This is a genomic window from Salmonella sp. 32100201201700099SM (genome assembly GCF_017572645.1).
GTDB lineage: Bacteria > Pseudomonadota > Gammaproteobacteria > Enterobacterales > Enterobacteriaceae > Salmonella > Salmonella enterica.
Map to the genome: position 1 here is coordinate 1 of NZ_JAGERQ010000006.1, position 230,686 is coordinate 230,686.

Genomic DNA, 230,686 nt, shown 5'->3' on the forward strand with positions numbered 1-230,686 from the left:
GGTGCTGATGGCGAAGCTGCTGAACCTGTGCAGTAAGAACAAAATCAACCCGCTGATAGGTTCAGCCGGGGTGTCGGCAGTGCCGATGGCGGCACGCGTATCGAACAAAGTGGGGCTGGAGTCGGACGCGCAGAACTTCCTGCTGATGCACGCGATGGGGCCGAACGTGGCGGGGGTGATTGGCTCGGCCATTGCGGCGGGCGTGATGCTGAAGTACGTGCTGGCGATGTAATCCAATCTAATCGGGAGCAGTGATTCTGCTCCCGCAAAATGAGGACACAGTAATGAGTGAAATGGTTGCGTTTCGGCAAGGTACATCCATGCCATCCAGAGAAACCATCTTGCATTATGTTGTTGAGACGGTGAGTCAGATAACTGAGCTTGAGCCAGCGCTGCATTTGCTGCCGTGGTCTGGCGTCAACTCAGCAATATATGAGCAACGTTTTGCACAGTGTTACGACGAGGGGCTTTGTGCCGCACAGACGTCGGCACCGAATATTCCGCAGGGGATTCTGCCATCGACCGATTGGGCTCAGGGTATCGGGTTACTCTGTTTTGCCGCAGGGTATATGAGCGCAGGCGAGCGGCCATTAACACACAATCAGTTATGCGATTTCGTCAAACAGGCGGCTGTTGGTTTATCGCCGATTGAGGGGGAGGCGGCGAGCGGTTTCTCGACGGTACGTAGTATTGCATTACCCGTATTCAGGCGATTGCAACGCGATGGTCACGCGTCTCGGGTCCTGCTGTTACAAACGTTGCTGCATCTGGTCGCCTGGAAAAGCGCATCGCAGTATGCGCGTCAACAGGCGCAACGACTGCTCTGGATGGGCGGCATTCTGGGGGAAGGGGGCGAGTCTGGCTTATTGGCACTCGATAAGGCGCTGCGTGAAGAGGCCGTCGGGGAGAAAAGTCTCCCCGCTCTGCTGATCTTCACGAGTTTCCTGGCGCATTTTCCGGCAGGGCCAGTCTTTATTGACTAGCCGTCGAACGACGCAGGCAAAAGCTGCGTCGTTTTAGTTCGACGCCGGGTATTCCTGCACCGTCACCTGGAACGTGAGCTGCTTATCATCCCGCATTACCACGACCGGAATGACGGAGCCCGGGCGGATTTCCGCCACCTGATCCATCGTCTCCAGCGCGGACACGGCGGGTTTATTATTGACCGAAATAATCAAATCATTAACCTGAATACCGGCAAGCGCGGCGGGGCCGTTTGGCGTTACTTCATTAACGACAATGCCCTGAATCGGGTCCATGCCGCTACCCTGCTGCGCGTGCAGCGGCGCGATTTCTCGTCCGCCAATACCGATATAGCCGCGAATCACGCGACCGTCGCGGATAAGCTTATCCATAATTTTCGTGGCTAGCTGGAAGGGAATCGCAAAACCAAGGCCTTCCGGCGTTTCGCCATCGTTACTCTTATCAAAAGAGAGGGTGTTGATCCCCATCAGTTCGCCTAACGAGTTGACCAGCGCGCCGCCGGAATTACCGTGGTTAATCGAGGCGTCGGTCTGGAGAAAATTCTGTCGCCCCGTCGGGTTCAGGCCGATACGACCCGTTGCGCTGATGATCCCCTGGGTGATGGTCTGTCCCAGATTATATGGGTTGCCGATAGCCAGTACGACGTCGCCAATATGCGGTGTACGCTTTGTATTAATCGGGATGGTAGGCAGCCCGCCAGTGGCGTTGATCTTCAGCACCGCCAGGTCGGTAAGCGAATCGGAGCCAACCAGTAGCGCTTCAAAGACGCGGCCATCCTGTAGCGCGACGATAATCTGATCGGCATCGTTAATCACGTGCTTGTTGGTAATAATATAACCGCGTTGATCCATGATCACGCCGGAACCCAGCGTGCGGATCTCCAGTTGATTATGCGCGGTACTGTTCATACTGCGGTTATAGACATTGACGACGGCAGGCGCGGCGCGGCGAACCGCAAAATTATAACTGGCTGGCGTCTCATCGGTACTGTCGAATTGCGGGACGGCGATAGGATTAATTTTGCGCAAAGAAGGCATGACGGCCAACAGAATAGCGCCGACAATTAAACCTATTGCGACCGAACGTAAGAGCTTCACAAACATGATGGAGGCGTCGTTAAAAAAGGGAACGGCAGCAGCATACCATGAGTTAACCGGACATCACATCGCAGGCTGATGCCCGGTTTAAGACAGGATTAGCGCAGCAATAGATAAATGTTCTCGTTGCCGCGTACTACCTGAAGAGCAATGATGGACGGTTTTGCCGCCATCACTTTGCGCATTTCGGCGATAGAACTGATGCGATCGCGATTAACGCCGATGATAACATCATCTTTTTGCAAACCGGCCTGCGCGGCAGGACTGCTTTTTTCGACGCTATCAACCTTAACGCCTTTCGTCCCGTCTTTCAGCTGGCCGTCGCTCAACGTCGCGCCTTGCAACGCCGGGGCGATCATTTCGGCGCTGGCGGAAGAAGAGGTATTGGAATCCAGCGTGACTTCCACCTCCAGCGGCTTACCATCGCGCAGCAGGCCCAGCTTCACTTTCGTGCCCGGTTCGGTGGTGGCGATACGTGAACGCAGTTCGGCAAAGCTATTCAGCGGCTTACCGTTAAGACTGATAATCACGTCTCCGGATTTCACCCCGGCCTTCGCCGAACCTGAATTGGGTAAAACCTCGCTGACAAAAGCGCCACGCTGAACGTTCAGTTTGAATGCCTTAGCGATATCAGCGGTCATTTCAGTGCCTTTAATTCCCAGCAATCCGCGTTTGATTTCGCCGAACTGAATCAACTGCTGCGCCAGCGTCTGCGCCATATTGGAAGGAATAGCAAAGCCAATGCCGATGCTCCCGCCCCCTGGCGCGAGGATTGCGGTATTAATCCCGATCAGCTCGCCGTTCAGGTTAAGCAGCGCGCCGCCGGAGTTGCCGCGGTTAATAGAGGCATCGGTTTGAATAAAGTTCTCAAGCCCTTCCAGATTAAGCCCGCTGCGTCCCAGCGCTGAAATAATCCCGGAGGTGGCGGTTTGTCCAAGGCCAAACGGATTACCAACCGCCACGGCGAAATCGCCGACGCGGAGTTTGTCGGAATCGGCGATGGCAATTTGCGTTAACTTGCTGGGATTCTGAATTTGTAACAGAGCGATATCGCTCTGGTCGTCGCCGCCGATCAGCTTCGCGTCGAATTCGCGTCCGTCATTCAGTTGAATGCTGATCTTCTGTGCCTGATTAATCACATGATTATTGGTTAATACATAGCCTTTCGCGGCATCGATAATCACCCCCGAACCGAGTCCTTCAAACGGCTGGGACGGCTGGTCTGGCAGATCCTCGCCAAAGAATTTTTTAAACTCCTCCGGCACTTTTTGGCTCTGGGTGGCGGTTCCCTCGACTTTTACGCTGACGACAGCAGGCAGCACTTTCTCCAGCATAGGGGCAAGGCTTGGCAGCGTCGCCTGGCCTGGCACCTGGCCTGGTATCGATGCAAGGGCTGGAAACGGTGCCGAAAGAGTTAATCCGACACTTAACGCTAATGCACTTAACAGCTGGGTGTGTTTTTTCATGGATGCTGCTCTCGTACCTTGAATGAACGGATAGACAATTCAAAACAGATTGATGTTATTGAATTTTCAGCCTGGTAACAATGATAATAGCTGGGACAGGAAAGATAGAGAGAGGGCGCAAGCGATGCGCCCGATAAATTTCTTAACGGCGTGCGATTAATCGCGCTTTGCGCCGCTACGTAACAGGCCAGACGCGCCTTCAGAATAATCACGTGGCATTTGTACTGGCGCCTGATCGTTGCTCGCCTCAGACTCCGCCAGACGGCTACGGAACGGATTCGACTCCGCAGACATTTCCGGCAGCAGGCTGCTGGAGCTTTTCGCCATATGCTGATACAGCTGGCGGTAATCATGCGCCATGGTATCCAGCAGTTCCGCGCTGCGGGCAAAGTGGCTAACCAGCTCTTCACGGTACTCTTCCAGCTCAGCTTTGTTTTTTTCCAGTTCGTACTGCAATGCCTGCTGTTGACGTAACTTACGATTACCAAAACGCATGGCCACGGCACCAATGATGATACCGACGACTAATCCAATTAGCGCATATTCCCAGGTCATGAACATCTCCCGTTGTCTTATGTTTCCGTAGGGTGTTGGCTCCAGGCTCCATGCCCGCGCCTGATTATGCCACTATAACCGCTAATTTCGTAGAAGTGGAATCCCGACAGCATATCGCGTAGTGTAGAACGGCCTTTTTTTCGTCAACCGTGAACGACGGCACATCGATTTTCAAGGAATAACAATAACATTATGCAAAGTCTTTCCCCTACATCGCGTTATCTCCAGGCACTCAACGAAGGCACCCATCAGCCTGACGACGTACAGAAAGAGGCGGTCGACCGTCTGGAAACCCTTTATCAGGCGCTCACCGCGAAAAAATCGTCGGCTACGCCACCCGGCGGTCTGATAGCGCGACTGGGGAAATTATTAGGCAAAAACGAACCGGACGCGCAAATACCGGTTCGCGGGCTGTATATGTGGGGGGGCGTGGGGCGCGGCAAAACCTGGCTCATGGATCTCTTCTACCACAGCCTGCCGGGTGAGCGAAAATTGCGCCTGCATTTTCATCGGTTTATGCTGCGCGTGCATGAAGAGCTTACCGCGCTACAGGGACAGATCGATCCGTTAGACATTATTGCCGATCGGTTTAAAACCGAGACGGACGTACTGTGTTTCGATGAGTTTTTCGTCACCGATATTACCGACGCCATGCTGCTGGGCGGTTTAATGAAAGCGCTGTTTGCACGCGGCATTACGCTGGTCGCGACCTCCAATATTCCGCCGGAGGAACTCTACCGCAACGGTTTGCAACGCGCCCGCTTCCTGCCGGCTATCGATGCCATTAAACAGCACTGCGACATTATGAATGTGGACGCCGGCGTCGATTACCGGCTGCGGACGCTGACGCAGGCCCATTTATGGCTAACGCCGCTTAATGATGAAACCCGGCGGCAAATGGATAAACTGTGGCTGGCGTTAGCGGGGGCCGCGCGCGAGCACGCTCCGACGCTGGAAATCAATCATCGTCCTTTATCCACCCTGGGCGTTGAAAACCAAACGCTAGCGGTCTCTTTCGCTACGCTGTGCGTCGAGGCCCGCAGCCAGCATGATTACATTGCGCTCTCAAGGTTATTTCACACGGTTCTGCTGTTTGACGTGCCGGTCATGACGCCGCTGATGGAGAACGAAGCGCGCCGCTTTATTGCGCTGGTGGATGAGTTTTACGAGCGCCACGTTAAGCTGGTGGTCAGCGCCGCCGCGCCGTTATATGAGATTTATCAGGGGGAGCGACTCAAGTTTGAATTTCAGCGCTGTCTGTCGCGCCTGCAAGAGATGCAGAGTGCGGAGTACCTCAAGCGGGAGCATATGCCGTAAGCCGGACAAGCGCAGCGTCCCGGCATTGTGCGGTATTATATCTGTGCAACCTCCCCGACCGAGGGTGAACCAGGCCTGAACAAAACCCGCGGCAAATCGCAAAAAGGGGTCGATCTTTGACCTGGACTTCTCTATAATCCTGCGACCCCACGTTACAAGAGAGTTTTTTCCCAAACTTTCTCTGTGCCGGCCAAACATATCCGAGGGGGTAGGTTTACCGGACTTTGTCGTGTGAACCTCAACTATTTAAACGTTTGGGTGTTCACCAACGTGTAACTTATTTATTTGGGTAAGCTTTTAATGAAAACTTTTACAGCTAAACCAGAAACCGTAAAACGCGACTGGTATGTTGTTGACGCGACCGGTAAAACTCTGGGCCGTCTGGCTACTGAACTGGCTCGTCGCCTGCGCGGTAAGCACAAAGCGGAATACACTCCGCACGTAGATACCGGTGATTACATCATCGTTCTGAACGCTGACAAAGTTGCTGTAACCGGCAACAAGCGTACTGACAAAGTGTACTATCACCACACCGGCCACATCGGTGGTATCAAACAAGCGACCTTTGAAGAGATGATTGCCCGCCGTCCTGAGCGTGTGATTGAAATCGCGGTTAAAGGCATGCTGCCAAAAGGCCCGCTGGGTCGTGCTATGTTCCGTAAACTGAAAGTTTACGCGGGCAACGAGCACAACCACGCGGCACAGCAACCGCAAGTTCTTGACATCTAATCGGGATTATAGGCAATGGCTGAAAATCAATACTACGGCACTGGTCGCCGCAAAAGTTCCGCAGCTCGCGTGTTCATCAAACCGGGCAACGGTAAAATCGTTATCAACCAACGTTCTCTGGAACAGTACTTCGGTCGTGAAACTGCCCGCATGGTAGTTCGTCAGCCGCTGGAACTGGTCGACATGGTTGAGAAACTGGATCTGTACATCACTGTTAAAGGTGGTGGTATCTCTGGTCAGGCTGGTGCGATCCGTCACGGTATCACCCGCGCTCTGATGGAGTACGACGAGTCCCTGCGTGGCGAACTGCGTAAAGCTGGCTTCGTTACTCGTGACGCTCGTCAGGTTGAACGTAAGAAAGTCGGCCTGCGTAAAGCACGTCGTCGTCCACAGTTCTCCAAACGTTAATGGGTTTCTGCTTCGGCAGACAACTGTTAGCGAAAAAACCCGCTTCGGCGGGTTTTTTTATGGGCAATGCATTTCTGTCACGATGAAATGCGGATTGTTGTCTCTTTTTCCCCATTTCCAGAATCGACTCACCACAAAGGTCACAAAATCTGGTAAACTATCATCCAATTTTCTGCCCAAATAGCGGGGAATGTTCATTTTTTGTCTCGTTTCTGAGCAATGATGGCTTTTTTCGCCCTGGGTGACATAACATCTGGCTGGTCACATTGTGGCTGGTAGCAGTAAAAATTCTGAATATACCTGGAGGTTTTCATGGCTGTCGCTGCCAACAAACGTTCGGTAATGACGCTGTTTTCTGGTCCTACTGACATCTATAGCCATCAGGTCCGCATTGTGTTGGCTGAAAAGGGTGTTAGTTTTGAGATCGAACATGTGGAAAAGGACAATCCACCTCAGGATCTGATTGACCTCAACCCGAATCAAAGCGTTCCGACACTGGTGGATCGTGAGCTGACCCTGTGGGAATCTCGCATCATTATGGAATATCTGGATGAGCGTTTCCCTCATCCGCCGCTGATGCCGGTTTATCCGGTCGCGCGCGGTGAAAGCCGTCTGTACATGCACCGTATTGAAAAAGACTGGTATACGCTGATGAACGTCATCGTAAACGGGTCTGCTTCCGAGGCCGACTCTGCGCGTAAACAACTGCGTGAAGAGCTGCTGGCGATTGCGCCGGTATTTGGTCAGAAACCGTATTTCCTGAGCGACGAATTCAGCCTGGTTGATTGCTACCTGGCGCCTCTCCTGTGGCGTTTACCGCAGTTGGGTATCGAATTCAGCGGCGCAGGGGCGAAAGAGCTGAAAGGCTATATGACCCGCGTCTTTGAACGTGATTCTTTCCTGGCTTCTTTAACCGAAGCTGAACGTGAAATGCGCCTCGGTCGGGGTTAACCTGTATGGATTTGTCACAGTTGACGCCGCGTCGTCCCTATCTGTTGCGTGCTTTCTACGAGTGGTTGCTGGATAACCAGTTGACCCCGCATCTGGTGGTGGATGTGATGCTGCCTGGCGTGCATGTCCCTATGGAATATGCGCGTGATGGGCAAATCGTCCTCAATATTGCGCCGCGGGCGGTAGGTAATCTGGAGCTGTCTAATGATGAAGTGCGTTTTAATGCGCGCTTCGGCGGCGTTCCCCGTCAGGTTTCTGTGCCTTTGGCTGCGGTGCTGGCGATTTACGCCCGTGAAAACGGCGCAGGCACCATGTTTGAGCCTGAAGCCGCCTATGATGAAGACGTTGTCAGCTTAAATGATGATGACAATACCGCAGGCGCGGAAAGCGAGACCGTGATGTCCGTCATTGATGGCGATAAGCCCGACCACGATGACGACAGTAGTCCTGATGACGAGCCGCCTCCGCCGCGTGGCGGACGTCCGGCGCTACGCGTAGTAAAATAATCAACAGGCCCTGAAGGGCCTGTTTTGTTTGGTCTCCTCGCGGGTTCTCCCTGCTTTTGAAGCTGTGTTACGATAAGCTTGCTATTATTTGCCACCGACCACTCATGAATGGACGTTATGAACGCATTTGATTCGCAAGCAGAAGATTCACCGACATCCCTCGGGCGTAGTTTGCGCCGCCGCCCGCTGGCGCGTAAAAAACTGTCTGAAATGGTTGAGGAAGAGCTGGAGCAGATGATCCGCCGTCATGAGTTTGGCGAGGGAGAACAGCTACCGTCTGAACGTGAATTAATGGCCTTCTTCAATGTGGGACGTCCCTCCGTGCGTGAAGCGTTAGCTGCGCTGAAGCGTAAAGGTCTGGTGCAAATCAATAACGGCGAACGCGCCCGCGTCTCGCGCCCCTCTGCTGATACCATCATCAGCGAACTGTCGGGTATGGCGAAAGATTTTCTTACTCATCCTGGCGGCATCGCTCACTTTGAACAGCTACGGCTTTTCTTTGAATCCAGCCTGGTACGCTATGCGGCGGAACATGCCACCGACGAGCAGATCGCGTTGTTAACGAAAGCGCTGGAAATTAATAGCCAGTCGCTGGATGACAACGCGCTGTTTATTCGTTCGGATGTCGAGTTTCACCGGGTGCTGGCTGAAATTCCCGGCAATCCGATCTTTATGGCTATTCATGTTGCTCTGCTGGACTGGCTAATCGCTGCTCGCCCAAGCGTTCCCGATCGTGAGCTGCATGAACATAATAACGTGAGTTATCAACAGCATATTGTGATTGTTGATGCCATTCGCCAGCGAGATCCCGATAAAGCGGATCGCGCTCTGCAAACCCACCTCAATAGCGTTTCCGCTACCTGGCACGCGCTCGGTAAAAAAAGTCAAAAAATGCGGTAGCGATCGCACCTCCGATCCCGGTTTAGTGAAGCAGATCGCACTATAAGCGTTCTGTATTATTTGCTGCTTATTTGATCTGGTATAACAGGTATAAAGGTAGGTAGTTAATATATTCATCATCCGTAGAGGTAGGTATGGCAAAAGCATTGCAAGGCGTAATGGCGGCGTTGTTGACCCCATTTGATCATCAGCAGCAACTGGATAGCGAAAGCCTGCGCCGTCTGGTGCGTTTTAACATCGGGCAGGGTATCGACGGGCTGTACGTTGGCGGTTCCACCGGGGAAGCATTCGTACAGAGCCTTGCTGAAAGAGAGCAGGTACTGGAGATTGTCGCCGAAGAGGCGAAGGGAAAAATCACGTTGATCGCCCATGTCGGGACAGTAAGCACCGCAGAAAGCCAGCAGCTTGCCAGCGCCGCAAAGCGTTACGGTTTTGATGCGGTCTCTGCGGTGACGCCTTTTTATTACCCTTTCAGTTTTGAAGAGCACTGTGACCATTATCGGGCAATCATTGATTCCGCAGATGGATTGCCGATGGTGGTATACAACATTCCGGCGTTAAGCGGCGTAAAACTTACCCTCGATCAGATCAATACGCTGGTGACATTACCGGGCGTGAACGCGCTGAAGCAAACCTCCGGCGATCTCTTCCAGATGGAGCAGATCCGCCGCGCGCATCCGGATCTGGTGCTGTACAACGGTTATGACGAAATCTTCGCTTCCGGTCTGCTGGCGGGCGCGGACGGCGGTATCGGCAGCACATACAACATTATGGGTTGGCGTTATCAGGGGATTGTTCAGGCATTGCGTGAGGGCGATGTGGCGAAAGCGCAGCGTCTGCAAACCGAGTGCAATAAGGTTATTGATTTACTGATTAAAACCGGCGTATTCCGCGGCCTGAAAACGGTCCTGCATTATATGGACGTGGTATCGGTGCCGCTATGTCGTAAACCGTTTGCGCCTGTTGATGAAAAATATCTGCCGGCGCTCAAGGCGCTGGCTCAACAACTGATGGAAGAAAAGGCGTAACAGCATAATGCCGGGGGCGCTACGCTTGCCCGGCCTACAACAGTGCGAACAGTAGGCCGGATAAGGCGGAGCCGCCATTCGGCATAACGACAACAAAAATCGTCGGGAGAGTAAAATGAGTACTTCTACCCAGAACATCCCGTGGTATCGCCATCTCAACCGGGCGCAGTGGCGGGCATTTTCCGCTGCCTGGCTGGGATATCTGCTTGATGGTTTTGATTTTGTGTTGATTGCTCTTGTACTGACTGAGGTACAAAGCGAATTTGGGCTGACGACGGTACAGGCGGCAAGCCTGATTTCTGCGGCTTTTATCTCTCGCTGGTTCGGCGGGTTATTACTGGGCGCGATGGGCGATCGCTATGGGCGTCGTCTGGCGATGGTCAGCAGCATCATTCTGTTTTCGGTGGGAACCCTGGCCTGCGGGTTTGCGCCCGGTTACACCACCATGTTCATCGCCCGACTGGTGATTGGTATGGGCATGGCGGGTGAATATGGTTCCAGCGCGACCTATGTGATTGAAAGCTGGCCAAAACATTTACGCAATAAGGCCAGTGGTTTTCTGATTTCCGGCTTCTCCGTCGGCGCGGTCGTTGCCGCGCAGGTGTACAGCCTGGTGGTGCCTGTCTGGGGCTGGCGCGCGCTGTTTTTCATTGGCATTTTGCCAATTATCTTCGCCCTCTGGCTGCGGAAAAACATTCCGGAAGCGGAAGACTGGAAAGAAAAACACGCGGGTAAAGCGCCGGTACGCACGATGGTCGACATTCTTTATCGGGGCGAACATCGCATCATCAACATGTTAATGACTTTCGCCGCCGCCGCTGCGCTGTGGTTCTGTTTTGCCGGTAACCTACAAAATGCTGCGATTGTGGCGGGGCTGGGACTACTGTGCGCGGTTATCTTTATCAGCTTTATGGTGCAGAGCAGCGGTAAACGCTGGCCCACTGGCGTCATGCTGATGCTGGTGGTACTGTTTGCTTTCCTCTATTCCTGGCCGATTCAGGCGCTATTACCCACTTATCTGAAAACCGAGCTGGCCTACGATCCGCATACGGTGGCGAATGTCCTGTTCTTTAGCGGATTTGGCGCGGCGGTTGGTTGCTGCGTAGGCGGTTTTCTTGGCGACTGGCTGGGAACGCGTAAAGCATATGTCTGTAGCCTGCTGGCCTCGCAAATCCTCATTATTCCGGTCTTTGCGATTGGCGGCACAAACGTCTGGGTTCTGGGTCTGCTACTGTTTTTCCAACAGATGTTGGGGCAGGGGATTGCCGGGATTCTACCGAAACTGATCGGCGGTTACTTCGATACCGATCAGCGCGCGGCGGGGCTGGGCTTTACTTATAACGTCGGCGCGCTCGGCGGCGCGCTGGCGCCGATCCTGGGAGCGCTGATCGCTCAACGTCTGGATCTGGGCACTGCGCTGGCATCGCTCTCTTTCAGCCTGACGTTTGTCGTGATCCTGCTTATTGGGCTTGATATGCCGTCTCGCGTACAGCGTTGGCTACGTCCGGAAGCGTTACGCACCCACGATGCTATTGACGACAAACCGTTCAGCGGAGCCGTACCGCTTGGCAGTGGTAAAGGTGCCTTTGTAAAAACGAAAAGTTAATCCGCTTGCCCGGTTTTCAACCGGGCAATATTTGTAAGGGAGTAGTATGTCGTTACTTGAACAACTGGATAAAAATATTGCCGCTTCTGGCGGCCTGATTGTCTCCTGCCAGCCCGTTCCGGGCAGTCCGCTGGATAAGCCGGAGATTGTAGCGGCAATGGCGTTGGCAGCGGAACAGGCGGGCGCGGTTGCGGTGCGTATTGAAGGCATAGACAACCTGCGCGTGGCTCGCTCGCTCGTTTCGGTACCCATTATCGGCATTATCAAACGCGATCTGGACGACTCTCCAGTGCGCATTACCCCTTTTCTCGACGATGTAGATGCGCTGGCGCAGGCTGGCGCAGCTATTATCGCCGTTGATGGAACCGCTCGGCAACGGCCGGTAGCCGTTGAGGCGTTGTTGGCGCGCATTCATCACCACCATCTACTGGCGATGGCCGACTGCTCATCCGTGGACGATGGTCTCGCCTGCCAACGGTTGGGCGCGGACATTATCGGCACGACAATGTCCGGCTACACCACCCCCGATACGCCGGAGGAACCCGATCTGCCCTTAGTCAAAGCGTTGCATGACGCCGGATGCCGGGTAATAGCCGAAGGGCGCTATAACTCGCCAACACTGGCGGCGGAGGCGATCCGCTATGGCGCATGGGCGGTGACGGTAGGGTCCGCCATTACCCGTCTGGAACATATCTGTGGATGGTATAACGACGCATTAAAAAAGGCGGCGTCATGACTACGTTAGCAATCGATATTGGCGGTACTAAACTTGCCGCCGCGCTCATCGACAACAACTTGCGCATTAGCCAGCGTCGCGAGCTACCGACCCCCGCGAGCAAAACGCCGGATGCGTTACGTGAAGCATTAAAGGCGCTGGTTGAACCACTACGAGCAGAGGCGCGTCAGGTAGCGATAGCTTCTACCGGGATCATTCAGGAAGGGATGCTGCTGGCGCTAAACCCCCATAATCTGGGCGGCTTGCTACACTTTCCGTTAGTACAAACACTGGAAGCGATCGCTGGCCTGCCGACGCTGGCGGTGAACGACGCGCAGGCGGCGGCCTGGGCGGAGTATCACGCGCTCCCTGATGATATCCGCGATATGGTATTTATCACCGTTTCAACCGGCGTTGGCGGCGGCGTTGTCTGCGACGGCAAGCTCCTTACCGGAAAAGGCGGTCTGGCCGGGCACCTGGGACACACCCTGGCGGACCCACACGGGCCCGTATGCGGCTGTGGACGCGTTGGTTGTGTAGAGGCCATCGCCTCCGGACGAGGGATGGCCGCGGCGGCGCGGGACGATCTGGCGGGATGCGACGCCAAAACCCTATTTATTCGCGCTGGCGAAGGTCATCAGCAGGCGCGACATCTGGTAAGCCAATCCGCGCAGGTAATAGCGCGGATGATCGCCGATGTGAAAGCGACTACCGACTGCCAGTGTGTGGTCATTGGCGGCAGCGTAGGGTTAGCTGAGGGATACCTGGAGCAGGTTCGCGCGTTTTTGATGCAAGAGCCTGCGCCTTATCACGTGGCGCTGAGCGCCGCTCGCTATCGGCATGACGCAGGATTATTAGGCGCTGCGTTGTTAGCTCAAGGAGACACATTATGATGATGGGGGAAGTACAGTCGTTGCCTTCTTGCGGGTTGCATCCGCGACTGCTGGATGCCTTGACTCTCGCGCTGGCGGCAAGGCCGCAGGAGAAAGCGCCGGGGCGCTATGAATTGCAGGGCGACAATGTCTTTATGAATGTAATGCAGTTAACGACGCAAATGCCGGCCGAGAAGAAAGCGGAATTGCATGAACAATACATTGATATTCAGCTACTACTAACCGGCGTCGAGCGTATTGCGTTTGGGATGTCCGGTGCCGCTCGCCAGTGCGAGGGGATGCACGTTGAAGAGGATTACCAGCTTTGTAGTCAAATTGCCGACGAGCAGACTATTACGCTGCAAGCGGGGATGTTTGCTGTGTTTATGCCAGGAGAACCGCATAAACCGGGATGTGCAGTGGGTGAGCCGGATGACATCAAGAAAGTGGTAGTGAAAGTACGCGCCAGTCTGCTGGCGGCCTGAATCTCTTGCCGGAGCAGTCTTCCGAACGCAGCCCCTTACGGGCTGCGTGGTGAATGTGCCGGAGAGCGCGGGTATGACGGGTTAACGCTTAAACGTCACGGCTTCCGGCTGGGTCAGGTGCAGCGTCGTCTGGCTCGGCACCGTCTCGGCAATCACTCGCCCGTGGCGAATCGAGTAACGCGCAGGCGTCTGGCGACGTACCGCATCGAATCCATTCTCAGCGGGTAAGATAACCAGATTCGCGGCATTGCCGACGCTCAGACCGTAGTCCTGCAGGTGCAAAGTTTTTGCGCTGTGGGTAGTGATCAGATTTAACCCGTCGTTGATTTGCCCATACCCCATCAACTGGCAAACGTGTAACCCCATATGCAGCACCTGCAGCATATTGGCGGTGCCTAATGGATACCACGGGTCGAAGACGTTATCATGGCCAAAGCAGACGTTGATCCCCGCTTCCAGCATCTCTTTCACTCGCGTGACGCCACGACGTTTCGGGTAAGTGTCAAACCGCCCTTGCAGATGAATATTTACCAGCGGGTTGGCGACGAAGTTAATCCCCGACATTTTCAACAGACGGAACAGGCGTGACGCATACGCGCCGTTGTACGAGTGCATAGCCGTGGTGTGGCTGGCGGTCACGCGCGCCCCCATGCCATCACGATGCGCCAGCGCCGCGACCGTTTCGACAAAGCGAGACTGCTCGTCATCAATTTCGTCGCAGTGCACATCGATCAAGCGATCGTATTTTTGCGCCAGGGCGAAGGTTTTGTGCAGCGATTCAACGCCATATTCCCGCGTGAACTCAAAGTGCGGAATGGCGCCAATAACGTCAGCGCCCAAACGCACGGCTTCCTCTAACAGCGCTTCACCGTTGGGATAAGACAGAATACCTTCTTGCGGAAAGGCGACGATTTGTAGGTCTACCCACGGCGCAACCTCTTGCTTCACTTCCAGCATGGCTTTCAGCGCGGTGAGCGTAGGATCTGAAACGTCAACGTGAGTACGAACGTACTGGATGCCGTTAGCCATCTGCCATTTCAGGGTCTGCATCGCGCGCGCTTTCACATCTTCATGCGTGAGCATTGCTTTACGTTCTGCCCAGCGCTCAATCCCTTCAAACAGTGTGCCGGACTGGTTCCAGCTCGGTTCACCCGCCGTTTGCGTGGTATCCAGGTGGATATGTGGCTCAACAAACGGTGGAATAGCCAGACCGCCTTCGGCATCAAGCACTTCGCCCTGCGGTAACGATGTGGCTTCCTGAGGCTCAATCCGGCTAAAGCGCCCGTTTTCAATCGTAATCTGCCATAATCCTTCGTGTCCCTGCAGACGCGTCTGACGAATAGTGATGTTATTGTTCTGCATGGCTGACCTCTGGTGATTTAGCAAGGCTGCGGTTGAAAAGTGGATTCAGCAGGATATAGCTGAAGACGCCGCCGAGTACGGCGTTGACGGGCACAATACCAGGAACATAATGTCCGGCGGCGATGCCCAGCGCGACGGAAAGAATAGCAATCCAGTTAACGGGAATAAAGCGCACGGTGTTGAAGTCGGCATAGCGGCGGCGGTTCACCAGATAGTCGGCAATAATCACTCCACCAATCGGTGGGATGGCAGATGACAGGAACGTCAGCCAGCCGACAAAATTATTGTAAAGCCACAGCGCGCACACGGTACCGATAATCCCGTTCACCACCGACAGCGTGCGGCTGGAAAGACCGGTAATATTGGCGAAGCCCAGACCCGATGCGTACAGCGCGTTATCGTTGGTGGTCCAGATATTCAGGCCAAGCACCACAATCGCGGGCAGCAGCAGCCCCTGCGCTATCATCACGTCAGAGATATCCGCCTGACCGACGGCGGCAGCGCCTGCCGCGCCGAAGATAAACATCAGCGAGTTACCGAGGAAAAAAGCGACCATCGCAATCAGTACGGCGCTTTTGGCATGACGTCCGAAGCGGACGAAGTCGGCGGTCAATGTACCGGCGCTGACAAACGAGCCCACCACCAGCGCCAGCGCGCTGGAAAAATCCAGCGGCGTCTGCGGCACTATCGTTTTTAAATGCTCCAGCCCACCCACGCCGCTGACCGCCAGCCAGACGGAGTAGCTGCCCAGAATAACGATCGCGGGTACGGCAACGATAGACAAAATGGTCAACGCCGAGATGCCGAAAAAAATGGTCAGGGTCATCAGCAGACCCGAAACGGCAATCAGGATATTGGCATCAATGCCCGTCGCTTTACTGACCGGAATAGCGAACATCGCTACGCCAACGCCAAACCAGCCCACTTGAGTACTGCCTAACAGCAGCGAGGGAAGCCATGAGCCTTTAACGCCAAAGGAGTAACGTGCAAGGAGGTGGGTGGAGAGTCCGGTTTTTGCGCCGATGTAGCCAAGAAATGCAGTGTAGATACCGAGGAGGAGATTACCGAAGAAAACTGCGAGGAAGAAATCATGATAGGTAAGACCGGTGCCGAGTGTCCCTCCGGTCCACATACTGGCGGAAAAAAACGTTAAACCCAACATGACAAACGTCAGTGGAATCACGCCCTTCCGCGCCGCCTGGGGAACTGGCCCCTGGCTATAATTGTTGTCCTGCGACACAACGCCTCCATGAATTTTGCCCAAAAAATCCGCCGCATGATATACAGTTCTCAGAATAAAGCAAACGTTTTCGTGTGATATTTTTTTTGATAATTATTCATGGCATTAATGGTTCGCTAGTTTTTCTCCGTTGTCAGTGAACCACCGCGTGTGAGTTGAGTTTCCAGCATGGTTTGCGAACGAATAAGTTCGTCTGTGAGTAATTTTTCGTCGGGCAACTGCACTTTGTACTCGCTCGCCATGATGGTGTTTGGCAGGCCAGTCAGCGCGTAATGCGCTTCCCCCGCGCCTTTCCCTGCGCACAAAACCAGGCCGACTGGCGGGTTTTCTCCGGGCATTGTCCAGTGCTCTTTGGCATAGTTCAGGTACATATTCATCTGCCCGGCATCCGCATAACCGAATTTGCCTACCTTCAGGTCAACGAGCAACAGGCAGCGCAAGCGACGATGGAAGAACAGCAGATCGACGCGGAACCAGCTATCGTCTATGCGTAGTCGGCGTTGGCGGCCAACAAAAGCAAAATCGTCACCGAGCTCCAGCATAAAGTCCATCAGGTGGCTGAGCAGCGCGTCTTCGAGATCTGATTCGGAATACTCGTCCTTCAGGTTAAGAAATTCCAGAATGAACGGGTCGCGTATGGCTTGCTCCGGCAAAACGTTTGGCTCGGCGGGTGCAGGCTGCTGCAACATGGCGGATTTGTCGTGGGACAGTAGCGTTCGTTCGTAAAATTGAGTGGCGATTTGCCGATCGAGTTGCCGTACGGACCAGCCGTTACGTAGCGTCTCTTTCTCGTAAAAAGTGCGGGCATCGTTATCTTTCACCGACAGCAGACGCACATAAGCTGACCAGGGAAGAGGGAATGTTTTGGCGAGCGGTATGAGATTTGAAGATTCCGCAGACAGTGTCTGCGGAATTTCAATGTGTTGAAAACAAAGATAAAATGTACGAATTTGCCATAGGTTTCTGGTGGAAAAACCGCGCTTATAGCGCTGACTTAAATCTACCGATAATCGTTCGATAAGCTGGGTGCCATAGGCCGCTCGCGCTTCTCCTCCCTGTTCAAATTCGACAATACGTCGGCCAATTTCCCAGTAGGTGGCAGTCATAATGGCATTGATGCTGCGCACGGTCTCGGTACGTGCCGTATCGACCAGACGAATAATACCGTCATGAATTTGCTGATATTCATCAGACTGTGGCGCTAAAGTTGGATTCGTCATGTCATCCCTTACGTGATAGTTTCATTGTGAAATTAGAACGCTATCAATACGCTTCAGGCGTAAACGAATCAATCCATGAACGGATTTTACATGGCATTACATCTCGATTTACGAGCGGGTTTCCAGAATCGGCAGGAGAGATATTGAGGAGAGGAATATCGGCTCCCCAGCCATCAGCACAAGGCATCAACCGGGGAGCCGAAAGGGTTACACTTCGAGGTAGTTCATAATCCCGTCAGCCGCTTTACGGCCTTCGGCAATCGCCGTCACCACCAGATCGGAACCGCGCACGATGTCGCCACCGGCGAAGATTTTCGGGTTGCTGGTCTGGAAAGCATTATCGCTGCGTTCCGGCGCGATAATTCGTCCCTGCGAGTCCAGTTCCACGCTGTGTTTCGCCAGCCATTCCATGCTGTGTGGACGAAAACCAAACGCCATCACCACCGCATCAGCCGGAACCACATGCTCGGAACCGGCGACGATCTCCGCCCGCCGACGGCCTTTGGCATCCGGTTCGCCCATTTCAGTGCGCACCATTTTTACGCCGCTCACTTTGCCGTTGGCATTGACTTCAATGCCCAGCGGTTGAACGTTAAACTGAAACTCGACACCTTCCTCGCGCGCGTTTTTCACTTCGCGTCTGGAACCCGGCATGTTCTCTTCATCACGACGATAAGCACAGGTTACGTGCGTTGCGCCCTGGCGTATGGAAGTGCGTACGCAGTCCATTGCGGTATCGCCGCCGCCCAGCACCACCACGCGTTTGCCTTCCATGCTGACATATGGTTCGTCGCTGGTTTCGCCAAACCCCATGATCTGCTTCGTATTGGCGATCAGGAACGGTAGAGCGTCGAAAACCCCGTCCGCATCTTCATTTTCCAGCCCGCCGCGCATCGACTGATAGGTGCCGACGCCAAGGAATACCGCATCGTAATCTTTCAGCAGATCTTCAAGCTGTACATCACGACCCACTTCGGTATTAAGTTTGAACTCAATACCCATGCCGGTGAAGATCTCGCGACGACGGGTCATCACCTCTTTTTCCAGTTTGAAAGCTGGAATACCGAAGGTCAGCAGACCACCGATTTCCGGATGGCGATCAAAGACCACCGCCTTCACGCCGTTGCGGGTCAGCACGTCGGCGCACGCCAGCCCTGCCGGACCAGCGCCGATAATCGCTACCCGTTTGTCCGTCTGGCGCACGCCGGTCATATCCGGGCGCCAGCCCATTTCGAACGCTTTATCGTTGATATAGCGCTCAATGTTACCGATGGTCACTGCGCCGAACTCATCGTGCAGCGTACAGGAGCCTTCGCACAGGCGGTCCTGCGGGCAGACGCGGCCACACACTTCCGGCAGGGTGTTGGTCTGGTGCGATAGCTCAGCCGCCTCAAAAATACGCCCTTCGTTAGCCAGTTTCAGCCAGTTCGGGATGTAGTTATGTACCGGACATTTCCACTCGCAGTAGGGGTTCCCGCAGGACAAACAGCGATCCGCCTGGGCTTTCGCCTGACCTTCAGAAAACGGTTCGTAGATTTCAACAAACTCGATCTTACGGAGCTTCAGCGGTTTCTTCGGCGGATCAACGCGTTGCAGGTCGATAAATTGATAAACATTCTGGCTCATTTCAATTCCTTACTGCGCCTGCACGCGCAATTCTGCCGCACTACGACTACGGTGGCCCAACAGGGCTTTGACATCGCTGGACTTGGGCTTAACTAACGCGAATTGGGTTGAGAAGCTTGACCACTTGGACAGGATCTCTTCGCCGCGTTGCGAACCAGTATGTTGCATGTGCTCGGTGATCAGGCCGCGCAGATGCTCTTCGTGGATAGCCAGCGAATCAACGTCCAGTACTTCTACCAGTTCCGGGTTCACGCGTTTACGGAATTCGCCATCTTCGTCCAGCACATAGGCGAAGCCGCCGGTCATCCCCGCGCCGAAGTTAACGCCGGTTTTACCCAGCACGCAGACGATGCCGCCGGTCATGTATTCACAGCCGTTGTCGCCGATGCCCTCTACTACGGTAATCGCCCCGGAGTTACGCACGCCGAAACGTTCGCCCGCGCGCCCCGCCGCGTACAGACGGCCACCGGTCGCTCCATACAGGCAGGTGTTGCCGATGATGCTGGCTTTATGGCTGAGGAAGGCGGAACCTACCGGTGGTCTGATGGCGATCAAACCGCCTGCCATACCTTTACCGACATAGTCGTTGGCATCGCCAGTCAGATATAACTCCACGCCGCCCGCGTTCCACACGCCAAAGCTCTGGCCTGCGGTACCGCTGAAGTGCGCTTTAATCGGATCGGAAGCCAGCCCCTGATCGCCGTGGGTCTGTGCGATGTAACCGGAAAGCGACGCACCCACGGAACGATCGGTGTTGCGGATGTCGAACCAGAAGGTTTTGCTCTGGCGCGCATCGACAAACGGCTTCGCCTGCTGCAACAGTTGCGCATTCAGCACACCGTTATCAAACGGCGGGTTATTCTCGGTGCAGTACAGCGCTTTACCCGGATGAGGTTCAGCGGTTTCCAGTAGACGAGACAGCGCCAGCTTCTGCTGTTTAGCGGTGAAGCCCTCCAGCTCTTTCAGCAGGTCGGTGCGGCCAATCAAATCCACCAGGCGGGTCACGCCAAGCGAAGCCATCAGCTCGCGCACTTCGCGGGCGATAAATTCAAAGTAGTTGGTCACTTTGAACGGCAGGCCGTGATAGTGGTTCTTACGCAGTTTTTCATCCTGCGTCGCCACGCCGGTTGCGCAGTTGTTCAGATGGCAAATGCGCAGGTATTTACAGCCCAGCGCCACCATCGGGCCGGTGCCGAAGCCGAAACTTTCTGCACCGAGAATCGCCGCTTTGATGATATCGACGCCGGTTTTCAGACCGCCGTCCACCTGCAGACGAATCTTGTGACGCAGACCGTTGGCGACCAGCGCCTGCTGGGTTTCAACAAGTCCTAGTTCCCACGGGCAGCCAGCGTATTTCACCGAAGAGAGCGGGCTTGCGCCGGTACCGCCGTCGTAGCCAGCGATGGTGATGAGGTCTGCATAGGCTTTCGCCACGCCGGTCGCGATGGTGCCGACGCCCGGTTCGGACACCAGCTTCACGGAGATCATCGCCTTCGGGTTGACCTGTTTGAGGTCGAAAATGAGCTGCGCTAAGTCCTCGATAGAGTAAATATCGTGGTGCGGCGGCGGGGAGATCAGCGTCACGCCCGGCACTGAATAGCGCAGTTTAGCGATATACGGAGTGACTTTATCCCCCGGCAACTGACCGCCTTCGCCCGGTTTCGCGCCCTGCGCGACTTTAATCTGAATCACATCGGCATTGACCAGGTACGCTGGCGTCACGCCAAAACGGCCGGAAGCCACCTGCTTGATACGCGACACTTTATTGGTGCCGTAGCGCGCCGGGTCTTCGCCGCCTTCGCCGGAGTTGGAGTTGCCGCCGAGGCTGTTCATCGCTTCCGCCAGCGCTTCGTGCGCTTCCGGACTTAATGCGCCGATAGACATGGCTGCGGTATCAAAGCGTTTAAACAGCTCACTGGCGGGCTCAACCTCGTCGATAGTCACCGCCTCGCCGTCTGGATGTATCGCCAGCAGATCGCGCAGCGTTGCCGCCGGACGCTCATTGACCAGTTTGGCGTATTCCTGATAATCGCTGTACTCGCCGCTCTGTACCGCCTGTTGCAGGGTACGCACGACATCCGGGTTATAGGCGTGATATTCGCCGCCGTGGACGTACTTCAGCAGGCCGCCCGGGCTAATGGGTTTGCGCGCCAGCCAGGCGCGTTTGGAGAGATTCAGCAGATCCTGCTGGAAGTCATCAAAGCTCGCGCCGCCGATACGGCTGACCACGCCCTGGAAGCACAGGTTTATCACATCATCGTGCAGCCCGACCGCTTCAAACAGTTTGGAGCAGCGGTAAGAGGCAATGGTCGAAATGCCCATTTTGGACATAATCTTGTACAGCCCCTTGTTGATGCCGTTACGGTAGTTCTGCATCACGGTACGGTAGTTTTTAGCGATGGCCTGGGTATCAATCAGACGCCCCAGCGTTTCGTAGGCCAGGTACGGATAGATGGCCGTTGCGCCAAAGCCGAGCAGTACCGCAAAGTGATGCGGATCGCGGGCGCTTCCGGTTTCTACGATGATGTTGGCGTCGCAGCGCAGGCTTTGATCGACCAGACGAGTCTGCACCGCGCCCACCGCCATCGGCGCGGGGACCGGCAGGCGATTCTTACCGATATTGCGATCCGAGAGGACCAGCAGCACGGTGCCGTTGCGCACCATCTGTTCCGCTTTATCGCACAGCGCCTTAACCGTCGCGTCCAGTGTGGTTTCGGTGACATCAAAGGTAATGTCAAGCCAGTCGGCGCGGTAGTGATGCTCGCTCATGGTGGTGAGCTGTTTGAAATCGGAGTACAGCAGAATTGGCGATTTAAAACTCAGGCGATGGGCCTGACCTTCCGCTTCGCAGAAGACGTTCATTTCGCGACCGATGCTGGTGGCGAGCGACATGACGTGCGCTTCCCGCAGCGGGTCGATAGGCGGGTTAGTAACCTGCGCGAACTGCTGGCGGAAGTAGTCGTAAATAATACGCGGCTGGCTGGAGAGCACGGCAAAGGGGGTATCGTCGCCCATTGAACCGACGGCTTCCTGGCCGTTTTCGCCCAACACGCGGATAACGGAGTCCAGCTCTTCGGCGCTGTAGTTAAACTGTTTCTGATAGCTGGCGAGCAGGTCATCGTCCAGTTCGCGGCTACCGACTTCTTCATCTGGCAATTCTTCAAACGGCACCAGACGGCGAACATTCTTTTCCATCCACGCTTTATACGGATGGCGGCTTTTCAGATCGTCATCGGTTTCCGCGGAATGCAGAATACGTCCGCCGCGGGTGTCGATCACCATCAGCTCGCCTGGGCCGACGCGGCCTTTCTCGACCACTTCATCCGGCTGATAGTCCCAGATACCGACTTCGGAGGCGCAGGTGATCAGCTTATCTTTGGTAATGACATAGCGTGCCGGGCGCAGGCCGTTACGGTCAAGGTTACAGGCGGCGAAGCGCCCGTCGGACATCACGATGCCTGCCGGACCGTCCCACGGCTCCATATGCATGGAGTTAAAGTCAAAGAAGGCGCGCAGATCCTGGTCCATATCGGGGTTGTTCTGCCAGGCGGGCGGCACCAACAGGCGCATGGCGCGGATAATGTCCATCCCGCCTGCCAGCAGCAGTTCCAGCATGTTGTCCAGCGAGCTGGAATCCGAACCGGTTTCGTTAACAAACGGCGCAGCGGATTGTAAATCCGGGATCAGCGGCGTCTGGAATTTATAGGTACGGGCGCGCGCCCACTGGCGGTTGCCGGTGATGGTGTTAATCTCGCCGTTATGCGCCAGGTAGCGGAACGGCTGCGCCAGCGGCCAACGCGGCACGGTGTTAGTGGAAAAGCGCTGGTGGAACAGGCAGATGGCCGATTCCAGACGCAGATCCGCAAGATCCAGGTAGAAGCGCGGCAGATCCGCCGGCATACACAGACCTTTATAAATGTTGACCAGGTTCGACAGGCTGCATATGTAGAAATCTTTGTCGTCCTGCAGACGTTTTTCAATGCGTCGGCGGGCGATAAACAGACGGCGCTCCATATCGCGCGGACGCCAGCCCGCCGGAGCGTTGACAAAAATCTGCTCAATACGCGGCAGGGAGGAGAGGGCGATTTCACCGAGCACGCCTTCATTGGTTGGCACATCGCGCCAGCCGACAATCGACAGGGTTTCCTGCTGTAATTCTTCTTCGACAATATGGCGTGACGCGGCGGCCAGTTCAGGATCTTTATTCAAAAAGATCATCCCGACGGCGTAGTTTTTGGCTAAGCGCCAGCCGCGCTCTTCGGCCACGATGCGAAAGAAACGGTCAGGTTTTTGTAACAGCAAGCCGCAACCGTCGCCGGTTTTACCGTCGGCAAGGATCGCGCCACGGTGCTGCATCCGGGCCAGCGCGTGTATGGCGGTACGCACTACCTTGTGGCTAGGTTCGCCTTCTATGTGGGCGATCAGGCCGAAACCACAGTTATCCTTCTCAAGGGATTTATCGTACAACATATCAGTGAACCTCCCCAGGCTCTACGGGACGCTCTCCCAACCGACGGCGCGCGGGCACAGCAAGAGCATGGCGACGGGGCTGGCGCATCATACGCTTACCTCGCATTCGCCCTCTTTGTGTCCTTTGCGCATTGGTAAATACGGTTAAGAGGGAATCTCAATTACTGCATAAATATGATGAGCAGACGGCTCATCCAGAAAGCTTCCAGCGGATCCCCAACTTATCGGGAATCCACACCCAGGTCAAATGGCAAACTGATTTATGCAAAAGTGTGCTGTAGCACAGATAACTTTTTTAATATATTGAAATTAAAAGGTTTTTATAGAGTGGCTGCTAATACGGAGCGGCAGAAAGCCTGTGATCTGTCTCACTATAAGAGCCGCTCGCCAGGAGCTATCTGACCTTGCTTTTTCAAAAATCTTGGCATTTTATGCTGTTTTAAGCGTGAACAGCATTGAATGCTACTGTTTTTATCGATGACCCAGCAGACGCTGAAAAAAGAGGGGAATATCAGGAAAAATCATCAGCGGGATTATGAATGAAATATCGTTTATTTTGCTTGATTATGCAATGGATAAAAGCCTTCCGGGACGATTGATCCAGGTCATCGCCAAAGGAGACTAAAAATGGCAGGCTTTGGCCTCTTTTTAAGAGGCGGTCTATCAGATTATGCAGTTACAGAAATTAGTCAATATGTTTGGTGGGGATCTTTTACGTCGGTATGGGCAAAAGGTTCATAAGCTGACGCTTCATGGCGGTTTTAGCTGCCCTAATCGCGACGGCACCATCGGGCGTGGCGGTTGCACCTTCTGTAATGTCGCCTCTTTTGCCGATGAGGCGCAGCAGCATCATTCGATTGCCGAGCAGCTTGCGCATCAGGCGCATCTGGTGAACCGCGCTAAACGCTATCTGGCCTATTTCCAGGCCTACACCAGCACCTTTGCAGAAGTGCAGGTGCTGCGTTCCATGTATCAACAGGCGGTCAGCCAGGCCAGTATCGTCGGGTTATGCGTCGGTACGCGTCCGGATTGCGTCCCGCAGGCAGTAGTAGATTTACTGTGTGAATATAAAGATCAAGGCTACGAGGTGTGGCTGGAACTGGGATTGCAAACCGCGCACGATAAAACCCTGCGCCGAATTAACCGCGGGCATGACTTCGCCTGCTATCAGCGTACCACCCGGATTGCCCGGGAGCGCGGGCTGAAAGTGTGCGCGCATCTGATTGTGGGGCTGCCGGGAGAAGGGCAGGCAGAATGCCTGCAAACCATGGAGCGTGTGGTGGAGACGGGCGTTGACGGTATTAAACTGCATCCGCTGCATATTGTGAAAGGCAGTACGATGGCCAAAGCCTGGGAAGCGGGGCGGCTGAACGGCATCGAACTGGACGACTACACGCTAACGGCAGGTGAGATGATTCGTCATACGCCGCCGGAGGTAATTTATCACCGAATTTCAGCCAGCGCTCGCCGTCCGACGCTGCTTGCCCCGCTGTGGTGCGAGAATCGCTGGACGGGGATGGTTGAGCTGGACAAATACCTGAATGAGCATGGCGTGCAGGGCTCTGCGCTGGCCCGTCCCTGGATACCACATGTAGCGTAGCGTGATGAGGGGCGCTACGCATATTTCGCACAATATTCAACGCGGTTCCCATAATTGGGTATTATGTGCGAAGTTGTGGTGAAGGAATCCTCTATGAAGCAAATTCGTATGCTGGCGCAATACTATGTCGACCTGATGATGACATTGGGTCTGGTGCGCTTTTCCATGCTCCTGGCGTTGGCATTGGTGGTGCTGGCGATTGTCGTGCAGATGGCGGTGACCATGGTGCTGCATGGTCAGGTTGAAAGTATCGACGTTATTCGTTCTATCTTTTTTGGCCTGTTAATTACGCCCTGGGCGGTCTATTTCTTATCCGTTGTTGTTGAACAACTGGAAGAGTCAAGGCAGCGACTGTCGCGTCTGGTGCAAAAGCTGGAGGAGATGCGCGAGCGCGATCTCAAGCTTAACGTACAGTTGAAGGACAATATTGCCCAGCTTAATCAGGAAATTGCCGATCGCGAAAAAGCGGAAGCGGAGCTGCAAGAGACATTTGAACAGCTAAAAGTAGAAATTAAAGAGCGTGAAGAGGCGCAAATCCAGCTAGAACAGCAATCCTCTTTTCTGCGCTCCTTTCTGGACGCCTCGCCGGATTTGGTTTTTTATCGTAATGAGGATAAAGAGTTTTCCGGCTGTAACCGCGCAATGGAATTGCTAACCGGCAAGAGCGAAAAACAGCTGGTGCATTTGAAGCCGGAAGATGTGTACTCTCCCGAAGCGGCGGAGAAAGTCATTGAAACCGATGAAAAAGTATTCCGCCATAACGTCTCCCTGACCTACGAACAGTGGCTGGATTATCCGGACGGACGAAAGGCCTGCTTTGAAATTCGTAAAGTGCCTTATTACGACCGTGTCGGTAAACGTCATGGCCTGATGGGATTTGGTCGTGATATTACCGAACGTAAGCGTTATCAGGACGCGCTGGAGCGCGCCAGTCGCGACAAGACCACATTTATCTCTACCATCAGTCATGAGCTGCGCACCCCGCTTAACGGTATCGTCGGTTTAAGCCGCATCCTGCTGGATACCGATCTTACCGCCGAACAGGAAAAATACCTTAAGACAATCCATGTCTCCGCCGTGACGTTAGGCAATATTTTCAATGATATCATTGATATGGATAAGATGGAGCGGCGTAAGGTTCAGCTTGATAACCAACCGGTTGATTTCACCAGCTTTATGGCCGATCTGGAAAACCTTTCCGGTTTGCAGGCGCAGCAAAAAGGGCTACGTTTTGTGCTTGAGCCGACGCTGCCGCTGCCGCACAAAGTCATTACCGACGGAACGCGTCTGCGCCAGATTTTATGGAATTTGATCAGCAATGCGGTGAAGTTTACTCAGCAGGGCCAGGTGACGGTGCGGGCGCGCTATGATGAAGGCGACATGCTGCACTTTGAAGTGGAAGATTCCGGGATCGGCATTCCGCAGGATGAGCAGGATAAAATTTTCGCCATGTATTATCAGGTAAAAGACAGTCATGGCGGTAAGCCGGCGACGGGGACCGGTATCGGGCTGGCGGTCTCCCGTCGGCTGGCGAAAAATATGGGCGGCGATATTACCGTTTCCAGTCTGCCGGGCAAAGGATCGACCTTTACGCTAACGGTTCATGCGCCAGCGGTGGCGGAAGAGGTGGAGGACGCCTTTGATGAAGACGACGTGCCGCTGCCCGCGCTGCATGTTCTGCTGGTCGAAGATATTGAACTGAACGTGATTGTGGCGCGTTCAGTACTGGAAAAACTGGGGAACAGCGTGGATGTCGCGATGACCGGCAAGGCGGCGCTGGAGATGTTCGCGCCAGGCGAATATGACCTGGTCTTACTGGATATTCAGCTACCGGATATGACGGGTCTGGATATTGCCAGAGAACTGACCCGTCGCCACACGCGGGAAGATTTACCGCCGCTGGTAGCGCTTACGGCTAACGTTCTGAAAGATAAAAAAGAGTATCTGGACGCTGGTATGGACGATGTGCTGAGTAAGCCGCTGTCGGTGCCAGCCTTAACCGCGATGATTAAAAAATTCTGGGATGCCACCGATAAAGAGGAGAGTACCGTGACGCCTGAAGAGAACGATAAAGCGCAAGCGCTGCTGGATATCCCGATGCTGGAACAATACATCGAGTTGGTTGGGCCTAAATTGATCACCGACGGCCTCGCGGTGTTTGAAAAAATGATGCCTGGCTATTTAAGCGTGCTGGAGTCCAATCTGACGGCGCGTGACAAAAAAGGCGTCGTTGAGGAAGGGCATAAGATTAAAGGCGCCGCCGGTTCGGTAGGGCTGCGTCATCTGCAACAACTTGGCCAGCAAATCCAGTCGCCGGATCTTCCCGCCTGGGAAGATAATGTCGCGGAATGGATTGAAGAGATGAAGCAGGAGTGGCAGCACGATGTCGCGGTGCTGAAAGCCTGGGTGGAAAACGCGGAAAAAAAATGACCCCGGTTTGACCGGGGTGCGCGAATACTGCGCCAACACCAGGGAAATCGTGGCTGCGCCGTGCTTATTATGATGATGTCAAAGGCGCAGTCCTGTTTTCAGGCCGCACGCAGTTAAGATAGCAAATCCTAAATGATTTGTTACATGAATCATTTAAATGTGTGAAGCGTAGCATTTTAATCAAAATTATTAATGGGCTTGAGTCGGTTGCAGGAGGATGTTCACCATGAAAAAAATTGGCGTAGTGCTCAGCGGATGCGGCGTCTATGACGGCACCGAAATTCATGAGGCCGTTCTGACGCTGTTGGCCATTGCCCGCAGCGGCGCGCAGGCTATCTGCTTCGCGCCGGATAAACCACAAGCGGATGTTATTAATCACCTGACCGGCGAAGCTATGGCGGAAACGCGTAACGTCCTGATTGAGGCGGCGCGTATTACGCGGGGCGATATTCGTCCTCTGTCCCAGGCTCAGCCAGAGGAACTGGATGCGCTCATTGTGCCTGGTGGTTTCGGCGCGGCGAAGAACCTGAGTAATTTCGCCAGCAAGGGGAGCGAATGCCGGGTGGATAGCGATGTCGTCGCGCTGGCGAAGGCCATGCACCAGTCCGGCAAGCCGCTGGGATTCATCTGTATCGCGCCCGCAATGTTGCCGAAAATCTTTGACTTCCCGCTACGTCTGACAATAGGGACGGATATTGATACCGCTGAAGTACTTGAAGAGATGGGGGCCGAACACGTACCTTGCCCGGTTGATGATATCGTTGTGGACGAGGATAACAAGGTCGTGACCACCCCTGCCTATATGCTGGCGCAGGATATCGCCCAGGCGGCAAGCGGCATTGATAAATTAGTGTCGCGCGTGCTGGTTCTGGCGGAATGAGCAAACGACGCATCGCGCCGTTAACGTTTTTGCGCCGTCTACTTTTACGTATCCTTGCTGCGCTCGCCGTCTTTTGGGGCGGCGGCATTGCGCTGTTTAGCGTGGTTCCGGTGCCTTTTTCGGCGGTGATGGCGGAACGGCAGATTAGCGCCTGGCTCGGCGGAGAGTTCGGTTATGTGGCGCATTCTGACTGGGTCAGTATGGCGGATATCTCGCCGTGGATGGGGCTGGCGGTAATTACGGCGGAAGACCAGAAGTTCCCTGAGCACTGGGGCTTTGATGTTCCGGCGATTGAAAAAGCGCTGGCGCATAATGAGCGGAATGAGAGCCGTATTCGCGGCGCCTCTACGCTTTCGCAGCAAACGGCGAAAAATCTCTTTTTATGGGATGGACGCAGTTGGGTGCGCAAAGGTCTGGAGGCCGGGCTAACGCTGGGCATTGAAACTGTCTGGAGCAAAAAGCGCATCCTCACGGTTTATCTGAATATCGCGGAGTTTGGCGATGGTATTTTTGGCGTGGAGGCTGCGGCACAACGGTATTTTCATAAACCTGCCAGTCGCTTGAGTGTGTCTGAAGCCGCGTTGCTGGCGGCGGTATTGCCAAATCCGTTACGCTATAAGGCGAATGCGCCTTCTGGCTATGTGCGTAGCCGGCAGGCGTGGATTATGCGCCAGATGCGCCAACTGGGCGGGGAATCTTTTATGACGCGCAACCAGCTTAATTAATTTTGCCGATTGGCGGCGCGAACGCCTTATCCGGCCTGCGATCTGTGTCGTCCAGGCCTGATAAGCACAGGCCATTAAGCTTCGTGAGAAGTAAGCGCCAGCCGTTTCTTGTCTTTTGGCTGCGCGTCCCTCTCCAGGGCAACGGCCAGCGCAGGCTGGGCGATAAACCGCTGCCACACTCTCTCCAGTTTGCGTTCACAGCACCATGTTGACCAGGTCGCCAGCGGGATAAAGGTACTTTCCCCCAGATTGTCGCAAACCACCGGAACCACTTCTGACTCGCTGATACGCTGGCACAGGATATTTTGCGGCTTCAGCGACATCGTCACAATATGGTTATCCAGCAGGTAACGTTTCAGTTTTTTCAGTAGCCGCCGCAGGACAGCGACATCCTCTTCATAACGACATTGCGCGGCGAACTCGGTCAGGGTAATAGAGGGCGCGCCGTTGAAATCGGTAATCATGTCGTAGACATAGCCGGTGCCGCAATCGGTTTCTACCGTGCCGTAATAACGGGGGATAGCGCTCCAGTCCGTCAGGTAGCGGGACAGATGTGCATAGTAGCTCAGTTCACGCCGAATCTCTTTATCACCGCCGTGGTCACGGTTGTAAATAACTTTTATGCAACGCCGGGCATTATCCGGATGCGTATAGCATTTACGATGTCGACCAGCGCCCAGCGGAGTCTGTTTGGATAAAAGGATCATGGCAAGTCCTGGAAAAATTTATTCACATAAATTTAGTATGGACAAAGAACTTAAATAAAACCTAAACGAAATTTTTTAAGGTTTTCTTAATGTTTTTATGCATAGTTAAAGCGCACGAAATGTACAAACCTTACGAAAGGGTGGGGCTGCGGGACAAGAGGCAGGCGTAACACGCCCGGTTTTGGGGGGACTGCCATCAAATACCGGGACGGCGTTGGGGTAAATAGGGTATAGAGGGGGAGGTTTAGTCTTCGTCAAAGCCGGAATTGAACAGCGCGATAACCGCCGCCAGCGCTTCAACTTCTTGCGGGCCGGTGGCTTCAATTTCGATCTGACGCCCTTTGGCGGAGTCGAGCATTAACAGAGCGATGACGCTGTTTGCTTCCGCTTCGGTGCCTTCGTCATTGCGTAATAGCACCTCGGCGTCAAAACCCTGCATCAGTTCGAAAAGCTTCATGGCAGGCCGGGCATGCATGCCCAGCTTATTGGTGACTTCAACAGTTTGCTTTACGGTCATGTTTTGCGTTTTTCCAGCGTGCGATGGCGAGACTGGACATTTTTACCGCGCGAGCGGAAGTAGTCTGCCAGCTGTTCTGCAATATACACCGAACGGTGTTTCCCGCCGGTACAACCGATAGCGACGGTAAGGTAGCTGCGGTTGTTGGTCTCCAGCATCGGTAACCATAGCTCAAGATAGCTGCGAGTCTGATAGATAAAATTGTGAACTTCTGTGTGTCGGTCAAGAAACGCGGCTACCGGCTTATCAAGCCCGGTCATGGGGCGCAGTTTTGGGTCCCAGTGTGGGTTGGGCAGAAAGCGGACATCAAACACATAGTCCGCATCAATCGGGATACCATGTTTAAAGCCGAAGGACTCAAATACCATCGTCAGTTCGCGCTCGCGTTTGCCCAATAGCCGGGTACGCAGCATCTCCGCCAGCTCATGGACGGACATTTCTGAAGTGTCGACGATCAGATCCGCACGTGAGCGTAACGGCTCCAGCAAGTCACTCTCTTTATCGATCGCACTCTCCAAAGAAAGATTTTTGCTGGAAAGCGGATGCAAACGGCGCGTGTCGCTGTAGCGGCGAATCAAGGTATTGCGGTCGGCATCAAGAAACAGCAATTGCGGCGAGAAAGCGCCAGGCAGATTATTCATCGCCTGTTCAAAAATCTCAGGTGATTCAGGCATATTGCGCACATCAATGCTGACGGCGGCGGAAATCTGGCGATCGGCCAGCGTTCGCGCCAGATCGGGCAACAGCACGACGGGGAGGTTATCCACGCAGTAAAATCCCATATCTTCCAGCGCGCGCAGAGCGACAGATTTACCTGATCCGGAACGCCCGCTGACGATCATCAGTACCATGTACCGTTTCTCCTCACAACGACAGAAATAAATGCCATTGAGTTGTTATGCCTCATTCTGCTCACCTTCGGTGTCAGTAATGATTTGATACAGCTCTTCATCATTCAGCGCCGCGCGCAGGCGGCGGCAGATCGTTTTATCCGCCAGACGTTTCGCCACCAGCGACAGCGTGTGCAGATGCGTTTTAGTTTGATCGGCGGGCACCAGCAGAGCGAAGAGGAGATCGACCGGCTGGTTATCGATGGCGTCGAACGCGATCGGCGTTTCGAGCTGAACGAACACGCCGACGGCGCGTAAGGTATCTTCTTCCAGTTTCCCGTGCGGGATGGCGATACCATTACCAATACCGGTACTGCCCATTTTTTCGCGTGTCAGAATGGCTTCAAACACGACCTGAGGAGGTAAACTGAGCTGTTTTGCCGCCAGTTCGCTGATGATTTCCAGCGCGCGTTTCTTACTCTGACAATGAACGCCGCTACGCGTACACTCCTGGTTAAGTACACTGCTCAGTTGTAGAGTCGTATCGTTATTTATCATAATTTCACCTAAGAACCTGTCCTGTCAGGTTGATGGCCAAGTTCGGAGCGCTAACTGTACAAATGGCCCGTTGTGTCACACAACAGGCCGTCCTGCACTGGCTAACTGCCCAGACAATTAGTGTTGTTTCAGTTTATCTTTATGCCTGGTTAACTGCCTTGCCAGTTTATCAATCAAGCCGTCAATGGCGGCATACATATCCTGGCCTTCCGCGCTGGCGTGAATTTCGCCGCCGTTAACGTGTAGCGTCGCATCCGAGATATGCGTGACCTTCTCCACTTTCAACACCACGTATACCTGATTAATCCGCTCAAAATACTGTTCAAGTTTGGCGAATTTTGTCGTCACAAATTCACGCAGGGCTTCAGTAATTTCGACATTATGTCCGGTGATATTGAGCTGCATAGTGTCTTCCTTATCGGTTGGGTCAAACCAGCTGTTTGCGTTGGTTTGACGGCGGAATGGATAAAGACTCTCGGTACTTCGCAACAGTGCGGCGCGCCACCATGATACCCTGTTCTGACAGCAGAGAGGTTAACTTGCTGTCGCTCAGCGGTTTCGCGGGGTTTTCCGCCGCAATTAACTTCTTCACCAGCGCGCGAATCGCGGTGGAAGAGGCTTCGCCTCCGCCTTCGGTATTGACGTGGCTGGAAAAGAAATATTTGAGTTCAAAAATACCGCGCGGGCTGTGCAAATACTTCTGCGTGGTCACGCGGGATATAGTGGATTCGTGCATCTCGACGGCCTGGGCGATATCCGCCAGTACCATCGGTTTCATATATTCTTCGCCCTGTTCAAAAAAGGCTTGCTGTTGCTCGACGATGCAGCGACTGACGCGCAGCAGCGTGTCGTTGCGGCTTTCAAGGCTTTTTATCAGCCACTTCGCATCCTGTAAATTACTGCGGATGAACTGGCTGTCGGCATCGTTGCGCGCGCTATTGCACATGGCGGCATAGTGCTGGTTAATCTGTAAACGGGGAATACTGTCGCTATTAAGCTCCACCGTCCAGCGACCATTATGCTTGCGTACCAGCACATCCGGGATAACGTACTCCGGCTCGCCGGTCTGGATCGATTGACCGGGTCTGGGATCGAGCGACTGAATCAGGTTTACCGCCTCTTTCAGCACCTCTTCTTTCAGTCGGGTAACGCGCATCAACGTGCGGAAATCGTGGTTGGCCAGCAGATCAAGGTGATCGCAGATAATAAGCCGCGCCTCTTCCAGCCACGGCGTGGATTTGTCGAATTGTGAAAGCTGGATCAGCAGACAGTCGCGAAGATCTTTTGCCGCGACGCCTACCGGATCAAAACGCTGAATACGCTTCAGGACGGCTTCGACCTCATCGAGATCCACCTCTACATCGCCCATGCTTTCGCGAATTTCGTCCAGGGATACGGTGAGATAACCGGTATCATCTACCGCATCGACAATGGATGTCGCAATAGCGCGATCGGTATCCGAGAAGGGCGTTAGCTCAACCTGCCACATCAGATAATCCTGCAACGACTGCGTCGTTTCGCCCTGATAGACGGGCAGCTCATCGTCGATATAATCGCCGCTGGGGCCGGACGGCGTCCCGGCGGTGTAAATTTCATCCCAACTGGCGTCAAGCGGCAGCTCTTCCGGCATCTCTTTTTGTTCGAGCGCGTCGGCGGTATCGAGAGGATCGTTATCCTGAGGTTGCTGAGTGTCGATTTCGTCATGAAGATCGGTTTGCTCAAGCAGCGGGTTATTTTCCAGCGCTTGCTGGAGTTCCTGCTGAAGTTCCAGCGTAGACAACTGCAACAGACGGATGGCCTGTTGTAGCTGAGGCGTCATCGCCAGTTGTTGGCTAAGCCTGAGTTGCAAACCTTGCTTCATATTCAGAGTCGTTTTCTCCCGCTAGAGCAGCATAGCCCTCTACCCTATCAGAGTCTGAAGTCTTCCCCAAGATATACACGCTTAACGTGTTCGTCTTGCAGGATTTCTGTCGGCGTACCGTGGGCAATAAGGTGGCCCTGGCTCACGATATAGGCGCGTTCACAGACTGCCAGCGTCTCACGGACGTTATGGTCGGTGATCAGCACGCCGAGCCCGCTATCGCGCAGATGCTCGATAATGCGTTTGATGTCGATAACGGAAATCGGGTCAACGCCGGCAAAGGGTTCATCCAGCAGGATAAATTTGGGATTAGCGGCCAACGCGCGGGCTATTTCTACACGACGGCGTTCACCACCGGACAGCGCCTGTCCCATGCTGTCGCGCAGATGCTCGATATGAAACTCTTCCATCAGCTCGTTGGCGCGGTCTTCTCGCTGTTCTGCGGTCAAATCGTCACGAATTTGCAGTACCGCCATCAGGTTATCAAATACGCTGAGACGACGGAAAATAGAGGCTTCCTGCGGTAAATAGCCGATACCGCGGCGCGCGCGCGCGTGCAGCGGCAGCAGACTGATATCTTCATCATCAATGATGATATTGCCCGCGTCACGCGGCACGATACCGACGACCATATAAAAGGTGGTGGTTTTACCCGCGCCGTTTGGACCGAGCAGCCCGACAATCTCCCCGGAGTTAACGGTCAGACTGACATCTTCCACTACGCGACGGCCTTTATAGGCCTTCGCCAGATTCTTTGCAGTTAATGTTGCCATAACGAATTAGTTACTCTTCTTTTGCGCCGGAGTCTGGCCTTTGTTTTTGTCTTGCAACTGCGATGGCACCAGAACGGTGGTGACGCGTTTGCCTTTCTCGCTGAAGGCCTGCATTTTCTGCTCTTTCACCAGGTAGGTGATTTTGTCGCCGGTAATGTTGCTGTCAAGCTGCTCCAGATAAGCGTTGCCGGTCAGCACCACAAAATCTTTCGCCAGCTCGTAATGCATATGGGAAGCGTGGCCTTTCACCGGCTTACCGTTGTCCTGCATCTGGTAGAAGGTGGCCGGATTGCCGTAACCGTCGATCACCTCTTTCCCCTGTTCGCCGCCAGGGCGGGTAACCACGACTTTATCGGCGTTGATCTTAATCGTGCCCTGGGTCATCACCACGTTGCCCGTAAAGGTCACGACGTTGCCTTGCATATCCAGCGACTGTTGATCCGAGTCAATATGAATAGGCTGTTCGGTATCGCCCGTGACGGCGAAGGCCGGAATGCTGGCGGCCAGCAGCGAGCCGGCAAGCATAAGATTAAGGCTGAGTTTGTTTGTTTTGAATTTCATAAGAGGTTCTAACCTTTTCAATCAGCTCGGCGTTCTTGCTGCGTAAGTTACCGCGCATTTTCAGTCCGCTGGAGTTAAATGTTGTGCCGTATAACGTCACCAGATCGTTCGAGGTAACATCCTGCGTCACCAGATTAATCTGCGCGTTATCGGTGGTAATTCTGCGTAATTGAGCGTCAGGCACCAGGGCGTTGACTTCAACATGGCCATACAGATAGAGCATCCGATCGTTAGTCAATTTGGCTTTATCGGCCTTGATCGACCATGTCGGCACCTTATCCTTATCAAAGGTGGTTAATACCGGTTGCGTAAACCATGAGACCGCCTGATCGGAAAAATATTCAACGTGCTGCGCGATCAGACGATAGCTCAACGCGCCTTCCGGACTGTACACGACGGTATCCGTATGCTCGCTTTTATACGTGGGATCGTTGCTGTTGACCATCACGGCAGCAGGATCGTCTTTATCCGCCAGATTGATACCAATCAGTACCAGAATGGCCAGCGACAGTAGAATGATAACCCAACGTCTGGTTTTACTCATATCGATTGCCCTTTGGCCTCATCCAGCTTGCCCTGCGCCAGCAGCAGCAAATCACATACTTCACGTACCGCGCCGCGCCCGCCGGCAATGTGCGTCACATAGTCAGCGCGGGGGATCAGCAGCGGATGCGCATCCGCAACGGCAACGCTTAACCCCACTTTTTCCATCACCGGCCAGTCAATCAGATCATCACCGACATAGGCAACGTTTTCCGGCGCAATGGCCAGTTTTTCCAGCAGATCGCTAAAGGCGATCAGCTTATTCGACTGTCCCTGATAAAGATGGACAATCCCCAGCGTGGCGCAGCGATCTTCTACAAGTTTAGCCTTTCGTCCGGTAATAATGGCAACCTCGATATTGGAGGTCAAAGCACAGCGAATACCATAGCCGTCACGAACGTTGAAAGCCTTCAGCTCTTCGCCGTTATTGCCCATATAAATCAGGCCGTCAGACAATACGCCATCCACGTCCAGGATGAGCAGGCGGATATTCTCCGCTTTGGTCATGACATGGGTGCTGACGGGGCCATAACAGGTCGCAAGCGACGCACCTGCTTTACTCATCGTTAATTATCCTTGAGTTTCTACACGACGCCTGCACGCAGGAGATCATGCATATGTAACACACCGAGTAACTGGTCGCCATCAGCAACCAGTACGGAGGTGATATGGCGGGACTGCATTAAATTCAGCGCATCGACAGCGAGAATACCGGGACGCACGCGAATGCCCCCTGGCGTCATCACCTCGGCGATCCCCAACTGGCGCATATCGCCGCCCATATCGAACACGCGACGTAAATCGCCGTCGGTGAAGATACCGTCGATCTTCATGGATTCATCGCAAATGACGGTCATACCGAGATTTTTACGCGTAATTTCTAACAGCGCATCACGCAGGGTGGCATGTTTATTAACATGCGGGATCTCATCGCCAGTATGCATAATATCGCTTACGCGCAGCAGTAGCTTACGTCCCAGCGCGCCGCCAGGATGCGACAGAGCGAAATCCTCGGCGGTAAAGCCGCGCGCTTTTAACAACGCCACGGCGAGCGCGTCGCCCATCACCAGCGTTGCGGTGGTACTACTGGTAGGCGCCAGGCCTAACGGACACGCTTCTTTGGGCACTTTAACACACAGATGCACATCTGCCGCACGCGCCATGCTGCTTTCCGGTCGCCCGGTAATGCAAATTAACGGTACGTGCAGCCGTTTAAGCACCGGTATTAGCGCCGCGATCTCGCTGGATTCGCCGGAGTTGGAGATAGCGATAACCACATCCTGCGGCGTAACCATCCCCAAATCGCCGTGCGCGGCTTCGCCTGGATGTACAAAAAAGGAAGAGGTGCCGGTACTGGCGAACGTGGCGGCCATTTTCCGTCCGATATGGCCGGATTTCCCCATCCCCATGACCACCACTTTTCCGGTGCAGTTGAACATTTTTTCACAGGCCAGCGTGAAATGCTGGTTGATATATTGATCAAGCTCCGCCAGGCCTTCACGTTCAATTTCCAGGACCTCTTTGCCTGCCTGCTGAAAGTCAAACCCCGGTTGCAACGCTAAATGCGACATAATCCGTTTCCAGTTATCCAACAAGAAGTGGCGATAGCCAATAGAGCATCGCCAGCCATACGATAAACCCGCCGGTCAGCAGTATACCTGCGCCCCGACCAATCTGGCGCGGATGCCGCCAGCAAAGTAAAGCGAAAACCACGCTAACCAGCAACATCACGCTATAATCTCGCCCAAACGCCAGCGGATTGATCTCCCCCGGCGCGATCAGCGCAGGCAGTCCCAGCACGATGGCGAGATTAAAAATATTGGCGCCAATGAGATTACCAACGGCAATATCATTTTCGCCTTTTCGCACGCCGGCAATCGCCGTCGCCAGCTCTGGCAGACTGGTGCCGACGGCGATGACTGTCAGACCGAGCGTTAATTCACTCATGGCGAAATAGTTCGCCAGCACCGTAGCGTTATCGATTACCATGCGCGTCGCCATCGGCATGATGACCAGCGCAATGCCCAGCCATAAGAACGCGACGGGGAGCCCGCCTTCGCGCGGCAGCTCCGCCAGTTGTTCGCGGGTGAGGCTGTCATTCCCCTGGCGTTCGGCCAGACGCGCGATTTTAACAATGAATAACAGCCATAGCACAGCCAGAAGCAGGAGAAAGATACCATCACTGCGACTTAACTGTCCGTCATGCAGTACGGAACCGGCTACCACGCTAACAAATAACATTAATGGCAATTCGCGACGTAGAACATCGGAATGCACGGTAAATGGACGAACCAGCGCCGCCAGCCCTAAGATCAGCAAAATATTGGTGATGTTAGAACCGAGCGCCGCGCCGACGGCCAAATCGAGCTGACCGTGTAGCGATGCGGCGGCCGACACAATAATTTCCGGCAGCGAGGTGCCGATACTCACGACCGTCATCCCGATGATCAGCGGGGGAATACCGAATGTACGGCATAAAATAGAGGCCGCAAACACCAGACGATCGGCGCCGTAGGCCACCAGAAGCAAACCAATTATGAGTAGCGCCATCGCTAAAAGCATCTAAAGTCCTTTCTTCAGGTATACTCGCCGGTCCCCTGGAAGGGATATCTGGAAGCCGTAACGAAGTCCTAATTTTGACTTTATGCGGCTAAAAAGTAAAACGAATGCCAGCTTTCGCTAACCCTGTCAGTTAATATTCTGTAATTATGTCGAACCCATGGTTAAATTCAGCGCCATGGTTACCTCAACAAGGCAATACGAAGGATGAATCAATGGGTCAGTCTGCGGCCAATTTAGTCGATATGCGCGACGTCAGCTTTTGCCGTGGCGAACGCTGCATTTTCGATAATATTTCCCTGACGGTGCCGCGCGGGAAGATCACGGCGATCATGGGGCCGTCGGGCATCGGTAAAACCACGCTGTTGCGCCTGATTGGCGGACAGATCCCGCCGGATAAGGGCGAGATCTTATTTGATGGCGAGAATGTGCCGGCCATGTCCCGTTCGCGGCTCTACACCGTCCGCAAACGTATGAGTATGCTGTTTCAGTCGGGAGCGCTGTTTACCGACATGAACGTGTTTGACAATGTGGCCTATCCGCTACGGGAGCACACCAATTTACCCGCGCCGCTGCTAAAAAGCGTCGTGATGATGAAACTGGAAGCTGTCGGGCTGCGCGGCGCGGCAAAACTGATGCCTTCCGAGCTCTCCGGTGGGATGGCGCGCCGCGCCGCGTTGGCGCGCGCCATCGCTCTGGAACCGGATCTCATCATGTTCGATGAGCCGTTTGTCGGCCAGGACCCGATTACCATGGGCGTTCTGGTGAAGCTGATTTCAGAATTGAACAGCGCGCTGGGCGTGACCTGCGTGGTGGTCTCGCATGATGTGCCAGAGGTGCTCAGTATTGCGGATCACGCCTGGATCATGGCGGACAAAAAAATCGTCGCTCACGGTAGCGCTCAGGCGTTGCAGGAGAATACGGACCCGCGCGTGCGTCAGTTCCTTGACGGTATTGCCGACGGGCCGGTTCCGTTCCGCTATCCGGCGGGCGACTATCACCTTGATTTACTCGAAACAGGGAGTTAAGCCACTCATGCTGTTAAATGCGCTGGCAGCACTCGGACACAGCGGGATCAAAACCGTCAGGACGTTCGGGCGCGCCGGGTTAATGTTATTCAATGCGATTATCGGTAAGCCGGAGTTTCGCAAACATGCGCCGCTGCTGGTGCGCCAGCTTTATAATGTGGGCGTCTTGTCGATGCTTATCATTATTGTCTCCGGCGTATTCATCGGTATGGTGCTGGGGCTGCAAGGCTATCTGGTTCTGACCACTTACAGCGCGGAGACCAGTCTTGGCATGTTAGTGGCGCTTTCGCTGCTGCGCGAGCTGGGGCCGGTGGTCGCGGCGTTGCTGTTTGCCGGGCGGGCCGGGTCGGCGTTGACGGCGGAAATCGGCCTGATGCGGGCGACGGAGCAGCTCTCCAGTATGGAGATGATGGCGGTCGATCCATTGCGCCGGGTGATTTCGCCGCGCTTTTGGGCGGGCGTGATTTCATTGCCGCTACTGACCATTATCTTTGTGGCGGTCGGTATCTGGGGCGGCTCGCTGGTCGGCGTAAGCTGGAAGGGAATCGACGCCGGGTTCTTCTGGTCCGCGATGCAGAATGCCGTCGACTGGCGTATGGACCTGGTGAACTGTCTGATAAAGAGCGTGGTGTTCGCCATTACGGTAACATGGATTGCGTTATTCAACGGTTATGACGCAATACCGACTTCTGCCGGGATTAGCCGGGCAACGACGCGTACCGTGGTTCACGCATCGTTGGCCGTTCTGGGGCTGGATTTTGTGCTGACCGCACTGATGTTTGGGAATTGAGTTCATGCAAACGAAAAAAAATGAAATTTGGGTAGGCGTTTTTTTGCTGGTAGCGTTGCTGGCGGCGCTGTTTGTTTGCCTGAAGGCGGCAAATGTGACCTCTATGCGCACGGAGCCGACCTATAAGGTTTATGCGACCTTCGATAACATCGGCGGTCTGAAAGTGCGTTCCCCGGTACGCATCGGCGGGGTGGTTGTCGGGCGGGTTGAAGATATCTCGCTTGATCCGAAAACATACCTGCCGCGCGTAACGCTCGACATCGAAGAGCGTTATAACCATATTCCCGATACCAGTTCGTTGAGTATTCGTACTTCCGGGCTGCTGGGGGAGCAATATCTGGCATTAAACGTCGGTTTTGAAGATCCTGAGCTGGGAACGTCTATCCTCAAAGATGGGAGTACGATTCAGGACACCAAGTCTGCAATGGTGCTGGAAGATATGATTGGTCAGTTCCTCTATAACAGCAAAGGCGACGACAATAAGAATTCTGGCGATGCGCCAGCCACAACGGAAGGTCATACTGAAGCCACAACGCCCGCGGGCGAAACGAAATAATCTCAGGAGAATTGAGGCATGTTTAAACGACTGATGATGGTGGCCCTGCTGGTCATTGCGCCATTAAGCGCAGCAACGGCAGCGGATCAGAGCAATCCTTATAAACTGATGAACGAGGCGGCGCAGAAAACTTTTGATCGCCTGAAAAACGAACAGCCGAAAATTCGTGCCAATCCGGATTACCTGCGCGACGTTGTTGATCAGGAACTTCTGCCGTACGTGCAGGTAAAATATGCCGGCGCGCTGGTGTTGGGCCGCTATTACAAAGAGGCGACTCCGGCGCAGCGTGAAGCCTATTTTGCCGCGTTTCGCGAATACCTGAAACAGGCATACGGTCAGGCGCTGGCGATGTACCACGGCCAGACTTACCAGATAGCGCCTGAGCAACCGCTGGGCGATGCGACCATTGTGCCTATCCGTGTAACGATTATCGATCCCAACGGTCGTCCGCCGGTACGCCTGGATTTCCAGTGGCGCAAAAACACCCAGACCGGCAACTGGCAGGCGTATGACATGATTGCGGAAGGCGTCAGCATGATCACCACCAAGCAAAATGAGTGGAGCGATCTGCTGCGTACTAAAGGCATCGACGGCCTGACCGCACAACTGAAATCTATCTCTCAACAGAAAATTACTTTGGACGAGAAACAGTAATGACGCCGCAACTCACCTGGACGCGTGAGGCGGACACTCTGATGCTGGCGGGAGAGCTGGATCAGGACGTGTTGGCGCCGCTATGGGACGCGCGCGTAGAAGCGATGACTGGCGTTACCCGTATCGACCTGAGCCAGATCTCCAGGGTGGATACGGGGGGACTGGCGCTGCTGGCGCACCTTGTGAACCAGGCAAAAAAGCAGGGCAATGCCGTGTCGCTGTCTGGCGTTAACGACAAGGTTTACGCGCTGGCGCAATTATATAACTTGCCCGAAGACGTACTTCCCCGTATGTAATGAATGCCGGATGGTTTATCCGGCCTACACTTCGCATGATCCCCGTAGGCCGGATAAGTGGCGTTAGCAGCACCATCCGGCACTTTTACCGCGCTGATTTATCAGCGTAATCTTTTGCTTATTTAAGACGGCGCGACTTTGCTCTAAGATGTTGGGCTGTTTTCACTATTTGACGAATAAAGAACCCATGGAAAATCATGAAATTCAGAGTGTGCTGATGAACGCTCTCTCCCTCCAGGAAGTCCACGTCTCCGGCGATGGCAGTCACTTTCAGGTTATTGCCGTGGGCGAGATGTTTGACGGCATGAGCCGGGTCAAGAAACAGCAAACGGTCTATGGGCCGCTAATGGAGTACATTGCGGACAACCGTATCCATGCCGTATCGATCAAAGCATATACCCCGGCGGAATGGGCGCGCGATCGTAAACTTAACGGATTTTAAGCTACGGGTAACCTGCCGGTAGCGGAGATGAATGCTTAACTGAGAATACAATAATGGATAAATTTCGTGTACAGGGGCCAACGACGCTCCAGGGCGAAGTCACAATTTCCGGCGCCAAAAACGCCGCGCTGCCGATCCTGTTCGCCGCTCTGCTGGCAGAAGAACCGGTAGAGATCCAAAACGTTCCAAAACTGAAAGACGTGGATACGTCGATGAAGCTCCTGAGCCAATTAGGCGCGAAAGTGGAACGCAATGGATCGGTACACATTGACGCCAGCCAGGTGAACGTGTTCTGCGCGCCTTATGATCTGGTTAAGACCATGCGCGCCTCGATATGGGCGCTGGGGCCGCTGGTTGCCCGTTTTGGTCAGGGACAAGTCTCTCTGCCGGGGGGCTGTACTATTGGCGCGCGTCCGGTTGATCTGCATATTACCGGTCTGGAACAACTGGGTGCGACCATCAAGCTGGAAGAGGGCTACGTAAAGGCCTCCGTCGAAGGGCGTCTTAAAGGGGCGCATATCGTGATGGATAAGGTCAGCGTCGGCGCGACCGTCACCATTATGTGCGCCGCTACGCTGGCGGAAGGGACGACCATCATTGAAAACGCCGCGCGCGAGCCGGAAATTGTCGACACCGCTAACTTCCTGGTTACGCTGGGGGCGAAGATCGCCGGGCAGGGCACCGATCGTATTACGATCGAGGGCGTAGAGCGTCTGGGCGGCGGCGTTTATCGTGTGCTGCCGGATCGTATCGAAACGGGGACTTTCCTGGTGGCGGCAGCGATCTCTCGCGGCAAAATCCTCTGCCGTAACGCGCAACCGGACACTCTGGACGCGGTACTGGCGAAACTGCGCGATGCTGGCGCGGATATCGAAGTGGGCGAGGACTGGATTAGTCTGGACATGCACGGCAAACGACCGAAGGCGGTCAATGTCCGTACCGCGCCGCACCCGGCATTCCCGACCGATATGCAGGCGCAGTTCACGTTGCTGAACCTGGTGGCGGAAGGGACGGGCTTTATCACTGAAACTGTCTTTGAAAACCGTTTTATGCACGTGCCTGAACTCAGCCGCATGGGCGCGCGTGCGGAAATTGAAAGCAATACCGTCATATGCCATGGCGTAGAAACGCTCTCTGGCGCCCAGGTCATGGCGACAGATCTGCGGGCATCTGCGAGCCTGGTGCTGGCGGGCTGTATTGCGGAAGGCACGACGATTGTGGATCGCATTTATCACATCGATCGCGGTTATGAGCGCATCGAAGACAAACTGCGCGCGCTAGGCGCGAATATTGAACGCGTGAAAGGCGAATAACCTTCTGTACGCTGAATAACCCCCGCGAACGCGATGCGGGGGTTGTTTTACAGGCACTTACTCTACATTCTGTTTGTTTTTATTACGCGCTCTCATAAGCCGCGTTCTGTCGATAAACTCATGCGTGCGCGGATCGTGATAACGCGATGGCCAAATAACCCAGGGTTCCGTTCCCAATGCTTTCGCGATAATCAACTCTCCTTTCGGCCATGGGCGCGTTAATGCATTGGCCAGCGTGGATGAACTCAATCCATTCCGACGTGACTCAGCGGCCATTGAAGTCCCTTTTTTACGTAGTCCGGCAATGATATCGGCCGGATGCCAGTCAATAAGCTTGCTTTCCATACATCCATCACTCCTTAGATTAATCACTTACGGTTTTAACAACCCGACGACGTTCGATACTATAACGCTTCGTGAAGGGATGTTCTAAAAAGTTCATGTAAGTGGCGGCAATATTCAGAATATGCCAGGGGAAATCCTGGATGAGTATGTGAAAAACAGGCGATAGGGTATCTGGAGTTTATTAGAACTTAATGGGATATCCCGCGCAGTACGCGGGATAAGAGAACGGCATTAACGATCGCGCTGCACCGCGATGTGTGCGAGACCGATTAGCGCCTCACGCCATGGGGTATCCGGCAATATCTGCAACGCGGATATCGCTTTGTCGGCTTCTTCTTCCGCTCGCTGACGCGTCCATTCCAGCGAGCCGCAGGTGGTCATCGCTTCCAGAACCGGTTCCAGAAGATGACGGCCATTACCTTGTTCAATAGCGGTACGGATCATCGCTGACTGTTCTGGCGTACCGTGGCGCATGGCGTGAAGCAACGGTAAGGTAGGTTTGCCCTCATTGAGGTCATCACCCACATTTTTACCGAGATGCTCGCCGTCGGCACTGTAATCCAGCAGATCGTCAATGAGCTGGAAAGCCGTACCAAGGTAGCGGCCATAGTCCTGCAACCCTTTCTCTTGCTCAGGCGTACAACCGGCGAGAATACCGGAGCACTGGGCGGCAGCTTCGAACAGACGGGCCGTTTTACTGTAAATCACCCGCATGTAATTTTCTTCGGTAATGTCCGGGTCATTCACGTTCATCAATTGCAGCACTTCGCCTTCTGCAATCACGTTGACCGCTTCCGACATCACTTCCAGCACTTTTAAGGAGCCGAGGCTGGTCATCATCTGGAAGGCGCGGGTATAGATAAAGTCGCCGACCAACACGCTGGCGGCATTACCGAAAGCGGCATTTGCCGTCGCTTTGCCGCGACGCATATCGGATTCATCCACCACATCATCATGTAGCAGCGTCGCCGTGTGGATAAACTCGATCAGAGCGGCGATAGTCACGTGCGCGTTACCCTGATAACCCACCGCGCGCGCGGCAAGAACGGCAATCATCGGACGAATGCGTTTTCCGCCGCCGCTAATAATGTAATATCCTAGCTGATTAATCAGTTGAACGTCGGAATTAAGCTGTTCAAGGATTGTCGCATTGACACCCGCCATATCTTGCGCGGTTAACTCGTTGATTTTTTCTAAATTCATCGCAAAAGCCGGGCTTATCGCCCCGATTATCCCATGTCTGAATGAGGTAACGTAGGGTTTATGGTTAGAAATATACCCTGATTGTACTGAAAAAACGCCGCAGATAAACGTTACCGTATGCGTTGTGTTTTTTTTCTTCATGTATTGATGGTAGCACTTGTCAAAGCCGTGCAATTTGCGTAATATTCGCGCCCTATTGTGAATATTTATAGCGCGCTCTGAATCATTGAAAGGTGTGCGCGGAAGCGGAGTTTTTTATGTACGCGGTTTTCCAAAGTGGTGGTAAACAACACCGAGTAAGCGAAGGTCAGACCGTTCGCCTGGAAAAGCTGGACATCGCAACTGGCGAAACTATCGAGTTCGCTGAAGTTCTGATGATCGCAAACGGTGAAGAAGTCAAAATCGGCATTCCTTTCGTTGATGGCGGCGTAATCAAAGCTGAAGTTGTTGCCCACGGTCGTGGCGAGAAAGTTAAAATCGTTAAGTTTCGTCGCCGTAAACACTACCGTAAGCAGCAGGGCCATCGTCAGTGGTTCACTGATGTGAAAATTACCGGCATCAGCGCTTAAGATTAGGGGAGCAGATTAAATGGCACATAAAAAGGCTGGCGGCTCGACTCGTAACGGTCGCGATTCTGAAGCTAAACGTCTGGGCGTAAAACGCTTTGGCGGTGAAGCAGTTCTGGCAGGCAGCATCATCGTTCGTCAACGTGGTACTAAATTCCACGCTGGTACCAACGTTGGTTGCGGTCGTGACCACACTCTGTTTGCTAAAGCAGACGGTAAAGTGAAATTCGAAGTTAAAGGCCCGAAAAACCGTAAATACATCAGCATCGTTGCTGAGTAAGTTTTTTGTGGTCCGGTAACGGATGAAAGCCCCGCACCTGTTGCGGGGCTTTTTACATTCGATGGCCGACTAAAATATACCCGTGTGGCTGTGCGAATGCCGTTAACGGGTCTTTGCAGGGAACACGGCATGAAGCAGCAGGCAGGCATTGGCATTCTTTTAGCGCTCACTACCGCGATGTGCTGGGGAGCGTTGCCAATAGCAATGAAGCAAGTGCTGGAGGTGATGGAGCCTTCAACCATTGTCTTCTACCGCTTCTTAATGGCCAGTATTGGCCTCGGGGCGATACTGGCAGTAAAAAGAAAGCTGCCGCCGCTGCGTATTTTTCGTAAGCCGCGCTGGTTGGTGTTATTGGCGATAGCGACCTGCGGACTGTTCGGTAATTTCATTTTGTTCAGTTCTTCCCTGCAATATTTAAGCCCAACCGCGTCGCAGGTTATCGGCCAGCTCTCGTCGGTTGGCATGATGGTCGCCAGCGTCTTTATTCTGAAAGAAAAGATGCGCGGTACGCAGGTGATTGGCGCGCTGATGTTATTGAGCGGGCTGGTAATGTTTTTTAACACCAGTCTGATCGAGATTTTTACCCGACTGACCGACTACACCTGGGGCGTTATTTTTGGCGTAGGCGCGGCGATGGTGTGGGTGAGCTATGGCGTGGCGCAAAAAGTATTATTGCGACGTCTGGCCTCGCAGCAGATCCTGTTTTTACTGTACACTTTATGTACGATAGCGCTCTTGCCGCTGGCAAAACCGATGGTGATAGCGCAACTGAGCGACTGGCAGCTCGCCTGTTTGATTTTCTGCGGGCTAAATACGCTGGTAGGATATGGCGCCCTGGCGGAAGCGATGGCGCGTTGGCAGGCGGCGCAGGTGAGCGCGATAATCACGCTTACACCGCTATTTACCCTGCTGTTTTCAGATCTTTTATCTATGGCCTGGCCCGATTTCTTCGCCAGACCGATGTTAAACCTTTTAGGTTATCTCGGTGCGTTTGTCGTGGTTGCGGGCGCGATGTATTCCGCCATTGGTCATCGTATTTGGGGCGGTTTACGCAAGCATGAAACGGTGGTTTCGCAACCCCGCTCAGGCGAATGATTTACGGAGAATAAAATGAAGTTTGTTGATGAAGCATCGATTCTGGTCGTTGCAGGCGATGGCGGTAATGGTTGTGTGAGCTTCCGCCGCGAAAAATATATCCCGAAAGGCGGCCCGGACGGCGGTGATGGCGGCGACGGCGGCGACGTCTGGATGGAAGCCGATGAAAACCTGAATACGCTGATCGATTACCGCTTTGAAAAATCGTTCCGCGCTGAACGTGGTCAGAATGGCGCGAGCCGCGACTGTACCGGTAAACGCGGTAAAGACGTGACCATTAAAGTGCCGGTCGGTACGCGCGTTATCGACCAGGGAACCGGTGAAACGATGGGCGACATGACCAAACACGGTCAGCGTCTGTTGGTCGCGAAGGGCGGCTGGCATGGGTTAGGCAATACCCGTTTCAAATCTTCGGTTAACCGTACGCCGCGCCAGAAAACCAATGGTACGCCGGGCGATAAGCGCGACCTGCTGCTGGAACTGATGCTGCTGGCGGATGTCGGGATGCTGGGGATGCCAAATGCCGGTAAATCAACGTTCATTCGCGCGGTATCGGCAGCAAAACCGAAAGTCGCGGACTATCCGTTTACCACGCTGGTGCCGAGCCTGGGCGTGGTACGTATGGACAGCGAAAAGAGTTTTGTGGTGGCCGACATTCCGGGGTTGATCGAAGGCGCGGCGGAAGGCGCGGGCCTGGGGATTCGCTTCCTGAAGCACCTCGAACGTTGCCGCGTACTGCTGCACCTCATTGATATCGATCCGATCGACGGTTCCGATCCGGTGGAAAACGCCCGTATCATTATTGGCGAACTGGAAAAATACAGCCAGGATCTGGCGGCTAAACCGCGCTGGTTAGTGTTCAACAAGATCGATCTGATGGATAAAACCGAAGCGGAAGAGAAAGCGAAAGCGATCGCCGAAGCGTTGGGCTGGGAAGGGAAATACTATCTGATTTCCGCCGCCAGTCAGCTAGGGGTGAAAGATCTCTGCTGGGATGTGATGACCTTTATCATCGAGAATCCGATCGCGCAGGCTGAAGAAGCAAAACAGCCGGAAAAAGTCGAGTTCATGTGGGACGATTATCATCGCCAGCAGTTGGCTGAAGTGGAAGAAGACGCAGACGATGACTGGGATGACGACTGGGATGAAGACGACGAAGAAGGCGTCGAGTTCATCTACAAACGTTAATCTCGTAGCCGGATGGCGCTTACGCTTATCCGGCCTACAAAAGCCAACGGGCCGCATTTGCGGCCCGTTTTATTATGTTCTTTGTAGGCCGGATAAGACGCGTTAGCGCCGCCATCCGGCAATAATGCACTTAGTTATTCTGATAAATATCCTTGTACAATCGACTCTCGAAGCGTACCAGCGGAATACGTCGATTACGCTGATCGGCAGGTGGAACCGCGTAGCCGGACAAATACTGTACAAATGCCATCCGTTGCCCGCTTGCGGTGGTAATAAAGCCCGCCAGATTATACACGCCCTGCAGTGACCCGGTTTTCGCTGAAACCTTACCGTCTACGCCCGCCTGATGCAGCCCGGCGCGGTATTGTAATGAACCATCATAGCCCGCCAGCGGCAGCATAGAGATAAAGTTCAGCTCGTTATCGTGTTGGGCGATATATTGCAGCACCTGCATCATCGTGGCGGGAGCGATCAGATTATGGCGAGAAAGACCGGAACCGTCGGCAATAATGGTATTGCCGATATCAATTCCCGCCTGTTGGCGCAGGATCTGGCGAACGGCATCCGATCCCGCCCGCCAGGTGCCAGGCACGTTAAACCTGACATGACCAATCATCCGAAAAACAGTATCGGCGATTATGTTGTCTGACTTTTTCAGCATAATCTTAAGCAGATCGTGCAGTGGCGCCGACTGTTTACTGGCGACGATCGTTCCGGGCTCGTTAACCTGCGTCTGGCGCAGCAGCGTGCCGCGGTAAGTTATCTCGGCCTCTTTCAGTTCCTGCTTGAGGATCGCGCCCGCGTAGCTGGCGCCGTCCTGAATAGCAAAGGCCAGCGGCAGCGGGTCGGCGCGCTGTGGTAAACAGCCGGTAAGCGTATAACGGTTCAAATCGCCAGGCACAACATCCAGCTCGCAATACTGCGCGTCTGCCGAACCGCGCGGTAGAGTCCGTACCTGGCTGAACATCGTTACCGGATAATAAGAGGCCACGCGAATAAAGGCTAAATCGTTTGGTTTTTGCGCGCTATAAAGCGACACAGAAAAACAGTTGCGGTCAACAATGGCGGCGGCGGGAGGCGCGCTGAAACACTGCGTCAGGTCGTTCCACGGCCAGCCTGGCGCTTTATCGTGGCTGGCGAAAATCGACGTGTCGATAAGCACATTGCCGTCGATTTGCGTGACGCCGGACTTTTTCAGCGTCGCGACCATATTGCGAATATCCTGACGTTTTAGCGTTGGATCGCCACCGAAGCGCGCAATTACGTCACCTTTCAGGATGCCGTTATCGACGTTGCCTTTAGTCTCCAGCGTGGTCGTAAAACGGAAATCCGGGCCGAGTTGAATCAGCGCCGCCAGCGCGGTAATCACCTTTTGGGTACTGGCGGGAAGCGCCATCTGCTGACTATGATAATCAATAGCCGGCGCGGGCGCGCCAATCTTTTGCACCATCAGCGCGAGGTTGGCGCCGGCCGGAAGCTGTTTGATGTATTCGTCAATATTCGCGGCCTGAACGCTGAACGCTATACTGGTGGTCAATCCGATGATAAATCTGGAAAATCGCATAATCTCGCGCTAACACCCTGGAAGCAAGCCGTCATACTACGGCGCAACGCCCTAAAAAGTAAACGATGACCCATAGGGAACTCCAGGGTAAAATGGTTATCAAAGAGGAAATTGTAGCTGACCTGGGACTGCGCGCCCGGGTTGGTGTTTTTTTGCTTCTGACCCTGGTATGGCATATGCCGGGGCTGGCTTAGCAGCCGGGGTAGAGTTCATTGCCCCCTACAGGAATGTTCAAGAGGTATAACAAATGCAAGCTATTCCGATGACCTTACGCGGAGCCGAAAAACTGCGCGAAGAGCTGGATTTTCTGAAATCTGTGCGCCGTCCTGAAATCATCGCCGCTATCGCCGAAGCGCGCGAACATGGCGATTTAAAAGAAAACGCGGAGTATCATGCTGCACGCGAACAGCAGGGTTTCTGCGAAGGGCGCATTAAAGATATCGAAGCAAAACTGTCGAATGCGCAGGTGATTGATGTCACTAAAATGCCGAACAATGGTCGCGTGATTTTCGGCGCTACCGTCACGGTGCTGAACCTGGACACCGACGAAGAGCAGACCTATCGTATTGTTGGCGATGATGAGGCGGATTTTAAGCAAAATCTCATTTCGGTAAACTCGCCAATCGCTCGCGGCCTGATCGGCAAAGAGCAGGATGACGTCGTGGTGATTAAAACGCCTGGCGGCGATGTGGAATACGAAGTGCTTAAAGTGGAATACCTTTAAGTAGTACTCAATACGCAAATTGTTGGTGTATTGTAAAGAAAGGAAAAAGGCCGCATAGCGGCCTTTTATCAACGGAGAGAGCGTGGCATTTTGCTCTCCTGCTCGTGGAAAACCCCTCGTTTTACACAGATTTTGTGTTCGACTTTAGGATATCCTTAACGCGGCAGCGAGATTTTACGCTCTTTAGTTGGGCGATACAGCACCAGCGTTTTACCGATGACCTGTACGTTACAGGCGCCGGTTTCGCGCACGATAGCGTCCACGATCAAGGTTTTTGTTTCGCGATCTTCCGAGGCGATTTTCACCTTGATAAGTTCATGGTGCTCTAACGCTTGTTCAATCTCGGCCAGTACCCCTTCGGTCAAACCATTATTGCCAAGCATAACAACAGGCTTGAGCGGATGTGCCAGACCTTTTAGGTGCTGTTTTTGTTTAGTACTCAGATTCATCGTATATTTTTGCTTACGTTGGGATTGAAAACGGGTCATTCTACCGCCATCTCCCTTATATCGCCAAATAGGCGTGTAGAAATTTACGCCATTGGCTACGATGAACTGCCCCGACGGGAAAGTTAAATGACAGGTAAAAAGCGTTCTGCCAGCTCAAGCCGCTGGCTTCAGGAACACTTTAGCGATAAATATGTTCAACAGGCGCAGAAAAAGGGGCTACGCTCCCGTGCCTGGTTTAAACTTGATGAAATACAGCAAAGTGACAAACTTTTTAAGCCGGGAATGACGGTAGTCGATCTCGGCGCTGCGCCAGGAGGGTGGTCACAGTATGTGGTCACGCAGATTGGCGGCAAAGGCCGCATCATCGCTTGTGATCTTTTACCTATGGATCCTATCGTTGGTGTGGACTTTCTTCAGGGCGATTTTCGTGATGAACTTGTCATGAAAGCGTTACTGGAACGCGTGGGTGACAGTAAAGTACAAGTTGTCATGTCGGATATGGCACCAAACATGAGCGGAACACCGGCGGTGGATATCCCCCGCGCCATGTATCTGGTGGAGCTGGCGTTAGAGATGTGCCGCGATGTGCTGGCGCCAGGCGGAAGTTTTGTAGTGAAGGTGTTCCAGGGCGAAGGTTTCGATGAGTATCTAAGGGAAATTCGCTCCCTGTTTACGAAGGTTAAAATTCGTAAGCCGGACTCTTCGCGTGCGCGTTCGCGTGAAGTGTACATTGTAGCGACCGGGCGAAAGTGATAACCGGCAGATTTCAGACGTAAGGTTTGAAAGAAACTGGATATAGAGTATCCTGACGCTGTTTTTAACACAGTTGTAATAAGAGGTTAATCCCTTGAGTGACATGGCGAAAAACCTAATACTCTGGCTGGTCATTGCCGTTGTGCTGATGTCAGTATTCCAGAGCTTTGGGCCCAGCGAGTCTAATGGCCGTAAGGTGGATTACTCTACCTTCCTGCAAGAGGTCAATCAGGACCAGGTTCGCGAAGCGCGTATCAACGGACGTGAGATCAACGTTACCAAGAAAGATAGTAACCGTTACACGACTTACATTCCGATTAATGATCCGAAGCTGCTTGATAACCTGCTGACTAAAAACGTCAAGGTTGTTGGCGAACCACCTGAAGAGCCAAGCCTGCTGGCTTCTATCTTCATTTCCTGGTTCCCGATGCTGTTGCTGATCGGCGTCTGGATCTTCTTCATGCGTCAGATGCAGGGCGGCGGTGGCAAAGGCGCCATGTCGTTCGGTAAGAGCAAGGCGCGTATGCTGACGGAAGATCAGATCAAAACCACGTTTGCTGACGTCGCGGGTTGTGACGAAGCGAAAGAAGAAGTGGCGGAACTGGTCGAATACCTGCGTGAACCGAGCCGTTTCCAGAAGCTGGGCGGTAAAATTCCGAAAGGCGTCCTGATGGTCGGCCCGCCGGGTACCGGTAAAACCCTGCTGGCAAAAGCCATTGCGGGTGAAGCGAAGGTGCCGTTCTTTACGATTTCCGGTTCTGACTTTGTGGAAATGTTCGTCGGTGTCGGCGCGTCTCGTGTGCGTGACATGTTCGAACAGGCCAAGAAAGCGGCGCCGTGCATTATCTTCATCGATGAAATCGACGCCGTAGGCCGCCAGCGTGGCGCAGGTCTGGGCGGCGGTCACGATGAACGTGAGCAGACGTTGAACCAGATGCTGGTTGAGATGGACGGCTTCGAAGGTAACGAAGGTATCATCGTCATCGCTGCAACTAACCGTCCGGACGTTCTGGACCCGGCGCTGCTGCGTCCTGGCCGTTTTGACCGTCAGGTGGTGGTAGGCCTGCCGGATGTGCGCGGTCGTGAACAGATTCTGAAGGTGCATATGCGTCGCGTACCGTTAGCGACGGATATTGATGCGGCGATCATTGCGCGCGGTACGCCGGGCTTCTCCGGTGCTGACCTGGCGAACCTGGTCAACGAAGCGGCGCTGTTTGCAGCTCGTGGTAACAAGCGCGTTGTGTCGATGGTTGAGTTCGAGAAAGCGAAAGACAAAATCATGATGGGCGCCGAACGTCGCTCCATGGTGATGACGGAAGCGCAGAAAGAGTCGACCGCGTACCACGAAGCGGGCCACGCGATTATCGGTCGCCTGGTGCCGGAACACGATCCGGTGCACAAAGTGACGATTATCCCGCGCGGTCGTGCGCTGGGCGTGACCTTCTTCCTGCCTGAAGGCGACGCGATCAGCGCCAGCCGTCAGAAGCTGGAAAGCCAAATCAGCACGCTGTACGGCGGCCGTCTGGCGGAAGAGATTATCTACGGCGTTGAGCATGTTTCCACCGGCGCGTCGAACGACATTAAAGTCGCGACTAACCTAGCGCGTAACATGGTCACCCAGTGGGGCTTCTCGGAGAAACTCGGTCCGTTGCTGTATGCGGAAGAAGAGGGCGAAGTATTCCTCGGCCGTAGCGTCGCAAAAGCGAAACATATGTCTGATGAAACTGCGCGTATCATCGACCAGGAAGTGAAAGCGCTGATTGAACGTAACTACAATCGCGCTCGTCAGATCCTGACTGACAATATGGATATTCTGCACGCGATGAAAGATGCGCTGATGAAATATGAAACCATCGATGCGCCGCAGATTGATGACCTGATGGCGCGTCGTGAAGTGCGTCCGCCTGCGGGCTGGGAAGATCCAAACGGCACCAATAACTCTGACAGCAATGGTACGCCTCAGGCGCCGCGTCCGGTTGATGAACCACGCACGCCGAACCCGGGCAACACGATGTCAGAGCAGCTGGGCGACAAATAAGCGTTTGTTGTACAACATTATGTTTAGCGCTCACCGAAACCCTGGGGCTTGCCCCGGGGTTTTTCTTTTTTTAACTCACCACAAATAAAACAGGGATTTTGACCATGAAACTCTTCGCTCAGGGCGCCACGCTCGATCTCACTCATCCGCATGTTATGGGGATCCTGAACGTAACGCCGGATTCTTTCTCCGACGGCGGCGCGCATAACACGCTGATTGAGGCGGTGAAACATGCGAATTTAATGGTGAATGCCGGGGCGACAATTATTGATGTGGGGGGGGAATCAACGCGACCAGGCGCGGCAGAAGTGAGCGTGGAAGAAGAGCTGGATCGCGTTATTCCGGTACTGGAAGCAATCGCGCAACGTTTTGAAGTGTGGATTTCTGTGGATACCTCTAAACCCGAGGTGATCCGTGAAGCGGCAAGGGCGGGCGCGCATATTATCAATGATGTCCGTTCACTCTCCGAACCCGGCGCGTTGGAAGCGGCAGCGGAAACCGGCTTGCCGGTCAGTCTTATGCACATGCAGGGCAACCCCAAAACCATGCAGGAGGCGCCGAAATATGACGATGTCTTTGCCGAGGTGAATCGCTACTTTATTGAGCAAATAGCACGTTGTGAGAAGGCCGGCATCGCAAAAGAGAAATTGTTGCTCGACCCAGGATTCGGTTTCGGTAAAAATCTCTCTCACAATTATACCTTACTGGCGCGACTGGGTGAGTTTCATCATTTTAACCTGCCGCTGCTGGTGGGCATGTCACGTAAAACGATGGTTGGTCAGTTACTTAACGTGGGACCATCAGACCGTCTGAACGGTAGCCTTGCGTGCGCGGTAATTGCCGCGATGCAGGGCGCGCAGATCATTCGCGTCCATGACGTCAAAGAAACCGTAGAGGCAATGCGGGTGGTGGAAGCCACTCTGTCTGCAAAGGGAAACAAACGCTATGAGTAATCGTAAATATTTCGGTACCGATGGGATTCGCGGACGTGTAGGCAATGCCCCCATTACACCTGATTTCGTGCTTAAACTGGGTTGGGCTGCCGGAAAAGTGCTGGCGCGTCATGGCTCGCGTAAAATCATTATCGGTAAAGATACGCGTATTTCCGGCTATATGCTGGAGTCCGCGCTGGAGGCGGGCCTTGCCGCTGCGGGACTGTCGGCCTCGTTTACCGGACCTATGCCAACGCCAGCCGTCGCCTATCTGACGCGGACTTTCCGCGCGGAGGCGGGTATCGTTATCTCGGCTTCGCATAACCCGTTCTATGATAACGGCATTAAATTCTTCTCTATCGACGGTACGAAACTGCCTGACGATGTGGAAGAAGCCATCGAAGCCGAAATGGAAAAAGAGATCACCTGCGTAGACTCCGCCGAGCTGGGTAAAGCCAGCCGCATCGTCGACGCCGCCGGACGCTATATCGAGTTCTGTAAAGGCACCTTCCCGAACGAACTGAGCCTCAATGGCCTGAAAGTGGTTGTAGATTGCGCCAACGGCGCTACCTACCATATCGCGCCGAATGTGCTGCGCGAGCTGGGCGCGACCGTTATCGCTATTGGCTGTGAGCCAAACGGCGTCAACATTAACGAAGAAGTGGGCGCGACCGACGTGCGCGCGTTGCAGGCGCGCGTGTTGGTGGAGAAGGCGGACCTCGGCATCGCGCTTGACGGCGACGGCGACCGGGTCATCATGGTTGACCATGAAGGCAATAAAGTCGATGGCGATCAGATCATGTATATCATCGCGCGCGAAGGGCTGCGCCAGGGGCAACTGCGCGGCGGCGCGGTGGGGACGCTGATGAGCAATATGGGGCTGGAGCTGGCGCTCAAGCAGCTTGGCATTCCGTTTGCCCGGGCGAAAGTGGGCGACCGCTACGTGCTGGAAAAATTGCAGGAAAAAGGCTGGCGCATCGGCGCGGAAAACTCTGGTCACGTTATTCTGTTGGATAAAACGACCACTGGCGACGGTATTGTGGCGGGGCTACAAGTTCTGGCGGCGATGGTGCGTAATCATATGAGTCTGCACGATCTGTGCAGCGGAATGAAAATGTTCCCGCAGATTCTGGTTAACGTGCGTTACACCGCTGGTAGCGGCGATCCGCTGGAAAATGATGCGGTGAAAGCGGTAACGGCGGACGTAGAAGCCACGCTCGGCAATCGTGGGCGGGTACTGCTACGTAAATCCGGTACCGAACCGCTGATTCGCGTGATGGTTGAAGGCGAGGATGAAGCGCAGGTTACGGCTTTCGCCCATCGTATCGCGGATGCGGTAAAAGCCGTTTAAGCGTTTAAGTGACTAAAAAGGCGGCGGTTGCCGCCTTACTGCCCGCAAAAAACAACGCTTTTGCTGTTTTTTTCCGCAGTTGATACAATGCGCTTAAATTGCCCTTGCGAAGGTCATTCGCTTTGGTTAGTATTCACACCCGCTTCAGTGGGAAACAGTAAAAATCCCGCTTTATTGGTAGAAGCATTGGTACGCGGCAACTCCGCAAGGAACAGGTTGATTATGTACGAAGCTCTTTTAGTTGTTTTCCTTATTGTGGCAATTGGCCTTGTAGGTCTGATCATGCTGCAGCAAGGTAAAGGCGCTGATATGGGAGCTTCCTTCGGAGCAGGCGCTTCCGCTACGCTATTTGGTTCAAGTGGTTCTGGTAACTTCATGACTCGAATGACGGCGGTATTGGCGACGCTGTTCTTCATCATCAGTCTGGTGTTGGGTAATATCAATAGCAACAAAACCAATAAAGGAAGCGAGTGGGAAAATCTGAGCGCGCCGGCGAAGACCGAGCAGACTCAACCTGCTGCACCGGCCCAGCCGACCAGCGATATCCCGCGCTAATAGCAGTATCCGTGCCGAGGTGGTGGAATTGGTAGACACGCTACCTTGAGGTGGTAGTGCCCAATAGGGCTTACGGGTTCAAGTCCCGTTCTCGGTACCAATATTCCGAAAGAAAGACGCTGAAAAGCGTCTTTTTTTTCGTCTGTTATTTGTGATTTTCTGTAGGTCGGATAAGGCGTTTACGCCGCCATCCGACATTATTACAACGCCTGATGGCGCTACGTTTATCAGGCCTATAGACACCTTATATTCCGCGCATAAAAAAGGCCGCTTTCGCGGCCTTAGAATGATAAATGTTTACTTCGCTTTGTTTTCCAGATTCTCAACCTGCGGCAGACCGGTCGCGGAAGAGGCGGTTAACAGACCCGCTTTCGCGTAGCCGAACAGTTTCTCGCGGGTATCAGTAATGTCCAGATTACGCATGGTCAACTGACCGATACGATCGTCTGGCGAGAACACGGACTCGCCTTTCTCCATGGTCAGACGCTCAGCCTTATAGGTCAGGTTGTCTGACACGGTGTTCAGGATGGAGTAGTCGTTGCCGCGACGCAGCTCCAACGTCACTTCACCGGTAATCTGGCTGGCGACCCAACGTTGCAGGCCGTCACGCAGCATCAGCGCCTGAGAGTCGAACCAGCGACCCTGATACAGCAGTTTACCCAACTGACGACCATGAGAATGATACTGTTCAATGGTGTCTTCGTTGTGAATACCGGTCAACAGACGCTCGTAAGCGATGTGCAGCAGTGCCATTCCGGGGGCTTCATAAATACCGCGGCTTTTCGCTTCAATGATACGGTTTTCGATCTGGTCGCTCATGCCCAGGCCGTGACGTCCGCCGATGCGGTTCGCTTCCAGCATCATCTCAACATCATCGCTGAAGGTTTTACCGTTCAGCGCCACTGGATGTCCCTGTTCGAAACGGACGGTCACCTCTTCTGCCGGGATCTTCACGCTTTCGTCCCAGAACTTCACGCCCATAATCGGGTTGACGATCTTGACGCTGGAGTTAAGAAACTCCAGATCTTTCGCTTCGTGCGTCGCGCCGAGCATGTTGGAGTCGGTGGAGTAGGCTTTTTCGACTGACATCTTATAGTCGAAACCGCAGGCAATCATAAATTCAGACATCTCATGACGGCCGCCCAGCTCATCGATAAAGTCGGTATCCAGCCACGGTTTGTAAATCTGCAGCTCGGCGTTGGTCAGCAGGCCGTAACGATAGAAACGTTCAATATCGTTGCCTTTATAGGTGCTGCCGTCGCCCCAGATATTCACGCCGTCTTCTTTCATTGCGGCGACCAGCATCGTGCCGGTCACGGCACGGCCCAGCGGCGTGGTATTGAAATAGGTCAGTCCGCCAGTCGTATTATGGAAAGCGCCGCACTGAATCGCTGCGATCCCTTCTGCAACCAACTGCTTGCGGCAATCAATCAGGCGGGCATTCTCTGCGCCATACTCCATTGCGCGACGAGGAATGGCGTCATAGTCATCCTCATCCGGTTGTCCCAGATTCGCAGTATAGGCATATGGGACAGCTCCTTTTTGTCGCATCCACAGCAGCGCGGCGCTAGTGTCCAGACCGCCGGAAAAAGCGATACCAATACGTTGACCTGCTGGAAGATGCTTAAGAATCGTCGTCATAGAATAGAACCCTGCTTGATTGACTGATAATGAGATCGGTTTCTGCTTTAGTGCATTTTTATGCAAAATAAATGAGTTTTCATTTAATCATCTTTTAGCAGAGACAGGAAGCATTTAGTGAAGGTTTACTGAAATAACGTTGTGAAATGCGTGTATAAGCAGGAGAGGTGGGATGAGTATAACGAAGAGTGATATTCATTCATCTGCATATTGGGAATAGGGTTGACATAACTCATGCCTGGTCACTATACTGTGCGCAGATTTTACGTCCCGTCCTCGGTACCAAATCCCAGCAGTATTTGCAAATTTTGCCCAAAACGAGTAGAATTTGCCACGTTTCAGGCGCGGGGTGGAGCAGCCTGGTAGCTCGTCGGGCTCATAACCCGAAGGTCGTCGGTTCAAATCCGGCCCCCGCAACCACTTTCCCTTAGAGTTCTTTTTCAAATATACTGTGAAGATTATGTCCTTCGTAGCTGGATTTGAAAAAAATTCTTTCGGAAGGTACACCAGACCGCCGTTGCGGTTATAGGGTTCAGTTATCTAAAGCCCCGATTTATCGGGGTTTTTTGTTATCTGACTACAGAATAACTGGGCTTTAGGCCCTTTTTTTATGTCTTGGGGGTGGGCTTGTCCACATTAGAGCAAAAATTAACAGAGATGATTACAGCGCCAGTTGAAGCCTTAGGCTACGAGCTGGTCGGCATCGAATTTATTCGCGGTCGCACATCCACACTGCGCATCTATATTGATAGTGAAGATGGCATCAATGTTGATGATTGTGCTGATGTGAGCCACCAGGTAAGCGCGGTGCTGGACGTTGAAGATCCTATCTCCGTGGCTTACAACCTTGAAGTCTCGTCACCGGGTCTCGACCGTCCTATGTTCACTGCCGATCATTATGCGCGTTTCCAGGGTGAAGAGGTCGCGCTGGTTCTTCGCATGGCGGTACAGAACCGTCGCAAGTGGCAGGGCATTATCAAAGCGGTGGACGGTGAAATGATTACCGTCACAGTCGAAGGCAAAGATGAAGTGTTCGCGCTGAGTAATATCCAGAAGGCGAACCTGGTTCCCCACTTTTAACAGTCTGGATGAGGTGAAAAGCCCGCGATGAACAAAGAAATTTTGGCTGTTGTTGAAGCCGTCTCCAACGAAAAAGCGCTGCCACGCGAAAAAATTTTTGAAGCGCTGGAAAGTGCGCTGGCGACAGCAACAAAGAAAAAATATGAGCAGGAGATCGATGTTCGTGTAGAAATCGATCGTAAAAGCGGTGATTTTGATACTTTCCGCCGTTGGTTGATCGTTGAAGAAGTGACCATGCCGACGAAGGAAATTACGCTGGAAGCGGCGCGCTTTGAAGACGAAAGCCTGAATGTCGGCGACTATGTTGAAGATCAGATTGAATCTGTCACCTTTGACCGTATCACCACGCAGACTGCGAAACAGGTTATCGTGCAGAAAGTCCGTGAAGCTGAACGCGCGATGGTTGTCGATCAGTTCCGCGACCAGGAAGGCGAAATCGTCACTGGCGTGGTGAAGAAAGTGAACCGCGACAATATCTCTTTGGAAATTAAATCCGAAGGGATGGCCGGTAATGCTGAAGCGGTGATTCTGCGTGAAGATATGCTGCCGCGCGAAAACTTCCGCCCTGGCGACCGTATTCGCGGCGTGCTGTATGCTGTTCGCCCGGAAGCGCGTGGCGCGCAACTGTTCGTCACCCGTTCCAAGCCGGAAATGCTGATCGAGCTGTTCCGCATCGAAGTGCCGGAAATCGGCGAAGAAGTGATTGAAATTAAAGCGGCGGCTCGCGATCCGGGTTCTCGTGCGAAAATCGCAGTGAAAACCAACGATAAGCGTATCGATCCGGTCGGCGCTTGCGTGGGGATGCGCGGCGCGCGCGTTCAGGCGGTCTCTACCGAACTGGGCGGTGAGCGTATCGATATCGTGCTGTGGGATGATAACCCGGCGCAGTTCGTCATTAATGCGATGGCGCCGGCAGATGTCGCGTCTATCGTGGTGGACGAAGATAAACATACCATGGATATCGCCGTTGAAGCCGGTAATCTGGCGCAGGCGATCGGACGTAATGGTCAGAACGTCCGCCTGGCTTCGCAATTGAGCGGCTGGGAACTCAACGTAATGACCGTTGATGACTTGCAGGCTAAACATCAGGCTGAAGCACATGCCGCTATCGAGATCTTTACTAAATATCTTGATATTGATGAAGAGTTCGCGACCGTTCTGGTAGAAGAAGGTTTCTCCACGCTCGAAGAACTGGCCTATGTGCCAATGAAAGAACTGCTGGAAATTGACGGCCTTGATGAGCCGACCGTTGAAGCACTGCGCGAGCGTGCTAAAAACGCACTGGCCACTCTGGCGCAGGACCAGGAAGCAAGCCTAGGTGATAACAAACCGGCTGACGATCTGCTGAATCTGGAAGGATTAGATCGCGATATGGCTTTCAAACTGGCGGCTCGTGGTGTTTGTACGCTGGAAGATCTCGCCGACCAGGGCATTGATGATCTGGCTGATATCGAAGGGTTGACCGACGAAAAAGCCGGTGAGCTGATTATGGCTGCCCGTAATATTTGCTGGTTCGGCGACGAAGCGTAATAAACTGTAGCAGGAAGGAACAGCATGACAGATTTAACCCTAAAAGCGCTGGCCGCAGAGAGACAGGTTTCCGTGGATCGCCTGGTACAGCAGTTTGCTGATGCAGGTATCCGGAAATCTGCTGACGACTCTGTGTCCGCACAAGAAAAACAGACTTTACTGGCGCACCTGAACCGCGAAGCGGTTTCTGGCCCCGATAAATTGACGCTGCAGCGTAAAACGCGCAGCACCCTGAATATTCCTGGTACCGGTGGAAAAAGTAAATCGGTACAAATCGAAGTCCGCAAGAAGCGCACCTTTGTGAAACGCGATCCGCAAGAGGCTGAACGCCTGGCCGCGGAAGAGCAGGCGCAGCGTGAAGCGGAAGAGCAAGCCCGTCGTGAGGCAGAAGAACAGGCCAAACGCGAGGCGCAACAAAAAGCTGAACGCGAGGCCGCAGAACAAGCTAAGCGTGAAGCCGCTGAAAAAGCGAAACGTGAAGCTGCGGAAAAAGACAAAGTGAGCAATCAACAGACTGACGATATGACCAAAACCGCCCAGGCCGAAAAAGCCCGCCGTGAGAATGAAGCTGCAGAGCTGAAGCGTAAAGCGGAAGAAGAAGCACGTCGCAAACTCGAAGAAGAAGCGCGTCGTGTAGCAGAAGAAGCTCGCCGCATGGCGGAAGAAAACAAATGGACCGCAACGCCTGAGCCAGTAGAAGACACCAGTGACTATCATGTCACCACTTCTCAGCACGCGCGCCAGGCCGAAGACGAAAACGATCGTGAAGTAGAAGGTGGTCGTGGTCGTGGCCGTAATGCAAAAGCGGCGCGTCCGGCGAAAAAAGGCAAACATGCCGAATCCAAAGCCGATCGCGAAGAAGCGCGTGCTGCGGTTCGCGGCGGTAAAGGCGGCAAGCGTAAAGGGTCTTCTTTACAGCAAGGCTTCCAGAAGCCCGCTCAGGCCGTTAACCGTGACGTGGTGATCGGTGAAACCATCACCGTCGGCGAACTGGCGAACAAGATGGCGGTGAAAGGTTCTCAGGTCATCAAAGCGATGATGAAGCTGGGCGCCATGGTCACCATCAACCAGGTCATCGACCAGGAAACCGCACAGCTGGTTGCCGAAGAGATGGGCCACAAAGTTATCCTGCGTCGTGAAAACGAACTGGAAGAAGCGGTAATGAGCGACCGTGATACCGGCGCTGCGGCTGAACCGCGCGCACCGGTTGTGACCATCATGGGCCACGTTGACCACGGTAAAACCTCTCTGCTGGACTACATTCGTTCCACGAAAGTGGCCTCTGGCGAAGCGGGTGGCATTACCCAGCACATCGGTGCTTACCACGTTGAAACTGACAACGGGATGATCACCTTCCTGGACACCCCGGGCCACGCCGCGTTTACCTCCATGCGTGCTCGTGGTGCTCAGGCAACGGATATCGTGGTTCTGGTTGTTGCAGCAGACGACGGCGTGATGCCGCAGACTATCGAAGCTATCCAGCACGCGAAAGCGGCAGGTGTGCCGGTCGTGGTTGCGGTGAACAAAATCGATAAGCCGGAAGCGGATCCGGATCGTGTGAAGAACGAACTGTCCCAGTACGGCATTCTGCCGGAAGAGTGGGGCGGCGAGAGCCAGTTCGTTCACGTGTCTGCGAAAGCGGGCACCGGTATCGACGAACTGCTTGACGCTATCCTGCTGCAGGCCGAAGTTCTGGAACTGAAAGCGGTTCGTAAAGGTATGGCGAGCGGCGCGGTGATCGAATCCTTCCTGGATAAAGGTCGTGGTCCGGTGGCTACCGTTCTGGTACGCGAAGGTACGCTGCATAAGGGCGATATCGTGCTGTGTGGCTTCGAATACGGCCGCGTGCGTGCGATGCGTAACGAACTGGGTCAGGAAGTGCTGGAAGCGGGTCCGTCCATTCCGGTGGAAATCCTCGGCCTGTCCGGCGTTCCGGCTGCCGGTGACGAAGTGACCGTGGTTCGCGACGAGAAGAAAGCGCGTGAAGTTGCTCTGTATCGTCAGGGTAAATTCCGTGAAGTTAAACTGGCTCGTCAGCAGAAATCTAAACTCGAGAACATGTTCGCCAACATGACCGAAGGCGAAGTTCACGAAGTGAACATCGTGCTGAAGGCTGACGTACAGGGTTCCGTGGAAGCGATCTCCGACTCCTTGCTGAAACTGTCTACCGACGAAGTGAAAGTGAAGATCATCGGTTCTGGCGTAGGTGGTATCACCGAAACCGACGCGACCCTGGCTGCGGCGTCCAACGCGATTCTGGTGGGCTTCAACGTTCGTGCTGATGCTTCTGCGCGTAAAGTGATTGAATTCGAAAGTCTGGATCTGCGTTACTACTCCGTCATCTATAACTTGATCGACGAAGTGAAAGCGGCGATGAGCGGCATGCTGTCTCCGGAACTGAAACAGCAGATCATCGGTCTGGCTGAAGTGCGCGATGTGTTCAAATCGCCGAAATTCGGCGCGATCGCGGGCTGTATGGTTACCGAAGGTACAATTAAACGCCATAACCCAATCCGCGTACTGCGCGACAACGTGGTTATCTATGAAGGCGAGCTGGAATCCCTGCGCCGCTTCAAAGATGACGTTAACGAAGTCCGTAACGGCATGGAATGTGGTATCGGCGTGAAGAACTACAACGACGTTCGCGTTGGCGATATGATTGAAGTGTTCGAGATTATCGAGATCCAACGTACCATCGCTTAATCTTCGTCGTCTTTTGGGCCGCAACGGCGTTGGCTGCGCTCGCTCACCCCGGTCACATAGTTATCTATGCTCCCGGGGATTTACGAGTTTGCCGCCTTGTTGCAATCCAAAATCCTTAGAAGATGATTAGGCGTAGGCCGGGTAAGCGAAGCGCCACCCGGCAAGAAATTTAAAAAGGGGCTTATGGCCCCTTTTTTGTCTTTATTCTGGAGAATTTATTATGGCGAAAGAATTTGGTCGCCCGCAGCGCGTAGCGCAAGAGATGCAGAAAGAGATCGCGCTCATCCTGCAACGCGAAATCAAAGATCCACGTGTAGGTATGATGACCACCGTATCGGGTGTTGAAATGTCCCGCGATCTGGCATACGCCAAAGTATTCGTGACGTTCCTCAACGATCAGGACGAAGCGGCTGTGAAAAACGGCATTAAGGCCCTGCAGGAAGCGTCTGGTTTCATCCGCAGCTTGCTGGGTAAAGCGATGCGTCTGCGCATCGTGCCGGAACTAACCTTCTTCTACGATAACTCGCTGGTGGAAGGGATGCGTATGTCCAACCTGGTGACTAACGTGGTGAAACATGACGAAGAACGTCGTGTGAACCCGGACGACAGCAAGGAGGACTGATGAGTCGTCCTCGTCGTCGTGGCCGCGACATTCACGGCGTTCTGCTGCTGGATAAGCCGCAGGGTATGTCCAGCAATGACGTGCTGCAGAAAGTTAAGCGCATCTACAATGCCAACCGCGCCGGGCATACCGGCGCGCTGGACCCGCTGGCGACCGGCATGTTGCCGATTTGCCTCGGCGAAGCGACAAAATTTTCGCAGTACTTGCTGGATTCTGACAAACGCTATCGTGTTATCGCCCGTCTGGGGCAGCGCACGGATACCTCTGACGCCGATGGTCAAATCGTGCAGGAGCGTCCGGTGACTTTCAGCGCTGAGCAGCTTGCGAGCGCGCTGGAGACCTTTCGTGGGGATATCGAACAGATTCCCTCGATGTATTCGGCGCTGAAGTATCAGGGCAAGAAGCTGTACGAATATGCCCGCCAGGGTATCGAAGTGCCGCGCGAAGCCCGCCCGATTACCGTCTATGAGCTGCTGTTTATTCGCCATGAAGGTAATGAGCTGGAGCTGGAAGTTCACTGCTCCAAAGGCACCTATATTCGTACCATTATTGATGATTTAGGTGAGAAGCTGGGCTGTGGCGCGCACGTAACGTACCTGCGTCGTCTGACGGTCAGCAAGTATCCGGTGGATCGTATGGTGACGCTGGAGCATTTGCAGACGCTGGTAGCACAGGCGGAACAGCAGGGCGTTCCGGCGGCGCAGTGGCTCGATCCATTATTGATGCCAATGGATAGTCCGGCTTCGGACTATCCTGTTGTTAATCTGCCGTTAACATCTTCGGTATACTTCAAAAATGGCAACCCGGTTCGTACCACGGGCGCGCCGTTGAAGGGACTGGTTCGTGTGACGGAAGGTGAAGACGATAAATTTATCGGTATGGGCGAAATTGACGATGAAGGCCGTGTCGCGCCTCGTCGGCTGGTAGTAGAGTACCCGGCGTAATGTCGCTTCGTCTTGCGATAAGAGAGCGCTGCGAGTAGAATACCGCCGCTTAACGTCGCGTAAATTATTTAACAGTTTACGCGGCGTACACTGGGATCGCTGAATTAGAGATCGGCGTCCTCTCATTCTTAAATACTTTGGAGTTTTAAAATGTCTCTAAGTACTGAAGCTACAGCTAAAATCGTTTCTGAGTTCGGTCGTGACGCAAACGACACCGGTTCTACCGATGTTCAGGTTGCTCTGTTGACTGCACAGATTAACCACCTGCAGGGTCACTTTGCAGAGCATAAAAAAGATCACCACAGCCGTCGTGGTCTGCTGCGTATGGTTTCTCAGCGTCGTAAACTGCTCGACTACCTGAAACGTAAAGATGTTGCACGCTACACCGCGCTGATTGAGCGTCTGGGTCTGCGTCGCTAATTCTTTCGAGTTTCAGAAAGAGGGGGCCTTCATGGCCCCTTTTTTCCAGCAGATGGCAGCAATTCGCTGGAAACTAATGTATTGTTGCTATGAATGATCTTCCGTTGCAGAGGTTCGCGCGGCTAATGAGAGGCTTTACCCATATCAGGGTTAGGGTTGTCATTAGTCGCGAGGATGCGCAGAAGATCGGGTATTAACGACGGCGCGTATTGTGCCGTCAAAAATTGGAAAGGATATTATTTTGCTTAATCCGATCGTTCGTAAATTCCAGTACGGCCAGCATACCGTTACGCTGGAAACTGGCATGATGGCGCGTCAGGCCACTGCCGCTGTTATGGTAAGCATGGATGACACCGCCGTATTCGTTACCGTTGTCGGCCAGAAAAAAGCCAAGCCAGGCCAGGACTTCTTCCCACTGACCGTTAACTATCAGGAGCGTACCTACGCTGCTGGTCGTATCCCGGGCAGCTTCTTCCGTCGTGAAGGCCGTCCAAGCGAAGGCGAAACCCTGATCGCGCGTCTGATTGACCGCCCGGTTCGTCCGCTGTTCCCGGAAGGTTTCGTTAACGAAGTGCAGGTTATTGCGACCGTCGTTTCCGTTAACCCGCAGGTTAACCCGGATATCGTGGCGATGATCGGCGCATCCGCTGCGCTGTCGCTGTCCGGCATTCCGTTCAACGGCCCAATCGGCGCGGCGCGCGTAGGTTACATCAATGACCAGTACGTACTGAACCCGACCCAGGACGAGCTGAAAGAAAGCAAGCTGGACCTGGTGGTTGCCGGTACCGAAGCGGCTGTGCTGATGGTGGAATCCGAAGCTGAACTGCTGAGCGAAGACACTATGCTGGGCGCGGTGGTATTCGGTCACGAGCAGCAGCAGGTTGTTATCCAGGCGATCAACGATCTGGTGAAAGAAGCCGGTAAACCGCGTTGGGACTGGCAGCCGGAAGCCGTCAACGACGCGTTGAACGCGCGTGTTGCTGCGCTGGCTGAATCTCGTCTGAGCGACGCGTACCGCATCACCGATAAACAAGAGCGCTATGCTCAGGTTGACGTAATCAAATCCGAAACCATCGAGCAGCTTATTGCAGAAGATGAAACTCTGGATGCTAACGAGCTGGGTGAAATCCTGCACGCCATCGAGAAAAACGTGGTACGTAGCCGCGTACTGGCAGGCGAGCCGCGTATTGATGGCCGTGAAAAAGACATGATCCGTGGTCTGGACGTGCGCACTGGCGTACTGCCGCGAACTCACGGTTCCGCTCTGTTTACCCGTGGTGAAACGCAGGCGCTGGTTACCGCGACTCTGGGTACTGCCCGTGACGCGCAGGTGCTTGATGAACTGATGGGCGAGCGCACTGACAGCTTCCTGTTCCACTACAACTTCCCTCCGTACTCCGTAGGCGAAACCGGCATGGTCGGTTCTCCGAAGCGTCGTGAAATTGGTCACGGTCGTCTGGCGAAGCGCGGCGTGCTGGCAGTGATGCCGGACATGGATAAATTCCCGTACACCGTTCGCGTGGTGTCTGAAATCACCGAATCCAACGGTTCTTCTTCTATGGCTTCCGTGTGCGGCGCTTCTCTGGCGCTGATGGACGCTGGCGTGCCAATTAAAGCCGCCGTAGCAGGTATCGCTATGGGTCTGGTGAAAGAAGGCGACAACTACGTTGTACTGTCTGACATTCTGGGCGACGAAGATCACCTGGGCGATATGGACTTCAAAGTGGCGGGTTCCCGCGACGGTATCTCTGCGCTGCAGATGGATATCAAAATTGAAGGTATCACCAAAGAGATCATGCAGGTTGCGTTGAACCAGGCTAAAGGTGCGCGTCTGCACATCCTGGGCGTGATGGAACAGGCGATCAACGCGCCGCGCGGCGATATCTCTGAATTTGCGCCGCGTATCCATACCATCAAGATCAGCACGGACAAGATCAAAGACGTGATCGGTAAAGGCGGTTCTGTGATCCGCGCGCTGACTGAAGAGACCGGCACCACCATCGAAATTGAAGATGACGGTACTGTGAAGATCGCGGCGACCGACGGTGAAAAAGCGAAATACGCTATCCGTCGTATCGAAGAGATCACCGCAGAGATCGAAGTCGGCCGTATCTACAATGGTAAAGTGACCCGTATCGTTGACTTTGGCGCGTTTGTTGCCATCGGCGGCGGTAAAGAAGGTCTGGTTCACATCTCTCAAATCGCGGATAAGCGTGTAGAGAAAGTGACCGATTATCTGCAGATGGGTCAGGAAGTCCCGGTTAAGGTTCTGGAAGTTGACCGCCAGGGCCGTGTACGTCTGAGCATTAAAGAAGCAACCGAGCAGTCTCAACCTGCGGCTGCGCCGGAAGCTCCGGCGAGCGAACAGGCCGAGTAAGGTAGCCTTTTGCCCTCCGCAGTGCGGGGGGCTTTAGACCTGGCTGGACGCCTTGTTGAGCCACCGGGGAACAGGACGTTCATTCAATCGTTGTCTTCGGGAGTGGGAAATGAAGCCTTTTTTGCGCTGGTGTTTCGTTGCGACAGCACTTACGCTTGCAGGATGCAGTAATTCCGCCTGGCGTAAAAGTGAAGTCCTCGCAGTACCATTGCAACCGACTTTACAGCAGGAAGTGATTCTGGCGCGTATGGAACAGATTCTTGCCAGTCGGGCTTTAACCGATGACGAACGCGCACAGCTTTTATATGAGCGCGGAGTGTTGTATGATAGTCTTGGTTTGAGGGCATTAGCGCGAAATGATTTTTCACAAGCGCTGGCAATCAGACCGGATATGCCTGAAGTATTCAATTACTTAGGCATTTATTTAACGCAGGCAGGCAATTTTGATGCTGCCTATGAAGCGTTTGATTCTGTACTAGAGCTTGATCCAACTTACAACTACGCGCACTTAAACCGCGGTATCGCATTGTATTACGGCGGCCGTGATAAGTTAGCGCAAGATGATCTGCTGGCGTTTTATCAAGACGATCCCAATGATCCTTACCGCAGCCTGTGGCTGTATCTTGTTGAGCAGAAGCTTAATGAGAAGCAGGCGAAAGAAGCGTTAAAAGCACGCTTCGAAAAATCGGATAAAGAGCAATGGGGATGGAACATTGTCGAGTTCTACCTGGGCGACATTAGCGAAGCAACGCTGATGGAAAGGCTCAAGGCGGACGCAACGGATAACACCTCGCTCGCTGAGCATCTCAGTGAAACCAACTTCTATTTAGGTAAGTATTACCTAAGTCTGGGGGATTTGGACAGCGCCACGGCTCTGTTCAAACTGGCGGTGGCCAACAACGTTCATAACTTTGTTGAGCACCGATACGCATTGTTGGAATTATCGCTCCTGGGCCAGGACCAAGATGACCTGGCAGAATCGGACCAGCAATAGCTGACGAACATATCAGCCCGTAATCTTTTTGATTGCCATCACCTTCGCGGGTGAGGGCGTTGTTGTTCGTTAATACACCTACTTTGAGCCGGTTCACACTTTTCAATGAAAATTGCAGATCAATTTCATGATGAGTTATGTAGACTGGCCGCCATTAATTTTGAGGCACACGTACTACATGGCTGAATTCGAAACCACTTTTGCAGATCTGGGGCTGAAGGCTCCTATCCTTGAAGCCCTTACCGATCTGGGTTACGAAAAACCATCTCCAATCCAGGCAGAGTGCATTCCGCATCTGCTGGGCGGTCGCGACGTGCTGGGCATGGCCCAGACCGGTAGCGGCAAAACCGCAGCGTTCTCTTTACCGCTGCTCAACAATCTTGATCCTGAGCTGAAGGCACCTCAGATTCTGGTGCTGGCGCCAACCCGCGAACTGGCGGTACAGGTTGCCGAAGCCATGACGGATTTCTCTAAACACATGCGCGGCGTAAACGTGGTTGCCCTGTACGGCGGTCAGCGTTATGACGTGCAGTTACGCGCCCTGCGTCAGGGGCCGCAGATCGTTGTCGGTACGCCGGGACGTCTGCTTGATCACTTAAAACGCGGCACCCTCGACCTCTCTAAACTGAGTGGTCTGGTGCTGGATGAAGCCGACGAAATGCTGCGTATGGGCTTCATCGAAGACGTTGAAACTATTATGGCGCAGATCCCGGAAGGTCATCAGACCGCTCTGTTCTCCGCCACCATGCCGGAAGCGATTCGTCGCATTACCCGCCGCTTTATGAAAGAGCCGCAGGAAGTGCGCATTCAGTCCAGCGTGACTACCCGTCCTGACATCAGCCAGAGCTACTGGACTGTCTGGGGTATGCGTAAAAACGAAGCGCTGGTGCGTTTCCTGGAAGCGGAAGACTTTGATGCGGCGATTATCTTCGTACGTACCAAAAACGCGACCCTGGAAGTAGCAGAAGCGCTGGAACGTAGCGGCTACAACAGCGCCGCGTTGAATGGCGATATGAACCAGGCGCTGCGTGAGCAGACTCTGGAACGCCTGAAAGATGGTCGTCTGGACATCCTGATCGCCACCGATGTTGCGGCACGTGGTCTGGACGTTGAACGTATCAGCCTGGTGGTGAACTACGATATTCCGATGGACTCCGAGTCCTACGTTCACCGTATCGGTCGTACCGGTCGTGCGGGTCGCGCCGGTCGCGCGCTGCTGTTCGTTGAGAACCGCGAGCGTCGTCTGCTGCGCAACATCGAACGCACCATGAAGCTGACCATTCCAGAAGTGGAACTGCCGAACGCAGAACTGCTGGGTAAACGCCGTCTGGAAAAATTCGCCGCGAAAGTTCAGCAGCAACTGGAAAGCAGCGATCTGGATCAGTACCGTGCGCTGCTGGCGAAAATCCAGCCGTCTGCCGAAGGTGAAGAGCTGGATCTCGAAACGCTGGCCGCCGCACTGCTGAAAATGGCGCAGGGCGAGCGTCCGCTGATTCTGCCGCCGGATGCGCCGATGCGTCCTAAGCGTGAATTCCGTGACCGTGACGACCGTGGTCCGCGCGATCGTAATGACCGTGGCCCGCGTGGCGATCGTGAAGAACGTCCGCGTCGTGAACGTCGTGACGTTGGCGATATGCAGTTATACCGCATTGAAGTGGGCCGTGATGACGGCGTTGAAGTTCGTCATATCGTGGGCGCTATCGCTAACGAAGGCGACATTAGCAGCCGTTACATTGGTAACATTAAGCTGTTCGCGTCTCACTCCACCATCGAGCTGCCGAAAGGTATGCCGGGCGAAGTGCTCCAGCACTTCACGCGTACTCGCATTCTGAACAAGCCGATGAATATGCAGCTGTTGGGTGATGCGGTTCCGCACGCGGGCGGCGAACGTCGCGGCGGTGGTCGTAGCTTCAGTGGCGAACGTCGTGAAGGCGGTCGTAATTTCAGCGGCGAACGTCGTGAAGGTGGTCGTGGTGATGGTCGTCGCTTCAGCGGCGAACGTCGTGAAAGCCGTGGTCCGCGTCGTGATGACTCTACCGGTCGCCGTCGTTTCGGCGGTGATGCGTAACTCACGCTGACCTGCGCATTCACAGCGTAAAGTAAAATATACAGCCCCGATCGTCACAATCGGGGCTTTTTTTATTTCTTTTGTACTCGTGTACTGGTACAGTGCAACGTATTGAGAGATAGTCACACTATAAATGACTGGAGAGAGAGCTGAATGGCAACACTTACCACCACCCAAACGTCACCTTCGCTGCTTGGCGGCGTGGTGATTATCGGCGGCACCATCATTGGCGCGGGGATGTTCTCCCTGCCGGTGGTCATGTCCGGGGCGTGGTTCTTCTGGTCGATGGCGGCGCTGGTCTTTACCTGGTTTTGTATGCTGCACTCCGGGCTGATGATCCTCGAAGCTAACCTTAACTACCGCATTGGTTCGAGTTTCGACACCATCACCAAAGATCTGTTGGGGAAAGGCTGGAACGTGGTAAATGGCATCTCTATTGCCTTTGTGCTCTACATCCTGACTTACGCCTATATCTCGGCGAGCGGCTCAATTCTGCATCATACCTTTGCTGAGATGTCGCTGAACGTTCCGGCGCGAGCGGCAGGTTTTGCCTTTGCGCTGCTGGTGGCGTTTGTCGTGTGGCTGAGTACGAAGGCGGTCAGCCGGATGACGGCGATTGTGCTGGGCGCGAAAGTGATTACTTTCTTCCTGACCTTCGGCAGCCTGTTAGGGCACGTTCAGCCGACCACGTTGTTTAACGTGGCTGAAAGCCACGCGTCATATACGCCGTACCTGCTGATGACGCTGCCATTTTGTCTGGCCTCTTTTGGTTATCACGGTAACGTACCGAGCCTGATGAAATATTACGGCAAAGATCCGCGCACCATCGTGAAATGCCTGATTTATGGGACGTTACTGGCGCTGGCGCTCTATTCCGTCTGGCTGCTGGGGACGATGGGCAACATCCCACGTCCGGAATTTATCGGCATTGCGCAGAAAGGCGGCAATATTGATGTGCTGGTACAGGCGTTGAGCGGCGTGCTGAACAGCCGCAGCCTGGATCTGCTGCTGGTGGTGTTCTCTAACTTTGCGGTCGCCAGTTCCTTCCTTGGCGTGACGCTGGGGCTGTTTGACTATCTGGCGGATCTGTTTGGTTTTGATGACTCGGCAATGGGACGTTTTAAAACGGCGCTGCTGACTTTCCTGCCGCCGATGATTGGTGGCCTGCTGTACCCGAACGGTTTTCTGTACGCCATTGGCTATGCAGGTTTAGCTGCAACTATCTGGGCGGCCATTGTGCCTGCGCTGTTGGCGCGCAAATCTCGCGAACGTTTCGGCAGCCCAAAATTTCGCGTCTGGGGCGGTAAACCGATGATTGCCCTGATTCTGGTCTTCGGTGTCGGCAACGCGGTTATCCATATTCTGTCGAGCTTTAATTTGCTGCCGGTGTACCAGTAACGTTATTGTGCCGGATGGCGGTTGCACCTTATCCGGCCTACTTGATGCTGTAGGCCCGGTAAGCGAAGCGCCACCGGGCAAAACAATGCGCTACCCCAACAATTCCTGCTTCACATCCATCGCTAAATCAAACGAATGCAGGCGTGCCTGGTGGTCGAAAATCTGCCCGTTTACCATAATTTCATCCGCCTGGGTTTCCCGCAGAATGGACACCAGCCCGTGCGGACTTTCGCTTTATCGCCGACCAGCGACATACTCAGCGCCTGTTGCACGCCATACTGCTCGGATGGCGACCAGAAGGTCTCCATATTCTCAATCGGCGGCGGCAGTTGGCCGGTTTCCCCACGGCGTAGCTTCACAAAAGCCTGCTGCATAGAGGTAAACAGGAATTCGGCGTCGCGGTTGCTGTCGGCGGCGATAATATTGATACACACCATCGCGTACGGTTTTTCCAGCCGCGCTGAAGGTTTGAACTGGGTACGGTACAGATGCAGCGCCTGGAACAACATATCCGGCGCGAAATGCGAAGCAAAGGCGAACGGTAGGCCAAGCTGGGCCGCCAACTGTGCGCTATACAGGCTGGAGCCCAACAGCCAGACCGGGATCTGCTCGCCGTAGCCGGGCACCGGGCGCACATGCGGATTAGGGTCGCGAGCGTCGAACCAGTCCACCAGCTCTGCGACATCGCGTGGAAAGTTATCGATATCGCCGCTCATATGGCGACGCAGCGCGCGCATCGTCGGCTGATCGCTACCCGGCGCGCGTCCCAACCCTAAGTCGATACGTCCCGGGTAGAGCGTATTCAGCGTGCCGAACTGCTCGGCAATCACCAGCGGTGAATGGTTAGGCAGCATCACGCCGCCGGAGCCAAGATGTAATGTTGTGGTATTGGCCGCCAGATAACCAATCAATACCGAGGTCGCCGCGCTGGCGATACCGGTCATGTTGTGATGTTCCGCCAGCCAGTAGCGGTGATAACCGCGCTTTTCAGCCAGCCGTGCGAGAGCCAGCGAGTGCGTGAAGGCTTCTTTTGCCGAAGATCCTTCAGGGATCGGCGCCAGATCCAGCACCGAGAACGGAATAGTTTTGTCAGTCATAACGGCTCACTTTGTTACCGGTTAATCTTTTAATACTGCATTAAAGATTAGCGAATGTTGTTAACAAAGTGAGCTTTATGAGACTGACGACAAAAACAATGCCCGATGGCGCTGCGCTTATCGGGTCTACGGGATCGCTATTTGTAGGCCGGACAAGGTATTTATGCCGCCATCCGGCTAGGCCTGTAGCTCCAGCCCGGCCAGCCGCTTCCAGTAGCCGTTACAGTCGCTATGGGCGGCAAGCGGTAATGGCGCGCCGCCGTTTTCGTTAGCGCGAAAGGCATCAAGCATGGCAAATGTCTCCGTACCCAACGGCGACAGCCGCACCATATCGACCAATCCCTGCATCGACGTCAGTTCGTTGCCAAGGTTATAGACATAGCCGCTCATGGTCTGAATACCGTTAAGCACAAACACCTGCTGATTCTCTTGCGAGAGCACGTCACGACCGTTTGGATACTTGATACAGCAGGTTTCGCACTCATCTTTCGGGCGGTCTTCCGAACGGGCGGTAAAGCAGCGAGCGGAGTAGGCCAGCGGCAGATGCCCGTAGCTCAACACTTCCACTTCAAACTGATTGCGGATGCCCAGTTCATCGCACTGATTAAGCAAATTCACCAGCCAGTCGCGGGACAGCTCCACCGGCATACACCAGCGTACCATGCCTTCTTTCAGCAACCGGCGCAGCGTGACCGCGTTGTAGCAATTCAGCGCATGGCCGGCGACAAACGGCAGTTTGCGCTCGGCGCACAGATTCACCACGCCAAGATCGCTGGCTTCCAGCAGAAAATCGCCGTTGTCCACATAGCGTTTCAGCTCGCTTAATTCAGATGACGCCTGTACCAGCGCCAGGGTGGAGAGCGCCACCTGCTTACCGCTGGCGGCGAGGGATTTCGCCATTTCCAGCCAGTCGCCGACTTTGGTCGCGCGACGCTTGCTGCACACCGCTTCGCCCAGATAAATGACGTCAGCGCTGCTTTTTGCGGCCTGCTGATAAAAATCTTCCAGCGTCTCTTTCGGCCAGTAATAAAGCACCGGTCCTAAGGAATATTTCATAGCTCCTCTCACTGCCATTTACGGTGATATGCGCCAAGCGTGGTTTGAGTGCCTTCGGACATCGCGCCGAGCGTCTCCATCCAGTCGCGCTGTGGAACGAAGTTTTGCGGGGCGGCTTTGCAGCGATCGATCGCCTGGCGCCACACTTTCGCCACCTGGCTAACGTAGGCCGGGCTGCGCTGGCGGCCTTCGATCTTCACCGAAGCGATGTTCGCCGCCATGAGCTCCGGCAGCAGTTCCAGCGTGTTCAGGCTGGTTGGCTCCTCCAGCGCGTGATAGCGCTCGCCGTCCACTAAATAGCGGCCTTTGCACAGCGTTGGGTAGCCCGCGTTTTCGCCATCCTGGTAACGGTCAATCAGGACATCATTCAGGCGCGATTCCAGCCCCTGCGGCGTTTGCTGCCAACGGACAAAGCGGGCGGGAGAGCAGGCGCCGACGGTATTGGGCGACTCCCCCGTCAGGTAGGAAGAAAGATAGCAGCGACCTTCCGCCATAATGCACAGGCTGCCAAACGCGAATACCTCCAGCGGCACCGGCGTGACGCGGGCCAGTTGTTTTACCTGGTGAATCGACAGTACACGCGGCAGTACTACGCGGTGGACATCAAAGTTGCGGTGATAAAAGCGAATCGCCTCTTCGTTGGTTGCCGAGGCCTGAACGGAAACATGGCGCTCAATATGTGGGTAACGCTCTGCGGCATATTCCAGCATAGCGAGGTCGGCGAGAATCAGCGCGTCGGCGCCAAGCTGCGCCGCCATATCCACGGCGCGCTGCCAGCGGGCATAGCCGTCCGGATGCGCAAAAGTATTAATGGCGATGTGTAATTTGCGGCGATGCTGGTGAACAAAACTCACCGCTTCCTGCAATTTTTTTTCGGTAAAGTTAAGGCCGGCAAAATGACGGGCATTGGTATCGTCTTTTAACCCGATATAAACGGCGTCAGCGCCGTTTTCGATGGCCGCCTTCAGCGCCGGGAGATTTCCGGCAGGGCAGAGCAGCTCCATAATTTATCCTGAGGGTTACGTCTGAGACGCAAAATTGTTAACGAACAGGGATTTTAGTTAACCTTGCTGCGACAATTTTTGATTTAAGGCAGTTAAAGGCGTATTGGTAACACCAATAATGGGGTAGAAAATCAGACCCAATTGTTGATTTACGCCGCCATGTGATTTATTGGATATGGCAAAATAACAGGACTATTGAAACAGGGAGTAAAGCTCGTGTTAGATAAACTGCGTTCACGCTTAGTCCATGCTGGCCCGTCTCTGATGAGTGTACCGGTTAAACTGACGCCCTTTGCGCTAAAGCGCCAGGTTCTGGAACAGGTTCTGAGCTGGCAGTTTCGTCAGGCGCTGGCCGATGGAGAGCTGGAATTCCTCGAAGGTCGTTGGTTAAGCATTCATGTTCGTGACATCGACTTAAAATGGTATACCACGGTTGAAAATGAAAAGCTGATCGTTAGCCAGCAGGCAGATGCCGACGTCAGTTTTAGCGCCGACGCCAGCGATCTGCTAATGATAGCTGCCCGTAAACAGGACCCGGATACGCTCTTTTTCCAGCGTCGACTGGTCATTGAAGGCGATACTGAGTTAGGGTTGTATGTGAAGAATCTGATGGACGCCATCGAACTGGAGCAGATGCCGAAAGCGTTACGCGTTATGCTGCTGCAACTGGCGGATTTTGTTGAGGCGGGAATGAAAAACTCGCCGGAAACCAAACAGACCTCGGTAGGTGAACCATGCTAATTCGAGTAGAAATTCCTATTGATGCGCCTGGTATTGATGCGCTGTTACGCCGTTCATTCGAAAGCGATGCGGAAGCGAAGCTGGTTCACGATTTGCGTGAAGATGGTTTTCTGACGCTCGGACTGGTGGCCACGGATGATGAAGGTCAGGTGGTGGGCTATGTCGCCTTTAGCCCGGTTGATGTGCAGGGCGAAGATTTACAGTGGGTCGGCATGGCGCCGCTGGCGGTCGATGAAAAGTATCGCGGGCAAGGGCTGGCGCGCCAGTTAGTGTATGAAGGGCTGGATTCGCTCAACGAGTTCGGCTACGCGGCGGTCGTGACGCTGGGCGATCCGGCGTTATATAGCCGCTTCGGTTTTGAACTGGCCGCACATTACGATCTTCACTGCCGTTGGCCCGGTACGGAAAGCGCTTTCCAGGTACACCGTTTGGCTGAGGATGCGCTGGAGGGCGTGACGGGGCTGGTGGAGTATCACGACCACTTCAATCGTTTTTAAGCACCGGCGTTTGCAGGCTGGACAGCAGCGCCTCAAACGCTTCGCGTTCCGTCACAAGGCGCTCTTTCTGGCGCTTTGTGAGCTGTTTGATGCGATACTCTATGCGCAGGGCCAGCGAGCGATCGCCAACCTGCGCCGCAAACGCCAGCGTTAACTCGCCTTTTCCCCGTAATGCTTTTGCGCCTTTTCCCGTTTGATGCTGCCTGTAACGACGCGCCACATCGGTGGTTATTCCGGTGTAAAGCGCATTGTCTGCAGTACGAATCAGATACAGATACCAGGGTGTCATTGTCGCCATCAGCATGATAATTTTCAGGTTCCCAGTATAAGCGAGAATAAAGATGGACACACTTACCGCTATTGGCCGTTGGCTGGCGAAACAACACGTGGTGACCTGGTGCGTACACCATGAGGGAGAGCTGTGGTGCGCCAATGCGTTTTATTTGTTTGATGCGCAAAACGTCGCGCTGTATCTGTTAACGGATGATAAAACCCGCCATGCGCAAATGTCTGGCGCGTGCGCGTCAGTTGCGGGAACGGTCAATGGTCAGCCGAAAACGGTGGCGCGCATTCGCGGCGTACAGTTTAAAGGGGAAATTCGCCGTCTGGAGGGGCAGGAGAGCGACGCCGCGCGTAAAGCTTACCTTCGTCGCTTCCCGGTCGCCAGGGTGCTGCCAGCGCCGGTATGGGAAATCCGGCTGGATGAAATTAAATTCACCGACAACACGCTGGGGTTTGGTAAAAAACTGCACTGGTTACGCGACTCACGCGCCCAGCAGGCGTAGCGCCTCGCGGTTAAATGCCGGCAGGTCGTCAGGCGTGCGGCTGGTCACCAGCTGATCTTTATCGACGACGACTTCCTGATCGTAAAATTCCGCGCCCGCATTCTTCACATCGATAATAATCGGTTTCACCGCCGTGAGTTTGCGGCCACGAATGACATCGGCGCTGATCAACAACTGTGGGCCGTGGCAAATGGCAAAAACCGGTTTACCGCTGTTAACGAAATCGCGGGTAAAATCCACGAAACGGCTGTCGCCGCGCAGGTAGTCCGGCGAATGACCTCCCGGCAATAGCAAGGCGTCGAACTCGTCGGGACGAACGTCATCAATAGCCTTATCAATGGTGACGCTGGCCTCGCCTTTTTTTCCTTTCACCGTTTTACCCGCCTCTTTTTCGATGGTGATGACCTCATGGCCGGCCTGACGGAATTCTGCAGCCGGCGAGGTAAATTCTGAATCTTCAAATTCATCGGTAATCAAAACGGCAATTTTCTTACTCATGCGTTTCCTCCGCAGTGGTGGCGTCGGGTAAGGCAAATTTTCCACAATGATGGATACTTACCTCGTAGACTATTAAGCCTGGTCGATAGGGCCGAGAGTGCAAGGTGGACAAATCTGTAAAGGAGCGAGGATGAGTCAGGTACTGATTACCGGCGCGACCGGACTGGTCGGCGGACATCTGCTGAGAATGTTAATCAACACGCCGCAGGTGAGCGCTATCGCCGCGCCGACGCGTCGCCCGCTGACGGATATTGTCGGCGTTTATAACCCTCACGATCCGCAGCTTACCGATGCGTTAGCTCAGGTGACCGACCCGGTAGATATTGTTTTTTGCTGCCTGGGCACGACCCGGCGTGAAGCGGGAAGTAAAGCGGCGTTTATTTATGCGGATTATACGCTGGTGGTTGATACTGCGCTGACCGGACGTCGACTGGGTGCGCAGCACATGGTGGTGGTCAGCGCAATGGGAGCAAACGCGCACTCTCCGTTTTTCTACAATCGGGTGAAAGGAGAAATGGAGGAGGCGTTAATCGCGCAAAATTGGCCTCGTTTGACGATTGCCCGACCTTCTATGCTGCTCGGCGACAGAACAACGCGGCGGGTGAATGAAACGCTTTTCGCTCCGCTATTCCGGCTGTTGCCAGGAAACTGGAAATCGATCGATGCGCGGGATGTGGCGCGGGCCATGCTGGCGGAAGCGCTGGCGCCAGCACAAGAAGGCGTGACGATTCTGACCTCATCGCAACTGCGGGAAAAAGCGGAGTAGCGAAGCCGGATGATTTACCGGATGGCGACGCGGTTTACACATTCTTATCGCCACCCGGCACACCGGTTACTTAATATACGTAAAGGCGGTGGTCACGCGTTTCACGCCGCTCACCCGGCTGGCGATGTCTGCTGCCGCTTTACCTTCACGTTCAGTCACCAGGCCCAGCAGGAACACTTCGCCATTCTCGGTGGTGACTTTCACATTTGACGATTTTACCTGATCGCTGGTCAGTAGCTGTGAGCGAACTTTCGTGGTGATCCAGGTATCGTTAGAGGCGGTTCCCAGGCCGATAGGCTGACCCTGGCGAATCTCGTTATAGACCTCGGTGGTGCCTTCAACGCCCATCGCTATCTGTTTAGCGCGTGCGGAGAGTTCGCTGTTTGGCGACTGGCCCACTAACAAAACTTTGCCCTGATAAGCCGTGACATTGATGCGCGTCTCTTTTTTGATTTGCTCATCTTTCGACAGCGCGCTGCTGACACGCAGTTCCAGCGTTCCGTCATCCACCTGGGTGCCCACGCTACGCGGGTCGGTTGCGGCTTTGGTGCCGACGGCTGCCGTACCCACTACCGCGGCGGCGACGCAACCTTGCAATAGCAACGCAGAAATAAGGACTGCGAGCGGCGAAAATGCCTTCATGTGTACTCCTTAATCATCCTGGTGAAGAAAAAGCGTGTTATCGATCAAATCGCACAGGCAGTTTACCGTCAGCATATGCATTTCCTGAATGCGCGCGCTGTGGTGTGAAGGGATACGAATTTCAACATCCTGCGGCCCTAATAGTCCGGCCAGTTCACCCCCGTCATACCCGGTTAGCGCCACAATGGTCATGTCACGTGTGACGGCTGCTTCAACGGCTTTTACGATATCGCGACTATTACCACGCGTAGAGATCGCCAATAAAACATCGCCTGCATGTCCCAGCGCCCGGACTTGTTTTGCATAAACTTCATCGTGCAGGCGATCGTTAGCGATCGCAGTTAAGACCACATTATCGGTATTTAGTGCAATGGCGGGTAAACTGGGTCGCTCCGTTTCAAAGCGGTTAATCATGCTGGCAGCAAAATGCTGTGCGTTGGCCGCGGACGTCCCGTTTCCACAACAGAGGATTTTGTTGCCGTTAAGCAGGGAATGAACCAGCGTCATGGCGGCGCGGGAAATGGCATCCGGAAGCGCTTCCGCCGCAGCAATTTGAGTTTGAATGCTTTCTGTAAAGCAAACTTTGATTCTTTCGAGCACGCTAATCCTTAAAATCTTCAATTATGAGTGGTCGTTAAACGCATCCCGAAACCACTCAATCTCATTTCCGGTGAAGGCTAACACATCGAACCGACAATCCACAGTATCAAAACTCCCATTCTGGCGGGCGAGCCACAAGCGGGCAGTATGTAATAATTTGTGTTGCTTGCTGCGGGTCACACTGGCCGCCGCGCCGCCATAAAGCCCGGAGCGCCGATAGCGGACCTCAACAAAAACCGTCGTTTTTCCGTCGCGCATGATCAGATCGATTTCGCCGCCGCGCTCGCGCACGTTGGCGGCGATAAACCGCAGTCCTTTGCTTTCCAGCCAGCGACGCGCGGCAGCTTCCCACGCGTCGCCAGCCTGTTTACGCGTTAGCTGGCGGGAACAATCTCCCCTTGCTGGTATTTGAGCCATGATAACTTCCTGTTAATCACACAATCCGGGCTGGCGGTTAATGCGCCGGTATTACCATTGATCTCAAACCCCTGCACCTGACGCATCTGTGAAAAGTGGTTCGCCAGCGTCCAGGCATCCACGCCCATGGCGTACATCCGCGCCAGAGAATAGTCGTTATGTACAGCGCTCAGTGCCTGCTGCATCAACGGCATATTGCCGCCTGCCAGCATGGGAATTTCACTGTATTGCAAACCTTCCATCTCCAGACGGAAGTCAGGGCCGGAGGTGCCTTGCGCGCTGCGAGAGCTGGCATACAGCGTCGCGCCGCTCTGGGTGCCGTTACGCATGGCGATCATCGGTTTGATAAAGCCAATCTCTTCCGGCGTAGCCAGAATATAGACCGCGTCTACGCGTCCGCCGCCGGTGATTTGCGCGTCGGTCGGCGGCGCAGGGATAGTCAGACCGCCAATGGTGACGCCAGGCTGGGCAGGCACGCTGGCGGCGACCGGACTGCCCGTCAACGCGATACCCGCGCCGCCGTTCACGCCCATTTTCAGCTCGGCTACGGAGCCGAATTTTTGCTGTAACACGATGCCGCCGCCCAGTTTTTGCCACTCCTGGGTGAAGGCGTTCGCCACGCGATCGCCAAGCGTGCTGCGTGGGATCAACAGCAGCGGCGACTGCTTGCCCTGGTTATAAATATGATGCGCCGCGTCACGGGCTTCATCTTCTGGAGAGAGCGCGAAATAGCAGATATTAGGGAAGCTACGTACCGTTTCCGGCTGGTTGAGCGCCAGCACGTTGAGCGGCGTGTTGCTTTTCATCAGCGCTTCCACATTGTTTTTCAACAGCGGCCCGACCACGATACTGGCGCCGTCTTGCTGAACCTGAGCAAGCACCTGATCCAACGGCTGGGAAGAGGTATCGTAGATTTTTAATTCAGCGGAGGGATCCGCCGGCGCGCTTGCTGTAGCAGGCTGCGCAGGGGGAGTTTGTGGCGCGCTGACTGGCGTAGCAGACTGGGATGGAGCGTCATCAGTCAGATCGCTCACCGAGGCCTGCGACGGACTGGCGACGCCGTTGGTCATTTGTGGTTGCGTCTCCTCCACGCTTGGTTCGACCGGCGCGTCAGGCGCGGCGACAGGCTGCATTTCCACCGCCTGGGTGCCGAGGTTTTTCGCGGCTTCGAAACCTTGCTGGATGGTACGGCCAAACACGGCAGCCTGACCGTTCAGCGGCAGCAGCAGAGCGATTTTGCTGGTGGAAGCTGGTTTAAAACGTTGTACATTGACGAGCTGCGTCGGCAGCATTTTCGCCCCCGGATTTTGCGGGTAGCGTTTTTGCCAGTCGGCGATCCCAGCTTTCAGCATGTCCGGATCGTTGCGGTTGTCAAACCAGACGCGTTGCAGATCCAGCCAGCCCTGAAGCACATTTTCATCGGCGTTGATAACCAGCGTCCTGGCCTGATCCGGCGTCATGGCGGAGAGCGCCTGCCAGGTGGCGTCGATATTTTTTTGTTTATCTTTCGCCGCCAGTAGCGATTCCTGGGCGATTAACGCCCGCAACAGGGTAAGCGACGGGCGTCCCTGGCTGGCAACGATCTGCGCCTGCCAGTAACGCGCTTGCTGATGTGGCGCAAAGTCGGCGGGTTTTAGTTTATCCAGCAAGGCTTGCGCGCCTGCGACATCTTTTTGCGCCAGTTTGATTTCTACCGCTAATAAAGACTGTTCGCGACGCTGGGTATCGTTCAGATTTTGCGGGAGTTGGTTGAACAACTCGACGGCCTGCTGGCTTTTTCCTTCTTTCAGCAGTGCATGAATGGCGAGTAATTGCCAGTTGGTCTTGCTATCATCTGCGCTTTGCTGCATCTGATGCAGGTAAAAGGCGGAGTCAGCTTGCGCTGAACCCTGCATATAGGCTGCGCTTTGATCTGGCGCCTGGGTGCCGCACCCGGCGAAAAGTAGCGCAGCCAGGACGACAGGCAGCGCGCGTGCGGCGTTCAAACGAGAAAATGTTGAGGGTACCATACTGTATCCAGTGATATTTTTTTACGCAATGCTCAATATTAAATCGGCAATACGGACGACACAATGAAACAAAACGAATCGGCGGATAATTCTCAGGGCCAACTCTTTATTGTACCTACTCCTATCGGTAATCTGGCGGATATCACCCAGCGTGCGTTGGAGGTGTTACAGGCTGTAGATCTGATTGCCGCCGAGGATACTCGTCACACCGGTTTATTGCTGCAACATTTTGGGATTAATGCCCGATTGTTCGCGCTGCACGACCATAACGAACAACAAAAAGCGGAAACGCTGGTCGCGAAGCTAAAAGAAGGGCAGAACATTGCGCTGGTTTCCGACGCCGGTACGCCACTAATTAATGACCCCGGCTATCACCTGGTGCGTACCTGCCGTGAAGCGGGGATTCGCGTGGTGCCGCTACCAGGGCCATGTGCGGCGATTGCCGCCCTGAGCGCCGCTGGCCTGCCATCTGACCGTTTCTGCTATGAAGGCTTTTTACCGGCGAAATCCAAAGGCCGCCGTGATGCGCTAAAAGCCATTGAAACGGAACCGCGAACGCTGATTTTTTATGAGTCAACCCACCGCCTGTTCGATAGCCTGGAAGATATCGTCGCGGTATTGGGAGAATCCCGTTATGTGGTGCTGGCGCGTGAGCTGACCAAAACCTGGGAAACCATTCACGGCGCGCCCGTTGGCGAGCTGCTGGCGTGGGTCAAAGAAGATGAAAACCGTCGCAAAGGCGAAATGGTGCTGATTGTCGAAGGCCATAAAGCGCAAGAAGACGACCTGCCCGCCGACGCGCTGCGCACGCTGGCGCTGCTACAGGCAGAACTGCCGCTGAAAAAAGCGGCGGCGCTGGCAGCAGAAATTCACGGCGTGAAGAAAAATGCGCTGTATAAGTATGCGCTGGAGCAGCAGGAAGAATAAAAGCGAGCGCCCGGGAACCGCCTTTTATCGCCATCGCGTTAATACTCAATCAGGTGATTGATGTGGGTAAAGTGATGGGGGCATTGGGCGGTGATAGCGGACCGGACCTTTCCTTCGGGCTTACTCTCGCGATCAGCAACGCATAACCGACTCCTTTTTAGACGATCATTAGTTCCACGCCTGTTTTCGCTAATGCCGCTTTATCCTGTTTGCTGATGGTGTCATCGGTTATCACACAGTCGATCTTGTCCATCGGCAATACCTGGTTAAAGCCGCGACGGTTAAATTTGGTCGCGTCCAGTACCGCGATAACTTTGTGTGCCGCCGCCGCCATGACGCCGCTAATGGAATAACCTTCGTTAAACGTGGTAATACCGTTTGTCGCATCAATGCCATCCGCCCCGACAAACATGACATCGGCGCTGATGCCGTGTAGCGATCGTTCCGCAATCGTGCCGTGCATTGAGTGGGTTTTATGCCGTACCGTACCGCCGCAGACCACCAGCGTGAGATCTTTATTTTCTGATAGCGTAAAAGCGGCAGGCAAGCTGTTAGTGATCACCGTAATATTGCTTTTTCGCGCGAGCGCTTCCGCAATCAGTAATGTTGTGCTCCCGCTATCCAGAATGATGGTCATTCCTTCTTCAACCATTGCCGCAGCCGCCTGGGCAATCCGCTTTTTCGGATCGCTGGCGAGTTGATACCGATCTTCCAGAATGACTTCCTGATTGTCGCCTTCCGCCAGATGACTTCCCGGTTTTGCCGCGCCGCCATGAAAACGGGTGACAAGGCCTTTCTCTTCCAGCAGACGCAGGTCAGCACGGATAGTCACTTCAGAAATACCAAAGGTATTTGAAAGATCCATCACCAGCACGCTGCCTTGCGTATTAATCAGGTCGACAATTTTATTTCTTCGCTCAAATGAGTTCATATTGATTTGCCTGATAATTAACTGTAACTAGTTTAAACGAAGGATTGCGAAAGGTGAACGCTAAATTTCGAAAGGAAATGTGAGCCAGCGCAGGTTGCTGGCTCGTACCATCAGGAAAGTTGAAGTAAGATTTTGCCCTGCATGGGCGCGCCATTAAGCGCTTTGACTGCTTCTGCAAAGCTTTCCGCATCGCCGCGATGGGCAATGAGAGGGGTCAGTTGAAGACGTTTTTCAGCCAACAGGCGCGCTGCGGTTTCCCATTCTTCTCCTGGCCATGGCGCGGAGTAGTTCATCCAACTGCCGAGGAGCGTGAGCTCTTTACGCAAAATTAACCCGAATGTGCGCGTTGTCAGGGTGAGATCGTGATGTAACGTCCCCACCAGCGCCAGTTGCGCGCGCGGCCCGGCGATATCGATAGCCAGCGAGACGGTCTGGGGAGTTCCTGCCGTTTCGAGAACCAGTTGATCAAACTGAATGTCGGACAACGCTGTCTGGATGTCGTCGGCGGTCATTTCCCGGCTATTACAGGTATGCGTTGCGCCGAGCGCTTTCGCCAGTTCCAGTTTCTGCGGATTGATATCAATCGCCGTTACGCTTCGCGCGCCCAGTTCCCGCGCGCACTGTAAGGCCAGCAGGCCAATTGTCCCGGCCCCGACGATAATTACGTTTTTCCCCTCGCAGCCCTGCGCCAGATGAAAGGCGTGCAAGCCCACGGTAATCGGTTCGATAAACGCGCCATCTTCAATCGGCATATCAGACGGCAAGCGGAAAAGATTGGCCCGTTTGACCACCACATATTCCGCATTACCACCTTCGCTGCGCGATCCTACAAACTGATACTGTTTGCATAAAGAAAAGTAACCGCGTTCGCATTGCGGACAGTGAAAGCAGGGAAGAAGCGGGACACAAGCGACGGCATCGCCGGGCTGCATATCCGTTACGCCTGTGCCGTAGGATTCAACGTAGCCGCTGAATTCATGGCCTAACGTAATAGGATAATAATGGGCGCCCTGCGCGAAAATACGCGGGATATCTGACCCGCAAAGCCCTGAGCTAACGACCTTGACCAACACATCGTCCTCGGCTTGCAGTTGTGGTAAGGGACGTTCTTCAACGCGCACGTCTCCCTCAGCGTGAATAACCACTGATTTCATAACATTCTCCAGGAAGGTGAGGGGAGCGATTGCTCCCCTAAAATTAAGAGGCGATTTGACTTTGCTGTAGCGCCGTGGCTTTCTCAGCCGCGACAAATTGTCGGGCGCGACGCCAGGTCAGCAGTACGCCGGCCAGATAGATAATGGCAATGACGGCGAAGCCGACGATATTCTGCCAGGTAAAAAGTTGAATCAGCAGCCAGGTGATGGGAGAACCGCCCTGATCCAGCGAGGCGACTTGTCCGCCAGCTTTTAGCGCTCCGGCATTGGCAGCCAGTTGGGTATGCAGGCCAATCGTCTGGGTGGCTATCCACAGGGTGATACCCATAATAATGACACCTGAAATCAGCGTGCGGAACAGGTTGCCCTGGTGTACCGCAACCGCCATCGCAATAAAGAAACCGATGGTGGCGAGGTCGCCGAACGGCAGCACCTGGTTCCCCGGTACTAAGACGGCAATCAGGATGGTCAGCGGAATGAATATCAGGCTCGCGGAGACAACAGAGGTATGACCGAGCAGTAGCGCTGGATCAAGGCCTATCAGGAACTCCTGCCCGCCAAATTTGGCCTGTAGACGTTTACGCGCATGTTTGGCGATAGGCGTTAGGCCATCCATAATAGGTTTAATGACGCGTGGCATAAGCAGCATCACCGCTGCGGTTTTGACCGCCAGTTGCAGAACGGCTTTGGCGTCGTAGCCTGCCAGTACACCAATCACCAGCCCCATCACGAAGCCGACAGTCACCGGCTCGCCAAACGGTCCGAAGCGTTTCTGGACATCGTCTGCGCTAAAGTGAATACGATTGAGACCCGGAATTTTTTCGATAATGGTATCAACGAGCACCGCCACGGGGCCCAGGTACGCGGATGAGCCGTGTGGGATTGCAATCCCCTCGAGGCCAAAATAGTCGCGGGTATCTTTGGCAAACCAGTCCCCCAGTTTGTAGACAAAGGCGGCATGAACCACAACGCCCAGAATCCCCAGCCAGTATGAACCGGTCGCCAGATGCAGCATGGCGCCCGTGAAGGTCATGTGCCAGATATTCCAGATATCGACATTCACCACGCGGGTCATGCGGGTCACCAGCATCAGGACGTTAACCCCGATGGCGACAGGGATCGCGACCAGCGCGATTTGTGACGCCCAGGTCATGGGCGATGAACCTGGCCAGCCGACGTCAATAACGTGGAGATTGATTTGGAAATGTTCCGCTATGGCTTTCGCCGCGGGGCCGATAGAATCCAGCATCAGGCCGATGACCAGACCAATACCCACGAAGCCGATACCAATATGCAAACCCGATTTAAAACAATCCCCAAGCTTCATTCCCAGCAGTTTAGAGAACACGATGATCACCAGAGGCAACATCACCGTTGGGCCTAAGTCGAGGATATAACGCATTATTTCGCTAAACATACGTTACCCCATGAGAATGGACAGAATTTTTTGCTGTAATGCTTCAATACCCACGCCGGAAACAAAAGGCATACCGTGAACGACGGGAATATCGCCAAAGGCGCGATCGACCCTGGCAGTGGTACAGATAAGATCGGCGCCGTCCATATAGGTTTCGATTTCGGTGACCCGGCATTGCACTAAGTCGAGCTCAATATGGTTGGCATCACATAGCTCTTTAATTTCTTCCGCAGCCATCGTTGAGGTTGCAACCGCACCGCCACAGGCCACAATTACTTTACGTTTCATAGGGTATTCCTCATTATTATCAATTTATTATCAAACCTGGACGCACTGCTCAGGCTCAAGGATGGTTTCCTGAAAGCGTATCGCCAGTTCGGCATCCGGCGCGCTTAACAGGGCATCGAGGGTGCTCGGGTTCTGTAGCTCACTAAACAGGCGGCGCAGAAGTTTTAGCTGTGCCGCCGGGTTTTCAACGATTAAGGCGATGATTAACGAAACGGCAATCTCTTCGTCATCATCCGCCTGTTGAAACATGACCGGCTTATCTGGACGAATCAGATAGATAGCGGGTGATTTCGCATGAACCGCCTCGCAATGAGGGATAGCGACGGCGTGACGCTCCAGCGCAATGCCGGTAGGAAAAGACGCTTCACGTTCCACCAGCGCCTGCGGATAACTATCATGTACCACGCCTTTCGCCAGCATCTCTTTGCCAATGTGCGCCAGCGCCTGTTGGCTCGAGTCGAATGTGATTCCGGTTCGGACAAATAGTTGGCTCATAAATTCTCCATTATTCAGGCGACATCCGGCGTGCAACCGAAGCGATAAGCGCGCAGAACATCCTGAATTTTGTCAATAATCAGGTTATGCGGCGTGGGGGTGAGCACGCCCTCAGACAGGCGTTCAAACTGTACGGGCATAAACTGGCTAATTAATCCCAGCGGCAATGTGACGTTGTTCAGATTGGCGATTAACTTTTCTACGCTTTGACGAATACGCGGGTGCGGCCAGTAATAGCGAATACGGTCAGACAAACTAAAGTGGATGTCGACCATCGCCTGACTCCAGGTTGGACGGTAGTATTTTTTCCAGTAGCCCGGTTCGTTTAGCATAACTTCATCAATGACCTCCAGTACCCGACTACGTTGTTCCGGGGAGATCAGCTCGTTTTCCATTTGCGCAAGTGCGAAAATGGCTTCGCGCAGGGCGAAAGTGAGTGCAGGGCCGACCTTCAGAATGGCGTAATGATCGCGAACGAGGGCGCGGTAGGCCTGGCGAGTTTGGTAATCGGTGGAGTGCGCTTCATAGACCATCGGCGTCTCTTTGATCCATGCGGAGAGCGCCTGTGCCGCCTGCGGCTGATAATGAATAATCTGGGTATGATCAAATTCAACGCCCGGTTGCACCACAATGGCGATCACGCGTGACAGTGCTTCTTCCAGACCTGATTCACGAAACGCGATTTGGTGAGTTTCCAGCGTACGGGCAGCATCGACTTCGCGGGTGACATGAACGCTGCCGATGGTACTGGCTTCACCGCCAGGAACGGGCACTTCCGTGCCGATGACATAAGTCAGATGGCATTTTTGTTCTTCGTTTGCGGTCTCTTCTGCTGCTTTACAAAGCACGGCGGCACGGCGTGCAACGACCATCGGATCCAACGGTGTCGGGTCGTCAGCGCAGGACATCGACGCGTCCAGGTGAATTTTGCTAAAACCAGCGGCGACATACGCTTTTATTAACTCAACCGACTTTTCCATTGCCGCCGCTGCCGGTTCGTTCTGCCAGCAGTTAGGCCCTAAATGATCGCCACCAAGAATCAACCGCTCACGTGGAAATCCCACTTCCTGAGCAATGCCATAAACAAAATCACGAAAATCAGCCGGTTTCATTCCGGTATAACCGCCAAACTGATTCACCTGATTGGATGTGGCTTCAATCAATACCTTGTTGTCAGTATTGAGATCGAAAAGCAGAGCTGATTCGATAACCAGGGGATGAGCAGAACAAACTGAACAGATGCCCAGATGTTCTCCTGCTTTATGACGAGCAATTATTTCTTTCACTTTTATCTCCGAGTTCTTTCGTTTTTCTTCTTCGAAAGAATTTATAGGGTTTCGTAATGTTGTTTTGTGATTTTGATCTGATAAATGAAAGTTGCGAAAGGAAATGTAAGGTAACGAAATGGTGTGTAATGTCTGTAACTTCACTTTGTCATGAAAAACCGTACCCGCCGGAGCGGGCACGGAGGAACAAATGAAGGCTAATTAAACAATCGAGATAGCCAACTGCGCTTTGGCTGCATGACTTCTGGTGGTGGGGTAACGGGAACGGTGATCATCTCGCCTGCACCAGAGGCGATAAGCTCCCCGATTTCACGTAGTGCCTGCTGTGCATCTTCGCCCTGCGCCCGGAACAACAAGCGATGCCCCTTTTTCGCGCCGAGCGACACCACTCGCATCAGGTTTTTCCCGTCCACCGGGCCGGAGGCGTTATCCAGATTTTCTACCGTAATGTGGCTTTGAAACTGTTTGATAAACTTCACCAGTACCGCACTGGGTCTGGCATGTAAACCATGCGGATTATGGATGACAAACGTTGCCTGCTCACCCTCGTGCAACTCCACGGCTGCTGGCGTATTGGTCGTCGATCCAGTCAGTAGCGCTAAAACCTGACTGGGGGATTCGGCTTTAGCCAGTGCTTGCAGAATAGCGTCATCGCTGAGCACGCGAGTCAGTTGGCGCAAAATCTCAAGATGTTCATTGGAGCGCGCGGCAATTCCGGTGACCAGATATGCGGTATTGCCGTCACCCCAGTCAACGCCGTGGCGAAAAACGATTACCTTTACACCGGTTTGTAATACCGCATCGCGAGACTCTGGCGTACCGTGTGGGATCGCGATTCCATTTCCCAGATAAGTGGAAATCTGTGCTTCGCGATCCAACATGCCGCGTAAATAGTCAGTCGTGGTATTGCCAGCCGCAGATAACTTTTCCACCACGCGGTGCAGAGCGGTGGCTTTATCGAGGCGCTCATCGCTGATAAAAATATCGTGTTCACAGAGCTGCATTCTGACCTCCAGCCTTTGCTACAGGAGTTGTGTTGACTGAATTTTTGCGCACAGCCCACAATCTCCATAGGCCAAGCATCACCGCACCACATGCAGAGCCTGCAAGGATATATAACACCCAGGCCAGCGGCTGACTCACCAAAGGTAAAATTAAGAAGCCGCCGTGAGGAGCCGGAACCTGAATACGCAAGCTGTAGCTAAGTACTGCGGAAATGCTGGAAGCAATCATCATCATCGGGATGACACGCAAAGGATCTTTCGCTGCGAAAGGAATCGCGCCTTCAGTGATGTGGGTACAACCGAGGATATAGTTAACCATGCCTGCGGCACGTTCTTCCTCGCTAAAACCTTTTGGAAAGAAGGTGGTCGCCAGAGCAATTACCAGTGGTGGAGTAATACATGCGGCAGACACACCAGCCATAAAGTAGAAGTTGCCCTGGCCCAGTAAAAGCGTGCCGGTGACATAAGCGGCTTTGTTTACCGGGCCGCCAAAGTCAAAGGAGCACATTGCACCCACCACAATACCCAGCAATATTGGATTCGCTTCCTGTAGCGATGCCAGCCAGTTCATCATGCTATTATTGATAGCTGCGACAGGTTGCCCAAGCAGCGACATCAACACGCCAATAACCAGTACGCCAATGAGCGGCATAATAAAAATCGATTTCAGGCCTTCATACTGACGCGGTAAGCCTTCGAGTCGATTCTTTACCCATAACATCAGGTAACCGGCGGCGAATCCGGCAATTATCCCACCGAGAAATCCTGCTCCGGTAGCATTTGCCAGTAAGCCGCCGACAAACCCAGCCACCATCCCTGGTCTGCCAGAAATAGAGAATGCAATATAAGCGGTAAAGACCGGAACCATAATCGAAAAGGCTTGCTGACCGATTTTCATTAGCATAGCGGCGGTTGCATTGTATTCAGCTGAATTAGGATCAGCGGAATAAATCCCCCATAAAAACGACACCGCAATTAATATGCCTCCGGCAACTACAAAAGGTAGCATATTTGAAACACCACTCATCAGGTGCTTATAAATTTGTCGCCCCAGTGATTCTTTTTCGATAATTTCCGTGCTGGTGGTTGATTCGCCTTTACGTATTGGGGCTTCACCATTAATAACTTTGTTAATCAGCTCCGCAGGATGATGGATTGCTTCTTTTACCGGTACTTCAACAACCGGTAAACCATTAAAGCGATCAGGTAAGACATCTTTATCCGCCGCAATAATGACTCCGGCAATATCTACCAGATCAGCAGGTTGAATAGCATTTTCAACGCCACTGGCACCATTGGTTTCAACTTTTATTTCAACAGATAATTTTTTCGCGGCATTTTTTAAGGCTTCTTCAGCCATAAATGTATGCGCAATACCGGTAGGGCAGCCGGTCACTGCAATGATCTTTTTCATAAGCAGACCTTATATTGTAATTTAACCTACAGCTTTCTGACGTGGATTTGCGAAAGTAAGGTTTCTATTGCCGCAAGTTGGCCTAGTCCGGCAGAACTTGCGACATCAGCTCCTGTTGCACTGGCAAGAGATAAGGCATATTCCACTTCTCCTGTAGATAACCACTGGCTGAGAAAGGCGGCCAGTGCAGCATCGCCTGCACAGGCGGAGCTCACCAAATCAACCGTTGGCGCGCTACAAAACCAGTAATCAATCCCATTGGAGAAATACATTCCTTTAGCGCCAAGGGTTAGCAGAACATTTTGTGCACCAAGTGCATGTAAAGTGGTTAGAGCATTTTTCGCATCATTGTCGTCAGAGACAGTTAAACCGAATATTGCTTTAACCTCTTCATCATTTGGTTTAATTAATAACGGTTTGAACTCCAGTAACTGACGTAATGACGGATGACTAATATCTAAAATTACGCCGATATTTTTTTGCTGACAAATATGCATAATTTCTGCGTAAAAGCGGCTTTCAATACCTTGTGGCAGGCTGCCGCTTATCACCAGATATTCTGCATCGGGCAGTTGCGATATAATCGTGATGATTTGTTGTTTACATTCATCTGGAATATATGAGCCAGGGTTGACCAGTTTATATTCCTGCTGCCCGTCATGAATGAAAATATTAATCCGCGTGGGTTCTTCTACCCATGCTGGTGTGACTGGCATTTTTTTGGTACGCAGGCTTTCTACAATATAATGCCCGGTGAAACCACCAAAAATGCCTAATATATGCGCAGGTATTTGAAAGTGATCCAGAACCAGCGCAACATTTACTCCTTTACCATTTGGGCAAAACTCGGTGTGGTGAGTGCGATTGACAATATTTGGCTGTAAAGGATCGCTAAATATATTCATATCAATCGCGCTATTAAGTGTTAGCGTGTAGATCACAGGCGATTCCTCACAGTTGCCCTTCACAGCCGCAAACATGGATTACTTTGCGTACCACCTCTTTCATCGCCTGTTTTGCTGGTTGCATATAGTGGCGGGGATCATTGGCTTTCGGGTTTTGTAGGAAATACTCTTTTAAGGCGTCGGAGAAGGCGATTTTCAGTTCGGTGGCGACATTGACTTTGCATACCCCAAGGCTGATGGCCTGGCGAATATCGCTTTCCGGCAAACCAGATGCCCCATGCAATACCAGAGGGATATCCACCAGAGCGCGTATTTCTGCCAGTCGCTCAAAATCAAGTTTAGGTTCAGCAGCATACATGCAGTGTGCCGTGCCGATAGCAACCGCCAGCGAATCAATGCCGGTGCGCGCCACAAACTCACGTGCTTGCTGTGGATTGGTGTAAAGGGCATCTTTGCTGTCTACCACTAAATCATCTTCGATCCCACCAAGGCGGCCCAGTTCTGCCTCCACGCTGGTGTCGTAGCGATGGCAAAAATCGACCACGCTTTTCACCAGCGCCACATTCTCTTCAAAGGGAAAGTGGGAACCATCGATCATGACTGAACGGATCCCTGCCATAACTTTGCTTTCAATATCGGCTAACGATTCATGATGATCCAGATGAATGGCCAGTGGCAGATTGTATTCACGAGCCAGATCGCCCGCGATCGCCACAATGTTACCCATTCCGGCATAGCTAAACGTGCCTGGTGTTCCGGCAACGATCAGCGGTGAGCGCATTTCTGCGGCGGTTTCTACCACCACCTGCAAGGTTTCCAGGTTATGGATGTTAAAGGCTGGCACGGCATAGCCTGCATGCTGGGCCTTCTGGAGCATATTTTTACTGGAAATAATGAACATAGTGGTCTCCGTTTATAACTTTCGAAATTAAAGTACAAAATAAAAATAACCTTCGTTTTGAAAGTAATGTAACGATCATTGCCACACATGATTGTGATCATCAACACAAAATCAGGATAATTTTTCTTAAATGAAAGCAAATATGTGGATTTAAATTTTGTTTTGTAAGTAAATAGGGGATGTGAAAATTCTATAATTGATTGATTTTATTGTGATGTTTCCCATTGAGCATTCGGTGACGTGGTGCAAAATTGACATCCCCTGTCAGAAGTTTAAAAATGAAAGTTAAAGCACGGGATAACTTCCCGACGAAGCGGAAAAAAAGGGTATGTTGTGGCAAAACCATCTACCAGCCTGTTGAAAAGGCGTCTGGACATTGCCGAAATCGTCCGTAAAAACGGCGAAATAAAAGTAGACGATTTGGCTGAAATGTTATCGGTTTCAGGGGTAACGATCCGTAATGATCTCAATTACCTGGAGCAGCAAGGCTATCTGAAACGCTCCTTTGGCGGAGCGATTTACACGGCCCAACCCGTCAGAGCAGCGGTAAGCCATGAAGTGGTGCAGTCGCAGGCGTTAGAGCATAGCGTCGAGCTTGAACTGGCTAAGCAAGTTGCCCGTCTGGTCTGCGACGACGATACCGTGTTTCTGGGGGCCGGAGAGGTGTTGCGTAAAGCGCTTCCTTTCCTGGGCGATTATCGGGATCTGTGCCTTATCATCAACGATCTTAGCCATGTTGCACCGGCCCGTGATTATATCGATGGTGAAATTGTGTTGTTGGGCGGTGTACTGGGGCGCAGTGGTCAGGCGCTGGGGGGCGAAATCGCCATCCAATCTTTGCAACAATTTCAACCGTCATGTTGTCTGGTGATGGTGGACCATATCAGCGAGGATGGCACGCTCAACGTGAAAAACGAAAGTGCAGCTGCTTTGCTAAGTGAATGCCTGCGCCTTAGTGGACAGAGTATTGCCGTGGTGGCGCAGCGTCCGATTCATGATATAGCGCGTTATCCGGTAGGAAAACTGAATACGCTGAGCGCGATTATTACGCCACAGATTGTCGCCGCTGAGTACCACTCACGGTTTCTGGCCGACGGCTTAACCAACAGCTATACCAATAACGAATGTCTGACCTGGATAAAACCGACCCTGCATCAGGCAAGATGAAGGACAACGCATGAACATAACAATCGCAACATTGGGTGAATTGCTCGTCGAGTTTCTGGCAAAAAAAGAGAACCAGGGATTTTCCTCACCGGGGGAATTTTGGGGGCCGTATCCCAGTGGGGCGCCTGCCATATTTGCCGATCAGGTTGCTAAACTTGGTTTTCGTTCATTGTTGTTTAGCTGTGTTGGCAACGATGCCTTTGGCGTTATGAATATTACCCGATTGTCGCGCGATGGCGTAAATGTACAGGGAATTTCCGTACTGCCGAACGCCACAACAGGTAGTGCTTTTGTCAGCTACCGAAGCCAGGCCCAGCGAGATTTTATTTTCAACATGCCGGACAGTGCGTGCGGTTTGCTGAGTGCCGACCACCTTGATGAAACATTACTCAGGCAATATCGCCACTTTCATATTATGGGATCGTCATTATTTTCCTTTCGTTTGATCGATGCCGTACGCAAGGCGATTAGCATTGTAAAAGAAAATGGTGGCACAATTTCTTTCGATCCTAATATCCGTAAAGAGATGCTAAAGATCCGCGAAATGTCGCAGGCCTTTGAATATATTCTTGATTACACGGATTTCTTCCTGCCAAGCGATGGCGAACTGGATTATTTCGGCCTGAGCAAATCCCGCGATGAAGAGAAAATTGTCGCAAGGCTTCACAAGCGTGGAATTGCCCATGTCATCATTAAACGTGGCGCCCGTGGAGCCAGTTACTATTCAAAAGACGAACAACATCATGTGGCTGGGTATCCGGTGAAGGTGGTTGATCCTACAGGCGCTGGCGATTGCTTTGGCGCAACCTTTGTCAGCCTGTTTCTTGCGGGATATTCCGTACCCGATGCTTTAGCCCATGCTAATGCCGCAGGATCGCTGGCTATCTCTGCGCGTGGGCCGATGGAAGGCACGTCCACGCTGGCACAAATTAAAGAATTGATGAGGCAGCAGAATTAAGTAAAGGTGATTAATAGGCTGTCGTTATATTCGACATACCTCAAATTGCATGTGCTGCGACTCAAATTAGTGAGAAACGTAAGGTTGCGCCTGGCATAGAATTTCAATTTATTGAATTTGAATGGTTTTATGGTGGGTTAGGTGTTTTTGCCATATCCGGTATGAACATGGCGCAGTTTATCAAACATATGAAAACATGGCCCTTAAGCCATGTTTTGCGAGGCGCTTTCCAGAATAGATCAGGTCACAGGTGCGGGGTTAAACACTGCCAGCTGGTTATGCAATCCCCATTGATCTGAGAAAGTCTTTTTCCGGCCGCTGGCGACATCGAGAATAAAGTGAAATAGCTTCCAGCCCACATCTTCGATTGTCTCTTCACCCGTGGCGATGGTGCCTGCATTGATATCCATTAAGTCATACCAGCGGTTCGCCAGCTCGGTACGCGTCGCCATTTTAATGACCGGCACCGCCATCAGCCCGTACGGCGTGCCGCGTCCGGTGGTAAAGACCTGTACGGTAATGCCGGAAGCGACCTGCTGCGTGCCGCAGACGAAATCGCTGGCGGGCGTCGCGGCGTAAATCAGGCCGCGTTTGGTGGGGCGCTGGCCCGGCGACAATACTTCGACAATGGCGCTCTTACCCGATTTAGCGATAGAGCCCAGCGCTTTTTCCACGACGTTCGCCAGGCCGCCTTTTTTGTTGCCGGGGGACGGGTTAGCGCTGCGATCGGTTTTCCCCATATCAAGGTAGTTATCGTACCAGGCCATTTCATCCAGTAGGCGTTTACCCACGGCTTCGTTGATGGCGCGCGGCGTCAGAAGATGAATGGCATCGCGCACTTCGGTGACCTCCGAGAACATGACGGTCGCGCCGCAGCGTACCAGCAGATCGGAAGCATAACCCACCGCCGGGTTTGCCGTGACGCCAGAAAACGCATCGCTGCCGCCGCATTGCATCCCGACGACCAGCTCGGAGGCCGGGCAGGTTTCGCGCTGGCGCTGGTTCAGTTTCGTCAGATGGCGTTCGGCGACCCGCAAAATATCGTCGACCATTGATTTAAAGCCGACATGCTGCTCGTCCTGTAAACGCACAATACTGGCGCTTTCAACGGCGATGGCGGGGACATCCTCGGTGCCTTCCAGCAGTCGTTCCGGCTGCAGTTTTTCGCAACCGAGGCCAATCACCATCACTTCGCCGCCAAAATTGGGGTTGAGCGCGATATTATGAATTGTGCGAATCGGCACGACCGCCGCCGGCGCGTTGATTGCCACGCCGCAGCCGTACAGATGGTTTAGCCCTACAACGCCATCGACATTCGGGTATTTGGGCAGGAGATCGCGCTCAATCACTTTCACCACATAATCGACCACGCCCGCCACACAGTGCACGCTGGTGGTAATGCCAAGCAGATTTTTCCGACGCTGCCATCGGCGTTACGATAGCCCTCAAACGTGTAGCCTTCCAGCGGCGGCAGCGGTTCCGGTACTTTGGTCGCCAGCGGTAGCGTATTCAGCGGCGGCGCTTTTGGCAGTTCAACCAGCGACTCGTCGATCCAGCTTCCGCGCGGGATGTTGCGTACCGCATAACCGATGACTTCGCCATAACGGATGATTTCGCCGTCAGCGGGGATATCCGTCAGAGCGACTTTATGGCCTTGCGGAATATGTTCAGTCAGTTCCAGGCCATCCGGAAAACGTGTTCCGGCTTTAAGGCCGTGGTCATTAACAATAATTGCGACATTATCGGTTTCATGTACTTTTATATAAAACGCCGATGGCGATTCCTGGCGAATTTCGATATTGGCCATTGTTCAACATTCTCCAGCCTGGATGATAGAAATAGGATTATCTATTTTGGTTATGGTTAAATCGTTAAATCTCAATATAAGAAATAAAGTTCATGCATAATGAAATAAGAATGACAGGAGTATAGATATAAGAACGTGATCCAGATCACCGCAAATTATGAAATTTTTTATGTAGGGCAGGCAAAGCGTAAATGTGTGCATTAGCGCCCAGTATCATGGGCGTATGCTCAAAAATAAGCGTTAAATAAACCCTTTTTAATGAGCGTTTGCACAATGATTATCCGACATAGGCTGTTTATACTGAATGGCGAATTCAGTGTATCTGACGAGTTATTTGAAAATATCATGATAATAATAAAAGACGATAAAGATATCAGAACGGTATATTGTGCTACAGGATGTGTACCACATTAGAAATAGAATGCGGAGACCCATTCTGATTTCAAATAAGCATTTTTATTGTCGTTGCTATAAGTCATGGTGGCGGCATCACATGTAGAGAATTAAAGAAATAAGCGAAGGTATAAGCGATGAATAACGCTATTTTCCCGAATAAGTTTAAAGCGGCGCTGGCGGCGCAACAGGTGCAGATTGGCTGCTGGTCTGCACTGGCAAGCCCAATCACCACCGAAGTTCTTGGTCTGGCGGGATTTGACTGGCTGGTGCTGGATGGCGAACACGCGCCGAATGACGTGAGCACCTTGATCCCGCAATTGATGGCCTTAAAAGGCAGCGCCAGCGCGCCTGTGGTACGTGTGCCAACCAATGAACCGGTCATTATCAAACGGATGCTGGATATTGGGTTTTATAACTTCCTGATCCCCTTTGTTGAAACGCAAGAGGAAGCGGCTCGCGCCGTCGCCTCGACGCGCTACCCGCCGGAAGGCATTCGCGGCGTCTCCGTTTCTCACCGCGCGAATATGTTCGGTACGGTGCCTGATTACTTTGCGCAGTCGAACAAAAACATCACCATTATTGTTCAAATCGAAAGCCAGTTGGGTGTCGACAATGTTGATGCCATCGCCGCAACGGAAGGCGTTGATGGCATTTTTGTCGGCCCCAGCGATCTGGCCGCCGCGCTGGGTCATCTCGGCAATGCTTCTCACCCTGACGTGCAGCAGACGATTCAACATATTTTCGCCCGCGCTAAAGCGCACGGTAAACCGTGCGGCATTCTGGCGCCGGTAGAGGCGGATGCCCGCCGTTATCTGGAATGGGGCGCGACCTTTGTCGCCGTTGGCAGCGATTTAGGCGCATTCCGTGCCAGCACGCAGAAGCTTGCCGACACCTTTAAAAAATAATCCTGGTATGGAAAGAGAGAACGCTATGACGATGAAAGTTGGCTTTATTGGCTTAGGCATCATGGGTAAGCCCATGAGCAAAAACTTACTGAAAGCAGGGTATTCGCTGGTGGTGTCCGATCGTAATCCTGAAGCGATTGCCGACGTCATTGCCGCAGGCGCGGAAACGGCCTCTACGGCGAAGGCGATCGCTGAACAGTGTGACGTTATCATCACGATGCTGCCTAACTCTCCGCATGTGAAAGAGGTTGCGCTGGGCGAGAACGGTATCATCGAAGGCGCGAAGCCGGGAACCGTATTGATTGATATGAGTTCTATCGCGCCGCTGGCAAGCCGTGAAATCAGCGATGCGCTGAAGGCGAAGGGCGTTGAGATGTTGGATGCGCCGGTCAGCGGCGGCGAGCCGAAGGCGATTGATGGCACGCTGTCGGTGATGGTGGGGGGCGATAAAGCCATTTTCGACAAGTACTACGACCTGATGAAAGCGATGGCGGGTTCAGTGGTGCATACCGGCGATATCGGCGCAGGCAACGTCACAAAACTGGCTAACCAGGTGATCGTGGCGTTGAATATCGCCGCCATGTCTGAAGCGCTGACGCTGGCGACTAAAGCGGGCGTCAACCCGGATCTGGTCTATCAGGCGATTCGCGGCGGTCTGGCTGGCAGCACGGTACTGGATGCGAAAGCGCCGATGGTCATGGACAGAAACTTTAAGCCAGGTTTCCGTATCGATCTGCACATTAAAGATCTGGCGAATGCGCTGGATACCTCCCACGGCGTTGGCGCGCAGCTCCCGCTGACCGCCGCCGTTATGGAAATGATGCAGGCGTTACGCGCGGATGGACACGGTAATGACGACCATAGCGCGCTGGCGTGCTACTACGAAAAACTGGCGAAAGTGGAAGTCACTCGCTAACGACGTTGTGCCCGGATGGCGTGTAGCGATCCGGGCCTGAATTTCAGGCTGGATAAGTGAAACGCCATCCGGCGTTGTGCAGTAACAGGCTACCACTATGAAAATCGTAATTGCCCCCGACTCCTATAAAGAAAGCCTTTCTGCCGCCGAGGTAGCGCAGGCGATAGAAAAAGGATTTCGGGAAATTTTCCCCGATGCGCAATATGTCTCTGTTCCGGTTGCCGATGGCGGCGAAGGAACGGTCGAAGCCATGATTGCCGCGACGCAGGGCGTTGAATGCGCCGCATGGGTGACCGGGCCGTTGGGTGAAAAAGTGAAAGCCTGCTGGGGAATGTCCGGGGATGGTAAAACCGCGTTTATTGAAATGGCGGCGGCCAGCGGACTGGCACTGGTTCCGCCAGAAAAACGCAACCCTTTGATTACTACCTCGCGGGGAACGGGGGAGCTGATATTACAGGCGCTGGAAAGCGGCGCAAGCAATATCATTATCGGCATTGGCGGCAGCGCGACAAATGACGGCGGCGCGGGGATGATGCAGGCGCTGGGCGCAAAACTGCGCGATGCAAACGGCGCGGATATCGGTTACGGCGGCGGAAGCCTTCATTGTCTAAGCGACATTGATATTTCAGAGCTCGATCCCCGTTTAAAACTCTGCGCTATTCGTGTCGCTTGCGATGTCTCCAATCCTCTTATCGGCGACAATGGCGCATCACGAATTTTTGGGCCGCAGAAAGGCGCGACCGAAGAGAATATTGTTGAGCTGGACAGGAATCTTGCTCACTATGCCGACATCATAAAAAAATCGCTGAATGTCGACGTAAAGGCGGCGCCCGGCGCAGGCGCTGCAGGCGGTATGGGGGCGGCGTTAATGGCTTTTCTCGGTGCGGAATTACGCAGCGGGATCGAAATTGTCACGGCGGCACTGAACCTGGAGGAGCATATCCACGACTGTACGCTGGTGGTGACGGGAGAAGGGCGGATTGATAGCCAAAGTATTCGCGGTAAAGTGCCGATTGGCGTCGCGAATGTGGCGAAAAAATATCATAAGCCAGTGATTGGCATTGCCGGCAGCCTGACGCACGATGTAGGGATAGTACATCATTATGGCATCGACGCTGTCTTTAGCGTACTCACGCGCATCGTGACGCTGGAGGAGGCTTTTCGGGGCGCTTTTGACAATATTTATCGGGCATCCAGAAATGTTGCTGCCGCTCTGGCGATAGGAATGCGCAGCGCAGGGTGACAAAGTCGCGCGAACCCTCTATACTGCGCGCCGAAGCTGACCAGACAGTCGCCGCTTCGTCGTCGTCCTTTCGGGGAGACGGGCGGAGGGGAGGAAAGTCCGGGCTCCATAGGGCAGGGTGCCAGGTAACGCCTGGGGGGGAAACCCACGACCAGTGCAACAGAGAGCAAACCGCCGATGGCCCACGTAAGTGGGATCAGGTAAGGGTGAAAGGGTGCGGTAAGAGCGCACCGCGCGGCTGGTAACAGTCCGTGGCACGGTAAACTCCACCCGGAGCAAGGCCAAATAGGGGTTCATAAGGTACGGCCCGTACTGAACCCGGGTAGGCTGCTTGAGCCAGTGAGCGATTGCTGGCCTAGATGAATGACTGTCCACGACAGAACCCGGCTTATCGGTCAGTTTCACTTCTTCATAAAACCCGCTTCGGCGGGTTTTTGCTTTTACAGGGTGGCAGGATGAATGACTGTCCACGACGCTATACCCAAAAGAAAGCGGCTTATCGGTCAGTTTCACCTCTTCATAAAACCCGTCAGTGTAAGCTGGCGGGTTTTTGCTTTTACAGGGCGGCAGGATGAATGACTGTCCACGACGCTATACCCAAAAGAAAGCGGCTTATCGGTCAGTTTCACCTCTTCATAAACCCCGTCAGTGTAAGCTGGCGGGTTTTTGCTTTTACAGGGCGGCAGGATGAATGACTGTCCACGACGCTATACCCGAAAGAAAGCGGCTTATCGGTCAGTTTCACCTCTTCATAAAATCCGCTTCGGCGGGTTTTTGCTTATCAGGCCGGTGAAGGGTATAGAGGTTGCAGAAGACGCCAGTGTCACCATCCGGCAATTAATTGACAGCCGTGGTGACATAATATTATTCGTTTTTGTGATGAGAAGCACAAAACGCTATGGATTGCGCTCTTTTTAGTTGAAGTGAAAAAGCAATCGATTTCTTTCACAAAATTACATCCTGAAAAACAGCAAGAAAACGGTGTAAATTATTTGTTGTAAATGAAAATTAAATGTATGAAATATTTTGGTTAAAATTTTATTAAATGTTTCTTTACAAACAAATAAGGTAAAAAAATGTGACGCGTAACGGTTTTTAAGCGCATTTACCTTCGGTTTATACTTAAATTTGAGAAATTACGTTTTAAATTTAACGCTGGAATTGTCGATAAAATGTCCCGTAATTGATTGAAATATCGTCTTCATGGGATGTCGAAAATAGGAGATAAAATAGGCTGGTTATCGCCATAATATATCGTTATCCCGACCATTTTTTTTGATTGAAATCAGGCTAAGTTACTGTCTTGTTTTTGTAAATCATTGAAGTAATAGGTTTTCTTTATTTAATAAAGACCATGTAAAAATTGCGGTAAGTTAATTTGTGAGTGGTCTCACATAACCTTTAAGATTTAATTTGCTACACTTCCTGCCGTTCACAATGTTATTTCAGAGCGGTAGATATGAATACTCTTGTTCTCCCTAAAACACAGCATTTGGTGGTCTTTCAGGAAGTCATTAGAAGTGGTTCTATCAGTTCTGCCGCAAAATCGTTAGGGTTAACCCAACCCGCCGTCAGTAAAATCATTAGCGATGTTGAGGCCTATTTTGGCGTTGAGCTAATTGTACGCAAAAATACCGGCGTTACGTTGACCGAAGCGGGACAGGTACTGCTTTCCTGGTCTGAATCTATCACCCGCGAAATGAAAAACATGATCAACGAGATGAACAGTATGACGTGCAATACCGTTGTCGACGTCTCGTTTGGTTTTCCTTCGCTGATTGGCTTTACCTTCATGTCCGATATGATTCATAAGTTCAAAGAGGTATTTCCAAAAGCGCAGGTATCCATGTACGAAGCCCAGCTCTCTTCATTCCTGCCGGCCCTGCGCGACGGGCGGCTGGACTTTGCTATCGGTACGCTCAGTAATGAAATGCAGCTACAGGATCTGCATGTCGAGCCGCTGTTTGAATCAGAGTTTGTCCTGGTAGCCAGTCCGTCCCGGACATGCACCGGCACCATCACACTGGAATCGTTAAAGGACGAACAGTGGGTGTTGCCGCAAACGAATATGGGCTACTACAGCGAATTACTCACCACTCTACAACGAAATGGCATCAGCATCGAAAACATTGTTAAAACAGATTCCGTTGTCACAATATATAATCTTGTTCTCAATGCTGATTTCTTAACTGTTATTCCCTGCGATATGACCACGCCTTTTGACTCTAATCAATTTATCACGATACCAATCAAAGACACATTACCCGTCGCACGTTATGCGGCGGTATGGTCTAAAAATTATCGTATCAAAAAAGCCGCTTCAGTATTAGTAGAATTGGCTAAGCAATATTCATCATATAATGGATGCAGACGCAGGCAGTTAATAGAAATTGAATGATATGGAATAAACATATTTAGCGAAATTGACGCCACCTGTTTCTTTTGAACAGTGGGCAACGGTAACTTATTTTTAATACCCAGGTTAAGAGGTTATAATGCACATTACATACGATCTCCCGGTTGCAATTGAAGATATCCTCGAAGCGAAAAAAAGACTGGCGGGGAAGATATATAAAACGGGAATGCCTCGCTCTAACTATTTTAGTGAACGTTGCAAAGGCGAAATATTTCTCAAGTTTGAAAATATGCAGCGTACGGGTTCATTTAAAATTCGTGGCGCTTTTAACAAACTTAGCTCGTTAACGGAGGCGGAAAAACGTAAAGGCGTCGTGGCCTGTTCCGCAGGTAATCATGCACAGGGCGTTTCTCTTTCTTGCGCAATGCTGGGTATTGACGGCAAAGTCGTGATGCCGAAGGGCGCGCCAAAGTCAAAAGTGGCGGCCACCTGTGATTATTCGGCGGAAGTGGTGCTCCACGGTGACAACTTCAATGACACCATTGCTAAGGTGAGTGAAATTGTCGAAACCGAAGGCCGCATTTTTATTCCGCCTTACGACGATCCAAAAGTCATTGCCGGGCAGGGTACTATTGGTCTGGAAATTATGGAAGATCTGTACGATGTCGATAATGTCATCGTGCCTATTGGCGGCGGCGGTTTAATTGCAGGTATTGCCATTGCGATTAAATCGATTAACCCGACCATTAAAGTTATCGGCGTACAGGCCGAAAATGTTCACGGTATGGCGGCGTCTTATTACGCTGGCGAAATAACCGCGCACCGAACGACCGGCACCCTGGCGGATGGTTGTGATGTCTCCCGCCCGGGTAATTTAACCTATGAAATTGTTCGTGAATTAGTCGATGACATTGTTCTGGTTAGCGAAGATGAAATTCGTAACAGCATGATCGCTTTAATTCAGCGCAATAAGGTTATTACTGAAGGCGCTGGCGCACTGGCCTGCGCCGCACTATTAAGCGGGAAATTAGATAGCCATATTCAGAACAGAAAAACGGTCAGTATTATTTCTGGCGGCAATATCGATCTTTCTCGTGTATCACAAATTACGGGTTTAGTTGACGCTTAATCTTTTCGTGAGGATAGGATATGAGTACTACTGATAGCATTGTATCCAGCCAGGCAAAACAGTCGTCATGGCGTAAATCGGACACGACGTGGACGCTGGGTTTATTTGGTACCGCCATCGGCGCCGGGGTGCTGTTCTTCCCTATCCGCGCCGGGTTTGGCGGGCTTATCCCCATTCTGCTGATGCTGGTTTTAGCTTATCCCATTGCGTTCTATTGTCACCGGGCGCTGGCGCGTCTGTGTTTATCCGGGTCTAATCCGTCCGGCAATATTACGGAAACGGTCGAAGAGCACTTTGGTAAAACGGGCGGGGTAGTTATCACGTTCCTTTACTTCTTTGCGATTTGTCCGCTGCTGTGGATTTATGGCGTCACCATTACTAACACGTTCATGACGTTTTGGGAAAACCAGTTGCAGATGCCAGCGTTGAATCGCGGTTTCGTGGCGCTGTTCTTGCTGCTGCTGATGGCCTTTGTGATCTGGTTTGGTAAAGATCTGATGGTTAAGGTGATGAGTTACCTGGTATGGCCGTTTATCGCCAGTCTGGTGCTAATCTCATTATCGCTGATTCCTTACTGGAACTCGGCGGTTATCGATCAGGTTGATCTCAGTAATATCGCGCTGACCGGGCACGATGGCATACTGGTTACGGTGTGGCTGGGCATCTCTATTATGGTGTTCTCCTTTAACTTTTCGCCCATCGTCTCTTCCTTCGTGGTGTCTAAGCGTGAAGAGTATGAGAAAGAGTTTGGCCGCGAATTTACCGAGCGTAAATGTTCACAGATCATCTCGCGCGCCAGTATGCTGATGGTCGCCGTGGTGATGTTCTTCGCCTTTAGCTGTCTGTTTACGCTCTCCCCGCAGAACATGGCGGATGCGAAAGCGCAGAACATTCCGGTACTTTCCTACCTGGCCAACCATTTCGCCTCTTTGTCGGGGACAAAATCCACTTTTGCAACGGTGCTGGAGTATGGCGCGTCTATCATCGCGCTGGTTGCTATTTTCAAATCTTTCTTCGGCCACTACCTGGGGACGCTGGAAGGGCTGAACGGCCTGGTGCTGAAATTCGGTTATAAAGGCGATAAAACCAAAGTCTCTATGGGCAAGCTTAATACCATCAGCATGATCTTCATTATGGGGTCTACCTGGGTCGTAGCTTACGCAAACCCGAACATTCTGGACCTGATTGAAGCGATGGGCGCGCCGATTATCGCCTCGCTGTTATGCCTGCTGCCGATGTACGCCATTCGTAAAGCGCCGTCGCTGGCGAAGTACCGTGGTCGTCTGGATAACGTGTTCGTCACCCTGATTGGTCTGCTGACCATCCTGAATATTGTCTACAAATTGTTCTAATCCTCACGTTTAGCCTGCGTTCCGCCCCAGGGCGTGGACGCAGGCTGACATCGACGGAGGCACTACATGAATGAATTTCCGGTCGTTCTGGTCATTAATTGCGGATCATCTTCTATCAAATTCTCTGTACTGGATGTCGCTACCTGTGATGTTTTAATGGCGGGAATAGCAGATGGGATGAATACTGAAAACGCCTTTTTATCTATTAATGGCGATAAGCCGATAAACCTCGCGCACTCTAATTATGAGGACGCGTTAAAAGCCATTGCCTTTGAGCTGGAAAAACGTGATTTAACGGATAGCGTGGCATTAATTGGCCACCGTATCGCGCACGGCGGAGAGCTATTTACGCAGTCCGTCATTATTACCGATGAGATTATCGATAATATTCGTCGGGTATCGCCTTTAGCGCCGCTGCATAATTACGCTAATTTAAGCGGCATTGACGCGGCGCGGCACCTTTTCCCGGCCGTGTGTCAGGTGGCGGTATTTGATACCAGTTTCCACCAGACGCTGGCGCCGGAAGCCTATTTATACGGATTGCCGTGGGAATATTTTTCCAGCCTGGGTGTGCGTCGCTACGGCTTTCACGGTACGTCGCATCGCTATGTTTCGCAGCGTGCGTATGAACTGCTTGACCTCGATGAAAAAAACTCAGGTCTGATTGTCGCGCATCTGGGCAATGGGGCGTCTATCTGCGCCGTACGCAATGGTCAGAGCGTGGATACCTCAATGGGGATGACGCCGCTTGAGGGGCTGATGATGGGCACTCGCAGCGGCGACGTTGATTTCGGCTCGATGGCGTGGATAGCCAAAGAAACCGGGCAGACGTTGAGCGATCTGGAGCGAGTGGTGAATAAAGAGTCCGGTTTGCTCGGCATCTCCGGTTTGTCATCCGACCTTAGAGTCCTGGAAAAAGCCTGGCACGAAGGACATGAGCGCGCCCGGTTAGCGATAAAAACATTTGTCCACCGTATCGCCCGTCATATTGCCGGACACGCGGCATCGTTACATCGGTTGGATGGCATTATTTTTACCGGCGGTATTGGTGAAAATTCAGTATTAATTCGCCAGTTGGTAATTGAACATTTGGGCGTACTGGGGCTTACGTTAGACGTTGAAATGAATAAGCAGCCGAATTCTCACGGCGAGCGCATTATTTCCGCTAACCCTTCTCAGGTTATTTGCGCTGTTATTCCCACGAATGAAGAGAAAATGATTGCCCTTGATGCCATTCATTTAGGCAACGTGAAAGCACCAGTGGAATTTGCATAACTTAACGGCTGTTCTGTAGAGAGATTATTTTTCATGAAGGTAAATATCGATACCAGCGATATGCTGTATGCCGAAGCATGGCGTGATTTTAAAGGTACGGACTGGAAAGAAGAAATTAATGTCCGTGATTTTATTCAGCATAACTATACGCCCTATGAGGGGGATGAATCTTTTCTCGCCGACGCGACGCCAGCGACCACGGCGTTGTGGGAAAAGGTGATGGCGGGAATACGTATTGAGAACGCGACCCATGCGCCGGTGGATTTCGATACCAACATCGCGACGACGATTACCGCGCACGATGCGGGGTATATTGAAAAAAATCTGGAAAAAATCGTCGGTTTACAAACGGATAAGCCGCTTAAACGCGCTTTGCATCCGTTTGGCGGCGTTAACATGATTAAAAGTTCATTCCACGCTTATGGCCGCGAAATGGACGCCGATTTTGAATATACCTTTACCGATCTGCGGAAAACCCATAATCAGGGCGTATTCGATGTTTACTCGCCGGATATGCTGCGCTGCCGTAAATCCGGCGTATTAACCGGTTTGCCGGATGGTTATGGTCGCGGGCGCATTATTGGCGATTATCGCCGCGTCGCGCTGTATGGTATCCGTTATCTGGTGCGCGAACGCGAGCTGCAATTCGCCGACCTGCAGTCGAATCTGGAGCGGGGACAGAATCTTGAGGCGACGATTCGCCTGCGTGAGGAGTTGGCGGAGCATCGTCGCGCGCTGCTGCAAATGCAGGAGATGGCGGCGAAATACGGCTACGATATCTCCCGCCCGGCGCGAAACGCGCAGGAAGCGGTACAGTGGCTCTACTTCGCTTATCTGGCGGCGATAAAATCGCAAAATGGCGGTGCAATGTCGCTGGGAAGAACCGCCTCGTTCCTTGATATCTACATTGAGCGCGATTTCAACGCGGGCCTTCTGACAGAGCAGCAGGCGCAAGAATTGATCGACCATTTCATCATGAAGATCCGCATGGTGCGCTTCCTGCGCACGCCGGAATTTGATTCGCTCTTTTCCGGCGATCCGATCTGGGCCACCGAAGTTATTGGCGGGATGGGGCTCGATGGCCGCACGCTGGTGACGAAGAACTCTTTCCGTTATCTGCATACCCTGCACACGATGGGGCCAGCGCCGGAGCCGAACCTGACCATACTGTGGTCAGAAGCGTTGCCGGTGGCATTCAAGAAATATGCTGCGCAGGTCTCCATCGTGACCTCATCTTTGCAGTATGAAAACGACGATTTAATGCGTACCGACTTTAACAGCGACGATTATGCTATCGCTTGTTGCGTCAGCCCGATGGTCATCGGTAAGCAGATGCAGTTCTTCGGCGCGCGCGCCAACCTTGCCAAAACGTTGCTGTACGCTATCAATGGCGGCGTTGATGAGAAACTGAAAATCCAGGTCGGGCCGAAAACCGCGCCGTTAACGGATGAGGTGCTGGATTATGACGCAGTAATGGAGAGCCTCGACCATTTTATGGACTGGCTGGCGGTGCAGTACATTAGCGCGCTGAACATCATTCACTACATGCACGATAAGTACAGCTATGAAGCTTCGCTGATGGCGCTGCACGACCGTGATGTGTATCGGACGATGGCGTGCGGCATCGCCGGACTGTCGGTGGCGGCGGATTCCCTGTCCGCCATCAGGTACGCTCAGGTGAAGCCGATTCGCGACGAAAATGGCCTTGCCATCGACTTCGCTATTGAAGGCGAGTATCCGCAGTACGGCAACAACGATGAGCGCGTGGACAGCATCGCCTGCGACCTGGTGAAACGCTTTATGCAAAAAATTAGCGTGTTGCCGACGTATCGCAATGCGGTGCCGACGCAGTCCATTTTGACCATCACCTCGAACGTCGTGTACGGGCAGAAGACCGGCAATACGCCGGATGGACGCCGCGCCGGAACGCCGTTCGCGCCGGGGGCGAACCCGATGCATGGTCGTGACCGCAAAGGGGCGGTAGCCTCGCTGACGTCGGTGGCGAAACTGCCGTTTACCTACGCCAAAGACGGTATTTCGTACACCTTCTCGATTGTGCCTGCGGCGCTCGGGAAAGAAGATGCGGTGCGGAAAACCAATCTTGTCGGCCTGCTGGACGGCTATTTCCATCATGAAGCACAGGTAGAAGGCGGGCAGCATCTGAACGTCAATGTCATGAACCGTGAAATGTTGCTGGATGCGATTGAACATCCGGAAAACTACCCGAACCTGACGATCCGCGTTTCCGGCTATGCCGTGCGCTTCAATGCGCTGACTCGTGAGCAGCAACAGGACGTTATTTCGCGCACCTTTACTCAGGCGATGTAACGTGAACGGGGCGATCGTGTGGATCGCCCCGCGACGGATCTTCACTGAACGGTAATCTTAGGGGGAGATATGATTAGCGCATTTGATATTTTTAAGATTGGCATTGGACCTTCAAGCTCCCATACCGTAGGGCCAATGAATGCAGGAAAATGTTTTATCGATCGGCTGATCGACAGCGGCGACCTGCCGCGAACGACGCGCATCACGGTTGATCTTTACGGATCGCTATCGCTGACGGGCAAAGGCCACGCGACCGATACCGCCATCATTATGGGTCTTGCGGGCAATACGCCGCAGGATGTCAATATTGATAGCATTCCGGCGTTTATCCAGGAGGTTGCCCGCAGCAGCCGTTTATCGGTGGCGGGTGGCGCGCATGTGGTGGATTTTCCCGTCGCCGACAGTATTCTCTTTCACGCTGAAACCCTGGCGCGCCATGAAAACGGTATGCGTATTACCGCCTGGCACGGACAAACGCCGCTTTTACACAAAACGTATTACTCTATTGGCGGCGGCTTTATTGTCGAAGAGGAACGCTTTGGTCAGTCGCACGACGTAGAAAAATCGGTACCGTATGATTTTCATTCCGCCAGCGAGCTGTTGACGCTGTGTGAAAGACAGGGGCTCTCGGTTTCCGGCCTGATGATGCAAAATGAACTGGCGTTGCGGAGCAAAGAGCAGATTGACGCTGGCTTTGCCCGCATCTGGCAGGTGATGGCGACCGGAATTGAACGTGGCATGAATACTGAGGGCGTGCTGCCGGGGCCGCTGAACGTTCCACGCCGCGCGGTAGCGTTACGACGTCTGCTGGTCTCCAGCGATAATCTCTCCCGCGATCCGATGAACGTCATCGACTGGATTAACATGTTCGCCCTGGCCGTGAGCGAAGAGAACGCGGCGGGTGGGCGAGTGGTCACCGCGCCGACCAACGGCGCGTGCGGCATTATTCCCGCGGTGCTGGCCTATTACGACAAATTCCGTCGTCCGGTCAATGCCAACTCTATCGCCCGTTATCTGTTGTCGGCGGGGGCAATTGGCATGCTGTACAAGATGAACGCCTCGATATCCGGCGCGGAAGTGGGGTGTCAGGGCGAGGTTGGCGTCGCGTGTTCGATGGCGGCGGCAGGGCTGACAGAACTGCTGGGCGGTAGCCCGGCGCAGGTCTGTATTGCGGCGGAAATTGCGATGGAGCATAACCTTGGCCTCACCTGTGACCCGGTGGCGGGTCAGGTACAAATCCCTTGTATTGAACGTAATGCGATTAACGCCGTTAAAGCGGTGAATGCGGCGCGAATGGCGCTACGCCGTACCTCTGAGCCGCGGGTTTCGCTCGATAAAGTGATCGAAACTATGTACGAAACGGGTAAAGACATGAACGACAAATATCGCGAGACGTCGCGCGGCGGTCTGGCGATTAAAGTCGTTTGTGGATAGGCCCGACAGGCGCAGAGTGAGCAGGCTATGGGATAACGCAGAAGACAGAAGCTGAGAAAAGGGCGCACCAAAGTGCGCCCTTTTTTGTTGTGATACGCGTCAAATAGAGAAAATAACAATATTAAATAAATAGTAAATAGAAAATAATTCTTAACCCACAAGAAATGCAGGCGTTTTATTGGTAAGTTTTTCTCTTATCGTGCGCGTATGATTTTCTTATTACAAGAAAGTACCTGCACCTCACGTTCTGCATATCGCCTTGCTGCGGCACGAAAAATAAAAAAACCTCTACCTACACATTGAGCGAGAATTTTATGGAATCGGCTAATAATACCAGCGTAATCCTCGACGCATCAGCCCCGGCGCGTCGGGCAGGGATGACAGAAAGCGAATGGCGTGAAGCCATCAAATTTGATAGTACCGACACCGGCTGGGTCATTATGAGTATCGGGATGGCGATAGGCGCAGGGATCGTTTTTCTTCCTGTCCAGGTTGGCCTGATGGGACTTTGGGTCTTTTTACTCTCTTCTATTATTGGTTATCCGGCCATGTACCTGTTCCAGCGGCTGTTTATTAATACGCTGGCGGAATCCCCGGAATGTAAAGACTACCCCAGCGTGATCAGCGGCTATCTGGGCAAAAACTGGGGTATTTTATTAGGCGCGCTGTACTTTGTAATGCTCGTCATCTGGATGTTCGTCTATTCTACGGCGATTACTAACGACAGCGCCTCTTATCTGCATACTTTCGGCGTAACGGAAGGATTGCTTTCCGATAGTCCATTTTATGGTCTGGTGCTGATCTGCATCCTGGTGGCGATTTCCTCACGCGGTGAAAAATTACTGTTCAAAATCTCCACCGGCATGGTGCTGACCAAGCTACTGGTAGTGGCGGCGCTGGGCGTCTCTATGGTGGGTATGTGGCATCTGTATAACATTGGCGCGCTGCCGCCGATGGCCCTGCTGATTAAAAACGCCATTATTACCCTGCCATTTACGCTGACCTCGATTTTATTTATCCAGACGTTAAGCCCAATGGTGATCTCTTACCGTTCACGCGAAAAATCTATTGAGGTCGCACGCCATAAAGCGCTGCGCGCCATGAATATCGCGTTTGGCATCCTGTTCGTTACCGTCTTTTTCTATGCGGTTTCCTTCACCCTGGCGATGGGGCATGACGAAGCGGTGAAAGCCTACGAGCAGAATATTTCCGCCCTGGCGATCGCCGCGCAATTTATTAGCGGCGATGGCGCTGGCTGGGTCAAAGTGGTTAGCGTAATTCTGAACATCTTTGCCGTCATGACCGCCTTCTTTGGCGTTTATTTAGGATTCCGCGAAGCGACGCAAGGCATTGTGATGAATATCCTGCGCCGCAAAATGCCCGCCGAGAAGATTAAGGAAAATCTGGTACAGCGCGGCATTATGATTTTCGCTATTTTGCTGGCCTGGAGCGCCATTGTGCTCAACGCGCCGGTACTGAGCTTCACCTCTATTTGTAGCCCTATCTTCGGTATGGTGGGCTGTTTAATTCCGGCATGGTTGGTCTACAAGGTTCCCGCATTGCACAAATATAAAGGCGCTTCGTTGTACCTGATTATTATTACCGGTCTGCTGCTATGCGTTTCTCCGTTCCTGGCATTCTCTTGATATACCTGAGATTAAGGTTGTTGTTATGTTTGAATCTAAAATAAATCCATTGTGGCAAAGTTTTATCCTGGCCGTGCAGGAAGAAGTAAAACCGGCGCTGGGGTGTACTGAGCCAATTTCACTGGCGCTGGCAGCAGCGGCGGCGGCGGCTGAACTTGACGGCACAGTTGAACGCATTGACGCGTGGGTTTCGCCTAATCTGATGAAAAATGGTATGGGCGTTACCGTTCCAGGAACGGGAATGGTAGGGCTACCGATCGCCGCGGCGCTTGGCGCGTTGGGCGGTGATGCGAAAGCCGGGTTGGAGGTGTTAAAAGACGCTTCCGCTAAAGCCGTTGCCGATGCAAAAGCGATGCTGGCCGCCGGACATGTTGCAGTGATGTTGCAGGAGCCATGTAACGATATCCTGTTTTCACGGGCGAAAGTGTATAGCGGCGATAGCTGGGCATGTGTCACGATCGTCGGCGATCATACAAATATTGTGCGGATAGAAACCGACAAGGGCGTGGTATTTACCCAAGCCGATAATGCGCAGGAAGAAGAAAAAACCTCGCCACTGGGAGTGCTGTCTCATACCTCGCTGGAAGAGATCCTGGCGTTTGTGAATGCGGTGCCCTTTGACGCTATCCGCTTTATTCTCGATGCGGCCAGGCTAAACGGCGCGTTGTCGCAGGAGGGCTTGCGTGGTTCCTGGGGGCTGCATATTGGTTCGACGCTGGTCAAACAGTGCGATCGCGGTCTGCTGGCGAAAGATCTCTCCACGGCGATTTTGATCCGTACCAGCGCGGCGTCAGACGCCAGAATGGGCGGTGCCACGTTGCCCGCGATGAGCAACTCCGGCTCCGGCAACCAGGGGATTACCGCCACGGTGCCAGTCATGGTGGTTGCTGAACATGTCGGCGCCGATGACGAGTGCCTGGCGCGCGCGCTAATGTTATCGCATTTGAGCGCTATCTATATTCACCATCAGCTTCCGCGTTTGTCGGCGCTGTGCGCGGCAACTACGGCGGCGATGGGCGCGGCAGCGGGTATGGCGTGGCTGATAGATGGTCGTTACGACACTATCGCAATGGCTATCAGCAGTATGATTGGTGATGTCAGCGGGATGATTTGCGATGGCGCGTCGAATAGCTGCGCGATGAAAGTCTCTATCAGCGCGTCGGCGGCGTGGAAAGCCGTACTGATGGCGTTGGATGATACGGCGGTGACCGGAAACGAAGGGATTGTGGCGCACAATGTCGAACAATCTATTTCGAATTTGTGTTCGCTGGCGTGTCGCTCAATGCAGCAGACAGACAAGCAGATCATCGAGATTATGGCCAGTAAAGCGCATTAATAATAACGCCCCGGCATGACGTCGGGGCAGCGTGTTGCCCGATGGCGCTGCGCTTATCGGGTCTACCCGTTATCAGCCGGATCGGGCGCTTGCGCCGCCATCCGGCATGATTTCAGGCTGCGGCCTCTTCTTCTGCCAGCCGGGCTTCGGCGTCCGCCACGATGGCTTCCAGTTCGGTTAGCATCTCTTCATAGCCCAGCGGCACTCATCGCCTCCTGTACGGCAGGTTTTACCACGGGCTGACGTTTCTTCGCCGATTTTTTGCTCATCTTGCGACTCCTTTTCTGGCTGGCTACACCGGTAAATCTACCAGTAATGCGCGCAGCGGCGTATCGGCAACCAGCGTAATGTTAGGTTCATCACGAATAAATGCGCCATCTCCGCAGGTTAACGCCTCGCGTTCTTCGTTGTGCGTCATCGCGTGGAACGTACCGTGAATCGACTGCAAATAGGCGCGCGGCCCGTGAAGCTGGAAGTTAAGCGATTCGCCTTTCTCCAGCGTAATATGATGTACCCAGACCTGTTGGCGCAGTTGTAAGCTGTTTTGCTCACCGTCGGGCGAGGCAAGAAGCTGTTGTTGCGCCGTCGAGAGTGGGATTTTTTGTACCAGCGCGTTTTCCCGTTCAGGGCAGGCGTCAAGCCACAGTTGCATTCGGGTTAACGGCTTAACTTTGCTGAGATTATGTTCGCTGTAGCTAATGCCCGGCTGCGCGGCGAGCAGCAACGCTTCGCCCGCTTTAGCCTGTACATGGTTGCCGTCGCTGTCGCGGTATTCCGCTTCGCCGTCCAGAATCAGGTTTAAAATATCCACCTTTGGATAAGTTCGAGGCTGAAAAGAGGCGCCCGGCGCCAGCACTTCCTGGTTCAGTACGCGCAACGACGCGTAGCCCAGCAGTGTAGGGTCGAAGTAGTGTCCAAAGGAGAAGGTATAGCGGGCCTGTAGCCATCCGTAGTCTGCCTGTCCACATTGTTTGGCGGTTCGGGTCGTAATCATCGTTATTAACCTCTCTTTACTTCCTTTTATGTTAAGGGGCTGGACGCTGCATTGTTAGCCAGATATTCTGCCCGGTATGTTCAAATTTCCTGAATGAGAACGTTATGGCTAAAGAGAGAGCGCTGACGCTTGAAGCATTGCGTGTGATGGACGCCATTGACCGCCGGGGCAGTTTTGCCGCAGCGGCTGATGAGTTGGGGCGGGTGCCCTCCGCGCTGAGTTACACCATGCAGAAGCTGGAAGAAGAGTTGGACGTTGTACTGTTCGATCGCTCCGGCCATCGTACAAAATTCACCAACGTCGGACGTATGCTGCTGGAACGCGGGCGGGTATTGCTGGAAGCGGCAGACAAGTTAACGACGGATGCTGAAGCGTTGGCCCGCGGTTGGGAAACGCATCTGACGCTGGTCACTGAAGCTCTGGTACCGACGCCTGCTTTTTTTCCGCTGATCGACCGGCTGGCCGCTAAAGCCAATACGCAGCTTTCATTGATTACCGAAGTACTGGCTGGCGCATGGGAGCGGCTTGAGCAGGGACGGGCGGATATCGTTATCGCCCCGGATATGCATTTTCGATCGTCGTCGGAAATTAACTCCCGTAAGTTGTATACGTTAATGAATGTGTATGTCGCCGCGCCTGACCACCCTATTCATCAGGAGCCGGAGCCGCTTTCGGAAGTGACGCGGGTTAAATACCGCGGCGTAGCGGTAGCGGATACCGCGCGCGAGCGGCCGGTATTAACGGTGCAACTGCTGGATAAGCAGCCACGTCTGACGGTAAGCACGATTGAAGATAAACGTCAGGCGCTGCTGGCCGGGCTTGGCGTCGCGACGATGCCATATTCGATGGTGGAACAGGATATTGCCGAAGGGCGGCTACGCGTAGTCAGCCCGGAATCGACCAGCGAAATCGATATTATTATGGCCTGGCGGCGCGACAGTATGGGGGAGGCAAAAGCCTGGTGCCTGCGGGAAATACCTAAGCTATTCGCCGGAAAATAAATAGCGCGCGGCGCTTTAAAAGCGGCGCCGCGCCGCCCTCAGGAAAAACGTTTCGGATCGGGGCCGAAGCGGTTGTCGCCCGGTGTACCATTCTGGCAGTTGAACGCAATGATGATAAGCCAGCCGATAATGGGGATAAGTAGCAACAGTAGCCACCATGCGGAGCGGTCAGTGTCATGCAGACGACGGAACTGCACGGCCCACCACGGTAAAAAGATCAGAACGCCGTAAATGGTGGTCAGAACGCCTTCACCCCCGGCGCGTTGCCAGCCAAGCATGGCGTCCAGCAGGCCCAACACAAAGGTAAAGATGATATTGACCAGAATAAACATCCAGTACTCTTTGCGTCGCGCGCGGCCGCCAAATCCCAGATAATTTTTTAAAACCTTTAAATACCAATCCATTTTCGCCTCAATAATGGTTCAATCACTTGTTTTTAAAGTAATCAAACTAAGAATAGCTGCGAATGAAATGCTGGTAAATATTTGTGGCATTTATTAATAAGGCGTCCCGGAGGACGCCTGAAATTAGCCAAAGCGCACGTCGCGCCCGTGAGGTTCGAGCAGATCCTGCCACGGTCCGACAGAAATGATACCCGTGGGGTTAATCGTTTTATGGCTACGGAAATAGTGGTGACGAATATGGTCCATATTGACGGTTTCAGCAATGCCCGGTATTTGATAGATATCGCGCAGGAAACCGTACAGATTCAGGTAGTCGCTGATTCGGTATTTGTCGCATTTGAAATGAGTCACGTAAACCGGATCAAAGCGTACCAGGGTCGTCCATAAGCGGATATCCGCCTCGGTCAACTGGTTGCCCGTCAGATAGCGGTGCTGTCCGAGAATCTGTTCCAGGCGCGCCAGCGCAGTAAACACCTTTTCTACCGCTTCATCATACGCTTGCTGGCTAGTGGCGAAGCCTGCTTTATAAACGCCGTTATTAACGTTGTCATAAATCCAGCCGTTTAACTCGTCAATTTTGCTTTGCAGCGCGTGGGGATAGTAATCCCCGGCTTTAGCGCCCAGCCCATCGAAAGCGGAGTTAAACATACGAATGATTTCGGCGGACTCGTTGCTGACGATAGTATGATTTTTTTTATCCCATAAGACCGGCACGGTGACGCGGCCGCTGTAGTGTGGATCGGCGTGCAGATACAACTGGTAGAGAAATTCATGCTGATAGAGGGTATCGCCGGTGGCCGCCGGAAAAGTATCATCAAACGTCCAGCCGTTTTCCAGCATCAATGGATTCACGACAGAAACCGGAATAAACGGCTCCAGACCTTTCAGTTTACGGAAAATGAGCGTGCGATGCGCCCAGGGGCAGGCAAGGGAAACGTACAGATGGTAACGATCTTTTTCTGCGGCGAATCCGCCTTCGCCGGAAGGTCCGGGCGCGCCGTCAGCGGTAAGCCAGTTGCGGAAAGCCGACGCTGAACGCTGAAATTTCCCCCCGGAAGATTTGGTGTCATACCAGGTATCGTGCCAGACGCCATCGATCAGTTGTCCCATGTCTCTCTCCTTCAGATAACAAAAGCGAGGCGCTATTCCCTCGCTTTTTTAATTGAGTATAGATTGCTTACCACTTTTTATTCAGCAGACGGTCAAGGCTGAACGCGCCAGGCCCGGTTAACGCCAGTAATAAGAATCCTCCGGCAATGGTCAGGTTTTTCATAAACATCAGCGAGTTTACACCTTCTGCAAAATTGCTATGGAAGATCAATGCCGTCAGCAACGTAAAACCAGCGGTGAAAAGCGCAGTGGTGCGGGTGAGGAACCCCAGCAGAATCGCCAGACCGCCGCCGAACTCAAGCAGTATGGTGAGCGGCAGCAGGAATCCTGGTACGCCCATCGCTTCCATATACTGTTGTGTGCCCGCATAGCCGCTAATTTTTCCCCATCCTGCGGTAATAAACAGAACTGGCATTAAAATACGCGCTATCAGTACACCAACATCTTCTAATTTTTTCATTTTATTCTCCAGGAGGCCGATTCGGCTGCTGCTGCTATTTTCATGAGCAATGACGCGCTTTAGCGCGTCATTGTTATCGCTGGAGAGAATCATAAACGTGGCGTACAGGAATTGTTAGCAAGGAAAATTGCCAAATTTTTTCAAAAAATTTGAGTGATTGCTAAAGAGACGATATGCATAAAAGTATCGCGCTACCAGGTGATAACCTGATGGCGCGATGCTATAAAAGAAAAGATATTAACCGCGGAGCTGTTGTTGACGGAGGGTAGTTTTTACCAGGCGCCAGGCGCTCCAGATACCCAGGTCGCGTTTCGCCCAGCGTACCAACATATTAGGATGACGGATGGTCCAGATGGCCATTACGCTGCTACCGACCAGCGCCCAGGAGCGCAGGCTTAACACCGTATTCCAGCCGCGATCGTATGCGCCGGTGGTCTCCAGCCAGTCGCGACGGCTGGCGGACAGATCCAGCCGTTGCTGCTGGATCTGACTGAGAAGCAGCGCTTTACGTTTTTCGCGTTCGCCTTTGCTGCTCACGACTGATCGTCCTCCAGAATTTGCCGATCGTTAGCCAGTTCGTGCCGCGTATGGCGCAATAGCGTGGACTGACGCGCTTTGCGCAAAGTCCAGATGCCGCCGATTAGCGCAAGCACTAACAGCACAACTGTGGTAGCGATCATCGCGTTCAAACGGTACTGAGGATCGATAGCCCAGATGACCAGAACCATCAGGCTCATTAAGCCAAACGCCGCGAAGAGCATGGTAAGACCTACCATCAGCAAAAGCTGAAAGAGGTTCGCTTTCTCTTCTTCCAGTTCTACTACTGCCAGTCGCAGCCGGGTTTCCACCATCTCAACGATAATGGTGACAATCCGCTGCCCGATACCCAGTACGCTTTTGCCTGGTCCTTGTGCCTGTCGAGAGTCCGCCATAATTAACGACGCGTCAGCAGTACGCCCAACACCAGACCGACAGCGGCGCCAATGCCTACGCCTGTCCAGGGATTTTCGCGCACATAATCATCGGCACGGGCGGCGGCGGCGCGAGTCTGTTTGGCAATCACATCACCCGTTTCTCCCAGGCGGTAACGGCTCTCTTTCAGCGCGCGCTCGGCTTTGCTACGAATCTTACTCAACTCTTCTTTCGACTTTTCGCCCGAAGAGCTCAGCACTTCTTCGAGCGTATCGGTCAGGGATTTCAACTCAGCGCGCAGATGTTCCGTAGTGTTATCTTTCGACATAGTTTTTTCCAGGTGAGTGAGTATTTACATTCGGCGTTAATTTAGTAGTCTCTGGCCTCAAGTTTTTTTAGCTCATCCTGAGCCTCGGCCAGCTTACGTTCACGTTTGTCTATTTTATCCGCATCGCCTTTTGCTTTTGCCTCGGCTAAATCACGTTGGCGTTCGGCTACCTCTTCTTTTTGCTCAGCGATCTTTTTCTGATGCTCGGCGCGCAGCTTGCTGTCAGTACAATTGGCGCGTACTTCGCTGAGCGCCTTGTTCAGACCCTCAATACGGCGCTGATTGTTGTGCTTTTCAGCGTAGCTAATTTCCTTTTGTATATCCTGCTCTTTTTCCTGACAAAGCGAATTAGCGTAGCTGCCGGCGCTAAGCGTAAAAAGCGTGATAGCCAAAGCGATGCGGTATTTCATTCCTGAACTTTCCCTTATGTTCGGACCCGTTGTCCGGGGCGGTGATCCCGATAATAACGCGGTGGGTTAAGCACCGCTTTATTAATCATAGTCATTAAACAATGAAATCACCAAAGTGAGTGATATGATTCGGATTCCTGGAGATTAGCCAAAGCGGTGTGAGCTTTCCCGTAAGCGGGACAACCACTGTACCGTTTCGTTGTCATCGTCCTGCTGAGCGACGACATAACCGTGTGGTAACGTTTGATCAAGCACTGTTTTTGCTGCGGCGCTTTGCGCAGGGGAATCGAAGGTAATGAGCAACATGTCATTTTTAGGCGTAATGCTTTTAAAATGAATGCCGTTCGCATCCAGATGATGCAGAACTGAGAAGCCGTCTGGCATACTGGCGCCCTGGTTAACCGCGCGAATGGCCAGCGTCGACTCTTGCTGACGCAGCGTTGACCACGTCATCATGAGTATGGTCAGCATCAGCAGAAAAGCGCTGATCCAAATGAGTTGTCGGGCAGTTATGCGTGGTTTAAGCATAAGTTATCCCCGGCTCCCATACTTCTTTTTCCACAGCATGACCAGTGAACCCGCCAGGCCAAAAAAGAGCAGCACCACGGGCAGCAACATCAGGCATGACATTAGCTGATCTTCATACTTCATAAAGACGGGCGTTTTGCCCAGCAGATAGCCCAGCGACGTCAGGATAAGCACCCACAACAAGCCACTCATCCAGTTGAAAAACTGAAAGCGCGCGTTATTCAGGCCGGATATGCCGGCAATGGTGGGCAGCAGTGTTCTGACAAACGCGATAAAACGGCCTATCAATAATGCCGACAGGCCGTGTTTATGGAAAAGGTGATGGGCGTGTTGATGATAATGTGCGGGGAGATGAGAGAGCCAGTTTTGCACGGTGCGGGTATTCCCCAGCCAGCGGCCCTGAATATAGCTCACCCAGCAACCCAGGCTGGCCGCGACGGTAAGCAGCAAAATGGTTTGTGGAAAACCCATCGCGCCTTTGGCGATCAGCACGCCGACCAGGATCAACAGGCTGTCGCCAGGCAAAAAGGCGGCAGGGAGCAGCCCATTTTCCAGAAACAAAATCATAAATAACACAAAATATAACATGCCAATCATGGAAGGATTGGCCAGTGTTTCAAAGTCCTGAGCCCACAGGGCATTCAGCAATTGAGTCAGTAGTTCCATTCAGTATTCCTGGAGAATCGGTTAACGTCACGCCGGTGATCTGAGGTTTGCACTGCCGCAACAGAGTTGGAGTTTTTATCAGCGTTGCGGAAACGGCAAATTCGCGGCCTGAACTATTCCTTGCTAAGTTGTGAAGTAAGCAAGCACTAACACACAAAAATTCAAAATGCATCTAATTGTAACAAAGGTCAACGAAGTCCGTTATAGAAATTACGCGTCGTTGAGCTTTGATTTTGCTTATCGCAAGGGAGGGTGGCGAGAGGATTTACACAGGCTGACACTTTATACTTTACGCTGACCGAGCGCCGCGGCAGACGCCATCTACATATAACGTTACGCGAGGATGTCGCGTGTGGATATAAATTCGCTTTACGTCACAGCCTACGGATTGGGAGATTCAGATTTATCGTCACGCCGGATGGCACGCGCCATCCGGCATCGATAATCACTTAGCTACGCAAGGCGTTATTCGCCAGACGTTCGTCCTCTGCCTGGCAGGCTGCCGCAGTGAACAGAACATCGGTAGATGAGTTCAGCGCCGTTTCACACGAATCCTGCAATACGCCGATAATAAAGCCGACCGCTACTACCTGCATCGCGATATCGTTCGGAATGCCAAACATGTTGCACGCCAGCGGGATCAGCAGCAATGAACCGCCTGCCACGCCGGAGGCGCCGCAAGCACACAGCGAGGCCACCACGCTCAGCAGCAGCGCTGTAGGCAGATCCACCGGGACGCCTAACGTATGGACTGCCGCCAACGTCAGAACCGTAATGGTAATTGCCGCGCCGGCCATATTGATAGTGGCACCCAGCGGAATGGAAACGGAGTAAGTATCCCTGTCCAGATTCAGTTTTTCGCACAGCGCCATATTTACTGGAATATTGGCGGCAGAGCTGCGGGTAAAGAAGGCATAAACGCCGCTTTCACGCAGGCAGGCGAACACCAGCGGATAAGGGTTGCGACGAATTTTCCAGAATACCAACAGCGGGTTGACCACCAGCGCGACCAGCAGCATACAGCCAATCAAGACGACCAGCAGGTGCGCATAACCCCACAGGGTGGAGAAGCCGGTGGTTGCAAGCGTTGATGAAACCAGACCAAAAATACCGACTGGCGCGAAACGGATCACCAGTTTCACCATAAAGGTCACGGCGTTAGACATATCGTTCACGAGGTTTTTGGTGGTTTCATTGCCATGACGCAGGGCAAATCCCAGACCGACGGCCCATACCAGAATCCCGATATAGTTAGCGTTCAGCAGCGCGTCGATGGGGTTCGACACCATACTCATCAGCAGACCGCGCAGGACTTCTACAATGCCGGACGGCGGCACGATATCCTGGGCGCTACTGGACAGATGCAGCGTTGAAGGGAAGGCGAAGCTGAACACAACGGCCGCCAGCGCGGCTGAAAAGGTGCCTAGCAGGTAAAGAAAGAGAATAGGGCGAATATTGGTTTTTTGGCCGTGCTGGTGGTTGGCGATCGAGGCCATTACCAGCATCAGCACCAGAACGGGGGCGACCGCTTTTAAGGCGCCGACGAACAGGGTGCCAAGCAAGCCAACCGCTTCCGCCGCAGGCTTAGAAATCCATGCCAGTAAAATCCCCAGTACCAGACCCACTAAAATTTGTTTAACCAGACTGCCTTGCGCTAAACGCTGCAGTAGCCCTGATGCTCGTTGCGTAGCCATTTCATGTTCCTTGTATTGTGTTGCTGGTCATCCCCTGCACGCTCTTACGGCGCATCTTTCAGGATGTAACAAAGTGTTTGCCTGGTTGAGTATAAGGAAAGTTGAAGGTTCGGGAAGCGAAATATCCTGGATTTTTTGCTGTGATCATGTTTTATAACTTTATATTAACAGTGTTGTGACATGTTAAACAAAAACGCCCGGCAGGTGTGCGCTGCCGGGCGTTTTTGATGGGGCAGGTTTACCCCGATAAAAGATTATTGCGCTCGTAGTTTCTTATCGCGCTGATGGTTAACCCAGGCGTTAATCACCAGCGTAATGGTCAGAATGCCAAACACTACGCCCAGCGAAATCGCGATAGGAATATGGTAGAAGTCGACGATCAGCATCTTAATGCCGATAAAGACCAGAATGACCGCCAGACCATATTTCAACATTGAGAAGCGTTCCGCCACGCCGGACAGCAGGAAGTACATCGCGCGCAGTCCTAAGATGGCAAACAGGTTAGAGGTCAGTACGATGAACGGGTTGGTGGTGACCGCAAAGATCGCCGGAATACTGTCAACGGCGAAGATCGCATCGCTGAACTCAACCATAATCAGCACCAGCAGCAGCGGCGTGGCATACAGCAGGCCGTTTTTACGTACGAAAAAGTGCTCGTTCTCGATCGTATCGGTCATGCGCAGATGCCCGCGTAGCCAACGCACCATCGGTTTTTCGCTAATGCCGGATTCGTCTTCCTTCGCCAGCGCCATTTTTACGCCGGTAAACAGCAGGAAGGCACCGAACACATACAGCAGCCATTCGAACTGAGTGATAAGCCAGGTACCGGCGAAAATCATGATAGTACGCAACACGATCGCGCCAAGAGCCCCATACACCAGCACCCGGCGTTGCAGAGTCGGAGGGACGGAGAAATAGCTAAACAGCATCAGCCAGACAAAGACGTTATCTACGGCCAGCGACTTTTCAATCAGATAGCCGGTAAGGAACGCTAATGCCTGCGGGTCAGCAACTTCGCGCCCTTGCGTTTCAGCCAGATACCACCAGAAAGCGGCGTTAAACAGTAGCGAGAGCGTTACCCACAGGATTGACCATCCTGCTGCTTGTTTCATCGACATAGCATGTGCGCCACGGCGTCCCTGCAACAACAGGTCGATGGATAGCATTATCACCACAACAACCGCGAATCCACCCCATAATAATGGCGTACCAACAGTATTCATTATTTCTCCCCATGCAAAAAAAAACGGCTAACGCCGAATGGCATTAGCCGCTGCTTTTATGCATAGACCTTGCCATTCGGCAAGGTCTCACTTACAACAATAAAGGAATACGCTGACGCATTCCTTTATGGCTGCCCGGTGACCGGATGTGGTTTTGCACACATCGTAATGACGATCGACCGGCAATGAAGTTACTCCCCTTTGCGCGTAACAAAGTATGACAGGCCACGCGTAGAGTCAATGACCTGTAACATATGATTTACATAATTTTACGCAGTAAGGGGATGGGTCAGATCGTCCGCCGGGAAGATGACCCCGGTTTGACGGCGTATTTCTGTCAGCCATTTTGCCGTGGCGCGACTTAGCGACAACCCCGGATGTTCCACGGCGTGGTTTTCAATAAGCTGGGCAAACGCCCCGGCTTCATACAGCATGGTATTAATATGCTGGGGCTGGGTCAGATCCTGCATCAGCGCGCCGCGCGGCGCAAAACACACTTTCTGGCATTCCGACAGCTTTTCAATGACCAGCGATCCCCTCTCGCCCTGAATTTCACTGGCCAGTACCGAGTCGCTGACTTTGGAATGCTGTAGCGTGACGCTAAAATCGCCGTAATCCATAACCACGACGCCGTGCGCATCTACTCCGCTTTCCAATAAATTCGCCGACGCCTGCACGCTGCGCGGCTCGCCCCATAGCGCGATCGCCGACGCCAGACAGTAATACCCGATATCCATAATCGAACCATTGGAGAAGGCCGGATTAAACGTATTCGGATTTTCACCGTTCAGATAGCGCTGATAACGTGAAGAGTACTGGCAGTAATTTAGGAATGCTTTGTGCATTCTGCCGATTTTTGGCAACGATTCCCGCAGCAGCAGGAAATTGGGCAGGCAGGCGGTTTTAAAGGCTTCAAACAGTACCCGCTGATTATCGCGCGCGCAGGCGATAGCGGCATCAACCTCCGCCAGGTTAGAAGCCAGCGGCTTTTCGCACATGACATGTTTTTTATGCTGCAAAAAGTGCTGCGTCTGGGAGAAATGCAGGGAATTCGGGCTGGCGATATAAACCGCCTCAATCGCGTCGCTTTGCGCCATCGCTTCCAGCGAGGTAAACAGATGCTCGACGGGATAATCATTTGCGAAAGACTGCGCCTGTTCAAGACTACGGGAGTAAACGGCGGCGAGCCTGAATTTGCCGGTTTCATGGGCGGCGTCGACAAACTGGCGCGTGATCCAGTTAGTCCCAATTACAGCGAAACGTATCATAAACGTCAGCGGACTCCAGAAAGGGATTTTCGTCAATGTAGCACGCCTTTCCGCCCTTGCCAGTGCGCTGCGACGCACTCTGGCATTTTACTGGCGAGAAGGGCACCCGTGTGCGCTATCAGCCCCAATAGTGACGCCAGCGCCCAGATATTTAGGCTGACGATGCAAAATTTTGGCATCCAGTACTGCGCTAACCCGCGCCAGCTTTTCCCGAAGTCGTGTGTAGGTTCCGTGCCTTTTATTCAGATCCGGCGCGTTAACGCCGATAGCGTCAATGCCATATTGTTGCGCCAGCCAGATCGCCCGTTGATTATGAAATGCTTGCGAGATAATCGTAATGCGGCTTTCGCCAAACACTTTCCGGGCGCGAACCACGGAGTCCAGCGTGGAGAATCCGGCATAATCACAAAAAATGGCCGCTTCCGGCACACCTTTCGCTATCAGCGCCTGCTGCATCGCCGAAGGTTCATCGTACTCTTTTTTGCCGTTATCGCCGCTGACTAACAGCCACTTCACTTTACCGGCGTGATACAAAGCGGCGGCAGTATTAATCCGCCGGGTAAAATACCGATTGCCGGGTTTAGCGCCTAACACCAGCCCGACGTTGCGGGCGGGAACGGTCTGAATGTCATTCCATGTCAGATGCTGTGAGGCGTTGACGATAAGCCAGTTGGAATAGAAAAGCGCGACGGCTGCTGCGACAAGCAGAAAGCACGCCACTGTTAACGCCCGGCGTGTAAAACAGAGGCGGCGGATAAAACGGGCACATTGTGGGAGCATGGTCGTTGCGCGGTTCCGTTGGCGGTGGATAAAAAATACCCTCTACAGATCGTCATCCTTGACGTGGCGGTAGGCAATGAGCGAAATGTGAACGCGTCGATTTTATGCCCACGCCGTTAAAAAGATACGGGGGAAGGGGCATTTTCAGAATTTATTGTGCCGACAGCGCCTGATGCGTCAGCCACAGGCGCGTATCAAACTCCAGTTGATGGTACTGTGGCTCCATATGGCAGCAGAGCTGATAAAACGCTTTGTTATGATCTTTCTCTTTCAGGTGCGCCAGTTCGTGAACCACAATCATTCGTAAGAATGGCTCCGGGGCGTTGCGAAACACGGTGGCGACGCGGATCTCCGCCTTGGCCTTGAGCTTGCCGCCCTGAACGCGCGAGACAGCGGTATGCAGTCCCAGCGCATTTTTCAGCACATGGATCTTGCTGTCATACATCACTTTATTGATGGGCGGCGCATTGCGCAGAAACTGACTTTTCAGTTCCTGAGTATAGTGATATAGCGCTTTGTCAGTGGCGTAATCATGCGCGCCGGGATAACGTTTTTCCAGCACCGCCCCCAGGCGCTGCTCGGCGATTAAGGCGCGCACCTGGGCAAGGAGATGTTCCGGATACCCCTGAAGGTAAGTTAGTGAGGTCATCAAAGCTCCATGTTGCTGATAAAAAGTGTATACTCACGCACCCTTTTCAGGGATAACGCCGCAATTTTACCATTCAGGAGGCCTAATGAGCCACGTAGACGACGGTTTCCGTTCACTGACGCTGAAACGTTTTCCGCAAACGGATGATGTTAACCCGCTTCTGGCGTGGGAGGCGGCCGATGAGTATCTGCTGCAACAGTTGGATGAGACGGAAATTCGCGGCCCGGTGCTGATCCTGAATGATACGTTTGGCGCGCTAAGCTGTGCGCTGGCGGAGCATTCGCCATACAGTATTGGCGATTCGTATTTAAGCGAACTGGGTACGCGAGAGAATTTACGCCATAACGGCATCGCGGAGTCCAGCGTAACGTTTCTCGACAGTACCGCTGACTACCCGCAGGCGCCGGGCGTGGTATTGATTAAAGTACCGAAAACACTGGCGTTGCTGGAACAGCAGTTACGCGCTTTGCGTAAGGTCGTTACGGCGCAAACGCGTATTATCGCCGGCGCGAAAGCGCGTGATATTCATACCTCTACGCTGGAACTGTTTGAAAAAGTACTGGGCCCAACCACGACGACGCTGGCGTGGAAGAAAGCGCGCCTGATTAACTGTACCTTCAGTCATCCGCAACTGGCCGACGCGCCGCAAACGCTAAGCTGGAAACTGGAAGATACAGGCTGGACGATTCACAACCACGCGAATGTGTTTTCTCGTACCGGATTGGATATCGGCGCGCGCTTCTTTATGCAACATTTGCCGGAAAACCTCGACGGGGAGATTGTCGATCTTGGCTGCGGCAATGGGGTGATTGGCCTGAGCTTACTGGCGAAAAATCCGCAGGCGAACGTGGTATTTGTCGATGAATCGCCGATGGCGGTAGATTCCAGCCGTTTGAATGTAGAAACGAACCTGCCGGAAGCATTCGAACGCTGCGAATTTATGATCAACAACGCGCTCTCCGGCGTGGAGCCGTTCCGTTTTAACGCGGTGTTCTGCAACCCGCCGTTCCACCAGAAACATGCGCTGACGGACAATATCGCCTGGGAGATGTTCCATCACGCCCGCCGCTGCCTGAAAATCAACGGCGAACTGTATATTGTGGCGAACCGCCATCTGGACTATTTCCACAAGCTGAAGAAGATTTTCGGTAATTGCGCGACGATAGCAACCAACAATAAATTTGTCATTTTGAAAGCGGTGAAGCAGGGACGCCGTCGATAAGGCGCTCAAGCGTCATACCGGCCTATAAAACCGGTATGACGGCATAGGCCCGATAAGCGCAGCGCCATCAGGTAAAGTCGTTAAATCTCCAGCGCCAGTCGGGTGCCCTGGGCAATCGCCTGTCGGGCATCCAGCTCCATCGCGACATCGCATCCGCCGATAAGATGTACCGTTTTACCTGCGGCGCGTAACGGGTCCGCCAGTTCACGGCGAGGTTCCTGTCCGGCACAGATCACCACATGATCCACTTCCAGCAACTGCGGTTCGCCGCCGATCAAGAGATGTAATCCGTCGTCGTCGATCTTCTGGTAACTGACCGCCGGGATCATCTTCACGCCGCGCGCCAGTAACGTCGCGCGATGGATCCAGCCGGTGGTTTTACCTAACCCTTCGCCCGGCTTGCTGGCTTTGCGTTGCAGCATGACGATTTGCCGTGGACTACGTGCCAGGCGTGGGCCTTCCGGGCGCAGACCGCCTGCCTGTTGCAGGCTGGTATCAATTCCCCATTCCGTACAAAATTCAGCAATATTTTGGCTGGTGGATTCGCCGTGCTGGCTCAGATACATGGCCGTGTCAAAACCGATCCCGCCGCAGCCGATGATCGCCACTCGCTTACCAACCGGCGCCTTATCGCGCAATACCTCCAGGTAGGTCAATGTCTTTGGATGATCGATACCGTCTATCGGCGGGCGGCGCGGTACTATTCCACAAGCGAGGATCGCTTCGTCAAACGGCTGAAGATCCTCTGCGTTCACCCGTTGGTTCAGTTTCAGCGTAACGCCAGTAATATCGATCATTCGACGGTAGTAGCGCAGCGTTTCGTAAAACTCCTCTTTACCCGGGATCTGCCTGGCGATAGTAAACTGGCCGCCAATTTCACTCTGGGCGTCAAACAGCGTGACATGATGGCCGCGCGACGCGGCGTTAATCGCGAAAGCCAGCCCCGCCGGGCCTGCGCCGACAACGGCCAGATTCTTTTTGCGTATGGCCGGCGTTATCGGCATGTGGGTTTCGTGACAGGCGCGCGGGTTCACCAGACAGGAGGTCACTTTGCCGATGAAGATCCGATCCAGACAGGCCTGATTACAGCCGATACAGGTGTTGATCTCATCTGCGCGTCCGGATTGCGCTTTAGTCAGGAATTCGGCATCGGCAAGGAAGGGACGCGCCATCGACACCATATCGGCATCGCCGCGCGTCAGGATCGTCTCGGCGACCTGCGGATCGTTAATGCGATTAGTCGCGATCAGCGGAACCGACACATGACCTTTGAGTTTCCGCGTCACCCAGCTAAAGGCGCCACGCGGTACTGGCGTGGCGATGGTCGGGATTCGCGCCTCATGCCAGCCAATGCCGGTATTAATTAGGCTTGCGCCTGCGGCTTCAATGGCTTGCGCCAGTTGTACCGTTTCGTCGAACGTGCCGCCATTTTCCACCAGATCGAGCATCGACAGGCGATAGATAATAATAAAGTCGTTCCCTACCCGCTGGCGTACCGCGCGTACTACCTCAACCGCGAAGCGCATACGGCTGGTATAGTCGCCGCCCCATTCGTCATCGCGATGGTTAGTTCGCCGCGTGAGAAATTCATTAATCAGATAGCCCTCTGATCCCATCACCTCTACGCCGTCGTAGCCTGCTTCCCGCGCCAGCTGCGCGCAATGTGCGAAGTCGTCGATTAACTGCAAGATTTCATCATGCGTCAGTTCATGTGGCATAAAGCGGTTGATTGGCGCCTGAATTGCCGACGGCGCGACCAGGTGCGGCTGATAGCTGTAACGTCCGGTGTGCAGAATTTGCAGCGCGATTTTACCGCCTTGCGCATGTACGGCATCGGTCACCACGCGGTGAGGCTTTAACTGGCTGGCATCGTTCAGCATCGCGCCGCCGGTCATCACGACCCCGGAGGGAACGGGCGCAATACCGCCGGTGACGATTAACGCTACGCCGTGTCGCGCGCGCTCGGCATAAAATGCCGCCAGGCGCTCAGCGCCATCAGGATGTTCTTCCAGACCCGTGTGCATCGATCCCATCAGCACACGGTTTCTGAGAGTAGTAAAGCCCAGATCGAGCGGGGCGAATAGCGACGGGTAGCTCATAAGCGTATCCAGTATGTAAAATTATTGTTATGTAGTCGGATGAGTTACTACTGTAGCCGTCGCGAGGTAAAAGGGAAAAGGGGAATGTGGTGATTGTGATGGGATTCAAAAAAGAGGCCGCGACCCGGGGAAAACAGGCCGGATAAGCACAGCGCCATCCGGCATCGTTTTTAAACCTCTTCAACGCTCACCTGCATTGCCGCCAGCGCATTACGCGCTGATTTCAATACCTGTTCGCACAGTTCAATGGTTAGCGTGAGCGGTGGCTCGATACGAATTGTTTTCGCATTATTCAGCGTACCAGCGACCAGCACGCGTTGACGGAACATCTCACTGGCAAAACGGTAGCCCGTTTCGTTATCGACAAATTCAATGGCCATCAACATACCTTTGCCGCGCGCCTCGTGTACCAGATTGGGATATTCACGCGCAAGTTGTCGAAAACTATCCAGGAGCGTATCGCCTTTTTGTTCCGCCTGGGCCGGGAGGTTTTGTTCCAGCAGGACGTTAATGGTCGCCAGCGCGGCAGCACAAGCCAGCGGGTTACCGCCAAAAGTGGTGGTATGCAGGAAGGGGTTGTCGAACAGAACCGAAAACACCTCTTCAGTCGCGATGGTGGCGCCAATCGGCATCACGCCGCCGCCCAGGGCTTTCGCCAGACACAGAATATCAGGCTGCACATTTTCGTGCTCGCAGGCAAACATCTTGCCGGTACGCCCCATGCCGGTTTGTACTTCATCCAGAATCATCAGCGCGCCGAATTCGTCACAGAGCTTACGTACCTCTGTCAGGTATCCCTGCGGCGGCAGGATCACGCCGCCTTCACCCTGAATAGGCTCCAGAATCACGGCTGCTATCTCGTCGCCCGTTTTTTTGCCTTCGCTAAATGCCATGCTCATCGCGTCGATATTGCCAAACGGCACATGGCGGAAGCCCGGCAGTAAAGGCATAAAGGGTCTGCGGAAGGTGGATTTGGCCGTGGCGGAGAGCGCGCCCAATGATTTGCCGTGAAATGCGCCGCTGGTGGCGATAAAGGTAAACTTGCCGCGCGGCGACTGATACGCTTTTGCCAGTTTTAGCGCCGCTTCGACGGATTCGGTGCCGCTGTTACAGAAAAAGCTGTACTTGAGTTTCCCCGGTGTCAGCGCCGCCAGCGTTTTTGCCAGCATCGCCCGCAAGGGATCAAGTAACTCCTGGCTGTGGAGAGGTTGTTTTGCGAGTTGATTCTGGACGGCGGATACCACAACAGGATTACGGTGCCCCACGTTAAAGATGCCAAACCCCCCAAGACAGTCGATAAACTCCTGCCCCTGGGTGTCGACAAGCGTATTCAAACTGCCCGCTTGCCACTCTACGGCTCCGTAATCCCCGCCAGCGGTAACAGATTTCCGGTATTCCAGAAATCCTGGATTTACATGCTCTTTAAAGTAGTCAATGACCTCTCGGTTTAGTGCTTTCATTTCCTCATGGTTTAGCGTTCGCTTCTCGATGAGATTCAGTGCGTGCGCGCTACAGGCCAAAGCCGATGCGCTGGAAGGTAACCTGTTCAAAATGAGCTCCAGAGGGCCGTGTATCACATGATACTGAATTAAGTATTGCAGGGATTAGCGGGGGTCTAAGCCCATAGTGAAAATCGGGATAAACACCAGGAATAATCACATTTACACAACATTTAATGTTATGCGTTAACAATTGGATGCATTTTGAGCAGATCTTGTTTTACGGTTTACGGTGTGTTGCGTTAGCGGCGGCGTGAGAAAAAGGTGAGCCAGGGCAGATTTTAAAGAAAAAGGTTGTCCACGCTAAACAATTTCATAATGAAAATAAGGCGCAGGATGAGGTGAAAATCGTACAAATATTAAGGATTAATCGCAAATTGCGATCCAGAGCAATTTTAACAACTAAAGATAAATAGATTAGCGCCGAAATAACATCTGAGCGAAAAATTAACATCCAGATAACCTGCACAGGACGCCATCATGTCTTCTCATCCCTACGTCAGCCAGCTAAATACCCCGCTGGATGATGATACCACTCTGATGTCTACGACCGACCTGGAAAGCTATATCACTCACGCCAATGACACTTTTGTCCAGGTGAGCGGCTATCAGTTAAACGAGTTACTGGCGCAGCCACATAATCTGGTGCGTCATCCGGATATGCCGAAAGCTGCCTTCGCAGATATGTGGTACACCCTAAAACAGGGCGAACCGTGGAGCGGCATTGTGAAAAACCGGCGTAAAAACGGCGATCATTATTGGGTGCGGGCCAACGCGGTACCGATGATACGTGAAGGGCGTGTGACGGGATATATGTCGATCCGTACCCGCGCCACGGATGATGAGATTGCCGCCGTCGAGCCTTTATATCAGGCGCTAAATGAAGGGCGGTGTAGTAAACGTATTCATAAAGGCTTGGTGGTTCGTCAGGGCTTGCTGGGCAAACTGCCCGCGATGCCTGTTCGCTGGCGAGTGCGTAGCATTATGGGGCTAATGGCCGTAATGCTGGCGTTGGCGCTGTTCGGTACGGATGCCTCATGGCAGGCGTTGTTGTTGGGCGCGTTGGCGATGCTGGCAGGTACGGCGCTATTTGAATGGCAAATTGTGCGTCCCATTGAAAATGTGGCGACGCAGGCGCTGAAAGTGGCGACCGGCGAACGCAACAGCGTACAACACCTTAATCGTAGCGATGAGTTGGGGCTGACGCTGAGGGCCGTGGGGCAGCTTGGCTTGATGTGCCGCTGGCTGATCAATGACGTATCAAGTCAGGTGTCCAGCGTCAGAAACGGCAGTGAAAGGCTGGCGAAGGGTAACAATGATCTGAACGAACACACCCGTCAGACCGTGGAGAATGTTCAGGAAACGGTAACGACCATGAACCAGATGGCGGAGTCCGTGAAGCTCAATTCCGAGACGGCTTCCGCTGCGGATAAGCTTTCCATGGCGGCCAGTAGCGCGGCGACTCAGGGAGGTGAGGCGATGGATACGGTGATTAAAACGATGGATGATATCGCTCACAGTACGCAACGTATCGGGACGATCACCACGCTAATTAACGATATCGCTTTTCAGACGAATATCCTGGCGCTGAATGCGGCGGTAGAAGCGGCGAGAGCGGGCGAGCAGGGGAAAGGGTTTGCCGTGGTTGCTGGCGAGGTACGCCATCTTGCCAGCCGCAGCGCTAACGCGGCGAACGATATTCGTAAATTAATTGATGCCAGCGCAACAAAGGTGCAGTCAGGCTCCGAGCAGGTTCACGCCGCAGGCCGTACCATGGATGACATTGTAGCCCAGGTGCAAAATGTCACCCTGCTTATCGCACGGATCAGCCAGTCGACGCAGGAACAGACAGATGGGCTTTCCAGCCTGACTCGCGCCGTGGACGAGTTGAACCGCATAACCCAGAAGAATGCGGCGCTGGTGGAAGAGAGCGCACAAGTCTCCGCGATGGTAAAACACCGTGCCAGCCGGCTGGAGGATGCGGTCACGGTACTGCATTAAGTTTATTTGTAGGTAGCAACGGTAATGACATCCGCCCGGTAGCAACAAGCTTACCGGGCGGATGTGCTCTGATAGAAGGCGGTGCCTGCCATCATAGAGAGTACCAGTGGCCTGTGATGTTAAAAATAATGTGATATTTATTCCTTCTCCCTTGTCTACCTATTAATAGGTATAAACTCAGTTAATAAATAAGAAATGGTTAACCTTTTAGCGTATTTCTTTCATTATTAGTGCCAATTTATGTCACTTTTGGTTCATCTTTCTGTGAACAATAAATATTACTTACTAATAATGTTCCGAAATAAAAAGCGATCAATATCATAAAGTTAGTAACATTGTTGCCGATAAATCTTCCTGTATGAGGATATGCAATCCCAGGGAGAAAATATGTTTTTGCATAACATTAAAATACGTTCAAAATTATTTATGGCCTTTGGCTTATTCATTGTTCTCATGGTGGTGAGTTCCGCTCTGTCTTTGTTTAGCCTTGATCGGGCTAATACGGATATGCAGAACATTATTACCAATGATTATCCCACCACGGTAAAAGCCAATCTGTTAATCGATAATTTTAATGATTTCATCATCGCGCAGCAGCTCATGTTACTGGATGAAGAGGGGCGCTGGAGCCAGAGTTCGCAGAAAGAGCTGGATGAAATAAGCCAGCGTATTACGGCGTTACTGGATGAGCTTTCCAGCAATCGTCACGATGCGGCTTCGCAGAAAATCATTACCGAGATCCGTGAAGCGCGCCAGCAATACCTGGAGTCCAGATTCCGTATTTTGCAAGATATTCAAAGCCATAATCGTCAGGCGGCCATTCAGGAGATGATGACCAGAACGGTGCAAGTGCAAAAGGTCTATAAGGACAAAGTTCAGGAACTTATCGCCGTTCAGGATGCGCAGATGCACAACGCGGGCGTGCAGGTCGAAGGAGATTTTAAAACTAACCGGACGCTGTTAATTACCCTGGCGCTGATAAGCATCGCTGCCGGATGCGTAATGGGATGGTATATCGTACGTTCCATTACCCGACCGCTTGATGACGCAGTACGCTTTGCCGAGGCGATTGCCGATGGCGATCTGACTCGCCATATCACCACCGACTATAAAGATGAAACAGGCGTACTACTGCAAGCATTAATGGCGATGAAAACGCGTCTGCTGGATATCGTACAGGAAGTGCAAAACGGTTCGGAGAGTATCTCCACGGCGGCGGCGCAAATTGTCGCCGGTAACCAGGATTTGGCCGCGCGTACGGAAGAACAGGCCAGCTCGGTTGAAGAAACGGCGGCGTCGATGGAACAGATTACCGCCACGGTTAAAAACACATCTGACCATACCAGTGAAGCGACCAAACTCTCTGCCGGCGCCGCCAGCGTAGTGAAAAACAATGGGGAGATGATGAATCAAGTGACGCAGAAAATGCGCGTCATTAACGATACGGCAAATCGTATGTCGGATATCATCAATATCATTGATTCCATTGCCTTTCAGACCAATATTCTGGCGCTGAACGCGGCGGTTGAAGCGGCGCGTGCGGGCGAACATGGACGTGGTTTTGCCGTTGTCGCCGGAGAGGTTCGCCAGTTGGCGCAAAAGAGCGCCTCGTCAGCCAGTGAAATCCGTAATTTGATTGAAGATTCAACCAGTCAGACTCAGGAAGGGATGCACCTGGTGGAGAAAGCCAGCGCCCTGATTAATGGCATGGTGGATAACGTCGAAGAGATGGATGTGATATTACGCGAGATTGGGCAGGCCAGCCGTGAGCAAACTGACGGTATTTCGCAGATTAACAGCGCGATTGGCCTGATTGACGCCGCCACGCAACAAAACTCCTGCCTTGTGGAAGAGTCTGTTGCCGCCGCAGCGTCGCTGAACGAACAGGCGTTACATTTAAAAGAGCTGGTTAACGTGTTCCGCGTCCGCGAAGAGGACACGCAGCCCGCTTAATCCAGTTCGGCGATTTCCAGCGCCGCGCGATCAATCACGCCGATAATGCGTTTGATTTGCGCGTCGTTGATATCGCTGTGGTTTATCCGCAGATCCAGCACGGCCTTGAAGTTATCCAGCGCCCGCTTCATCTGCGGATTTTTACGTAACTCCATGCCCACACAACGGGCTTTTAGCCGCGCCTGAATATGCGTCAGGTGTTCGCGATTTTCATCAAGCCATTGCGCGCCGTTCGCGGTAATCGCGATTTTTTTCCGCCCGCCTTCTTCGTCGCTAATCGTGATAAATTGCTGATCCTGTAAAAAATCCAGCGTAGGGTAGATCACGCCAGCGCTTGGCGTATAGCCGCCCCCCGTCAGGTTTTCTATCGCTTTAATCAGTTCATAGCCGTGGCTGGCGTCCCGGGTCAGGATATCAAGAATGACCAGCCGAAGTTCCCCGTGGCCAAAAAATCGCTGACGTCGACCACCGCCCTGTCCATGACGACCACAGCCGTGTCCGTGACGGTGTTCGCCGCCGCAACTGGCCTTCTCATGCTGATGCGCGCTATGGCAGCCTTCATGCTGATGTTCTCGATCTTTACAGCAGCCGTCGTGCTTATGATCCTGGTTTTTGCAACACCCTTCATGTTGATTTTGCATCATTGCCTCCTGCTTATTTAGATATATCTAATTTATATCTAAATGATGGGTTTTAGCAAGGGTAAAAGCCATTGTTGATATAATCTATTAATTTATAACATTTTATTCTAAGGTTATAGTTAGCGACGCGTTGCCAGAACACTATCAAAAAACAGTTGCATTTTTACTGATTAACAATCATTATCATTTAAAATTTTAATTTAGATATATCGTATTACTTCACGAAGGCAAAAAATGACGACATCATCCGCACGCTATCCACAGCGTGTTCGTAATGAACTGCGTTTTCGCGAGCTGACCGTTCTGCGGGTAGAACGTATTAGCGCAGGATTTCAGCGGATCGTACTTGGCGGCGAGGCGCTGGACGGTTTCACCTCCCTGGGCTTTGACGATCACACGAAAGTTTTTTTCCCTGAGCCAGGCTGTCGCTTTACGCCTCCGACAGTCACTGAGGAAGGCATTATCTGGGGGGAGGGCGTTCGTCCGGTCTCCAGGGATTACACGCCGCTGTATGACGAGGCGCGTCGCGAGCTGGCGCTGGATTTCTTTATCCACGATGGCGGCGTAGCCAGCCGTTGGGCAATGGAAGCCCGTGAAGGCGATACACTGACGATCGGCGGGCCGCGCGGTTCGCTGGTGGTGCCGGAAGATTATGCCTGTCAGGTTTATGTCTGCGATGAGTCCGGTATGCCTGCGCTACGTCGTCGTCTGGAATCGCTTAGCCGTCTGCCTGCGCGCCCTGCGGTAACCGCGCTGGTGAGCATTCAGGATGCGGCATATCGCGATTATCTCGCCCATTTGACGGATATTACTGTGGAATATGTTGTTGGCGGCGATGAACAGGCAATGCAAACGCGCCTGTCGCAGCTGACAATACCAGAATCAGACTATTTCATCTGGATTACTGGCGAAGGCAAAACGGTAAAACGTTTAAGTCAGTGCTTTGAAAAGGGGTTTGATCCACACCTGGTACGTGCGGCAGCCTATTGGCATCGTAAATAGCGGTATGGGGCGAGCCCTGTCAGAAACAAAAAGGCCACTCTTTAGAGTGGCTTAATTATATGATTTTGAAGCTAAAATTTGGTGGCCCCTGCTGGACTTGAACCAGCGACCAAGCGATTATGAGTCGCCTGCTCTAACCACTGAGCTAAGGGGCCGTGGCGGTGGATTATAATGTAACTTTACGCTGTAATCCAGCCGTAACCGTGCGGGTGCTGTTTTTATAAACAATGTGTTTTCAACCCGTTATACTTAAAGAACGTTGTATTGCTCAGGAGTAATAATGGTTAAGGACATACTGGCGCCAGGGCTACGGGTGGTTTTTTGCGGCATCAATCCGGGACTCTCCTCGGCGAATACCGGCTTTCCGTTTGCGCATCCCGCGAATCGTTTTTGGAAAGTTATTCATTTGGCCGGTTTCACCGATCGACAGTTGAAACCGGAAGAGGCGGAAAAATTACTGGATTTTCGCTGCGGGGTAACGAAACTCGTCGACCGACCGACGGTACAAGCGACTGAGGTGAAGTTGCATGAATTACGTAGCGGCGGACGAAACCTGATTGAAAAAATAGAGGACTACCAGCCCGCGGCGCTGGCGGTGCTTGGTAAACAGGCTTTTGAACAGGGGTTCAGCCAGCGCGGTATCGCCTGGGGTAAACAAAAGATCGCCATTGGCGCGACGATGGTGTGGGTGTTGCCGAATCCCAGTGGCTTAAACCGAATTAAAACGGAAAAACTGGTCGAGGCCTATCGCGAACTGGATCAAGCGCTCATTATGCGTGGGCTATAGCAATGAGGAATGAGGGCGCGAATACTCGCGTTGTGTAGAGATTCTGCAGGCCAAATAGGGCGCTCGCGCATGACTTGATAAAAAAACGCCGCCTTGCGGCGGCGTTTATACGTGTGCGGCGAATTAATCGTCGAGGAAGCTGCGCAGCACTTCAGAACGGCTCGGGTGGCGCAGTTTACGCAGCGCCTTCGCTTCGATCTGACGGATACGTTCGCGGGTAACGTCGAACTGTTTACCCACTTCTTCCAGCGTGTGGTCGGTGTTCATATCGATACCGAAACGCATACGCAGGACTTTCGCTTCACGAGCGGTCAGGCCAGCCAAAACGTCGTGAGTGGCGGCGCGCAGGCTCTCGGTGGTGGCAGAGTCCAGCGGCAGCTCGAGGGTGGTATCCTCGATGAAATCACCCAGATGCGAATCTTCATCGTCGCCGATCGGCGTTTCCATGGAGATAGGCTCTTTGGCGATTTTCAGCACCTTACGAATTTTATCTTCCGGCATCAGCATCCGTTCAGCCAGCTCTTCCGGCGTTGGCTCGCGGCCCATCTCTTGCAGCATCTGGCGAGAAATACGGTTGAGCTTGTTGATGGTCTCAATCATATGCACCGGAATACGGATGGTGCGCGCCTGGTCGGCGATAGAGCGGGTGATCGCCTGACGGATCCACCAGGTTGCGTAGGTGGAGAACTTGTAACCACGACGGTATTCGAACTTATCTACCGCTTTCATCAGACCGATGTTGCCTTCCTGAATCAGATCGAGGAACTGCAGACCTCGGTTGGTATATTTCTTGGCGATAGAAATAACCAGACGCAAGTTCGCTTCAACCATCTCTTTTTTCGCACGGCGGGCTTTCGCTTCACCAATGGACATGCGACGGTTGATGTCTTTCACCTGTTCGATGGTCAGACCGGTCTCTTCTTCAATCTGCCGCAGTTTTTGCAGGCAGCGTTGCACTTCTTCCGCGACATCGTGCAGTTTTTCCGACCACGGTTTGTTCATCGCGATAGCGGCGTTGAACCAGGTTTCGCTGGTTTCGTTACCGGTAAACAGCGTGATAAAGTTCTTCTTCGGCATTTTGCACTGCTCGACGCAGAGCTTCATGATCAGACGTTCCTGAGTACGCACGCGATCCATCATCACGCGCATACTGTTGACCAGATAGTCGAATTGCTTCGGTACCAGACGGAACTGTTTGAACACTTCAGACAGCTTCAGAATCTCTTCCTGCGCGGCAGCATGGCTGCGGCCTTTCGCTTTGATGGTGTCGCGCGTAACGACGTATTGCGCGCGCAGCTCAGCGAATTTTTCGCGTGCCAGTTCAGGGTCAATGCTGTTGTCGTCATCGGCGGCGTCATCGTCGCCGTCTTCTTCATCTTCGTCTTCGTCATCATCCAGGTCTTCCTGGGAGAGTTCAGAACCGACGTGAGTTGCGGTCGGCGCCATCTCCTCTTCCGCGTTCGGATCGACAAAGCCGGTGATAAGATCGGACAAACGAGCCTCTTCAGCCTCAACGCGATCGTACTGTTCCAGCAGATAGGTAATGGCTTCCGGGTATTCGGCAACGGAGCATTGAACCTGGTTGATCCCGTCTTCGATACGTTTAGCGATGTCGATTTCGCCTTCCCGGGTCAACAGTTCAACAGTGCCCATTTCACGCATATACATGCGTACCGGGTCAGTCGTACGACCGATTTCAGACTCAACACTGGACAGAACTTGTGCAGCAGCTTCTTCCGCATCTTCATCGGTGCTGGTGGTATTTTCAGCCAGCAGCAGATCATCGGCATCAGGCGCTTCTTCCATTACCTGAATACCCATGTCGTTGATCATTTGGATGATATCTTCAATTTGATCTGAATCGACGATATCTTCCGGCAGATGGTCATTGACCTCAGCATAGGTCAGATAGCCTTGCTCCTTACCACGGGTGACAAGAAGTTTCAGCTGTGACTGCGGGTTTTGCTCCATAAGACGGTATCCACACTTATTCGTTTGATTGGTGTCGACGGTATAGCTGTCGACATTTAAAGCGAGGGCATACTTATATTTTGGCCGCTGCCTCTCACTGCGGCTGTCGGGGGCTTCCCGATCGATATGCGGCATTTAAGCCGTTAAATTCATTTTCTGGCCAGCTCCTGGTTTAACGTCCAGAGCTCTCGGCGTTCTTCGCTGCTTAAACCGTGAGTGCGATCGCGAGCGATCAGCTCTTCTTGTCGCAGTTGCAGCAGCGAATCAAACATATGGTTGAGTGAGTCGGTAAAGGTCTTTTCGGCAATCGCCTTATCTGCTATATCGTCCCACATCGATAATTTTTCAAGGGTCGCAGCATCATTTGTGCCACGGTAGAGTTCCAGAAGTTGTCCGGTAGTAAGACCTGGCTGAGCCAAACAAGTTTTGACCAATTCTTTAAATAAGCCAAGTCCAGGCAGCTTATTCTGATCCAGCGCGTCTAAGGGCGGCACTAACGGCGCGAGATCCGGATTTTGCACCAGTAATCCTATCAGTATACGCATGGTCGTGCGTTTTAGCTGCGGAGCCGGGCGGGAAACGCCGCTTTCCGCCTGTTTTGGCACTAAACGATCAAGCTGACTATCATCGAAAATGCCTAACTTCAGCCCCAACGTCTGGCGCAGCTGAATACGGTGCGCGTCGCCAGGCACCTGATTAATGAGCGGCAGCGCCAGCGCGGCTAACTGCGTGCTGCCATCCGGCGAGCTTAAATCCACTTGCGGCAGGAGGCTATTAAACAGAAACGTAGAGAGCGGCTGCGCCTGCTCCATCCGCGCTTCAAAAGCCGCCTTGCCTTCTTTACGCACCAGCGTATCCGGGTCTTCGCCGTCAGGTAAAAACATAAAGCGTACCTGCCGACCGTCGGTCATATAAGGCATTGCTGTTTCCAGCGCTCTCCAGGCGGCATCACGGCCAGCCCGGTCGCCGTCGTAACAGCAAATCACGTTGTTCGTCGCCCGGAATAACATATGCATATGGTCTGCCGTGGTTGAGGTACCCAGCGAGGCGACCACATAGTTAATGTCGTATTGCGCTAGTGCGACGACATCCATATAACCTTCGACCACAAGCAAGCGTTGCGGTTCAGCACTATATTGCTGAGCCTCATAAAGACCATATAGCTGGCGGCCTTTATGGAAAATGTCCGTTTCCGGAGAGTTAAGGTATTTCGGCGTGTCGTTCCCCAGAACTCGACCGCCAAAACCAATCACCCTGCCGCGTTTGTCCCGAATAGGGAACATGACCCGATTACGGAAACGATCGTAAGTGCTGCCCTGCTCGTTATTGACCAGCATTCCGGCATCCAGCAACAATGCCTTGTTATCGCTGTTATTACCGAAGCGCTTTAACGCGTTATCCCACCCTGGCGGCGCGAAGCCAATGGCGAAACGCTGAATAATTTCAGCGCTCAGACCGCGCTTTTGCAGATAGTCACGCGCAGGTTTTGCCGCAGGATGGGTAAGCGACTGCTGATAAAAGTCATTCAGACCATTCATCAACTGATAGAGGTTTTGCCGTTGATGGCGCTCTATCTGGCTAAGCCCGGTGCCTGCTTCATAGGGAATTTCCAGGTTATGCATGGCCGCTAATTCTTCGACGGTTTCGACAAATTCGAGCTTGTCGTAATTCATCAAAAAGTCGATCGCATTGCCATGCGCGCCGCATCCAAAGCAGTGATAAAACTGTTTTTCACCGTTTACGGTGAAAGAAGGGGTTTTCTCATTATGGAATGGACAACACGCGTGATAGTTCTTGCCCTGTTTCTTGAGTTTTACGCGCACGTCGATCAGATCGACGATATCGGTTCTCGCCAGCAGGTCATTAATAAATACGCGTGGGATTCGTCCAGCCATATGCCCCTTTTATACACGTCATTCTTCAGGCTGCCGTAGTGTTGGCTACGTTTGCTCACCCCTGTCGCTGACTTGCGTAAGCGCCGGGGACTTGCTCTCTTGCCGCCTGGACGCAGCATGAATGATTTTGTGTATATGCTAATGCATAAACGAAAACAAGCCGCGCATTCCTTTCGGAAGCACGGCCTTACAACTACAACTCGATCTGAATTGAGAGCAGCCCGCTCTCAAAAGATTAGTACAGACGAGTACGGCGTGCGTTTTCGCGAGCCAGTTTCTTCGCGTGACGTTTCACTGCAGAAGCTTTAGCGCGCTTACGTTCGGTCGTCGGTTTTTCATAGAACTCACGACGACGAACTTCCGCCAGAACACCTGCTTTTTCGCAGGAACGCTTGAAGCGACGCAGAGCTACGTCGAACGGCTCGTTTTCACGTACTTTAATTACCGGCATGTGCCTCTCACCTTTGATTAATTCGGTTTGCCGCTGGCATCAACGCCAGCTTATTTCAAAATGGTGCGGAATTTTACTGCAATTGCTGCTGCTTTGTAAAGCACCGCGGCCTTTTTTGAAAGGGACTTTTATAAGGTGAGGGAGTATACACGAAGTCGGGACTGAGGGTATACATCCACCCGCATTCGACCTACACTGCGCGGTATTAGAGCGAGGTAAAACAAGTCATGCGTGTACTGGGTATTGAAACATCCTGCGATGAAACCGGCATCGCTATTTACGACGACAAAAAAGGTTTGTTAGCCAACCAATTGTATAGTCAGGTGAAATTACATGCTGACTACGGCGGCGTAGTGCCTGAACTGGCTTCCCGCGATCATGTGCGTAAAACCGTGCCGCTGATTCAGGCGGCATTAAAAGAAGCCGGTCTGACGGCGAGCGATATCGACGCGGTGGCCTATACCGCAGGCCCGGGCCTGGTCGGCGCGCTGCTGGTCGGCGCAACCGTCGGGCGTTCGCTGGCATTTGCCTGGAATGTGCCGGCCATTCCTGTACACCATATGGAAGGGCATCTGCTGGCGCCGATGCTGGAAGATAATCCCCCGGATTTCCCGTTTGTGGCGCTGCTGGTCTCCGGCGGACATACGCAGCTCATTAGCGTGACCGGAATTGGTCAGTACGAACTGCTGGGCGAGTCGATTGACGATGCCGCCGGCGAAGCGTTTGATAAAACTGCCAAATTGTTGGGGCTGGATTATCCTGGTGGCCCGATGCTGTCGAAAATGGCGTCGCAGGGGACGGCGGGACGTTTTGTCTTTCCGCGCCCGATGACCGATCGTCCGGGGCTGGATTTTAGTTTTTCCGGTCTGAAAACCTTTGCCGCTAACACCATTCGTAGTAATGGCGACGACGAACAAACTCGCGCTGATATCGCGCGCGCTTTTGAAGATGCGGTCGTGGATACGCTGATGATCAAGTGCAAGCGCGCGCTGGAAAGCACCGGTTTTAAGCGTCTGGTCATGGCGGGCGGCGTCAGCGCTAACCGCACGCTGCGCGCGAAGCTTGCCGAAATGATGCAAAAACGCCGCGGCGAAGTGTTCTATGCGCGCCCGGAATTTTGTACCGACAACGGGGCGATGATCGCCTATGCCGGAATGGTGCGGTTTAAGGCGGGCGTTACGGCGGATCTTGGCGTAACGGTACGTCCGCGCTGGCCGCTGGCCGAGCTGCCGGCGGCGTAAAAGCGGAAAAAGGGGGCGACATCATGCCGCCCCAACGGATTTACAGCAAAACGATGGGCATCCACAACAGCTTGGAGACGATCAGCAGCACCAGGAAGATCAGGCCGAAAATCGCGCCTAACCACGCCAATGGTGGAAGGGTGACGCGCGGCGGATTCGATATGTACGCCCATCACCGAGCTATTGCCGGTCAACCCTTGTGGGCCGATCCCCAGACGGTTGAGGCCCTCTTCCAGACGCAGTTCCAGCTCAATCTTTCTGGCGTTTCTTTTTCAGCTTCGTCCAGATTTTCGTCTCCTGGCGACGCCACAGACGCTGGATGTTGTCATGATGGCGCAGCAAAATGAGACATGACAGCATCGACACCGGGAAGGTGAACTGCGGTTTAAACCACCAGACGTAAAACGGCGCAATCAAGGCGCTGACAATCGCCCCTAACGATGAATAACCGCTTAACAGGACCGTCAGCAGCCAGGTGCCTGCCATGACGCCGGTTAAATCCCAGCCGATGGGCGCAATGGCGCCAAACGCGGTTGCTACGCCTTTCCCACCTTTAAAGCCAAAAAAGACCGGCCAGATATGCCCCAGACAGGCGGCGATAGCGATAAGCCCCAGCCAGAAAGGGGTAACGCCTAACGCATACGCGCCCCAGACGGGCAACATGCCTTTAAGGATGTCAAAAATAAGTACCGCGACAGCCGCTCCCTTGCCACCGATTCGTAATACGTTCGTCGCGCCCGGGTTGCCGGAGCCGCTTTCACGCGGATCGGGCAGCCCGGCGATGCGGCAAACCAGAATGGCACTGGAAATTGAGCCGCAGAGGTACGCGAAGAGGATCATTCCAGGCGCGATTGCACTCATAAGCTGTTCCGTATTGAAAGTGTCGTTTTATTTACTATTTCTGTGGATAATACGCACATTTCGCCGGAAGTGGTATCCGGGTTAGCCAAAAAGCAGGCAGGTCGTGATGGATATTGTATTTATAGAGCAACTTTCGGTAATCACCACTATCGGTGTTTACGACTGGGAACAGACTATCGAGCAAAAACTGGTGTTCGATATCGAAATGGCATGGGATAACCGCAAGTCGGCGAAAAGCGATGATGTCGCAGATTGTCTAAGTTACGCGGATATCGCCGACACGGTGATAAATCATGTTGAAGGCGGGCGTTTTGCTCTGGTCGAGCGTGTGGCGGAAGAGGTGGCGGATCTACTGCTTAGCCGATTCAATTCTCCGTGGGTTCGCATCAAACTGAGCAAGCCTGGCGCCGTCGCGCGCGCGGCGAACGTAGGGGTAATTATTGAGCGTGGCAATAATCTGAAATAAAAATAAATAATTTTATATTTTTTAAACCAAACGGTTATATATGGGGTCTTAACGCGAGATCCATTTTTGCAGTGTTTTTCATTTTAGGGGTTTATTGATGAGCGATATGCACTCGCTGCTGATAGCGGCAATTTTGGGTGTGGTCGAAGGATTGACGGAGTTTTTGCCGGTATCCAGCACGGGCCATATGATTATTGTGGGTCATCTGCTGGGGTTTGAAGGCGATACGGCCAAGACATTCGAAGTGGTGATTCAACTTGGATCTATTCTGGCGGTCGTGGTGATGTTCTGGCGGCAGTTGTTTGGTCTCATCGGTATTCACTTTGGCCGCCCGCTACAGCGTGAAGGTGAAAGTAAAGGTCGATTAACGTTGATTCACATCCTGCTGGGCATGATTCCGGCGGTGGTGCTGGGGTTAGTCTTTCATGACACGATCAAGTCGCTATTTAACCCAATTAACGTGATGTACGCGCTGGTGGTAGGCGGTCTGTTGCTGATTGCCGCCGAGTGCCTGAAGCCGAAAGAGCCGCGCGCGCCGGGGCTGGATGATATGACGTATCGTCAGGCTTTTATGATTGGCTGTTTCCAGTGTCTGGCGCTGTGGCCGGGCTTCTCGCGTTCCGGAGCGACCATTTCCGGTGGGATGCTGATGGGCGTCAGCCGTTACGCCGCCTCTGAGTTCTCGTTCTTACTGGCTGTGCCGATGATGATGGGCGCAACGGTTCTGGATCTCTACAAAAGTTGGTCATTCCTGACCGCAGCGGATATTCCAATGTTCGCGGTGGGCTTTGTGACGGCGTTTGTGGTGGCGCTGATCGCTATCAAGACCTTCCTGCAACTGATTAAGCGTATCTCGTTTATTCCGTTTGCGATTTACCGCTTTGTGGTGGCGGCTGCCGTTTACGTTGTCTTCTTCTGATGATTGACCGTGCCGGATGGCGGAGTACCGCCTTGTCCGGCCTAACTGTTTTGTCGGTCTGATAAGTGCAGCGCCATCAGGCAATTTATCGTGCCGGATGGCGTTTAGCTGGCGGGGTTCGGGCAGCGCTTCTCTTTCCAGTTGGCGACCGCTGCAATTCGTCGCTTCGTCAGCTCCTCGCGAATCTCAATGCCCTTAAATCCGGCCTCCACCACCTCTTTCGTCGGTACCGCCTGCGCCACCTGCCAGGCTTCGCGCAGCCAGCGCCCCTGCGGGTAATCCGACGCTTCAAAGCCGGTACGTCCACGGACATCGGCTTCGCTGGTCAGCGCAATCTGCTCGACGCGCTGCGGTTTACGCCATGCATCAATGGCGTCAAACAGCTTAACGATCGTTTTCGGCTGGAGTATCGGAAAGGTGTGGATCAGATCGTGGTACTCGGCGACCAGTTTAGCTAAATCACGCAGGTCATTGGGGACGCGCAAACGCTGGCATAACTGTTCGACCAGTTTCACGCCCGCCGGGCCGTGGCCATGATGGCGCGGCCAGAGGTTTTTCGGCGTTAAGCCTTTGCCCAGATCATGACAAAGCGTGGCGAAACGGACATCAAGCTGCGGACTGAGCATGGCGGCCATCGACAGCGTCATCAACGTATGAACTCCGGTATCAATTTCCGGATGCCACTTTGCCGGCGCGGGTACGCCAAACAGGGCGTCGATTTCCGGAAACAGGACGCGCAGGGCGCCGCAGTCGCGCAATACCTGGAAGTAAACCTGCGGATTGCGGGTGGTAAGCGCATTTTCCGTCTCTTTCCATACCCGTTCCGGCGTCAGATGTTCCAGCTCGCCTGCCGCGGTCATTTCGCGCATTAGCGCCAGTGTTTCATCGGCGATACGGAAACTAAGATGAGCGTAACGGGCGGCAAAACGCGCCACGCGCAATACGCGCAAGGGATCTTCGCCAAACGCGGGAGAGACATGGCGCAGTAGACGCGCCTCCAGATCCCGGCGCCCGTGGTAAGGGTCGATAATCTGGCCGTCATCGTCGCGCGCCAGAGCATTAATGGTCAGATCGCGACGCTGGAGATCGGCTTCCAGGGTAACGTCCGGCGCGGTATAGCAGGTGAAACCCGTGTAGCCGGAGCCGGATTTACGCTCAGTACGCGCCAGCGCGTATTCTTCGTGAGTTTGTGGATGGAGAAACACAGGAAAATCACGGCCTACCTGCTGGTAGCCCGCATCAAGCATCTCCTGCGGCGTGGCGCCGACAACGACCCAATCTTTATCTTTAACCGGTAGCCCTAACAACGCATCCCGAACCGCACCACCGACCAGATAAATCTTCACGCCACTTTCCTTTTAAAAACGATCATCCTCTAATGATAAGACAGTGCCGCAGAGAAGGCGATTTAGTTCATCCAGCGGTCTTTGCGTTTACGGCTTGGGATCATATGCGGCAGCACCAGCCCTAACAGCAAGCCAATACCCAATACGCCGCCGCCATACATAAACCACTGCATAATAATGGTGCGCTGTTTGTCATCCAGTTGCAGATTCGCGGCGCTCACTTTTTTCTGCGCGACAATCAGCTCGTTTTTCAGCTTCTGGTTCTCTTCTTTTAGCCCGTTGATGACGCTGTCGCTTTGCGCCACTTTCTGCTGCATATCGGCGGTGCGCTGATTCCACGTGGTATCAATATTGTTGAGTTTATCGGTCAACGTTTTGACCTGATTTTCCAGATCCGGCACGCGAGTACGCAGGCTTGGCGTGGTATTCAGTTCTTTTAACGGTATCCAGGCAGTACGACCAGAACTGTCTTTAATTTGACCATAGTTGGCATCGCTCTGTAAGAGCGTGACTTCCTCGCCGGCGTTGACGGTACCCACAAGGTGATAATTATCTCCCGGACCGCTGCGGACCCAGGTATTCAGTTCATCAGAAACGTAACGCGTCTCTTCAGCATGAGAGACGGCGGTGGCGCTAAGCGCAAGTAAAGTTAGTCCAATCAGGCGTAATTTTGGCATCAGGCTGTCGTTATTGTCAGAGAAAGTGGAACGATAGTAACGGCATCAGTGTCGCTACGCAAAGTAGTCGACATCAATCGGAATCATCTGTGTCGCCTTTGCCGCTACGTCAAACTTTTACGCCCGTCAAATTGCTCGTTGCATGGCAATTTGGCGCAAAATACTATCTACTGACAAAAATAATGCGGGTAAGTTCGCCAAGAATCTTCCCAGATGTGACATAACCCATAAGTACAAGGCCATGGCTCAGGAAATCGAATTAAAGTTTATCGTCAATCACGACGCCGTAGATGCGCTGCGAAATCATCTTCATACGCTCGGCGGCGAGCATCATGCGCCCAGCCAGTTGCTGAATATCTACTTCGAAACGCCTGATAACTGGCTACGCCGCCATGATATGGGGCTGCGTATTCGTGGTGAAAATGGGCGCTATGAAATGACCATGAAAATTGCCGACCGGGTAACGGGCGGGCTGCACCAGCGACCCGAATACAATGTCGCGCTAAGCGAACCCGTGCTGGATCTGACGCAACTTCCGGCGGAGGTCTGGCCGGATGGCAACCTGCCCGCTGGCCTGACATTAAGCGTACAGCCGCTGTTCAGTACTGATTTTTATCGGGAAAAATGGTGTCTGGACGTTGACGGCAGCAGGATTGAAATTGCGCTCGATCTCGGCGACGTAAAAGCGGGCGAGTTTGCCGAACCGATTTGTGAGCTGGAGCTTGAGTTGCTTCGCGGCGATACGCGCGCCGTGTTAAAACTGGCGAAGCAACTGCTGTCGCAAACCGGTTTGCGTCAGGGCAGTCTGAGTAAGGCGGCGCGAGGTTATCACCTGGCGCAGGGGAATGCGCCGCGAGAGAATACACCAACGGCAATTCTGCGGACCGCCACGAAAGCCACGGTAGAGCAAGGGCTGGAGGCCTCGCTGGATCTGGCGTTGTCACAGTGGCAGTACCATGAAGAGCTCTGGCTGCGCGGCGACGAGTCGGCGAAAGAACACGTGCTGGATGCTATGGGATTAGTGCGCCATGCCTTAATGCTCTTTGGGGGCATTGTTCCACGTAAAGCGAGCGCTCACTTACGTGATCTACTTACCCAGGCGGAAGCGACGATGACATCCGCGGTGTCCGCCGTCACAGCCGTTTATAGTACGCAAACGGCGATGGCGAAACTAGCATTGACGGAATGGCTGGTGACGAAAGCCTGGCAGCCATTTCTGGACGCGAAGGCGCAGGCCAAAATGGCCGATTCTTTTAAGCGTTTCGCCGACATTCATCTTTCTCGTCATGCTGCTGAATTAAAAAAAGTTTTTGGACAACCGCTGGGTGATAAGTATCGCGACCAGTTGCCGCGTTTGACTCGCGATATCGACAGCGTTTTACTGCTGGCCGGGTATTATGATGCGATGGTCGCGCAGGCATGGCTGGAAAACTGGCAGGGATTGCGTCACGCCATTATTACCGGACAACGTATTGAAATTGAACATTTCCGTAATGAGGCCATTAACCAGCAGCCGTTCTGGTTGCACAGCGGAAAACGATAATCAGAACCGTAGAAAGCGCCTGATGACGCTGCGCTTATCAGGCTTACGGTATGCGGACTTGTAGGCCGGGTCAGGCGAAATGCCGCCATCCGGCATTATTTAAAGGATATCCCCTAAATGACGCCGCTCTCTTCACCCTTATCGCAGTACTGTCAGACCGTTGTTGAGCGCCTACCAGAAGGATTTACTGAGACATCGCTTAGCGCGCAGGCGAAGTCAGTACTTACATTTAGCGATTTTGCGCTGGATAGCGTGATAGCGCATCCGGAGTGGCTTGCCGAACTGGAATCCGCATCGCCGCAGGCTGATGAATGGCGACATTATGCTGGCTGGTTACAGGAGGCGTTGGCAGGTGTCTGTGACGACGCCTCGCTGATGCGTGAACTGAGGCTTTTTCGTCGTCGCATCATGGTACGCATCGCCTGGGCGCAGACGCTGTCGCTGGTGGACGACGAGACTATTTTACAACAGTTGAGCCATCTGGCGGAGACGCTCATCGTGGGGGCGCGCGACTGGCTGTATGCCGCCTGTTGCCGCGAATGGGGAACCCCCTGTAACCCGCAGGGCGTTCCGCAGCCGCTGCTGATTTTAGGCATGGGCAAGCTGGGCGGCGGCGAGCTGAATTTTTCGTCTGATATCGATCTGATTTTCGCCTGGCCGGAACATGGCGAGACCCGGGGCGGACGCCGTGAACTCGATAACGCCCAGTTTTTTACGCGTCTCGGACAGCGGCTGATCAAAGCGCTGGATCAGCCCACAATGGATGGTTTTGTCTATCGGGTGGACATGCGCCTGCGACCGTTTGGCGACAGTGGCCCGCTGGTCCTGAGTTTTGCCGCGCTGGAGGATTACTATCAGGAACAAGGACGCGACTGGGAACGCTACGCTATGGTGAAAGCGCGGCTAATGGGCGATAACGACGACGCCTGGTCTCGTGAATTACGCGCCATGCTGCGGCCTTTCGTTTTCCGCCGCTATATCGATTTCAGCGTCATCCAGTCGCTACGTAATATGAAAGGGATGATCGCCCGCGAAGTGCGACGCCGCGGTTTGAAAGACAACATTAAACTTGGCGCGGGCGGTATTCGTGAAATTGAGTTTATCGTGCAGGTATTCCAGCTCATCCGCGGCGGGCGCGAGCCGTCGCTACAGTCGCGTTCGTTACTGCCGACGCTGGATGCTATCGCTGCGCTGCATTTGCTGCCTGAGAATGACGTGGCGCAACTGCGCATGGCCTATCTTTTTCTACGTCGTCTGGAGAATCTGCTGCAAAGCATCAATGACGAACAGACGCAAACGTTGCCTGCCGACGATCTGAATCGGGCGCGGCTGGCCTGGGGAATGAAGGCGGAGAACTGGCCGCAGCTTGTTGGCGAACTGACGGATCATATGGCTAATGTACGCCGCGTATTCAACGAATTAATTGGCGATGATGAAGCCGATACCCCGCAGGAGGAAGAACGTTCAGAGCCGTGGCGTGAAGTATGGCAGGATGCGCTACAGGAGGATGATTCGACGCCAGTGCTGGCGCATTTAGCCGATGAGGATCGGCGACAGGTTCTGACCCTCATCGCTGACTTCCGTAAGGAACTGGATAAACGCCCTATCGGCCCGCGCGGGCGGCAAGTGCTGGACCAACTGATGCCGCACCTGCTTGCTAACGTTTGTTCCCGCGAAGACGCCGCTGTTACGCTATCGCGGATAACGCCGTTGCTGGCGGGGATTGTCACTCGCACCACCTATCTGGAGCTGCTGAGCGAATTTCCCGGCGCGCTGAAACACCTGATTATGCTCTGCGCCGCTTCGCCAATGATAGCGAGCCAACTGGCGCGTTATCCGTTGTTGCTTGATGAACTGCTCGACCCCGGCACGCTTTATCAGCCGACGGCTACCGACGCTTACCGCGACGAATTACGCCAGTATTTGCTGCGCGTGCCGGAAGAGGACGAAGAACAACAACTGGAGGCATTACGCCAGTTTAAACAGGCACAGCTTTTGCGGATTGCGGCGGCGGATATTGCCGGTACGCTGCCGGTGATGAAAGTGAGCGATCACCTCACATGGCTGGCGGAGGCGATGATTGATGCTGTGGTGCAGCAGGCGTGGACGCAAATGGTTGCGCGTTATGGTCAGCCAGCGCATCTGGACGAACGCCAGGGGCGGGGGTTTGCGGTCGTCGGTTATGGCAAGTTGGGCGGATGGGAGCTGGGCTACAGTTCCGATCTGGATCTCATCTTCCTGCATGACTGTCCGATGGACGTCATGACCAACGGCGAACGCGAAATCGACGGGCGGCAGTTTTATCTGCGCCTGGCGCAGCGCATTATGCATCTGTTCAGTACGCGTACCTCCTCCGGCATTTTGTATGAGGTGGATGCGCGTCTACGCCCCTCTGGCGCGGCGGGAATGCTGGTAACTTCAGCGGACGCGTTTGCCGATTATCAGCAGCATGAAGCCTGGACCTGGGAACATCAGGCGTTGGTACGCGCTCGCGTGGTATATGGCGACCCGCAGCTTACCTCACAGTTTGATGCGGTGCGCCGCACTATCATGACGACGGCGCGCGACGGCAAGACATTGCAGACTGAAGTGCGTGAAATGCGCGAGAAAATGCGGGCGCATCTCGGCAATAAGCATCGCGATCGTTTTGATATTAAAGCTGATGAAGGCGGTATTACGGATATTGAGTTTATCGCGCAATATCTGGTGCTGCGCTACGCTCATGAAAAACCTAAATTAACGCGCTGGTCTGATAACGTGCGCATCCTGGAGCTTCTGGCGCAAAACGGCATTATGGATGAACACGAGGCGCAGGCGCTGACGGTAGCCTACACCACACTGCGTGATGAACTGCACCACCTGGCGTTGCAGGAGCTTCCCGGTCATGTGGCGCAGACGTGTTTTAGCAAAGAGCGCGCGCTGGTGCAGGCAAGCTGGCGGAAGTGGCTGGTAGCCGTTTGAATTATGCTATTATCGCGCGCAAATTTTGAATCTCTCAGGAGACAGGAATGAAAGTAAATCTGCCAGCGTTTGAACGTGCAGGCGTCATGGTTGTGGGTGATGTAATGCTGGATCGCTATTGGTATGGCCCCACTTGCCGTATTTCACCGGAAGCGCCGGTGCCCGTGGTTAAGGTAAATACCGTTGAGGAACGTCCGGGCGGCGCGGCGAACGTGGCGATGAACATTGCGTCTCTGGGAGCGAACGCCCGTCTGGTCGGCCTGACGGGTATTGATGACGCCGCGCGCGCGCTGAGCAAAACGTTGGCGGAGGTCAATGTGAAGTGCGACTTCGTTTCTGTGCCGACGCATCCGACAATTACCAAACTGCGCGTGCTATCACGTAATCAGCAGCTCATTCGTCTTGATTTTGAAGAGGGCTTTGAGGGGGTGGACCCGCAGCCGTTGCATGAGCGTATCAACCAGGCGCTGGGATCGATCGGCGCGCTGGTATTGTCCGATTATGCCAAAGGCGCTCTGACCAGCGTGCAGACTATGATTTCCCTAGCGCGCCAGGCGGGCGTGCCGGTGCTCATCGATCCGAAAGGAACGGATTTTGAACGTTACCGCGGCGCCACGCTGCTGACGCCAAACCTTTCTGAATTCGAGGCGGTTGCGGGGAAATGTAAAAGCGAAGACGAACTGGTTGAACGCGGCATGAAGCTCATTGCCGATTACGACCTTTCCGCGCTGTTGGTCACGCGTTCCGAACAGGGAATGACGCTGCTGCAACCGAATAAAGCGCCGCTACATATGCCGACGCAGGCGCAGGAAGTTTATGATGTTACCGGTGCGGGCGATACGGTGATCGGCGTGCTGGCGGCGACGCTGGCGGCGGGAAATACCCTGGAGGAGGCGTGTTATTTCGCCAATGCGGCGGCGGGCGTAGTGGTAGGTAAACTCGGGACGTCAACGGTTTCCCCTATTGAGCTGGAAAACGCAGTGCGCGGACGCGCGGATACCGGCTTCGGCGTCATGACCGAAGAGGAGTTGAGACAGGCCGTCGCCAGCGCGCGTAAGCGTGGCGAGAAAGTGGTCATGACCAACGGCGTTTTCGATATTCTGCACGCGGGCCACGTCTCTTATCTGGCGAACGCGCGCAAACTGGGCGACCGCCTGATTGTTGCGGTCAATAGTGACGCCTCGACTAAACGTCTGAAAGGCGAAAGCCGTCCGGTTAATCCGCTCGAACAGCGTATGATCGTGCTGGGCGCGCTGGAGTCGGTCGACTGGATTGTCTCTTTTGAAGAGGATACGCCGCAACGACTGATTGCCGGTATTCTGCCGGATCTGCTGGTAAAAGGCGGCGACTATAAGCCGGAAGAGATCGCGGGCAGCGAAGAGGTCTGGGCCAACGGCGGCGAAGTCATGGTGCTGAACTTCGAAGATGGTTGTTCCACGACCAATATCATCAAAAAGATCCAGACCGAGAGCGAGAAGTAAAACCGCGTCATCAGGCGTTACAGACGCTGCGGGCGCTGATTTTGAAGGTGCGTCGGACATTTTGTTTCGACGCGTATCTCGCGGTTGACGCTGCTTTTTTTTCGACCTAAAGTAAAGGAATAAGGGTGAGAGGGGATTTCTCCCCCCTCTGATTGGCTGTTAGTAAGCTGGGAAACTTATCAGTAACAGAACAATCAGTATGATGACCTGGTGCATCATAACCCTTTCCTTATTAAAGCCCCTTCCTCGGGAGGGGCTTTCCCGTTTCAGCCCCTTGCTGACATCGCGATTGTTGGTGAGTGGCCTGTCTGGCGCAAGGGCTTTCTCCCGCCGATTTTGCGTTACTGGATCGCCCACGCAAAATGGCCTGCTGGTCATAACGCTTTGTACAGACAAGGTGGAAAAAAGATAAAAAAATCCCCGGCCTTATGGCCAGGGACAGGAGATATGGCGGGGAGGTTATTGCTCTTTTATCGTTGCTTCGCGATTAATCTCATCCGTTGCCGATGAAACCAACGGCGTGGTCAGCGCCTTTAGCGAGCCGCCGGCGATGCCAATCTCGTTTAACAGCGAATCGATCAGCGGCGCCTGGGTACGATAGGTGAGCGCGGCAGATAACGCTTGTTCCGCCAGGTTTCCCCCGTTAGCGCCGCCAGCGGCGACGTCGCCCGCCGTCGCGCCGCGATTGAGGCCATCGACCTGAATAATCTTAATGCCGTCGATGGATTTCATCGGTTCAACAGACTTCTCAATAACAGCAGGCAACGATTGTAAGAGCGCTAGTTTAAATTTGAGGCTGGTTTGTTCGTCAGATAGTACGTTGATAGCGTCATTCAGCGCCCGTTGCGCTTCGGCTTCCGCCAGACCTTTTTTACGCGCTGCTTCCGCCAGTTCGATGATGGCGGCGGCTTGCAATTCTGCCGCTTCTTTCTCTGCTTTTGCCCGAACGGTCAGTTCGACCGCTTTGGTTTCCGCATCCTGCGCCGCGGCGATCAGAGCGACCTGCTTGGCGCGATCCGCTTCGGCGGTCTGGCGGGTGGTTTCTACGTTTTGCTGGGCGCGAACCGCATCGGCCAGCGCGTCGTTGGCGCGCGCTTCCGCTTGCGATTGCTGCTCGGATTTGGCGGCAATGGCGATAGATTTCGTCTGGTTGGCGATTTCTGTCACCTGTTGCTGTTCGATCTCTTTAATACGTACTTCACGCTCGGCCTCAACTTTCCTGGACCGTACTGCTTGCTCACGTTCGATCTCCGTCTCCTGGATCTGCCGCTCAGCAAGAATGCGCGTCTGTTCTGCTTCACGATGGCGCTCGGCCTCAAAAGCGGCAATTTTGGCGTTTTGTTCGGCGGTGCGGGTTTTAACCTGTTGCTCCTGCTCCAGAGTCATAAAGGCTTCTTGTTGCTCGATTTCCAGCTTGCGTTCAAGCGCGTCGCGGTTCTTTTCGCGCACCGCCACTTCCACATCCTGTTCCACTTCATTACGTTCACGACGGCGGCGTTCGGTTTCCTGCGTCAGTTTCGTCAGACCTTCGGCATCAAAGGCATTGTTTGGATTGAAATGCTCTTTGGACGTTTGGTTAAAGTTGGTTAATGAGACGCTTTCCAGCTCCAGGCCGTTTTTCGACAAATCTTCCGCAACGGTGTTTTGTACGCCCTGAACGAAGTTTTCACGCGTATCCTGTAGCTCATGCATCGTCATCTGGGCTGCGGTAGCGCGTAAGGCGTCAACGAATTTATCCTCAACCAGCATACGCAGATCTTCCGGTGACAGCGTTCGCTGGCCAAGCGTTTGTGCGGCGGTGGCAATACCTTCAACAGAGGGTTTTACACGCACGAAGAAAGCAACGACCACGTCAACGCGCATACGATCTTTGGTGATCAGGCTGTCGACGGTAGCACGGCTGACTTCAAGTTTTAGGGTATTCATATTGATCGGAATAATTTCGTGAAAGATTGGCATCACAATAGCGCCGCCGCTCATCACCACTTTTTGCCCGCCAAGCCCGGTACGGACAAACGCCTGTTCCGCAGATGCGCGGCGATAAAGGCGAGCAAAAATGATCCCGATAATTAGTAAGACGATAACCGCCACGATGGCGGTAAACATCCATGATGGCAATATGCCAAAAACATCATCCATTATGTAAGTTCCTCTCAATTAAACATAGAAGGTACGCTCAGCCAAATAACGCGTTGCGGAAAGTCGGCAGACAATCAGCACCTTGTCTCCTTTTTTAAATTCTTTTCCCTTTTCGGGTTCCAGCAGTAAATAGTGAATCTGGCCGAACTTATCGGTAAATTTTCCTTCGCAAGGTGTTCCGGCGACGGCGGCGTGGCCGGTAATAATCGCCATGCCGCCGATAAATTCCTCTTCCCGGAGGGCGGAGCTTTCATCTCTGGGTAGCCAGGGCGCGAGGATTTTTCCGCTGTAATGCACGGCAAAGACCGACAGGACAATGCTTAACGGGACCAGCAGCAGATTGCTGAGCGGCGCCTGCCAGAGCATGATCCCGCCATGCTGGATGAGGATACCGAAGAGGCCGAAATAGCCGGCCAATAGACAGAGGACGACCAGGGCGGGAACGCGTCCAATATTCAGATAATGAAGCGCCTGGCCCGCAGGGCCGGATGACAGGGCATCATAATGATCGAGATGGGCGTCGAGCGCGCCTGAAAGAAAGTGGCCAAAAATCAGAGAAATCATCTCCAGCACGCCGATAAAGAAAACGAACGCGATGGCAAACAGATAGGGGCTGTTATACTCCGCAAATAAGGTCATATTTTCTATCCTTGTCGCCGCCTTCAGAAGGATGTTCGCGTGATAATTTTCATGCTTGTTATTTCATTGCGTTACAATATCATGTGACCCATATCTCCTTAAGTCCGAAAAGCGATTTATCCGTCGTTATCTTTGGTGAATATTGTGATTTTGCGCATTAAATTTGCGCACGTTATGTATAAAACCGCCGTACATATAGGGAAATACTGAAATTAGAAAAAGCATATAGCCTTAACAGAATTCAATAACTGGAGGGTATGCTGATGAACAACAATAACGTCTATTCATTAAATAATTTCGATTTTCTGGCGCGCAGCTTTGCCAGAATGCAGGCGGAGGGGCGTCCTGTTGATATCCAGGCGGTAACCGGCAATATGGACGAGGAGCACCGCGACTGGTTTTGCAAGCGTTACGCGCTTTACTGCCAGCAGGCGACTCAGGCGAAAAAGTTAGAATTAGAACACTAATGCAGGCTCCCTTATACAGGCGCAGGGCATTATTCAGATCTTATATGAGCGGGCCGTCAGGCCCGTTCACGTTTTTACTCTTGTGGATCGACTGGCGGAATGGCGGGCGCAGGTTTTACTTCTTCAGGCTTGTCGCGAGCTTCCAGTTCGCTGAGGCGTTGCTCCAGCAGCGCCAGTTTTTCCCGGGTGCGCAGCAAGACCTGAGTCTGGACATCAAACTCTTCGCGGCTCACCAGATCGAGACGCGTCAGCTGAGATTGCAGCGTTTGACGGATTTTTTTCTCGATATCTTCCCCGAACTCGCGAATACCTTTCGGCATTGACTCATGAACCTGGCGTGCGATTTGCTCAATTTTTTTCGGGTCAATCATTGTGGTTTCCCTGAACTGGTAAGTGTTAGCTCTTATTGTAGTGCGATATGTGGACGCCATAAACCAGAATTGTGTGATGTCATACGGAGTAAAGGCGTTGATGAAGGTAATCAATAGCGTTATAGTTAACCCGCTTATTCTCAGGGCGGGGCGAAATTCCCCACCGGCGGTAAATCAGCGATGTTTAACGCATTTCTCATCACGGTGCGCCGTGACGGAACGCGGAGAGCAGGTTGAAAGCCCGCGAGCGCTTTTTGCCATAGCGAAAAGGTCAGCAGATCCGGTGTAATTCCGGGGCCGACGGTTAAAGTCCGGATGGGAGAGGGTAACGATCCAGTCGGGCATGGACCCGCTCACGTTATTTTTTTGCCGCTTGTCGGCACTCCTAAGACTGCCCTGATTCTGGTAACCATAATGTTAATGAGGTTTTTTTACCATGAATCAGACGCTACTTTCCTCTTTTGGTACGCCTTTTGAACGTGTTGAACTTGCACTGGATGCGCTGCGTGAAGGACGCGGTGTGATGGTGCTTGATGATGAAGATCGTGAAAACGAAGGCGATATGATTTTCCCCGCAGAGATAATGACCGTAGAACAGATGGCGTTAACCATTCGTCACGGTAGCGGTATTGTTTGCCTGTGCATTACTGAAGACCGTCGTAAGCAGCTGGACTTGCCAATGATGGTGGAAAACAACACCAGCGCCTACGGCACCGGTTTTACCGTGACCATTGAAGCCGCAGAAGGCGTGACCACCGGCGTTTCCGCCGCTGACCGTGTCACTACGGTGCGTGCGGCAATTAAGGATGGCGCAAAACCGTCCGATCTTAACCGTCCGGGGCACGTTTTCCCACTGCGCGCTCAGGCGGGCGGCGTGCTGACGCGCGGCGGTCATACGGAGGCGACCATCGATCTGATGACGCTGGCCGGTTTTAAACCTGCAGGGGTACTGTGCGAGTTGACTAACGACGATGGGACGATGGCGCGCGCGCCGGAGTGTATCGCGTTTGCAGGCCAGCATAATATGGCGGTGGTTACGATTGAAGATCTGGTGGCTTACCGCCAGGCGCATGAGCGCAAAGCCAGCTGATCGAACGGATCATGGTTGAAAAAAGCCGATGAGATGTCATCGGCTTTTTTGTATTCCTTCGGTGCCATATTGTTCAGTTTCAAAGAACGACGAATAAGCTGAATGGTAAAATTATTGTGAGAAAAGCAGAGGCCTGAATGCAGACCTCTGCTTTGGTTTATCTATTCAGGTTATTTGCCTCTGGCCAGTTTCAATGCCCAGGCGCCGCTCATCACCAGCAGCAGAATCAGGCACAACCCAAAGGCCAACATACATGCCTGCGCCATGTTCATAAAGTGCCAGGGCGGAAGCAGATACCAGCCTTCGGACTGCTGGTAGAGATCGACAAACCACTGCTGTACGCTACTGAGCGTTACGCCATCAGGGACGATAGGCGCGTCATAACCGCAGTCTCCGGTAGGTTTAAACCACTCCGGCGCCCATTCCGCCAACGGTAAGTTGAAAGGAAAGGTCGGGTCAGTCGAACATCCTTGCACGCCAAAAAGTGAATCGGGGTCCGCATTATGTACCGCATGATGGATACCATTAAGCTTAATAGAAAACTTAATGCCCATAATGCTGCCATAAAACGCCGCGATGCAGCCAATCAGCTTCAGCACAATATTTTTGGGATTTATTGCCGCAATCACCCCGCCAATTACCATCACAAACATCGCGTAACGGATGTAAACACACTGCTCGCACGGTGCCATGTAGAGGTAGATTTGGAAGAACGAGTGCGCCAGGATAATTAATCCTCCCATCGCGATGGCCATTAACAGCCACAGAAAGCGCTGTTCCTGCCATCTCACCAGCGTATCCACTGGTCTTGCGCGTAGGTCTCGCCATAATCCCTTAATAAAATCCATAATCGTTTCCCTGCTTATTTTTTAGTGGCCAGTTCCCGAACGAGTTCAGCCATAGAATCGATGGATTTGATGTTTTTGGTGTAGATAAGGTACTTGCCGTTGACGACGTAAGCCGGAACACCCTGAATTTTGGCAACGTCATAGGCTGCTTTCCATTTTTCCAGAGTCTCCTGAACGGCAGGATCTTTCAGCGCCGCTTCAAAATCAGCCTGGCTCATGCCTGCGGCGTCCAGCCCGGTTTTAATAAATGCCGCCGGATCTTTCCCATCTGACCAGCGCTCTTTCTTATCATGGTAAGCCGTATACCAGGCGAACTTCGCTTTTTTGAATTGTGATTTAGCATCAAATAACGAAATCCCGGCAGCTTTATCTTTGGCGATCAGGACTGCAAATACTTCGCTGGCCTGTTTGCCATATTCGCCTTTTGTTTCCAGGTGGAACGGGGTGAACGTAACGAGATCGGCGACTTTATCAGAAACCGGACCTGTTACGGCTTTGTCATATTTGTAGCAGAAAGGGCAGGCGTAGCTAAATACCTTAATCAGCGTTTTATCCGCATTAGGAATTGGTTTCTCCAGAACCATATAATCTGTGCCCTCGGTAAAAGCCGATGCCGCAAAAGGAGTGACCAATGCCGCGGTTAATACTACGCTTTTAAATAAAGAGGTAATCCATTTAGATGACATATTAATTCCTTCCCGTGATTTATTTAAACATTTGTGTTGGATGTACCAGTAACGCACGATAGTGAGTCTGGTTGGGTTTATCCGACAGCACATCAATTTCAACTTTCACTTCTTTCGTTTTATAGTCAATCTCATTCAGTTTGCCGACTGTTGGTTTACCAACGTCGAACAGGTTAATAGAACCGCCAAAGCCGAACATGGTGTCGCGGTCTTTTTGATATTCAACAACCGAGGTAATAGGACTATAGAAATCATATCCACGTTCTTTACCGTATTCCCAAACTTGTTGTACGGTGCCTTTCTTCTCATCGATCTTATATTCGACAAAACGGGAATATTTCATGGTCGGTAGAGCCGGTTGCTCCAGGCCGCGACCATCACCGTTATCAAAGACCGTTAACGTACCTTTGCTGGAAAGCCATGCCGTATGTTGGGTATAGGTGAAATCGAAATCGGTGTCCTTACACTTGCCGTTTTCGTCACAGGTCAACGGCTTACCATGATCGTCTACCGGTTTCAGCAATTTACTGGCTAGCTGCTTATTCCAGCCTTTAGACGGTGCCAGTATCCATTTCACCTGCTTATCGCGACCAATTTTTACAATACCCTGATGGCGGGAAGAAAGGATGATGGAGTCGTCTTTCGCGTCATAAGCGATAGAGTTGACGTGCGCCCAGTTACGACCGGCACCAACGCCAAGCGCATCGCCATACGGCGTATCCGGTTCGAGTTTCGCCTGCTGTCCGGCATGGGCCAGATCGACGTTCACGCATACTGCGCCCGCATCCAGCGCGCCGAGCAGCGCATCACGCATAGGGTCGAGGATTTTGGTTAAATCCCAAACGTCTACTACGCGGCCAGACTTATCAACCTCAATGATTTGGTCACGAATAGTATGAACATGTATGCCGTCTTCTTTGCGGTAATCGCGTTTGCCGACGCGCAGCAGTACGGTACCGTTCACGGTTTCGATGGATTCATGAGATGCGTCCAGGAACCCGCGCGGCAGTTTATGATCGGCAAGAACTTGCCCCATCATGTCAAACTCGTACCAGTGTTGGCCCTGCACCGCGGTAAAGGTGCCGCGAGGCGTTTCACGAATCCCCATCAGGTAGCCACGTTTGTTGATATTCATATCGTGGCCGTTGTAGAAGGTATCTTGATCCAGCCACCAGCGGTATTCACCCTGGGTGTCGACCACAAACGTATAAGGGGCGATATCGAAAGGCAAAGCCCCGCCCGCCGGGCCGGCATCAAGAATGCCCGCATTTTTATCTTTTTCGCCGTGCCAGTGAAATTCAGCGCCCTGCGGCGTAAAGGTATGGGTATTTACCAGATAAAGGCGATCTTCAAATCCTGGCGCAACTTTAATAACTTTCGTTTGCTGGAGATCTGAAATAGAACGGTTATCCATATAATGGTTGACGATGGCGGACGTCTGCACCACATAGTCATCCTTCATGGCTTTGCCGTTTTCTTTATATTCTACCGTGACGTTGTTGGCAAATTTCTGATAAAGGCCAAAAATAGGAATACCGTCATAGGTTTCTAAAGACTCTTTCCCAACGGTATAAGTAACGGGAACGCCTTTTTCCCCTTTGCCATGTACAGTAACTTTAACGTCTGAAATAATATGGCTATCTAATTCCACCAGTGCGGTGAGAGGGGCATTACCGTAAGGATCGACAACGACTGCGCCTAATTTCCCTGCGGGCTGCGCCGGTTGAAAACCTGCGGCAAACGTACTGGCTGCGGTGAGTCCGCATGTCAGTGCGACGGCGCCGGCAAGTATTGTTTTCCGGTATTGGTCAAACATGGATATATCTCCTTATATACAACTTTTTTTAATTGCCTGAGTGAGTCGATAGTAGGAGTGTGATATTTTAAGAACAATATAAATTAGTACGAAGTGTGATCTTATCGACATTGTTTTCTGCTTAATACCTCTTTCATTATTGTGTTTCACCACTGATTTATATGATCAAAATCATTTATTTGTTCCACAAATATGCCAGTATATGAATACGTCAAAATAAGGGTATGTAAAATTTTAACGTTAAATGTTTAGTGATGTTAAATTTTAAGGGTAAAAAGGATGTTTATTGCCTGGTATTGGATAATATTAATCGTTCTGGTGGTAGTAGGGTATATTTGCCATATGAAGCGTTATTGCAGAGCGTTTCGGCAAGACAGAGATGCATTACTTGAAGCGCGAACGAAACGTTTTCGCCAGACGAGCGAAGGCGACAGCGTGATGAATGAGCAGAAATAGCGCATATCCTTGACGGGCAGCCGGATGTTGCCTGGCTAAAGGCCTGCATCCGGCGCGACGTTGCTCTTAACCGATACCTATCGTCTGCAAAATGACGAGACTGAGCCCCATGATGGACATACCGCAAAGCACACCATAGCTGGGGTTATTGTTAGGATCGATCTCTTTTGCCAACGGCATCAGTTCATCGACGGAGAGCGCCACCATAATGCCGGCGACTGCTGCCATGATAGCCGCCATAACGATCGGTGAAACCAGGCTGCCCAAAATCAGCCACGCCAGCACGCCGCCAAGAATTTCCGCCATGCCGGAGATACCGGCCCAAAAAATCGCGGTACGTTTTGAGCCCGTCGCGGCATAAACCGGGCCGGCAACCGCCAGCCCTTCAGGAATATTGTGCAACGCCACCGCCAGTGCGATGCCGAAACCCAGTTCAAGATTGCTGCTGGCAGTGACAAAGGTGGCGATTCCTTCCGGAAAGTTGTGCAGGCTAATGCCGAGCGTCAATAAAATCGCAGTGCGTTTTATCGAGCCGGGAAGCGGCTGCTGCCTTTTTTGCACCAGATCCTGCGGATGAGCGTGAGGAAGCAGACGATCCAGCCCGAAGTAGCCCAACAGGCCGATAATAAACATCCCGTAGCCCAGTACAGGCGACATCCCCTCGGTATCTAACGCGGCGGGCAGCATCTCCATCAGCGAGATGAGCAGCATGATCCCTGCGGCGAAGCCCAGCGAAAAAGCCAGCATGCGGTTAGACGGTTTTTGGCCAAGAACGCCAAGAAACGCGCCAATAAAGGTGGCAGCGCCCGCCAGTAAGGTCAGAATAAGTGGTACTGACATCCATTACTCCTTATCAATTTGCCGTCCGAACCTGACCTTCAAAATAACTGATGATCTTCATCATAGTTATCTGAGTTCTTCCTCTGTGAAGAAAGCGTATGGTGATGTTAACAAAATGTCTTTCCTGTAAGGATAACATCATGTCTTTAACGTGTATGCCAGCATTGTTTTTGGGGCATGGCAGCCCGATGAACGTGCTGGACGATAATGATTATACCCGCGCCTGGCGGCGATTGGGGGAAGCCCTACCGCGACCACAGGCGATAGTGGTGGTGTCGGCGCACTGGTATACCCGTGGGACGGGCGTCACAGCGATGGAAAGGCCGCAAACTCTCCACGATTTTGGCGGTTTTCCGCAGGCGCTGTATGACATGCATTATCCGGCCCCTGGATCGCCTGCGCTGGCGCAGCGTCTGGTTGAACTGTTGGCTCCCGTTCCCGTCGCGCTCGATAAAGAGGCGTGGGGATTTGATCACGGCTCCTGGGGCGTATTGATCAAGATGTACCCGAATGCGGATATCCCGATGGTGCAGCTTAGTGTTGATAGTACCAAACCGGCGGCATGGCATTTTGAGATGGGTCGTAAACTGGCGACGCTGCGTGACGAAGGCGTGATGCTGGTGGCTAGCGGGAATGTGGTTCATAACCTGCGGACTGTGCGTTGGCACGGTGACAATATACCGTATCCCTGGGCGGCGTCATTTAATGACTTTGTGAAAGCTAACCTGACGTGGCAGGGGCCGGTAGAACAGCACCCGCTGGTGAATTATCTGCAACATGAAGGGGGCGCCTTATCGAACCCGACGCCGGAGCACTTTTTGTCTTTGCTGTATGTACTTGGCGCCTGGGACGGCAAGGAACCTATCACCATCCCGGTCGACGGTATTGAGATGGGCAGTATAAGTATGTTGTCGGTGCAGGTGGGGTAGGCCGGATAAGGCGCTGAATGATTGCCCGATGGCGCTACGCGCATCGGGCTTACAGGAAAATCTATCCTTCGACAAAAATATGCGGATAGAAGCGGGAGAGATCCTGGGTGATCAGTGCCCGATCTTCACGGATACCAATTCCGGCGGGTTGATCGTTAATCAGCCAGCTACCAATTAGGGTGTAACTGTCGCCGAATTTTGGCAGCGGATAGAACTGTTGCACGATCATACCCTCTTCGCCATACGGGCCTTCCACGGATTCGATCGTTTTACCGTTCTCAATAATCGATACGTTCGCCCCTTCGCGGGAGAAGATCGGTTTCACGACATATTTATCCATTGGCGGATGTTCGTCTTCGGCGAAATACGCAGGCAACAGATTCGGATGGTCCGGGAACATCTCCCACAACAGCGGCAATAACGCTTTATTGGAGATAATGCTTTTCCAGGCCGGTTCCAGCCAGCGCACGCCGGCATCTTCCAGCTTGGTGGAAAACATCTCGCGTAGCATAAATTCCCACGGATAGAGCTTGAACAGGTTCGCAATGACCTGATCCTGCAGATCCGTAAATTGACCTTTTTCCCCCAGACCAATATCGTCGATATAGAGAAATTCGGTGGCGATTTCCGCTTCGGCCGCGCAATCCTGTAAATACTGAATGGTGCCGCGATCCTCAACCGTATCGCGACAGCAGGTGAGATGTAGCAACTGAAAACCGTACTGTTCGCGAAGTTCAGCAAAGCGTTCAATCAGCTTTTCCTGCAGGCTATTAAACTGATCGCTGCCTTCCGGCAGATTGCCCGCGTTGATTTGATCTTCCAGCCAAATCCACTGGAAAAACGCCGCTTCATACAGCGACGTTGGCGTGTCGGCATTATTTTCGAGCAGCTTAGGCTCGCCGATGCCGTCCCAGGCCAGATCGAGGCGGGAATAGAGCGACGGTTGTTGCGTTTGCCAGGACTGGCGAACAAAACCCCAGGTATGTTTTGGAATACGAAACTTCGTCATCAGCTCATCGCTGGCGATGACGCGTTCTACTACCTTGAGGCACATCTGGTGCAGCTCGGCGGTAACGTCTTCCAGTTTTTCCACCTGGGCGAGCGTTAACTTGTAATAAGCGTCTTCACACCAGTACGGTTCACCATACATAGTGTGAAAATTAAACCCGTATTCAGTCGCTTTATCGCGCCAGTCCGGGCGCTCGGTAATACTGACTCTTTCCATGCGTATCAGCCGCCCATCGAACGTGTTGAAGTACCGGCAGCGCTACGCTGCATGGTGCTCTGTTTGGCGACGGATTCGCCAAAACCGCCGCGGGTAACGGTTGTTGTGGTGGCCGGTTTCGGCGCCATCGCGGTTTTCGGTACGGTCATTGTCCGGCCCGGTTGCGCCGCGCCGTAGTTTTTACCTGCCGCATCGGTATATTTGCCGTATGCAGGGCTGGCCGGGTTTTTCGAGCTAAACAGCGGCTGTTGCGCAAAGCCTGCGCCGCCGCCCATCAGACGCCCCATCATGTAACCTGCCATAAGCGGCATCCAGAAACTGCCGCTGGATTGTTGAGCCTGCGCCTGATTTTCCGGCGCCATGCCAGCCTGTGCGGGCGCTTGCTGGCACTGACCTTCGCCAAACTCGGCGACGCAATCTTCGCGTGTAGCGTACTTAGGCGCAGTACGTTCGGCCTCTTTCAGCGCATTGTTATACGCGGCTGTACACTCCGCGCTTTTGCCCGGATTCGCCGCTGAACAGTCATCAGCGTTTTGATACAGCGATACGGTTTCATCGCTTTTTTCACAGCCAGCCAGCATAAAAACAGCCGTAACCGCCAGGGCGACCGGCGTTAAATGCCGCGCGCTCCAGCTTTTGCGAAATGATGCGTGATGGATGGATTTTGTCCGTTTCATATTTGTCTTCCAGGACCCAGTGGTAAATACAGCATGCGTTCAGAATAGAGGATGACTGGTCGAAATTGAAGCGAGAAAAGGCGAGAATGCGGCGGAATAGCAGGATCTTTACGTTGTCTTACGTTCAGGCGCGGCTTTATGACAGGTAGCGCCGCGCTTACCAGACCTACAAGGGCACAGGTCTGATAAGCGCAGCGCCAGCGAATAACTTATCAATGCCGGAATGGATTGCCGTTATTGCTGTTGGCGCGAGCGGCGGTCGGCTGTACTGCCGGCGCAGCGCTATGGACATTATAACCGTCTGCGGCAGCATCCTGCTCTGGCGTTTCCGGCGCTACGCTTTCCGGCGACGTCGGGATAGGTTTACCCAACGTACTGTTAAGCGCGAGCAGATCCTGCTCGTTCAGCGTACCGAGCGCATATTTGATATTTAACTGATTAATCAAATAGGTATAACGCGCGTTGGCCAGTTGCTGCTTGGCATCATACAGAGTGGTGGTGGCATCCAGTACGTCAACAATGGTACGTGTACCGACCGAGTAACCGGCTTCCATTGCATCCAAAGAACTTTGCGCGGAAACGACTGCCTGTTTATACGCGTTGATGCTGCTGATGGAGGCGTTAATATTGTTAAAGGAAGAACGTACGGTCTGCACCACGCTACGGTGCGCGCTTTCCAGCTGTTCGCTTGCGCCGACGAAGTTATACTGCGCCTGTTTTACCTGCGAGTTAACCATCCCGCCTTGATACAGCGGCAGGGAGAAGTTCAGGCCGATTTTATTCTGCCCCATGTTGCTATCGTCGTACTGGGCGGCGTTGGTTTTAGAACCGCTATAAGAGGTATCAGAAATGCCGGTTGAGGCCGTTAAATTCAGCGTCGGCAGATGACCATCCTGCGCCTGACGGATTTGCTCGCGCGCCAGATCCTGACTTAAACGCGCCTGCAACAGCGACAGGTTACGGTTTTCCGCTTCCTTCAGCAGCGCATTAACAGCTTTAGGCTTGTCGGTTTTAAAATGTTCGACGTTAAGCGACGCCAGCTCCGGGTAATAATTGCCGGTTACCTGGCGCAGCTCTTCTACCGCGTTATCCAGGTTGTTGCGGGCGGTCACTTCATTCGCCAGTACGGTATCATATTGCGCACGGGCGTTTTGCACATCGGTAATGGCGACCAGACCCACGTTAAAACGTTGCGTCGTTTGATCTAACTGACGGTAGATAGCCTCTTTTTGTGCCTGGGTATAAGAAAGCACATCAATAGCGTTCAATACCTTAAAATACGCGTTCGCGGTATTGAGGATCAGCGTCTGCTGATCGGTCTGATAGGTGACATCCTGAATGCCTGCTGCTTTTTCTTGCAGGGTGAGCCCACGCCATTTCGACATATCAAACAGTGTCTGCGTTAATTGCAGGGAAGCGCTGGTTTCATTGGAGTTGATACCGTTCGCATCGCGATAACCGTTGCTGTAGGTGTAGTCGGCACCCAAACCCAGTTGCGGCAGTAAAGGACTACGCGCTTCGTTAATTTTTTCGAATGCAGCATCGCGATCGGCAGCGGATTTACGCAATTCCGGGTTGCTCAGGCGTGCTTGCTGATAAACTTGCATCAGGTTCTCTGCCTGGCTTAGTGTGCTGAACCCCGACAGGCTCAGGCCGATAAGGATGGGGAGCAATTTCTTCATTTGCATTCCTTGTTGTGAAGCAGTATTTAGCGCTGATCAATTTGTAAAAATAATTGCTGATTCTAGCAGAATCCGCCACTGCAAAAAGTTGGCGTTACGTGCCATACGAGCCTTAATTGGCACCAATTTACCACAAGGGTGATAAAACAGCAGTCAACCACCCTTGAAATTCATCATTTAATCATTATTGCTAGCAGGGCAGCACAATGCGTAAATCAGACAACTTGCCAGTTACTTTCACCAAAAGCGATGTAGAAATTATTGCACGGGAAACGCGCTATCGCGGTTTTTTTTCATTGGATGTGTATCGATTCCGCCATCGTTTATTCAACGGAGAAATGAGTGGCGAGGTAAAGCGCGAAATTTTTGAGCGCGGGCACGCCGCCGTCTTGCTACCCTTTGACCCTGAACGTGACGAGGTGGTGCTGGTCGAACAGATTCGTATTGCCGCGTATGACACAAGCGTTACGCCGTGGCTGCTGGAGATGGTCGCCGGCATGATAGAAGAAGGCGAAACCATTGAGGCGGTCGCCCGGCGGGAGGCGATGGAAGAAGCGGGGCTGACCGTAGGCCGCACCCGACCGGTCATCAGTTACCTGGCGAGCCCAGGAGGAACCAGCGAGCGCTCATCTATTCTGGTGGGTGAAGTGGACGCCACGACCGCGGTAGGTATTCATGGTCTGGCGGATGAAAACGAAGATATTCGGGTTCATGTGGTAAGCCGGGAACAGGCATACCAGTGGGTAGAAGAGGGGAAAATCGACAACGCAGCCGCAGTCATCGCTTTGCAATGGCTTCAGTTGCATCATCAAGAGTTAAAAAACGAGTGGAAAAAATGAAGCGTTATACACCTGACTTCCCAGAAATGATGCGTTTGTGCGAAACCAATTTTTCGCAATTGCGCCGCCTGCTGCCGCGCAATGACGCCCCCGGTGAAACGGTGAGCTATCAGGTGGGCAACGTACAATATCGGTTAACGATTGTGGAATCGACCCGATACACTACGCTTGTAACGATTGAGCAAACGGCGCCAGCCATCACCTACTGGAGCCTGCCGTCGCTGACGGTGCGCCTCTACCATGATGCGATGGTGGCTGAAGTGTGTTCAAGCCAGCAGATCTTTCGCTTCAAAGCGCGGTATGATTATCCAAATAAAAAGTTGCATCAACGCGACGAAAAGCATCAAATTAATCAGTTTCTGGCCGACTGGCTACGATTCTGTTTAGCACATGGAGCGATGGCGATTCCGGTTTATTAGCGTCGTGAAACCTAAGGACACCATTTGGAAAGCCTGTTAACCCTACCTCTGGCTGGTGAGGCCCGAGTCAGGATTTTACAAATTACAGATACTCACCTGTTTGCCGAAAAGCATGAAACGCTGTTAGGCGTCAATACCTGGGAAAGTTACCAGGCCGTGCTGGAGGCTATTCGGGCGCAACAGTATGAATATGATCTGATCGTGGCCACCGGCGATCTGGCGCAGGATCAATCCGCTGCGGCTTATCAGCATTTTGCTGAGGGTATCGCAAGCTTTCGCGCGCCTTGCGTTTGGCTACCGGGCAATCATGATTTTCAGCCGGCAATGTACAGCGCGCTGCAAGAGGCGGGGATTTCCCCGGCTAAACGCGTGTTAATCGGTGAACAATGGCAGATTTTGTTGCTGGATAGCCAGGTGTTTGGCGTCCCGCATGGCGAACTGAGCGAGTTCCAACTGGAATGGCTTGAGCGTAAGCTCGCCGATGCGCCAGAGAGACAGACATTGCTCCTGTTGCACCACCATCCGTTGCCGGCAGGGTGCAGTTGGCTGGATCAGCACAGCTTGCGTAATGCTGGTGAGCTGGATAGCGTGCTGGCGAATTTCCCGTGTGTAAAATATCTGTTATGCGGGCATATTCACCAGGAGCTGGATCTTGACTGGAACGGTCGCCGTCTGTTGGCGTCGCCGTCAACCTGCGTACAGTTCAAACCGCACTGCGCGAACTTTACGCTGGATACTATCGCGCCGGGCTGGCGTACGCTGGAGCTCCAGGCGAACGGCGTCCTGGAGACGGAAGTGCATCGCCTGCAGGATACCCGGTTCCGACCCGATACCGCTTCGGAAGGATACTGATGTCTACGCTTCTCTATTTGCACGGATTCAACAGTTCCCCTCGCTCGGCAAAAGCGTGCCAGCTAAAAAACTGGCTGGCGGAGCGTCATCCGCATGTTGAGATGATCGTCCCTCAACTACCGCCGTATCCTGCCGATGCGGCGGAGTTGCTGGAATCTCTCGTACTTGAGCATGGCGGTGCGCCATTAGGGCTGGTAGGATCGTCGCTGGGTGGTTATTACGCCACCTGGCTGTCGCAATGTTTTATGCTGCCGGCTGTGGTGGTGAATCCCGCCGTGCGGCCCTTTGAATTACTGACCGACTATCTCGGTCAGAACGAGAACCCCTACACCGGGCAGCAATATGTGCTAGAGTCTCGCCATATTTATGATCTTAAAGTCATGCAGATTGACCCGCTGGAAGCGCCGGACCTGATCTGGCTACTGCAACAGACGGGCGATGAAGTGCTGGATTACCGCCAGGCGGTGGCATATTACGCCTCCTGCCGTCAGACAGTGACCGAGGGTGGTAATCACGCATTCACGGGCTTCGAAGATTATTTCAACCAGATTGTCGATTTTCTTGGACTGCACAGTTGCTGACAATCAATTCGAATTGCTAATTAAACCATGACGCAAACTTATAACGCTGATGCTATTGAGGTGCTCACTGGGCTTGAGCCGGTACGCCGCCGCCCGGGGATGTACACCGATACGACCCGCCCCAACCATTTGGGTCAGGAAGTAATTGATAATAGTGTGGATGAAGCACTGGCAGGTCACGCCAAACGCGTGGATGTCATTTTACATGCCGATCAATCGCTGGAAGTGATTGACGACGGACGCGGGATGCCGGTGGATATCCATCCGGAAGAGGGGGTTCCGGCGGTAGAACTGATCCTCTGTCGGCTTCATGCCGGCGGTAAATTCTCCAATAAGAACTATCAGTTCTCTGGTGGTCTGCATGGGGTGGGGATTTCGGTCGTGAATGCCCTGTCAAAGCGCGTGGAAGTGACCGTGCGCCGCGACGGTCAGGTCTATAACATCGCGTTTGAAAACGGCGAGAAAGTGCAGGATTTGCAGGTTGTCGGCACCTGCGGTAAACGTAATACTGGCACCAGCGTCCATTTCTGGCCGGACGAAAGTTTCTTCGACAGCCCGCGTTTTTCTGTCTCTCGCTTAATGCACGTTCTGAAAGCAAAAGCGGTGCTGTGTCCCGGCGTGGAAATCACTTTTAAAGATGAAGTGAATAACAGCGAGCAGCGCTGGTGCTACCAGGATGGTCTGAACGACTATCTGGGCGAAGCGGTAAACGGCCTGCCGACGCTGCCGGAAAAGCCGTTTATCGGTAATTTTAACGGTGAAACGGAAGCGGTTGACTGGGCGCTATTGTGGCTGCCGGAAGGCGGCGAATTACTGACGGAAAGCTACGTCAACCTGATCCCGACCATGCAGGGGGGGACGCACGTCAACGGTCTGCGCCAGGGCCTGCTCGACGCGATGCGCGAATTTTGCGAATACCGCAATATTCTGCCGCGCGGCGTCAAACTGTCGGCGGAAGATATCTGGGATCGCTGCGCTTATGTGCTCTCCGTGAAAATGCAGGACCCGCAATTTGCCGGGCAGACTAAAGAGCGTCTGTCGTCGCGTCAATGTGCGGCATTTGTTTCCGGCGTGGTGAAAGATGCTTTCAGCCTGTGGCTGAACCAGAACGTGCAGGCGGCGGAACAACTGGCAGAGATGGCGATTGCCAGCGCGCAGCGGCGACTGCGCGCCGCAAAAAAAGTGGTGCGCAAAAAGCTCACCAGCGGTCCGGCGTTGCCGGGGAAACTGGCGGACTGTACCGCGCAGGATCTTAATCGGACCGAGCTGTTCCTTGTGGAAGGGGATTCGGCGGGCGGTTCCGCCAAGCAGGCGCGCGATCGCGAATATCAGGCGATCATGCCGCTCAAAGGTAAGATCCTTAACACCTGGGAGGTCTCTTCCGATGAAGTGCTGGCCTCGCAAGAGGTGCATGATATTTCCGTGGCGATCGGTATCGATCCGGACAGCGACGATCTGAGTCAGCTGCGCTACGGCAAGATCTGTATCCTGGCGGATGCGGACTCCGATGGTTTGCATATCGCTACGCTGCTTTGCGCGCTGTTTGTCAGACATTTCCGCGCGCTGGTGAAGAATGGTCATGTCTACGTCGCGCTACCGCCGCTGTACCGTATCGATTTGGGTAAAGAGGTCTATTACGCGCTGACGGAAGAAGAGAAGGCGGGCGTACTGGAACAACTGAAGCGTAAGAAAGGCAAGCCGAACGTCCAGCGTTTCAAAGGCCTGGGTGAAATGAACCCGATGCAGTTACGCGAAACCACGCTTGATCCAAATACTCGCCGCCTGGTGCAGCTCACCATTAGCGATGAAGACGATCAGCGTACTAACGCGATGATGGATATGCTGCTGGCAAAGAAACGTTCTGAAGATCGACGCAACTGGCTACAGGAAAAAGGCGATCTCGCGGATCTCGACGTGTAACGGTTGTTGCACGCTTTATCCGGTCTGCATGCCGCAGGCCGGATAAGCGAATCCGACATGACGCCGCAGCCTGATGGCGACACTTGCGCATCGCATCAGGGCGACGTCAGACGAGGGTAATAACTTAAACGCCGGATTCCAGAATACGAATATTCATTTCCAGCACATCGTCTTTTACCGCGTCGCTGTAGGCTTTCATATGCGGGGTTTGCAGATGCGCCTCAAGGTGCGCAACGCTTTCCCACTGTTCAATCATCACGATCGAGTCAGGCGCCAGAGTCTGAAAACTCACGCCCGCGGCATGATCCACCATCGGCGCGTAACCGTGGCACCCCTCTTCTTTAAGAACGGTTGGAATAATTTTCGCAAACTGGTCGAGGACGGCCTGACGGTGATGTTGGCCCGGACGCGTGCGAATTTCGGCAATGACGGTAAGCATGGTTAACTCCTTCTAATTCCAGGATGACCAGTTAAGCAAAAATTTCGCTCAGATGCTTGCGATATTCTGCGGTATAGCGCGGAACATCCGGCATTTTAATCACGTCGTTGGCAATAAACGTTGGCAGCGCGTCCATGCCCAGGAACTGGTTGGCTTTATGGAAGGGCAGATAGACGCCATCTACGCCTACGCCGTGGAAAAACTGATCTTTTTCGGTAAATGCTTCCATCGGCGCGTTCCACGTCAGTGACAGCATATATTTTTTCCCCTGCACCAGACCGCCGGAACCGTACTTTTTAGCGGCATCGGAACGCGTGCGGCCATCGCTGGCATAGAGCGTGCCGTGACCTTCGGTAAAGACATCATCCATATATTTTTTTACGGTCCATGGCGCGCCCATCCACCAGCCAGGCATCTGCCAAATCACCACGTCAGCCCAGACGAAATTCTGCACCTCTTCTTTAATGTCATAGTCGCTGTCGGCGCGGACGATCTTAACCTGATGACCCAGATCGCGCAGAAGCCCATCGGCAACTTCGGTCAGGGTGTCATTTAACTGGCCGTTGGAGTGCGCGAATTTTTTCGCCCCGTTGATAATCAGGATGTTACTCATTTTGTGTCCTCAAGAAATGCGTTTGCTGCTGATTCTACGCTGACGGGCGGTGCGGTGAAATTAGCAAAATGTGCAAAGTCTTTTGCGTTTTTGGCAAAAGTCTGTGTTACCAACTTACTACGGCCTCAAATCCACCTTCCGCGGCGTTGCCAAACGACACCGTCATGCCGTGCAGCGTAGCGATGCGACGGACGATTGATAATCCCAGACCGCTGCCGGTCACACTTTGGCCAGGCGGGCGGTAAAAACGCTCGCCGATATGCGTCAGAATCTCTGGCGCTACACCAGGGCCATTATCTCTGACGGTGAAGCTGCGGGCATGTAAGGTAACGTCGACGACGCTGCCTTGCGGACTGTAGCGAATCGCATTATCCAGCAGGTTACGCACTAACAGGCTTAAGAGTAGCGGCTGGCCGGTACGTATGACGTCATGGGCGTTAAGCTGTAAACGCACGTCGATATTCGCCTGCTGCGCCGGATGATAAATATCCATTACCGCGGACTGCAGCAGCTCTTCCAGCGAAATCTCCGCCACATCCTGCAAATTATTGAGCGAGTCGAGGCGCGACAACGTCAGTAGCTGATCGACCAGCCGTGTGGCGCGATCGATCCCCGCATGGAGCTGGGTCAGCGCTTTATCACGCGATAGCGGATCGTCGCCCGAGAGCTGTGCCACCTCGGTTTGTACTTTCAGCGCGGCCAGCGGGCTGCGCAATTCATGGGCGGCGTCGGAGGTAAATCGCCGTTCGCGCACCATCATGGAGTGGATGCGACTAAAAAGCTGATTAAGTGCTTCGACCAGTGGGCGAACCTCGCTCGGTACGCCTTTGGCGTCGAGCGGCGTTTCCGATTCCGGCGACCGGAAGCGTAGCGCCTGCGCCAGTTTTTTCAACGGTCTGAGCTCGCGGTGAAGCAGGAGTAATAAAATCAGCAGCATGAAGGGAAGGGCGATCAGCCACGGCGTTAATTGCGCCGCCACGATCGCCAGCGCCATATCTTCGCGGTAATCCCACTCCTGACCGACGACGATACGATACTTACCGTCCGCCGAGTTCAACCACAAAAAACGCCAGAGGTCGTTGTCATCCTTCAGATAGCCATTGTCGAAACCTTCCCGGCGATAGCGATACGGAATATCCTGGCCGTTGTCGCCATCATGCAGCAACATTTTGCCGTAAGCGGAAAAGATGGCGAACGCCAGCGCATCGTCATCGATATGCCCATGTTTTAATTTCTTTGGCGTATGCGCCATGCGCTGCGGGGCGTTGATCTCGTTAAGATCGAGGGTGCTAAGCCGTCTGGCGAACAACATCAACTGTGTGTCAAACAGCTCGTCGACATTATCCGTCGTCTTTCTCCAGGCCACAAAACTGGAAATTGCCCAAGTGATGGAGACCAGAATCAGGAAAATAAGCGTCAGCCTGACGCGTAGGCTGAGACGTTGCGTCAATTTCATGCGTCACCCAGGGTGTAGCCGATGCCGTGTACGGTGCGAATAAATTCGCTGCCGAGCTTGCGGCGTAAATGATGAACATGGACTTCCACTGCATTGCTGGACACGTCGTCATCCCAGTTATACAGCTTCTCTTCAATAAGCTTGCGCGGCAGCACGCGACCTTTGTTGCGCAGTAAGAGTTCCAGCAACGCGAACTCTTTTGGTTTTAGGGCCAGAGGTTCGCCGGCAAGCGTCGCGACGAGATTGCCTGGATTGAGCGTCACCTGGCCGTGGCGCAATTCGCTACTGGCCTGACCGCTGGCGCGGCGTACCAGCGCCTCCAGACGGGCGGCGACCTCAATGAGCGCGAAAGGTTTACATAAATAGTCATCGGCGCCCAGACGTAGCCCCTCGACGCGCTCTGCTAACGCGTCGCGCGCCGTCAGGATCAGTACCGGTTCCTGTTTACCCTTTTCGCGCCATTCGCGCAAAATATCCCGTCCGTCCATGCCTGGCAGCGTCAAATCTAAAATAACCGCATCATAAGGCGCGCTGTAAAGCGCCTCTTTGCCCGGACGTCCCTCGGTAAACCAGTCGACGCTGAAACCCATTTTACTCAGGCCCGCTTTTATGCCATCGCCAATAAGTGTGTCATCTTCTACCAGTAAAATTCGCATCTGTTCTTCCTTGCGGTAACTCGCGTTGCCGTCAGTTAACCTTGTCGCCGCAGGCGATGTACAGAAAAAAAGATTCTTTTTTTGCCTTAAGAAGTTGTTAAGGATTACCTTATTAAATGGATCTGAAACGACATGAAAGGGAAAAGTAATCATGAAAAAATTAGCTGCAATCGTTGCCGTTATGGCACTGTGTTCTACCCCGGTTCTGGCGGCTCAGCAGGGCGGTTTCTCCGGCCCGTCGGCGACGCAAACGCAAGGCGGCGGATTTGTCGGCCCGAACGGCAGCAGCACGACGGTAGAGAGCGCTAAATCGCTGCGTGACGATGCGTGGGTAACGCTGCGCGGGAATATCGTCGAGCGCATTTCCGACGACCTGTATGTGTTTAAAGATGCGACCGGTACTATCAATGTGGATATTGACCACAAGCGTTGGAACGGCCTGACCGTAACCCCGCAGGATACCGTTGAAATTCAGGGCGAAGTGGATAAAGACTGGAACTCTGTCGAAATCGACGTAAAACAGATTCGTAAAGTGAATCCGTAATCCCACATTGCGCAAGATCGGTCAGGATTCACAGCCGCCCGGTGGGCAGAATAGGCCACAAGGAGGCAGTGATGAATGACCTGATCAGCGCGGCTTATTCCGAACGTCTGCGGCGCGTTTGCGACCACATTGAGCGTCATCTGGATGAGCCTCTGTCGATTGAGGCGTTAAGCCGGATGGCGCACAGCTCGCCGTTTCATTTTCACCGGCAGTTTACTGCCTGGAGCGGGCTTCCGCTCTATCGCTATATCCAGTGGCTGCGTTTGCGCCGGGCGTCATGGCGGCTGGCGTTTAACCCGCAAGATAAAGTTATCGATATCGCGCTGGATGCCGGATTTCAGAATCCGGAGTCGTTCACACGTGCTTTCAAAACCGCGTTTGGTCAAAGCCCGCGCCGGTTTCGGCAATCGCCGGACTGGCTGGCCTGGCACCAACGCGTTCCTAAACTTGCGTTACAGGAGCAGCATGTCATGGACGTAAAAATCGTTGAATTTCTACCTACCCGCGTCGCGATGCTGACGCATCTGGGGCATCCGGATAAGGTCAACGCCAGCGCGGCGAAATTTATTGCATGGCGGCGCGAAACGGGGCAGTCGCCGATTGCCAGCAGTCAAACCTTTGGTATTGCCTGGCACGACCCGCAGACGACGCCGCCGGATCAATTCCGCTTTGATATCTGCGGCAGCGTCCGCCAGCCGATAGCCGAAAATGACGTTGGCGTGGTGAATAGCGAGATTCCTGGCGGGCGCTGCGCGGTGGTGCGCCATCAGGGATCGCTCGACAGCCTCCCGGAGAGCGTGTGGTATTTATTCCGCGAATGGCTACCGGCCAGCGGCGAGACGCTGCGCGATTTTCCGGTCTTCTTCCAGTACCTGAATTTCGTCAATGAGGTGGCGGAACATGAGCTGCTGACGGATATCTATCTGCCGCTTCGTTAACTTCCTCGTCACCTGGCTCACGGTTTGTGACTCAGACCGTGAGATAGGGTATTATCTGCGGCAATATTGCCGTCCGAACGGTCAGCATGCAGATTGAGGATCCCCTGTTAATGAGCGATATGGCAGAGCGCCTTGCGCTACATGAATTTACGGAAAACGCCTACTTAAACTACTCCATGTACGTGATCATGGATCGTGCGTTGCCGTTTATTGGCGACGGCCTGAAGCCGGTACAGCGCCGCATCGTCTATGCGATGTCAGAGCTGGGGCTGAACGCCAGCGCTAAATTTAAAAAATCCGCCCGTACCGTCGGTGACGTACTGGGTAAGTATCATCCGCACGGCGACAGCGCCTGCTATGAAGCCATGGTGCTGATGGCGCAGCCGTTCTCTTACCGTTACCCGCTGGTCGATGGCCAGGGAAACTGGGGCGCGCCGGATGATCCGAAGTCATTCGCGGCAATGCGTTATACCGAATCTCGCCTGTCCAAATATGCCGAGCTGCTGTTAAGCGAACTCGGTCAGGGGACGGCGGACTGGGTGCCAAACTTCGACGGCACGATGCAGGAACCGAAAATGTTACCGGCGCGTCTGCCGAACATCCTGCTGAATGGCACCACCGGTATAGCGGTGGGCATGGCAACAGATATCCCGCCGCACAACCTGCGCGAAGTGGCGAAAGCGGCGATTACGCTGATTGAACAGCCGAAAACGACGCTGGATCAGTTGCTGGATATCGTCCAGGGGCCGGATTACCCGACCGAAGCGGAGATCATTACCCCACGTGCGGAAATTCGTAAAATTTACGAAAACGGGCGTGGCTCCGTGCGTATGCGCGCGGTATGGACCAAAGAAGACGGCGCCGTGGTGATCACCGCGCTGCCGCATCAGGTCTCTGGCGCGAAAGTGCTGGAGCAGATTGCTGCGCAGATTCGTAATAAAAAACTGCCGATGGTGGACGATCTGCGCGATGAATCGGATCACGAAAACCCGACGCGTTTAGTGATTGTGCCACGCTCCAACCGTGTGGATATGGAACAGGTGATGAACCATCTGTTCGCCACCACCGATCTGGAAAAAAGCTACCGTATTAACCTGAACATGATCGGTCTGGATGGTCGTCCGGCGGTGAAAAACCTGCTGGAGATCCTCACCGAGTGGCTGGCGTTCCGCCGCGACACGGTACGTCGTCGCCTCAACTATCGTCTGGAGAAGGTTCTCAAGCGCCTGCATATCCTCGAAGGTCTGCTGGTGGCGTTTCTCAACATCGACGAAGTGATCGAGATTATCCGTAACGAGGATGAGCCGAAACCCGCGCTGATGTCGCGTTTCGGCATCAGCGAAACCCAGGCGGAAGCGATTCTCGAACTGAAACTGCGTCATCTCGCCAAACTGGAAGAGATGAAAATTCGCGGTGAGCAGGACGAGCTGGAAAAAGAGCGTGACCAGTTGCAGGGCATTCTCGCGTCCGAACGCAAAATGAATACCTTGCTGAAAAAAGAGCTACAGGCAGATTCCGATGCCTATGGCGACGATCGCCGTTCTCCGCTGCGTGAGCGCGAAGAAGCTAAAGCGATGAGCGAACACGATATGCTGCCGTCCGAACCGGTGACTATCGTGCTGTCGCAGATGGGCTGGGTGCGCAGCGCCAAAGGTCATGATATTGATGCGCCGGGGCTTAACTATAAAGCGGGCGACAGCTTTAAAGCCGCGGTGAAAGGTAAGAGCAATCAACCGGTGGTGTTTATTGATACCACCGGGCGCAGCTATGCTATTGATCCCATTACGCTTCCCTCGGCGCGTGGGCAGGGCGAGCCGCTGACCGGCAAACTCACGCTGCCGCCGGGGGCGACCGTAGAGCATATGCTGATGGAAGGCGATGACCAGAAACTGCTGATGGCGTCGGATGCGGGCTACGGCTTCGTTTGTACGTTTAACGATCTGGTTGCCCGTAACCGTGCCGGTAAGACGTTGATTACACTGCCGGAAAATGCGCACGTCATGCCGCCGCTGGTGATTAAAGACGAGCACGATATGCTGCTGGCGATTACCCAGGCCGGACGGATGTTGATGTTCCCGGTAGACTCTCTGCCGCAGCTGTCGAAAGGCAAAGGCAATAAGATCATTAATATCCCCTCTGCGGAAGCGGCGAAAGGCGATGATGGACTGGCGCACCTGTACGTGCTGCCGCCACAAAGCACTCTGACTATCCATGTCGGGAAGCGCAAAATCAAACTGCGCCCTGAAGAGTTACAAAAGGTGGTCGGTGAACGCGGACGCCGTGGCACATTAATGCGCGGCCTGCAGCGTATCGATCGCATTGAGATTGATTCGCCGCATCGCGTAAGTCATGGCGACAGCGAAGAGTAAGATAGGGGCGCCCGTAGGCCGGACAAGGCATCTAAGCCGCCATCCGGCGCTCTGCCGTTGCCGGATGACGACGCAGTAGCGTCTTATCCGGCCTACGGTTTCAGATCGGATTAACATTAAAATTTCCCGTAAAACCGTTGTTTATTCGTGCATTGCGATTAACAATACGTTTTTCCAGAGAGCCACACTTACCAAAATCCTAACCTGAATTTCAGGTGACGTAGAATGCCGGGCTCTTAGGCCTTCAGAGGTTGTTATGCTATATATTTTTCGTCTTATTGTTACCGTTATTTACTCCATTCTGGTCTGTGTTTTCGGTTCTATTTACTGCCTTTTCAGCCCACGTAACCCAAAACACGTGGCGACGTTTGGACATATGTTCGGTCGTCTGGCCCCGCTGTTTGGCCTGAAAGTGGAGTGCCGCAAACCCGCCGATGCGGAAAACTATGGCAATGCTATCTATATTGCTAACCATCAGAATAATTATGATATGGTCACGGCGGCGAATATTGTGCAGCCGCCAACGGTGACGGTGGGGAAAAAAAGCCTGCTTTGGATCCCGTTTTTTGGGCAACTGTACTGGCTGACCGGTAATCTGTTGATTGACCGTAATAACCGCGCCAAAGCGCATAGCACCATTGCGGCAGTAGTTAACCATTTTAAAAAGCGCCGTATTTCTATCTGGATGTTCCCTGAAGGTACGCGTAGCCGGGGACGCGGTCTGCTGCCGTTTAAAACCGGCGCGTTTCATGCGGCTATCGCGGCTGGTGTGCCGATCATTCCTGTCTGCGTTTCCAACACCTCTAACAAAGTCAATCTAAACCGCCTGAACAACGGACTGGTTATTGTGGAAATGCTGCCGCCAGTCGACGTCAGCGAATATGGTAAAGATCAGGTTCGTGAGCTGGCGGCCCACTGCCGTGCGTTAATGGAGCAAAAAATCGCGGAACTTGATAAAGAGGTTGCGGAACGTGAAGCGACCGGTAAGGTTTAAGCAGCCTTACTCTGTTATTGTAGAAATCATTTTTTCAGGCACAACTCTTTAGCCTGTTTTACATGGAGCTTATATGTCATTCAGTCGGCGTCAGTTTCTTCAGGCATCGGGAATCGCACTATGTGCAGGCGCGATTCCCCTCAGGGCGAATGCTGCCGGTCAGCAACAGCCGTTGCCTGTTCCGCCGTTGCTGGAGTCCCGTCGCGGGCAGCCGTTGTTTATGACGCTACAGCGAGCGCACTGGTCCTTTACGCAAGGCACGCGCGCGCCGGTCTGGGGAGTGAACGGTCGTTATCTGGGGCCGACAATCCGCGTCTGGAAAGGCGATGACGTTAAACTCATCTATAGCAACCGCCTGGCGGAAAATGTCTCCATGACGGTTGCTGGTTTACTGGTGCCGGGGCCGCTGATGGGTGGTCCGGCGCGTATGATGTCGCCGAACGCGGACTGGGCGCCGGTGTTGCCGATTCGTCAGAGCGCCGCGACGCTGTGGTATCACGCTAACACGCCTAACCGCACTGCGCAGCAGGTGTATAACGGCCTGGCCGGAATGTGGCTGGTCGAAGACGACATCAGTAAAACGCTGCCCATTCCGAACCATTACGGCGTGGATGATTTTCCCGTCATTATCCAGGATAAACGGCTGGATAACTTTGGGACGCCGGAGTACAGCGAACCGGGAAGCGGTGGTTTTGTCGGCGATACGCTGCTGGTGAACGGCGCGCAAAGCCCCTATGTCGAAGTGTCCCGCGGCTGGGTGCGGTTACGGTTGTTGAACGCCTCGAACTCGCGGCGCTATCAGCTTCAGATGAGCGATGGCCGGGCGCTGCATGTGATTTCAGGCGATCAGGGCTTTTTACCTGCGCCGGTTTCCGTCAAACAGTTGTCACTGGCGCCCGGCGAGCGACGTGAAATCCTGGTTGATATGACCAACGGCGACGAAGTCTCGATCACCTGCGGGGAAGCGGCCAGCATAGTCGATCGGATTCGCGGTTTCTTTGAGCCTTCCAGTATTCTGGTTTCGACCCTGGTGCTGACGTTACGGCCAACCGGATTGCTGCCGCTGGTGACCGATAATCTGCCGATGCGTCTGTTGCCGACGGAGATCATGAGCGGCGCGCCTGTCCGCAGTCGGGACATCAGTCTTGGCGACGATCCGGGGATTAACGGCCAACTATGGGATGTGAATCGCATTGATATTACCGCCCAACAAGGCACCTGGGAGCGCTGGACGGTACGCGCCGATATGCCGCAGTCGTTCCATATTGAGGGCGTCTCTTTCCTGATTCGTAACGTCAACGGCGCTATGCCGTTCCCGGAAGATAGAGGCTGGAAAGATACCGTCTGGGTGGATGGGCAAGTCGAATTGCTGGTCTACTACGGTCAGCCGTCCTGGCCGCACTTCCCGTTCTATTTCAACAGCCAGACGCTGGAAATGGCTGATCGCGGCTCGATTGGGCAAATGCTGGTGAATCCGGCGTCGTAAAGGCGAACCAGGGATATTCGATGAGAATCAATGAAGAGGGATGGCGGCTACTGACGTTCTGGATGTTTACTACAGGCGGCTATCTTATTCTGCTCTTCGTTGTTATTTGCCTGGCTTTTTTGTTCCAAACGCCTCGTCGCGTGTTGCTGTGGATGGCTTTGCCACAGATTGCGCTGGTTCTTTTGCTATGGTTTGCTGCGGATGATGAAACGCTTTTCTTCCCGATTGGCGCAGGGTGGATGCTGGGGCTCAGTTTATTGCTGGCGCTACTGGTTAGCCACCGATTACGCCAACCACACCATCTTTGGGCCGGGTGCCATGTGGTCGTATTGCTGTTGTTGTTGGCGCACATGGGGATATTCTCGAGAGGCATCATCGGCGCGATGCCTATCAGGCACAGCAGGTGGCGGAAGAAACGCTGTTACGAAAAATCGATACGACTGATGACCGCGTTTTTTTAAATCATTTGATGTCGCAAGCCATGCAGCCGCAAAACGCAGGGGATTGGTGGACGAATAGGCGGATTGAGCATCTCGCAAAACGCATTTCCCCTTTTGATATTGCGGACGGAACTGAAAAAATTTGGTTGGTTTTGGCTATTGACCGGCTTAATCGTCCTGCTGATGGGGCGTTTGCCTCCTGGTTTATTGGCGATTCTGTACAGGCAAAGCAATATCGGTATCAGCTTTTACAAAACAATCCATTATTGGACCTACTGAATCGTGTTTTTAATGATAGTACGGCTGATGAACAAACTTTTCTGCAACAACAACTTTTGGCGCGAGATATTTGTACCAGTTTGATTAGCGTCGTGCCGGAATTATTGACGGACGAACTGTATGCACAAGCCGTTGCCTTTGATAATAGCAACAAACCGGAACCTTTCTCATGGCAGTTTGAGTTTGATGTGTTTTATCATCAGGAAAAATAGCGGGCAATAATGAATTTGGGAAACGGATGGAGTTTGTTGTTGATGATAATATCCACCGTGCCGGGCAATATATACAATCATTGTATTGACTATAGTTATTAGTGCGTTTAGCTCGCTGTGTTATCAGAAAATAGGAACGAGGAATTTGAACTCAGTAATGAGCATGGGAAGTAAGGATGCTTTATGGTTGAATCATTTGCGTGGATGATGTGGGATTCAGTAATATTGATGAGCGCGTGGGGTATTTACGGCGTTATATTATTGAGGTTGATTGTCGGCGCATTTGATTCTTTGCGCTATCGGCGGGTTTTCTTGTGTGTTGTTCTTCCGCAGGTGAGAGTTGTCTGTGTAGTGTGGGGAGGATTATTCTGGATCGATTCAAAAGATATTTATATCGTATATTTATTGATATCAGGATTGCTGCCCTCGATAATAATTGCTATTTTTTCTGGTCGAGAGTCTCCATTTTTTATACTGGGAACTATCGTGTCCCATACTATTTTTTTGTTCGTTTTCGTTTATGTGATGGACGGCCCGCGATTATGGCACCACATTGGTGAAGACTGGGATAACTATAAAATTACCCGACTGTTTGAGCGCGCGAAGGAGGATGTTCAGGTTTTGCAGGATGCATCTTGTTATCAATTGGCAAGTGTTTTGACGCTGGCTGCAGAACACCGCGATACACCGGAAAATTTATTGCGTTATCTGGCTAAAATAAGAGGTATTTCGCCATTTTTGACAGCGGCAGAATCTTGCCCTGAAGCGGCGATCCCGAACGCCGAATTTCTTTATACGCCATTTGCTACCGCTCTTCGCCAACATAACGTACCGATAGTACGCTTTTTTAGCCAGCAACTGGTGGGCGAGACATCTTCCGCCAGAGAGAATCGCAACATTGTTGCTCGTAAAGAAAATCCACTGCTGACGCTTTATAAATCTAACTATATATCACAGTATCGCGAGCAGTACAGACTAGAAATTAGTCAGCTATTGCTGAATATTATGCCAGAACTGTTGAATGATGCTGTCTATATTTATCCCATTATCCAACGTAACACCGAGTTGGTTGCTTATTTTTGGCAGAAACATCCGCCCACTATTCCTCTGCGCAGGCTCGAAGCGATGGTGTTGTTAGCCAAAACGAAATCGCTAATAAGCGAGGTAACCCATAATCCAGAAATATTGATCACACCGCCTATTGAGGGGTGGGATCGTGAAAGCCTGCTCACTTTCATACTGAGCAATGGCGATTTGGCAATGATTCAATCGCTTATTGATGCAAACGTGGTGGACTGGAAACGAGCAATGGAAGACGGAAATAATGAGCCTCTGCATCAGGCCATATTACGACTGCGTGGTGGAGCGTTAGAGAACGCATTGCTGATACAGATCATTAAGGCGATGCAAGCGCAGAAAGCGTTATCCAACGAGCAAATCGCCCACTATCTTCCCTGGACACCGACGTTTCCTGCCGCTTTTTTACAGGCTGGGCTTTCCTGTGAGCAATTGCGTGAGGTGTTGAATGCTTTAGTAGTGGGGAGCGAACAAGTACTACACGATACGCGACAAAGGCTGAATGCGCTGTGTCCAGTCGCGAAGTGACTAAAGGAATAGTAAATGGATTATATTAATCGATGGCTTGGCTCTGAACTGCTGATGTTTTGTGTTCTACCGTGGGGGTATGCCGCTGCGGTGGCATCACTGCTGATCCTGATGTTTTCCAAAAAACGCAGCCGACAGATTTTGCTGTGGGTATTACTACCACAGTGGGCATTCGTGGTATTGCTGTTACCCACGTTGCAGTACACCCAGTTGTTGAGTCAAACAGGCACGGTATGGATGTTGATGCTCCTGTTGCCGATTCTGAGTTGGGCGGGCTTGCTGCCCGCGCTGCTGCTGGGAACCTGGCTGCGCAAGCCGTGGCCCGCATGGCTACTGTGCCATATTGTGTTCATTGGGGTGCTGTGCCCGGTGATGCCGGAGCTGTGGCGTGCTATTAGCTATCAATGGCAACAGCAAAATATTGCGCAGTTGCTCAGGCAGGTTCAGGCAGGCGACCTGCGTCAGTTAGAGAGCATTCATGATAACAGTACGTTGGAACAGACACTGGTTCAGGCGGTAAAAGCGCCAGGCATATCAGAAAAAAACTTGCGCGCTCTGACTGCACGTGTGGCATCGCCTTTTAGTATTTCGCGGGAAGATGGCTATTTCGTCAATGCGCCATTTTTTGCTGCTTTTGAGAGTGGCAATATCACTGCGGTGCGTATTTTTAGCGAGCAGCTCACGGGCGACTCCCCGCAGGCGCAGGCAAATCGCACCATCTTACGGCAGCAAAATCCGTTGGAGTATCTCCCCATGCCCCGTTTTAAACCTGAGGGAGTTCGCCAGACTTTTTTTGAGATGGCCGACGTTCTACTACGGGTCATGCCCGATCTCCTCACCGATGAAGCCTGTTCGAGGGCGATACAGCTTCAGGATAAAGAGACTCTGGCCTTTTTCTGGCAGCGGCGTGAAGCGCAAAATCCGCTGTATCGCGCATATTATTTCTTGTTGCAGGGGCAAACTAAAGCGCTGCTTGCCCAGATAAAACTGACGCCGCAGGTGCTGGGGCAATCGATTTATCCGAATAAAAATCTGCTGGCGTCGCTGTTTAGTGATGCGGATGGCGAGACGCTGCGTGCGTTGGTGAAAGGGCAGATGCTGAACTGGCAGCACATCCCTCAGGATAAGTTGACGGACGGCTGGAATTTCCTGATTTCACGCACATTGCATACAGCCTCGAAAGAGGACGCGCTGCCGCCGGATATTCTGGCGGGGATACTGCAAAGTATGCAACAGCAACATACGGCGTTGCCGGAAGCCCTTATTGTAGCCAGCCTTGATTACCAGGATGAAAGACATAGCCTGTTGACTGCCTACCGGATGGCCTGGTTGGGCTGTAACAAGCTTAACGCAATGATCGATAAGGTGTATCCACCAGAAGATACGCGGCGTACCAATGTGCGTATAAAATTAGCACAGCAGTGCGCCGATTTAGACTGATATGCCGTGCTCTGATAATTAACGTTACATTGATTGTTAAGAGAGATACAGGGAGTGGTAAATAATGAAAAAATGTTTTTTATTTATATTTATGTGCCTGTTTATCTTCTCAGCTAATGCGGAACTAAAATTCCGCCCTGAGAGCGAAAATAAAAAAATCTATTTTCAGGGCAAGGTCACAGACTACACGCTTAATGACTTTACCTTTTTCGGTGACAGTCGCGAACCCTTTTATGGCAGCGAAAACGACGATTATACCGCCACTGCAGATGAGTGGCTCGGGTTTTACGCTGAGTTGCCCGACGTTCGAAAATGGCAGCGCGTGGTTCCTGACGATTTTTCTACGATGCATGGCGCGCCGTGGTGTGACATCCAGTTTTTTGAACAAGAGAATGATCATTCGGTGATTACTGGAAGTGAACATATGCGCTGTATCGATTTTCTCGTGACGCCTAAAAGAAAAGGACTCATTCCCATGGGGACGAAGGGAACTCTGTTGGATTACGGCAGCTATCTTGCTTTTGCACCGCAGATAGAGCACATCACGCTGGAAGGCCGATTTCCTGAAGCCTCGCGGACCTGGCTTCAGGTAAGAAGCGTGCAAACCAGCGCAACCTCGATAGCCGATCTTAAAATTATGCTTAATGAGATTTATGCTCGTCACGGTTATATTTTCAGACCGGGCGGTGAGATGGATCGGTACTTCCGACAGCAGCCGTGGTATCGCCCACGCTATGCGAACGTTGATTACCTCATTACCGAGACAGAGCATCGTAATATCAAACTCCTCAAAGAGCTGCTTTCTCCTGAGTCACAGCGTAAAAAGGCGCTGTATATTCAGAACACAACCGATTTTTGTGAGGCGCTGAAAGCGAATAATATCAAATATGTCATGGACAATACGGCAGAATACCTTACGACTGGTGCAGATCAGCCAATCAATTTAGAAAAAGTATGGCAAAAATACAGAGACTTAATGATCAATGGCGGCGGAAACTGTCAACGCGATATCGAGAGCTATAAGCGCTACTCCTTTTTATACAGCGAACCTTTAGGTATTTATTACAATTCCACTTTTGAGTTTGATGAAAAGAAAGGGAAATATGTTCTCGCTTATGTGAACTTTGATTCTTCCTGCAACAAAGAGGGTGACACGATTGAACTGGAAGGTATGATGGTCAAACGCGAGCACGTCATTGAAGATAATCAAGGCCAACACTCGGATAAAGATCTCGAATTAAAAACAATAAACCTTCAGTGTGTGGCAGGGGCCATGATGGACCAACCTGACTGGGATCGCTATGTCCAGCTCATTCTTCCGCCTGAAAAATACAATTATTATCAACGGTTTATAGGGAAGAAAATCACCCTGCGAGGGAAAGTCATGATTGCAGAATCCATGTATCATGTCACGCCGGTACTGTTGAATTTGCTCGAAGAACAAAATCCTATTATCAAAGTAGCAGATATGCCTGCTCGTCCATAAGTACGATAACCGACGGGGCAGGCAATCGGCCCCGCTACAGAGTGCAGCCTCACCAATCAATTCGATTTCTCTTCCATTCCAGCTTATAATCCCCGACCTTTGATTATTTTTTTGCCAATTTTTTGGAAGCAATATGAGCGCTATCTCCCTGATCCAACCGGATCGCGACCTTTTCTCCTGGCCGCAGTACTGGGCCGCCTGTTTTGGGCCGGCGCCGTTTTTGCCGATGTCACGTGAAGAGATGGATCAACTTGGCTGGGATAGCTGCGACATCATTCTGGTGACGGGCGACGCGTATGTCGATCATCCGAGCTTCGGCATGGCGATTTGCGGCCGTATGCTGGAAGCGCAGGGCTTCCGCGTGGGGATCATCGCCCAGCCGGACTGGAACAGCAAAGACGACTTTATGCGTCTGGGTAAACCGAACCTGTTCTTCGGCGTCACTGCTGGCAACATGGACTCGATGATCAACCGTTACACCGCTGACCGTAAGCTGCGCCACGATGACGCCTACACCCCGGATAACGTCGCGGGCAAACGCCCGGACCGCGCCACGCTGGTCTATACCCAGCGTTGCAAAGAAGCGTGGAAAGATGTCCCGATGATCCTTGTCGGCATTGAGGCCAGTCTGCGCCGTACCGCGCATTACGACTACTGGTCTGATACTGTGCGTCGTTCAGTGTTAGTTGATTCCAAAGCCGACATGCTGATGTTTGGCAACGGTGAGCGTCCGCTGGTGGAAGTGGCGCACCGTCTGGCAATGGGCGAAACCATCGATCAGATTCGCGACGTGCGTAACACTGCGATTATGGTTAAAGAAGCTCTGCCTGGCTGGAGCGGCGTCGACTCCACTCGTCTGGACACGCCGGGTAAAATCGATCCAATTCCCCATCCCTATGGCGAAGACCTGCCGTGCGCCGACAACAAACCCGTCGCGCCGAAAAAGCAAGAAGCCAAGGCGATTACCGTGCAGCCGCCGCGTCCGAAGCCGTGGGAAAAAACCTATATCCTGCTGCCATCCTTTGAAAAGGTGAAAGGCGACAAGGTGCTGTACGCCCATGCGTCACGTATTCTGCATCACGAAACTAACCCTGGCTGCGCGCGGGCGCTGATGCAAAAACACGGCGACCGCTATGTCTGGATCAACCCGCCCGCCATACCGCTCTCCACTGAAGAGATGGATAGCGTGTTTGCGCTGCCGTATCAGCGCGTGCCGCACCCGGCTTACGGCAATGCCCGTATTCCGGCCTATGAGATGATCCGCTTTTCGATCAATATTATGCGTGGCTGCTTTGGCGGCTGTTCTTTCTGCTCGATCACTGAACATGAAGGGCGCATCATTCAGAGCCGCTCGGAAGATTCGATCATCAATGAGATAGAAGCGATCCGCGACACGGTGCCGGGGTTTACCGGCGTGATCTCCGATCTGGGCGGCCCTACCGCGAACATGTATATGCTGCGCTGTAAGTCGCCGCGTGCGGAGCAGACCTGTCGTCGCCTGTCGTGCGTCTATCCGGATATCTGTCCGCATATGGATACTGACCATACGCCGACCATTAACCTGTATCGCCGCGCCCGTGAGCTGAAAGGCATTAAGAAAATCTTAATTGCCTCCGGCGTGCGCTACGACATCGCCGTAGAAGATCCTCGCTACATTAAAGAGCTGGCAAGCCATCATGTGGGCGGCTATCTGAAGATTGCGCCGGAGCATACTGAAGAAGGTCCGCTGTCGAAAATGATGAAGCCGGGGATGGGCAGCTACGATCGCTTTAAAGAGTTATTTGACCTTTACTCTAAACAGGCCGGAAAAGAGCAGTATCTGATCCCGTATTTTATCTCTGCGCATCCGGGCACGCGGGACGAAGATATGGTGAATCTGGCGCTATGGCTGAAGCGCCACCGCTTCCGTCTGGATCAGGTGCAGAACTTCTACCCGTCGCCGTTGGCGAATTCGACCACCATGTATTACACCGGCAAAAACCCGCTGGGTAAAATTGGTTATAAGAGTGAAGATGTGGTGGTGCCGAAGGGAGACAGGCAACGTCGCCTGCATAAGGCGCTGCTGCGTTATCACGATCCGGCGAACTGGCCGCTGATTCGCCAGGCGCTGGAAGCGATGGGCAAAAAGCACCTGATTGGCGGTCGCCGTGAGTGTCTGGTGCCTGCGCCGACCATTGAAGAGATGCGCGAAGCGCGTCGCCAGAACCGCAATACCCGCCCGGCGTTGACCAAGCATACGCCGGTGGAACATCAGCGGCAGGGGCTTGCTGCTAATAAGAAGCGCGGGAAAGGCGCGGGGCGTTAAACGGTTTTACAGGTATCCTGTCAGGCTGGATAAGGCGAAGCCGCGATCCAGCAATTATTTTGCCTGATGGCGCTGCGTTTATCAGGCCCACAGATCGACCCAGGCCGAACACCATCCGGCAGAAGTGCTCCGTATTTATGCCTCACGAATTCTGGCCGCCAGCGCGGCCAGTTTCTCATCATCTGCCCGTTCATGATCGTGTGACGACAGATATCCTTCATACTGTTCGAAAAATTTATTCTGCCGCGATTCAATCGGTTTCCAGTGGGCTAAATCGCCAGTACCGTGCATGGGGCTTAATTTACTGTGCACATGGTCTACGCCGAAACCTTCGAAGAACATTCCCGTACGACTGACATCCGGGAAAGCCTTATCCAGTTTCTTAGCCACTTTTTGGGTCGCCAGCATCAGGTCCGCTAACGCCTGCGGCGGTAGATCGAACGCGTAGCTGGGGTAATGTTTTTTCGGGATCACTACGGTAAACCCATCGGTATTCGGAAAAATCGACAAAAAAGCCAGGTGATGCTCATCTTCCCAAACTTTATGACAAGGTGCTTTACCTTCAACTATTTGACAGAAAATGCAGGTCATTCCATTTCTCCGTTAACCGAGGGGGTTATCGATGCGTTAAGCGTTTAATACAACCCTAACACTTTCCACCATGCGAGGCCGACTGTCAAAAAGACCGCCTGGTTAAAGAGGCTGATAATAAATCCCGTTCGCCACCAGACGCCCGTCGGTACATAGCCGGCGCCAAAAAGAATGGGGCCGCGTGCGTGGGTATACTGCGTAAGAGAGCAGTACAGGCTGCTGGTAAACGCCAGCATGAGCGCCATCGGCGCCGCCGGTATATTCAGATGCAGGCCGACACCCAGAAACACCGCATACAGCGCGGCGATTTGCGCGTTGCCGCTGGCGAAAAAATAGTGGGTATAAAAATAGGCTGCGTTAAGCAGCAGCAGGATGATTATCCAACTGGTTCCATGCATCGTACTGCCGATGCTGTCGCCAATCAGGTTGCCAAACCAACTGGTGAATCCTAGTTTCTTCAACTGGTTAGCCATCATCAGCAGCGCGGCAAACCAAATCAACGTATCCCAGGCGCCTTTTTCGCTTTTAACGTCTTCCCAGGTGAGCACGCCGCTCAGTAATAAAATAGAGAGACCGACAAAAGAGGCCGTCGTGGCATCCACGCCGAGCGAGCTGCCAAAAATCCATAGCACCAGCAACACGCCGACGGTCGCCAGCATCAGCCACTCGCCGCGCGTCATACTGCCCATTTGCGCCAGCTCTTTGCGCGCCAAATCCGGCGCATCCGGCGTATGTTTAATTTCCGGACGGGTCAGCCAGTAGACCAGCAGCGGGACGATAAGAAAAGAGACCAGGCAAGGCAGGAGCGCGGCGATAAACCAGCTTCCCCAGCTCAACGTAACGCCGGCGTTCGCCGCCAGTTTTACCGCCAGCAGGTTACCCGTATAACCGGTCATAAACAGTGCGGCAGTGACGTCGTTAACATTGCCAATACAGGTGATCAGAAAGGTGCCGATTTTGCTGCGAGACTCATCTTCCGGATGTGAATCAAAGCTGCGCGCCAGCGAGTCGGCGATCGGGTAAATCACGCCGCCGCAGCGCGCGGTGTTACTGGGCATCGCGGGGGAGAGGATCAGATCGGCAAACGCCAGACCATAAGCCAGACCCAGCGTTCGTTTACCTAACAGACGGATCATTTGTAGGGCGATACGCCGACCCAGCCCGGTTTTGATAAACCCACGGGCAATCATAAAGGCGACGACGATAAGCCAGATCAGCGAACTGTTCAGCTCGCTCAAGGCCGTGGTAATCGCGCCGCTGGCCGTTTTGTCGCCGGCAGCATAGGCGAGCGCAAAGACGGTGATGCCAATAATACCGACCGCGCCAATAGGCAGCACTTTCGCCACGATAGAGGCGATCGTCGCGACAAAAATAATCGCGGAATGCCAGGCCGGCGCGCTTAACCCGGAAGGGGGCGTTAGCTGCCACAGTCCGGCGGCGATAACCAGAATAAGAATTAATGGGAGCCATTTGACGCCCTGAGATTTTTTTTCGCCACAATCACACATCCATAAATATTTTATATGTATTAAGTAAATTCACAATAAATGTGAATAAATATTCACAAAATCAGAATAATTCTGCGCTTGTGTGTGGGAGGAAATATACTGTTAAATGCGCGTAATTGTTTCTTAATGTTTCGGAATGCAAAAAAGCCCGACGACATCGTCGGGCATGGCGTGCGATAAATCCGGCTTAACCGCCGAACTGATCCGGATCGGGGCCGAGGCGTTTTCCTTGATCCAGTTTTGCGATCTCGCCTAATTCATCTTTATCGAGACGGAAATCCCAGACAGCAAAGTTTTCCGCGATACGGGAAGGGGTGACGGATTTCGGAATGACGACCAGCCCGCAGTCCAGATGCCAGCGAATAACAATCTGGGCGGGCGTTTTGCCGTATTTATCCGCCAGTTCGCGAATCACTTTCTGATCGAATACGCCTTCGCCACCCTGCGCCAGCGGGCTCCAGGACTCGGTCTGGATTTTATGCGTCGCATTCCACGCATGTAGCTGGCGCTGTTGCATCAAGGGGTGAAGCTCGATCTGGTTGATCACAGGGGTAACGCCGGTTTCATCGATCAGACGCTGGAGGTGATGGATCTGAAAGTTACAGACCCCGATACTCTTTACCAGCCCCTCTTTTTGCAGCGCGATCATGCCTTTCCAGGCGTCGACATAGTGATCGATAGCCGGTACGGGCCAGTGCATCAGATAGAGATCGAGATAATCAAGCTGCAGTTTTTTCAGACTCTCCTGCAGGGCTTCGCGGGGACGTTTTTGATCGTCATTCCACAACTTGGTGGTGATAAACAGCTCTTCCCGCGCTACGCTCGCTGCTTTTAGCGCTTTGCCGACGCCTTCTTCATTCTGATATGCTGTGGCGGTATCAATCGATCGATAGCCCACCTCCAGCGCTTTATGAATCGCCGCGATCACCTCTTCATTGCTTGCTTTCCAGACTCCCAGCCCAAGTTGTGGCATTACGTTGCCATCCTGTAGCCTGATAATGGTTGGATTAGCCATGATGTGTTCCTCTTTTAATTGGCTCGCCGGAGTCGGGTCCGGCGAGACTAAGTGACTTAAGTCTGGACGAAATGGCCAAAAACGAAAGTCAGAGGCGAAAAAACCTTAGCGCGCCGCTTCATAAATCCGACGGCTGACATCCAGCGTAATATCCTGATTTTCACCTAAATTTGTGCATCCATGCGCCTCAAGTTTAGCCAGTAGCGCCGGAATAGCGCTGCCATCCAGACCGTAATCGGACAGGCGGGTAGGCACGCCCATCTGTTCAAAGAAACGGCGGGTGGCGGCAATGGCGGCATCAATACGCTCGTCGTCGGAACCGTCGGTAATATTCCATACACGTTCAGCATATTGCAGAAGTTTTGCACGTTTAACGTCTCGTTTTTCGTTCCATAGCGCAGGCAGAATGATAGCCAGCGTCTGGGCATGATCGAGACCGTGCATCGCGGTAAGCTCATGGCCCAGCATATGCGTCGCCCAGTCCTGCGGAACACCAGCGCCAATCAGGCCATTTAACGCCTGAGTAGCGGCCCACATCACGTTAGCGCGGACGTCATAGTTTTCAGGCTCTTGCAGCGCTTTGGGACCTTCTTCGATCAGTGTGAGTAAAATGCCTTCGGCGAAACGATCCTGAATTTTGCCGTTAACCGGGTAAGTGACGTACTGCTCAACGGTATGGACGAAAGCATCCACGACGCCGTTCGCAACCTGGCGTGGCGGCAATGTATAGGTGTAGACCGGATCCAGTACGGCAAACACCGGTTGCACGAACGAGGAGTGGAAGGCCTGTTTGTCGCCAGTGGTTTTACGGGAAATGACTGCGCCGGCGTTCGATTCTGAGCCGGTTGCCGGTAGGGTTAGCACAGACCCAATCGGGATTGCGCTACGAATCTCAGTACCACCGGTTTCCAGAATGTGCCACGGATCGACGCCGTCCGTATACTGCGCCGCTGCGGCGATAAATTTGGTGCCGTCCAGTACGGAACCGCCGCCAACGGCCAGCAGGAAGGTAATATTTTCGTCGCGCACAAGCTGCACGGCCTTCATCAGCGTTTCATAGGACGGGTTCGGTTCAATACCGCCAAACTCCCGAACATCCAGTCCTTTTAACGCTTCCTGAACTTGCGCCAGTACGCCGGTCTTTTTCACGCTACCGCCGCCATAGGTAATCAGCACGCGGGCGTCCTGCGGGATTTGATCGCGAAGATCGACGATAGCGCCTTTACCAAACAGAATGCGGGTAGGGGTATGTAATTTGAAATTGTTCATTGCTCATTCCCTTATGTGGGTAAAAAGAGGGCAGGCGGCTGTCTGCCTGATGGTCATCATTGTGGTCTTGTGAGGGATGTCTCTCAATGCACATTTCTGCCAATGTTTTGCCTATTTCTCCAGAATGCTGGAGAAAATCGCTAAAAATGCGCACAATCCAGCGGAGTGGATTTGATGAAAAAATGGCGCGTTATGAATCGTGAAGCAATTTGCTTACAGTTGGCTGATAAAATTAATCATTTAAAAAATAATGATAAAATAATCAGCGAGCGGCTGGCGGGTATTCGTCTGTTGTATGGTGTTGAACCGGGGCCGCGCACGCCGGTCATGTATCAGCCTGGCATCATATTTCTCTTTTCCGGCCATAAAATTGGCTATATTAACAAGCGCAAGTTTCGTTATGACGCTAATGAATATCTCTTACTGACCGTGCCGCTCCCTTTTGAATGCGAGACCTGGGCGACGCCGGAGGTACCGTTGGCCGGTATTCGGCTCGACATTGATGTGCTGCAACTGCAAGAGTTGCTCATGGACATTGGCGAAGATGAGCGTTTCCAGTTGCCGATGGCGGCCAGCGGGATTAACTCCGCCACGCTGTCGGACGAGATTTTATGCGCGGTGGAAAGATTGCTGGATGTGATGGAGCGCCCGCTGGATGCGCGGATTCTGGGAAAACAGATTATTCGCGAAATTCTTTATCATGTGCTGATGGGGCCGCGCGGCGGGGCGCTGCTTGCGCTGGTTAGTCGCCAGACGCACTTTAGCCTGATCAGTCGCGTACTTAAACAGATCGAAATGAAATACACCGAGAACCTGAATGTTGAGCAACTGGCGGCAGAAGCGAACATGAGCGTGTCGGCGTTTCACCATAATTTTAAGGCGGTCACCAGCACCTCGCCGTTGCAGTATTTAAAAAGCTACCGACTGCATAAAGCGCGGATGATGATGATTCACGACGGTATGAAGGCCAGCGTCGCGGCGATGCGGGTCGGCTATGAGAGCGCATCGCAGTTTAGCCGGGAGTTTAAACGTTATTTTGGCGTTACGCCGGGCGAAGATGCGGCAAGAATGCGGACAATGCAAGGGAGCTAAGTGGGGCATCCCGCCACGGGTCAACGAAGCGTAACCGGGCCATCCTGGCCGATTATGGATACGTCAGGCGTTACAGTATTTCTTTTTAATCACCACGACCAGCGTACCTAACAGCCCGGCGACCAGTAGCGCGACGGGAAGGATCATTAAAAATGTCATTACCTGGTCTTCATGGCGCTTAACAAACGGGATCATACTGAGCGCGTAGCCGAAGCTGGTCACGACAGTCACCCACAGCAGGCCGCTTAACCAGTTAAAAAACTGAAACCGGCGGTTGGACAGGCCGGAAATACCCGCCATTGTTGGCAGCAGAGTGCGGACAAACGCCAGAAAGCGCCCGGCAAGCAACGCTAACAAACCGTGACGGTCAAACATGCAGGTGGCGCGCTGATGATATTTTGCCGGAAGCTGCGCTAGCCAGCCTTTGACGGTACGCGTATTACCGAGCCAGCGTCCCTGGATATAACTTAGCCAGCAGCCGAGACTGGCCGCGGCGGTGAGAATGCCAATCGTCGGCAAAAAATGCATCACATCCTGGGCGATCAACGCGCCTGCCAGTAGCAGTAGACTATCGCCGGGTAAGAATGACGCTGGCAGCAGACCGTTTTCTAAAAATAGCGTGGCGAACATGACAAAGTAGACGACGCTAACAACGTGTGGATTCGCCAGCGCGGCAAAATCATGTTGCCAGAGCGCAGCGATAATATCTTGAATGACAGCCATGAACTTTCCTGTGGAACAGCATTTACGCTTTTATCTGCCTATTGTACTCCTGAATCGTCCGGGATGCCTTGATCCCGGACGCAACAAACGCAGACTTTTCCACGGAAATTGTCTGCATATATGTCCATCCCCGGCAACTTTACACAATTCTGGCGAAGCCGGCGGCTAAATCAGCGATCAAATCATCAACACTCTCTAAACCAATATGCACCCGAATCAGCGTACCGGTAAAATCTACGCCGCCTGCGGGACGAATCGCGGCGATCTGTTCCGGCTGATTAGCAATAATCAGCGATTCGTAGCCTCCCCAGGAGTAGGCCATACTGAACAGCGAAAAGTTATCCAGATAGGCTGATAATTCTGCCTCGGTCAGCTTTTTATTGAGCACAAAGGAGAACAGGCCGCTGCTGCCTGTAAAGTCTCGTTTCCAGAACGCATGACCTTTGCTACCCGGCAGGGCCGGATGATTAACGCGCGCGACCTGAGAATGGTTCGCCAGCCACGCGGCGATTTTGAGGCTGCTTTCTTGATGCTGGCGCAGTCGGACACCGAGCGTGCGCAGGCCGCGGCTGGTCATATAAGCCGTGTCGGCGTCGAGCATTTGCCCCATCAGATAGGCGTTTTCCCGCAATTGTTCCCAGCAGCGCGTATTTGCAACGGCAGTACCGACCATCGCATCAGAATGACCAATCAGATATTTAGTGCCCGCCTGGATAGAAATATCAATATCGAATTCCAGAGCTTTGAACAGAACGCCAGCCGCCCAGGTATTATCAATCATGATGACGGCTTCTGGCGCGACGCGTCTGACCGCACTGACAATGGTCGGAATATCATGTACTTCCATGGTAATAGAACCGGGGGATTCCAGAAATACGACTTTCGTGTTCGGCTGAATATGTTGCGTGATATCAGCGCCGATGAGCGGGTCGAACCAGCTTGTCGTCACGCCCAGTTTGCCGAGAATTTTGCTGCAGAAATCCTGGCTGGGTTCATAGGCTGTGTTGGTCATCAGGATGTGGTCGCCCTGCTCAACGAATGCCAGAATGGTGTTGGCGACCGCCGCCGCACCGCACGGGAAGAGCGCGCATCCGGCGCCGCCTTCCAGTTCACACATGGCTTCCTGGAGCGAAAAGTGAGTCAGCGTTCCCCGGCGTCCGTAAAATAATTCGCCGTTGGCGCGATTGCGGGTAGCGTGTTTTTTGGCCTCGACGGTGTCAAACACCAGTGAAGAAGCGCGTTGAATCACACTATTCACTGAGCCAAGCGTGTATTTTTTGCTGCGTCCTGCGTTTACCAGTTTGGTATCCAACTGTTTATCCGTCATGTTGCGTTTCCTGATTTTAACCGTCTGGATGTCTAAACTAGCATGAATATAACCATCTGCACCCTGGCGACGTGTGATACAGATGAAAATTTTGCCAAAATAAAAACAGGTGGCTTTTTTAATGCGTAAGCGCAAAGAAAAAGCAGTAAAGGTGCGGCAGTATGTAAATAGTAATGAGAACGACTATCAATTCGACGTTGTTTTGATATTATTATGCTCAGATTTTGTGATTTGCGTCCTGGAGATACAGAGTGGGTAATAATTTGATGCAGACGGATCTCTCCGTCTGGGGTATGTATCAGCACGCCGATATTGTCGTGAAGTGCGTGATGATTGGTTTGATTCTGGCGTCAGTCGTCACTTGGGCTATCTTCTTCAGTAAAAGCGTTGAATTTTTCACGCAAAAGCGCCGCTTAAAGCGCGAACAACTGCAATTAGCCGATGCGCGCTCTTTAGATCAGGCTTCCGACATTGCGGCAGGTTTCAGCGCAAAAAGCCTCAGCGCACAGCTCATCAATGAAGCGCAGAATGAACTGGAACTCTCTCAGGGCAGCGAAGATAACGAAGGGATTAAAGAACGTACCGGCTTCCGTCTGGAACGTCGCGTCGCAGCGGTTGGCCGCTACATGGGACGAGGCAACGGTTATCTGGCGACGATCGGCGCCATTTCCCCCTTCGTCGGGTTGTTTGGCACCGTATGGGGCATTATGAATAGCTTCATCGGTATTGCGCAAACGCAGACCACCAACCTGGCGGTGGTCGCTCCTGGTATTGCGGAAGCGCTGCTGGCGACGGCGATTGGGCTGGTAGCCGCGATCCCTGCGGTCGTCATTTACAACATCTTCGCATGTCAGATAGGCAGTTACAAAGCGACGCTGGGCGACGTGGCGGCGCAGGTATTGCTGCTGCAAAGCCGCGATCTTGATCTGAATGCGAGCGCCAGTGCGCAGCCGGTACGCGCCGCGCAGAAATTACGGGTAGGGTAATGCGTCATGGCAATGCGTCTTAACGAGAACCTGGATGACAACGGCGAAATGCATGAAATCAACGTGACGCCGTTTATCGATGTCATGTTGGTTCTGCTGATTATCTTTATGGTGGCTGCGCCGCTGGCGACGGTGGACGTCAAGGTGAATCTGCCCGCTTCTACCAGTACGCCACAGCCGCGTCCGGAAAAACCGGTTTATCTGTCGGTGAAAGCGGATAACACCATGTTTATCGGTAACGATCCGGTGACGGATGATACGATGATTGCCGAGCTAACGGCCCTGACGGAAGGGAAAAAGGATACTACGATTTTCTTCCGTGCGGATAAAACCGTAGAGTATGAAACCCTGATGAAAGTGATGGATATGCTGCATCAGGCGGGCTATCTCAAGATTGGTCTGGTCGGCGAAGAGACCGCGAAAGCGAAATAAGTATTCTGCTGATGCTGTAGGCCGGGTAAGGCGAAGTCGCCACCCGGCTTTTTTATTGCCTAAGATGGCGCCTTGCTTAACAGAATTGCGCCACCTTAATCGACTTCATGCGTTAGCCTAAATGTTCCCCGCCGCACACGCCGTGCACTTCTGCGGTAACGTAACTTGATTCCTGGCTTGCCAGATAGACATACACCGGCGCCAGCTCTGCCGGTTGACCGGCCCGCTTCATTGGCGTCTGCTGGCCAAACTGCGGAATTTTATCCTGTGTTTGGCCGCCGGAAATTTGCAGCGCTGTCCAGATAGGGCCAGGCGCGACAATATTCACGCGAATTCCTTTTTCCGCCACCTGTTTCGCCAGGCCGCGGCTGTAATTAAGGATTGCCGCCTTGGTTGCCGCATAATCCAGCAGGTGCGGACTGGGCTGATAGGCCTGGATAGACGACGTTGTGATAATACTGGCGCCTTTTGGCAGCAGCGGAATCGCTTCCTGGGTTATCCAGAACAGGGCAAAAACGTTAACGGCGAAGGTTTGCTGAAATTGCTCGCTGGTTAGATCTTTTATCTCCGGGATTGCCGTCTGTTTACCGGCTACCAGCGCCAGAATGTCCAGCCCGCCCAGCGCTTCGCGCGCCTTATGGACCAGCGAACGGGCGAAAGATTCGTCGCTAAGATCGCCCGGCAATAACACCGCTTTACGGCCGCACTCCTCAATCAGCGCTTTAACCTGCTGGGCGTCCTCTTCTTCCGCTGGCAGATAGTTGATCGCGACATCTGCGCCTTCACGCGCGTAAGCGATAGCGGCAGCGCGCCCAATCCCGGAGTCGCCCCCTGTCACCAGCGCCTTACGATCTTTAAGGCGACCACTGCCGACATAACTTTTTTCACCACAGTCAGGAACAGGCGTCATTTTCGCCTGGACGCCGGGCGCCGGCTGTTTTTGCTTAGGATACTCGCCGGTGTAATACTGCGTGGTAGGGTCATATAGATGAGACATTGAGCTTCTCCCTTCAGGTTGAACACCCTTTAAGCGTAGACACTTTTACTACCGTAAGAGGGAGAATCAGAACGATCCTTATGCTTCGCCCGTATTCACAACAGAGTTAACTAGCTATGAAGGTTATTTTTCTTGCCGTGCGACTGTGGTGACGTTGCGCGTCCGGTAGTCGCCATCGGAAAGCTTACGCGTCAGACGTAAGGTTGCCGTCTCGCGAGCCAGCAGATGCTGCCAGTCACTTTCAAGACGAGACATAATTTTGTCTCGTAATTCAGGATGCTGCTCGATAATAGCATTGATGGTCGCGCCATAAATCTCCTCTTTGACCTGTAACGCATACATCTCTCGTCGGTTTTGCCACTTCAGGAGCACTAACGCCGCCGGTATGGATACCACTTCCTGCGTTACCTTTTCCAGGGTGGCATTTTTACTGGCGATTAGCGCTGCAAGATTTTGCTTTAAGATAAATTCATCACTTTTATGGTTGTCTAAAGCCAAATAAACGTTATTGTCTTCAACTTCTTTCATCTTTATCTTCCAGTGAATAAAATAGCGGCATATTGGTTTCGCGAGTGATTAAATTAAGCCAAATGGCATTACCTTTTTCATTTATCATTGCGGTTTTATCCGCCAGTATTTTACTTAGCGTTTGGGCATCAATATCGCCTTCTGCCTGTAGTGCGTTTATCAGGCGGGCAAACGTTTCAATTTTAGCCACACAATACAGACGTTCTTTAATATGACGGTCGCGTTCTTCAAATAATACGTTTCTGTGTTGCCCGGTTGCGTTAGCGCAAATTAAAATATCGGGCTCGTAATCGCTGAGTTTTGTCTTTCCCTGAGACAAATTTTTACTGTTTTCTGTGGCTTCAGGGGGCGGCGATGACAGGCGAAAATGAGAGGAAACCAGATGCTCAGGAAGCATGACTAAATATCCTTTACGATCAGTGGTATACTATTTTTAATAGTGTAGGTTTCGTTGACAATAACATGGTGTAATTTTAAAATCAAAAAAAATGGAGCCTGCTATGAACAGTATTTTTTATTCTGTTATTATATTGCTATTACTGACCGGCGCGATACTCTTCCTGATGTGGGAGGTTAATAAAAAACGTCCTGGTGGAAAAACCGTAAATTTAAATCAAACTGAACCCATGACAAAGGAAGAGGGCGAAGATCATTTCTCAGTATTAATGAATTCGATAACGCCGGTATGGTACTGGCGCGTTAACCATGAATATATCGATTTCCTTCATGCAACGATAAAACGAATGACAATGACTGAGTTGAATGAAACGCCTGGATTATTTGACGCACAGCGTCGTTGCAGCGACCTTAACTCTGCCGTTTATAAGTATTACGACAATATAAAGAAGCGTTGTCTGAACGGAGAAAAGGTGCCGTATTCGGATTTGGACGTCCTTAATTTACGCCAGTGTTTTCGTGAGTTCAGTCTTGAAGCCTACCCGGCGTTGGTCGCGCTGGTATGGCCGGAATATCAGCGCCCGCAGGTTAACCCGGATGAGATTTAGAGCCTATCCCATTAGGGCTATTTTACTTGCCATTTTGGACCTGGGCAGTGCTCAAAATCCTCACGTACTACGTGTACGCTCCGGTTTTTGCGCGCTGTCCGTGTCCAAACTGGCTGCGCCAATAACGCCTGGTGGGATAGGCTCTTAACTGCATGTTGATCTGATGTTGCATGGTTGAGATATACTGTTGCTGGTTTTAGTTACCTGACAGGTCCCTATGGAACGCTTTCTTGAAAATGTAATGTATGCGTCTCGCTGGCTGCTCGCGCCGGTGTATTTTGGCCTCTCTTTGGCGCTGATCGCTTTAGCGCTAAAATTTTTCCAGGAAATTCTACACGTTCTGCCGAACGTTTTTGCCCTGGCGGAGGCCGATCTGATTCTGGTGCTGTTATCGCTGGTTGATATGACGCTGGTCGGCGGATTGCTGGTGATGGTCATGTTCTCCGGGTATGAGAATTTTGTCTCTCAGCTGGATATCTCTGCGGGCAAGGAGAAGCTGAACTGGCTGGGGAAAATGGATGCGACTTCGCTAAAAAATAAGGTGGCGGCATCGATAGTCGCTATCTCTTCCATTCACCTGTTACGCGTGTTTATGGACGCGAAAAACGTCCCGGATAACAAATTAATGTGGTATGTCATCATCCATCTGACCTTTGTCCTGTCGGCATTCGTTATGGGCTATCTGGACAGATTGACGCGGCATAACCATTGAGCCGCCGTCAACGGCGGGGCAGTCGGGCAAAGGACGCTGAGCCCGGCTGTAAAACAGCGCTTCTTTAACGGCGGATAACCGTCTCCCTGCAGCCTTACGCAATATTTTTACTACATCTATTCATTTACTCAGTAATAAGACTAAAAGATTTTCTCTGTGTTCACAGATATATAACATCTGCGGGTACGTAAACGGCGATAACTGTAAAAAAATGGAGAATGCATTATATATTCTCCGCGCCTTGCCGATAACGAGAGTGCGTCATCGTCTGATGACTAATCTCTTATATTCAGCAAGGAAATTCATATGCGTTTGCTGCAAAACTTTACTATTCGTATGGTCATGCTGACGATACTGGGACTTTTTTGTCTACTCTGGTCGGGGGTGGGTTTATACAGCGTCCATGCTTTATCCGAAGTTTCGGAAGGAAATGATATTGACCGGCATCTTGTGCGGCAAATGACGGTGCTAAGCCAGGGTAACGATCAATATTTCCGCTTTGTTACCCGCCTTAGCCGCGCGATGGATGTAAAAATCGGCGGCGGCACGCCCGATTTTGCGCCCGCCCGGCAGTCGCTCGAGAATATGCGTCAGAAGCTGGAGGAGATGAAAGCGCTATCGCCAGGGCCGATGAACCCTGATATCTCAAGGGCGGTCTTGTCCAACTGGCAGGCCTTGCTGGAGAAAGGCGTCGTTCCTCAAATGCAACTGGCGCAGCAAGGATCGCTGACCGCCTGGAGCGAACATGCCAGTACGGTCACGCCCGCACTCAGTCGCGCGTTCGGCGCCAGCGCGGAACGGTTTAGTCATGAAGCTGGCGCCATGCTGGATAACACCCGCGTGATGGTCGATGGTAAAACCTATACCATCCGCATCCTGCTTATCACGGCGGTGATTCTGGGCATTGCTATCCTGATTTTTACCGATCGCTATCTGGTTGCAATGATGGTGAAACCGCTGGAGCGCATCCGTCAGCAATTTCAGCGCATCGCGCAAGGCGATCTTAGCCAGCCGATTGAAGCGTTGGGGCGTAACTGCGTAGGCCGGTTGGTGCCGCTACTGCGCGCGATGCAGGACAGTTTACGCGAAGCCGTCAGTACGATCCGCGCCGGAAGCGACAATATCTGGCGCGGCGCGACGGAAATTTCTACCGGTAATAACGATCTCTCTTCCCGAACGGAAGAACAGGCCGCCGCGCTGGAAGAAACTGCCGCCAGCATGGAACAGCTTACCGCAACGGTGAAAATGAACGCCGAACACGCTCGCCAGGCGAGTCAGCTTGCGGATGCCGCCTCGCTAACGGCAGGAAAAGGCGGTGAACTGGTTTCCGATGTGGTAGAAACAATGGACGGTATTTCCGCCAGTTCGCAGCAGATCGCCGAAATTACTACCGTGATTAATAGTATTGCTTTCCAGACCAATATTCTGGCCTTGAACGCAGCGGTAGAAGCGGCCAGAGCGGGCGAGCAGGGACGTGGCTTCGCGGTGGTCGCCGGTGAGGTACGTAACCTGGCCAGCCGCAGCGCGGGGGCGGCGAAAGAAATTGAAGCTTTAATTGGCGAATCGGCACGTCGCGTAGCGCAGGGCGCGCAGTTGGTCCAGGAGACCGGCGCGACGATGGACGCCATCCTGCGCGGCGTCACGGAAGTGACGACGATTATGAAACAGATCGCGTCCGCCTCCGAAGAACAGAGTAAAGGTATCTCTCAGGTTGGCGTGGCGATCACGCAAATGGATAGCGTTACGCAACAAAACGCCGCGCTGGTTGAGCAGGTTTCCGCGGCGGCAGCGGCGCTGGAACGGCAGACGGAGGATTTGCAACGCTCCGTACAGCAGTTCCGGCTTTCCGCTAGTGAGCCGCAACAACGCGTAACGGCGAAAGCGGCGCCTGGCGTTCAGAGAATGGCGTCGGCTCCCGCACAGTCTACTGATGAATGGGTTGCCTTCTGATGTGAAGCAAAAAAGCGCGTAATGCGCTGGCCTTCATTTAACCAGTCGCTATATAATTTATTATATAGCGACTAAGGAGGTCAGATGAATAATCATTTTGGGAAAGGGTTAATGGCCGGGTTGCACGCGCCATATGCATATAGCGCGCATCATGCGGTGAATTTCTGTTCTGAGTATAAACGTGGCTTTGTATTGGGTTTTACACACCGTATGTTCGAAAAGACCGGCGATCGTCAACTTAGCGCGTGGGAGGCCGGAATTCTGACGCGTCGCTATGGTCTGGATAAAGAAATGGTGATGGATTTCTTTAAAGAGAATCATTCCGGGATGGCGGTTCGCTTCTTTATGGCCGGTTATCGACTCGAAGGTTGATCCAACAGGGGTATTATCTTGCTTTAATTAATTACACTATCGCCTCTTCCCTTCGTTTTACTGTTCCGTCGAAGTATTATGGCGCACATAACCATAAAAAAAGTGTGGTAAATGGCGTACCGATCGCAATAACTTCTTCGCGAACAGTGCAAAATAAAAGCCAGGTCTTCGTAACGGAATAACTATAAAATGACTGGAGATAATACTCTCATCACTTCTCACGGCATTAACCGTCGTGATTTCATGAAGCTTTGTGCAGCACTGGCCGCTACTATGGGGCTCAGTAGCAAAGCCGCCGCAGAAATGGCAGAATCGGTATCTAATCCACAGCGTCCGCCCGTTATCTGGATTGGCGCTCAGGAGTGTACCGGTTGTACCGAATCACTGCTTCGTGCTACACACCCAACCGTTGAAAACCTCGTTCTGGAGACCATCTCTCTGGAATACCACGAGGTACTTTCCGCCGCATTCGGTCACCAGGTCGAAGAAAACAAACATAACGCTCTGGAGAAGTATAAAGGGCAATATGTTCTGGTGGTGGATGGTTCTATCCCACTAAAAGATAACGGTATCTACTGCATGGTTGCCGGCGAGCCGATTGTGGATCACATCCGCAAAGCCGCCGACGGCGCAGCCGCGATTATCGCTATCGGTTCCTGCTCGGCATGGGGTGGCGTTGCTGCGGCTGGCGTAAACCCAACCGGCGCTGTCAGTCTGCAGGAAGTCTTAGCGGGCAAAACGGTTATCAATATTCCAGGTTGTCCGCCAAACCCGCATAACTTCCTGGCGACCGTCGCGCACATCATCACTTACGGCACGCCGCCGAAGCTGGATGCGAAAAATCGTCCAACCTTTGCCTATGGCCGTCTGATTCATGAGCATTGCGAACGTCGTCCACACTTCGACGCAGGCCGTTTTGCCAAAGAATTTGGCGACGAAGGCCACCGTCAGGGCTGGTGTCTCTACCATCTTGGCTGTAAAGGGCCGGAAACCTGGGGCAACTGTTCTACGTTACAGTTCTGTGACGTTGGCGGTGTCTGGCCAGTGGCGATCGGTCATCCTTGCTATGGCTGTAACGAAGAAGGCATCGGCTTCCATAAGGGCATTCACCAGCTTGCTCATGTCGAAAACCAAACTCCGCGTTCAGAGAAACCTGACGTCAATATGAAAGAAGGCGGCAATATCTCTGCGGGCGCTGTCGGTCTGCTTGGCGGCGTAGTCGGTCTGGTTGCCGGCGTCAGCGTGATGGCGGTACGTGAACTGGGGCGTCAGCAAAAGAAAGATAACGCTGACTCACGGGGAGAATAACCGTGAACAGACGTGACTTTATTAAAGCAGCCTCCGGTGGAGCATTGCTGTTGGGCGCCGCGCCGTCTGTCAGCCATGCGGCTGCAGAAAACCGTCCGCCGATTCCAGGTTCGTTGGGCATGCTGTATGACTCCACTCTGTGCGTTGGCTGTCAGGCCTGCGTCACAAAGTGTCAGGATATCAACTTCCCGGCGCGTAACCCGGAAGGGGAGCAGACCTGGTCGAACAACGACAAACTGTCGCCGTATACCAATAACATTATCCAGGTATGGCGTAGCGGCACGGGCGTGAACAAAGATCAGGAAGAGAACGGCTATGCCTACATCAAGAAACAGTGTATGCACTGCGTTGATCCTAACTGCGTTTCCGTTTGCCCGGTGTCGGCGCTGAAAAAAGATCCGAAAACCGGCATCGTCCACTATGACAAAGATGTCTGCACCGGCTGCCGTTACTGTATGGTCGCCTGCCCGTACAACGTACCTAAGTACGACTACAACAACCCGTTTGGCGCGCTTCACAAGTGTGAGTTGTGTAACCAGAAAGGCGTTGAGCGTCTGGATAAAGGCGGTTTGCCTGGGTGCGTGGAAGTTTGTCCGGCAGGGGCCGTCATTTTCGGTACTCGTGAAGAGCTGATGGCGGAAGCGAAAAAACGTCTGGCCCTCAAACCAGGCAGTGAATATCACTATCCGCGCCAGACGTTGAAAACGGACGACACCTATCTGCATACGGTGCCTAAATACTACCCACACCTCTACGGTGAAAAAGAGGGCGGCGGTACACAGGTGCTGGTGCTGACAGGCGTTCCTTATGAAGATTTGGATCTGCCGAAGCTGGATGACCTTTCAACCGGAGCGCGCTCCGAGCATGTTCAACACACGCTTTATAAAGGCATGATACTACCCCTGGCTGCGCTGGCGGGCTTAACCGTGCTGGTTCGTCGTAATAGCAAAAACGACCATCACGATGGAGGAGACGATCATGAGTCATGATCCAAAACCGCTGGGCGGAAAAATCATCAGTAAACCGGTCATTATTTTTGGACCGTTAATCGTCCTGTGTATGCTCCTTATCGTGAAGCGTCTGGTCTTCGGGTTGGGCTCCGTTTCCGACCTGAACGGCGGTTTCCCGTGGGGCGTCTGGATTGCCTTTGACCTGTTGATCGGCACCGGCTTTGCCTGCGGCGGTTGGGCGTTGGCATGGGCGGTGTATGTCTTTAACCGTGGGCAATACCATCCGTTGGTGCGCCCGGCGTTGCTGGCAAGCTTGTTTGGTTACTCGCTGGGCGGCCTGTCGATCACTATCGACGTCGGTCGTTACTGGAACCTGCCGTACTTCTACATTCCAGGTCACTTCAACGTGAACTCGGTACTGTTTGAGACGGCGGTCTGTATGACCATCTACATCGGCGTGATGGCGCTGGAGTTTGCGCCTGCCTTGTTTGAACGTCTGGGCTGGAAAGTGTCGCTCAAGCGTCTGAATAAGGTGATGTTCTTTATTATCGCGCTGGGCGCGCTGCTGCCGACGATGCACCAGTCCTCAATGGGGTCATTGATGATCTCGGCGGGCTATAAAGTGCATCCGCTATGGCAAAGCTATGAAATGCTGCCGCTGTTCTCGGTTCTGACCGCGTTTATCATGGGCTTCTCCATTGTCATATTTGAGGGTTCGCTGGTTCAGGCAGGCCTGAAAGGAAACGGTCCGGATGAGAAAAATTTGTTTGTTAAGCTGACGAATACCATCAGCGTGCTGCTGGCGATTTTCGTCGTCCTGCGCTTTGGCGAACTGATTTATCGCGACAAGCTGTCCTATGCGTTTGCCGGCGATTTTTACTCCGCTATGTTCTGGATTGAAGTCGTCCTGATGGTCTTCCCGTTAGTGGTGCTGCGTGTGGCGAAACTGCGTAATGACTCTCGTATGCTGTACCTGTCGGCGCTGAGTGCGCTGTTGGGTTGCGCGACGTGGCGTCTGACCTATTCGCTGGTGGCATTCAACCCGGGTGGCGGCTACCACTACTTCCCAACCTGGGAAGAATTGTTGATTTCTATTGGTTTTGTGGCTATTGAGATTTGTGCATACATCGTACTCATTCGTCTACTGCCGATACTTCCTCCTTTAAAACAAAACGATCATAATCGTCATGAGGCGAGCAAAGCATGAGCCAGAGAATTACTATTGATCCGGTAACCCGTATTGAGGGTCATTTACGCATTGACTGCGAAATTGAGAACGGCGTCGTATCCAAAGCATGGGCGTCCGGCACCATGTGGCGCGGTATGGAAGAGATCATGAAGAACCGCGATCCGCGCGATGCGTGGATGATTGTGCAGCGTATTTGCGGCGTTTGTACGACAACTCACGCGATCTCCTCCGTTCGTGCGGCGGAAAGCGCGCTGAATATTGATGTTCCCGTCAACGCGCAGTATATCCGTAATATTATTCTGGCGGCGCATACCACCCATGACCATATTGTCCATTTCTACCAGCTCTCTGCGCTGGACTGGGTGGACATTACCTCTGCGCTGAAAGCCGATCCGGAAAAAGCCTCCGCGATGCTGGATGGCGTGTCGAGCTGGCACCTGAACAGCGCGCAAGAGTTCACGAAAGTTCAGAACAAGATCAAGGATCTTGTCGCCAGCGGTCAGTTAGGTATTTTCGCCAATGGCTACTGGGGGCACCCGGCAATGCAGTTACCGCCGGAGGTCAACCTGATTGCGGTCGCCCACTATCTGCAGGCGCTGGAATGTCAGCGTGACGCTAACCGCGTGGTGGCGTTGCTGGGCGGTAAATCGCCGCATATCCAGAACCTGGCGGTCGGTGGGGTGGCGAACCCGATCAATCTCGACAGCATCGGTACGTTGAACCTCGAACGCCTGATGTACATCAAATCGTTTATCGATAAGCTGAGCGATTTTGTCGAGCAGGTGTATAAAGTGGATACCGCAGTCATCGCGGCCTACTATCCGGAATGGCTGGAGCGCGGCAAAGGCGCGGTGAACTACCTGAGCGCGCCGGAATTCCCGACCGACGGTAAAAACGGCAGTTTCCTGTTCCCGGGCGGTTACATTACCAATGCCGATCTGTCGACATACCGTCCGATCACCTCTCACTCCGACGAATTCCTGATTAAAGGTATTCAGGAGAGCGCGAAGCACGCCTGGTATAAAGATGAAGCGCCGCAGGCGCCGTGGGAAGGCACTACGATCCCGGCTTATGACGGTTGGTCGGATGACGGTAAATACTCATGGGTCAAGTCGCCGACATTCTACGGCAAAACCGTCGAAGTCGGGCCGCTGGCGAACATGCTGTGTAAACTGGCTGCAGGTCGTGAATCCACGCAGACCAAGCTCAATGAAATCATTGCGCTTTATCAGAAGCTGACCGGCAAAACGCTGGAAATGGCGCAACTTCACTCTACGCTGGGTCGTATCATCGGGCGTACCGTTCACTGTTGTGAACTGCAAAACGTATTGCAGGATCAATACAACGCGCTGATTGTAAATATCGGCAAAGGCGATTACACCACGTTTGTGAAGCCGAACATTCCGGCGACGGGCGAGTTCAAAGGCGTGGGCTTCCTGGAGGCGCCGCGCGGTATGCTGTCTCACTGGATGGTGATTAAAGACGGCATTATCAGTAACTATCAGGCGGTGGTGCCATCGACCTGGAACTCAGGTCCGCGTAACTTCAACGATGACGTGGGGCCGTACGAACAGTCGCTGGTCGGTACGCCGATCGCCGATCCGGCGAAGCCGCTGGAAGTGGTACGTACCATCCACTCCTTCGACCCTTGCATGGCGTGCGCGGTACACGTGGTGGACGCCGATGGCAATGAAGTGGTCTCGGTGAAGGTTTTGTAATGCGGATATTAGTCTTAGGGGTCGGCAATATTTTGCTGACCGATGAAGCCATCGGGGTGCGTATTGTTGAAGCGTTAGAGCAACGATACACCCTGCCGGATTTCGTTGAGATTCTGGATGGTGGTACGGCGGGAATGGAACTTCTTGGCGATATGGCGAGTCGGGATCATTTGATCATTGCCGACGCCATCGTGTCGAAAAAGAACGCGCCGGGAACCATTATGGTACTGCGCGACGATGAAGTTCCGGCGCTGTTCACCAACAAAATCTCCCCCCATCAGCTTGGACTGGCCGACGTATTGTCGGCCCTCCGCTTTACCGGCGAGTTTCCGAAGAAGCTGACCCTGGTCGGCGTTATTCCACAGTCGCTGGAACCGCACATCGGCTTAACGCCAACCGTCGAGGCGATGATTGAACCTGCGCTTGAGCAGGTTCTTGCTGCGCTGCGAGAATCCGGCGTCGAAGCAATTCCTAAGGAGACGGCGCATGTCTGAAACGTTTTCCGGATTCGACACGGCGCCCGTCGCCCGGGTTCAGGCGGCATTTGAAGAGATAGCCCATCGTTCGATGCACGATCTTTCGTTTCTGCATCCGACTATGCCGGTGCATGTCTCTGATTTTACGTTGTTTGAAGGACAATGGACGGGCACGGTAATTACGCCGTGGATGTTAAGCGCATTAATCTTCCCTGGCCCGGACCAGATCTGGCCCGGGCGTACCGTCGGTGAAAAACTCGGTCTGCAACTGCCTTATGGCACGATGACCTTTACCGTTGGCGAACTGGAAGGCGTTTCGCAATATCTTGCCTGCTCGTTGATGTCGCCGCTTTCCCGTAGCCTGTCGCCGGAAGAGGGCGTCCGGCTGGCGGATGACTGCGCGCGGATGCTGTTATCCCTGCCGGTAAGCAATCCTGATGCGCCGCAGACAAGCCGGCGTGCGTTGCTGTTTGGCCGTCGGAGCTGTGAGAATGCATGAGCTGTCTCTTTGCCAAAGCGCCGTTGAAATTATTCAGCAGCAGGCAGAACAGCACGGCGTGGCGCGCGTCACCGGCGTATGGCTGGAGATAGGCGCGCTTTCGTGCGTTGAAGAGCGCGCGGTTCGTTTCAGCTTTGACATCGCCTGCCAGGGGACTTTAGCGCAAGGGTGCGAATTGCACATCGACTACAGACCGGCCCAGGCCTGGTGCTGGGATTGCAGTCAGGTGGTGGAAATTCTCAGGCATGACGCGCAATGTCCGCGTTGTCATGGCGATCGCCTGCGGGTGGATACCGGCGATTCGTTGAAAGTAAAGAGTATTGAGGTCGAATAACCCGCATTTTATTTCAGGTGGTTAATTATGTGTATTGGCGTCCCCGGTCAGGTGCTGGCCGTCGGAGATGATATTCACCAGCTTGCGCAGGTGGAAGTGTGTGGCATCAAACGTGATGTCAATATTGCTCTGATTTGTGAAGGTAAGCCAGCCGATCTGATAGGGCAATGGGTATTGGTACACGTTGGTTTTGCGATGAGCATCATTGACGAAGACGAAGCGAAAGCCACGTTAGATGCGCTGCGCCGCATGGAGTACGACATCACCAGCGCGTGATCCCTTAATCACCTCTATTATATCGCTCTATAATCGTTGTATAATTATTTATATATCGATTGTGGGGCGAAACCTATGAATAAATTTTTGCGCCAGCTCTCTCTGCTGGCGTTGCTTTTTTGCTGGCCGTTAATGTCACAGGCGGCGCGTACTTTTACCGATCAACTTGGCCGCCAGGTCACGGTTCCGGACACCGTCGACAGAGTGGTGGTGCTCCAGCATCAAACGCTCAATCTCCTTGTACAGATGAATGCCACTGACAAAATCGTTGGGGTCATGGCGAACTGGAAACAGCAATTAGGCGACGGCTATGCGCGTCTGGCGCCGGAACTGGCACAAAAAGTCTCGCTGGGCGATCTAACGCACGTTGATCCTGAAAAACTGGTGGCGCTGCGCCCGCAGGTGGTGTTTGTCACGAATTACGCTCCGCAGGAGATGATCGACAAAATCAGCCGTCTTGGCATTCCGGTGGTGGCGATTTCGCTGCGCCATGATGTTGCTGGCGAGCAGGCTAAAATGAACCCGACCCTGGCCGATGAAGAGCAGGCTTATAATCGCGGGCTGCGTGAAGGAATAACGCTGATTGGCGATATCGTCAATAAACCGCAGGAGGCGAAAGCGCTGATTGAGGCGATGGATAAAGGTCGCAAGATGGTCAACGACCGTTTGTAGTCGGTTCCTGAAAATGAGCGGGTTCGCGCCTATATGGCGAATCCGGAGCTGACCACCTACGGTTCCGGTAAATATACCGGTCTGATGATGGCCCATGCAGGGGCGCTGAATGTAGCGGCATCCACGGTGAAAGGCTTTAAGCAGGTGACAATGGAGCAGGTGATCGCCTGGGATCCACAGGTGATCTTTGTCCAGAATCGCTATCCAAAGGTCGTCAATGAGATCCTGCACAATCCCCAGTGGCAGGTCATTGACGCGGTGAAGCATCATCGGGTTTACCTGATGCCGGATTATGCCAAAGCCTGGGGATATCCGATGCCGGAGGCGGTGGGAATCGGCGAACTGTGGATGGCGAAAAAACTCTATCCGGAAAAATTCCACGATATTGATATGCAAAAGGCCGCTAACGACTGGTATCAACGTTTTTACCGTACTGACTATCAGGATGTACAGTGATGCGAATACTGGCTGCTGGGAGCTTGCGCGTCGTCTGGCCGCAACTAATGGCGGCATTTCAGGCGGATGCGGTATGTGATTTCGGTCCGGCGGGGCTGTTACGTGAACGCATCGAGGCGGGCGAAGCGTGCGACTTTTTTGCTTCGGCGAACCTGGCGCATCCACAGGCGCTGTTGGAAAGCGGGCGGGCGCTGCGGGTCGCGCCTTTTACGACGAACCGTTTGTGTCTGAGCGTGCGGGCACAGGCGATGCGTGAAGGCGAGGACTGGTTGTCACTATTAACCCGGCGGGATCTGCGGATCGGCACCTCAACAGCAGGTTGCGATCCTTCCGGCGATTATACGCAGCAGCTTTTTTCGCGGATGGGCAAGGAGGGCGAAGCGGTCCGAAAACGCGCGGTAGCGCTGGTTGGCGGCAGGCAGACTTTGCCGTTACCGGCGGGCCGGCTGGCAGCGGAATGGCTCATCAATCATGATTACACCGATATCTTTATCGGCTATGCCAGCTATGCTCCCAGGCTACGGCAGGTTAATTCGCTGCGAGTGGTTGATATCCCGGAACCTTATAATCCCGTGGCTGAATATGGCTTTGCCTGCCTGAGCGAGCAGGGAAAAACGCTTGCCGACTTTTTACTGTCAGCACGGGCGAGGTTGATTCTCATGCAACATGGGTTTAGTGAAGCGCCGAATATGACACACTCGCAGAACTGATAAGCGAAGCGTCAGCAGGGAATACCATGCCGGATGACGACATTACTACCTCATCCGGCATCATGGTTTAACTTTGGCGTTTATCTTCGGTATGGTTTTCGAAGTCGCTGGCGTCATGGCGTTCGTGAAGCTGTTCGTTCAATGGGCCGTTGGTCCGGTTGACAATGCGCCCCCGCTTTACCGCCGGACGTTCGGCTACCTGTTTCGCCCAGCGTTGTACGTTTTGATAACTTCCGGCATCCAGAAACTCCGCTGCATCATAGACATTCCCCAGCACCACGTTGCCGAACCACGGCCAGATGGCCATATCGGCAATAGTGTACTCTTCTCCCGCGACATACGGGTGGTGAGCTAACTGCTTATCCAGCACGTCCAGCAGACGTTTGGCTTCCATGGTGAAGCGATTAATGGCGTACTCAATTTTTACCGGCGCATAATGATAGAAGTGACCGAAACCGCCGCCGAGGAACGGCGCCGCGCCCTGTAGCCAGAACAACCAGTTAAGGGTTTCTGTGCGCTTAGCCAGATCCTGCGGCAGGAAATGGCCAAACTTATCCGCCAGATAAACAAGAATTGCGCCCGACTCAAAAACCCGAATCGGCGGGTTGTGTGAGTTATCGCGCAGCGCCGGAATTTTTGAGTTCGGATTGATGTCAACAAAGCCGCTGGAGAACTGATCGCCCTCGCCGATGCGAATCAACCAGGCGTCATATTCGGCGCCGGTCACGCCCAGCGCCAGGAGTTCTTCCAGCATAATGGTCACTTTCTGGCCGTTAGGCGTCCCCAGCGAATAAAGCTGTAACGGATGTTTGCCGACGGGCAGCGTTTTGTCGTGCGTCGGGCCGGAAACCGGGCGATTAATGTTAGCGAACGCGCCGCTGCCGGATTTATCCCACGTCCAGACTTTTGCGGGTTGATAAGTATTATCTGCCATATTGACCTGCCTTCACAGTGGTGGTGTTGAAGCAGTGTAGCAGCTTGCTAACCGGACATTTAACCGATTGGGACATTCCGACGAGTGAAATTTTAACCTTCTGGCCTCAGTGTGCCTTATTGAGGTGTATGATTATGTCGACCTCTGTCCGGTTAGTGTCACAGAGCAGACAATCAGAGCGAAATCACGCCAGGCTGCTCAGGCGGTCTTGTTTTGAGGTAAGTGCATGAGCAAAGGAACCACCAGTCAGGATGCCCCCTTCGGGACATTATTGGGTTACGCCCCCGGCGGCGTAGCGATCTACTCTTCAGATTACAATTCCCTCGATCCGTGGGACGACGACGACGCAGCTTTTCGTAGCTACATCGACGATGAATACATGGGGCATAAATGGCAGTGCGTGGAATTTGCCCGCCGTTTTCTCTTTCTGAATTATGGCGTTGTTTTTACTGACGTCGGCATGGCCTGGGAAATTTTCTCGCTGCGTTTTCTGCGCGAGGTCGTGAATGACAATATTTTGCCTTTGCAGGCCTTCCCGAACGGTTCGCCGCGCGCGCCGGAGGCCGGGGCGTTGCTCATCTGGCAAAAGGGCGGCGAGTTTAACGAAACCGGGCACGTCGCGATTATCACCCAACTCCTGGATAACAAAATTCGCATTGCTGAGCAAAACGTTATCCACACGCCATTGCCGCCAGGGCAGCAGTGGACTCGCGAACTGGAAATGGTCGTAGAAAACGGGTGTTACACCCTGCGCGACACCTTTGATGACACGACGATTTTAGGCTGGATGATCCAGACCGACGACACGCAATACAGTTTGTCACAGCCTGACATCGCGAATCAGTCGCTGGCGATTCGCGGCGCAAGGCTGCCTGAGAAAGGTCAGTTTGACGGTCCGTGGCTGGATGAGAGCGATCCGTTACAAAAAGCCTATGTACAGGCGAACGGACACGTTATCAATCAGGACCCGTACCAGTATTTTACCATCACCGAGAGCGCTGAACAGGAGCTTATCAAAGCGACTAATGAGTTGCATTTGATGTACCTGCACGCCACGGACAAAGTTTTAAAAGACGATAATTTGCTGGCGCTATTCGATATCCCCAAAATTCTTTGGCCGCGCCTGCGCCTCTCCTGGCAGCGCCGTCGTCACCATATGATCACCGGTCGTATGGATTTCTGCATGGATGAACGCGGGCTGAAAGTCTATGAATACAATGCCGATTCCGCATCATGCCATACCGAAGCGGGATTAATTCTCGAAAAATGGGCTGAGCAGGGCTATACCGGTAAAGGGCATAACCCGGCGGAGGGCTTAATTAACGAGCTGGCGGGCGCCTGGAAACACAGTAAAGCGCGTCCTTTCGTCCATATCATGCAGGATGATGATATCGAGGAGGACTATCACGCGCAGTTTATGCAGCAGGCGCTGCATCAGGCCGGTTTCGCGAGCAAAATTCTCCGCGGGCTGGGCGAGTTGCGCTGGGATGACGCCGGGCAGTTGATCGATGGCGACGGGCGGCTGGTGAATTGTGTCTGGAAAACCTGGGCGTGGGAAACGGCGATGGAGCAGATACGCGAAGTCAGCGAGACGGAGTACGCCGCAGTGCCTATTCGTACCGGGCACCCGGAAAATGAAGTCCGGCTGATTGATGTATTACTGCGCCCGGAAGTGTTGGTGTTTGAACCGCTGTGGACGGTGATCCCGGGTAACAAAGCGATCCTGCCCATCCTGTGGTCGCTCTTCCCACATCATCGCTATTTGCTCGACACGGATTTTACCGTTAACGATGAGCTGGTGCAGACCGGCTATGCGGTAAAACCGATTGCCGGACGTTGCGGTAGTAATATTGATTTGGTGAGCCATCAGGAAGAGCTCCTGGATAAAACCAGCGGCAAGTTCGCCACGCAGAAAAATATCTATCAGCAGTTGTGGTGCCTGCCGAAGGTCGCCGGGAAGTATATTCAGGTCTGTACGTTTACCGTGGGCGGTAACTACGGCGGTACGTGCCTGCGCGGCGATGATTCATTAGTCATTAAAAAAGAGAGCGATATTGAACCGTTAATCGTCATCAAAGCGTAACGGGGTCATTCTCGTCGGGATATCGGCGTTGGCGCCGATATCCCGCCTGTTGTGTTTACCAACGAACGGCTGTCAGCTTGCCATTTACTGGTAACATATGAGAAATAATATCACAAATTATTCTTAACTTTTCTAACGCAGGCGGTGACGCTCGCTGCGTTGGCGCACTCGTTTCCTGATTTTCGTCTAATCGGTACTTTTTGCGGCTGGTTACACCGCCCCTATCCCTTTGGATTTCGGTCATGCCTGTTTGGCTGGTAAACGGACAGCATAATATATTGACGAGTTCAAATGACATTATTAGTCATATAAAAAGTTTACGTTAGGTTATTTTTCTATCGCAAAAGTTTGCGTTTAAACCCTGTCTGCAATCTTCGGGCCGAGATATAGATACACCTAAGTAAATGCAGTTAATTATTATTCAGCTATTATTGTCAGCCTTGTGAATGATATTTTCGTATAAAGTGAAGCGACTTCCATTATGACTATTAATGGTATTATTGAATAGTTTACTCTGTAATTATTTAAGTTTAGTGGACGTTTTGTCTTATTCTGGTGAACGTATGGTTATGGCAGATGACAGCCGATTTTTCATTATGTTAGCATGAGTTGATAATACTTTATCCAGGCATAGATCAGGATGTCCACATATAATAAGGAGAATGGTATATGTTTAAAAAAGTATTAGGCTTGCGCCACTGGAATAATAATGTTGTAAAAATACCGCCGCCAGCAGAATCTGGCGCTAATGCGTCTGACGTAGTGGTGGATACCCCTGAGCCTTATGAGCGGATACTGTGTCAAAAAATTCTGATGGGGATCTCGACGATCGATATCATTCGTAATGCCATCATTAAGTCCTGTGAGCAGCTCAACATTGAAAAAGAACGCATTAATGAACTTAACGAACAGAATGATAAAGCCAGAAGTTCATTAAAATCGCTCGTGGAATTTATCACCGAAATTGGCACGACTTCATCGGATATTGGCTGTCGTATGGGCGACTTAAATACCTCCTTAACGCAAATTAATGCGTGTATTAAAGAGATACAGAAGATCGCTAACCAGACCAATTTGATAGCGATTAACTCCGCGATCGAGGCCGCGCGCGTAGGGGATGCCGGGCGTGGTTTTAGCGTTATTTCGAAAGAAGTGAAAAACCTGTCCGAAGATGTTAAACACAGTTCGAAAAGCGTCAGTACGTTAACCTCTGTAATCAAAGATAATACGGCCAGAGTGAGTGAGGTGCTGGATAACCAACAGCCGGTTATTGATAATATTACGACTAACATAAATCAAATTGTGGAGTCTATTGGCATCGTCATCGATAAATCGCTGAGCATGAAATCGGTCATGCAGTACATCTCTACGGTGCAGTTTTTGAATATTGTCAAAGTTGACCATGTTATCTGGAAAATGGAAGTCTACAAATTACTCTTAAATAAAGACATAAACAGTAAAATAACGATGCACGATCAGTGTCGGCTGGGGAAATGGTACTACGGTTTTGACGGGCAGCAGTTTAGCAATTACTACAGTTTCCGTAGTCTGGAAGCGCCGCATAAAGAGGTGCATACCGCTGGTCACTCTGCGCTGAACTATTTTGCCGCAGGCGATATGAATGCGATGTCGCAAGAACTCGACAGAATGGAGCGATCCAGTAATGAGGTGGTTAACCAGCTGGAAATGCTGGCTGTCGATTTATTAAAAGAAACCACACTGTGAAGTCATGAGTTATTACCGTATAACCAACAAGAGCCGTCATCAACAGGACTGATGTATCACACTTTCTGCACTGGAGTTATTCCGGACAGAGAAAAGAAGCATGACGCAGAAGATGGCTGTGTTTGTTTACCCGAATCACTTACCTTAGTAAGTGATTCGGGATTAATCAGCGACATCTTTGCTTTTTATCGGCGGCCAGTCTTTGGCTGGAAAAGTGCGTTACTGCTAAATTTCTCACTCTCTTACCGCCTTCCTGCCCCTCGAAATACCTGAAACCTGTGCTCACAGATTAATAGCGATTATTTAATCGTGAAATAACGCTGGGCATTATTGAAGCAGATATCCTGAACCATACGGCTTAGCATCGCTTCATCATCAGGAATCTCTCCGTCCTGCGCCCACTGTCCCAGCAGGTTACAGAGAATACGCCGGAAATATTCATGTCGCGTATAAGAAAGGAAACTGCGGGAGTCGGTCAGCATCCCGACAAACTGACTTAACAGTCCCATTTGCGACAGTTGCTCCAGTTGGCGCAGCATCCCGTCTTTCTGATCGTTAAACCACCAGCCGGAACCAAACTGCACTTTTCCGGCAATTCCCGGCCCCTGGAAGTTACCGATCATGGTCGCCAGGACTTCGTTATCACGTGGGTTCAGGCAATAGAGGATAGTCTTGGGCAGTTCATTGGTCACATCCATGCTGTCGAGCAAACGGGAGAGCGCCCAGCTAATGTTATTATCGCCAATGGAGTCAAAGCCGGTATCCGGCCCCAGCAGGCGGAACATACGGGTATTATTGTTACGGATCGCGCCAATATGTAGCTGCATCACCCAGCCGCGCGCGGCGTACTGACGGCCCAGCCAGACCAGCACCGCCGTGGTAAACTGGGCGATCTCAAGTTCGCTCAACGTTTCGCCAGCCAGACGTTTGCCCAGAATGGCGTCAAGCTGCGCGTCGTCGGGCACCGGCGCAAATCGCAGCGTTTCAATGCCATGATCGGACGCGCGGCAGCCGCAGGCGGCGAAATGGTCGAGACGGCGAGTGAGCGCCTGACGTAAATCGTCGAAACGGGTAATGCTGACATCTGCCGCCGCTTCCAGTTTCCCCAGATAATCGACAAAGCCGTCCAGTTCGATTTTGAAAACTTTGTCGGGGCGCCAGCTTGGCGCGACTTCAATATTAATGCTGTCGTCGGCGGCTATCTGGCGGTGATATTCCAGAGAATCTATCGGGTCGTCGGTGGTTCCGACCATCCGCACATTCATCTGCTGCATAATACCGCGCGCGGAAAAGGCCGGCGTCGCCAGTTTCTCATTACACTGCGTCCAGATACTTTCTGCGGTATCCGGTCCGAACAGCGTACTTGTAATGCCAAATGGACGGCGTAGTTCAAGGTGCGTCCAGTGATACAGCGGATTACCCAGCGTTTTTGGTACGGTATTGGCCCAGGCCATATATTTTTCATAATCGCTGGTCTCTTTGCCGGTGATCAGCGACTCATCCACGCCTGCGCTTCGTAGCGCTCGCCATTTATAGTGGTCGCCTTCCAGCCAGATCTGACCGAGGTTATCGAAACGGCGATCGTCGGCGATTTCCTGCGGACTTAAATGGCAGTGGAAGTCATAAATCGGCATGGGCGCGGCGTATTTATGGTACAGCGTGCGGGCAATGTCGTTTTTAAGTAGAAAATCTTCAGTCATAAACGTAGCCATGATTTATCTCCTTACTTAGCCAGCGCTTCTACCGTGGCTTTCGCGCCATTCTGCAATAGCTGTTGGTAAGCGTCGGTAACGGCTTGCACAAATTCGAGGTTCTTCGGCAGGTCGCTGCCAAAGATAGACTCGATGGCCAGTAGCCCGCGAACGCGTTCTTCCGGCGTCTGATATTGCTGATGAATCGCCTGATACTGCGCTAGCAGCGGATCGACGACATCAATGGTTTTACCTTGTTCATCGACACCGCCGACGTAACGCATCCATCCGGCGACGCCCAGCGTCAGGCGGCGATAGTCATCGCCCTGTTGCAAGTGCAGACGTACCGGGTCCAACAAACGCTGCGGCAGTTTCTGACTGCCATCCATCGCGATCTGCCAGGTGCGGTGTTTCAACGAGGGGTTAGTGAAACGCGCAATCAACAAATTCGCATACCCTTCCAGATCGGTGCCTTCCGGCATTGATAACGTCGGCGCTTGTTCATCAAGCATCAGCGCCAGCGCCGCGCGACGGTAAGCCGGGTTGGTCATGGTATCGGCGATAGTGTCATACCCGCCGAGATAACCCAGATAGGCGAGGAAAGAGTGACTGCCGTTAAGCATACGCAGCTTCATCATCTCAAACGGTACGACATCTGCAACGAATTGCGCGCCGACGGTGTCCCAGTCCGGGCGACCATTCACAAAGTTATCTTCGATGACCCACTGGCGGAAGGGTTCGCAGGCGATAGCGCAGGGATCATAAACGCCTAACTGGTCGGCAACCAGCTGTAGCGTCTCTTCGGTCGCTGCCGGAACAATGCGGTCAACCATGGTGCAGGGGAAGGTCACATTATCGGCAATCCATGCGGCGAGGGCGGCATCGCGAGCTTTTGCCAGGCCGAGGACGGCAGCCTTCGCGACGTGACCATTCTCGCGCACGTTATCGCACGACAGCACGGTAAAAGCTTTCAGTCCTTGCTCCCGGCGCATGTTTAGCGCTTCGACAATATAGCCAATGGCGGATTTAGGCTGTTGTGGATGGGCAAGATCGTTTTGGATCAGCGGGTTATTGACATCAAGCTCGCCGCTGGCGGGGTCGGTGCAGTAGCCTTTTTCGGTCACGGTTAAGGAGACGATGGCGGTTTCCGGGCGCGCCATTGCCGCCAGAATCCCTGCATGACCGTCGAATTCAGGGTGCAGCGCTTCTTTCATTGAACCAATAATTTTCAGTTCAGTGCTTTCTGCGCCGCGTTCTGCAACGGTGTACAGCAGATTTTGCGCTTTCAGGTTCGCGATCAGCCGCGCGTCGTTACCCGGCATCAGGTTCACTTCACAAATGCCCCAGTCGCTGTCGCTCTTTTCCAGTAGATGATGGGTAAAGAGCGCCTGGTGCGCGCGGTGAAACGCCCCGCAGCCCAGATGCACAATACGGGATACCAGACGTGATTTGTCCCAGTTTGGGCGGGCGACGGAAACCTGGGCGGTGGCGATATTCTGTTCCATTGCAAACTCCTGTCATTCGACGTCTTCGCCCGCGATCTCCGGGGCGAGGCATGTTGCTATTGCATTGAGTAGGGGAAATCGCATGACGCGTCGCGCCATGCGAAAGAAGGTTATTTGCTAAAGAAAGCGCGCTGGATAGCCAGTTCGACGCCGCGGACTTCCGCAAGCCCTTTCAGACGGCCAATGGCGGAATAACCCGGATTCGTTTTCTTCTTCAGATCGTCCAGCATCTGATGACCGTGGTCCGGGCGCATTGGGATCAGATCGTCGCTACCTTCGGCTTTACGACGGTGCTCTTCTTCCACAATCGCTTTAACGACTTCATACATATCCACATCGCCGTGCAAATGGGCGGCCTCGTGGAAGGTCTTCGGATTCTCTTCGCGCAGCGTAGAGCGCAGATGCGTAAAGTAGATGCGCGGACCAAATTGCTTGATCATATCAACCAGATCGTTGTCGGCGCGCACGCCGTAAGATCCGGTACACATGGTGAAGCCGTTCGCCATGCTATTAACGGTTTCCACCATCCATTGCATGTCTTCAATGGTAGAGACAATGCGCGGCAGGCCGAGAATAGGGCGCGGCGGATCGTCAGGGTGAACGGCCATACGCACGCCAACCTCGTCGGCAACCGGAATAATGGCTTTCAGGAAATAGGCAAAATGTTCACGCAGTTTTGCTTTATCGATATCTTTATACGTCGCCAGGTGTTGACGGAACTGCTCCAGCGTATAGCCTTCTTCCGCGCCAGGTAAACCGGCAATAATGTTGCGGGTCAGACGTGCTTTGTCTTCCTCGCTCATGGTGGCGAAACGCCGCTCTGCCTGAGCAATCTCTTCTGCCGTATAGTCGGCTTCTGCTCCCGGACGCTTCAGGATGTGCAGTTCGAACGCGGCGAATTCAATCTGGTCAAAACGCAACGCTTTGGAACCATCCGGCAATACATATTCCAGATCCGTACGTGTCCAGTCCAGCACCGGCATAAAGTTATAGCAAACCGTATAGATACCGCATTGCGCCAGGTTACGTAGCGTTTGCTGGTAGTTTTTGATCCATAAATCGTACTGACCGGTGTGGGTTTTGATGTCTTCGTGGATAGGTACGCTCTCTACCACAGACCACTCCAGACCCGCCTCTTCAACGATAGCTTTACGTTTCTGGATCTCGTCTACCGACCAAATTTCTCCATTCGGGATATGGTGTAACGCCGTTACCACGCCGGTTGCGCCAGCCTGGCGTACATCTGACAGCGTTACCGGGTCGTTAGGTCCGTACCAGCGCCAGGTTTGTTTCATATATCGTTTCCTCTTCTTGCGATAACGTCTTCGTGGTTGACCCATTGCCAGCCAACATCGAAACGTGCTTTGTAAACCCGTTCTGACCCCTAAATTCAACCAAAATTTTTCTCATGTCAACCTTATTGTCTAAATTGGATAACCAAATCACAAATATCATCATTCACGGTCTGTCAATTTTATTTATTTGATCTGCGTCAATTTTTGCTGGGTGAAAAGCGTTCACTATTCAACTTGAAATGAGTTGATGTATTTATTTCAAGAATATTAAGTGCGGGAGTTGCCGCCAGATTTTGACCGGTCCGGATGAGAAAATATTTATTGGTCAACCAATTTTTGTGATTTCAGTTTTCCCGCTACAGGTCAGACGGCGCGGAGCTAATGTTTTTTAACGAGGCTTTATCATGAAGATGACAAAATTAAGATGGTGGATTATCGGCCTGGTCTGCGTAGGGACCATCGTAAACTACCTGTCCCGTAGCTCGCTTAGCGTTGCGGCGCCAGCGATGATGAAAGAACTCCATTTTGATGAGCAACAATATTCCTGGGTGGTGAGCGCCTTCCAGCTTTGTTACACCATTGCGCAGCCGATCACCGGCTATTTGATGGATGTCATCGGACTGAAAATCGGCTTCTTTATCTTTGCCTTGTTGTGGTCGCTGATCAACATGGCGCACGCGCTGGCCGGCGGCTGGATAAGCCTGGCATTTCTGCGTGGTCTGATGGGGCTAACCGAAGCGTCAGCGATTCCGGCCGGGATTAAAGCCAGCGCCGAATGGTTCCCGACGAAAGAACGCGGTATTGCGGGGGGACTGTTTAATATCGGTACTTCGATTGGCGCGATGCTGGCGCCGCCGCTGGTGGTCTGGGCGATGCTGACCTTTGCTGATAGCGGCATCGGTACTGAAATGGCGTTTGTGATTACCGGTGGGATCGGCGTGCTGTTCGCCATCACCTGGTTCCTGATTTATAACTCGCCAAATAAACACCCGTGGATCACCCACAAAGAGCTGCGTTATATCGAAGACGGCCAGGAAAGCTATCTCCAGGACGATAACAAAAAACCGGCCGTTAAAGAGATCGTTAAAAAGCGTAATTTCTGGGCGTTGGCGATTACCCGTTTTCTGGCTGACCCGGCATGGGGAACGCTGAGTTTCTGGATGCCGCTGTATCTGATTAACGTGATGCATCTGCCGTTAAAAGAGATCGCCATGTTTGCCTGGCTGCCGTTCCTGGCGGCGGACTTTGGCTGCGTTGCAGGCGGTTTCCTGGCGAAGTTCTTCATGGAAAAGATGCACATGACCACGATCAATGCGCGTCGTTGTAGCTTTACCATCGGCGCTGTTTTGATGATTTCGATCGGTTTTGTCAGCATTACGACTAACCCGTATGTCGCCATTGCATTGATGAGTATTGGCGGTTTTGCGCACCAGACGCTGTCTACCGTCGTGATTACCATGAGCGCTGACCTGTTCAAGAAAAATGAGGTCGCGACGGTTGCCGGTCTGGCAGGATCTGCGGCGTGGATGGGACAGTTAAGCTTCAACCTGTTTATGGGGGCATTGGTCGCTATTATCGGTTACGGCCCGTTCTTCATTGCACTCAGTCTGTTCGATATTATCGGCGCCATCATCCTGTGGGTACTGATTAAAGATCCAGAAAAGCACCACCCGCCAATGACGGAGCAGCCGCTGGCGTCTCACCGCTAAAGCTGTCTCGGTTTCACTGGCCTGATAAGCGAAGCGCTACCGGGTTCTAACGGCCACCTTCGGGTGGCCGTCTTCATTACCCTTATCGGTAAAAATACGCGTTGGTTTTATACCAGCGCGTTATCATTTAGTTTGCCTGATTATTTTCAGATGCTGAAAATAATATTGTGGTAAGGGTTATTGTTTTTCGCCTGGATTTTTATCGACTCTCTGTCTCGCTGCGATCATCGATAAAGTCCCCTTTATGTAAATAAAGGTTCAATGCTTCTACTCTTTTCTCCATATATTTTGCGCAGCTTCACAAAAAATAACCTGATGTCGTAATGTCCACTCCCTAATATTCTCCATGCGCTATACGTTAATTTAAGTTTAAATTTCATGCCGGGGATATCACGATGTCACGTAATTTTACTGTTTCAGCCTGTCAGTATATTGTTACTGAAATAAACACTTTTGAAGATTTCATAACAAAGGTAAGGATACTTCTTAATAAAAGTCAGGGTGCTGATGTCGTTATCTTCCCGGAGCTATTTACCATTGAGTTATTTACATTATTGAAAAAATGGCAAGAAAGACCCATTTCACACCTTACTTTAATTGATCAGTTCACGGATGCCTATAAGCAGCTTTTTCAACAGGAAGCGAAAGAAAGAGGACAGTTCATTATTGCTGGCTCTCATCTGGAGCAGACCGGAGCAGATCGCTATGAGAATGTTGCGCATATATGGGGACCCGACGGCGAACATTATGCTCATAGTAAGACGCATATCTTCCCGGCTGAACGGGGTTGGTATACTCAGGAAGGCGATAAAATGGCTGTTTTTCAACTGCCATTTGCAAAGGTGGGTTTTAATATTTGTTATGAAGCAGAAATACCGGAGTGTGCCGCGACGCTGGCGGAACAGGGTGTGGAGTTAATTTTAACGCCTTCCGCTACGTTTACTGAACAGGGATTTTGGCGAGTCAGGCATTGTTGCCACGCACGTTGTATTGAAAATCAAATTTATCTTGTTCACTGTTGCCTGGGAGGAAACCCGGGCGGGCCACTGCCTGGCTGCTGGGCCCGAAGTTCAATTTTAAGCCCCTGTGATGTCGTGTGGAAAAATCCACAAGGTATTATCGCAGAGGCGCACGTCAATCAAGAGGATGTCATTTCAGGAGAAATTAACCTCGATGTTCTATATGAAAATAGACTTGGGGGGGCAGCAACAACGTTCAAGGACAGACGCAGAAAAGCAGGCATATATAATATCTGGCCATCACACATTAAATAAAAGAATGTGTCCCTTCTATGTATTAACTGGAGGTCGTTATGGGATATTTAAAATTACCTGAGGGTAAAAGGATTGCGGTCAATCTTGGTGTTGATGTAGATGCTCAGTCTTTATGGCTGGGCGGATTTAATCGGCCGTCGCCATCCTTTATGTCACGAGGAGAGTTTGGGGCGCAAGTTGGCGTACCAAGGCTTCTGAAATTGTTCAAAGAAAATAATATCAAAACTACCTTTTTTATTCCCGGACACACTGTAGACACCTTCCCGGAAATCAGTAAAGTAATTTTTGATGCCGGGCATGAAATCGCTCACCATGGCTACTATCATGAAAATCCGACGCTGGTGAATCGTGATACAGAACGCCGACTTATGGATCTGGCGTTCGCCTGTTATAAAAGACATTTCGGCATACGCCCTGTGGGATACCGTTCTCCCTATTGGGATTATAGCGAGAATACGCTGGATCTTCTGGAGGAAGCCGGTTTTCTCTATGACAGTAGCCTGATGGCGAGAGATCTTGTGCCTTACCATCCTCAACGTTGGCAGGTGAATTGGGAGACGGGAAATATTGCAGGCCCGGCCAGCGCGATTCTGGAAATTCCTGTTAGCTGGTATCTGGATGATTTTCCCGCACTGGCGTATACCGGCAACCAGGAGGGGATGAGCGATACTGACGGTGTTCTGCGACGCTGGAAGGATATTTTTACCTATGCTTATCACCATCAGGAAAACGGTTTATATGCGATGGCTCTTCATCCGCAGATAATCGGTCATGGGCATCATATGATGATGTTGTCACGTTTGATTGAACATATTAAAGGGCATGATGGCGTATGGTTTGCAACCTGTGAAGAGATAGCCAGTGTCTGGGTGGATGACGAAGAGGATCGACAAAAAATGCTCCGTCCTGATGTTCGTGGCGTAGCGCCGGTTCCGGATGATTATGGCTGGCCAGGCAAATGATATCACCTCATGACAATGTTAATATCAGTCGGGTAACGGATTACCCGGGCAGAAGTTACCTGTTTGCCCGCTCGTTAATGCATATTGTCCATCAGAAAGGGAGACTATCCCGGGACGTATAAAATCTTTTTTATTTCAGTCAAAACGTTAATCAACGAGAATGGTTTGTTTTTTGATTTAAATCATTTTTTAGTGTTCACAGGAAAATAATCAAATAACATTTGTAATGTGAGTATTAAGAAAAATAAAATTTCCATAGTGATTAATTTTTATTTAACGCTTTGATTTTTAATGTTTTATGTGTGTTAATTGATGTAAATCAATTTGGATTTTTTTATTAAATAAGTAAAAATTAAGTTGATATTTGCTTTTTGATGTGTTTTTTATATATAGCTGATTATTATTCTGAAATGCCAATTTTTGAATAACGACGCTGTAATACCGGCACCAGGGATACTTTGCGATAAAAGGGATTGAATATGGCAGAGAGCGTTCAGTATAACCTCAATTGTATTTGGCCACAGCGGGTCAAAACCCTCTATTGCATTGCAACCAGCGGAATAACGTTCATCAGACGTGGGTAAACGTTGGCAAAATCCCTGTAAACCTGGCGCTTTTCACGCTGTGTTTTTTGGTAGTTGCGCTTTTAATAAGAGTCACAAGCGTTGGCCGCCGGTATTCGTCTGGCTGCTGAACTGCCACCTGATCAACAAGGAGATAAATCATGGATGCGATTTTTTTAAAGCTCGACAATATCAAAGGCGAAAGCCAGGTTGAAGGCTTTGAAGATCAGATAGAGATCATGTCTTATAGCCACAATGTGGCAATGCAGGTAAATAACGATGTTAGCCTCACCGAGCGGACTTCCGGGCGTGCGCATGTTGGTGAAATGTCGCTCACCAAATTTGTCGACCTCGCCACGCCTGTGCTCAATGAGTACTGCTGTAGCGGGAGGCTAATTAGAACCGCGGTGCTGACGTTGTGCCGCAATGACGGCGGCAAAATGCGGTCGCTTATCGTTTATACCCTGACAAACGTGCTGATATCACAACTCAGTGTTAGCGGCGGCGCCGGCGGTAAGCCGGTGGAAACGATGTCGCTGAACTTCACGAAAATCGAATGGCAAATCACTGCCGAGAAATCAGACGGCGCTCAACAGGAGTCCAGAACGTCAGTATGGGATCTGGCGATGGACCAGATAGGGAAATGATGATGACGCCAACCATTCCGGTCGCGCTATTCGACAGGCTCTTGGTTGAGGGGATAAGCCCACATGAATTGGTACGACGCAAGTTAATGTGTTTATTCAACTCTTGCGTCGTGCCAGGTGGCGAGACATTACCGCCGCTGCTCACTCGGGGTATGCCGGAATGGCACGAGGTGAATGTGGGTGACAAACGGGTTCTCAACTGGTTTTGCCGTGAGCTTCGCGCTGCTATTTTACGTTATGAACCGAGCATCAACATGCTGGAAGTCAGTGTAAAAGATGCCCATCATCAGACGCTGGCGTTGTCTTTGGAAGCAATGTTACAGGATGAGCCTGAACCGTTAAGGCTGGAGATAGCCTACTCTAACGGTAGATGGCGCTAGTAATGCAGGAAGGAACGCCGGGCCGGGCGTTTAACATTATCCCAAAAGCAAAAAAACGCAGCGAGCGAACCTGATAATCAGGCAGACAATCCACCTTTCGGTATGGTTGATCTGCCTGCATCATTTTCAGGATGGTTAATAACGGACCATGACCGATTTAAGTTCGGTATAGTCATCAATAAACGCGCTGCCAAATTCACGACCAATGCCCGATCCTTTCATCCCTCCAAAGGGTACCGCGGGATCGAGGAAGGTATGCATATTGACCCACACCATGCCAGCATCAATATCTTCAGCGTAGTGTAATGCCTTAGACATATTTTCCGACCACACACTTGCAGCAAGGCCGAATGGCGAATCGTTGATATGCGAAAGCGCCTCTTTTTCATTCTGATAACCGATAAAGCTACAGACAGGGCCAAAGGTCTCCTCGTGTATCAGCGTACTGTTTTTACTACGCACTTTTACCGCTGTCGGCTGTAAAAAGTACCCTTCGCCGGGTAAAGTTTCACCGCCGTAAACAATGGTATCCCCTTCTTCCCGTGCGCGTTGAATCAGACGCAGCACTTTTTCAAGCTGAACCTGATTCGCCAGCGGGCCCATCACTGTTTTTTCATCTAAAGGCGAGCCGGGCACGATCTCCGATAACCGTTGCCTGAGGAGCGTCATGACCGTATCCAGTTTTTCCTGGGGCAGATAAAAACGCTCTGCGGCAGCACAAATTTGCCCTTGATTCAGATAACCGGCTTCAAGAATACCGTTGACCATGGCTTGTTCCGTGAGATCATTGAGAAACAGCGCCGCATTTTTACCTCCCGGTTCGAGGGTAACGCGTTTTCCTGACGATGTTGCCGAACGCCGGACTTTCTCACCTGTCGCGACTGACCCGGTGAAACTCACTTTGGCGCAATCTGGATGCGCGATCAGCTGTTGCGCTATCTCACCGCCAGCACCGTTTACCACGTTAATTACGCCATCAGGGAAACCTGCCTCTTTAGCCAGTTCAGCAACTCGCAGCAGTGTCAGCGGGGTATATTCACTTGGTTTAATGACGATGGTGCAGCCACATACCAGCGCTGCGGCCAGTTTCCAGATAACAATCATAATTGAGAAATTCCACGGCACAATACCGACGACCACACCAATGGGTTGGCGTTGGGTAAACGCTGTGTATCTCTCTTCTCCCATTGATGGCAGGGAGACATTCAGCGTTTCACCGGTTATTTTTCCTGCCCAACCGGCAAAGTAACGCAGGAAGGCCACTGACTGATCGAGTTCAAGACCGCGCGACAGCAGAATCGTTTTACCTGAACAGACGCTTTCCAGTTGAGCCAACTCTTCACGATGAGCGGCAAGAGTATCAGCCAGTTTCAGCAGTAATGCGCCGCGTTGTAACGTTGGCATTTTACGCCAGACATCAAACGCCCGTCTGGCGCTCTGCATGGCCTCTTCTGCCTGCGTAGGGGTTGCCGACACAACGTCGGCGATGATTTTGCCGGTGGCTGGGTTAGTGACCGAAAAGTTCGTGCCGTTTCCGGCCTGACGTTCACCTGCAATAAATTGTCCGTGTCGTTGGCGTAAAAAAGTCGTTACTTCGGCAAGTAATGTCACATCGCTCATCAGAAGTGCCTGTAGGTCAGGAATGTACGTTTTTCCATCCCAACATACTTGCCTGGAACTGAATATCGTTCCAAAGAACGTCATTCTTCCGGACGATATTTTGTAAAACGTTACCGTGCTGTGATAGCGGTCTTAGTCAAGCGTGATGACAAGGTAACGCGATGAATACAAAAATCGATGCGTTGAATTACTACGGCGCGACGAAAAAATACCCGTTGCATTTTCCTGCTCTGCAAGAGGATATTGATGCCGATGTGGTGATCATTGGCGGTGGCTTTTCAGGCATCAATACCGCGCTGGAACTGGCGGAGCAGGGGATCACTAATGTTGTCGTTCTGGAAGCCCGTCATCTTGGGTATGGCGGCACCGGACGAAACGGCGGTCAGGTAATGGCCGGTATAGGTCACGACATCGAAGCCGTTAAAAAATATGTAGGCGCAGCGGGAATGGAGACGCTGTTTAAAATCTCGAACCTCGGCGCGGGTATTATTCGGGAGCGAATTCGTAAATACCATATTGATGCTGATTTTGTCCCCGGATATGGTTATCTGGCCTACAACCAGCGGCAGTTAAAAACGCTGCAACAATGGGAAAAAGAATTCAAAGCCGCTACGCCGGAAGACGATATTGAACTCTATACCGGTAAAGACGTGCAGCAGGTTATCGGTTCCGACGTCTACTGCGGTGTTCTCAAGCATATGGGGGGAGGGCATGTCCACTCGCTGAATTTATTGCTGGGCTCCGCTCAGGCTGCGAATTCGCTGGGGGTGAAGATATTCGAATATTCACCTGTGGTTGAGGTCAGTTACGGTAAAACTGTGCGGGTACGTACTGCGATGGGCAGCGTAAAAGCAGCCAAATTGCTGTGGGCCTGTGATAGTTTTCTCAATAATCTGGAACCAGAAATTTATAAGAAAACGCTGGTTACTTATTCTTATCAGGTCTCTACAGAACCTCTCTCCAGCGAGCTTGTTGAGCGGATCAGTCCCTTGCGCGGGGCTTTTAGCGATATCCGCCCGGTGATAAATTACTACCGTCTCACAAAAGAAAACCGTCTGCTGTTTGGCAGCGCCACAAGGTTTCTTGAATATACCCCGCACGATTTTGCTGCCTGGAACCGCACTCTGTTGGCGGAGGTCTTCCCTTATTTGAAAGACGTTAAAATCGATTTTGCCTGGGGCGGGCCGATGGCCTGTAGCGCGAATCTGTTTCCGCAGATTGGCACGCTTCGTGAACACAATAATGTTTTTTATGTTCAGGGTTATTCCGGATTTGGCGTCACGCCTTCCCATATTGTATGCAAAATCCTGGCCGAAGGAATAAATGGCGGTTCCGAGCGGTATCGTCTGATGAGTAGCATTCCCCACGCGACAATTTATGGTCGCGACAGTTTACGTCTATTGCTGGTCAGTGCGGGAAAACTGATACATCAAACAGCCGGTTTCTGGAAAGGCCGGAATTAACCAGGAGAACATTAATGCACGCTTTTAAACTCAATCAACCTGTTCCTGAATTACAGCCAGTCGGGAGTGTCAGCCTGTTAGGGGCGTTGCCAACAGAAGGCGATCCCCAGGTCGCCGTTGCGATGATTTACGGTAAACCTGAGGATGTATTTACCTGTGGACTGTTTTCATCGACCCGCGGCGGTTTCACGATGATTTATCCCTTTACCGAGCACGCAACCGTGCTGGAAGGGGAAGTGGAACTCACTGTTGCGGGTCAGGAACCGATACGTTTTTCACCAGGCGATAGTTGGTTTGTTGAACAGGGAACCGAAGTGGCATGGAAAGTTTTAACGCCCCGTTTTGTAAAACATTATCTGGCAAACGTCGAAAGCCACAAACAGGGTTGAATCCTTTAATTGTTCGTCAGTAGCGTTGGCATCACTGGGGAGAATAACGCGCTCCCCACTTGCTATTAGCGCATGCGGGGACGGCGTCACAACGTTATTTACCGTTATCCCTCTTCAGGACGATACCTGTTAGATACGGTGCCTGCCATAAATAAGCGTTATTCCGGAGCGGTAATTTATTGTTGTAATAATAGTGAAGAGGTTGACCATGTTTAAAAACAGACTTGCCAGCCATCTTGAACGTGGCGTTATTGGTTTCCCCACGACGCTTGCCAGCTCCGTTGGGCTGATTATGGCAAGCCCGGTGATCCTGACCGTGACCAGTGGTTTTGGCTCAGGGGGAGATACCTTTGCTCTTGCGGTATTACTGGCATTTATTATGATGCAAGCGCAGATTACCACCTTTGCCGAAGCGGCAACGCTCATTCCCACGACTGGCTCCGTCTACGACTATATCTCCTGCGGGATGGGGCGTTTTTTCGCTATCACCGGTGCGCTTTGCGCTTACCTGATCGTACACATTTTTGCCGGCACGGCAGAAACGATTCTCGCTGGCGTCATGGCGCTGGTGAACTTTGAGTCTGTTAGCGAACACGTGGCCATGCAGCACAATACCTGGATGGTTGGTGTCGGCATGGTAGTGGTTTTCGGGTTACTGAATGCCATTGGTGTTGAAGTATTTGGCAAGGTGGAAGTGTTTCTTACATTCGGTATGTGGGCTACCCTGACCATCTTCGGTTTATGCGGGATCCTGTTATCCCCGGTCACTCATCATTCCGGGTGGTTTGGCGCACCGCTTGATGTCAGTAATCTTTCTGGTCTGTTTGGTTATATAGGCATGGCGATGTTTATGTTCGTCGGTTGTGAACTGGTCACGCCAATGGCGCCGGAAATTAAAAAAGCGCATCGTACGATTCCCAGAGCAATGGCGCTTGGCCTTTTAGCGGTGGCAGGTTGTATGTTCCTCTATGGCGCTGCGATTAACCGGCAGGTAAATAATGTGGTGGTCGATGCGGCAAACCATATCTTTTTACTGGATACGCCGATGGCTATTCCCGCCTTTGCCAATCGTGTCATGGGACATGTCGGGCAATACTGGCTGGGCGTGG

217 protein-coding genes, 3 tRNA genes, 1 other RNA gene, 5 pseudogenes and 1 riboswitch (1 of these 227 cut by a window edge) are annotated in these 230,686 nt (G+C 52.7%); of the genes and pseudogenes, 125 read left to right on the forward strand and 101 right to left on the reverse strand.

What is annotated here, in order from left to right:
* Together J4685_RS11025 and J4685_RS11030 are read left to right on the forward strand one after the other, a co-directional pair.
* A partial coding sequence (locus J4685_RS11025; RefSeq protein ID WP_139654397.1) for a sodium ion-translocating decarboxylase subunit beta occupies nt 1–232 on the forward strand: 232 nt, incomplete at its 5' end.
* Nucleotides 233–251: 19 nt separating this feature from the next.
* Nucleotides 252–983 carry a triphosphoribosyl-dephospho-CoA synthase gene (locus tag J4685_RS11030; protein ID WP_000602028.1) on the forward strand — a complete coding sequence of 244 codons (732 nt, stop codon included), beginning with the start codon at nt 252–254 and terminating at the stop codon, nt 981–983.
* A gap of 33 nt (nt 984–1,016) precedes the next feature.
* Here J4685_RS11030 and degS read toward each other — a convergent pair whose 3' ends face one another.
* The 3 genes from degS to zapG all read right to left on the reverse strand — a co-directional run bounded on the left by degS (nt 1,017) and on the right by zapG (nt 4,102).
* Nucleotides 1,017–2,087 (reverse strand): outer membrane-stress sensor serine endopeptidase DegS, encoded by a 1,071-nt coding sequence (gene degS / locus J4685_RS11035; protein ID WP_000497705.1) that lies wholly within the window; start codon nt 2,085–2,087, stop codon nt 1,017–1,019.
* 92 nt (nt 2,088–2,179) lie between these two features.
* Complete coding sequence (gene degQ / locus J4685_RS11040; RefSeq protein WP_000716695.1) at nt 2,180–3,547, reverse strand: serine endoprotease DegQ; 1,368 nt, start codon at nt 3,545–3,547, stop codon at nt 2,180–2,182.
* Nucleotides 3,548–3,703: 156 nt separating this feature from the next.
* Complete coding sequence (gene zapG / locus J4685_RS11045) at nt 3,704–4,102, reverse strand: Z-ring associated protein ZapG (RefSeq protein WP_016505674.1); 399 nt, start codon at nt 4,100–4,102, stop codon at nt 3,704–3,706.
* A gap of 192 nt (nt 4,103–4,294) precedes the next feature.
* Here zapG and zapE point away from each other — a divergent pair, with 192 nt between their 5' ends.
* The 11 genes from zapE (at nt 4,295) to nanQ (ending at nt 13,619) form a co-directional block, all read left to right on the forward strand.
* Nucleotides 4,295–5,419, forward strand: a complete 1,125-nt coding sequence (gene zapE / locus J4685_RS11050) for a cell division protein ZapE (RefSeq protein WP_001191225.1) — start codon at nt 4,295–4,297, stop codon at nt 5,417–5,419.
* Between the two features lie 300 nt (nt 5,420–5,719).
* Nucleotides 5,720–6,148 carry a 50S ribosomal protein L13 gene (rplM, locus tag J4685_RS11055; RefSeq protein ID WP_000847559.1) on the forward strand — a complete coding sequence of 143 codons (429 nt, stop codon included), beginning with the start codon at nt 5,720–5,722 and terminating at the stop codon, nt 6,146–6,148.
* A 15-nt stretch (nt 6,149–6,163) separates the two neighbouring features.
* Nucleotides 6,164–6,556: a 30S ribosomal protein S9 gene (gene rpsI / locus J4685_RS11060; RefSeq protein ID WP_000829815.1), complete on the forward strand. Its 393-nt coding sequence runs from the start codon at nt 6,164–6,166 to the stop codon at nt 6,554–6,556.
* 312 nt (nt 6,557–6,868) lie between these two features.
* On the forward strand, nt 6,869–7,507 hold the full coding sequence (sspA, locus tag J4685_RS11065; protein ID WP_000257298.1) for a stringent starvation protein SspA: 639 nt from the start codon (nt 6,869–6,871) through the stop codon (nt 7,505–7,507).
* Between the two features lie 5 nt (nt 7,508–7,512).
* The gene (gene sspB, locus J4685_RS11070) at nt 7,513–8,013 is read left to right on the forward strand and encodes a ClpXP protease specificity-enhancing factor (protein ID WP_000366112.1); all 501 of its coding nucleotides are present in this window, start codon (nt 7,513–7,515) and stop codon (nt 8,011–8,013) included.
* A 108-nt stretch (nt 8,014–8,121) separates the two neighbouring features.
* The gene (gene nanR / locus J4685_RS11075) at nt 8,122–8,913 is read left to right on the forward strand and encodes a transcriptional regulator NanR (RefSeq protein WP_000382926.1); all 792 of its coding nucleotides are present in this window, start codon (nt 8,122–8,124) and stop codon (nt 8,911–8,913) included.
* A gap of 134 nt (nt 8,914–9,047) precedes the next feature.
* Nucleotides 9,048–9,941 carry an N-acetylneuraminate lyase gene (gene nanA, locus J4685_RS11080; RefSeq protein WP_001029662.1) on the forward strand — a complete coding sequence of 298 codons (894 nt, stop codon included), beginning with the start codon at nt 9,048–9,050 and terminating at the stop codon, nt 9,939–9,941.
* Nucleotides 9,942–10,056: 115 nt separating this feature from the next.
* Nucleotides 10,057–11,547 (forward strand): sialic acid transporter NanT, encoded by a 1,491-nt coding sequence (gene nanT, locus J4685_RS11085; protein WP_000108076.1) that lies wholly within the window; start codon nt 10,057–10,059, stop codon nt 11,545–11,547.
* Nucleotides 11,548–11,593: 46 nt separating this feature from the next.
* Nucleotides 11,594–12,283, forward strand: coding sequence for an N-acetylmannosamine-6-phosphate 2-epimerase (locus tag J4685_RS11090; RefSeq protein WP_011233189.1), 690 nt, complete (start codon nt 11,594–11,596; stop codon nt 12,281–12,283).
* Nucleotides 12,280–13,155, forward strand: coding sequence for an N-acetylmannosamine kinase (nanK, locus tag J4685_RS11095; RefSeq protein ID WP_000208976.1), 876 nt, complete (start codon nt 12,280–12,282; stop codon nt 13,153–13,155). The genes J4685_RS11090 and nanK overlap by 4 nt, the downstream gene beginning before the upstream one ends.
* Complete coding sequence (gene nanQ, locus J4685_RS11100; protein ID WP_000979907.1) at nt 13,152–13,619, forward strand: N-acetylneuraminate anomerase; 468 nt, start codon at nt 13,152–13,154, stop codon at nt 13,617–13,619. The genes nanK and nanQ overlap by 4 nt, the downstream gene beginning before the upstream one ends.
* 81 nt (nt 13,620–13,700) lie before the next feature.
* On the opposite strand, the gene J4685_RS11105 is transcribed toward nanQ, so the two are convergent.
* The 5 genes from J4685_RS11105 to gltB form a co-directional block, all read right to left on the reverse strand.
* The gene (locus J4685_RS11105) at nt 13,701–14,981 is read right to left on the reverse strand and encodes a cytosine deaminase (protein ID WP_001180694.1); all 1,281 of its coding nucleotides are present in this window, start codon (nt 14,979–14,981) and stop codon (nt 13,701–13,703) included.
* Complete coding sequence (gene codB, locus J4685_RS11110; protein WP_000076275.1) at nt 14,968–16,221, reverse strand: cytosine permease; 1,254 nt, start codon at nt 16,219–16,221, stop codon at nt 14,968–14,970. Before codB ends, J4685_RS11105 begins: the two co-directional genes overlap by 14 nt.
* 116 nt (nt 16,222–16,337) lie before the next feature.
* Nucleotides 16,338–17,441 carry a YhcG family protein gene (locus J4685_RS11115; RefSeq protein ID WP_000184303.1) on the reverse strand — a complete coding sequence of 368 codons (1,104 nt, stop codon included), beginning with the start codon at nt 17,439–17,441 and terminating at the stop codon, nt 16,338–16,340.
* Nucleotides 17,442–17,648: 207 nt separating this feature from the next.
* The gene (gltD, locus tag J4685_RS11120; RefSeq protein WP_000081705.1) at nt 17,649–19,067 is read right to left on the reverse strand and encodes a glutamate synthase subunit GltD; all 1,419 of its coding nucleotides are present in this window, start codon (nt 19,065–19,067) and stop codon (nt 17,649–17,651) included.
* A 9-nt stretch (nt 19,068–19,076) separates the two neighbouring features.
* On the reverse strand, nt 19,077–23,537 hold the full coding sequence (gltB, locus tag J4685_RS11125; protein WP_000965007.1) for a glutamate synthase large subunit: 4,461 nt from the start codon (nt 23,535–23,537) through the stop codon (nt 19,077–19,079).
* A gap of 670 nt (nt 23,538–24,207) precedes the next feature.
* Here gltB and J4685_RS11130 point away from each other — a divergent pair.
* The 4 genes from J4685_RS11130 to mtgA all read left to right on the forward strand — a co-directional run bounded on the left by J4685_RS11130 (nt 24,208) and on the right by mtgA (nt 29,172).
* Complete coding sequence (locus J4685_RS11130; RefSeq protein WP_001176886.1) at nt 24,208–25,137, forward strand: TIGR01212 family radical SAM protein; 930 nt, start codon at nt 24,208–24,210, stop codon at nt 25,135–25,137.
* Nucleotides 25,138–25,230: 93 nt separating this feature from the next.
* Complete coding sequence (arcB, locus tag J4685_RS11135) at nt 25,231–27,567, forward strand: aerobic respiration two-component sensor histidine kinase ArcB (protein WP_000809829.1); 2,337 nt, start codon at nt 25,231–25,233, stop codon at nt 27,565–27,567.
* Between the two features lie 226 nt (nt 27,568–27,793).
* Nucleotides 27,794–28,447 carry an isoprenoid biosynthesis glyoxalase ElbB gene (elbB, locus tag J4685_RS11140; RefSeq protein ID WP_000719819.1) on the forward strand — a complete coding sequence of 218 codons (654 nt, stop codon included), beginning with the start codon at nt 27,794–27,796 and terminating at the stop codon, nt 28,445–28,447.
* Nucleotides 28,444–29,172 (forward strand): monofunctional biosynthetic peptidoglycan transglycosylase, encoded by a 729-nt coding sequence (mtgA, locus tag J4685_RS11145; protein ID WP_000044654.1) that lies wholly within the window; start codon nt 28,444–28,446, stop codon nt 29,170–29,172. Before elbB ends, mtgA begins: the two co-directional genes overlap by 4 nt.
* A gap of 74 nt (nt 29,173–29,246) precedes the next feature.
* On the opposite strand, the gene yrbL is transcribed toward mtgA, so the two are convergent.
* From yrbL to J4685_RS11205, 12 genes are all read right to left on the reverse strand, one after another.
* On the reverse strand, nt 29,247–29,879 hold the full coding sequence (yrbL, locus tag J4685_RS11150) for a PhoP regulatory network protein YrbL (protein ID WP_000602196.1): 633 nt from the start codon (nt 29,877–29,879) through the stop codon (nt 29,247–29,249).
* A gap of 244 nt (nt 29,880–30,123) precedes the next feature.
* Nucleotides 30,124–30,396, reverse strand: a complete 273-nt coding sequence (gene npr, locus J4685_RS11155) for a PTS phosphocarrier protein NPr (RefSeq protein ID WP_000216797.1) — start codon at nt 30,394–30,396, stop codon at nt 30,124–30,126.
* On the reverse strand, nt 30,393–31,247 hold the full coding sequence (rapZ, locus tag J4685_RS11160; protein WP_000243749.1) for an RNase adapter RapZ: 855 nt from the start codon (nt 31,245–31,247) through the stop codon (nt 30,393–30,395). The genes npr and rapZ overlap by 4 nt, the downstream gene beginning before the upstream one ends.
* Before the next feature lie 45 nt (nt 31,248–31,292).
* Nucleotides 31,293–31,784: a PTS IIA-like nitrogen regulatory protein PtsN gene (gene ptsN / locus J4685_RS11165; protein ID WP_000609332.1), complete on the reverse strand. Its 492-nt coding sequence runs from the start codon at nt 31,782–31,784 to the stop codon at nt 31,293–31,295.
* A 117-nt stretch (nt 31,785–31,901) separates the two neighbouring features.
* Complete coding sequence (hpf, locus tag J4685_RS11170) at nt 31,902–32,189, reverse strand: ribosome hibernation promoting factor (RefSeq protein WP_001176589.1); 288 nt, start codon at nt 32,187–32,189, stop codon at nt 31,902–31,904.
* A 22-nt stretch (nt 32,190–32,211) separates the two neighbouring features.
* The gene (rpoN, locus tag J4685_RS11175; protein ID WP_000809020.1) at nt 32,212–33,645 is read right to left on the reverse strand and encodes an RNA polymerase factor sigma-54; all 1,434 of its coding nucleotides are present in this window, start codon (nt 33,643–33,645) and stop codon (nt 32,212–32,214) included.
* A gap of 47 nt (nt 33,646–33,692) precedes the next feature.
* Nucleotides 33,693–34,418, reverse strand: coding sequence for an LPS export ABC transporter ATP-binding protein (lptB, locus tag J4685_RS11180; protein WP_000224104.1), 726 nt, complete (start codon nt 34,416–34,418; stop codon nt 33,693–33,695).
* A gap of 6 nt (nt 34,419–34,424) precedes the next feature.
* Nucleotides 34,425–34,979, reverse strand: a complete 555-nt coding sequence (lptA, locus tag J4685_RS11185; RefSeq protein ID WP_000669770.1) for a lipopolysaccharide ABC transporter substrate-binding protein LptA — start codon at nt 34,977–34,979, stop codon at nt 34,425–34,427.
* The gene (gene lptC / locus J4685_RS11190) at nt 34,948–35,523 is read right to left on the reverse strand and encodes an LPS export ABC transporter periplasmic protein LptC (RefSeq protein WP_000047845.1); all 576 of its coding nucleotides are present in this window, start codon (nt 35,521–35,523) and stop codon (nt 34,948–34,950) included. The genes lptA and lptC overlap by 32 nt, the downstream gene beginning before the upstream one ends.
* Complete coding sequence (gene kdsC / locus J4685_RS11195) at nt 35,520–36,086, reverse strand: 3-deoxy-manno-octulosonate-8-phosphatase KdsC (protein WP_000030029.1); 567 nt, start codon at nt 36,084–36,086, stop codon at nt 35,520–35,522. Before kdsC ends, lptC begins: the two co-directional genes overlap by 4 nt.
* Nucleotides 36,087–36,106: 20 nt before the next feature.
* On the reverse strand, nt 36,107–37,093 hold the full coding sequence (gene kdsD / locus J4685_RS11200) for an arabinose-5-phosphate isomerase KdsD (RefSeq protein ID WP_000018617.1): 987 nt from the start codon (nt 37,091–37,093) through the stop codon (nt 36,107–36,109).
* 13 nt (nt 37,094–37,106) lie between these two features.
* Nucleotides 37,107–38,084: a calcium/sodium antiporter gene (locus tag J4685_RS11205; protein ID WP_000922736.1), complete on the reverse strand. Its 978-nt coding sequence runs from the start codon at nt 38,082–38,084 to the stop codon at nt 37,107–37,109.
* Nucleotides 38,085–38,296: 212 nt separating this feature from the next.
* On the opposite strand from J4685_RS11205, the gene mlaF reads away from it, so the two are divergent.
* The 7 genes from mlaF (at nt 38,297) to murA (ending at nt 43,160) form a co-directional block, all read left to right on the forward strand.
* Nucleotides 38,297–39,109, forward strand: coding sequence for a phospholipid ABC transporter ATP-binding protein MlaF (gene mlaF, locus J4685_RS11210; protein WP_000531560.1), 813 nt, complete (start codon nt 38,297–38,299; stop codon nt 39,107–39,109).
* A 7-nt stretch (nt 39,110–39,116) separates the two neighbouring features.
* Entirely contained in the window at nt 39,117–39,899 is a 783-nt protein-coding gene (gene mlaE, locus J4685_RS11215) for a lipid asymmetry maintenance ABC transporter permease subunit MlaE (protein ID WP_000925786.1), read from the forward strand.
* A gap of 4 nt (nt 39,900–39,903) precedes the next feature.
* Nucleotides 39,904–40,455: an outer membrane lipid asymmetry maintenance protein MlaD gene (mlaD, locus tag J4685_RS11220; RefSeq protein WP_011233188.1), complete on the forward strand. Its 552-nt coding sequence runs from the start codon at nt 39,904–39,906 to the stop codon at nt 40,453–40,455.
* Between the two features lie 18 nt (nt 40,456–40,473).
* Nucleotides 40,474–41,109 (forward strand): phospholipid-binding protein MlaC, encoded by a 636-nt coding sequence (gene mlaC, locus J4685_RS11225; protein ID WP_000476475.1) that lies wholly within the window; start codon nt 40,474–40,476, stop codon nt 41,107–41,109.
* A complete protein-coding gene (mlaB, locus tag J4685_RS11230) occupies nt 41,109–41,405 on the forward strand; it encodes a lipid asymmetry maintenance protein MlaB (RefSeq protein WP_000188842.1) in 297 nt (98 codons plus the stop codon). The genes mlaC and mlaB overlap by 1 nt, the downstream gene beginning before the upstream one ends.
* Nucleotides 41,406–41,592: 187 nt before the next feature.
* A complete protein-coding gene (ibaG, locus tag J4685_RS11235; RefSeq protein ID WP_001518349.1) occupies nt 41,593–41,847 on the forward strand; it encodes a BolA family iron metabolism protein IbaG in 255 nt (84 codons plus the stop codon).
* A gap of 53 nt (nt 41,848–41,900) precedes the next feature.
* A complete protein-coding gene (murA, locus tag J4685_RS11240) occupies nt 41,901–43,160 on the forward strand; it encodes a UDP-N-acetylglucosamine 1-carboxyvinyltransferase (protein ID WP_000357288.1) in 1,260 nt (419 codons plus the stop codon).
* A 57-nt stretch (nt 43,161–43,217) separates the two neighbouring features.
* On the opposite strand, the gene sfsB is transcribed toward murA, so the two are convergent.
* Nucleotides 43,218–43,505 (reverse strand): DNA-binding transcriptional regulator SfsB, encoded by a 288-nt coding sequence (gene sfsB, locus J4685_RS11245; protein WP_000444168.1) that lies wholly within the window; start codon nt 43,503–43,505, stop codon nt 43,218–43,220.
* 231 nt (nt 43,506–43,736) lie between these two features.
* On the reverse strand, nt 43,737–44,708 hold the full coding sequence (ispB, locus tag J4685_RS11250) for an octaprenyl diphosphate synthase (RefSeq protein ID WP_001047354.1): 972 nt from the start codon (nt 44,706–44,708) through the stop codon (nt 43,737–43,739).
* Between the two features lie 257 nt (nt 44,709–44,965).
* On the opposite strand from ispB, the gene rplU reads away from it, so the two are divergent.
* From rplU to cgtA, 4 genes are all read left to right on the forward strand, one after another.
* Nucleotides 44,966–45,277, forward strand: coding sequence for a 50S ribosomal protein L21 (gene rplU / locus J4685_RS11255; RefSeq protein WP_000271395.1), 312 nt, complete (start codon nt 44,966–44,968; stop codon nt 45,275–45,277).
* Nucleotides 45,278–45,296: 19 nt separating this feature from the next.
* Complete coding sequence (rpmA, locus tag J4685_RS11260; RefSeq protein WP_000940593.1) at nt 45,297–45,554, forward strand: 50S ribosomal protein L27; 258 nt, start codon at nt 45,297–45,299, stop codon at nt 45,552–45,554.
* 129 nt (nt 45,555–45,683) lie between these two features.
* Nucleotides 45,684–46,649, forward strand: a complete 966-nt coding sequence (locus J4685_RS11265; RefSeq protein WP_000813053.1) for a DMT family transporter — start codon at nt 45,684–45,686, stop codon at nt 46,647–46,649.
* A gap of 15 nt (nt 46,650–46,664) precedes the next feature.
* Nucleotides 46,665–47,837, forward strand: a complete 1,173-nt coding sequence (gene cgtA, locus J4685_RS11270; RefSeq protein WP_000673556.1) for an Obg family GTPase CgtA — start codon at nt 46,665–46,667, stop codon at nt 47,835–47,837.
* Between the two features lie 130 nt (nt 47,838–47,967).
* Here the strand turns inward: cgtA and dacB are convergent, their stop codons facing one another.
* Nucleotides 47,968–49,401, reverse strand: a complete 1,434-nt coding sequence (gene dacB, locus J4685_RS11275; RefSeq protein ID WP_001212679.1) for a serine-type D-Ala-D-Ala carboxypeptidase — start codon at nt 49,399–49,401, stop codon at nt 47,968–47,970.
* 247 nt (nt 49,402–49,648) lie between these two features.
* On the opposite strand from dacB, the gene greA reads away from it, so the two are divergent.
* Nucleotides 49,649–50,125, forward strand: a complete 477-nt coding sequence (greA, locus tag J4685_RS11280; RefSeq protein WP_001148008.1) for a transcription elongation factor GreA — start codon at nt 49,649–49,651, stop codon at nt 50,123–50,125.
* A gap of 155 nt (nt 50,126–50,280) precedes the next feature.
* On the opposite strand, the gene yhbY is transcribed toward greA, so the two are convergent.
* Nucleotides 50,281–50,574, reverse strand: coding sequence for a ribosome assembly RNA-binding protein YhbY (yhbY, locus tag J4685_RS11285; RefSeq protein ID WP_001592995.1), 294 nt, complete (start codon nt 50,572–50,574; stop codon nt 50,281–50,283).
* A gap of 126 nt (nt 50,575–50,700) precedes the next feature.
* Between yhbY and rlmE the strand changes: the two genes are divergently transcribed.
* The 6 genes from rlmE to J4685_RS11315 all read left to right on the forward strand — a co-directional run bounded on the left by rlmE (nt 50,701) and on the right by J4685_RS11315 (nt 56,303).
* Nucleotides 50,701–51,327, forward strand: a complete 627-nt coding sequence (gene rlmE / locus J4685_RS11290; RefSeq protein WP_000145973.1) for a 23S rRNA (uridine(2552)-2'-O)-methyltransferase RlmE — start codon at nt 50,701–50,703, stop codon at nt 51,325–51,327.
* A 103-nt stretch (nt 51,328–51,430) separates the two neighbouring features.
* Nucleotides 51,431–53,365 carry an ATP-dependent zinc metalloprotease FtsH gene (gene ftsH / locus J4685_RS11295; RefSeq protein ID WP_001107481.1) on the forward strand — a complete coding sequence of 645 codons (1,935 nt, stop codon included), beginning with the start codon at nt 51,431–51,433 and terminating at the stop codon, nt 53,363–53,365.
* 104 nt (nt 53,366–53,469) lie between these two features.
* Nucleotides 53,470–54,318, forward strand: coding sequence for a dihydropteroate synthase (gene folP, locus J4685_RS11300; RefSeq protein ID WP_000764711.1), 849 nt, complete (start codon nt 53,470–53,472; stop codon nt 54,316–54,318).
* Nucleotides 54,311–55,648, forward strand: a complete 1,338-nt coding sequence (gene glmM, locus J4685_RS11305) for a phosphoglucosamine mutase (RefSeq protein WP_000071174.1) — start codon at nt 54,311–54,313, stop codon at nt 55,646–55,648. Before folP ends, glmM begins: the two co-directional genes overlap by 8 nt.
* A gap of 222 nt (nt 55,649–55,870) precedes the next feature.
* A complete protein-coding gene (gene secG / locus J4685_RS11310; RefSeq protein ID WP_000272680.1) occupies nt 55,871–56,203 on the forward strand; it encodes a preprotein translocase subunit SecG in 333 nt (110 codons plus the stop codon).
* A gap of 13 nt (nt 56,204–56,216) precedes the next feature.
* Nucleotides 56,217–56,303: transfer RNA gene (locus tag J4685_RS11315), tRNA-Leu, on the forward strand.
* A 197-nt stretch (nt 56,304–56,500) separates the two neighbouring features.
* On the opposite strand, the gene argG is transcribed toward J4685_RS11315, so the two are convergent.
* Nucleotides 56,501–57,844 carry an argininosuccinate synthase gene (gene argG / locus J4685_RS11320; protein WP_000207645.1) on the reverse strand — a complete coding sequence of 448 codons (1,344 nt, stop codon included), beginning with the start codon at nt 57,842–57,844 and terminating at the stop codon, nt 56,501–56,503.
* 343 nt (nt 57,845–58,187) lie between these two features.
* On the opposite strand from argG, the gene J4685_RS11325 reads away from it, so the two are divergent.
* The 12 genes from J4685_RS11325 (at nt 58,188) to mtr (ending at nt 71,980) form a co-directional block, all read left to right on the forward strand.
* Nucleotides 58,188–58,264: transfer RNA gene (locus tag J4685_RS11325), tRNA-Met, on the forward strand.
* Between the two features lie 207 nt (nt 58,265–58,471).
* The gene (rimP, locus tag J4685_RS11330) at nt 58,472–58,924 is read left to right on the forward strand and encodes a ribosome maturation factor RimP (RefSeq protein WP_000105461.1); all 453 of its coding nucleotides are present in this window, start codon (nt 58,472–58,474) and stop codon (nt 58,922–58,924) included.
* Nucleotides 58,925–58,951: 27 nt separating this feature from the next.
* Nucleotides 58,952–60,454, forward strand: coding sequence for a transcription termination factor NusA (gene nusA / locus J4685_RS11335; RefSeq protein ID WP_001031038.1), 1,503 nt, complete (start codon nt 58,952–58,954; stop codon nt 60,452–60,454).
* A gap of 24 nt (nt 60,455–60,478) precedes the next feature.
* Nucleotides 60,479–63,157, forward strand: a complete 2,679-nt coding sequence (infB, locus tag J4685_RS11340) for a translation initiation factor IF-2 (protein WP_000131177.1) — start codon at nt 60,479–60,481, stop codon at nt 63,155–63,157.
* A 220-nt stretch (nt 63,158–63,377) separates the two neighbouring features.
* Nucleotides 63,378–63,779, forward strand: a complete 402-nt coding sequence (gene rbfA, locus J4685_RS11345; RefSeq protein WP_001040208.1) for a 30S ribosome-binding factor RbfA — start codon at nt 63,378–63,380, stop codon at nt 63,777–63,779.
* A complete protein-coding gene (gene truB / locus J4685_RS11350; protein ID WP_000089675.1) occupies nt 63,779–64,723 on the forward strand; it encodes a tRNA pseudouridine(55) synthase TruB in 945 nt (314 codons plus the stop codon). Before rbfA ends, truB begins: the two co-directional genes overlap by 1 nt.
* A gap of 150 nt (nt 64,724–64,873) precedes the next feature.
* Nucleotides 64,874–65,143: a 30S ribosomal protein S15 gene (gene rpsO / locus J4685_RS11355; protein ID WP_000059465.1), complete on the forward strand. Its 270-nt coding sequence runs from the start codon at nt 64,874–64,876 to the stop codon at nt 65,141–65,143.
* A gap of 241 nt (nt 65,144–65,384) precedes the next feature.
* Nucleotides 65,385–67,520, forward strand: a complete 2,136-nt coding sequence (gene pnp, locus J4685_RS11360; RefSeq protein WP_001670767.1) for a polyribonucleotide nucleotidyltransferase — start codon at nt 65,385–65,387, stop codon at nt 67,518–67,520.
* 109 nt (nt 67,521–67,629) lie between these two features.
* The gene (nlpI, locus tag J4685_RS11365; RefSeq protein WP_000802069.1) at nt 67,630–68,514 is read left to right on the forward strand and encodes a lipoprotein NlpI; all 885 of its coding nucleotides are present in this window, start codon (nt 67,630–67,632) and stop codon (nt 68,512–68,514) included.
* A gap of 105 nt (nt 68,515–68,619) precedes the next feature.
* Nucleotides 68,620–68,700, forward strand: coding sequence for a protein YrbN (gene yrbN, locus J4685_RS11370; protein WP_010723222.1), 81 nt, complete (start codon nt 68,620–68,622; stop codon nt 68,698–68,700).
* A complete protein-coding gene (deaD, locus tag J4685_RS11375; protein ID WP_000807248.1) occupies nt 68,693–70,582 on the forward strand; it encodes an ATP-dependent RNA helicase DeaD in 1,890 nt (629 codons plus the stop codon). The genes yrbN and deaD overlap by 8 nt, the downstream gene beginning before the upstream one ends.
* A gap of 153 nt (nt 70,583–70,735) precedes the next feature.
* Nucleotides 70,736–71,980, forward strand: coding sequence for a tryptophan permease (mtr, locus tag J4685_RS11380; protein WP_000224390.1), 1,245 nt, complete (start codon nt 70,736–70,738; stop codon nt 71,978–71,980).
* A gap of 90 nt (nt 71,981–72,070) precedes the next feature.
* On the opposite strand, the pseudogene J4685_RS11385 reads toward mtr, so the two are convergent.
* The 3 genes and pseudogenes from J4685_RS11385 to J4685_RS11395 form a co-directional block, all read right to left on the reverse strand.
* A pseudogene (locus tag J4685_RS11385) lies at nt 72,071–73,077 on the reverse strand (luciferase-like monooxygenase).
* 177 nt (nt 73,078–73,254) lie between these two features.
* The gene (locus tag J4685_RS11390; RefSeq protein WP_077905015.1) at nt 73,255–74,151 is read right to left on the reverse strand and encodes a U32 family peptidase; all 897 of its coding nucleotides are present in this window, start codon (nt 74,149–74,151) and stop codon (nt 73,255–73,257) included.
* The gene (locus J4685_RS11395) at nt 74,142–75,137 is read right to left on the reverse strand and encodes a peptidase U32 family protein (protein ID WP_000421309.1); all 996 of its coding nucleotides are present in this window, start codon (nt 75,135–75,137) and stop codon (nt 74,142–74,144) included. Before J4685_RS11395 ends, J4685_RS11390 begins: the two co-directional genes overlap by 10 nt.
* Nucleotides 75,138–75,353: 216 nt before the next feature.
* Between J4685_RS11395 and J4685_RS11400 the strand changes: the two genes are divergently transcribed.
* Both J4685_RS11400 and J4685_RS11405 read left to right on the forward strand, forming a co-directional pair.
* Nucleotides 75,354–75,878 (forward strand): SCP2 domain-containing protein, encoded by a 525-nt coding sequence (locus J4685_RS11400; protein ID WP_000884721.1) that lies wholly within the window; start codon nt 75,354–75,356, stop codon nt 75,876–75,878.
* A complete protein-coding gene (locus J4685_RS11405) occupies nt 75,872–76,375 on the forward strand; it encodes a GNAT family N-acetyltransferase (protein ID WP_000908562.1) in 504 nt (167 codons plus the stop codon). Before J4685_RS11400 ends, J4685_RS11405 begins: the two co-directional genes overlap by 7 nt.
* Here J4685_RS11405 and J4685_RS11410 read toward each other — a convergent pair.
* Nucleotides 76,362–76,679 (reverse strand): GIY-YIG nuclease family protein, encoded by a 318-nt coding sequence (locus tag J4685_RS11410; protein ID WP_000928379.1) that lies wholly within the window; start codon nt 76,677–76,679, stop codon nt 76,362–76,364. The two genes, J4685_RS11405 and J4685_RS11410, sit on opposite strands and share 14 nt — an antisense overlap.
* Nucleotides 76,680–76,716: 37 nt before the next feature.
* On the opposite strand from J4685_RS11410, the gene J4685_RS11415 reads away from it, so the two are divergent.
* Nucleotides 76,717–77,160 (forward strand): YhbP family protein, encoded by a 444-nt coding sequence (locus J4685_RS11415; protein WP_000380409.1) that lies wholly within the window; start codon nt 76,717–76,719, stop codon nt 77,158–77,160.
* Here the strand turns inward: J4685_RS11415 and yhbO are convergent.
* Nucleotides 77,140–77,658, reverse strand: coding sequence for a protein/nucleic acid deglycase (gene yhbO, locus J4685_RS11420; protein WP_000037599.1), 519 nt, complete (start codon nt 77,656–77,658; stop codon nt 77,140–77,142). The genes J4685_RS11415 and yhbO overlap by 21 nt on opposite strands.
* A gap of 130 nt (nt 77,659–77,788) precedes the next feature.
* Between yhbO and J4685_RS11425 the strand changes: the two genes are divergently transcribed.
* Nucleotides 77,789–78,424: an NAD(P)H-binding protein gene (locus tag J4685_RS11425; protein WP_011233186.1), complete on the forward strand. Its 636-nt coding sequence runs from the start codon at nt 77,789–77,791 to the stop codon at nt 78,422–78,424.
* Nucleotides 78,425–78,490: 66 nt separating this feature from the next.
* Here J4685_RS11425 and dolP read toward each other — a convergent pair whose 3' ends face one another.
* Genes dolP through J4685_RS11445 form a run of 4 tightly spaced genes read right to left on the reverse strand, consistent with a single transcriptional unit; the run spans nt 78,491 to nt 82,092 of the window.
* Nucleotides 78,491–79,066 carry a division/outer membrane stress-associated lipid-binding lipoprotein gene (dolP, locus tag J4685_RS11430; RefSeq protein ID WP_000643280.1) on the reverse strand — a complete coding sequence of 192 codons (576 nt, stop codon included), beginning with the start codon at nt 79,064–79,066 and terminating at the stop codon, nt 78,491–78,493.
* Nucleotides 79,067–79,075: 9 nt separating this feature from the next.
* A complete protein-coding gene (gene diaA / locus J4685_RS11435) occupies nt 79,076–79,666 on the reverse strand; it encodes a DnaA initiator-associating protein DiaA (protein WP_000893480.1) in 591 nt (196 codons plus the stop codon).
* A gap of 21 nt (nt 79,667–79,687) precedes the next feature.
* Nucleotides 79,688–80,083 carry a YraN family protein gene (locus J4685_RS11440; protein ID WP_000057285.1) on the reverse strand — a complete coding sequence of 132 codons (396 nt, stop codon included), beginning with the start codon at nt 80,081–80,083 and terminating at the stop codon, nt 79,688–79,690.
* Entirely contained in the window at nt 80,041–82,092 is a 2,052-nt protein-coding gene (locus J4685_RS11445) for a penicillin-binding protein activator (protein ID WP_000249241.1), read from the reverse strand. Before J4685_RS11445 ends, J4685_RS11440 begins: the two co-directional genes overlap by 43 nt.
* Before the next feature lie 63 nt (nt 82,093–82,155).
* Between J4685_RS11445 and rsmI the strand changes: the two genes are divergently transcribed.
* Nucleotides 82,156–83,019, forward strand: coding sequence for a 16S rRNA (cytidine(1402)-2'-O)-methyltransferase (rsmI, locus tag J4685_RS11450; protein WP_000812286.1), 864 nt, complete (start codon nt 82,156–82,158; stop codon nt 83,017–83,019).
* Between the two features lie 157 nt (nt 83,020–83,176).
* Here rsmI and J4685_RS11455 read toward each other — a convergent pair whose 3' ends face one another.
* The 10 genes from J4685_RS11455 to J4685_RS11500 form a co-directional block, all read right to left on the reverse strand.
* On the reverse strand, nt 83,177–83,950 hold the full coding sequence (locus tag J4685_RS11455) for a DeoR/GlpR family DNA-binding transcription regulator (RefSeq protein ID WP_001083899.1): 774 nt from the start codon (nt 83,948–83,950) through the stop codon (nt 83,177–83,179).
* 110 nt (nt 83,951–84,060) lie between these two features.
* Nucleotides 84,061–85,104 (reverse strand): galactitol-1-phosphate 5-dehydrogenase, encoded by a 1,044-nt coding sequence (gatD, locus tag J4685_RS11460; RefSeq protein WP_000844174.1) that lies wholly within the window; start codon nt 85,102–85,104, stop codon nt 84,061–84,063.
* Nucleotides 85,105–85,147: 43 nt separating this feature from the next.
* Nucleotides 85,148–86,521, reverse strand: coding sequence for a galactitol-specific PTS transporter subunit IIC (locus J4685_RS11465; RefSeq protein ID WP_000490591.1), 1,374 nt, complete (start codon nt 86,519–86,521; stop codon nt 85,148–85,150).
* Between the two features lie 3 nt (nt 86,522–86,524).
* Nucleotides 86,525–86,809: a PTS galactitol transporter subunit IIB gene (gene gatB / locus J4685_RS11470; protein ID WP_000824293.1), complete on the reverse strand. Its 285-nt coding sequence runs from the start codon at nt 86,807–86,809 to the stop codon at nt 86,525–86,527.
* Between the two features lie 30 nt (nt 86,810–86,839).
* Entirely contained in the window at nt 86,840–87,304 is a 465-nt protein-coding gene (gene gatA, locus J4685_RS11475; RefSeq protein ID WP_000080445.1) for a PTS galactitol transporter subunit IIA, read from the reverse strand.
* 14 nt (nt 87,305–87,318) lie between these two features.
* Nucleotides 87,319–88,590: a tagatose-bisphosphate aldolase subunit GatZ gene (gatZ, locus tag J4685_RS11480; RefSeq protein ID WP_000658627.1), complete on the reverse strand. Its 1,272-nt coding sequence runs from the start codon at nt 88,588–88,590 to the stop codon at nt 87,319–87,321.
* Between the two features lie 197 nt (nt 88,591–88,787).
* Nucleotides 88,788–89,594 carry an HPr family phosphocarrier protein gene (locus tag J4685_RS11485; protein ID WP_001175235.1) on the reverse strand — a complete coding sequence of 269 codons (807 nt, stop codon included), beginning with the start codon at nt 89,592–89,594 and terminating at the stop codon, nt 88,788–88,790.
* Nucleotides 89,581–91,008: a PTS fructose transporter subunit IIC gene (locus tag J4685_RS11490; protein WP_000719919.1), complete on the reverse strand. Its 1,428-nt coding sequence runs from the start codon at nt 91,006–91,008 to the stop codon at nt 89,581–89,583. Before J4685_RS11490 ends, J4685_RS11485 begins: the two co-directional genes overlap by 14 nt.
* A 26-nt stretch (nt 91,009–91,034) precedes the next feature.
* Complete coding sequence (gene pfkB / locus J4685_RS11495; RefSeq protein ID WP_011233185.1) at nt 91,035–91,949, reverse strand: 1-phosphofructokinase; 915 nt, start codon at nt 91,947–91,949, stop codon at nt 91,035–91,037.
* A gap of 10 nt (nt 91,950–91,959) precedes the next feature.
* A complete protein-coding gene (locus J4685_RS11500) occupies nt 91,960–92,814 on the reverse strand; it encodes a tagatose bisphosphate family class II aldolase (protein ID WP_000469983.1) in 855 nt (284 codons plus the stop codon).
* A gap of 333 nt (nt 92,815–93,147) precedes the next feature.
* On the opposite strand from J4685_RS11500, the gene J4685_RS11505 reads away from it, so the two are divergent.
* Nucleotides 93,148–93,981, forward strand: a complete 834-nt coding sequence (locus tag J4685_RS11505; protein WP_001118365.1) for a DeoR/GlpR family DNA-binding transcription regulator — start codon at nt 93,148–93,150, stop codon at nt 93,979–93,981.
* A 10-nt stretch (nt 93,982–93,991) separates the two neighbouring features.
* Nucleotides 93,992–94,939 (forward strand): sugar kinase, encoded by a 948-nt coding sequence (locus J4685_RS11510; RefSeq protein ID WP_001027807.1) that lies wholly within the window; start codon nt 93,992–93,994, stop codon nt 94,937–94,939.
* A 239-nt stretch (nt 94,940–95,178) separates the two neighbouring features.
* Here the strand turns inward: J4685_RS11510 and garD are convergent.
* Nucleotides 95,179–96,746, reverse strand: a pseudogene (garD, locus tag J4685_RS11515) (galactarate dehydratase).
* Nucleotides 96,747–97,276: 530 nt separating this feature from the next.
* On the opposite strand from garD, the gene garL reads away from it, so the two are divergent.
* From garL to J4685_RS11575, 12 genes are all read left to right on the forward strand, one after another.
* On the forward strand, nt 97,277–98,047 hold the full coding sequence (garL, locus tag J4685_RS11520) for a 2-dehydro-3-deoxyglucarate aldolase (protein WP_001057712.1): 771 nt from the start codon (nt 97,277–97,279) through the stop codon (nt 98,045–98,047).
* A gap of 25 nt (nt 98,048–98,072) precedes the next feature.
* Nucleotides 98,073–98,963: a 2-hydroxy-3-oxopropionate reductase gene (gene garR / locus J4685_RS11525; protein WP_000178106.1), complete on the forward strand. Its 891-nt coding sequence runs from the start codon at nt 98,073–98,075 to the stop codon at nt 98,961–98,963.
* Between the two features lie 97 nt (nt 98,964–99,060).
* Nucleotides 99,061–100,206 carry a glycerate 2-kinase gene (gene garK / locus J4685_RS11530; protein ID WP_000706452.1) on the forward strand — a complete coding sequence of 382 codons (1,146 nt, stop codon included), beginning with the start codon at nt 99,061–99,063 and terminating at the stop codon, nt 100,204–100,206.
* 32 nt (nt 100,207–100,238) lie between these two features.
* Nucleotides 100,239–100,613, forward strand: an RNA gene (gene rnpB / locus J4685_RS11535) — RNase P RNA component class A.
* A gap of 1,052 nt (nt 100,614–101,665) precedes the next feature.
* On the forward strand, nt 101,666–102,604 hold the full coding sequence (tdcA, locus tag J4685_RS11540) for a transcriptional regulator TdcA (protein WP_016506054.1): 939 nt from the start codon (nt 101,666–101,668) through the stop codon (nt 102,602–102,604).
* Nucleotides 102,605–102,701: 97 nt separating this feature from the next.
* Nucleotides 102,702–103,691 (forward strand): bifunctional threonine ammonia-lyase/L-serine ammonia-lyase TdcB, encoded by a 990-nt coding sequence (tdcB, locus tag J4685_RS11545; protein WP_000548366.1) that lies wholly within the window; start codon nt 102,702–102,704, stop codon nt 103,689–103,691.
* 20 nt (nt 103,692–103,711) lie between these two features.
* The gene (gene tdcC, locus J4685_RS11550; protein WP_000108129.1) at nt 103,712–105,043 is read left to right on the forward strand and encodes a threonine/serine transporter TdcC; all 1,332 of its coding nucleotides are present in this window, start codon (nt 103,712–103,714) and stop codon (nt 105,041–105,043) included.
* 66 nt (nt 105,044–105,109) lie between these two features.
* Nucleotides 105,110–106,318 carry a propionate kinase gene (gene tdcD / locus J4685_RS11555; protein ID WP_001001852.1) on the forward strand — a complete coding sequence of 403 codons (1,209 nt, stop codon included), beginning with the start codon at nt 105,110–105,112 and terminating at the stop codon, nt 106,316–106,318.
* A gap of 33 nt (nt 106,319–106,351) precedes the next feature.
* Nucleotides 106,352–108,646, forward strand: coding sequence for a formate C-acetyltransferase (gene pflB, locus J4685_RS11560; RefSeq protein WP_000867329.1), 2,295 nt, complete (start codon nt 106,352–106,354; stop codon nt 108,644–108,646).
* Between the two features lie 69 nt (nt 108,647–108,715).
* The gene (gene tdcG, locus J4685_RS11565; protein WP_000622071.1) at nt 108,716–110,080 is read left to right on the forward strand and encodes an L-serine ammonia-lyase; all 1,365 of its coding nucleotides are present in this window, start codon (nt 108,716–108,718) and stop codon (nt 110,078–110,080) included.
* 314 nt (nt 110,081–110,394) lie between these two features.
* Nucleotides 110,395–111,726, forward strand: coding sequence for an amino acid permease (locus J4685_RS11570; protein ID WP_000443176.1), 1,332 nt, complete (start codon nt 110,395–110,397; stop codon nt 111,724–111,726).
* A 25-nt stretch (nt 111,727–111,751) separates the two neighbouring features.
* Entirely contained in the window at nt 111,752–113,062 is a 1,311-nt protein-coding gene (locus tag J4685_RS11575) for a serine dehydratase subunit alpha family protein (protein WP_000463072.1), read from the forward strand.
* Between the two features lie 112 nt (nt 113,063–113,174).
* Here the strand turns inward: J4685_RS11575 and J4685_RS11580 are convergent.
* Together J4685_RS11580 and J4685_RS11585 are read right to left on the reverse strand one after the other, a co-directional pair.
* Nucleotides 113,175–113,331 (reverse strand): annotated as a pseudogene (locus J4685_RS11580) (hypothetical protein).
* 23 nt (nt 113,332–113,354) lie between these two features.
* Complete coding sequence (locus tag J4685_RS11585; RefSeq protein WP_000633552.1) at nt 113,355–114,056, reverse strand: pirin family protein; 702 nt, start codon at nt 114,054–114,056, stop codon at nt 113,355–113,357.
* A gap of 104 nt (nt 114,057–114,160) precedes the next feature.
* Between J4685_RS11585 and yhaJ the strand changes: the two genes are divergently transcribed.
* Complete coding sequence (yhaJ, locus tag J4685_RS11590) at nt 114,161–115,057, forward strand: DNA-binding transcriptional regulator YhaJ (RefSeq protein WP_001041026.1); 897 nt, start codon at nt 114,161–114,163, stop codon at nt 115,055–115,057.
* A gap of 38 nt (nt 115,058–115,095) precedes the next feature.
* Here yhaJ and J4685_RS11595 read toward each other — a convergent pair whose 3' ends face one another.
* The 14 genes from J4685_RS11595 to J4685_RS11660 form a co-directional block, all read right to left on the reverse strand.
* A complete protein-coding gene (locus J4685_RS11595) occupies nt 115,096–115,461 on the reverse strand; it encodes a DUF805 domain-containing protein (RefSeq protein ID WP_000384139.1) in 366 nt (121 codons plus the stop codon).
* Between the two features lie 123 nt (nt 115,462–115,584).
* Entirely contained in the window at nt 115,585–116,571 is a 987-nt protein-coding gene (locus J4685_RS11600) for a glutathione S-transferase family protein (protein WP_000531155.1), read from the reverse strand.
* A 67-nt stretch (nt 116,572–116,638) separates the two neighbouring features.
* On the reverse strand, nt 116,639–117,031 hold the full coding sequence (locus tag J4685_RS11605) for a DoxX family protein (protein WP_001592732.1): 393 nt from the start codon (nt 117,029–117,031) through the stop codon (nt 116,639–116,641).
* Nucleotides 117,032–117,268: 237 nt separating this feature from the next.
* A complete protein-coding gene (locus J4685_RS11610) occupies nt 117,269–117,568 on the reverse strand; it encodes a YqjK-like family protein (protein ID WP_000095495.1) in 300 nt (99 codons plus the stop codon).
* Nucleotides 117,565–117,963 carry a phage holin family protein gene (locus J4685_RS11615; RefSeq protein ID WP_000785626.1) on the reverse strand — a complete coding sequence of 133 codons (399 nt, stop codon included), beginning with the start codon at nt 117,961–117,963 and terminating at the stop codon, nt 117,565–117,567. The genes J4685_RS11610 and J4685_RS11615 overlap by 4 nt, the downstream gene beginning before the upstream one ends.
* A gap of 2 nt (nt 117,964–117,965) precedes the next feature.
* The gene (locus J4685_RS11620) at nt 117,966–118,271 is read right to left on the reverse strand and encodes a YqjD family protein (protein ID WP_000031217.1); all 306 of its coding nucleotides are present in this window, start codon (nt 118,269–118,271) and stop codon (nt 117,966–117,968) included.
* Nucleotides 118,272–118,312: 41 nt separating this feature from the next.
* Nucleotides 118,313–118,681, reverse strand: coding sequence for a DUF1090 domain-containing protein (locus J4685_RS11625; protein ID WP_000877297.1), 369 nt, complete (start codon nt 118,679–118,681; stop codon nt 118,313–118,315).
* Nucleotides 118,682–118,825: 144 nt separating this feature from the next.
* Nucleotides 118,826–119,209 carry an EnvZ/OmpR regulon moderator MzrA gene (mzrA, locus tag J4685_RS11630; RefSeq protein WP_000917516.1) on the reverse strand — a complete coding sequence of 128 codons (384 nt, stop codon included), beginning with the start codon at nt 119,207–119,209 and terminating at the stop codon, nt 118,826–118,828.
* A gap of 3 nt (nt 119,210–119,212) precedes the next feature.
* Nucleotides 119,213–119,875 carry a DedA family general envelope maintenance protein YqjA gene (yqjA, locus tag J4685_RS11635; RefSeq protein WP_000422138.1) on the reverse strand — a complete coding sequence of 221 codons (663 nt, stop codon included), beginning with the start codon at nt 119,873–119,875 and terminating at the stop codon, nt 119,213–119,215.
* 449 nt (nt 119,876–120,324) lie between these two features.
* The gene (gene sstT, locus J4685_RS11640; protein WP_000235363.1) at nt 120,325–121,569 is read right to left on the reverse strand and encodes a serine/threonine transporter SstT; all 1,245 of its coding nucleotides are present in this window, start codon (nt 121,567–121,569) and stop codon (nt 120,325–120,327) included.
* Between the two features lie 254 nt (nt 121,570–121,823).
* Nucleotides 121,824–122,792 (reverse strand): TerC family protein, encoded by a 969-nt coding sequence (locus J4685_RS11645; protein WP_001098838.1) that lies wholly within the window; start codon nt 122,790–122,792, stop codon nt 121,824–121,826.
* Nucleotides 122,793–123,061: 269 nt separating this feature from the next.
* A complete protein-coding gene (locus J4685_RS11650) occupies nt 123,062–124,060 on the reverse strand; it encodes a Gfo/Idh/MocA family protein (protein WP_024131587.1) in 999 nt (332 codons plus the stop codon).
* Between the two features lie 87 nt (nt 124,061–124,147).
* Entirely contained in the window at nt 124,148–124,840 is a 693-nt protein-coding gene (locus tag J4685_RS11655) for a vancomycin high temperature exclusion protein (protein WP_000937453.1), read from the reverse strand.
* A gap of 151 nt (nt 124,841–124,991) precedes the next feature.
* Nucleotides 124,992–125,489: a M48 family metallopeptidase gene (locus J4685_RS11660; protein WP_000202966.1), complete on the reverse strand. Its 498-nt coding sequence runs from the start codon at nt 125,487–125,489 to the stop codon at nt 124,992–124,994.
* 85 nt (nt 125,490–125,574) lie between these two features.
* Here J4685_RS11660 and rlmG point away from each other — a divergent pair, with 85 nt between their 5' ends.
* Entirely contained in the window at nt 125,575–126,711 is a 1,137-nt protein-coding gene (rlmG, locus tag J4685_RS11665; protein ID WP_000019989.1) for a 23S rRNA (guanine(1835)-N(2))-methyltransferase RlmG, read from the forward strand.
* An 80-nt stretch (nt 126,712–126,791) separates the two neighbouring features.
* Here rlmG and J4685_RS11670 read toward each other — a convergent pair whose 3' ends face one another.
* A complete protein-coding gene (locus J4685_RS11670; RefSeq protein ID WP_000121509.1) occupies nt 126,792–128,810 on the reverse strand; it encodes an FAD-dependent oxidoreductase in 2,019 nt (672 codons plus the stop codon).
* A gap of 170 nt (nt 128,811–128,980) precedes the next feature.
* Nucleotides 128,981–130,360 carry a putrescine aminotransferase gene (gene ygjG, locus J4685_RS11675; protein WP_072156856.1) on the reverse strand — a complete coding sequence of 460 codons (1,380 nt, stop codon included), beginning with the start codon at nt 130,358–130,360 and terminating at the stop codon, nt 128,981–128,983.
* A gap of 429 nt (nt 130,361–130,789) precedes the next feature.
* On the opposite strand from ygjG, the gene J4685_RS11680 reads away from it, so the two are divergent.
* A complete protein-coding gene (locus J4685_RS11680) occupies nt 130,790–132,310 on the forward strand; it encodes a PAS domain-containing methyl-accepting chemotaxis protein (protein ID WP_000094645.1) in 1,521 nt (506 codons plus the stop codon).
* Between the two features lie 387 nt (nt 132,311–132,697).
* Complete coding sequence (locus J4685_RS11685) at nt 132,698–134,263, forward strand: methyl-accepting chemotaxis protein (protein WP_000478454.1); 1,566 nt, start codon at nt 132,698–132,700, stop codon at nt 134,261–134,263.
* Here J4685_RS11685 and J4685_RS11690 read toward each other — a convergent pair.
* Nucleotides 134,260–134,907, reverse strand: coding sequence for a PadR family transcriptional regulator (locus J4685_RS11690; RefSeq protein ID WP_001582501.1), 648 nt, complete (start codon nt 134,905–134,907; stop codon nt 134,260–134,262). The genes J4685_RS11685 and J4685_RS11690 overlap by 4 nt on opposite strands.
* A gap of 231 nt (nt 134,908–135,138) precedes the next feature.
* On the opposite strand from J4685_RS11690, the gene J4685_RS11695 reads away from it, so the two are divergent.
* Nucleotides 135,139–135,906 carry a siderophore-interacting protein gene (locus tag J4685_RS11695; protein ID WP_000213686.1) on the forward strand — a complete coding sequence of 256 codons (768 nt, stop codon included), beginning with the start codon at nt 135,139–135,141 and terminating at the stop codon, nt 135,904–135,906.
* A gap of 79 nt (nt 135,907–135,985) precedes the next feature.
* Here J4685_RS11695 and J4685_RS11700 read toward each other — a convergent pair.
* Nucleotides 135,986–136,061: transfer RNA gene (locus tag J4685_RS11700), tRNA-Ile, on the reverse strand.
* A 125-nt stretch (nt 136,062–136,186) separates the two neighbouring features.
* Between J4685_RS11700 and mug the strand changes: the two genes are divergently transcribed.
* Entirely contained in the window at nt 136,187–136,693 is a 507-nt protein-coding gene (mug, locus tag J4685_RS11705; protein ID WP_000237776.1) for a G/U mismatch-specific DNA glycosylase, read from the forward strand.
* 123 nt (nt 136,694–136,816) lie between these two features.
* On the opposite strand, the gene rpoD is transcribed toward mug, so the two are convergent.
* The 3 genes from rpoD to rpsU form a co-directional block, all read right to left on the reverse strand.
* Nucleotides 136,817–138,799, reverse strand: coding sequence for an RNA polymerase sigma factor RpoD (rpoD, locus tag J4685_RS11710; protein ID WP_001120159.1), 1,983 nt, complete (start codon nt 138,797–138,799; stop codon nt 136,817–136,819).
* 14 nt (nt 138,800–138,813) lie between these two features.
* Nucleotides 138,814–140,559, reverse strand: a complete 1,746-nt coding sequence (dnaG, locus tag J4685_RS11715) for a DNA primase (protein WP_000918869.1) — start codon at nt 140,557–140,559, stop codon at nt 138,814–138,816.
* A 235-nt stretch (nt 140,560–140,794) separates the two neighbouring features.
* On the reverse strand, nt 140,795–141,010 hold the full coding sequence (gene rpsU / locus J4685_RS11720) for a 30S ribosomal protein S21 (protein WP_001144069.1): 216 nt from the start codon (nt 141,008–141,010) through the stop codon (nt 140,795–140,797).
* A gap of 227 nt (nt 141,011–141,237) precedes the next feature.
* Between rpsU and tsaD the strand changes: the two genes are divergently transcribed.
* The gene (gene tsaD / locus J4685_RS11725) at nt 141,238–142,251 is read left to right on the forward strand and encodes a tRNA (adenosine(37)-N6)-threonylcarbamoyltransferase complex transferase subunit TsaD (RefSeq protein WP_001264389.1); all 1,014 of its coding nucleotides are present in this window, start codon (nt 141,238–141,240) and stop codon (nt 142,249–142,251) included.
* 122 nt (nt 142,252–142,373) lie between these two features.
* Here the strand turns inward: tsaD and J4685_RS11735 are convergent.
* Nucleotides 142,374–142,517, reverse strand: a pseudogene (locus J4685_RS11735) (fumarate hydratase); the annotation flags it as partial.
* Entirely contained in the window at nt 142,501–143,112 is a 612-nt protein-coding gene (gene plsY / locus J4685_RS11740; protein WP_001272784.1) for a glycerol-3-phosphate 1-O-acyltransferase PlsY, read from the reverse strand. The pseudogene J4685_RS11735 and the gene plsY, both read right to left, overlap by 17 nt.
* Nucleotides 143,113–143,218: 106 nt before the next feature.
* Between plsY and folB the strand changes: the two genes are divergently transcribed.
* Together folB and bacA are read left to right on the forward strand one after the other, a co-directional pair.
* Nucleotides 143,219–143,578: a bifunctional dihydroneopterin aldolase/7,8-dihydroneopterin epimerase gene (gene folB, locus J4685_RS11745; RefSeq protein WP_000355776.1), complete on the forward strand. Its 360-nt coding sequence runs from the start codon at nt 143,219–143,221 to the stop codon at nt 143,576–143,578.
* A gap of 97 nt (nt 143,579–143,675) precedes the next feature.
* Nucleotides 143,676–144,497, forward strand: a complete 822-nt coding sequence (gene bacA, locus J4685_RS11750; protein ID WP_001281926.1) for an undecaprenyl-diphosphate phosphatase — start codon at nt 143,676–143,678, stop codon at nt 144,495–144,497.
* A 104-nt stretch (nt 144,498–144,601) separates the two neighbouring features.
* Here bacA and J4685_RS11755 read toward each other — a convergent pair whose 3' ends face one another.
* On the reverse strand, nt 144,602–145,843 hold the full coding sequence (locus J4685_RS11755; protein WP_000708461.1) for a multifunctional CCA addition/repair protein: 1,242 nt from the start codon (nt 145,841–145,843) through the stop codon (nt 144,602–144,604).
* A 62-nt stretch (nt 145,844–145,905) separates the two neighbouring features.
* Nucleotides 145,906–146,520, reverse strand: a complete 615-nt coding sequence (locus J4685_RS11760; protein WP_001125339.1) for a TIGR04211 family SH3 domain-containing protein — start codon at nt 146,518–146,520, stop codon at nt 145,906–145,908.
* A 241-nt stretch (nt 146,521–146,761) separates the two neighbouring features.
* Between J4685_RS11760 and J4685_RS11765 the strand changes: the two genes are divergently transcribed.
* From J4685_RS11765 to hldE, 3 genes are all read left to right on the forward strand, one after another.
* Nucleotides 146,762–148,063, forward strand: coding sequence for an inorganic triphosphatase (locus J4685_RS11765; protein WP_000046206.1), 1,302 nt, complete (start codon nt 146,762–146,764; stop codon nt 148,061–148,063).
* A gap of 117 nt (nt 148,064–148,180) precedes the next feature.
* Nucleotides 148,181–151,024: a bifunctional [glutamate--ammonia ligase]-adenylyl-L-tyrosine phosphorylase/[glutamate--ammonia-ligase] adenylyltransferase gene (gene glnE, locus J4685_RS11770; protein WP_000188290.1), complete on the forward strand. Its 2,844-nt coding sequence runs from the start codon at nt 148,181–148,183 to the stop codon at nt 151,022–151,024.
* 47 nt (nt 151,025–151,071) lie between these two features.
* Nucleotides 151,072–152,505 carry a bifunctional D-glycero-beta-D-manno-heptose-7-phosphate kinase/D-glycero-beta-D-manno-heptose 1-phosphate adenylyltransferase HldE gene (hldE, locus tag J4685_RS11775; RefSeq protein ID WP_000867681.1) on the forward strand — a complete coding sequence of 478 codons (1,434 nt, stop codon included), beginning with the start codon at nt 151,072–151,074 and terminating at the stop codon, nt 152,503–152,505.
* 159 nt (nt 152,506–152,664) lie between these two features.
* Here hldE and J4685_RS11780 read toward each other — a convergent pair whose 3' ends face one another.
* The 3 genes from J4685_RS11780 to J4685_RS11790 all read right to left on the reverse strand — a co-directional run bounded on the left by J4685_RS11780 (nt 152,665) and on the right by J4685_RS11790 (nt 155,283).
* Complete coding sequence (locus J4685_RS11780) at nt 152,665–152,724, reverse strand: type I toxin-antitoxin system Ibs family toxin (protein ID WP_192936148.1); 60 nt, start codon at nt 152,722–152,724, stop codon at nt 152,665–152,667.
* Nucleotides 152,725–152,964: 240 nt separating this feature from the next.
* Nucleotides 152,965–154,644, reverse strand: coding sequence for a flotillin family protein (locus J4685_RS11785; RefSeq protein WP_000342875.1), 1,680 nt, complete (start codon nt 154,642–154,644; stop codon nt 152,965–152,967).
* Nucleotides 154,645–154,662: 18 nt separating this feature from the next.
* A complete protein-coding gene (locus J4685_RS11790; RefSeq protein WP_000171739.1) occupies nt 154,663–155,283 on the reverse strand; it encodes an OB-fold-containig protein in 621 nt (206 codons plus the stop codon).
* A 257-nt stretch (nt 155,284–155,540) separates the two neighbouring features.
* Between J4685_RS11790 and glgS the strand changes: the two genes are divergently transcribed.
* Complete coding sequence (gene glgS / locus J4685_RS11795; protein WP_000928925.1) at nt 155,541–155,750, forward strand: cell surface composition regulator GlgS; 210 nt, start codon at nt 155,541–155,543, stop codon at nt 155,748–155,750.
* A gap of 74 nt (nt 155,751–155,824) precedes the next feature.
* Here glgS and ubiK read toward each other — a convergent pair whose 3' ends face one another.
* Complete coding sequence (gene ubiK, locus J4685_RS11800) at nt 155,825–156,121, reverse strand: ubiquinone biosynthesis accessory factor UbiK (protein ID WP_000566824.1); 297 nt, start codon at nt 156,119–156,121, stop codon at nt 155,825–155,827.
* 132 nt (nt 156,122–156,253) lie between these two features.
* Nucleotides 156,254–156,452: riboswitch (FMN riboswitch) on the forward strand.
* A gap of 105 nt (nt 156,453–156,557) precedes the next feature.
* Between ubiK and ribB the strand changes: the two genes are divergently transcribed.
* Entirely contained in the window at nt 156,558–157,211 is a 654-nt protein-coding gene (gene ribB, locus J4685_RS11805) for a 3,4-dihydroxy-2-butanone-4-phosphate synthase (protein WP_001076973.1), read from the forward strand.
* A 170-nt stretch (nt 157,212–157,381) separates the two neighbouring features.
* On the opposite strand, the gene dsbI is transcribed toward ribB, so the two are convergent.
* Genes dsbI through J4685_RS11820 form a run of 3 tightly spaced genes read right to left on the reverse strand, consistent with a single transcriptional unit; the run spans nt 157,382 to nt 160,561 of the window.
* A complete protein-coding gene (dsbI, locus tag J4685_RS11810; RefSeq protein WP_000345576.1) occupies nt 157,382–158,059 on the reverse strand; it encodes a protein-disulfide oxidoreductase DsbI in 678 nt (225 codons plus the stop codon).
* Nucleotides 158,060–158,073: 14 nt separating this feature from the next.
* Nucleotides 158,074–158,745: a thiol:disulfide interchange protein DsbA/DsbL gene (locus J4685_RS11815; protein ID WP_000096232.1), complete on the reverse strand. Its 672-nt coding sequence runs from the start codon at nt 158,743–158,745 to the stop codon at nt 158,074–158,076.
* A gap of 19 nt (nt 158,746–158,764) precedes the next feature.
* Nucleotides 158,765–160,561 carry an aryl-sulfate sulfotransferase gene (locus J4685_RS11820; RefSeq protein ID WP_000460262.1) on the reverse strand — a complete coding sequence of 599 codons (1,797 nt, stop codon included), beginning with the start codon at nt 160,559–160,561 and terminating at the stop codon, nt 158,765–158,767.
* Nucleotides 160,562–160,840: 279 nt separating this feature from the next.
* Between J4685_RS11820 and J4685_RS22650 the strand changes: the two genes are divergently transcribed.
* The gene (locus J4685_RS22650; RefSeq protein ID WP_000469259.1) at nt 160,841–161,017 is read left to right on the forward strand and encodes a hypothetical protein; all 177 of its coding nucleotides are present in this window, start codon (nt 160,841–160,843) and stop codon (nt 161,015–161,017) included.
* Nucleotides 161,018–161,083: 66 nt separating this feature from the next.
* Here the strand turns inward: J4685_RS22650 and zupT are convergent, their stop codons facing one another.
* Nucleotides 161,084–161,857: a zinc transporter ZupT gene (gene zupT, locus J4685_RS11825; protein WP_000115869.1), complete on the reverse strand. Its 774-nt coding sequence runs from the start codon at nt 161,855–161,857 to the stop codon at nt 161,084–161,086.
* Nucleotides 161,858–161,997: 140 nt separating this feature from the next.
* Here zupT and ygiD point away from each other — a divergent pair, with 140 nt between their 5' ends.
* Complete coding sequence (gene ygiD / locus J4685_RS11830; protein WP_016504940.1) at nt 161,998–162,786, forward strand: 4,5-DOPA dioxygenase extradiol; 789 nt, start codon at nt 161,998–162,000, stop codon at nt 162,784–162,786.
* A gap of 61 nt (nt 162,787–162,847) precedes the next feature.
* Here ygiD and J4685_RS11835 read toward each other — a convergent pair whose 3' ends face one another.
* The 3 genes from J4685_RS11835 to tolC form a co-directional block, all read right to left on the reverse strand.
* On the reverse strand, nt 162,848–164,011 hold the full coding sequence (locus tag J4685_RS11835; protein ID WP_000442833.1) for a glutathionylspermidine synthase family protein: 1,164 nt from the start codon (nt 164,009–164,011) through the stop codon (nt 162,848–162,850).
* Between the two features lie 5 nt (nt 164,012–164,016).
* Complete coding sequence (locus J4685_RS11840; RefSeq protein ID WP_000831524.1) at nt 164,017–164,688, reverse strand: DUF1190 family protein; 672 nt, start codon at nt 164,686–164,688, stop codon at nt 164,017–164,019.
* A gap of 212 nt (nt 164,689–164,900) precedes the next feature.
* Nucleotides 164,901–166,376, reverse strand: coding sequence for an outer membrane channel protein TolC (tolC, locus tag J4685_RS11845; RefSeq protein WP_011233183.1), 1,476 nt, complete (start codon nt 166,374–166,376; stop codon nt 164,901–164,903).
* A 200-nt stretch (nt 166,377–166,576) separates the two neighbouring features.
* On the opposite strand from tolC, the gene nudF reads away from it, so the two are divergent.
* Genes nudF through parE form a run of 5 tightly spaced genes read left to right on the forward strand, consistent with a single transcriptional unit; the run spans nt 166,577 to nt 170,981 of the window.
* Entirely contained in the window at nt 166,577–167,209 is a 633-nt protein-coding gene (gene nudF / locus J4685_RS11850) for an ADP-ribose diphosphatase (RefSeq protein WP_001231952.1), read from the forward strand.
* Nucleotides 167,206–167,628: a DUF1249 family protein gene (locus J4685_RS11855; RefSeq protein ID WP_000833404.1), complete on the forward strand. Its 423-nt coding sequence runs from the start codon at nt 167,206–167,208 to the stop codon at nt 167,626–167,628. The genes nudF and J4685_RS11855 overlap by 4 nt, the downstream gene beginning before the upstream one ends.
* A 24-nt stretch (nt 167,629–167,652) precedes the next feature.
* On the forward strand, nt 167,653–168,480 hold the full coding sequence (gene cpdA / locus J4685_RS11860; RefSeq protein ID WP_000444733.1) for a 3',5'-cyclic-AMP phosphodiesterase: 828 nt from the start codon (nt 167,653–167,655) through the stop codon (nt 168,478–168,480).
* Nucleotides 168,480–169,061 (forward strand): esterase YqiA, encoded by a 582-nt coding sequence (gene yqiA / locus J4685_RS11865; protein ID WP_000105725.1) that lies wholly within the window; start codon nt 168,480–168,482, stop codon nt 169,059–169,061. The genes cpdA and yqiA overlap by 1 nt, the downstream gene beginning before the upstream one ends.
* 27 nt (nt 169,062–169,088) lie before the next feature.
* Entirely contained in the window at nt 169,089–170,981 is a 1,893-nt protein-coding gene (parE, locus tag J4685_RS11870; protein ID WP_000195318.1) for a DNA topoisomerase IV subunit B, read from the forward strand.
* A gap of 124 nt (nt 170,982–171,105) precedes the next feature.
* Here parE and J4685_RS11875 read toward each other — a convergent pair whose 3' ends face one another.
* The 4 genes from J4685_RS11875 to qseB all read right to left on the reverse strand — a co-directional run bounded on the left by J4685_RS11875 (nt 171,106) and on the right by qseB (nt 174,145).
* Complete coding sequence (locus tag J4685_RS11875) at nt 171,106–171,420, reverse strand: putative quinol monooxygenase (RefSeq protein ID WP_000958587.1); 315 nt, start codon at nt 171,418–171,420, stop codon at nt 171,106–171,108.
* Nucleotides 171,421–171,451: 31 nt separating this feature from the next.
* A complete protein-coding gene (locus J4685_RS11880; RefSeq protein ID WP_000065416.1) occupies nt 171,452–172,033 on the reverse strand; it encodes an NAD(P)H-dependent oxidoreductase in 582 nt (193 codons plus the stop codon).
* Nucleotides 172,034–172,139: 106 nt separating this feature from the next.
* On the reverse strand, nt 172,140–173,489 hold the full coding sequence (gene qseC / locus J4685_RS11885) for a quorum sensing histidine kinase QseC (protein WP_000779335.1): 1,350 nt from the start codon (nt 173,487–173,489) through the stop codon (nt 172,140–172,142).
* A complete protein-coding gene (gene qseB / locus J4685_RS11890) occupies nt 173,486–174,145 on the reverse strand; it encodes a quorum sensing response regulator transcription factor QseB (RefSeq protein ID WP_001221574.1) in 660 nt (219 codons plus the stop codon). The genes qseC and qseB overlap by 4 nt, the downstream gene beginning before the upstream one ends.
* Nucleotides 174,146–174,296: 151 nt before the next feature.
* Here qseB and J4685_RS11895 point away from each other — a divergent pair, with 151 nt between their 5' ends.
* From J4685_RS11895 to J4685_RS11940, 11 genes are all read left to right on the forward strand, one after another.
* Nucleotides 174,297–174,689 carry a YgiW/YdeI family stress tolerance OB fold protein gene (locus J4685_RS11895; RefSeq protein ID WP_000731552.1) on the forward strand — a complete coding sequence of 131 codons (393 nt, stop codon included), beginning with the start codon at nt 174,297–174,299 and terminating at the stop codon, nt 174,687–174,689.
* A 71-nt stretch (nt 174,690–174,760) separates the two neighbouring features.
* The gene (locus J4685_RS11900; protein WP_000998785.1) at nt 174,761–175,627 is read left to right on the forward strand and encodes a GyrI-like domain-containing protein; all 867 of its coding nucleotides are present in this window, start codon (nt 174,761–174,763) and stop codon (nt 175,625–175,627) included.
* A 110-nt stretch (nt 175,628–175,737) separates the two neighbouring features.
* The gene (gene parC / locus J4685_RS11905; RefSeq protein WP_001281858.1) at nt 175,738–177,996 is read left to right on the forward strand and encodes a DNA topoisomerase IV subunit A; all 2,259 of its coding nucleotides are present in this window, start codon (nt 175,738–175,740) and stop codon (nt 177,994–177,996) included.
* Nucleotides 177,997–178,252: 256 nt separating this feature from the next.
* Nucleotides 178,253–178,990 (forward strand): 1-acylglycerol-3-phosphate O-acyltransferase, encoded by a 738-nt coding sequence (gene plsC / locus J4685_RS11910; protein WP_000965730.1) that lies wholly within the window; start codon nt 178,253–178,255, stop codon nt 178,988–178,990.
* A 73-nt stretch (nt 178,991–179,063) separates the two neighbouring features.
* Entirely contained in the window at nt 179,064–180,476 is a 1,413-nt protein-coding gene (gene ftsP, locus J4685_RS11915; protein WP_000010658.1) for a cell division protein FtsP, read from the forward strand.
* Between the two features lie 20 nt (nt 180,477–180,496).
* Nucleotides 180,497–180,937 (forward strand): hypothetical protein, encoded by a 441-nt coding sequence (locus J4685_RS22550; protein ID WP_023211746.1) that lies wholly within the window; start codon nt 180,497–180,499, stop codon nt 180,935–180,937.
* Nucleotides 180,880–181,407, forward strand: coding sequence for a hypothetical protein (locus J4685_RS22555; RefSeq protein WP_023211745.1), 528 nt, complete (start codon nt 180,880–180,882; stop codon nt 181,405–181,407). Before J4685_RS22550 ends, J4685_RS22555 begins: the two co-directional genes overlap by 58 nt.
* A gap of 699 nt (nt 181,408–182,106) precedes the next feature.
* Complete coding sequence (locus J4685_RS22685; protein ID WP_234832371.1) at nt 182,107–183,012, forward strand: hypothetical protein; 906 nt, start codon at nt 182,107–182,109, stop codon at nt 183,010–183,012.
* Nucleotides 183,013–183,027: 15 nt separating this feature from the next.
* Nucleotides 183,028–184,452: a hypothetical protein gene (locus J4685_RS11930; RefSeq protein WP_000384562.1), complete on the forward strand. Its 1,425-nt coding sequence runs from the start codon at nt 183,028–183,030 to the stop codon at nt 184,450–184,452.
* A gap of 64 nt (nt 184,453–184,516) precedes the next feature.
* A complete protein-coding gene (locus J4685_RS11935; RefSeq protein ID WP_000710521.1) occupies nt 184,517–185,938 on the forward strand; it encodes a DUF4459 domain-containing protein in 1,422 nt (473 codons plus the stop codon).
* A 133-nt stretch (nt 185,939–186,071) separates the two neighbouring features.
* Nucleotides 186,072–188,243 (forward strand): YgiQ family radical SAM protein, encoded by a 2,172-nt coding sequence (locus J4685_RS11940; protein WP_001274466.1) that lies wholly within the window; start codon nt 186,072–186,074, stop codon nt 188,241–188,243.
* 135 nt (nt 188,244–188,378) lie between these two features.
* Here the strand turns inward: J4685_RS11940 and J4685_RS11945 are convergent, their stop codons facing one another.
* The 4 genes from J4685_RS11945 to yqhD form a co-directional block, all read right to left on the reverse strand.
* Complete coding sequence (locus J4685_RS11945) at nt 188,379–188,834, reverse strand: HIT family protein (RefSeq protein ID WP_000128238.1); 456 nt, start codon at nt 188,832–188,834, stop codon at nt 188,379–188,381.
* A 44-nt stretch (nt 188,835–188,878) separates the two neighbouring features.
* The gene (locus J4685_RS11950; RefSeq protein ID WP_162467026.1) at nt 188,879–190,363 is read right to left on the reverse strand and encodes a DASS family sodium-coupled anion symporter; all 1,485 of its coding nucleotides are present in this window, start codon (nt 190,361–190,363) and stop codon (nt 188,879–188,881) included.
* A 166-nt stretch (nt 190,364–190,529) separates the two neighbouring features.
* Nucleotides 190,530–191,357 (reverse strand): 2,5-didehydrogluconate reductase DkgA, encoded by an 828-nt coding sequence (gene dkgA / locus J4685_RS11955; protein ID WP_000013100.1) that lies wholly within the window; start codon nt 191,355–191,357, stop codon nt 190,530–190,532.
* A 105-nt stretch (nt 191,358–191,462) separates the two neighbouring features.
* A complete protein-coding gene (gene yqhD / locus J4685_RS11960) occupies nt 191,463–192,626 on the reverse strand; it encodes an alcohol dehydrogenase (RefSeq protein ID WP_001058714.1) in 1,164 nt (387 codons plus the stop codon).
* A 192-nt stretch (nt 192,627–192,818) separates the two neighbouring features.
* On the opposite strand from yqhD, the gene J4685_RS11965 reads away from it, so the two are divergent.
* Nucleotides 192,819–193,718, forward strand: coding sequence for an AraC family transcriptional regulator (locus J4685_RS11965; RefSeq protein ID WP_024131586.1), 900 nt, complete (start codon nt 192,819–192,821; stop codon nt 193,716–193,718).
* 63 nt (nt 193,719–193,781) lie between these two features.
* On the opposite strand, the gene yghB is transcribed toward J4685_RS11965, so the two are convergent.
* Both yghB and metC read right to left on the reverse strand, forming a co-directional pair.
* Nucleotides 193,782–194,441 carry a DedA family general envelope maintenance protein YghB gene (gene yghB, locus J4685_RS11970; protein WP_000268441.1) on the reverse strand — a complete coding sequence of 220 codons (660 nt, stop codon included), beginning with the start codon at nt 194,439–194,441 and terminating at the stop codon, nt 193,782–193,784.
* Between the two features lie 139 nt (nt 194,442–194,580).
* Nucleotides 194,581–195,768 carry a cystathionine beta-lyase gene (gene metC / locus J4685_RS11975; RefSeq protein ID WP_000130271.1) on the reverse strand — a complete coding sequence of 396 codons (1,188 nt, stop codon included), beginning with the start codon at nt 195,766–195,768 and terminating at the stop codon, nt 194,581–194,583.
* A gap of 251 nt (nt 195,769–196,019) precedes the next feature.
* Between metC and exbB the strand changes: the two genes are divergently transcribed.
* Both exbB and exbD read left to right on the forward strand, forming a co-directional pair.
* Nucleotides 196,020–196,754: a tol-pal system-associated acyl-CoA thioesterase gene (gene exbB / locus J4685_RS11980; protein WP_000527858.1), complete on the forward strand. Its 735-nt coding sequence runs from the start codon at nt 196,020–196,022 to the stop codon at nt 196,752–196,754.
* A gap of 6 nt (nt 196,755–196,760) precedes the next feature.
* A complete protein-coding gene (exbD, locus tag J4685_RS11985) occupies nt 196,761–197,186 on the forward strand; it encodes a TonB system transport protein ExbD (protein ID WP_001251476.1) in 426 nt (141 codons plus the stop codon).
* A gap of 112 nt (nt 197,187–197,298) precedes the next feature.
* On the opposite strand, the gene J4685_RS11990 is transcribed toward exbD, so the two are convergent.
* The 3 genes from J4685_RS11990 to J4685_RS12000 all read right to left on the reverse strand — a co-directional run bounded on the left by J4685_RS11990 (nt 197,299) and on the right by J4685_RS12000 (nt 199,108).
* The gene (locus tag J4685_RS11990) at nt 197,299–198,183 is read right to left on the reverse strand and encodes an SDR family oxidoreductase (RefSeq protein WP_000019032.1); all 885 of its coding nucleotides are present in this window, start codon (nt 198,181–198,183) and stop codon (nt 197,299–197,301) included.
* 123 nt (nt 198,184–198,306) lie between these two features.
* Complete coding sequence (locus tag J4685_RS11995; RefSeq protein WP_000665650.1) at nt 198,307–198,711, reverse strand: hypothetical protein; 405 nt, start codon at nt 198,709–198,711, stop codon at nt 198,307–198,309.
* Nucleotides 198,698–199,108 carry a hypothetical protein gene (locus J4685_RS12000; RefSeq protein ID WP_000936453.1) on the reverse strand — a complete coding sequence of 137 codons (411 nt, stop codon included), beginning with the start codon at nt 199,106–199,108 and terminating at the stop codon, nt 198,698–198,700. The genes J4685_RS11995 and J4685_RS12000 overlap by 14 nt, the downstream gene beginning before the upstream one ends.
* A 103-nt stretch (nt 199,109–199,211) precedes the next feature.
* Here J4685_RS12000 and J4685_RS12005 point away from each other — a divergent pair, with 103 nt between their 5' ends.
* From J4685_RS12005 to J4685_RS12070, 14 genes and pseudogenes are all read left to right on the forward strand, one after another.
* A complete protein-coding gene (locus tag J4685_RS12005; RefSeq protein ID WP_001736383.1) occupies nt 199,212–199,715 on the forward strand; it encodes an ESA_00282 family adhesion-associated protein in 504 nt (167 codons plus the stop codon).
* 217 nt (nt 199,716–199,932) lie between these two features.
* On the forward strand, nt 199,933–200,427 hold the full coding sequence (locus J4685_RS12010) for a TIGR00645 family protein (RefSeq protein ID WP_000439335.1): 495 nt from the start codon (nt 199,933–199,935) through the stop codon (nt 200,425–200,427).
* 306 nt (nt 200,428–200,733) lie between these two features.
* The gene (locus J4685_RS12015) at nt 200,734–202,377 is read left to right on the forward strand and encodes a methyl-accepting chemotaxis protein (protein ID WP_001238422.1); all 1,644 of its coding nucleotides are present in this window, start codon (nt 200,734–200,736) and stop codon (nt 202,375–202,377) included.
* Nucleotides 202,378–202,461: 84 nt separating this feature from the next.
* Entirely contained in the window at nt 202,462–202,749 is a 288-nt protein-coding gene (locus J4685_RS12020) for a DUF2623 family protein (protein WP_001059119.1), read from the forward strand.
* Between the two features lie 189 nt (nt 202,750–202,938).
* Complete coding sequence (gene hybO, locus J4685_RS12025; protein WP_000145427.1) at nt 202,939–204,057, forward strand: hydrogenase 2 small subunit; 1,119 nt, start codon at nt 202,939–202,941, stop codon at nt 204,055–204,057.
* A gap of 2 nt (nt 204,058–204,059) precedes the next feature.
* Nucleotides 204,060–205,046 carry a hydrogenase 2 operon protein HybA gene (gene hybA / locus J4685_RS12030; protein ID WP_001081721.1) on the forward strand — a complete coding sequence of 329 codons (987 nt, stop codon included), beginning with the start codon at nt 204,060–204,062 and terminating at the stop codon, nt 205,044–205,046.
* A complete protein-coding gene (hybB, locus tag J4685_RS12035; protein WP_000017678.1) occupies nt 205,036–206,214 on the forward strand; it encodes a Ni/Fe-hydrogenase cytochrome b subunit in 1,179 nt (392 codons plus the stop codon). The genes hybA and hybB overlap by 11 nt, the downstream gene beginning before the upstream one ends.
* Nucleotides 206,211–207,914, forward strand: coding sequence for a hydrogenase 2 large subunit (gene hybC / locus J4685_RS12040; RefSeq protein ID WP_000083033.1), 1,704 nt, complete (start codon nt 206,211–206,213; stop codon nt 207,912–207,914). Before hybB ends, hybC begins: the two co-directional genes overlap by 4 nt.
* A complete protein-coding gene (locus tag J4685_RS12045) occupies nt 207,914–208,408 on the forward strand; it encodes a HyaD/HybD family hydrogenase maturation endopeptidase (protein ID WP_001221962.1) in 495 nt (164 codons plus the stop codon). Before hybC ends, J4685_RS12045 begins: the two co-directional genes overlap by 1 nt.
* Complete coding sequence (gene hybE, locus J4685_RS12050) at nt 208,401–208,889, forward strand: hydrogenase-2 assembly chaperone (RefSeq protein WP_000004951.1); 489 nt, start codon at nt 208,401–208,403, stop codon at nt 208,887–208,889. The genes J4685_RS12045 and hybE overlap by 8 nt, the downstream gene beginning before the upstream one ends.
* Nucleotides 208,882–209,223, forward strand: coding sequence for a hydrogenase maturation nickel metallochaperone HypA (gene hypA, locus J4685_RS12055; protein WP_000544946.1), 342 nt, complete (start codon nt 208,882–208,884; stop codon nt 209,221–209,223). The genes hybE and hypA overlap by 8 nt, the downstream gene beginning before the upstream one ends.
* Before the next feature lie 27 nt (nt 209,224–209,250).
* The gene (gene hybG / locus J4685_RS12060) at nt 209,251–209,499 is read left to right on the forward strand and encodes a hydrogenase maturation factor HybG (RefSeq protein ID WP_000334887.1); all 249 of its coding nucleotides are present in this window, start codon (nt 209,251–209,253) and stop codon (nt 209,497–209,499) included.
* Between the two features lie 75 nt (nt 209,500–209,574).
* Nucleotides 209,575–210,627 (forward strand): annotated as a pseudogene (locus tag J4685_RS12065) (ABC transporter substrate-binding protein).
* On the forward strand, nt 210,627–211,337 hold the full coding sequence (locus J4685_RS12070; protein ID WP_001220943.1) for a molybdate ABC transporter substrate-binding protein: 711 nt from the start codon (nt 210,627–210,629) through the stop codon (nt 211,335–211,337). The pseudogene J4685_RS12065 and the gene J4685_RS12070 overlap by 1 nt, the downstream one beginning before the upstream one ends.
* Before the next feature lie 67 nt (nt 211,338–211,404).
* Here the strand turns inward: J4685_RS12070 and yghU are convergent, their stop codons facing one another.
* Nucleotides 211,405–212,271, reverse strand: a complete 867-nt coding sequence (gene yghU / locus J4685_RS12075) for a glutathione-dependent disulfide-bond oxidoreductase (RefSeq protein ID WP_000774861.1) — start codon at nt 212,269–212,271, stop codon at nt 211,405–211,407.
* A gap of 226 nt (nt 212,272–212,497) precedes the next feature.
* On the opposite strand from yghU, the gene gss reads away from it, so the two are divergent.
* Nucleotides 212,498–214,354, forward strand: a complete 1,857-nt coding sequence (gene gss / locus J4685_RS12080; protein WP_000033687.1) for a bifunctional glutathionylspermidine amidase/synthase — start codon at nt 212,498–212,500, stop codon at nt 214,352–214,354.
* Nucleotides 214,355–215,023: 669 nt separating this feature from the next.
* Nucleotides 215,024–216,079, forward strand: a complete 1,056-nt coding sequence (locus J4685_RS12085; RefSeq protein ID WP_000475250.1) for a methyl-accepting chemotaxis protein — start codon at nt 215,024–215,026, stop codon at nt 216,077–216,079.
* Nucleotides 216,080–216,378: 299 nt separating this feature from the next.
* Here the strand turns inward: J4685_RS12085 and uxaC are convergent, their stop codons facing one another.
* From uxaC to uxuA, 3 genes are all read right to left on the reverse strand, one after another.
* Nucleotides 216,379–217,791, reverse strand: coding sequence for a glucuronate isomerase (gene uxaC / locus J4685_RS12090; protein WP_000190186.1), 1,413 nt, complete (start codon nt 217,789–217,791; stop codon nt 216,379–216,381).
* Between the two features lie 11 nt (nt 217,792–217,802).
* Nucleotides 217,803–219,275: a fructuronate reductase gene (locus J4685_RS12095; protein WP_000437134.1), complete on the reverse strand. Its 1,473-nt coding sequence runs from the start codon at nt 219,273–219,275 to the stop codon at nt 217,803–217,805.
* A gap of 110 nt (nt 219,276–219,385) precedes the next feature.
* A complete protein-coding gene (uxuA, locus tag J4685_RS12100; protein WP_000815491.1) occupies nt 219,386–220,570 on the reverse strand; it encodes a mannonate dehydratase in 1,185 nt (394 codons plus the stop codon).
* A 404-nt stretch (nt 220,571–220,974) separates the two neighbouring features.
* Here uxuA and J4685_RS12105 point away from each other — a divergent pair, with 404 nt between their 5' ends.
* The 5 genes from J4685_RS12105 (at nt 220,975) to iraD (ending at nt 226,105) form a co-directional block, all read left to right on the forward strand.
* The gene (locus J4685_RS12105; protein WP_000784371.1) at nt 220,975–222,279 is read left to right on the forward strand and encodes an MFS transporter; all 1,305 of its coding nucleotides are present in this window, start codon (nt 220,975–220,977) and stop codon (nt 222,277–222,279) included.
* A 395-nt stretch (nt 222,280–222,674) separates the two neighbouring features.
* Nucleotides 222,675–223,553, forward strand: coding sequence for a carbon-nitrogen hydrolase family protein (locus J4685_RS12110; RefSeq protein ID WP_000089255.1), 879 nt, complete (start codon nt 222,675–222,677; stop codon nt 223,551–223,553).
* Nucleotides 223,554–223,591: 38 nt separating this feature from the next.
* The gene (locus J4685_RS12115) at nt 223,592–224,515 is read left to right on the forward strand and encodes a polysaccharide deacetylase family protein (RefSeq protein ID WP_000540894.1); all 924 of its coding nucleotides are present in this window, start codon (nt 223,592–223,594) and stop codon (nt 224,513–224,515) included.
* A gap of 724 nt (nt 224,516–225,239) precedes the next feature.
* The gene (locus J4685_RS12120; RefSeq protein ID WP_000338759.1) at nt 225,240–225,725 is read left to right on the forward strand and encodes an Hcp family type VI secretion system effector; all 486 of its coding nucleotides are present in this window, start codon (nt 225,240–225,242) and stop codon (nt 225,723–225,725) included.
* Nucleotides 225,725–226,105 carry an anti-adapter protein IraD gene (gene iraD / locus J4685_RS12125; protein WP_016504930.1) on the forward strand — a complete coding sequence of 127 codons (381 nt, stop codon included), beginning with the start codon at nt 225,725–225,727 and terminating at the stop codon, nt 226,103–226,105. Before J4685_RS12120 ends, iraD begins: the two co-directional genes overlap by 1 nt.
* A gap of 135 nt (nt 226,106–226,240) precedes the next feature.
* Here the strand turns inward: iraD and J4685_RS12130 are convergent, their stop codons facing one another.
* Nucleotides 226,241–227,725 (reverse strand): aldehyde dehydrogenase family protein, encoded by a 1,485-nt coding sequence (locus J4685_RS12130; protein ID WP_001286409.1) that lies wholly within the window; start codon nt 227,723–227,725, stop codon nt 226,241–226,243.
* A gap of 161 nt (nt 227,726–227,886) precedes the next feature.
* Here J4685_RS12130 and J4685_RS12135 point away from each other — a divergent pair, with 161 nt between their 5' ends.
* From J4685_RS12135 to J4685_RS12145, 3 genes are all read left to right on the forward strand, one after another.
* On the forward strand, nt 227,887–229,188 hold the full coding sequence (locus J4685_RS12135) for an NAD(P)/FAD-dependent oxidoreductase (protein WP_001092823.1): 1,302 nt from the start codon (nt 227,887–227,889) through the stop codon (nt 229,186–229,188).
* Between the two features lie 14 nt (nt 229,189–229,202).
* Nucleotides 229,203–229,577, forward strand: coding sequence for a cupin domain-containing protein (locus tag J4685_RS12140; RefSeq protein WP_000542984.1), 375 nt, complete (start codon nt 229,203–229,205; stop codon nt 229,575–229,577).
* Between the two features lie 208 nt (nt 229,578–229,785).
* On the forward strand, nt 229,786–230,686 hold the 5' portion of the coding sequence (locus J4685_RS12145; protein WP_000475955.1) for an APC family permease. It continues 599 nt past the right edge of the window; the window shows 901 of its 1,500 coding nt (coding positions 1–901); the start codon lies at nt 229,786–229,788; its stop codon lies off the right edge, out of view.

Excerpts from the sequence above, each read along its gene's own strand:
- pflB (WP_000867329.1), top strand. The coding sequence starts at position 106,352 with ATGAAGGTAAATATCGATACCAGCGATATGCTGTATGCCGAAGCATGG.
- J4685_RS11615 (WP_000785626.1), bottom strand. The coding sequence starts at position 117,963 with ATGGCGGACTCTCGACAGGCACAAGGACCAGGCAAAAGCGTACTGGGT.
- rplM (WP_000847559.1), top strand. The coding sequence starts at position 5,720 with ATGAAAACTTTTACAGCTAAACCAGAAACCGTAAAACGCGACTGGTAT.
- J4685_RS11090 (WP_011233189.1), top strand. The coding sequence starts at position 11,594 with ATGTCGTTACTTGAACAACTGGATAAAAATATTGCCGCTTCTGGCGGC.
- J4685_RS12015 (WP_001238422.1), top strand. The coding sequence starts at position 200,734 with ATGCGTTTGCTGCAAAACTTTACTATTCGTATGGTCATGCTGACGATA.
- mug (WP_000237776.1), top strand. The coding sequence starts at position 136,187 with ATGGTTAAGGACATACTGGCGCCAGGGCTACGGGTGGTTTTTTGCGGC.
- gltD (WP_000081705.1), bottom strand. The coding sequence starts at position 19,067 with ATGAGCCAGAATGTTTATCAATTTATCGACCTGCAACGCGTTGATCCG.
- J4685_RS11595 (WP_000384139.1), bottom strand. The coding sequence starts at position 115,461 with ATGGATTGGTATTTAAAGGTTTTAAAAAATTATCTGGGATTTGGCGGC.
- J4685_RS11650 (WP_024131587.1), bottom strand. The coding sequence starts at position 124,060 with ATGATACGTTTCGCTGTAATTGGGACTAACTGGATCACGCGCCAGTTT.
- mlaC (WP_000476475.1), top strand. The coding sequence starts at position 40,474 with ATGTTTAAACGACTGATGATGGTGGCCCTGCTGGTCATTGCGCCATTA.
- J4685_RS11500 (WP_000469983.1), bottom strand. The coding sequence starts at position 92,814 with ATGTTCATTATTTCCAGTAAAAATATGCTCCAGAAGGCCCAGCATGCA.
- mlaF (WP_000531560.1), top strand. The coding sequence starts at position 38,297 with ATGGGTCAGTCTGCGGCCAATTTAGTCGATATGCGCGACGTCAGCTTT.
- iraD (WP_016504930.1), top strand. The coding sequence starts at position 225,725 with ATGATGACGCCAACCATTCCGGTCGCGCTATTCGACAGGCTCTTGGTT.
- J4685_RS11425 (WP_011233186.1), top strand. The coding sequence starts at position 77,789 with ATGAGTCAGGTACTGATTACCGGCGCGACCGGACTGGTCGGCGGACAT.
- J4685_RS11605 (WP_001592732.1), bottom strand. The coding sequence starts at position 117,031 with ATGAAAAAATTAGAAGATGTTGGTGTACTGATAGCGCGTATTTTAATG.
- rpsO (WP_000059465.1), top strand. The coding sequence starts at position 64,874 with ATGTCTCTAAGTACTGAAGCTACAGCTAAAATCGTTTCTGAGTTCGGT.
- garK (WP_000706452.1), top strand. The coding sequence starts at position 99,061 with ATGAAAATCGTAATTGCCCCCGACTCCTATAAAGAAAGCCTTTCTGCC.
- J4685_RS11390 (WP_077905015.1), bottom strand. The coding sequence starts at position 74,151 with ATGGCAGTGAGAGGAGCTATGAAATATTCCTTAGGACCGGTGCTTTAT.
- hybB (WP_000017678.1), top strand. The coding sequence starts at position 205,036 with ATGAGTCATGATCCAAAACCGCTGGGCGGAAAAATCATCAGTAAACCG.
- J4685_RS11440 (WP_000057285.1), bottom strand. The coding sequence starts at position 80,083 with ATGGCTCAAATACCAGCAAGGGGAGATTGTTCCCGCCAGCTAACGCGT.
- J4685_RS11205 (WP_000922736.1), bottom strand. The coding sequence starts at position 38,084 with ATGCTTTTAGCGATGGCGCTACTCATAATTGGTTTGCTTCTGGTGGCC.
- tsaD (WP_001264389.1), top strand. The coding sequence starts at position 141,238 with ATGCGTGTACTGGGTATTGAAACATCCTGCGATGAAACCGGCATCGCT.
- J4685_RS12120 (WP_000338759.1), top strand. The coding sequence starts at position 225,240 with ATGGATGCGATTTTTTTAAAGCTCGACAATATCAAAGGCGAAAGCCAG.
- J4685_RS11485 (WP_001175235.1), bottom strand. The coding sequence starts at position 89,594 with ATGCAGCTCTGTGAACACGATATTTTTATCAGCGATGAGCGCCTCGAT.
- nanR (WP_000382926.1), top strand. The coding sequence starts at position 8,122 with ATGGACGTTATGAACGCATTTGATTCGCAAGCAGAAGATTCACCGACA.
- mlaD (WP_011233188.1), top strand. The coding sequence starts at position 39,904 with ATGCAAACGAAAAAAAATGAAATTTGGGTAGGCGTTTTTTTGCTGGTA.
- dsbI (WP_000345576.1), bottom strand. The coding sequence starts at position 158,059 with ATGGATTTTATTAAGGGATTATGGCGAGACCTACGCGCAAGACCAGTG.
- J4685_RS11685 (WP_000478454.1), top strand. The coding sequence starts at position 132,698 with ATGTTTTTGCATAACATTAAAATACGTTCAAAATTATTTATGGCCTTT.
- sstT (WP_000235363.1), bottom strand. The coding sequence starts at position 121,569 with ATGGCTACGCAACGAGCATCAGGGCTACTGCAGCGTTTAGCGCAAGGC.
- rpmA (WP_000940593.1), top strand. The coding sequence starts at position 45,297 with ATGGCACATAAAAAGGCTGGCGGCTCGACTCGTAACGGTCGCGATTCT.
- J4685_RS12045 (WP_001221962.1), top strand. The coding sequence starts at position 207,914 with ATGCGGATATTAGTCTTAGGGGTCGGCAATATTTTGCTGACCGATGAA.
- J4685_RS11130 (WP_001176886.1), top strand. The coding sequence starts at position 24,208 with ATGCAGTTACAGAAATTAGTCAATATGTTTGGTGGGGATCTTTTACGT.
- J4685_RS11995 (WP_000665650.1), bottom strand. The coding sequence starts at position 198,711 with ATGAAAGAAGTTGAAGACAATAACGTTTATTTGGCTTTAGACAACCAT.
- J4685_RS22650 (WP_000469259.1), top strand. The coding sequence starts at position 160,841 with ATGTTTATTGCCTGGTATTGGATAATATTAATCGTTCTGGTGGTAGTA.
- J4685_RS11790 (WP_000171739.1), bottom strand. The coding sequence starts at position 155,283 with ATGACCTTATTTGCGGAGTATAACAGCCCCTATCTGTTTGCCATCGCG.
- ptsN (WP_000609332.1), bottom strand. The coding sequence starts at position 31,784 with ATGATAAATAACGATACGACTCTACAACTGAGCAGTGTACTTAACCAG.
- gatA (WP_000080445.1), bottom strand. The coding sequence starts at position 87,304 with ATGAGCCAACTATTTGTCCGAACCGGAATCACATTCGACTCGAGCCAA.
- lptC (WP_000047845.1), bottom strand. The coding sequence starts at position 35,523 with ATGAGTAAAACCAGACGTTGGGTTATCATTCTACTGTCGCTGGCCATT.
- J4685_RS12115 (WP_000540894.1), top strand. The coding sequence starts at position 223,592 with ATGGGATATTTAAAATTACCTGAGGGTAAAAGGATTGCGGTCAATCTT.
- nanT (WP_000108076.1), top strand. The coding sequence starts at position 10,057 with ATGAGTACTTCTACCCAGAACATCCCGTGGTATCGCCATCTCAACCGG.
- nanK (WP_000208976.1), top strand. The coding sequence starts at position 12,280 with ATGACTACGTTAGCAATCGATATTGGCGGTACTAAACTTGCCGCCGCG.
- J4685_RS11410 (WP_000928379.1), bottom strand. The coding sequence starts at position 76,679 with ATGCTGATGGCGACAATGACACCCTGGTATCTGTATCTGATTCGTACT.
- metC (WP_000130271.1), bottom strand. The coding sequence starts at position 195,768 with ATGACGGATAAACAGTTGGATACCAAACTGGTAAACGCAGGACGCAGC.
- rpsI (WP_000829815.1), top strand. The coding sequence starts at position 6,164 with ATGGCTGAAAATCAATACTACGGCACTGGTCGCCGCAAAAGTTCCGCA.
- lptA (WP_000669770.1), bottom strand. The coding sequence starts at position 34,979 with ATGAAATTCAAAACAAACAAACTCAGCCTTAATCTTATGCTTGCCGGC.
- glmM (WP_000071174.1), top strand. The coding sequence starts at position 54,311 with ATGAGTAATCGTAAATATTTCGGTACCGATGGGATTCGCGGACGTGTA.
- nusA (WP_001031038.1), top strand. The coding sequence starts at position 58,952 with ATGAACAAAGAAATTTTGGCTGTTGTTGAAGCCGTCTCCAACGAAAAA.
- tolC (WP_011233183.1), bottom strand. The coding sequence starts at position 166,376 with ATGCAAATGAAGAAATTGCTCCCCATCCTTATCGGCCTGAGCCTGTCG.
- gatB (WP_000824293.1), bottom strand. The coding sequence starts at position 86,809 with ATGAAACGTAAAGTAATTGTGGCCTGTGGCGGTGCGGTTGCAACCTCA.
- zapG (WP_016505674.1), bottom strand. The coding sequence starts at position 4,102 with ATGACCTGGGAATATGCGCTAATTGGATTAGTCGTCGGTATCATCATT.
- J4685_RS11510 (WP_001027807.1), top strand. The coding sequence starts at position 93,992 with ATGAACATAACAATCGCAACATTGGGTGAATTGCTCGTCGAGTTTCTG.
- plsY (WP_001272784.1), bottom strand. The coding sequence starts at position 143,112 with ATGAGTGCAATCGCGCCTGGAATGATCCTCTTCGCGTACCTCTGCGGC.
- rlmE (WP_000145973.1), top strand. The coding sequence starts at position 50,701 with ATGACAGGTAAAAAGCGTTCTGCCAGCTCAAGCCGCTGGCTTCAGGAA.
- nanQ (WP_000979907.1), top strand. The coding sequence starts at position 13,152 with ATGATGATGGGGGAAGTACAGTCGTTGCCTTCTTGCGGGTTGCATCCG.
- J4685_RS11840 (WP_000831524.1), bottom strand. The coding sequence starts at position 164,688 with ATGAAACGGACAAAATCCATCCATCACGCATCATTTCGCAAAAGCTGG.
- J4685_RS12070 (WP_001220943.1), top strand. The coding sequence starts at position 210,627 with ATGCGAATACTGGCTGCTGGGAGCTTGCGCGTCGTCTGGCCGCAACTA.
- hybC (WP_000083033.1), top strand. The coding sequence starts at position 206,211 with ATGAGCCAGAGAATTACTATTGATCCGGTAACCCGTATTGAGGGTCAT.
- J4685_RS11940 (WP_001274466.1), top strand. The coding sequence starts at position 186,072 with ATGAGCGCTATCTCCCTGATCCAACCGGATCGCGACCTTTTCTCCTGG.
- J4685_RS11875 (WP_000958587.1), bottom strand. The coding sequence starts at position 171,420 with ATGCTTACCGTCATTGCCGAAATTCGCACGCGTCCGGGCCAACATCAC.
- J4685_RS11645 (WP_001098838.1), bottom strand. The coding sequence starts at position 122,792 with ATGAATACTGTTGGTACGCCATTATTATGGGGTGGATTCGCGGTTGTT.
- mtr (WP_000224390.1), top strand. The coding sequence starts at position 70,736 with ATGGCAACACTTACCACCACCCAAACGTCACCTTCGCTGCTTGGCGGC.
- kdsD (WP_000018617.1), bottom strand. The coding sequence starts at position 37,093 with ATGTCGCATTTAGCGTTGCAACCGGGGTTTGACTTTCAGCAGGCAGGC.
- J4685_RS11265 (WP_000813053.1), top strand. The coding sequence starts at position 45,684 with ATGAAGCAGCAGGCAGGCATTGGCATTCTTTTAGCGCTCACTACCGCG.
- elbB (WP_000719819.1), top strand. The coding sequence starts at position 27,794 with ATGAAAAAAATTGGCGTAGTGCTCAGCGGATGCGGCGTCTATGACGGC.
- infB (WP_000131177.1), top strand. The coding sequence starts at position 60,479 with ATGACAGATTTAACCCTAAAAGCGCTGGCCGCAGAGAGACAGGTTTCC.
- plsC (WP_000965730.1), top strand. The coding sequence starts at position 178,253 with ATGCTATATATTTTTCGTCTTATTGTTACCGTTATTTACTCCATTCTG.
- garR (WP_000178106.1), top strand. The coding sequence starts at position 98,073 with ATGACGATGAAAGTTGGCTTTATTGGCTTAGGCATCATGGGTAAGCCC.
- J4685_RS11115 (WP_000184303.1), bottom strand. The coding sequence starts at position 17,441 with ATGACGAATCCAACTTTAGCGCCACAGTCTGATGAATATCAGCAAATT.
- mtgA (WP_000044654.1), top strand. The coding sequence starts at position 28,444 with ATGAGCAAACGACGCATCGCGCCGTTAACGTTTTTGCGCCGTCTACTT.
- J4685_RS11600 (WP_000531155.1), bottom strand. The coding sequence starts at position 116,571 with ATGGGACAACTGATCGATGGCGTCTGGCACGATACCTGGTATGACACC.
- J4685_RS11620 (WP_000031217.1), bottom strand. The coding sequence starts at position 118,271 with ATGTCGAAAGATAACACTACGGAACATCTGCGCGCTGAGTTGAAATCC.
- argG (WP_000207645.1), bottom strand. The coding sequence starts at position 57,844 with ATGACGACGATTCTTAAGCATCTTCCAGCAGGTCAACGTATTGGTATC.
- J4685_RS12085 (WP_000475250.1), top strand. The coding sequence starts at position 215,024 with ATGTTTAAAAAAGTATTAGGCTTGCGCCACTGGAATAATAATGTTGTA.
- zupT (WP_000115869.1), bottom strand. The coding sequence starts at position 161,857 with ATGTCAGTACCACTTATTCTGACCTTACTGGCGGGCGCTGCCACCTTT.
- J4685_RS11670 (WP_000121509.1), bottom strand. The coding sequence starts at position 128,810 with ATGAGCTACCCGTCGCTATTCGCCCCGCTCGATCTGGGCTTTACTACT.
- J4685_RS11815 (WP_000096232.1), bottom strand. The coding sequence starts at position 158,745 with ATGTCATCTAAATGGATTACCTCTTTATTTAAAAGCGTAGTATTAACC.
- sfsB (WP_000444168.1), bottom strand. The coding sequence starts at position 43,505 with ATGGAAAGCAAGCTTATTGACTGGCATCCGGCCGATATCATTGCCGGA.
- hybE (WP_000004951.1), top strand. The coding sequence starts at position 208,401 with ATGTCTGAAACGTTTTCCGGATTCGACACGGCGCCCGTCGCCCGGGTT.
- yghU (WP_000774861.1), bottom strand. The coding sequence starts at position 212,271 with ATGGCAGATAATACTTATCAACCCGCAAAAGTCTGGACGTGGGATAAA.
- J4685_RS11680 (WP_000094645.1), top strand. The coding sequence starts at position 130,790 with ATGTCTTCTCATCCCTACGTCAGCCAGCTAAATACCCCGCTGGATGAT.
- J4685_RS11415 (WP_000380409.1), top strand. The coding sequence starts at position 76,717 with ATGGACACACTTACCGCTATTGGCCGTTGGCTGGCGAAACAACACGTG.
- J4685_RS11820 (WP_000460262.1), bottom strand. The coding sequence starts at position 160,561 with ATGTTTGACCAATACCGGAAAACAATACTTGCCGGCGCCGTCGCACTG.
- hypA (WP_000544946.1), top strand. The coding sequence starts at position 208,882 with ATGCATGAGCTGTCTCTTTGCCAAAGCGCCGTTGAAATTATTCAGCAG.
- lptB (WP_000224104.1), bottom strand. The coding sequence starts at position 34,418 with ATGGCAACATTAACTGCAAAGAATCTGGCGAAGGCCTATAAAGGCCGT.
- mlaB (WP_000188842.1), top strand. The coding sequence starts at position 41,109 with ATGACGCCGCAACTCACCTGGACGCGTGAGGCGGACACTCTGATGCTG.
- truB (WP_000089675.1), top strand. The coding sequence starts at position 63,779 with ATGAGTCGTCCTCGTCGTCGTGGCCGCGACATTCACGGCGTTCTGCTG.
- yhbO (WP_000037599.1), bottom strand. The coding sequence starts at position 77,658 with ATGAGTAAGAAAATTGCCGTTTTGATTACCGATGAATTTGAAGATTCA.
- J4685_RS11490 (WP_000719919.1), bottom strand. The coding sequence starts at position 91,008 with ATGAAAAAGATCATTGCAGTGACCGGCTGCCCTACCGGTATTGCGCAT.
- rapZ (WP_000243749.1), bottom strand. The coding sequence starts at position 31,247 with ATGGTACTGATGATCGTCAGCGGGCGTTCCGGATCAGGTAAATCTGTC.
- tdcA (WP_016506054.1), top strand. The coding sequence starts at position 101,666 with ATGAATACTCTTGTTCTCCCTAAAACACAGCATTTGGTGGTCTTTCAG.
- bacA (WP_001281926.1), top strand. The coding sequence starts at position 143,676 with ATGAGCGATATGCACTCGCTGCTGATAGCGGCAATTTTGGGTGTGGTC.
- J4685_RS11695 (WP_000213686.1), top strand. The coding sequence starts at position 135,139 with ATGACGACATCATCCGCACGCTATCCACAGCGTGTTCGTAATGAACTG.
- J4685_RS11835 (WP_000442833.1), bottom strand. The coding sequence starts at position 164,011 with ATGGAAAGAGTCAGTATTACCGAGCGCCCGGACTGGCGCGATAAAGCG.
- ygiD (WP_016504940.1), top strand. The coding sequence starts at position 161,998 with ATGTCTTTAACGTGTATGCCAGCATTGTTTTTGGGGCATGGCAGCCCG.
- J4685_RS12020 (WP_001059119.1), top strand. The coding sequence starts at position 202,462 with ATGAATAATCATTTTGGGAAAGGGTTAATGGCCGGGTTGCACGCGCCA.
- J4685_RS11575 (WP_000463072.1), top strand. The coding sequence starts at position 111,752 with ATGTTTGAATCTAAAATAAATCCATTGTGGCAAAGTTTTATCCTGGCC.
- J4685_RS11855 (WP_000833404.1), top strand. The coding sequence starts at position 167,206 with ATGAAGCGTTATACACCTGACTTCCCAGAAATGATGCGTTTGTGCGAA.
- J4685_RS11965 (WP_024131586.1), top strand. The coding sequence starts at position 192,819 with ATGAATCGTGAAGCAATTTGCTTACAGTTGGCTGATAAAATTAATCAT.
- ribB (WP_001076973.1), top strand. The coding sequence starts at position 156,558 with ATGAATCAGACGCTACTTTCCTCTTTTGGTACGCCTTTTGAACGTGTT.
- hybG (WP_000334887.1), top strand. The coding sequence starts at position 209,251 with ATGTGTATTGGCGTCCCCGGTCAGGTGCTGGCCGTCGGAGATGATATT.
- dacB (WP_001212679.1), bottom strand. The coding sequence starts at position 49,401 with ATGCGATTTTCCAGATTTATCATCGGATTGACCACCAGTATAGCGTTC.
- tdcC (WP_000108129.1), top strand. The coding sequence starts at position 103,712 with ATGAGTACTACTGATAGCATTGTATCCAGCCAGGCAAAACAGTCGTCA.
- qseC (WP_000779335.1), bottom strand. The coding sequence starts at position 173,489 with ATGAAATTGACGCAACGTCTCAGCCTACGCGTCAGGCTGACGCTTATT.
- yqiA (WP_000105725.1), top strand. The coding sequence starts at position 168,480 with ATGTCTACGCTTCTCTATTTGCACGGATTCAACAGTTCCCCTCGCTCG.
- yghB (WP_000268441.1), bottom strand. The coding sequence starts at position 194,441 with ATGGCTGTCATTCAAGATATTATCGCTGCGCTCTGGCAACATGATTTT.
- J4685_RS11880 (WP_000065416.1), bottom strand. The coding sequence starts at position 172,033 with ATGAGTAACATCCTGATTATCAACGGGGCGAAAAAATTCGCGCACTCC.
- J4685_RS11570 (WP_000443176.1), top strand. The coding sequence starts at position 110,395 with ATGGAATCGGCTAATAATACCAGCGTAATCCTCGACGCATCAGCCCCG.
- gss (WP_000033687.1), top strand. The coding sequence starts at position 212,498 with ATGAGCAAAGGAACCACCAGTCAGGATGCCCCCTTCGGGACATTATTG.
- mzrA (WP_000917516.1), bottom strand. The coding sequence starts at position 119,209 with ATGCTTAAACCACGCATAACTGCCCGACAACTCATTTGGATCAGCGCT.
- cgtA (WP_000673556.1), top strand. The coding sequence starts at position 46,665 with ATGAAGTTTGTTGATGAAGCATCGATTCTGGTCGTTGCAGGCGATGGC.
- J4685_RS11765 (WP_000046206.1), top strand. The coding sequence starts at position 146,762 with ATGGCTCAGGAAATCGAATTAAAGTTTATCGTCAATCACGACGCCGTA.
- ibaG (WP_001518349.1), top strand. The coding sequence starts at position 41,593 with ATGGAAAATCATGAAATTCAGAGTGTGCTGATGAACGCTCTCTCCCTC.
- degS (WP_000497705.1), bottom strand. The coding sequence starts at position 2,087 with ATGTTTGTGAAGCTCTTACGTTCGGTCGCAATAGGTTTAATTGTCGGC.
- gatD (WP_000844174.1), bottom strand. The coding sequence starts at position 85,104 with ATGAAATCAGTGGTTATTCACGCTGAGGGAGACGTGCGCGTTGAAGAA.
- yrbL (WP_000602196.1), bottom strand. The coding sequence starts at position 29,879 with ATGATCCTTTTATCCAAACAGACTCCGCTGGGCGCTGGTCGACATCGT.
- rpsU (WP_001144069.1), bottom strand. The coding sequence starts at position 141,010 with ATGCCGGTAATTAAAGTACGTGAAAACGAGCCGTTCGACGTAGCTCTG.
- rpoN (WP_000809020.1), bottom strand. The coding sequence starts at position 33,645 with ATGAAGCAAGGTTTGCAACTCAGGCTTAGCCAACAACTGGCGATGACG.
- J4685_RS12000 (WP_000936453.1), bottom strand. The coding sequence starts at position 199,108 with ATGCTTCCTGAGCATCTGGTTTCCTCTCATTTTCGCCTGTCATCGCCG.
- degQ (WP_000716695.1), bottom strand. The coding sequence starts at position 3,547 with ATGAAAAAACACACCCAGCTGTTAAGTGCATTAGCGTTAAGTGTCGGA.
- yhaJ (WP_001041026.1), top strand. The coding sequence starts at position 114,161 with ATGGCTAAAGAGAGAGCGCTGACGCTTGAAGCATTGCGTGTGATGGAC.
- nanA (WP_001029662.1), top strand. The coding sequence starts at position 9,048 with ATGGCAAAAGCATTGCAAGGCGTAATGGCGGCGTTGTTGACCCCATTT.
- tdcD (WP_001001852.1), top strand. The coding sequence starts at position 105,110 with ATGAATGAATTTCCGGTCGTTCTGGTCATTAATTGCGGATCATCTTCT.
- J4685_RS12005 (WP_001736383.1), top strand. The coding sequence starts at position 199,212 with ATGAACAGTATTTTTTATTCTGTTATTATATTGCTATTACTGACCGGC.
- hpf (WP_001176589.1), bottom strand. The coding sequence starts at position 32,189 with ATGCAGCTCAATATCACCGGACATAATGTCGAAATTACTGAAGCCCTG.
- J4685_RS12130 (WP_001286409.1), bottom strand. The coding sequence starts at position 227,725 with ATGAGCGATGTGACATTACTTGCCGAAGTAACGACTTTTTTACGCCAA.
- kdsC (WP_000030029.1), bottom strand. The coding sequence starts at position 36,086 with ATGAGTAAAGCAGGTGCGTCGCTTGCGACCTGTTATGGCCCCGTCAGC.
- uxaC (WP_000190186.1), bottom strand. The coding sequence starts at position 217,791 with ATGGCTACGTTTATGACTGAAGATTTTCTACTTAAAAACGACATTGCC.
- J4685_RS12110 (WP_000089255.1), top strand. The coding sequence starts at position 222,675 with ATGTCACGTAATTTTACTGTTTCAGCCTGTCAGTATATTGTTACTGAA.
- uxuA (WP_000815491.1), bottom strand. The coding sequence starts at position 220,570 with ATGAAACAAACCTGGCGCTGGTACGGACCTAACGACCCGGTAACGCTG.
- J4685_RS11935 (WP_000710521.1), top strand. The coding sequence starts at position 184,517 with ATGAAAAAATGTTTTTTATTTATATTTATGTGCCTGTTTATCTTCTCA.
- npr (WP_000216797.1), bottom strand. The coding sequence starts at position 30,396 with ATGACCGTAAAGCAAACTGTTGAAGTCACCAATAAGCTGGGCATGCAT.
- tdcB (WP_000548366.1), top strand. The coding sequence starts at position 102,702 with ATGCACATTACATACGATCTCCCGGTTGCAATTGAAGATATCCTCGAA.
- J4685_RS11900 (WP_000998785.1), top strand. The coding sequence starts at position 174,761 with ATGAATGACCTGATCAGCGCGGCTTATTCCGAACGTCTGCGGCGCGTT.
- hldE (WP_000867681.1), top strand. The coding sequence starts at position 151,072 with ATGAAAGTAAATCTGCCAGCGTTTGAACGTGCAGGCGTCATGGTTGTG.
- sspB (WP_000366112.1), top strand. The coding sequence starts at position 7,513 with ATGGATTTGTCACAGTTGACGCCGCGTCGTCCCTATCTGTTGCGTGCT.
- parE (WP_000195318.1), top strand. The coding sequence starts at position 169,089 with ATGACGCAAACTTATAACGCTGATGCTATTGAGGTGCTCACTGGGCTT.
- J4685_RS11405 (WP_000908562.1), top strand. The coding sequence starts at position 75,872 with ATGCTAATTCGAGTAGAAATTCCTATTGATGCGCCTGGTATTGATGCG.
- yrbN (WP_010723222.1), top strand. The coding sequence starts at position 68,620 with ATGAAAATTGCAGATCAATTTCATGATGAGTTATGTAGACTGGCCGCC.
- J4685_RS11445 (WP_000249241.1), bottom strand. The coding sequence starts at position 82,092 with ATGGTACCCTCAACATTTTCTCGTTTGAACGCCGCACGCGCGCTGCCT.
- qseB (WP_001221574.1), bottom strand. The coding sequence starts at position 174,145 with ATGCGAATTTTACTGGTAGAAGATGACACACTTATTGGCGATGGCATA.
- ispB (WP_001047354.1), bottom strand. The coding sequence starts at position 44,708 with ATGAATTTAGAAAAAATCAACGAGTTAACCGCGCAAGATATGGCGGGT.
- J4685_RS11760 (WP_001125339.1), bottom strand. The coding sequence starts at position 146,520 with ATGCCAAAATTACGCCTGATTGGACTAACTTTACTTGCGCTTAGCGCC.
- yqhD (WP_001058714.1), bottom strand. The coding sequence starts at position 192,626 with ATGAACAATTTCAAATTACATACCCCTACCCGCATTCTGTTTGGTAAA.
- yqjA (WP_000422138.1), bottom strand. The coding sequence starts at position 119,875 with ATGGAACTACTGACTCAATTGCTGAATGCCCTGTGGGCTCAGGACTTT.
- murA (WP_000357288.1), top strand. The coding sequence starts at position 41,901 with ATGGATAAATTTCGTGTACAGGGGCCAACGACGCTCCAGGGCGAAGTC.
- J4685_RS11990 (WP_000019032.1), bottom strand. The coding sequence starts at position 198,183 with ATGTCTCATCTATATGACCCTACCACGCAGTATTACACCGGCGAGTAT.
- gltB (WP_000965007.1), bottom strand. The coding sequence starts at position 23,537 with ATGTTGTACGATAAATCCCTTGAGAAGGATAACTGTGGTTTCGGCCTG.
- zapE (WP_001191225.1), top strand. The coding sequence starts at position 4,295 with ATGCAAAGTCTTTCCCCTACATCGCGTTATCTCCAGGCACTCAACGAA.
- dnaG (WP_000918869.1), bottom strand. The coding sequence starts at position 140,559 with ATGGCTGGACGAATCCCACGCGTATTTATTAATGACCTGCTGGCGAGA.
- exbD (WP_001251476.1), top strand. The coding sequence starts at position 196,761 with ATGGCAATGCGTCTTAACGAGAACCTGGATGACAACGGCGAAATGCAT.
- J4685_RS11585 (WP_000633552.1), bottom strand. The coding sequence starts at position 114,056 with ATGATTACGACCCGAACCGCCAAACAATGTGGACAGGCAGACTACGGA.
- J4685_RS12010 (WP_000439335.1), top strand. The coding sequence starts at position 199,933 with ATGGAACGCTTTCTTGAAAATGTAATGTATGCGTCTCGCTGGCTGCTC.
- folB (WP_000355776.1), top strand. The coding sequence starts at position 143,219 with ATGGATATTGTATTTATAGAGCAACTTTCGGTAATCACCACTATCGGT.
- J4685_RS12095 (WP_000437134.1), bottom strand. The coding sequence starts at position 219,275 with ATGGAACAGAATATCGCCACCGCCCAGGTTTCCGTCGCCCGCCCAAAC.
- J4685_RS12140 (WP_000542984.1), top strand. The coding sequence starts at position 229,203 with ATGCACGCTTTTAAACTCAATCAACCTGTTCCTGAATTACAGCCAGTC.
- J4685_RS12135 (WP_001092823.1), top strand. The coding sequence starts at position 227,887 with ATGAATACAAAAATCGATGCGTTGAATTACTACGGCGCGACGAAAAAA.
- sspA (WP_000257298.1), top strand. The coding sequence starts at position 6,869 with ATGGCTGTCGCTGCCAACAAACGTTCGGTAATGACGCTGTTTTCTGGT.
- nudF (WP_001231952.1), top strand. The coding sequence starts at position 166,577 with ATGCGTAAATCAGACAACTTGCCAGTTACTTTCACCAAAAGCGATGTA.
- J4685_RS11660 (WP_000202966.1), bottom strand. The coding sequence starts at position 125,489 with ATGACCTCACTAACTTACCTTCAGGGGTATCCGGAACATCTCCTTGCC.
- J4685_RS11465 (WP_000490591.1), bottom strand. The coding sequence starts at position 86,521 with ATGTTTAGCGAAATAATGCGTTATATCCTCGACTTAGGCCCAACGGTG.
- dolP (WP_000643280.1), bottom strand. The coding sequence starts at position 79,066 with ATGAAGGCATTTTCGCCGCTCGCAGTCCTTATTTCTGCGTTGCTATTG.
- parC (WP_001281858.1), top strand. The coding sequence starts at position 175,738 with ATGAGCGATATGGCAGAGCGCCTTGCGCTACATGAATTTACGGAAAAC.
- tdcG (WP_000622071.1), top strand. The coding sequence starts at position 108,716 with ATGATTAGCGCATTTGATATTTTTAAGATTGGCATTGGACCTTCAAGC.
- yhbY (WP_001592995.1), bottom strand. The coding sequence starts at position 50,574 with ATGAATCTGAGTACTAAACAAAAACAGCACCTAAAAGGTCTGGCACAT.
- greA (WP_001148008.1), top strand. The coding sequence starts at position 49,649 with ATGCAAGCTATTCCGATGACCTTACGCGGAGCCGAAAAACTGCGCGAA.
- mlaE (WP_000925786.1), top strand. The coding sequence starts at position 39,117 with ATGCTGTTAAATGCGCTGGCAGCACTCGGACACAGCGGGATCAAAACC.
- glnE (WP_000188290.1), top strand. The coding sequence starts at position 148,181 with ATGACGCCGCTCTCTTCACCCTTATCGCAGTACTGTCAGACCGTTGTT.
- ubiK (WP_000566824.1), bottom strand. The coding sequence starts at position 156,121 with ATGATTGACCCGAAAAAAATTGAGCAAATCGCACGCCAGGTTCATGAG.
- J4685_RS11895 (WP_000731552.1), top strand. The coding sequence starts at position 174,297 with ATGAAAAAATTAGCTGCAATCGTTGCCGTTATGGCACTGTGTTCTACC.
- rpoD (WP_001120159.1), bottom strand. The coding sequence starts at position 138,799 with ATGCCGCATATCGATCGGGAAGCCCCCGACAGCCGCAGTGAGAGGCAG.
- dkgA (WP_000013100.1), bottom strand. The coding sequence starts at position 191,357 with ATGGCTAATCCAACCATTATCAGGCTACAGGATGGCAACGTAATGCCA.
- rsmI (WP_000812286.1), top strand. The coding sequence starts at position 82,156 with ATGAAACAAAACGAATCGGCGGATAATTCTCAGGGCCAACTCTTTATT.
- J4685_RS11395 (WP_000421309.1), bottom strand. The coding sequence starts at position 75,137 with ATGGAGCTGCTCTGCCCTGCCGGAAATCTCCCGGCGCTGAAGGCGGCC.
- J4685_RS11105 (WP_001180694.1), bottom strand. The coding sequence starts at position 14,981 with ATGCAGAACAATAACATCACTATTCGTCAGACGCGTCTGCAGGGACAC.
- arcB (WP_000809829.1), top strand. The coding sequence starts at position 25,231 with ATGAAGCAAATTCGTATGCTGGCGCAATACTATGTCGACCTGATGATG.
- nlpI (WP_000802069.1), top strand. The coding sequence starts at position 67,630 with ATGAAGCCTTTTTTGCGCTGGTGTTTCGTTGCGACAGCACTTACGCTT.
- J4685_RS12105 (WP_000784371.1), top strand. The coding sequence starts at position 220,975 with ATGAAGATGACAAAATTAAGATGGTGGATTATCGGCCTGGTCTGCGTA.
- deaD (WP_000807248.1), top strand. The coding sequence starts at position 68,693 with ATGGCTGAATTCGAAACCACTTTTGCAGATCTGGGGCTGAAGGCTCCT.
- secG (WP_000272680.1), top strand. The coding sequence starts at position 55,871 with ATGTACGAAGCTCTTTTAGTTGTTTTCCTTATTGTGGCAATTGGCCTT.
- rlmG (WP_000019989.1), top strand. The coding sequence starts at position 125,575 with ATGAGCCACGTAGACGACGGTTTCCGTTCACTGACGCTGAAACGTTTT.
- J4685_RS11455 (WP_001083899.1), bottom strand. The coding sequence starts at position 83,950 with ATGAACTCATTTGAGCGAAGAAATAAAATTGTCGACCTGATTAATACG.
- J4685_RS11930 (WP_000384562.1), top strand. The coding sequence starts at position 183,028 with ATGGATTATATTAATCGATGGCTTGGCTCTGAACTGCTGATGTTTTGT.
- hybO (WP_000145427.1), top strand. The coding sequence starts at position 202,939 with ATGACTGGAGATAATACTCTCATCACTTCTCACGGCATTAACCGTCGT.
- rbfA (WP_001040208.1), top strand. The coding sequence starts at position 63,378 with ATGGCGAAAGAATTTGGTCGCCCGCAGCGCGTAGCGCAAGAGATGCAG.
- folP (WP_000764711.1), top strand. The coding sequence starts at position 53,470 with ATGAAACTCTTCGCTCAGGGCGCCACGCTCGATCTCACTCATCCGCAT.
- J4685_RS11625 (WP_000877297.1), bottom strand. The coding sequence starts at position 118,681 with ATGAAATACCGCATCGCTTTGGCTATCACGCTTTTTACGCTTAGCGCC.
- J4685_RS11655 (WP_000937453.1), bottom strand. The coding sequence starts at position 124,840 with ATGCTCCCACAATGTGCCCGTTTTATCCGCCGCCTCTGTTTTACACGC.
- garL (WP_001057712.1), top strand. The coding sequence starts at position 97,277 with ATGAATAACGCTATTTTCCCGAATAAGTTTAAAGCGGCGCTGGCGGCG.
- ftsH (WP_001107481.1), top strand. The coding sequence starts at position 51,431 with ATGGCGAAAAACCTAATACTCTGGCTGGTCATTGCCGTTGTGCTGATG.
- J4685_RS11785 (WP_000342875.1), bottom strand. The coding sequence starts at position 154,644 with ATGGATGATGTTTTTGGCATATTGCCATCATGGATGTTTACCGCCATC.
- rplU (WP_000271395.1), top strand. The coding sequence starts at position 44,966 with ATGTACGCGGTTTTCCAAAGTGGTGGTAAACAACACCGAGTAAGCGAA.
- J4685_RS11945 (WP_000128238.1), bottom strand. The coding sequence starts at position 188,834 with ATGACCTGCATTTTCTGTCAAATAGTTGAAGGTAAAGCACCTTGTCAT.
- ftsP (WP_000010658.1), top strand. The coding sequence starts at position 179,064 with ATGTCATTCAGTCGGCGTCAGTTTCTTCAGGCATCGGGAATCGCACTA.
- J4685_RS22550 (WP_023211746.1), top strand. The coding sequence starts at position 180,497 with ATGAGAATCAATGAAGAGGGATGGCGGCTACTGACGTTCTGGATGTTT.
- J4685_RS11690 (WP_001582501.1), bottom strand. The coding sequence starts at position 134,907 with ATGATGCAAAATCAACATGAAGGGTGTTGCAAAAACCAGGATCATAAG.
- glgS (WP_000928925.1), top strand. The coding sequence starts at position 155,541 with ATGCTGATGAACAACAATAACGTCTATTCATTAAATAATTTCGATTTT.